Genomic DNA, 230686 nt, shown 5'->3' with positions numbered 1-230686 from the left:
GCTCCCACCAAGTCGAATTTGGCGTATGTAAAAGATCAGTTGGGTTTGGCTCGTGATGGTTATCGCTTGCTTGAGCAAAAACGAGAAATCCTCTTTATGGAGCTCACTTCTCTCTTGGAAGAGGTGCATCTTCTAGAGACTGAGCTTGATAAGCGTCGGAAGCAGGCGTATGCGTCGCTGTGGCAGCTGCTTCTTGCACAGGGCCGCGATGATATTGCTGCCTGTGCGCTCGTAACACCGGTGCCCTGCCGTGTGCAGCAGGAGGTGCTTTTAATTGCTGGATTGCGATTTCTCCGTCTGGATGCAGTGATGCAGCCACCGAAGCTGCAGTATGCTGCGCTCGGCTCCAGCGCGTGCATGGATAGAGCGCGGGAGGACTTCGGGTTACTGTTGCAAACACTCACGAGAATGGCATCCGTACAGACTATCGTATGGAGACTCGCGTCAGAAATGAGAAAAACACAGCGACGTGTGAATGCGCTGAGCAAGCAGATAATCCCACAGATGTGCGAGACGCGCATGTACATCGAAAGCGTGCTCGAAGAGCGCGATCGGGAAAGTACTTTTGTGCTCAAATCGCTAAAGGCGCGCAAGGATTCTACAACCACCCTTTAGCACTCATCCGGCTGTACGTCCTGCGCTGCTGTTGTTCCGGGCCGACGCTACCTCAGGGAGGCGCGTCCGACACGCACTCTTCTTTTCCGCGGCCCTTTGCGTAGGGTGCTCTTCTTCAGGAAAGCTGCGCGCGTGGGGGACGTGCCGTGCTTCTCAGCGCGGCCCCTACGTTCTAGCAAAGCAGGAGCAATGAGCTCAGCAATTTTTTTCGAAAGGGGAGAAACGGACATTGCATACATACGAGACATGCGCACGATCTCCCCGGCTACAATAAACTTCGGCCGGTCTTTATACACACAGGACCCAGGATGAATGTGAATACACTCTGCAGTGAGCGAGCGATACGAATCGCGGTGTTCTTGCACGCACACGAACTGTATCATGCCCGTGCCCACGCAGATTAAGTATTCTTCCACGGTCCCGCCCGTTAGCAGAGGGAATCCCATGCCACTTACGATAAGCTCGAGCTGCTCCTTTATGTTAGAAATCTCAGCCATAATCCGCTCGTCCAAATAGAAATGTTGGCAAAAGGAATGTTTGTTATTTTCTTGCGCATACGCGCGGTAGATCCGCAAAAAAGACACGAAATCCCCCATGGGATCGGAGAACGTGCCGTGTGCCTTTTTTGTTTTTTCTTCCTGATCCTCTGAAAAGATTAGCGGGCTGCGAGCAGACAGAAACGCTGCAGCGATAAGTACGTCGTCAATAGAATGGGGATAGCGCCGCAGCGCCTCTACAATCATCCGGGACTGCCGAGGACCGAGCGGAAACAGGCACATCATTTTTCCAATTTCACTCAGACTCCGGTCATCTTCTAACGCGCCGAGCAAGCGCAACGTGTCTTCTGCGCCGATAATACCATGGGTACCAGGAGGAGAAATAAAATCAAAGTGTTCGAAATCGTGGATACCGAGTTCTGCCATGCGCATGACTACCTCAGACAGGTCAGTGCGGTAGATTTCTTCAAGGGTGTACGGTTCACGCTGCTCAAAATCATCGCGCGAATATAGGCGATAGCACGTGCCTGCGCGTACTCTGCCTGCGCGTCCACGCCGTTGGTTACACGAAGCCTGAGAAATAGGAGTTTCGTCCAAGCTTGCAGTATAGGAAAGCGGGTTATACGAATTTAACTTCACCAAACCAGAGTCAATGACGGTAGTTACATCGTCAATGGTGATGGATGTTTCTGCAATATTTGTTGCGATGACGACTTTTCTTTTTCCAAATGGCGCGCGGTTAAAAACTTGCTCTTGTTCTTCTTTACTCAATCTTCCATAGAGGGGCAAAAGAAAGAGCTTGCGGAACCAACGTTCATGGGAAAGACGGGTAATACAATTTTTAATAGAACGCTCCCCTGGCAGAAAAATGAGTATGGCACCTTTGTCCCTTGAAGCGATAACACGCTCAACGATACAAACGATCTTTTCTAGCAAGGCGGCCTCCGCTTCCTTTGTATGAGTAGATGCAGGCGTATCAGGAGGATCGAAAATAACAGTGACCGGGTATGCAACCGCATCTATTTTGATGACAGGGCACTCATTGAAATAGCGGGAAAACATGGCCGTGTTGATTGTGGCAGAGGAGATGACGATGCGGAAATCATGCCGCTGTTGCAAGACGCGCTTAAGCAATCCTAAAATAAAATCAATGTTGAGACTCCGCTCATGCGCTTCATCTACCATGATGATGGAGTATTTACTGAGGAGTGGGTCGAGCTTCATTTCTTGCAGAAGGATTCCATCAGTCATCACTTTTATTTTTGTTTCGACATCTGTGTGATCCTCAAAGCGCATTTTGTATCCGACAATGCCGGGCTGCACGTGGAGCACCTGCTTGGCAATGAACTCGCTTACAGAGAGGACAGCAATTCTACGCGGCTGGGTGACGCCGATAGCACCACCTTCATTGTATCCTGCTTCATGAAGAATGAGCGGCAGCTGGGTAGTTTTCCCAGATCCGGTGGGGCTTTCGACAACAATGACGTGATGGTGCGCGAGTGCGCTAAGAATTTTGTCTTTCTGAGAGTAGACGGGCAACTGCTTGTAACTGAACATGATTGCAAGCTCCTCTTACTGCGTGTGGATAGGACAGGATAGAAAAAAGAACCAGAAGTGGGAGTGGTGCGAACGGGCGGTAGGGAGCGTCCGCACGCGCACTGCGCGGACGGTGCTGAGAGTACAGAAAGACGGAGCGACCAAGCGCTAGTCATTGACACGTTCTTGATATTCATTCGTCTCTGTATTTATCAAGATCTTCTCTCCTTGCTTGATAAATAGGGGAACGCGCACGACAAGACCCGTTTCGGTAGTCACAGGCTTTGTGGCGCCAGAGACGGTATCCCCCTTAAGATACGGCTCGCTGTGTGCAACACGGAAAACCATTTTGGTGGGAATTTTTATGTCAATGGACTCCCCGTTCCAAATTAGGATGTCGTACTCGTCCCCTTCGCGCAAGTAGCGCTCTCTTCCTGGGACATTCTCTTTGGAAACGAAAATCTGTTCAAAACTGCGGGTATCCATAAAGACGAAGCATTCCCCGTCATCGTACTGATACTGAGCGCGGTGGCTGTCTACAACCGCATCTTCAACTGTATCTGAGGTCTTAACTGTCTGAGTGAGCACAGAGCCGTCACGAAGATGTTTCATTTTAACGCGCGCAAACGCAGCACCCTTACCCGGGTTTACGAACTCGCGCTCGACAACCAGGTACGGAGCACCTTTATGGAGCAGGACCGTCCCCTTTGCGATATCTCCCCCTCTAATCATGTAATTCCTCTCTTATCTCCTAGTAAACGTCTTGCACGACCTGCGGGGCCGCAGTATACCGCGCAGGTATATTTTTTAAAAGGCCTCGAATGGAGGCATTGACTTTTCGTCCATTGCCTGGATACTGGGCGCCCTATGGCGAAGGACACTGATATTGAGCACGACGCGCATGAGCCGGCCGGGCACGGGGATGTGCGTGAGTCTGCCGTGGAGAATCCGTCTGCTTCGGCAGTTTCTGACGGGGAGGAGCGCGCCACGTTTGCGCCGGAGGTTGCTCCGCAAACCGATACCGAGTCAGCGCAAGGTGCAGCACAGGAGTCAGAGCCAGAGGTACAGCGCGCAGGAGAAGCTGAAAAGGGTGTACCAGAGAAGGCTAAGGCAGTAGTGCCGCTTGATGAGTTGTTGCCGCAGAAGGTCCACTTAATTCCGCTCACCGGACGGCCTATCTACCCGGGTATTTTTACTCCGCTTCTGATAAGCGATGAGGACGATGTGCGTTCGGTGGAAAGTGCGTACAGCGATAGTGGTTTTATTGGGTTGTGTTTGGTGAAAACCGACACGCAAAACCCAACTATCAGTGATTTGTACGAGGTAGGATCGGTCGCTCGTATTGTGAAGAAGATTAATCTGCCAGACGGTGGGTTAAATGTTTTTATTTCTACACAAAAACGTTTTCGCATCCGCAAGCACGTGCACCACAGCAAGCCTATCGTAGCGGCAGTGCAGTACCTGTCCGATCTTATTGAGGGGGATCCACTCGAGATAAAGGCACTTGTGCGTGGCCTTATTGGGGAAATGAAGGAGCTTTCTGAGAACAATCCACTTTTCTCAGAAGAAATGCGGCTGAATATGATCAACATTGATCACCCCGGCAAAATCGCCGATTTCATCGCGAGCATCCTGAATATTTCAAAAGAAGAGCAGCAACGCACGCTAGAGATTCTGGATGTGCGCAAGCGCATGGAGGAAGTCTTTGTATATATCAAAAAAGAAAAAGACTTATTAGAAATCCAGAGAAAGATTCAAAATGATTTGAACAGTCGGGTGGAGAAAAACCAACGCGAGTATTTTCTGCGTGAAGAGCTGCGTTCCATCAAGGAAGAGCTGGGTCTTACCACCGATCCAAAGGAGCGTGATCAGCGGAAGTTCCGTGCGCTAATAGATTCGTTTCACTTTGAAGGGGAAGTGAAAGAGGCTGTGGAGAGCGAATTGGAAAAGCTCTCCCTTACAGACCCGAACTCCCCTGAATATTCAGTGGGTCGAACGTACCTCGAGACGGTGCTCTCTTTACCTTGGCACGCTCCTGAGAAGGAGGAATATGACTTAAAGAAAGCTCAGAAACTGCTTGATGAAGACCATTATGGACTCGAGAATGTCAAAGAACGGATCGTGGAGTATTTGGCGGTGCGAAAGTTACGCGCCGATACCAAAGGCTCTATCATCCTGCTGGTAGGTCCGCCGGGTGTGGGAAAAACCTCGGTGGGCAAGTCGATAGCGCGCGCCATCCACAAGCCCTTCTTCCGTTTCTCGGTTGGAGGGATAAGCGATGAGGCCGAAATCAAAGGGCACAGACGTACTTATATCGGCGCCCTGCCGGGTAAGGTGCTACAGGGGTTGAAAATAGTAAAAACTAAGGCTCCCGTGTTTATGATCGACGAGGTGGACAAGATTGGTTCTGGCGCGCGCGGCGATCCTGCGGGGGCTTTGCTGGAGGTGCTTGATCCGGAGCAGAACACTACGTTCCGCGATCATTACTTAGATTTGCCCTTTGATCTCTCTCATATCGTGTTCGTGCTCACTGCCAATAGCACCGATCCTATTCCCCGTCCACTGCTGGATCGCGCTGAGATTATCCGTCTTTCCGGTTATATCGATACGGAAAAGGTTGAGATCGCAAAGCGCCATCTGGTGCCAAAAACGCTGGAGAAGAATGGTTTAAAGCGTGCGTGCGTCTCTTATCGGAAGGAGGTGTTGCTACACCTGGTTCATTCTTATGCGCGGGAGTCTGGGGTACGGGGGCTAGAAAAAAGCCTTGACAAGCTGCATCGCAAGCTTGCCACCGAGATCGTGTTAGGGAAGCGATCGTTTGATGACAAGTGTTTGATGGATGAAGCTCTCATAGGGACCTTTTTAGGGAAGCCCGTGTTCCGCGATGATATGCTCAAAGACGCGAACAAAGTTGGTACTGCGGTGGGTTTAGCCTGGACTGGCATGGGGGGAGACACGCTCCTTGTTGAGGCAATTACTATACCAGGAAAAGCAAGTTTTAAGCTCACTGGGCAGATGGGAGCGGTTATGAAGGAATCCGCTTCTATTGCCTTGTCCTGGCTGCGCCGTTACAGCGCGCAGCAGCGTATCGCTTCGCCGAATTGGTTTGAAAAGCGCGCAATACATCTGCATATCCCCGAGGGCGCAACCCCAAAGGACGGTCCGTCCGCGGGGATTACCATGACCACCACGCTCTTCTCGTTGCTCACCCAGCAGAAAGTAAAGCCTCGCCTAGCGATGACTGGAGAACTCTCACTGACCGGACAGGTGCTCCCCATCGGGGGATTGAAGGAAAAGACTATCGCCGCACGGCGCGGTGGTATCAAGGAGATCATCATGCCAAAAGCGAATGTGCGGGATCTGGACGAAATCCCCGAGCACGTCAAGAAAGGCATGGTGTTCCACCTAGTTGAATCGATGGAAGAGGTCCTTTCTCTCGCCTTCCCCAAGGGGAAGCGTGTCCGTACTGGCACTGCCGCCCAATCTGTTTCTCCTGAAACCCTTACAGGCTGACGTATGCGCTTTCGTGCACGCGTATCTCAGTCAACTGCGAAGTGCGTCGTGTTCACAGGAGGCGGCACGGGGGGACACATTTTCCCGGGAATTGCAGTTTTTCAAGCGCTTGCGCAGCAGGCGGCAGTGCGTGTCGTGTGGATTGGTGCAGCGCGTGGTGCTGATCGCTCCATAGTAGAATCTGCCGGATTAGAGTTTTGTGGTATCACCGCTGGCAAGTGGCGTCGGTACGCGAGTGTGCGCAATTTTTTTGATGTATTTCGAGTGCTCGTCGGTACGGTGCAATCCTATTGCATCTTGCGCGCTTTGCGCCCGCAGGCACTATTTTCTAAGGGAGGTTTTGTGTCCGTGCCGCCGTGCATCGCAGCGTGGCTTTTGCGCATACCCGTTGTCACGCATGAATCGGATATCAGTCCAGGACTTGCCACACGCATCAATGCGCGTTTCGCCGATCGTATTTTAGTCTCTTATCCGCGCACGTCCTGTTATTTTCCCCGTGCGCGACGCGCAGCAGTTCACTGCACGGGGAATCCTGTGCGACAAGATTTTTTTTCTGCACAGGCAGAGCGTGCATACCAGTTTTTACGCATTGACCAAAAAAAGCCATTGCTCACAGTCCTCGGAGGAAGTAGCGGTGCGCGTGACCTGAACGCGCGTGTTCTTTCATGTAGCACCTTCCTTACCGAACGCTTCTATCTTGTCCATCAATTTGGCGCAGGCAACGAGGACCAAATGCATGCCATTACCAATTCGCTTAGCGTCAATGCTCGGCATGCCTACATGTCGTTTCCTTTCATTCAGGCACATCTGCCCGATATACTCGCCGCGAGCGCGCTGGTACTCTCTCGTGCTGGTGCGAACGCGGTGTGGGAGTGCGCAGTGCTCGGCAAACCAATGATTCTTTTTCCTCTCGAACGAGGGAGTTCCCGTGGGGATCAGATTGAAAATGCAGAATATTTTAGCGCACACGGTGCTGCGTGTATCCTTCGTGCTCAAGATGAAAAGGGACATCAACTGGTGTCTTTGCTCACAGAACTGTTCCATCCTTCCTGCACTAGGATAGAGGAGATGGCACGTGCGTCTTACACACTTGGAATTGGCAATGCCGCGTATGATATTGCGCAGCAGTTGCAGACTTTCATAAAGGAGGGGATGTGACAATCAGTACCCTGGATCTCATTCTTGGAATCATCATGGGGATAGTGACCGTCCGTGCCACCATGCGCGGGTTTGTCGATGAGTTCTTTTCTAAGGCAAGTATCCTGTGCGCAGCAGTTGTTGCAATACTGTGTCATAAAATGCTCGTGCCCTTGGCACGTGTGTTGTTAGGCCACAGTATTCTGCTTCCGTGTATAACGTTCTTGATTACCTTTATGGGCGTCTATTGCGTTATGCTCTTCCTCCGTTCACGTATGCGCACGTATGCTACGCGCGATCTTATCAGTGGTTTTAATCAGGTGTTTGGCTTTTTTTTCGGGATAATTGAAGGGAGTGTACTACTCACTGTTATCCTTTTGCTTTTACACGTGCAGCCTTTTGTATCTGTTTCGCATATGTTGCATGAAAGCGTAATTAACACTGTTCTCTCTCCCCTTGTCTTAGATGGCGTTCGCTATATGCGCCTGAAGATGTAGGCGCGTTTTCGTGTTCGAGAACATTGTCGGACAGCCAGCTACTGACCTCCTGCGCGATGATGTTATGCACGCGCGTCTTCCTGCTGCGCTCTTATTTGTTGGACCACCCGCTAGTGGCAAGCTAACTGCTGCACTTGAGCTTGCGCGCGTGCTTTCCTGTACGCAGGGGGGCGTGTGGCAGTGTCCTTGTGCATCCTGTGTGCAGCATACGGAGTTACTTTCTCCAGAACTACTCGTTATGGGGATAAAAGATCTGATCCTCGAAATACGCGCGTCGGCACGTGCCTATATGTCAGTGCACACGCAGGGTACGCGCTATCTTTTTGTGCGGGCAGTGCGTAAACTCATTACACGCTTTGACGAACGACTGTGGGATAGTGATGATACTCGTTTCTCTGCCGCGGTTTCGAACATTGCTGAGCTCGACCAGGAGCTCGCATCACTCCCCGCACAGGGAGACCGACGTACCACTCCAGAGCAAAAAGAAAGAGTGCAAAGGATATGCGTGATCGCCGAAAGGCTACAGCAGGAGTCGCTCTACACCCAATTACCCGTACAGCAAATACGAAACGCAATTCAGTGGGTGCGTCTTACACCCTCAGGAAGAAAGAAAGTGCTGATCATAGAACACGCGCACGCGATGCATGAATCTGCACGAACTGCTTTTCTAAAGATATTAGAAGAACCTCCGCGCGATACGCTTTTTATCCTCACTACCGCTACAAAGTATGCAATCATGCCTACTGTCCTTTCGCGTGTGCGCAGTTATTCTTTCAGAGAAAGAAGTGTTGAACTCCAATGTGCAGTAATTACACGCGTATTTCATGACAGACCGACCGATGCAAAAAACACACAGGGTGTACTCTTGCACTATTTATATCAGTTTTTGTCGTTTTCTTTAGAAGAGGTGCAAACGTCCGTGATGTACTTTTGGCTGTATGTGTGCCAGCACGCTAGGTGTATCGGACGCATCATTCCTGATACTTGGGTTTCGGTAGGTACTCAACCTCAAGTATCAGGAATGGATCTTACCTCACTTGATTCTACGCTGCATTTTTTCCAAGCTCACAAACAGCAACACGCCGTGTCCCTTTTTTTCTCCTTACTCGTCAGGCACATGCGCACCCTGCAGCGCACCACCGAGTACTCCGCACGGAATACAGAATGCTTCGCACACATTGCTCACTGTATCGAACAGGCACATCGCAATGTGCAGTTGTGGAACCTAACAATACAAGGGACCCTCGAACACTTAGCACACACCATCGCGAATCATCTATGAGAGATTTTATTGCACGCGCGCTAAAAAAGTCAGCAAAAATGAATGACTCTCAACTGAGAAATATGATTGAACTTATTGCCAACGAGTACACCTTGTTGGATGCACTTATGGATTCTCTGAATTACGGACTTATCGTGTTGGACTGCTTACACATTCCATTAAAGACAAACCGAGCAATTGCACGGCTCTTGGGTAAACCACTGCCTTCAAATCCTCGCAGGCCACTGTGGCATTATCTTGATGACGAACACATTGCGCAGTTCATTGTGGCAATTATTAAAAATGAGGTAGGAAAAGCACGCGCAGAATTCATTGTACAAAGACAAGGTGAAACATTATATCTGGAAGTATCCTTATTTCCGCTAATTTGTGACCAAAAGATCCGCGGAAGTATTATCGCAATACATGATATCACAGAGAAAAAACAAGAAGAAATCTATAACCGAAGGCTAGAAAGTCTTGCAAATTTAACGAATCTTGCAGCAACCGTTGCGCACGAAATCAAGAATCCCCTAGGAGCAATGAGCATTCATCTGCAATTACTACGTAAGAATTTTAGTACCTGTAGTTTCGAAACAAATAAAAGAATCCAAAAACACCTCCATGTGGTAGAGGAGGAAATCGAACGGCTCAATAGAATTGTCACCGGCTTCCTTTCTGCAGTTCGTCCCTTAAAACTAAATATCACACGGCTGAGCGTTTTTGATCTTGTTACATCCATACGAGACACATTTTATGAAGCCTTCACCAAAGCAGAACTCTCTTTCTCTGTACATATGCCACACAATCTTCCCCACATACGAGGCGATGAACACCTGCTAAGACAGGCATTGGTAAACATTATCACTAATGCTAAAGAAGCCATGCAAAGAGGAGGGGCCCTTGAGGTCTTTGTCCATAAACAAACTGACCACATCAGTATCAGTATTTCGGATACAGGAGAGGGAATTGATGCCCGAAATATTCACAATATTTTTGAGCCATACTTCACTACTAAAACTGAAGGTACGGGGTTAGGGTTAACCTTAACGTTTAAGGTGATTAAAGAACATGGCGGTGACATCAGTGTGTCCTCTACTGTTGGACGGGGTACGTGTTTTACTCTCCTTTTACCCATAGATAAATTGGGACGATCGCTTTTACAAGAAAAAATATCCACCCACCTAAGACATACGAGTAAAGAATAAGGAAATGCGATGAAATTCAGTATTCTCGTATTAGATGATGAAAAAAATATCCGTGAAGGTTTGCAAATGGCCCTCGAAGATGAGGGATATGAGGTGTTTACCGCAGAGGATGGAAATACAGGGGTAGAGATTGCCCTCAAAGGGGATATCGATCTTATTATCACTGATTTAAAAATGCCTCGTATGAGCGGGGAATTGGTGCTGCAACATGTGCACGCGGTGTTGCCCGATATTCCTATCATTATTCTCACCGGGCATGGCACAGTAGAAAATGCAGTTGAAGCAATGCACAAGGGAGCTTACGATTTTTTAACTAAACCATTGGATCTTAACCGATTGTCTTTGCTTGTGCGCCGGGCGCTACAAAACCGAGAGTTGATCGTTCAACATCGAGAGTTAATCAAACAAATAGGAAATCGCACCTCATTCGAGAACATTGTAGGAGAAAGTCCTGCAATGAACAAAGTGTTTGACATGGTAAAAAAGGCAGCCGCCTCAAAAGCGTCCGTGCTCATTACTGGAGAAAGCGGGGTCGGTAAAGAACTTATCGCGAATGCAATCCATAATCTTTCGCCGAGGAAGGCAAAACCTTTAATTAAAGTACACTGCGCTTCTTTTGCAGAAGGAGTGTTGGAAAGTGAGTTATTCGGTCATGAAAGGGGTGCCTTTACCGGTGCGGTCAATCGCATGAAAGGTCGTTTTGAACTTGCGCACGAAGGATCAATGTTTCTTGATGAAATCGGAGAAGTAAGTATGGCTGTGCAAATAAAACTACTCCGTGTGTTACAAGAACGTTCATTTGAACGTGTAGGTGGAAGAGAAACAATAAAAGTTGATGTACGCGTAATTTCTGCAACAAATCGTAATCTTTTAGAAGAAATTAAACGCAATTTGTTTCGAGAGGATCTTTATTACCGATTAAATGTTGTGCACATTCACGTTCCTGCGCTGCGCGAGCGCAAGGAGAATTTGCCATTACTGATTGCAACATTTCTTAAAGAGATTGCAGAAGAAAACGGTAAAAAAATTACCTCTATAGATCCTCAGGCCCAGTCTGCACTGCACGCGTATGATTGGCCTGGTAATATTCGTCAGCTGAGAAACTGCATTGAAAGCGCTGTCATTATGAGCTCAGGTCCTGTTATCCACATAGAGGATCTCTCAGAGCCAATTCGATCTCTCGGTGAAACCTCTTCCATACGCATTCCTATAGGAGTGAGCATGGAGGATGCAGAAAAGGAAATCATCCTCCAGACACTGGAAGCGCAAAAAGGTAATAAGAGCAAAACCGCAGACGTGCTTGGCATTGGGAGAAAGACGCTCTATCTAAAATTAGATCAATACACGAATACAAGCTTTGAACCTGATGCTGCAGCAAAATCATGAAACGTGCTTTGATAATCACCGGAGGTGAATATGCACCCTATGAGTTTGTGCAATATTACCTGCCTGCGTACGATCTGCTCATTGCCGCTGATTCAGGGCTTGATACCGCATTGCAATTTGGTCTTGTGCCCGATTTTGTTATTGGAGATATGGATAGCGTTAAGGACAACCTGTTCATACAGGCGTGTGATAAAACGCGCACACACCTTTTCCCCCGAGATAAAGATTTTACCGATACTGAGCTTGCAGTCACCCTTGCGCACCAATTGGGAAGCGACGATTTGAGCATCGTTGGAGGGGGTGGGGGAAGGGCAGATCACTTTTTATATTTCATGCGTCTTTTTGCCGCACCCCTGTCACCGCGTCTGTGGCTGTACAGACATGGACTGGGATATTGCTTTGGGGAAGGATGTGTTACACAACAGTTATGTATTGGAGGAGTGGATAATACCTCTTTTTCTTTCTTTCCCGTTGGAGATGCTACAGACTATTCGCTCTCCTCTGAAGGATTGCATTGGCCCCTCGATGGGGTGCCGTGGCACACTCATGTAAGTATGAGTAATCGCAGCAGCGCACCTGTCGTACGCGTCGAAGCACACCGGGGGAGATTTTTGCTTTTCCTTTCTCCCCTCGGACGTTACACCATTGATCATCACGAGCGGGGTATTGCGTGCACGCACAGAACGTAGATATTGCGCCGGGCAGCACTTCGACCGTTTCCATCATAGTGGGTGTTGACCCAGGACTTGAATCTACCGGATACGGCGTTATAGAAGCAGGGGGAGGCAGTCTGCGCTGTCTTACCTACGGGGTGATTGTTACCCAAAGCAATCAGCCATCTGCTGCACGACTCAGACACATCTTCGATACCCTGCAACAGGTAATCTCAATATATCAACCTCAGTATTGCGCAGTGGAGACAATCTATTTCGCAAAGAATGTAACCAGTGCGTTGTGTGTTGCGCAAGCGCGTGGGGTTGTATTACTTGCTATGGCACAACAGCACATTTCAGTAGCTGAATACGCACCGAATGCGATTAAAAAAGCAATAACTGGTATTGCCCAAGCAGAAAAAAGACAGGTACAGCATTTGGTAAAAATTTTACTCAATCTTAAGGATATACCTCATCCTGATCACGCTGCTGATGCCCTAGCGGTTGCTGTTACCCATGTACACTGTTGTATGTCTTCAAACTATGCGGTAGGTTCAACGCGCTCTAGGGGAGCATACGTTACGCTGTACAAAAAAGGTAAGAGATGAAAAGCAAGAGTTCTTTGTTGAAAAGTGGGTTGCTGCTTTCTCTTTTAACACTTGTCTCTCGTGTATTGGGTTTAGCGCGAGAAGTAGTGAAGTCTACGCTTATGGGGACCAGTGCGACAGCAGATGCATTTACCGTTGCATTTATGATCCCAAACCTTTTCCGCCGACTGTTTGCAGAAAACGCCATAAGTGTTGCCTTCATTCCCGTCTTCACACAGCACTACTCAATGCCGAGTTCAGCGCAAGTGCCATGTTCTTCTAAAACGAAGGAGTTTCTTTCAGCTATCTTCACACTGATGAGTAGTGTCACTGCAAGCATTTCTCTTATCGGTATACTCGGTGCTCCGTACATCGTGCGATTATTTGACACTGATCAGTCATTAACCGTTTCATTAACCCGCTTGATGTTTCCCTATTTATGGATGATCTCTCTCGCAGCTTTCTTTCAAGGTATGCTGCACAGTATTAAGGTATTTGTCCCCTCAGGATGTACCCCAATATTTTTTAATGTCAGTGTCATTTTTTCGATGTACTTTCTGAATGTGTCACATATGAACGTGGCTATTGCTGCAGCAATAGGTGTTCTTATAGGAGGATGTGCGCAAGCACTCTTCCAGTTAGTATTTGTATATATGCATGGGTTTCGTTTTACGCTCCAGTCTCCTTTAAAAGCAATGCACAATGAAGGTGTGCGACGAATCATTGCGTTACTTCTACCGACAACTGTTGGTATCGCAACCTATCTTCTAAATGACCTAGTGTGTACTGCGCTTGCAACCTCTGTTGAGATAGGAGTTGCTGCGAGTCTGCAATATTCACTTCGTATACAAGAACTTTTATTAGGAATATTTATCATTTCTCTAAGCTCTGTGGTACTTCCTGATCTTTCTTTCCATGTTATGAGAAAAGATTGGCAATCGTTTGAGAACCTCCTGATAACAGCGATAAAAATCGTCATGCTTATTACAATTCCTGCGACATTTTTTGTGTTATTCTCAAGTGACCGTATCATAACGCTCGTGTATAAAAATGCTATTTTTAACGAACTATCCGTGCGCATGACCGCTACCATATTTCGATGGCATAGCGTGGGAATGCTTGCTATTGCGCTGAATCGCGTTCTCATCTCCGCCTTTTACGCGCAGCACAACTCTTTTGCCCCCATGATTGCAGGAACTATTTCATTTGTGACAAATATCATTTTAGCAACACTGCTCTTTATTCCCTTAGGAGGTAAGGGCATTGCATTTTCTCTGAGCGCGGCGAGTATGGTACAGACCGTTTTTTTATGGATATTTTTAAAACGATCGTGGCAGATAACTACCCCTTCACTGTATGAAACTTCCCTTTACTATGGAGTGAAAATAACTTTATTTTCTGTAATCGCGCTGGTACCCACATGGGCAAGTTCTTTTTTTACGGCGTATTTTTTTCCTGGCTCCCATAAAATAATTTCTCACGGTGCCCCCTTATGCGTTGAAGCTCTTATTTTTTCGTGTACTGGCTGCATACTCCTTTTACTTTCACGGGACGAATTTGCTTACACAGCATTACGCTCCATACGTTTTTGCCGGTAAGATCACTTACACTCTAGATACCAACTTCAAACATACCCGGTGTTTTTCTCGCACGCGTTCTCACCACCGGTAATGGATTCCAATTTATTGAAAGACTAATTGAGGAAACAAGAGAAGGTATTTGCTGAGACCCTGAACTAAAGGGTTCCGAGTGTAAGCGATACCCAAAACGAAGCGTCCAATCTTTTAAGTAATGTGCAAGTTCAATATTCAAGGTACGTATTGGGAACAGCGCAGAACTCCGTTTCGTTTCATCCCAAAAGTATAACGATGAGACAAATGCATTCCATAGCCCAGTTTGTGGAGATTTCGATGACTGGGTGGAAAAGTAAGGCGTTAGTTTCTCATTTTTAATCACAGTGTTTATAGAAAGATCGAGAAATTTATAGATGGAAAAAGTTATTAGCGGAGAAAAACTGATATGACTTTTATCCAGATCTTTAAAATTAATCTCTAACGAGGAAGACAATGTCCCCTGTATTTTTATACGCCGCTTCCAAAAACGTACTGTCAACGGAAAATCATCATGAGACAACGTGAGCTTTAATTTACTTATAGAAAGACCATTATTTACAGCAGGTACAGTACTGACAGATCCAGATTCCCCCTTTAGAAGATAAGAAAGAGAAAAATACTTCCAGCCGAGCGACACTTCATAAGAATCGCTCATTCCTTTTTCGATATCGTATACATAGGCTTGTTTACAGGTTATTTCGTAAGGCATTCGAAAATCTAATTCAGCGCGTACCTGCGGTTTATCGAGAAAGCGTGCAGAGAGCGTCGCAGAGATATACGGAAAAGAAAGAAATGTCGCAATGCTATACGCATATGGTCCGGGCGCAAAATGCACACTGACACGTATCTGCTGTGTATATCCATACAGTGAAAAAGCAGCATTTGCGGTGATGCTATGATCACGTACATGTAATGAACTTTTCCCAGTAGGTGGAGACGAGTCGTATAGCACGGGGGTAATTGACCAACCGAGAAAACTTTCTCGAAAAAAGGAATCTGCAGAAAAAGGATACACTGCAAGATTATTCGAACTCTGCACTAAAGCGGAGTTCTGAAATCCATTTTGCGTTGCAGGTGGTTGACCATGAATCGGATGTCGGTGCTGCAGAGTGCACTGTATCCCGTTTGACATGCGAATTATATCATTTACACACTGAAACTGAGAGCGAATGGAAAAATCTCCTCGCATTGTCACACGCTGTGATTGCAGATCATTCCACTTTATTTTCGACGCGTTATCCCACGAACTGTGATTGAACTGTGCATCGTACACGATGTCACCTTTACCTTTGTAATCTAAAGCGTATCGCGTAAAAACATACGCACGATCAGTACCAGTACGACGTTCACTCTCTTCATGAAATTCTGGCATAAAAAAATCGAAGGTAGAATCAGTCTCGCTGTTCTCCTTTGACACTGCAGGGGACTGTTCAGGAGGAGAACTCTCCCTAGATAACCCGTCTGCAGGAGAGTATGCAAGTGGATTACGTATTTCTTTTGGCGCGTACGATTCTTCTTGTTGAGATTTTTGTCTTTCCCACACATGAGAGAACAGCGTACCAGAGAACGACAATCCTGCTCGAGATTCCATCGAATGAGGGTAGAAGAAGTTATGCTCTGGAGAAGAGTTTTTTTTTTGACTATCAAACTTCGAATTAAAATGTACGGTGAACGAAAGCGGATCGAGCGAAAAATCGCGCAACCAAGGATGAAGTACAAGCCAGACAGGGCGCAGCGAAGCAGAGATTTTCCAGTCATAGCTGCTTATGGTGCTTTGCGTAAGCTCTCTGAGCGATCGAGGACTTAAAGCAAGATGAAACCAGTTGAGATCTTCACTCCGTTGTAAAAAATCAGTAGAAAAAAAGGGATCAGAAATGATTGGCACATGCACATCTACATACAAAGGTGTCTTATGAAAACGAAGTGCACATTCTGCATAATAACGAAATGGCACCTGCATCCCAAATAGATAGCTTTTATCCCACATCACTTGGCCGGTGGTATCATAGATAGAGTAGGCGCCGTTACTTCCTTGATGCACAGTTCTCGAAGCGCCAATGTATGCTGAAAACCGCACAAATGGGAGATAGTCTTTTGCTTGAAAGAAAGTACTGATACCTGCCATACCTCCCAATGCAGAGTAATAGTCCGCACTTATTTTTAAATAGTTTGGTGCCTCCTCCTGCGCAGGAGACTGCGTTCCAAAGGAGGGTGGGTACGCACTCTTTGGCCGTTTTCCTAACAGATATGTGGTCGTCTGAATGAACGCTCCTGCTCTACTGCGCAGACCAAACACCGGATTACCAATAAACTCATCTTTTGGGTAATAGAAAAAGGGAATGTATAAAAGAGGAACAACCCCAAATGACAATACCCCGTGTGAAAATGCTAACTGATTATTGGGCAGCAACCATATATTCTTTGTATGAACACTCCATAGTGCTTGTTCAGGATCTTCCTCAGTGGAAAGCGTCGCTTGCTTCAAAATTACTGATGTATACGCATCGCTGTGTATGATTGGAGACTGGACGAATAAAACCTGTTGCCCTTTGATTGGTAAGGTAAGAGAACCGTCAAGAAATAATCCTTTTAAAGTTTTTAGTTCAAAAATAAAACGCGTTCCACTTATTTCAATAGTTTTCGTTTCTCCTTCAGTTCTAGAATAGCGAACGTTTCCTGTGGAATACAGAATTTGGGCAGAGGTGTTGTAGACAGTTTGATCTGAAAGAATCGTTGCGGTAACGCTCCCATCATCAATGGAAATGGAAACATTCCCGGTAAAGACTACCAACTGATCTTGCAAATCAAAGGGGGACAGCGGCACGCGGCCGGTACTTTCCAATATAGGTTGTCCAGTTTCAGAAAGGCGCGTAGTTTCCTGTGCCGAATTAATAATAATTCTCAATTTGCGTAGACCACTTTCACCAAAGAGGGGACAAAAAAGAAAGAATATGCCCCAAATTGGATACCATGCTCTCATGTCTTTTTACACAGCACCTCTTTGATGTACCAACCGGTGCGAGACTCAGCTATCTGGGATACTGCTTCAGGGCTTCCCTGTGCAACGATAGTTCCACCGTGCATTCCTCCTTCAGGACCTAAATCGATAACACAGTCTGCCTGAACAATAACATCCATGTTATGTTCGATCATCACAACCGTATTTCCCTGATCTACCAAGCGTTGAACAACCTCCATTAATTGGATGATATCGGCAAAATGCAATCCGGTAGTAGGTTCGTCAAAGATATAGAGAGTTTTTCCCGTCGCACGCTTTGAAAGCTCAAGTGCAAGTTTAACGCGCTGGGCTTCTCCCCCTGACAACGTCAGAGCAGACTGTCCTAAGCGCACATACCCAAGCCCCACCGAGCAGAGAGCTTCTAGCTTTCGTACTATAGGAGGAACAGCAGAAAAAAAAGAACGCGCTTCTTCGATCGTCATGTCCAGCACATGGGAAATGTTCTTGCCCTTATAGAACACAGCTAATGTCTCCCGGTTAAACCGGGTGCCGTGACACACATCACAGGTAATGTACACATCAGGTAAAAAATTCATTTCAATAGTGATAACGCCATCACCCTTACAATGCTCACACCGTCCTCCAGGAACATTGAAAGAAAAACGTCCTGGTTTATATCCCCGCATTTTTGCCTCAGGAACCTGGGAGAACAGCATTCTAATATCCGTAAACACACCCACATAAGTTGCAGGATTTGAACGAGGAGTTCTCCCGATAGGACTTTGGTCTACATAAATTACTTTATCTAAATGCTCCGTCCCCTCAATCGAGGAAAATTTTCCTTCAGGAAGTCTGCCGTTCATCACACGGTTGTATAACGCAGGATATAGCACATCAATTAAAAGCGTTGATTTACCCGAGCCGGATACTCCGGTAATGCAGGTAAAAGTACCGAGTCGAATACGTACAGAAATGTGTTGCAAGTTATGTTCATGGACGTCATGCACCGTAAGAACATTTCCATTTCCCGTTCTCCGTACTGCAGGAATGGGTAATGTAATTGCACCGGCAAGATACTGACCAGTAAGACTTGCTTGCACCTGCATAACTTCAGGTGGACTGCCTGCGGCGACAACATATCCTCCGTGAACACCCGCACCGGGGCCGAGATCTACAATATAATCTGCTACGCGGAGCGTTTGCTCATCGTGCTCTACTACGAGCACTGTGTTTCCCAAATCACGCAAATGAAGAAGTGTTTGGATCAGTCGTTCATTATCCCGCTGATGCAAACCAATAGACGGTTCGTCCAGTATGTACAAAACCCCTGTAAGGCGCGAACCTATCTGGGTTGCCAGTCTAATTCGTTGTGCTTCTCCGCCGGATAACGTGGCAGCAGCCCGTTCCAAGGTGAGATATCCAAGACCCACGTTCTGAAGAAACTCTAGGCGATCGGTAATTTCTTTCAGGATCTGTTGCGCAATTGTCGCTTCTACTTCCGTCAGATGGAGAGTTTTAAAAAACTCACACGAATCATCTACAGACAGCGCACTGAGTGCGTGGATGTTTTTTTTTTCTATAGTCACCGCAAGCGACTCTGGCTTTAAGCGCATCCCTCGACACGCTTCACATGTACGCACCGATAAATACCGTTCATATACCTCGCGCTGTGAGTGAGTACATGACTCTGCGTATCTCCTGTGCAGCTCGCTAAAAATTCCCGGCCACGGCTTAATGTAGCGTGCGGTACGAGAGCCATCTTTTCGTTCATGGGAAAACTCAAGAGCCTCGCTGCCACTTCCATGCAGGATAATATCCAGTGCGTGTTTTGACAGATTGCGTACCGGATCATCGAGAGAAAAATGGTACTTTTCTGCGAGTGCAGCAAACCGCACACGGTTCCACTCATGCTCAGGTTTAAATGGCAAAAAAGCACCCTCGTTAAAAGAACGGTTTTGATCAGGGACAATGCGATCTAAATCAAATGTCTGCATAATCCCCAATCCTGCACAGCTCGGACAGGCACCAAAAGGCGCGTTAAAAGAGAACAAGCGAGGCTGCAATTCGGGTACGGAGACATTACAGTGCGCGCACGCGTTTTTTTGCGAAAAAAATAACTCAGACGGCAGGAGAGAAGATGTTTCTATCTTTCCGGAAACGGTCCCAGAATTCTCTCCCTGCACTAAGACGGTCAACAGCCCATCTGCATAGCCTAGCGTCGTCTCTACTGATTCTGTTAATCGTTTACGTACTGTATCTGACAATTGAATTCTATCGACAACTATATCGATAGAATGCTTTTTTTGCTTATCCAACGAAATGCGCTCGTGTAAGTGGAGCAAAGCCCCGTCAATACGAGCTCGTACAAAACCATCTTTGCGTGCAGCTTCCAAGACCTTGTGGTGTGTACCTTTTTTTCCTCGCACCACCGGTGCAAGCAACTGAATTCTGCTTCCCGACGGCACGGTCATGAGGGTATCAACAATTTGGTCAACGGTTTGTTCCTTGATCTCCCGCGCACAGTGCGGACAATGCGCGCGTCCTATGCGGGCAAACAGCAGACGATAGTAGTCGTAAATTTCTGTGACAGTACCAACCGTTGAGCGAGGGTTACGCTGCGTAGTTTTTTGCTCGATGGCAATCGCAGGAGAAAGACCCTCGATAGAGTCAACATCCGGCTTATCTAACCGACCTAAAAACTGGCGAGCGTATGCAGAAAGGGACTCCACATACCGACGCTGTCCTTCTGCAAAAATAGTATCAAACGCAAGCGAACTCTTGCCTGAACCAGAAAGACCGGAGATCACCACAAGCGCATCTCGCGGCAACGTAACATCAATATTCTTCAGATTATGCTCACGCGCACCCTTTATACACAGATTACGAGCAGCAGAGCCCACGCGAACGTCCTGCGACACGTTCTCCCTTTCTACGCGATCCCCGTCCATAAGAGGGCAGACTATGCGCAATTTTTATGCTTTATGCAATTCCACTCCCTTCGCGGCAGACCGCATTACACCGTTCCTCCAAGCAACGCGACAATTTTTCCACTCTGCGCAGACTGTACGATGAACATCAGCACACTTCCCTCAAGCAGAACCGTATCTCCTGAAGGAATGAAAGAGCCACGCACCGTTGAGATGAGCAGCACCAAGAAGCTTCCGTGCACAGCGATATCCTTCAGGCGCTTGCCTACCAGGGGGGACTGCGCGGAAATAGCGAACTCAACGATTTCTAGCGATCCGTCGCCGATAGTATGTATGCCAGTGACGTGGGAACCGGCCAAATGGCTCATAATAGCGTCAACCACTACGTCTTGATAAGAAACAGCAACATCGATGCCAATTTTCCCCGCAATATCCTCCATAAGGGAGCTGTGTACCAATGCAACAGCCCGAGGCACTCCGAGCGTCTTCATGTATGCGGCTGTAATCATATTCAGCTCATAGTTATTAGTGGTGGTAATCACCAGATCAAACGTGTCCGGCGTAATCTCTGCGAAAAAAGCCTCATCTGTGACATCACCATGATAGGCAGTAACGTGCGGAAATTGAGCACACACTGCCTGGGTTGCCGTTTCACTCTTATCAACCAATACAAGACTCGCACGCTCCCTTGGAGAAAGACTGAAGGCACTACTGAAAAAGTGCGGCTTGCATTTTTCTGCTACATCCTGTGCCACGAGCGTACCTACCGCGCTCATGCCAATGAGTGCAATTTTTTTTACCGGATGTATTTTAAAACCCGCCAGCTCATAAAAACGCCCCACATGTTCAGGCGCACAGAGTACTGACAGGCGCATACCAGAAGCGAGCATGGTCTCCCCTGAGGGAATTACACTCCTCCCCCGAACTTCAAAAGCAACGGCAACAAAAGAAATTTTTACCAGACGACGCATATCAGAGAGCGTGATACCATCGAGGCCGCTGCCCTTTGCAATAGGAAAACGGGCAATTTCATACGGCGCATTTTTCAATGGGATGACATCGCTGATGGCACCCTGCTCGACGGTGCTCACTACCGCACGCATCGCTTCCTTATCCGCAGATATGAGAAAGTCAATACCAAAAATACAGCGCGACTCACGACACACCGCGTGAGCGTAGTGGTCATCGTGCGTTTGGGCTATTTTAATCACTCCGGCATTCAAGTCGGCGGCTATACCACACAGTACTATGTTAAGTTCGTCAACCTCGGTGACCGCAACAAACGCCTGTGCCTTTGCGATACCTGCCTCACCCAGGGTAGCGCGGTGATCTTTTTGATGACGCACGAGCGTTTGTGCCCCCGCGGGAATTTTACGGGGGACAGGCTCATGCGCGGCAGCAACAAGCGTAACCTGATGTCCCCTCGCGCTCAAACGACGCGTAAGTTCACGCCCATTCGTACCGCATCCAACAACAATAACCTTCATGTCCGAAGGCCATAGTAGCACGAAATTTTTTTGCATGGCCAGCGCGCAGAACACGGCGCACAACGCCTGCCACTCATATCTTTTTCAAAAGTACCACTACCTGTGCGGTAACCGCCGCACCAGATCCAACAGGTCCGAGGCGTTCGGCAGTCTTTGCCTTAACAAAAACACGTGTTACGTGCGTGTCCAGGGCCTGCGCAAGCGATGCGCGCATCGCTTCCCGAAATGGGTGTAATGCAGGCTGCTCAAGACAGACAACAGCATCGAGATTCACCAGCTGCCAGCACGCTGCGCGAACCAGTTGCCAGGTATGGCGGAGCAACGCGCAAGAATGTGCGTCTTTCCATCGCCCGTCACAAGAGGGGAAAAACGTGCCAATATCCCCCAGGCCTGCTGCACCCAAAAGGGCGTCAATGCTCGCATGCGCAAGAACGTCTGCATCCGAATGACCCTGCGCTCCCTTCTCACTGGGAATATGTATCCCTGCAAGTATCAGCGGTCTTCCTGCACACAGCGCGTGCATATCAGTCCCCAGTCCAACGCGCAGGGCACCTTCTTCCGTACACGGCAGGACTGATATCCCCCTCGTGAGAGCAGGCTCCGATGCCCGCTGCTCCAGATCCTCCGGATAGGTAATCTTTACATTACTGCGTTCACCGGCGCAGACATGTACGGTCCCTCCGTAGCGAGCGTACAGCTCGCTGTCATCAGTATACTGTTCCCCATCAGTAGCAGCGCGGTGATGGGCAGCGCACAGCGACGCGTAGCAAAAACCCTGAGGGGTTTGTGCTAAGCGCACTCGACTCCGTATAAGATGCGTTTCGATACTCCCATCGGCAGCAACACCCTTGGGAGTATCCGTCGCCTCTATAACCGGCACTGCCGCTCCATAGCGACAGGTAGCCTCAAGTACAGAATGAATAAGCGCAACACTCACAAAGGGACGTGCGCCGTCGTGCACCAGGACCACATCGGGCGCATGCGTAGCCATCGCGTCAAGCCCCGCGCGCACAGACGCACTGCGTGTATGTGCACCCGGCACGTAAAGAATGACTGGACGCGTACGAGACGGGAACGCCGAAAGACGCGAATCACACGCCACTTGACTTTCTGCGTACGCAACTTCACCTGCAGGAACGGTAACAACGACAAGGAAGAACGACCGCGCCTCAAGGGCACGCACGAGTATCTCAGAAAGGAGGCAGACACCAGGCTGCCTGGAAGTTAACGGCAAGTACTCCTTTTTCTGCACACACGCACCACCTCTGCGCATGCGTGCAGAGCTGCCTGCAGCGGGGACAAGCAACGCGGCGCGGGTCACCCGGGCACATCCACCATACCCGACACAACTGGGTTTTCCTTTGCCTTTTCCAAATAGCCATGGATGAGCGTTTCAACCTCAGGGGGTCGCAGCCCCAGCGCAAAACACATCTCATCCTGAAAAATACGGTATGCAGAATCATAGAGCTTCCGCTCCTGGATAGGCAGTTCCTTGACTTTACTCCGGTGGTAGAGCGAGCGCACAACGGCCGCATTGTCCAAGATACCACCACTTTTAAAAAGGTTTAAATTGACCTGATAACGCATTTTCCAATCAAGAGGACTAGGATCAAAATCCTCAGACAGAAACCTCAACGCGCGCTCTGCTTCCTTCCTTTTGACAATGGTTCTAATACCCAGTTCCTGTGCTTTATCCACCGGAATAAGCACCGTCATATCTGACTCTTCCAGGTAAATGACGTAGTATAGCAGCGTCTCGTTCTTAAATGTTTTTTCGCTTATTTCCTGCACCTGACCGACGCCCTGTCCTGGATACACCACGTGATCGTGGGGACGAAACGCACACGCCTTACCCATGGAGCCAGCGTAGCACAAACACGGAAAAAAGTCAGTGGGAAGAGAAGGGGAAAAACGAGGGAACTCCACCACGCCCGAGTAGCCATAACACAAAGAACGTGTAGACTAGCGCACCCTTTTGTACTACCATGCGCGCCATGGCTTGCGTGCGCCGAGTGCGAAATTTCTGTATTGTCGCGCACATTGACCACGGTAAATCCACCCTTGCTGACCGACTCATCGAAAGGACGCGCGCGGTAGAAGAGCGTCTGCAGCGCGCGCAGATGACCGACAACATGGAACTCGAGCGAGAACGAGGTATAACTATTAAAAGCCACGCCGTGTGTATTCCCTACACGGATGCACACGGCACCGAGTATGTGTTGAACTTTGTAGACACGCCGGGACACGCGGATTTTGCATACGAGGTGTCGCGCGCAATTGCTGCCTGTGAGGGAGCGCTCCTGGTGGTAGACGCAACGCAGGGAGTTGAGTCGCAGACGATCTCAAATCTCTACTTAGTTTTAGAGCACGATTTGGAAATTATCCCCGTTATCAATAAGATCGACCTGCCTACTGCAGACGTGCCGCGTGTGCTCCAACAGGTAGAGCACGACCTGGGCTTGGATCCCGCCTCTAGTGTGTTGATTTCTGCAAAAACGGGAGAGAATGTCGACGCGCTCTTTGATGCAATTATCACGCGTATTCCTCCCCCGCGGGGGAGGAATACGACCGCGCTCCAAGCGTTAGTATTTGACTGTCACTATGACCAGTACCGCGGGGTAGTTGTCCACATTCGTGTTTTCGAGGGACAAGTCACAAGTGGCATGGTTATTCGTTTCATGAGCAACGGGGCAGAGTACCGTGTAGAAGAGACGGGTGTCTTTGTATTCAACCTTATTGCACGTGAAGCGCTGTGTGCAGGAGATGTCGGTTACCTGAGTGCAAATGTAAAAACGGTTTCAGATGTACAGGTGGGGGATACCATCACAGACGCGTCCTGCCCATGTGACACGCCGCGTGCTGGATTTAGACGGGTAAAGCCGGTGGTCTTTTCCTCGGTGTATCCGGTGGACACTGATGAGTGTGAGCAACTGCGCGAAGCATTGGAGCGACTTGCCCTCAACGACGCAAGTATTTCCTGGGAACGAGACTCATCCTTAGCGCTGGGGCACGGATTTCGCTGTGGTTTTCTCGGACTGCTTCATCTTGAAGTAGTGCAGCAGCGTTTAGAGCGAGAGTTCAACCAGACAGTCATTTTTACTGCGCCTCAGGTGCAATACTATGTGTTTCTAAAAACGGGACAGCGCATAGTGTGTGACAACCCAGCCCATTATCCTTTGGAGCAGGAGATTGCACAGGTGCATGAACCCTACATCCGTGCAACTATCATTACGTCGACAGAGGTGCTCGGTGCTGTCATGACGCTCTGTATTGAAAAGCGCGCGTACCAAACAGCGGTGAACTATTTAGATCAGAAGCGGGTGGAACTGGTATACGAGATGCCCCTTGCGGAAATTCTCTTTGGGTTTTACGATAGGCTCAAGAGTACTAGCCACGGCTATGCGTCTTTTGACTATGAGCTTATAGAGTCGAAGCTCACAGATCTGGTGAAGGTTGACATCCTTATTAATGGGAAGCCGGTAGACGCGCTTGCGCAGTTGTGCTATCGACCGCATGCCCGCAGAAGGGCGCAGGCGGTGTGTGCTCGCCTGAAAGAGGAGATTTCCCGTCAGCAGTTCAAGATTGCAATCCAAGGCTCAATCGGCGGGCGGATTATCTCGCGCGAGACGGTTAGTCCGTTCCGCAAAGATGTACTTGCTAAATGCTACGGAGGTGACATCACACGTAAGCGAAAGTTGCTGGAGAAACAGAAGGAAGGGAAAAAGCGAATGAAGATGGTGGGGGATGTGGAGATCCCGCAGGCTGCCTTCCTGTCGGTGCTGAAAGAGGCTTCCGACGCCTAAGGGTTTCGGCGCTGTTTTTTCGAGTCCTCTCCATCTTGCAGGGGGATGTTACAAAAGCGATGGTCCGTCATGTTGCGGTATAGGCTTAGGTATCTGGATAAGTAGACAGAACACACATTATACGCAGCAAAAACAGAAAAAGAACGGGTGGGGAGGGCGACGCACGCCCTCCGGGTTGCACTAAATCTTACCGATTAAATCAATACCAGGCTTCAACGTCTTTGCTCCAGGCTTCCAACGAGCAGGACAAACCTGATCCCCATGCTTAGCCACAAACTGCGCTGACTGAACTTTGCGCAAAAGCTCATCCGCATCGCGCCCAATACCCATGTCGTGTACCTCGAAAGCTTTCACAAGGCCTTCAGGATCGACCACGAACGTACCCCGCAGCGCATGCCAAGTGTCTGGCAACAACACTCCAAAGAAACCCGCAAGCTTTCCCGCCTTGTCAGAAATCATCTCGTAGGGCAGATTCTTTATCGTGTCTGTCGCATCCGCCCATGCCTTGTGCACGTACTCACTGTCCGTAGAAACCGAATATACCTTACAACCAATCTCCACAAAAGACGGATATACGCGCGCGAGATCCGCAAGCTCAGTAGGGCACACAAAGGTGAAGTCGGCCGGGTAAAACATAAACACCGCCCAGCTACCCTTAATGGATGCGTTAGAGACCTCCGTAAACTTCCCCCCGACATACGCAGGAAGCTTAAAGTCTATAACCCTCTTGCCTATGAGACTCTCCATAGCAACCTCCCAAACGTTCGCACTCTAGCGCAAACTATAGGAAACAAACGGGGAAAAGTAAAGTCTTTCACACGTATCCCCCGGGTCACCACACCATCACGCAGTACGTTCAGAAACAAGGCGAACGCTGGCTTTTTCCTCTTGTGTAACTACCTTCTTCGTAATGCATAGCTCCTTTTTCCCTTTCAGAGACGGTGCCTCAAACATAGCATCAAGCATTAACCTTTCCACAATAGAGCGCAAACCCCGCGCCCCCGTTTTTTGATCAATTGCCTGCTGAGCTATTGCGTCCAAAGCGTCCTCATCAAAGACAAGACGCACGTCATCCAACGCGAATAACGCTTCAAACTGACGGACAATAGCATTTCGCGGTCGTACCAAGATATTGCGCAGATCCTCTTTAGAAAGAGCATCCAAGGCGACCGTCACCGGCAGACGGCCAATAATCTCTGGGATTAATCCAAATTTCACCAAATCATCCGGAATGACGTCCTCGTGCATCAGTTGCAGACCTCGCTCCTTTACCGTTTTTACATCTGCTCCAAAGCCAACCGGATTCTTACATACTCTCGTACCGACAATACCATCTAACCCAACGAACGCACCACCACAGATGAACAAAATGTTCGATGTATCCACCCTGAGCATGTCTTGGTTTGGATGCTTGCGACCCCCCTGCGGAGGCACCGATGCTATCGTTCCCTCAATTATTTTCAAAAGCGCCTGCTGAACCCCTTCACCCGACACATCACGCGTAATAGACACGTTCTCGCTCTTACGCGAAATCTTATCGATTTCATCAATGAAGATAATCCCCCGTTCTGCGAGGGCAACATCTCCGTTCGCATTCTGAACGAGCTTTAATAAGATATTCTCTACGTCCTCACCCACATAACCGGCCTCGGTGAGCGTAGTAGCATCTGCTATCGCAAAGGGGACCTTCATTTTCTGAGAAAGTGTCTTAGCCAACAGCGTTTTGCCTGAACCTGTCGGCCCAATAAGCAGCACGTTAGATTTTTCAATCAATACCGAATCGATATCCAAAGACCTACCTGCCACCCGTTTGTAGTGGTTGTACACCGCAACCGATAGCACCCGCTTGGCCAAATCCTGCCCAATAACGTACTGATCAAGGTAAGCTTTCAACTCTAAAGGAGTTGGAATCTCCTCTTTGGTCATGAGCGCAAGTGCCGACGGCTTGCGATCACGCAAGTATTCTGCACACCGCTCCACACAATAATTGCAAATAGAAACCCCATGACCGGTCACAATCCGGCGTCGCTCATCTTCTTTTTTTCCACAGAAAGAGCAGTCCAATACCAGATCTCCCTTAGACCTGAGCATGCTTTCTCCTCTTCATTACCGTATCTACGATACCATACGAACACGCCTGCTCCGCGGAAAGGAAGAAATCTCGCTCCATATCCTCCCGCACTTGCTCCTCTGACTGCCCAGTGTGCAACGCGAAATACGCAATCGTCAGCGTCTTCAGGCGCAGGATCTCCTGCGCCTGGATGCACACATCACTTGCCTGCCCCTGTACGCCACCCCACGGTTGATGGATCATCACTCGAGAAGACGGAAGCGCAAAACGCTTGCCAGGCGCACCTCCTGCCAGTAACACTGCTGCCATACTCGAAGCCTGTCCTAAGCAAATGGTCTGCACCTCAGGGCAAATGTGCTGCATCGTATCGTACACTGCAAGCCCTGCAGTAACCGCCCCGCCAGGACTATTAATGTACAGGCTGATATCCTTATCTGGATTCTGAGACTCTAGAAAAAGTAACTGCGCCACAACTAAATCCGCCACCGCGTCAGTGATCTCCCCGTCTACGAAAATAATACGGTCCTTCAACAAGCGGGAAAAAATGTCATAGCTCCGCTCTCCACCACCCGACTGTTCAATCACGTAGGGAACCAGATTATACATACGTTCACGCACGGGACTGCTCCTGAAGAAAGTCAGTCAAAGACTGCTCCGGCCCACACTCAGTCACACATCGTCCGAGCAATTTCTGGCACAGCTTCCGTTCTCGTATTCCTTCACACAGCGCACGCTGTTTTTCCTCCCCTGCATAATACTCGCGTACCCGCTCCTCTTTGGAACCTGTTTTGGACGCAATGCGTACGTATTCCGTCTCAATTTCCTCAGCAGAAACAGACACCTGCTCCTGCTTAAGAAGGAGCTCAACAATCACACGCTGCTTCAGGTGCTCTTCCACCTCCGGACGCCACTGCTGAAAAAACTGCAGCTTATTCTGCGGGGTGCCCGACAGGCTCACCCCAAACTGACGCATCACCAACGCCCAACGAGACTCCATCTCCCCCACAACCAAAGATTCCGGCAGAGAAAAAGGATTCTCCCGCACCAATATACGCAACAGCTGCCGCCTCTTATACTCGTGCAGCGCTGCCTCCAACGCTTCCGCGAGGTTTTGCCGCACACTCCGCGTCAGATCGTCAAGTGTGCGAAAAGCATCGCTCACATCTTGCGCAAGCTCATCATCAAGACTCGGCAACTGACGCTGCTTGAGCGCCTTAAGCGTTACCCTCACCTGAGCGGCTTCGTCCTTCAGCATACCGGCCCTTTTAGCAAAGAGACACCGCTGTCCTAATTTCATACCCAATATATCTTGCCCAAGCGCAAAGGGACCTTCCTCCACCCCAAGCGTAAAGACAACGCCGGCGCGCTCAGTACCCGGACGAACGGCACCTGAATCGTCAACCTCGTGATAATCGACGGTGGCAATGTCCCCTACCTCTGCACACGAATCTGCACCCTTATCAGTAACCAGCGCATTGCGCTCCTGAATACGCGTTAACTCTCGAGAGACGTCCTCTTCTGTGACCGACACAGTGGGCACGGACAGCGAAAAGCCCGATGTGTTGCGTAGTTCAACGGAAGGAAATACGTCGTATATGACAGCAAAAGAGAAATCCTCGTCAGGATCGAACACTGGCTTTTTCTTAAGCGAAGGACGGGAGATAGGAAGAGGCTGACTGTCCTGCGACGCCTGGGCAAACCCCTCCTCCAGAGCTTTTTCCATGAGGGACGCCGCTGCATCTTGCCGAATAGCACTTCCATACTTCCGCTCAAGCACTGCAAGAGGAACTTTCCCCTTGCGGAAACCAGGAAGCCGCGCACGCTCAAGATATTCCTCAACAAAACGCTGATAATGCCGCTGCGCATCCTCGCGTGCGACGACCACCTCTAGCTCAACCTGAGATTGTGCAAGCGCGGTGAATTTTTTTTGAAGTTCCACAAGCCCAGATCCTTAGGAAGAAATACCTACGTCCGCAACGCCTCGCACGGTCCAAGCAGGATGCAGCAAAGCGCTGAAAAAGCGGGAAACGGGGATCGAACCCGCGACTTCCACCTTGGCAAGGTGGCGCTCTACCACTGAGCTATTCCCGCACAGGCGCCCTGCGAGAGGAGGGACTTGAACCCTCATGCCAGAGGCACTAGATCCTAAGTCTAGCGTGTCTGCCGATTCCACCACTCTCGCACGGAAGAGATGCGGCAAGCAAAAACTCGCCCAACAGGATGCAGACACCCAACCGCCCCTGAGCCATGCAGGCTTCGAACCTGCGACCCACAGATTAAGAGTCTGTTGCTCTACCAACTGAGCTAATGGCCCGTCCTCCGACACCCTCCCCCCAGGATCACATATCATGCAAAAAGGATCAAGATGAATCGTATCGTCGCGTCCCACGCACCTCCTCTTTTCGCTCAACATTTCCTTCAATCAGTCCAAACCTCTAGGAAGATATCCAAGTCGCCGAACACAACAGGGGCGTAGCAGGGGATTGACTGTGCAGTCACTGGGTCCGCCGGGTTCACCCTACAAGGAACACTCCGTTTGCCGTACTCGTTCCGCATAGGCCCTGTCTTTAGATATAAACTCCCTGCCCCATACGCCGACACCCCTTTTTTGCAGGAACGGTTTCCTAAACGAGCTATCCGTGCTACCCTGGCAGCCGACCAGGGAGGGCGCGTATGGATCAGCATACACGTACACGCGATCTTGTTTCTGCATTTTTTGGGCGCTTTCACTTTGATGTCCAGGGACCTTCCGTCCGCACGGTTGTCGACGTGTTGCGCGCAGATATGGTGCGCGGCTTAGAGGAAGAGGCGCAGCTTCCTCCCCGTATGGGGAGTGCACTTGCGATGATTCCCACTTGGGTGGCGCCCCCCCGTGTATCCCCCTGCAACCGACGCGTGATAGTTATCGACGCTGGAGGAACCAACTTTCGCTCGTGCCTCGTACGCTTCGGCGACAGTGGCACACCTCACATCGAGAATTTAGAAAAACGTCCCATGCCCGGTACCACCCGTGAGTACTCAAGGACAGAGTTTTTTGGAGAAATTGCAGACAACCTGGCACGTCTGAAAGGTGCAGCGGACTGCATTGGCTTTTGTTTCTCTTACCCTATTCGTATCAGACCTGACGGTGACGGTGAGGTTATTCAGTTTGCGAAGGAAATCAAAGCTGCTGAGGTCATCGGCACGTGTGTCGGTGCTGCTTTGACAGAAGCGCTAAGTGCTCGGAACTGGCCTGAACTCCGTTCTCTCAAAATGCTCAATGACGCAACGAGTGCGCTGCTTGCAGGTTTTTTTGCGGCACCAGAGGGGTGTTCGTTCAGTTCATACGTAGGTTTTATTCTTGGCACTGGAATGAATTCTGCGTATCTGGAGCCAGACCCTATTCCTAAAATTCCTGCGCATCACACACCTCAGGTGGTAGTGTGCGAATCGGGAAAAAGCAACAAAGTACCGCGCAGTGTCTTTGACGAATTATTCACTCAAACTACTGCCGAGCCGGATATTGCACACCTAGAGAAGATGTCCTCGGGCACCTACCTCGGTCCCCTTGCTTCCGTTGTCGTGCGGCTTGCGGCACAAGAAGGTCTTTTCTCACACGCAGTACACGCTGCACTCAGTACGGTTTCCTTTACACTCGTGGATATGGATCGTTTTTTATTTGCTCCCTCTGTGTCCACCACCACGTTGGGCGCGTTGCTCGCACCGGGCACCGACACAGACCGAGAGATTCTCTTTCTTTTGCTCGATGCGGTAGTTGCACGTGCAGCACGCATCGCTGCGGGAGTAATCGCCGCCTCAGTATTAAAAAGCGGTGCTGGGTATGATCCGCTTCGTCCCGTGTGCGTGCTCGCAGAAGGCACCACGTTCCAACGCACCTACCGCCTACGCACCCGGGTTACTTCCCACCTGCAAGCCTTTTTGACTGAGGAGCGCGGTGTGTATTTCGATATCATTTCACTTGAAAACGCCGTAACGCTCGGCTCTGCACTCGGAGGACTCAGTTCGTAGGCATATGCCTAAACGGACTGATGATCCTGTGAGAGATAGCGCCGTGCAGTGCTTCCTGTCATCTTCTCGTCGGCCGCGTGTGGCTGAGCGGCCGTGCTCGCCTTCTGGTGCGAACGCGCTCTCCCTGTCTCTAGGGGAGTAACTTCCACGCCGAGTGTATCTTCTCAATCTTGTACACGAGTAGTGCCTTCCCTCCATGGTTCATGATTACATCCACTCGGGTCGGGCTCTCGAAGACAATGGAGTCCACCCGCACGTTTTGCCGCGACGGCACGAACACGTGTATAAAATAATCGCGTAGGTGCCGCAAACGAACACCCTTCTTTGGCAGGGCGTCCGAGCTCTGCTGCAATATGTCAGGCATTGAGTACGTGCGCCGATATGCGTCGGAAAGATGCACAAGCCACTTGTGATAGTCACGTTCGGCAGTGATACGATTCAAATGCGCCACCACATCTTGCAATTCTGCCTTTGTACGCTCATAGTCTGAGCGCGTGATGCGCACGGTGCCGAAGGTGGCGACAACGCCCGCACGCTCCTGCGGACTGTGAACATTCACCTTTCCATCGTTCTGCACCCACTTCTGGACGCGGGGCTGTGTGCATGAAACACTGCCCCACAATACACTTCCGATTAAGTAGCATACTTTTCCTCTTGCAAATGCGCTCCTCACTACACGCCCACCAGCGTACACAGAGTAGGATCGTTGAAGAGCTTTGCGTACCCCTGTGCCGACAAGCCCAACTTATCCTCCAGGTACGGATTTGCACCATGATCCATCAATAGCCGAATTAATACATGATCTTTCCTACCCACTGCCAACACCAGCGCCGTTTGACCATTTGAACCTCGCACGTTTGGATCCGCTCCTGCATGCAAGAGCAGACGCGCAACAGTTCGGTTCCCAATTTGAGCTGCTTCCATCAGCGCAGAATACGCGCGATCGTCAGATAACTGATCTACTGGCGCACCGCGCGCAATAAGTTGCGCTGCCATCTCATCCTGACCCTCCCGCACTGCCAAAGACAACACAGGCGTACCGCGTGCGTCTTTTAACGCAGCGCTAAATCCTGCATCCAAAAAGAGATTGACAATATCAATATTCCCATCCACGACTGTCGCGATGAAATTTTCTTCAAAACATGGATAACCGCGCTCTAACAGCGCAGTGCGTGCGACACGCTTCTTCTTCTGCCTTACAAATCTCTCGTGCTCGACACGAAAGAAATCCTCAAACGTCTCCTCCTCAAGTAAAAAGACCAAGTCGCGAAATACATGGATATCCCTGACCTCCGTTGTTGTAGCCAAGAGCAGCACGTGCATACCACGCCCACAAGCAACTCCAGAAAAGAAAATAAAAGCCGGATCGCGCATGGGCTCATGCGCGTACAAAAAAAACACATGCGTTGCATCCTGTACCAACGCCAAAGGCGTACTGCACGGTGATGTGTCGTTCCACACCTGCTCAATCGCATGCGGTGTTACCGCGCATCCTTGTGCACAAAGCACCTCGCATATCGCAGCAACTGAATGCGCTCTTCCTTGATCATAAAAGAGAACCACCTTCATACCAAATGTCCTTTCCTTACTCTATTTACAACTGCCTTGCATTGATACTCATCAAGAGTCCCGTTGCAATCATCGCGGTCCACAGAGACGATCCACCATACGAAAGGAGCAACAGAGGAATACCCGTAATGGGCATGATTCCCATGGTCATGCCCACGTTAACTACAAAGTGAAAAAGGAACATACCCAACACACCGCTTGCGATGAGCTTACCGTACAAATCATCAACGTGACCCATGATGGAAAGCGTATGCAGAAAGAACAACAGATACAAACCAAACACTATCACCCCGCCAACAAAACCCCACTCTTCAGAAAGAATGCTGAAGATAAAATCAGTACTCTGCTGCGGTAAAAATCGATAATGGCTCTGCGGTCCTCTCAAGTACCCCATTCCAAACGCACCGCCACTGCCAATAGCGATCATTGACTGGATAATGTGCCATCCCGCTTTGAGTGGATCTACCTCGGGATTGAGAAAAATGATCAGGCGCATCATCTGATACGGTTTTAAAACCCGAACTCCCAGCAGCGATGCGCCATAAGAAATACTCACCATTCCCAAAGCGTAAGTAATCCAGTAGTAGTATTTTCTCCCAGAGAGCAGGTACCCTACCACCGCTACCGCAGACGTAGCGCTGAGAGAAAAAAACACAAACAGCGACAGCATACGCGAATCTGCAATGCGCGTAGCCACCCCCTGGTATTGCAAAAAGGTTTGCTCCCAAAGGGGCAACAGTGTAAAGAGCAAAGTCAGGAGGACCACACAAACCACCGCGAAAATCAAACGGAGAGGAAATCCTGCAATAAAACACATAACGAGAAAAATCGGCAGGTACACGGATGCAGTGCCGAGATCCGGCTGAGACAATATGAGCGCCATGGGCAGCAAGGTAATCACCCCCGCTTTCGCAAAGCGCTTAAGCATAGGCTCACTCTGAGAATAAACAAGATAGTGCGCTAAGTATAATATGTACGCGATCTTTGCAAACTCAGAAATCTGAATGCCGAATTCTCCCACACCGATCCAGCTTTTTGCACCATTTACATACCGCCCAAACAACCGCGTGTATATCAGCAGCAATATAAAACCTGCAAAAATAAGCGTTGTTCTATCCTTGAACCTGTGGTAGTCGTACATGCTCACAGAAAGCATGAGCACCACACCCATGACGGCCCACACTATTTGTTTTAGGTATTCTCTGGAAATAACGTGTCCCTCTGAATTTACCCCGGAAGAATAGATGAACAAGATACCAATGCTGGTCAACGCCAGCATGGTCAGAAGCAATAGGTAGTCAAAATCACTGACACCGCGAATCCTCATTCCTGCCGACTCCTTGCCGGCACCCCAAGGGAAATGCCGTACGACTTGAGCGACTCAACTGCTTGCTCATAATCCTCATTCGCAAAAATACCCTGAAAAATGATATTGGTCGCAAACGGCGCCCACCATTCCCATTCGTTTCTTGCCTCTACCAGTACCACAACGACCACCGCTTCATCCGGGGGGCGATCATAAGGCCCATACGCTGCCATCCACGAATGCCACCGATTGTGAAAACCTACTTCTGCAGTACCAGTTTTCCCTGCCAGGGACACGGTCTTATTTTTCATTGCATACTGGGAGGAGCCACGCGTGACAACCGAATGCATATCTGCGCGCACGTGCTCGAATATCTCTGCAGGAATTTTTGCTGTCTTTAATACCTCAGGTTTATGCCTAAATAGCACTTCGTTAGTACGAGAGTCCTGAATTTCCTTGAGTAAATGGGGTCGATAAATGACGCCATTGTTAACGGTCATCGCGACCATGTTTGCCACCTGCAGAGGCGAAACAAGCATGTAACCCTGCCCGATAGCGAGATTCATAGTGTCTCCATCCAACCATTTTTCATGAAACCGACGTTCTTTCCATTTCGGTGTTGGAACCATACCCTCTGTTTGACTGGGTAAATCGATGCGCGCCGATTTGCCAAATCCAAAATCGTTGATGTACGAAATCATGCGGTCGATGCCAAGATAGTCTCGACAGACTGTCCAGTAATAAATATCACACGACTGCTCAAGCGCACGACGGAGATCTACCTTGCCGTGCCCAGGCTTTCTGATATGACAGCGAAATAAGCGATTGCCATACTCGATCTCTCCTGGACAGTCCACCGTCTTTTCATGGGGGAATGCTTTCTCTGCCAAAATAGCGGTTGACATGACAATCTTGAACGTCGACGCAGGCGGGTAACTTGCATTCACAACACGGTTAAGCAGAGGGAACCGTGTATCATGTGAAAGCTGCGCATACAGTTCGTGGGCGTTATGCTGAGTGAAAATGTTTTGGTCAAAGTACGGATAAGATACCATAGCAAGTACTTCTCCCGTTGTCGGTTTCAGTACCACTGCCGCTCCGATACGAGGACCGAGCGCGTCTTCTGCAAGTTTTTGTATACGCCGATCGATGGTGAGCACGAGGTTATTACCCATGCGAGGAGGGTTAGTAACCGAAGTGTTTTCTATGTATCGCCCACGGGCATCGACGGTCCGGTACTCGTGTCCTTCTTTCCCTCTCAGGACCTCGTCGTATTCTTTTTCAATTCCAGCCTTTCCAATGAGACTGTTGGGCCTGTACCCTTTACTGTAAAATCGTTTGAGCTCTTCTTTTGTAATCTCCCCCACATATCCGATAACGTGAGCGAATGATCCTGTTTCAACGTAATTTCGCACTGGTTTTGAATACCAAGAAACGCCCGGCAGTTCATCAATTATTTGGGCGATAGCAGTGATGTCCTCGTAACTCACGTTACTGCGCAACTCCACCGTTTGAAATGAACGGCGGACCGCATCAGGAATTTTCTTTCGAATATCCGAAATAGGTACGCGCAGAATATGCGACAATTTGTTGAGCACCGTATCGAACTGCTCAGGCGGAACCTCTCCGGGGATCATATCAACTGCAAACGAATTGACATTCAGCACCATGGGCAGATCCGCGTGGCGATCAAAAATCTCCCCCCGTTGTGCAGGAATTACTTTACTACGCTGAGATATGTTCAGCGATTTTTTTTTGAACGAATCCCCCCGCACGATTTGAATGACAAACAGCTGCCGCATGTACAACAGCATAACCAGCACGACGAGCCAGGTGAAAACCTTTATCCTAAAAAGCATATGACGATCAGGAAGGAGAGAAAAGTAACGCATCTACGAAGAAAACCTCTTATAAAGAAAAGTGGTCGGAAACATATTCAAAAGCCCGAATACAAAGGGGACAAACACAATATTCAACGTCATTTCTATCCAAAGCTGCCGTGAAAACACGCTATACACTTGGATATTTGGACCAAACACTCCTCGCAATACCAACACCAATCCCACCTTGAAAATCATTGCAAAGCCTGCCAGTATCGCGGGGGCGAATACTCTATCGATATGATATCTTCCCTGCACCTTTCCTACCATGAAGCCTATAGTGGTGAAAACGAACGAATGCAAACCAAAGGGAGAGATAGAAAGGAAGTCAAAAATAATTCCTGCAATAAATCCAGTCCATATCCCTGCCACCACGCCATTGTGAATGCTCGTGAACAGTACTACGAGCAAGACGAGATCTGGCATAATGGATAAGTACGAAACGTGCACGAACACTGCCATCTCTACAATGCTAAAAAGAAAAGAGGTACCTACAGACCAGGCGATGAGCCGTATCATCCGTGCGGTCCTTCTTGGGACAAGGACAAGTCGAGGATAAAAACGTATTCCAAACGGGAAAGGTCTAAAACGGGGTCAAGAGAAAGTTCAAGAGAAGTTTCATGGTCGTGGAGTTTAATGTCCCGCACCTTCCCGACGGGTACATCTTTCGGGAAAGGATAATTTTCCCCCGAAGTTACCACGAGGTCGCCGACACGAATACTTCCCTGTCCGTGCTTCTTCACATAACGCATTAGAAGGGGAAAGTCGCTACCCCCCTGTCCGCTAATCAATCCCCGATACTGAGCACGCTCAAGTTTTCCGGCAACATAGAATTGGTAGTGATAAAGCGGCACTATCATACTCGTGGTACGCGAAACCTGCACCACTTTTCCAACCAACCCCAATGTATCACTTTGAAATGCAACAACAGGCATATTCTTGCGCACCCCGTGCCGCGCACCCCTGCTAACAACAATACCGGAGTACAAATTGTCGGGGTCAAAACCTATAATCTCTGCAGGAATGTTGCGCGTTGAAAGCTCGCGGGAAAACCCAAGCATGGCGCGTAGCCTTTGATTTTCCTTTCTCAAACTTTCGCGTGATCCTTGCAAGAATTCGTAGTCTTTCAGTTGTTCGCGCAAGACCTCGTACCGCCTTTGCACCTCTGAGAGGGTTTTCAACGTCTTGACCGTATGAGTAACAAAAAAAGAAACCGAAGCTGCAGCCTTCTCCACGCGGGAGGTAACGGAGAACCCCACATCCCTAAAGCTTACAATCAGCTCCCCTCCTGAGAAGACCAAGAGACCTGAGGAAACAAGCAAAAACACGATAAAGGTGAATAGATCAGAGTCTATTCTAAAAAAAAAAGCCTTTTCCACCTAATCATGAATTCAGTCCCGCATACAGACTACGATCCCCTGAAATATCCTTGTAGACTTCGTGGTACCTTCCTGCGCCGATAGCAACACAGTTCATGGGATTCTCTGCAAGGATAACCGGCACATGCGTTTCCTTAGAAATAAGTTTAGGGAGACCTTTGAGGAGAGAGCCTCCGCCTGTCATGACGATTCCCCGTTCGACGATATCCGCAGCCAACTCAGGAGGCGTTTGAGCAAGCGTCCGCTTAATTTCTTCCACTATCTGCGTGATAGGCTCTTTGAGCGCCTCACGTACTTCAACAGAATCTATCTCAAGCCTGCGAGGAAGACCGGTGATGGCGTCGGTTCCCTTGACCTCCACCTTTTCAATATTCTTTTCCGGAGAAGCATTCCCTATTTCAATTTTCAAACGCTCTGCAGTCTGCTCCCCAATAATCAAATTGTGAACGGATCGCACGTGCTTGATAATGGCCTGATCAAACTCATCGCCCCCAACACGAATTGCATTCGTGACCACCATACCCAAGAGCGAGATAACCGACACCTCCGTGGTACCCCCCCCGATATCACACACCATGTTCCCTGCCGGTTCTTCTATGGGAATATTAGCGCCAATGGCTGCAGCAAGTGACTCCTCAAGTACCTCCACCTCCCCAGCCCCGGCCTTACTAGCACTCTCGTGCACTGCTCTGCACTCCACATCCGTGATACAACTGGGAATCCCGATGACCATCCGCGGTTTAATGAGCCTGTGGCGCGGCAAAATTTTAGAAATAAAGTAACGAATCATCTTCTCGGTAGTATCCATGTCCGCGATCACGCCGTCTTTCAACGGCCGTATCGCAACGATATTTCCCGGAGTTTTCCACAACATGCGCTTCGCGTCCGAGCCTACCGCAACTACTGACTTCGTTCCCCGCTCAACTGCCACCACAGACGGCTCATTGACGACAATCCCTCTTCCTTCCACATAGATAATGGTGTTACACGTGCCTAGATCGATACCCACGTCAGCAGAAAATCGTCTGAAAAAAAACATGGCACCTCCAAGCTATTTCAGGTTCAGCTTCACGCGTGTTGGCTCGTGCAGTGGATTCAGCCTCAGGGCACGCCGCCACTCCGCCCGCGCCCTTACCAAATCCGAACCCATCTCATACAGAACCCCGCGATGATAGTGGGCCTCCGCAGAGCGCTCATCCTTTTGCAAAACCACATCCAGCTCTCGCTCAGCCTCTGCAAGGTTGCGCTCAGACAAATACAGCGCAGCAAGCCTATTCCTGCACTTTAGCTCAAGCAAAATATCCTTTGTTTTCCCGATGGTATCATACAGATACAGCTTCGCCTTCGAAAAATCAGAAAGTTTTTCATAACACTCTGCCAGCGCGTAGAGCACAAGATCAGAGGGCTGTGCAGCGAGAGCCTGCGTGAACGACTCAACCGCCTTTTGCATATCTCCGAGCAAAGAGGCAGACATGCCACGAAACTCCGCCAAATCCGCAGCCCTGAACCCTGTGTTATAGGCAAGATCCAGGTACTTCACCGCCAAGTCAGCGTAGTAATACCCACGCTGGTAGTAGGCTTTGCCAAGGACATAAGAAACGTTGGGAACTTCTGCAGGGCGCACCACATGCAACGCGCGGCGCAAAGACACAATAGCACTATTGAGGTAGTCGTAACTGACAGAAAGGTCAGTCTGCTCTGAAAAGATATAGTAGGCAGCAAACCCATGCAGCGCAAGCATCTCAGCGTCGAGCACCCGCCTCTGGAGAATTTCAGTCGCCTTATCGTACACCGCTTTGTAATTACCATTCTTCCAGTCCTCATACACGCTGCGCGCGCTCGGCAACCCACGGTAGTACCGACGGTAACGCCACGCACCAACCCCCACGCCCACTACCAGGGCGAAAAAGACCGAAAAGAGGAACACGGAATTAGGCAGTTTCCTCCGCCCCGGGAAGAAACTCCGGTGCCCGCTCCGCCTTAGTAGAAATTCCATCGATACTCTAAAAAAACAGAGAACTGGTAAGCCGGATTCTGTCAAGGATAATCATCTGTCTCACTTTATATATCGCTATATAAATTTATGCAATCAACCCGCAAAACAGGATCGGAATATCCTTTGCTGCTCGATCTTGCTCCTGATGAGGCTTGCCGTGCCGTTTTGTCGCCAAAACGCGGTGAGCTCTTACCTCGCCCTTTCACCCTTACCCAAAGGCGGTATATTTTCTGTGGCGCTTGCTGTCAGCGGCACTGCAGAGAGCCGCTGCCTAGTAATTAACTAGCATCATTTCCGAAGGAGTCCGGACTTTCCTCTGCGAGAAACCCGCAGCGACTATCTGCAGTTCTCTGTCACCCCGTTTACCAACCTCTCTATATCTCTTCCCGGTCACCTCCCCCAAATCCTCCAGATTCTTCTGGATAGACAAGGTCCGACAGACTGCCCAGGTCCTCTTCATCAAAGAAGGTCATCTCAGGCTCATCTGTCTCCTCATAGTAAAGAATCCGACTGCAATAGGGGCAGTACACGATACTGTTCCCTTCACGTACGCCGGTTGAAAACTGCGCGGGCAAAATCATGTGGCACCCTGCACACACGTTCCCCCGCACGGGTACGATACCCACGCCCTGCTTACTTTTGATAATACGCTCAAACTTAAAGAGTACATCCCGGTCAAGATCTGGAGAAAGACGCCGCTCTTCCTCCTGTAAACGCAACACCTGCTCCCTTTTACCACGCACCTCTGCGTCGACGCGAGCCTTGTTCTCCGTAAGCTCCCTCTCCTGCTGCACAATGTCTTCTTGATCAAGCTTAATTTCTTCTGCCAAACGCTTATAAGCTACATCCGAGCGCGCTACCTCGGAGCGCAATGCAACCTCCTGCCGCTTCGCCTCCTGAATCTCCCTATCGAGCGCATCGTACTCCCGCTGCGTGCTAATGTTGTCCATCGCAACTTCCGCATCCTCACGCCGCTTCTCTGCCTTGCACAACTCGGTGGTCAGACGGGCAACTTCTTCGCGCACAGATTCGTACTCGACATTCTTTTCAATAAAACTTTCTTTACAACGCGTTAGCAACTCTTCCTGAGCGACTAAGAACTTCGGCGCCTCTGCAATCTCGGTTTCCAAGCGATTCTTCTGCGCAAGCACCACCTGCAGTGCCCGTAAGTTCTCGAAAACATTTGCAGGAACCATAACATACCCCTAACTGTCAAGGAAATCCTTCAATCTTCTGCTGTGTCGTGGATGACGCAAACGCTTAAGGGCCTTCGCCTCTATCTGCCGAATACGCTCACGCGTCACATCAAAGTACAAACCGACCTCTTCCAACGTTTGAGAGTAGTCTCCATCGAGACCAAAACGCATTCTCAAAACTTCGTGCTCCCTCGCAGGAAGAGCGGAGAGGATAGATCGCACTTCCTCTTTAAGCAAGACTCTTTCTGTAACTCGAGAGGGATTTTCCACGTCAGCGTCAGGGACAAAGTCACCCAAGGAAGAGTCCTCCTCCTCTCCGATTGGAGTTTCAAGAGAGATAGGCTCGCGCGCAACACTTTTTACCTGCTTAACTTTTTCAACTGTCCAACAGAGCTGCTGTGCAATTTCTTCATCAGAAGGCTCACGCCCAAACTTTTGCAACAACTGCCGAGACTCACGCGTCACTTTATTTATCTGCTCTATCATGTGTACCGGAACCCGAATGGTGCGCGCCTGATCAGAAATAGAACGGGTAATTGCCTGGCGAATCCACCACGTCGCATACGTGGAAAATTTATATCCCTTGCGATATTCAAACTTTTCTACCGCCTTAATCAGCCCAATATTGCCCTCTTGCACGAGATCAAAAAAAAGCAATCCACGGTTTGTGTACTTCTTTGCAATCGACACAACTAAACGCAGATTAGCATTAATGAGCTTATCCTTTGCCTTCTTGAGCATGACATGACCCCGATGAATTGCCCGCGCCATGGATAAAATACCGTCGATGGTATTTTCAAAGTCATACTCGATGCGTCGCAGCCTGCGTGTCACTTTTTGAATCTGTGTATAGATCTCTTGAATACAATCTGCAGACATACCAAGCGTCTCTTCCAACTTTGCACGCTGACGGGGCACGGCCAGACCACGCCCAATCTTGCGCATGTCACACAGGTCAGCAATCATAAGTTGCTTTTCGTGGCGATCTTTACGCCGCTTGTATTCCCGTATTTTTCGCGCGGTGTCCAAAAATTTTCGAGAAAAGCGATCTATCTCCTCTAATTGCAAGTCCACCTTTTGTAAACAGGAAAGCAACTTGTCGCGCTGCTTACACACTTCTTCATCACTACTCAAAACCGTCACCGGCTCCCCACGCTCATCCAGCCGCTTTTTCATTGCCATATAATGACGCATTTCAGGATACAAGGAGCGAAGCACCTCTCCGTACGCCTGTTTCAGACGCCGGCGATCGGCCATCTCCTCGCTGATTTCCTTTCTCGTACGTCCGCTTTCTGCAGGATCCAAAACCGCAAGAGCTTTTTTAGAAAGACTGCGCCCAATGTGATAAAACTCAGGAAGAAGGAGCCCAGACTGGGTAATAATGTCCTTTATGATGCCTTCGCCCTCTTCCATCCGCTTTGAAAGCATGACCTCTTGCTCCGCAGTGAGCAACTTTTCTTGGCCGATATCACGCAGATAGAGTTTCACCGGATCGTCAAGTGCAATATTCCGCGCGTTTGACAGCAAGTTCTGCCGTGCCCCACGGCTACTGTCGCACAGCTTATCACGCACGCGCTCAGTTGAAAGGGGGAACGACCCATCGCCATCGTCCGCGGCAGGTCCTTTCAGCCCTGCAAAGACTTCGTCTTCTAGCTCCTCCTCTTCAGAGGAGAAGACCTTTATATTCTCCTGCTCAAGCATATCAAGCACATCATGTAGCAGCTCTTCTGTCTCAACGCCATCGTGCGCGAGTATGTTCTCGACCTCATCATGCGTTATAGCCTTCTTCTCCCTCGCATATTCTAACAGGCGCATCACCGCAGGAGTACGTGACAGCTCCATCATTTCCTCACCCCTTTCAACCTTTCTAACTCCTCATCAACCCGCTGCTTTTCCATCATAAGCTCCTGCATAGACCCGCACTCCTCACCCGAAGATGCATCCCCAAATCGACGCAGCCGCCCTACGAGCGATTCTCGCTCCTTCAGCAGTCTATTACGACGCACGAGCGCAACACCGTCACGCACAATCTGCGGCGCATTGCAAGAGAACTCACCACAGACAATTGCCTCGCTCACGAGTTTCCTTAACTCGTCGGTTGTACAACACGAAAGAACATGCGGACTTGCACGCGTGTCTGCACGATAACACTCCTCTAGGATTATGAATAACTCTTTTGCCATGGGATCTTCAAAGTCATCTGCACACACACTCTCCCGCAAGAGCTCAAATAACTCAGGATTTGCTACCACCGCTAGTACCAAACGCAGCTGCGCAGTGCGTACTCCTGTAGCAGGCTCCTTCACCTGTATCGCTGTTCCCTGTACAGACAGAACACTATTCCCTGTTGTCCCTTTCTGCGTGGTACGGGACACATAACGCAGGTAATCTGCGTGCACCGCCTGTATGCGAATGCCAAACGCCATCGCAATATCCTGCATGACTTGCTCACGCTGAATGGCAGAGTCCAAGACACTCAGATAAGGGAATAAAAAGGACACCGCACGTGATGTGTCATCTGCACCAAGGTGACTGTGCTCATGGCGCGCACACCGTATCAAATACTGCGCGTCAGTAGTGCTCCGTTCTACGCTTTTTCTCAAAGCGTCCTCTCCTTCTATACACGCACATTCTGCAGGATCAGTACCTCCATTCAATTCTACTATCCGTACCTCAAAACCCAAGGAACGACACAACAAAATCGCCTTGTACGTTGCCGCTCTGCCTGCTCCGTCGGCATCAAAACACATATATATTCGATCGACAAACGAACGCACCAAACGTGCCTGGCTTTTCGTCAGCAATGCGCCTAAAGGCGCAACAGCATACGTCAACTGCGCCTGATGAAACGCGATAACATCCATGTATCCTTCACATATAAGCGCCGCGCGCGTCTTTCTCATCTGAGAAAGAGCACAGTGAAACGCAAACAAGTGCTCACCCTTTTTATACTGTGGCATATCTGCCGTGTTCAAATACTTTGCAGGTGCAGCCCCCAAGGCGCGCGCTCCGAATGCGATAACCTGACCGTAGCGGTCGGCAATCGGATACATGATCCGATCTGAAAAAACGGCGATACGCTCGCTTTTTTTTGCAAACAACCCAGAACGGGCCAGAAACTCGGGGGAGTATCCCTTGTGCCTTAAAAATTGAAACAACCATACCGGATCCGGCGGAGCGTACCCGAGCTTAAAGGTGCGTATTGAATCATCCGTTACCTTGCGCGAGGCTAGGTACGCGCGCGCACGCGCTCCTTGCGCGGTGTGCATAAGTACGTGATGGAACGTCTCTGCAATGCGCTGATACACTTCACACAGCTGCATTGTAAAGGAAGCATGAGCAGAAGGAGCGTGCACCCCGTCCTCAAAGGACATCTCGATTCCTGCACGCTTTGCAAGACGCACTGCCGCTTCGTGGAAATCTATTTTCTCGATTTCCATAAAAAACTTAATAGTGGATCCACCAACCCCACACCCAAAGCAATAGTACATCTTTTTATCCGGCACCACATGGAACGAAGGCGTACGCTCATGATGAAATGGACAGCGACCCCACCAGTCATCCCCACGCCGCTCCAGATGCGTGTAATTTCCCACCAGCGAAACCAAATCCACACGATCAGCAATCGCATCAATAACGTGCGCAGAAATCCGAGCCACTGCCTACATTCCCGTATTTTTCTTTAGCAGCATGAGCCCAGCTTGATCATGCTCGTCCAACGTCTTGGTGAACGTGTGCGTGCCCGCCTGCGGATCGGTGAGCCTAAAATAGAAAAAGTCATGCACTTCAGGATGCAGCGCAGCATTCAACGCGGTGAGCCCAGGATTTGAGATAGGAGCTGGGGGCAGCCCAGCACATTTGTACGTATTAAATGGACTGTCTATTTCAAGGTCTTTAAAGAACAAGCGCTCGGGGTGCGCTTTCCCCTCAATTTCAGTAATGACATATTCGACTGTCGCGCAAGATTGCAGTCCCATGTTCACCTTCATCCGGTTATAAAAAACACCTGCGATGCGTGCTGCCTCAGAAGCCACGCGGTACTCGCGTTCCACGATTGAAGCGAGTATGACGGTTTTAAACCGCGCAACCGGATCACCAGGAAACGACGGCAACTGGCTAGTCTTGGCCAGAAAGTTTTCGATCATGGTTCCCACCACATTGGCCGCGCGTTCCTGGTAACTAAAAAAATACGTATCAGGATAGAGAAAACCCTCCACTGAAGGAGCAGGGATCTTATAGCGCGTTCGCAATGCAGCGCTCGTGCAAGCTTCCACAAACGCCGCTGCACTTACCACTGTAGCGTCTTGCAACAGTACAGCAATTTTCTTTACCGTCAGTCCCTCGGGGACGGTGACCTTAATAAAGCGTTGTTGTTCGACATCGTCGAGCATAGTTAAAATGCGCACCGCACTCATTGCAGGAGAAACTGCGTAGCTACCCGCCTTAAAATTAAGCGCGCGCGCGAACACGTACAACCGCGCAGCCCACTCGGATCGAATAAGCCGTGCGTTCCTCAGTTCGTGAATGACCTTCCGCGCGCCCACACCGGACTGCACAGTGAACATATGCTCCTTTTTCACAAAAGGACGCACCGGGGCAAGGCCAACTAAAAGACACAGACACAGCAGACAAAGAACACCCGCACAGAACAAACTGCCCCAGAGAACAATGCGCCTCAGCCGAACGCTGGGAGTAAAAGAAAAGGTCCGGATACTCACGACTGCCTAGCGCTCTGCACTACCGAAAAAATCCTCAGCCTCCTCAACCGTCATATGGCGACAAACAGTGCGATCGACAAACAGCGCAAGACGGCGCAGCGCCGGCGCCAATGTCTGCCCACACCGACGAAACAGAAGCGCGAGTTCCTTGATTTCTTCACCGCTAAAGCTATACATGCGCTCCTCCTCACTCATACAAAGATATCCTTTCCTTCCTGTGCGAGAAGTATTTCAAGATCGTGCGCACCAACGTACTTGCGATACCAGCAGGCATTCTGCAAAATGCTAAACAACTTTTTATCATCATACGTAGGTTCATGGTGGAACAGTGCCAGTCTTCTCACCCCCCAACTTACTGCAAAATCAACCACTATAGAGAACGTGGAGTGGCCCCACCCTTCTTTTTTGATGGATTCAGTCATGGTGTACTGCGAATCAATTATGAGCAGACTTGCGGCATCGTAAAAGCAGACATTACGCTCACTTCTATCAAAATCCTTCTGCCGTAACTCGGTGTCGGTAGAAAAAATCACCTTCTTCCCACCAGCCTCGCTCACCGCATACGATACACATCCGCCTGGATGACGCACCCGGTTCCAAGTTATCTTCGTCTTCCCAATAGTAAAGCACTCCTCATGGTTACCTATCAGGCGAAATTCAAACTTTGCGTTAAAACCGTCGCGTCCAAACATAGATATTGGAAAGTAAGGATACCTCATCTGATCTTCAAGGAATTCCTTCATTTTCTTGCGAGTGCTATAGACGATAATGGTATTACGAGGATCAAAGGCAGGATTGAAAAAGGGTAGTCCCTGGATGTGATCCCAATGAAAATGCGTAAACAGGAGGTGATATACATGCCCCTGCGCCCTGTAGCCTGGACGGCTCATAAGATCAATACCCAGATCACGAATGCCCGTCCCCGCGTCAAAGATGAGGGTTTCCCCGCAATCAGTCTCCATCTCCACGCACGTAGTATTCCCACCCGTAGTCCCAAAGAGCCAGGCAGGCAGGTCAGAAATAAAACGCTCCTTGGATCTCTGATTCCTGACATCCTTTGCACTTATGCGCTGAACGACAGCCGCTATCTTTGACTGGACCTGTCGAGGTGTCACAGGAGTAGGCACAGACCCCCGCACCCCCCAGAAGTGCACACGCACACCCCCCCCTCCGCCACTGAAATCCTTCCGCACCGCGCGCACGCGCGCGAAAAGAACATCCTGCACTCAAGAAAGTGACAAGAGGCACAGCAGCTAGCAAAAACGCCTGGAACGAAACGCCAGGAAAAGACAAGTCAGACACTACCCAAAAGATCACCCAAAAGCAAACGGAAGACGAAAGTGGGGAGTCAAGGATTCGAACCTTGGAAGACAACGCCAACAGATTTACAGTCTGCTCCCTTTGACCACTCGGGAAACTCCCCAGACGAACAAGCCAACTTAGGGATTCGAACCCTAGACCTCGAGATTACAAATCACGCGCTCTAGACCGACTGAGCTAAGTTGGCGATGACTACGCGCCCCGGACTGTACGCGCGAACCCACGGCTTTGTCAAGCCGTTCTCACTGCACTAAGAAAAACTACACGCGCAGAACAGCAGAGCACGTACAATGCGGACTCTATACCTTGAATTTCTCCACCTCATCTGCAAGACTGCTGATGCTCTGCTTGCTACGCTGTGTTATCTCATTAACCTCGTGTACTGCGTTATTGATCTCGATGGCACCAGCTGCCATCTCATTCATACTTCCGGCAATTTCACTAGTTAAGTCGTCCAAGCGTTGCATCTCGCGTGCAATAACCTCGCCCCCTTTGAGCATATCCGCAGACCCCTCCTTCACGTCTACGGTGGCGGCATTGATGCTCTTAATCGCAGCTAGGACCTCACGGCTTCCATCCGACTGCTCTTTCATCGCCTCTGTCAGCGACCGGCTCATTGTACGCACCTGATCGGACAAACGGAAGATGGTATCAAACTGCTCCTCAACCGCTCTTGAAGACGTGGAAAGCGTATCTATTTCCACACTGAGCGTCTTGAGCGTCTCAGTGATGGTCTTTCCTTGGGTGCTAGACTCTTCCGCAAGCTTACGGATCTCATCCGCAACCACCGCAAAACCCTTTCCTGCCTCGCCCGCATGCGCCGCCTCGATAGCGGCGTTCATTGCAAGCAGGTTCGTCTGACTTGCAATGTGCTGAATAACACTGCTCGCCTCAAGCAAGCTTCCCGATTCCTCACTGATCTTTTGCGTAATACCGATAGAGCTAACCAGCGTGTCACGCCCGTCAGCGGTGGCAATAGCAAGACTGTGCACCGCCTCATCACTCCGTTCAAGTGTCTGCGTAATAGACACAATGTTGGCAACCATTTGCTCAACTGAGGAGGAAGACTGTGCGACGTTCACCGCCTGCGTCTCAATGCTACTGTTCAGCCCCTTAATTGTCTTGATGATACGTTCCACCGTGTCCGTGGCCTCAGACACCCCACTCACCTGCAAGTCAACTTGGTGCTTGACACCATCGATATTGGCGGTAATCTCGTTTACCGCACTGGCTGTTTCAGTCATGTTGCTGGCAAGCTCGTCCCCGATGCGCCGCATGTCGTCAGAGCTCGACCCCACCGTGGCGATAGCGAAGCGAATTTTCTCCATCGTCTGGTTAAAGTACTGGCAAAGCAGCGATACCTCGTCCCCTCCAACCACTGGCAAACGCACGGTCAGGTCACCTTCACCGTACGCGGTGTCTTCTAACACCCTGACGGTAGAGCGTAGCGGGCGCACAATCTTGCGCGCAACGGCATACACCACAATGAGGGAGAAGAGTACCACAATGATACCCACCGCAAGCAGGTAGTTCTGCAGGGTGTACACAGGCCCCATAAACTCGGAGACAGTCGCAAACACCACGACGGTCCATCCTGTGCTCTTCATCTTGGCATACGAACCGATTTTCTCTGAGCCTTCATGCGAGAACGCGTGAGAGCCAACAGAGTCTGACTTGATAATCTTCTCAACGAACTCTGAGACGGACGCGTACGTGGCCGGGTCTTCCTTTGCCAGGCGGATATAATTTGTCTGCTGCTCCACTACCTCGTGACGTGGGTGCGCGACAATGGTACCAACCTCGTCAAAAATGGCGCTTTTCCCCGTCCCCCCTACAGAAAAATCCCCCGTGATATCACACAGCCACGTCCAAATCACATCCGCTGCGAGCACGGCAATAATCTGCCGATCCTCGCCATATACCGGGACGGAAAAGGTAATGACCATGTCATTCGACGAACGCGAGCGATAGGGCGCAGAGACGTAACGACGGCCTTTAACCGCCTGCTGAAAGTACTTTCGATCTTGTACGTAATGCGTGCTCCCGTCCTCCGCGTACAACACGCCCGCGCGATCTACCACCGCAAGACGCGTGATATCCCGGTTAAAAAACGCTTCCCTCCCTAGCCTGTCCACCTGAGCACGGCGCCTGTCGGACGAGCCTTGCAAAACTTCAAGACGTGCCAAACCTTCCAAAAACTGGAACAGCGCGCCGATCCGCCCTTCCGCGACGGCGGAGGTATCCCGAGCACGGTCAGCAAGGTGGCTAGAAATCTCCCTAATTATAGAGCTACGCGCAAGAACGACCAATATACCGCCCTGGACCAGACCAGACACGAACGCGAGCAGCCCAAACACCAGCGCGAGCTTGGTGCGCAGGGACAGAAAACCAACCTTCCTTTGGCCTGACGCATGCGGTGTAGAAGACGTTTCCTCAGCTGATGAACCGTATCCCATAAGCCACTCCCTCAGTACAATGATGTGAGAATGAAACGTCACAAGACCCTTCACCCAGCGCGGGCCGATTCTACCACAGGCGTTCTTTCGTTTGCAAGGTTTTACGGGAAAAAGCTCCGCCCCACAGGGCGCGTGGGCTCCGCGCAGGCACATACGCAGCGCATCCGGCGCCGCACGCTTGAGGCATCTCCCATTCGACCCTACACAAAGCTCGCTACGGAGGCAACCACAGTGGGTAAAGGGATACACACCCTCCCTCAAAGAAACCAGAACCAGTACCGTGCAGAAAGGGTGCGCATACCCGTACGGTACCGCGCCCTCACAGTGTTCCTGGCGTTCTGCCTTGCAGATCCTTGCGCCGCACGCAGTGGCGCCGCACACGCCGGAAACAAGGATCCCTCCTGGAGTGTGGTCCTTGCAGGGCAGAACGTAACACAGCCGGTGCGCTACGATTCGCTCATCTACACATTTAGCGCAGACCGCGCCCTCAACTGCGTAAACTCCAAAGGATCCTTCGTGTGGCGCAGAAACTGCCCCGTAGTCGGCACTCCCTTTCTCAGCGTTTCTGACGATGGACTCGTGTACGTAAGCGAGGTTAGCGGACGCGTATGGGTTTTCTCCAGCCAGGGCATACCCGTCCGAGAATTTGCTGTCCTGCCTGCTGCCACGCGCGGTGCAAAGCGTGCGGTGAACGCGGCGAACGGGGGGCTGTGCACCGCGCCTGTAATTTTAAGAGACGGACGGCTGCTGTACACCACCGCACACGCCCTGCTGTGCTTCAGCAGTACCGGCCAGCGCCTGTGGAGTCAGAAGCTTGGCGCAAAGCCCCTCCTTCCTCCGACAGATGCAAAAACGCGCGAATTTTTCATCACGGGCCCGCAGGGAACCGTGGAGTACTGGTCCATATTTGGAGAAAAAAAAGGCGCCCTGCGCGCATCAGGGTCCGTACGTGCGCTGACGAGCACCCCACGCGGGTACGTCGTTGCCACAGATCAGGGCCTGTGGCGCGTGCGCACTGACACGCTAAGCAGTACGACTGATAAGACTCAGGCGGGAAAGACCGCGAAGCAGCACCAGGCGCCGGTGCCGGTGCGTATCAGCACACAGCGCTCTTGTGTCGCTCTTTTTGCTACTGAAAACATGCTCATCGCCCTTTTTGCAGACGGTGCGGTGCGTGCCTACGACGCAGATGGGGAAAATGAGCTTTTCTCGCTCACACTTCCGTGTACCTTTTCCTCGGCTGCCCAGTGCCGCGTACAGGGGGACGAAATAGTGCTCAGCGATACAGCGCGGGCGATTACCCTCAGCGCAGGAGGCGCGCTGAAGTGGAACATTTCGCTGTACGAAACACCGTTTACTCCGCTTATCACCACGGACGGGCTCGTAGTATCTGCAGGCGGTTGGGTACTCAACGCATACCGTGCAGAAACAAGACTCATTGACCACACGCCCATATACAACCGCGATAGCTATTTTCACGTGCTCGGTTCTTCACGCCGTGCACACGTGCAAGAGGCTCCCCCTTCTCGCCCTGCTGCCCCTGCTAAGCGGTCGCCTTATGACTCAATCTTCTCCTCCGACCCGTTCTTCTCCTCTGCAAAGGAGTCTTTCCGCTCCTTCTCCCCCGAGTCAGCCTTCTCCTCCGACCCGTTCTTCTCTTCCCCCACTCCTGCAAAAAACAGCGGAAAGACAGACAACGCGCAAAAGACGCACACAACGTCGCCGCCCGGACCGTACGCCACCCCTGAGCTTCTCTTTCAGGCAGTGCAAACATCCCTGAAGGAAGGAAATGTAGGACCTCGAGAACCGGCCTATGCCCGCTCGTTGCACGCGCTTCTTACTTCACCGCATCACGCCCGCGCACGGGCGCCTGCAGTGACCTCTGCCAGGAGAGCGCAGGCAGCAACGCTGTTAGGAGCCTTAGGCGCACACGAATACCGAGACGCGCTCCTTGAGCTTCTCAAAGAGCAGGACTACACCGTGCTCGAAGGTATCCTCAAAGGGCTCACCCGCTGCACGTTCGGCCCCGATGATCGGGCACTACTTGCGCTGTACCGAGTCACGCGTGCTAAGGACGCACGCGCCGAGTCGCTGATGCGTGCAGCGTGCGATGCACTCGCTGCATGCGCGCGCAGTGCACCGCGCACCCTTTCTGAAAAGGCAGTCTCAGAACTCTCCCGCATCTCCACGGGGGCCTTCCCGTACGCCATACGGGCCTATGCAAGAACTCTCGTTCAGAGTATGCTACGCTGATGGGGCTTTGATGACGCAGGAAGGTTGGGATCTCAGGTGTCTAGGCGTGCGGTATTCAAAAACAAAGGTGTAGAAGGGGGAGAGGGTCATGAAGAACGTGCTGCCCATGTGTGCCGTGTTGGGCGCAGGCTGTCTTTTTGCACTCGAGGTGGATCGCCGTGAGCTTGAGCGTGCAAACGCCACGGTAGAGTTTGAAAATTTTGCAGGAACCCACACGGACGTAGATAGCGCCGCCGCTATCAGGCGCATCGGGGAGGGCTTGGCCTCTGCACTGCGCGGCGGTGTTGCGGGGGATCGTGCGCGTTACGCGCTTATTCACGCAGTAGATCCCCACACGACCAATGGCTTTGATGCAGACATCCTCATCATTGGCGCACAGGCACGGGTGGACCATATCGACAATATACGCGCGATCGTCGCCGCCTATCTTTCTGCCGCCTATGGCTATCGCCTGCAGGACGCACGCACGATAGCAACCTTTGCAACGGTGTACAACGCGGTGTATCGTGCAGACCTTCCCACATTCAAGGCGCGCTACAAGGGGGTGGTAACGGCGCATCTCTCCCCCGAGCACGTCGGTATTGCGCGCCGTTTCGATCAGTGGCCGGGAAAAACGCAGCTCGTCATTCCCCTTTCCGGGCACTCTGACGCACTCAGCGCAGTGGACACCGGCGCCATTTCTGACAAGCGGGTGGTAGAGCGGCTGCGTGAAGATCCGGACAAGAACATTGATTTGCGCAAGGACATGATTGACCTCAAAGAGCGGGAGGCGCAGGAAGGAACGCGCCGGGCCCAACAACTAGCACAGCAGTCACAGCAGGCGCAGGAGCGCGCGGCGGAGCTGTCCACTCAGGCTCAGCGCGCCCAGGCACACGCGGACAAGACACGCCGAGAAGCTCAGCAAGCTCAGCAGGCGGCGCAGAACTCACCGGACCCGGCGCGTACGCAGGAAGCAGAAGAGAAGGAGCGCGTCGCCGAGCGTGCGCAGCAGGAAGCTCAGCAGGCGGCTCACACTGCGCAGAAGGCGGCCGAACAGGCCGAGAGCCTCGCGCGTGAAGCGCGCAGTCAGGAGCAGCGAGCACAGCAGAAAAGTGCAGAAGCACAACGGGAGCGGTTGGAGGTTGCCGGTGACATGCAGCGCATGATGAATGCAGGGCGCGCGAAAGCGACGCACGGCGCACAGGAAGCGCGTGAGAGTGTCGCGCCCTGCTACGGCCTCAAGGTGGTGGATGCCCAGCACTTGTTATCGGAAATCGTGCTCGTTGATCCAAAGACTGAGGCGCCTTTGCGTTCTTCTTCCCTACGGACCGTCCGCAACCGGCTCCTGTACAGCGAGCCTCACGCGCTCGTCGCCATTGCTGACACGACAGGGAACGGCACCGTCCGCCTCGTGCACATAGACCCAAAGACGCTGGAGGTAACCAAAGAGAGTACCCAGCGTATAGCTGCGCAAAGTTTTCTCTTGAGGGAAGAGGAGCACTACTATGCGGTGATCGACGAAAATGGCAGCCACTTCCTGGGACGCTTTACCAAAAATCTTGAGCTGACTGCTCGTTCTGCAGCGCAGGTGACGCCTTATACCGCCGTCACCGTCACTCCGCGCGGAATTATGGTGCAAACAAAAGAGAAAGGTATGGCCCTATTGCACACACGGACGCTCGCCGACGCGGTACCCAGAACATGAGCAGAAAGAACGCGAATCAGAAAATTGTGTGGCCGCTTACGACGAAACTCATCGGTATTATCAGCACGGTGGTGGTGCTTGCCACCATTGCGGTTACGGCCATGGCTTCCTGGTTCTTCGCTTCGAGTCTGCACAGTAATGCTGAGCTTAATAATCTTGCCGCTGCGGAGAACTTTGCTGCGCAAATCAAAGGGGAATTCGAAGCCATTGCCACAAGCGCCAAGTCCTTCGTTTCCCTTGGCCTCAGAAGTGGCACGCGCATGCACTCGCGGTCCGCACTTTCTAAAGATTTTTTTTCCTTTTACCCGCGCATCGGCTACATCGGAGTCGGCGGTGTAGCCGAGCTGTGGAACGGCGACTTCTTCAAGCAAAATCAGCTGCGGGTGGCAGACGCTCGTCGCTTCCTAGCTGACAACGCACAGGTTATTTCCACACTTCAAACTGCCCCAGCCACGCTCAACGCCGCCCCCTGGTTTAAAGCGCAGATCATTGCTATCGTCGCGCCCTTTGAAGTTGACGGCGCTACGCGTAACGTTGTGGTTATCTTCTCAGCGGATGTCATTCAGCACCTGCTAGAATCTGGAGCCTCCTCCGGAACCATGTATGCCGTCACCTGGGCGGGGAACTCCCTGTACCACCCGGAATACTCTCTCAATTACAGCAACGTTAACTTGCAGGACTCGCCCGTTGTGCGCGATTTGCGCGAATCTACACAGCTGACCAAACAAATCAGCTTCATCGGCACGGACAACAAGCGCTACTTCGGCGCGTTTGCCAAGCAAACCTTTGGAAAGTTCGCCATAGTCCTAGAAACGCCTATGAGTGTGGTGTACCAGGCAGTATATTACGCGATTATCCTCGACGGTATCCTCACCGGCATGGTGCTCCTCGCCTCTATCTTGCTTGTCTGGTTCATTGCGCAGTCTATCACCCGTCCTATCCTTACCCTCGTCGGCGCAACGCACGCTATCAGCTCAGGACAGTTCCTCCTGGATATCAAGCCTTCAAGCAAAGACGAAATTGGCCTCCTCACCGAAACATTCGTGAGTATGGGGCGTGGTCTGGCAGAACGGGAACGCATGAAAGAAGCGTTTGGCAAATTTGTAAATAGAGACATCGCAGAGAAGGCCATGAAGGGAGAGCTCGCACTGGGAGGGGAACGGAAAACCGCTACCATTTTTTTCTCAGACGTGCGCTCCTTTACTGAGATGTCAGAGAAGCTTCCCCCTGAGGACGTAGTAGAGTTTCTCAACGAGTACATGAGCTGTATGGTAGACTGCATCGAGCAGACAGGCGGCGTGGTGGACAAGTTTATTGGAGATGCGATTATGGCGATATGGGGAGCGCCAGTTTCCCTCGGCTCTGCACGCTTAGACGCATTGCAGAGCATGAAAGCGGTCTTCCTCATGCGCGAAAGCCTTATTCAACTGAACGAAAAGCGCGTCGCATGCTCAAAGCCTCGCATTGGCATCGGATGCGGCGTAAACACAGGCTCCTGCGTTGCAGGTCAAATCGGCTCCTCCAAACGTATGGAATACACCGTCATCGGAGACGCGGTGAACACCGCAAGCAGGATCGAAGCACTGAATAAGCCGTTCGGCACTGACTTTCTTATCTCCGAAAACACATATGAGCTCGTTAAAGATATGCTTATAGTGGAGAAAATGCCCCCCATAAAGGTGAAAGGAAAACGAGAACCGCTGAATGTGTACGCTGCTATCAATCTAAAGGGGCATGACGGACCGCAGACGCTCGATGAGCTGCGTGCACTTCTTTCCATTGAAAAGCCGGGGCTTTCTGCCGACCCTGACTTTGAAGAAAAGAAGTATGAAGTTATCTAAGCAGGATACCACGGTTACGGTCGTTATTCTCCTCCTTATCCTGCCTCTCGGCTGGGGCTACTCCCGCGCGCTCCGTCTGTCCCAGGGGAAGGGAAATCCAATCGGACGGGTTTTTTTTTATAAAAAAACCGCAACCCGCAAAAAAAACAACCAAGCCCTATGGCTCAAACTCAAAGATGGGGCGCCCGTCTACCATCGGGACGTGCTGCGCACCACCACCGGTTCTGAAGCTGTCATTGTGTTCACTGATAACAGCAGGCTCGACATTGCAGAAAATACCATGGTGCGCATCAGTCACACGGGAATGAAAAAGAAGGATGTACGTTTGGTCACAGGAGCGATGCGCTACGCACGCGCCGCTGGGAATCCAACAGCGCATACCGTACATGTAGGAAAGACAACCATCTCGCTTTCTGGGGACGGTCAGGTGAATGTGCGCGGAGGCGAACGCGATTCAACTGTCGAGATAGCACGCGGTGAGGCACTCCTTCACGATGCGCAGGGACAGACACTCCCCCTTCAGACGTTCACCCAACTTGCTGCTTCCCGAGAGGATGGCACTGTGCGCATTCTGCACCCCACCTTTGTCCCTCTCCTACCCGACCAGGATGCACTTCTCCTAACCGCCGAGCACACCAGATCTGTGGGCTTTGTCTGGCTCGGCGATGCCACGACGGTACAGCCGAGCGTCCGTCTCCAAATTAGCCGATACGCGGACTTCTCGGTTATTGAAACGGAAAGAAAACTTACCCTTCCGCATGAGGCAAACGCCTCGAGGACAACATTCAAAACCAGCGAACGACTCGGGGAAGGACGCTGGTTTTGGCGCCTGGTCCCGCAGAACGGCATGGCGTCAGCGCCCCGTTCCTTTTCTGTGCGTCGCGCGCGTAAGGTGATGCTGCACACGCCGCGTGCTCAGGCAGTACTCTCCTATCGGGATGCGATCCCTCCTACCCTTTTTTCCTGGACGTCTGTAGAAGACGTGGAACAGTACCGGCTGCTGCTTTCTTCTCGGGCCGACTTTAGCACGGATGTGAAGACATTCTCTTTGCGTACGCCGGAGATCTCGGTACCCGGGCTCGGTGAGGGAACGTATTTCTGGAAGGTGGTACCTCGCTTTGATGAGGGAATAGAAGACCCAGCCTTTGCTTCTGAGGTAGGAACCTTCTCCATCAAACAGGGAAAGGAGCTGCATGCGCCCGTTGCGCTCTTTCCCGCCGAGGACGAGGTGCTCGAACACGCGGATCGGGAGAATCGCATGGTAATCTTTACCTGCGAGCCAATACCAGAAGCACGGCGCTATGTCTGGACGGTTAAAAACATGGATGCAAACGCGTCCCCGCTTGTGACTACCACGTCGGTACCCTTTCTTACCGTTCCCATGCGGAGCCTGCGTGCACGATTGCAGGAAGGAACATATCAGTGGCAGGTAGCGTGGGAAACGCGTCGGAGCGATCGCTCCCCCTACTCTGCACTGCGCGCGTTCACGGTCATTGAAGGAATGCACGCGTGGGAAGAGGAGCCAGAGACGCGTGACTTGATTGCGCTCCGCGCTCCTTCCTTTGTGCTGCGCGACATGCCAGCACTCATTACTGAAAAATACCTTTTGCAGCATCGCGCGTTGCGTTGTAAGTGGACGGCGGTGCATAACGCACAGCGGTATACGGTGACGTTAAAAAACAAGAAGACAGATGCGGTACTGCAAACGGCAACTACCACAGGGGTGGAGTTCTCATTTACCAACTTAGCGCACCTTGAGGAAGGGTCATTTCATTGGGTCATACAGGCACACACAGAGCAGGAAGGCTATGAGCCTGCAAGTGCACAGACGGTGCGCGCGTTCACCATACGGGTGTCTGAACTTGAAAGGCCGCGCGCAAAAGAAATTGTCCGTTATGAGTATCATTAGCCGCGTGTGTATACCGTGTGCGGTGCTGCTATTTGCGCAACTGCACGCGAAGGAACTCGTCCACGTATCTCAGTTAAAAGAACAGGAAGCGCGTATCAGCTGGCAGGAAGTGCCGGGGGCGGTGAGCTACCGAGTGCTTATTCGCAATGCCCACGGCAGAATAGTGACGAACGCGGTTGCCACAACGCGCAGTTATAGTTTTTCCCAACTCAGACCGGGGTCGTACCAATACCAGATTATTGCTTACGACGTGTTGCATCGCGCGTCTGCAAGCGCGTGGACCAGCTTATCCATTGAGAAAGTACACAAACCAAAAACAGGGGGGATTACGCCAAGCACCATAGAGCACGTAGTTGGCGGAGAGGCATACACCGTGGTGCTCGACCGCTCGTGGACGTATGAAAAGGGCTGGACCATTGCGCTGTTCCCCGATGATAAGGCGGATGAGGCTGGAGCGTATGTAAAACCCCTTTCGGTTTCAAAAAACAAAGAGGGAAATTGGATGGTTGCCATTCCCAACGCGGCGCTCAAAACCGGGTCATACACGCTGCGCGCAATAACGCCGCGGAATATTTACGCAGAGGTGCGGGGGATACTGCGTGTAATGCTCTGGCGCAGGCCCATCTTCTTCTATTATGACCTGAGTGTGGGGTACGCGCCGGTGTATCGGCCACAAGACCACGCCGCGACAATCAACGGTGTTTCTGACTTTTTCAAAATCTGTTCTCCCATCGGGTTTGTCGGCACGTTTGAGATGTGCTTTTTCAAGCGCAACAGCAGCACCATCAGCGCTGGTTTTAACGCGCAAATGCACTCCGATTCAAAACAAGTGGACGTGAAGCTCGATGGAAACTTTGCGTATCTATACGAACTTTACCCGCGCATCGAGGTAGGCGGCATGCTTGGGTTGGGGTACTCGCTGCCATTCGGACAGCGCAGTAGCGACGACAGCATGTACACCTACGTGACAGGAACGATGAAGTATTTTTTTACTAACAGCATTTACCTGCGCGTTCAACAGCAGCACATGTTGACCGTAAAGCCGAGTTTCCAAGGAGTGAGCCTGCAGCAAACGCCCAGCCTCTCGTTCGGCTATCGCTTTCATAACTGACCAAAGCGCCCGCGCCGGCTCCGCCGAACCCTGAAGCCGCACCGAAAAGGGGCGGCCGCCACTCCCCTAGAAAAAGGAGCGGAATGCATCTCGCGCCTTGTTCTGCAGCTCGTCTGCGGCACGCTTAGTCACCTCCCCCAGTGCCTTGCGCGCTGCAGCTTCCAGAAGGCGCTCCGCCTCAGCCCGTTTCTGCTGTATCACGCGAGAAGACACCCCCAGCTGGGCAATTGCGTCCTCCGCACGGGAAACGAGCTGCGTTACCTGCGCAATTTCCTGTGCGTACACGCGGCGTTGCTGAGCAAGAAATCGCTCCCCTTCTGCAATGACCGCGCGGCGCAATGCGTCCACCTGCTGCGCAAATGCACGGGAAAGAGCGCGCACAAACGCGCCATCTGCGTCACTCTCTACCGAAATACTCAACGCACCCTCTGCAGAGACGCGCACCGTAGCTTCAAACGCAATCTGCTGTATCTGGCGCAACACATCCGCGTACACGTCAAACAGCACGCGCGGCTCAAAAGGCGCAGCGCGCAATACGCTGTCTGAAATACGTGCCCCCATCTTGAGTTCCACCGAGTGATCTTTGCGCACAAACACCTGCGTATGCAGTCCAAGCACGCCAGAAAGCTCAGGGAATCCTTCTGCAGGTGCCGGGACAGCGAGCGGAATACCCCGCGCAGTGCACGAGACGTCTACTAAGTCCGGATGCGCCCGGCGCAGATCCACCACGCCGCGCAGCGAGGCGTCCTGTGCGCCTGCAGCCACGTCCAGGAGGAACGAAATCGGTTCGCCAAACCCGTGCGCGTCGTTTGACGCATTGCGCACACGGGCTGCAACAGAAAATCTTGTCTGCGGATCTGCGGCAGACACCCCAATGTTTCTCAGCAGCACGGAAGGGACGTTGCGCTCAAACAAAAAATTACTCCCTGCAAGGCGCTTGCGCGTCGTAAGGCTCTGAGCCGTCTTTTCTGCCTCCGCAGACGGCGATCCATCAGACGGTGTTCGCTGCGACCCCCGGACATAATCAAGCATCTGCGCCACATAGGGGTAATAATGGCTAAAGCTCCGCGCCAAAAAGACGGTGCAAAGACCAGAGATAAATTTCTTTCCTCCATCTGCCTGGATATCACGGATAGCCGCCGCGGCACGGGCGATGCGCGCACCGTCTGCCTTTACCGCCGCGGTGAACTCGCGCGCAAGACCCAATGTCGAATGCACATCCTGCTGCAATTCGTGGGAGATAGTGCGCGCAGTAGCGAGGGCTTCCTCAGTGGATCGGCGCGCTCTATCGAGCGTCTCGATACCTTGTTTTATTGCCGACACGTCTTTTAAAGCGTGAAAGTCAAGCTCAGTCACCGCACGGATCGCCGCCACCGTTTTTTCCGCACGGGCGTGTGCGTCAAACACACGCTGCGTCCAGCGCTCTGCAAGTTTGGGCGCCTGCGCACCCACGTGCTGTACGAGGGTGGGAGTTTTTAACGCCTTCACCTCGCGTTCAAGGAGAATGCGCGGGTCCACTTGCGCTTTGAGCGCAGAAAACCCTGCGCCAAAAGACACGGGGGCGGCCAGCTCCGCCGCTTTTTCCTGTATTTTTGCAATAAGCGGGTTACTACTGCGCACACGTTGACGTTTTGCGCGGCGCGGGGGCAAAGCACCAGACGTTTTGCGCGGCGTGTTCCACGTCACGCCCTCTACAACCATCGTGTGTGAGACGAACTTACCCCGCGAAAGCTCCAGGAGGTCAAAGTGGATATCGATATTTTCAATTTCAAACAGATTCCACATGGGATGATGCTTGTTTGCCACCGCATAGTTCTTCAGGCGGAAGCGCGCGTTGAATAGATCAAGATCTACCACTGCCGCTTCGCACCGCGCACCAAAGACGGCCTCAGAACCACCGATAACGACACGCCGAGCAATGACATTCCGGATCAAGTACACGAGTCCGAGAAGCGCGAGGACGCTCGCACAAGCCATGGAAAGGGACCAAAAATTAACCCGCCCCCTTTGCTTTGCTATTGACGCTGCAATGGCATTGAGCCGCTTCAGGTCCGCTGAGTGCGCGATAGCCTGCTGATCGAAGCGAACATACGTGCGAGAAAGGAGCGTGCGGCCAAACACACGGACAGGGGTGGATACGGGGTCTGCAAGGTAACGCATGCAGTACGCGCGGTCAGCAGGGATATGGATTCGGCGCAGGAACCGCTTGAGAGAACGGGGAGTGTACCGTTTGCAGAAGAACCGATGCAGCGTGCGCCTCCTTCCTGTATGCCGAATCCGGCGCGAAGGCGTCTTGGGTGTAGAATCATCGCTCATGAAAACCTCTCCCTGACGCTGAGTATCTTCTTTACCTTTTGCACAACGGGGCGTTCCGGACAAGAAAGAAAATCGTCGCATGGTGAATTTTAGGGTACAGGTATGTACGGTACGCCGTCACCGCGCAGCGTGCAAGAGCATAGCACGGCAAATAGCACAGCGCACCTGCCACCAGACCGCCGGCAATCATAGTGTTGTAAAAGCGCGCAAGCCCTACGAAGGGAATCTCAATCAGGGCGCGGTAGACGGGTTGCAGCCGTGGTAAACACAGCGCCCAATTGCCGAGGCTGTCGAGCCAGGGATCGAACGAAGGAACGACAAAACCAAACAGCACGAGCGATAGCAAGAGCAGACCACGGTTCAGCCGTATAAAAAAGCAGACGGCAAACAGTAGGTACCACAGGAGAGAACTCCGAGGAAGCAACGCGAGGGCCAGTGCCAACGCTGCCGCATGCGCGAGGTCTGCCGGGTGCGTGTTTGCATGGAGGGACCGAAAGAGGGAAAAGAGGGCGCGAATCACGAGCTACTCCTTTTTCTAAAGGCTGCGAGGCGATTATTAGGCGTTTAGCGCGCGCCGTCAAGTTTTTCTCACCGTTTGGCATACTCCTCTTCGCAAGGAAGGGGGGAGGGCTTGACACTCTCACACCCCACGCGGGAAGATCGGCCCAGTAGGGCGTGTCCTACAGCTGGGGTTAGATCGTATGGGTATACAGTGGCACACGGCGAGGGGGGGGGTACGGGCGCGGTGCGTGGTGCGCGTAGGTTCTTTGCTCGCTGTGCTCGGGATGGGGGCAGGCGTTTTTGCGGCGGAGGTATTTGTTTCTCCGAAGGTAGGACAGGTAGGGGCGCATCCCTGGGGAAAGGAACCGGCCAGCAGGACCGAGGTTCTTCCATACACCCCGACGCTCGGTTTGGCAGTGGGGGTAATAGCGCACAACGGCTTCGCGTTCACGACAGAATTAGACGCGGGGCTCTCCTCTCTTATGTTCCGTGCGCAGTTCTTGGTGGGCTGGGCAATACGCAGCGGCAAGAATTTTGCATTTATTCCGTCTCTGGGCGTGGATGTCCTTTCTACGCGGGACGACAAACTGGTGGGGATACCGATAAATTTGGATTTCCTCATTTTCTTTACCAAGCACGTTGGGTTGGATTTCACCTTCGGCAGCGGAGTGAACGTGCCGCTCACCAAGAATTTGAAAAAGGGCGCAAATGGGAATGGACAGGACCTGACGTGGTCGAGCATATGGACCGGGTATTGCTGCACCTCGCTGGTCATGGTAAAAATAGGGCCGGTGTTCCGCATTTAGTGCCTTAGGGAGCGGAGGGTCTGCCTGCGGCACATCCGGTGTGGTGCGCACCGTTGAAAGAAGGGGCGGTTATGGGGAAAATCAGTGGCAGCGGCACGGTCGCGCCGCACATCCTGGTTATCTTTGGCGCTTCAGGCGACCTTGCCGCGCGGAAGCTTATCCCCTCGCTTTGGGATCTCTTTGAGCAGGAGCTCCTGCCCCGTACATTCGGTATACTCGGCGCAGGGCGTACGGCTCTGTCTACAGAGTCTTTTCGCGCACGGCTTGCAGAGGCGGTCACAAAGCATGCGGTGCGTACACCGCACGACCCGGCGCGCCTCACCGAATTCCTGCAGAAAATCCACTACTTCTCGTTCGATCCCACTGACTCTGTCGCCTTTGCCAACTTTGCCACGTACGTGCGCACCCTCGACCAGTCGCTGCACACCGAGGGCAACTTTATCTTCTATCTTGCCACTCCCCCTAGCCTGTACGAAACTATCCCCACGCAGCTTGCTATGCACCACCTGAACCGGGAACAGGGTAATTTTCGCAGGGTAGTTATTGAAAAACCCTTTGGCTACAACCTAGAAACCGCGCAGCACCTTAATGCGAGCTTGCGTGCCCACTTTCAGGAAAACCAAACCTATCGCATCGATCACTATCTGGGTAAGGAAACGGTCCAAAACATCCTGGTCACTCGCTTTGCCAATCCCCTTTTTGAGCCCACATGGAACCGGACCCATATCGATTACGTTGAAATTACTGCAAGCGAATCACTGGGTGTCGAAAACCGCGGCGGTTACTACGACCAGTCCGGTGCATTGCGCGATATGATCCAAAACCACTTGTTACTCCTCTTGGGTATTATCGCGATGGAGGCGCCCGCCGTCGTGAGTTCAAGTCGTCTACGGGATGAAATCGTAAAGGTCTTTGACTGCCTGCGCCCTATGGGAGAACGCGACGTCATGCAGCATACGGTGCGTGCCCAATACGTCGCCGGCAAGATACGCGGTGTAGCCGTCCCCGGCTACCTTGAGGAGTCAGGCGTTGACCCTCGCTCGTGCACTGAAACCTTTGCCGCACTCAAGTGCTACATCGACAATTGGCGGTGGATGGACGTTCCCTTCTACCTGCGGACGGGTAAGCGTTTGCCCACGCGCGTTACTGAGGTGATCGTCCATTACCGAACGCTCCCCATCGCGCTTTTCGAGCGCATCGAACGCCCGTGCGCACGCGAGGGCAACGCGCTTGTCATTCGCATTCAACCCGACGAAGGAATTCAGCTTAAAATCGACCTCAAAGAGCCCGGCGCGGGGTTCAAGACTATTCCCGTCAGTGTTGATTTTCAGTATTCGGCTCTTACCTATTCGCACTTACCCAGCGCGTATGAGCGGCTATTGCTTGACTGCATGAATGGAGACAACACGCTCTATCATCGAGATGACGCGGTGGAGTCTGCATGGCGCTTCATAGATCCTATTCTTGCCGCATGGAAATCAAACAAGAGTCCTCTACTTACGTACCCTGCAGGAAGCTGGGGTCCGAAGGCTGCAGACGACCTGATCAAAGGGAGTGCTCTACGGTGGCATCACCCCTCTTCTACGCTGCTCAGCGATGATTTTGCCTGCCGACTCTAGCGGTAATGCCGAGCCTTGAACGACACTAGAACGTAGCGGGAGAGAGGAGGATGTTCGCCCATGAAGAAGCATATTTTTGAGGATGCGCGTGCCATCGCGGCGTTCCTCGTTTCGGTGTTTGATTCTCGACTCAAAACACAAGAGATTCTCTGGTTGGCCCTGTCGGGGGGTTCCACTCCAAGGGAGATTTTCAGAACCTGGGCGCACGAGTTTCGACACCACCTTGATTGGAAGCGCCTCCGCTTCTTCTGGAGCGATGAGCGTTGCGTACCACCCACGGATGCGCAGAGTAACTTCAACATGACCCATAGTGCGCTCCTTGAGCCTCTGGAAATAAATCCTGACGCGGTGTTTCGCGTCAGGGGAGAAGACGCCCCGGAGAGCGCCTGCGCCGCATACTCACAGGAAATTGAAGCACGGCTCCCAAGGCAGCGTGGCGTGCCGTGCTTTGATATTATACTCCTGGGTATGGGGGCGGATGGACACACCGCGTCTATTTTCCCTCATGAAATAGAGCTGTGGGACCACAGCGGCTGTTGCGTCGTGGCAACTCACCCAGACACCGGTCAGAAACGTGTGAGTTTCACTGGGCAGCTTATCAATAATGCACACGAAATTTACGTCGTAGTTACCGGGCGTGAAAAGCAGGACATGCTCGCGTCAGTCGCGTCAGATCCCCACGCGTCCGTGCCCGTTGCACGCGTGGACACTGCCAAAGCGCAGTGGTTGCTGGATACCGCTGCTGCGGGGGCTATATCCGCGTAAGCAGTGTAAGCCAACGGTGTAGGAAAGTGGCGCATTTTGCGTGTATGCTACGGTGTCCGAGAAATTACCAAAACGGTGGAGGTGTATTATGATTATCCTCACGCTAAACTGCGGCAGTTCATCTGTAAAATACCAGGTGTATAACTGGACAGAGCGTGCGGTGATTGCCGTCGGCGTGGTAGAGCGTGTTACTCAGGCAGGATCTGTTATCACGCATGAGGTGCACGGCCGAGAGAACCACGTTCGGGAAAGTCCCTGCCCTACCCATACCGAAGCGGTGCAGCTTATCATCAGCACCCTCACCGATGCGCACGTCGGTGTTATCAGCGACATGAGTCTTATCAAGGCAGTTGGACACCGCGTCCTACACGCAGCAGATCGCTTTGTAAAGTCTGTCGTTGTGACTCCTGACGTGCTAGAAACGTTTCGCTCTGTTCAAGACCTTGGCCCTCTCCACAACCCCGCAAACATCCGTGGTATTGAGGCTGCCCAGGCGGTCATCCCCTCAGTTCCTCACTGTGCCATTATGGATACTGCGTGGCATCAAACCATGCCAGAAGCTAGCTTCATGTACGCAGTGCCCCGGCAGTGGTACGAAGAATATGCGGTACGTCGCTACGGCTTTCACGGCACGAGTTTTCTTTATACTGCAAAGCGCGCCTCTGTCATTCTCAAAAAAAGGGCTGAGGACACAAACATAATCATTGCGCATATTGGAAACGGCGCTTCCATGTGTTGTGTCAAAAATGGTGTCAGCTTTGACACTTCCATGGGCATCACCCCGCTAGAAGGCCTGATTATGGGAACACGCTGCGGGGACTGCGACCCTGCGCTTGCCTTTTACATTATGAGAAAAACAGGCATGTCTGTCTCAGACATCGACACCACTCTCAATAAACAGTCCGGTTTGCTAGGTATCACCGGAAAATACGTGGATCGACGCGATGTGTGTGCTGCCATGAAAAATGGAGACGCGCTTGCACGCCTTGCCTTTGACATGGAGGTACACCGCATCCGGAAATACTTCGGCGCATACGTTGCAGCTTTGGGTAAACAGCCGGACGCGCTTGTCTTTACCGCAGGCGTTGGAGAGATGTGCTGCGACGTACGCGCAGCAGCGTGCGCAGGACTCGAACACCTAGGCATCCGACTTGATGCGCGAAAAAATGAACTCGCCCGCACGCGCAATGCAGAAACTGAAATTAGTACAGACGATTCACCCGTCCGCATTCTGGTAATCCCAACAGATGAAGAATTGGTCATGACCGAGGACACGTATGCACTCATGCAGGGAACATACGACGTGCACACGCGTTTTACCTACTCGTTCCAGGATCCAACCTATGTCAATAAGGCGCGGGCAGCAGGATTAAAAAGAGATTTAGAAAAGAACCCGGCACTCGCGACGATTGTCGTGCCGCGTCTTGATACATAGAACAGCCGGCGATATGTCTGTAGGTAAACCCTACGGGGGTAGAACGATAAAAGGAGACGCGCAGTGAATTGGAGAAATCTTGACGAGTGCGCCGCATACGCCCGCCTGCAGGCGATTCGTGCGCCGTCGCTGAAGACAGTACTCTGTGGACCAGAGGGGATAGAACGTGTGCGGCGCTATTGTACCGACGCGGGAGCTGGGCTGCGCTATCACTACGCAGCGAAAACAGTGAATGAAGAAATTCTCACGGCGCTTGCTGCTCTTGCAGACGAGCAGGAATTGGTCGCAAAGTACGACGCCCTGCGCGCAGGAACACAGATAAACACGGGGGAAAAACGTAAGGTGCTGCATCACCTAACGCGCCTCGGCGTGCAGGGGTCATCGCTTGCCTCGTTGCCGTGCGAAGTGCGCGATATGCACGCCTTTTATACAAAAGAATACGAAAGAGTATGTGCGTTCGCACGGCAAGTACACGAAGGGGGGCTGCGCACGTCTCGCGGCGCACCGTTTACCGACGTTGTACAAATTGGAATTGGTGGATCAGATCTCGGTCCACGGGCGTTGTATCTCGCGCTGGAAGGTTGGGCACAGAGGCACCAGGCGGTTAAGATGCGCGCACACTTTATCTCCAACGTGGACCCAGACGACGCAGCGCTTGTACTCTCAAAACTACCGCTTGAGACCACGCTTTTTATTTTGGTATCAAAGAGTGGCACGACGCTTGAAACACTCAGTAATGAGCTTTTCGTCGCACACGTCCTTCGTCAAGCAGGTCTGGAACCGCACACACAGTTCGTGGCAGTTACCAGCGAGACCAGTCCACTTGCAAATAATCCCCAGTACCTTGCTTCCTTCTACATGGATGATTTTATCGGTGGACGCTACTCTAGTTCCTCTGTCTGTGGCGCTGTGGTACTCACGCTTGCGTTTGGACCGCAGGTGTTTGGGCACTTCCTCTCCGGTGCGGCAGAGGCGGACCGAGCAGCACAGGAACAGGACATACGGCGTAATGCGGCACTTCTTGACGCGCTCATCGGTGTGTACGAGCGCACTATTCTGGGACACGAGCACACCGCGGTGTTGCCCTATAGCCAGGCGTTGGCTCGCTTTCCTGCACATTTGCAACAACTGGATATGGAATCTAACGGCAAGAGTGTTAACCGCTTCGGCATTCCGATAACGTATAAGACCGGCCCGGTGATCTTTGGAGAGCCTGGGACAAACGGTCAGCACTCGTTCTACCAACATCTGCATCAAGGAACATCGGTGGTGCCGCTTCAGTTCATTGCCTTTCAACATAGTCAGCTCGGGCAGGATCCGATAATCCGTGGATCTACCGGTCAGCAGAAGCTCCTTGCAAATGTCGTTGCACAAATTGTCGCGTTCGCCAGGGGAAAAGAGCACGCGGATGCAAATAAAACGTTTTCCGGGGAGCGTCCATCCAGTCTGCTATACGCTAAAGCGCTTACCCCACAAACGCTCGGCGCACTTCTTGCACACTTTGAAAACAAGATTATGTTTCAAGGATTTGCGTGGAACTTGAACAGCTTTGATCAAGAAGGAGTGCAGCTGGGCAAGACGCTTGCACAACACATATTAGCAGGAGAGGTGGAAGGCGTGTTGCGCGCCTACGCAGATCTGTTTGATTTAGCACACGCGCCGACGTGCTAGGTCTGTGCTTCTTAAGCCCGCGGTAATTACGCGGGCCGTGCAATATGCGTCAGCGGGACTTGGAGAAAAGCGCACACCGTGCTAGCATCAGGCGCCCGCGTTCCGGTACGTACATTTTCGGGCATTAGGGGAAAGATCTCATGTCTGGACATAGTAAATGGGCCACTATCAAGCATGCTAAGGGAGCTGCGGACGCAAAGCGTGGGCAGTTGTTCACTAAGTTTATCAAGGAAATATCTGTTGCTGCCCGCATGGCAGGCGGTGACCCACAGGCTAATCCACGTCTGAGGACTGCAATCCTTAAGGCACGTGCCGCTAATATGCCTAAAGATAACATTGAGCGGGCTATTAAGAAGGGTACGGGGGAATTGTCTGGCAGTAGCTATGAGGAGCTCGTTTATGAAGGTTATGCGCCGGGCGGTGTTGCCGTTTTGGTCGAGGTGCTCACCGATAACAAAAACCGCGCGGCCGCGAACGTGCGCAATTTGTTTTCCCGTAATGGAGGTAATTTAGGTTCGGCAGGATCTGTTTCCTATATGTTCAATCGCAAAGGAGTTATAGAGTACGATTCCGAACAGGTTGACGAAGAGGCTCTCATGGAGCTTGCCCTCGAAGCGGGTGCTGAGGACATACAGAACGCCGGTGGTGTCCTCACCGTCACCACGGTTCCCGGTACGTTTGAGACGGTCCTCGAATCCCTTCAGGCCAAGGGGTGGGAATCACTATCTGCCGGTATATCTATGGTTCCCGACACGTACCTGGCGCTTGATGAGGAGACTGCGCGTAAGGTATTGAAGATGATTGACCGGCTCGAAGAAGAAGAGGATGTTCAGGCCGTCTACAGTAACGCTGATATTCCAAGCGAGCTTGTGCTGTAAAGCGGCGCACTTTTGATGGGCGAACGCATACCCGCGGTGATCTTTCGCCGTATGCGGTGTCCCGTTGGTTACGGTATCGATAGTGGAAATATTTCTCATTATTTCGTTGCCTCTTTTGTTCTTTTCCTCTTTCGCGGACGCTGGGGACCCACTTCAGGAACTTATTTCGTTTGTGCACGGCGCCGTGCTCGCTGTGCCTCTCCTCCTACTTCGTTCATTTTTTCTCGGGTACTATCCGCCGGATTCCGCCCTTGTGGAAGAGCAGTGGATGCGCTTTTTTCTTTTTGATTATGTTTTTCCTCTCTTTTGCCTGCCGTTTTTCCTCTTTACTTCTCGCTCACTTGAGCGTGTATCCCTCGTATCGGGCGTGTCTGCGCTCTTCGGCGCGTATACGTCGTTTTTCTTTGTGCACGTGTATACACAACTTAATGATCCTGACCTTCTGGCGCGTGTCATGACACTCGTGCTGTACATGACTAACCTGCTGCAGTTACACGCGCATGTTTCTTTTTCTATGCGCACGCGCTTGCCACTCCTCGGGTTAATCGCTGCGTTGTGTATATTCCTCCTCATGGGTGCTTTTTCTGCAACAGTCATGACACTTTATTTTTTCAATGCGCGTACAGTGGTATACACTTCCATGCTGGCAGGAGCGGGAGGTGTGGCACTGCTCACCCACTTCTTTGCCGTGCGTATGAATGTTTGTTAGAACCAAAATAAGCCGGCATACTTCTGCGCGTGACGGGAAAAACAGTTTCACGATTCTTGGTGGGGGCATGACTCGTGCGTCCTTCTGAATCTCTCGTGGAGACGTTGCGCATTCAGGCACTCAGTGCCCCGTCTACAAGCGGTGTGTATCTATGGAAAGACGTACACGGCGTTGTCATCTATGTCGGTAAAGCAAAATCACTCAGGACAAGACTCACTTCTTACTTTCGCTGCAGGCACGACCCAAAGACACGCGTGCTGATGTCGCGCGCCGCTGCACTTGAATATCTACAAACACAACACGAATACGAGGCGCTGCTCCTTGAGAACACACTCATAAAAAAACATACTCCGCGCTACAATATCTGTCTCAAAGACGGGAAAACCTATCCTCTGCTCAAGCTAACCTGCGAGCCATTTCCGCGTATTTTTCGCACACGCCAATTCTGTCAAGACGGTGCACGGTACTTTGGTCCCTTCCCTGACGTGCAAATCCTCGATTCTTTTCTTAAACTCATTTTACGCACCTATAAAATCCGTACGTGCACCACCTTGCGGAAGAGAAAAAATCCTTGCCTCTACTATCACCTGAAGCGCTGCGATGCCCCGTGTTGTGGATGGGTCTCTCCACGCACATATCAAAAGGACATACATGAGATTACCCTGCTGCTCGAGGGGAATATTGACGCGACTGCAGCGCGTCTAGAAAAGCGCATGAAACGAGCAGTCCGCCAAGAAGCATTCGAAGCTGCCGCGCGCATACGCGATGATATCCAGGCAATCCGCTGTATTACACACAAAAGTCTTGTTCAAGACATGGACGAACGTGCACGCGATTACATCGCCTGGTCGAGCACGGGAGCAATCGTCACCTTCGCCGTTCTACGCATGCGGGGAGGAAAATTAAACGGTAGAGAACTTTTTCGCACACGTTCATTAAAAAATGAAGAGGAAATCCTTTCAGAATTTCTCATCACTTACTACTCCGACCATACCATACCCCCACATCTATTTGTACACTCGTCTGCAGGGTTAGCAGAACACTGGCTCAGCCATAAAGCAGGTACACAATGTACCGTCACGCTCATCCCTTTGCATACCTTTCCTACGCCGCAGACCCCTTCTTCCACTGTCACCACAAACGCTCCTACCCTTGCAGCTTCGCAAAATAGCAATGCAGTACAAGATTCAGGGTTACGTTCTTGCAACGAAACGTCTACCATGCATACGTTTCAAAAAGCACACGACGCCTGCACTGCAAGCGAAGGCACACGAGAAAACACACCGCACGAGAGTGCGCACACTCCCCATCACCGCGCCATTTTAGCCATGGCGCAGTTAAACGCTCATGAAGATATTACTCGGTATCTGAAAAATCGCGGCGCTGACGATGCACTCAAGGAATTGCAAAAGCAACTGCATCTTGCACGCATTCCAACGCTCATTGAAGGATTTGACATTTCCCATTTGGGTGGAAAGTACACTGTCGCAAGTCTCATTTGCTTCAAAAATGGGGCCCCCGACACAAAGAACTACCGATTGTTTAATTTACGTGCGCACGACACCCGTATTGACGATTTTGCATCGATGCGCGAAGCAATTGCCCGCCGTTATACCCACACACCAGAGGGCTACACTCTGCCCGATCTTATCCTTGTCGATGGGGGAATCGGTCACGTTTCTGCTGCACAGCATGTCCTCGACGCTCTTGGTCTTAGCATCCCGCTTGTAGGTCTTGCAAAACGCGCAGAAGAGCTATTTATCCCCAATTCTCCTACACCACTAGTTCTGGATCGTCGCAACCCTGCACTGCATATGCTGCAACGCATCCGAGACGAAGCACACCGCTTTGCAATCACACGGAATCGGCATCTACGCACAAAGAAAGAGCTAGTCTTAAGCTTTGAGCGTCTCCCCCATGTGGGCAAAGTGCGCGCACACAGACTGCTTGCTCACTTCGGTTCGTTCCGTAGCCTGCAGAGCGCAACTCCCCAGGACATAGCGACAGCCATTCATATACCGCTCACCCAAGCACACACCATCCTGCACGCGGCAACCCGCTCAACAACCACCCCTGTACGAGAAAAATATAAAGAACACGAGCACGACCCCCAGGGAGAATCACCTGGACCAGGTCGGAAAACAGACTAACGCGCACCCGGCCTACGACGACGCATCCAGGAGTCGCTCAAGCTCACTCTTTCCTAGAAGCTCGAGCGGACGATTTTCTGCAAACGAAAGCGCAGCGCGTGAAAACGAAGAAGACGTCACCACCACCCCACGCGCTATACCACGCTCCTTCATGCGCTCCAAAATAGCGCGCAGGAAACTGTCATCGAGCACCCGCGCTTCCCGGTAAAAAACAACGACTTTTGGCTGCGTACGCACGTTGCTCCAACCCTTCTCGTCCCTTTCTGTGGCCACTATTTCACAACACCCGCGCACGTCCTGCACCGAGTCTATGGACAAGCGAAGCGCCTTACTCACAATTCGCTGACACAGATCAAAAAAGGAATCGCCATCGAGGGTCAAATACTCCTTCATCCGGTCGTTCAAACGTATATCCTGATATTGCGCGAGCTTTATGGTCACATCCTTAAAACCCGCAGACCGTGCGTTGATAGCCTCCCACTGCTCAATTGCCTTTTCCACATCCCGCTTTTTTTCGTAACAGGAGGCTAAGAGATAACGTATCTGCAAATCCTCATTTGCACCCGACTGCGACTTGCAGCGCAGCGCACGGTCAAACTCAACAATGGCCCGATCCACATCCTTCGCATCCATGTAGCAACAGCCACGCTCGGTAAAACACTTCTGCCGCAGCACAGGACTCTTCGACGCCTGCTCAAAGGAGCGAAGTGCCGCCGCATACTCCCTTTCTTTCCGCAAGAGCTGCCCCTGGCAAAAGAGAGCCTCCGCATTTGCAGGTTCCAAGGCTAGCACGGTATCGAGCTCTGCCCTTGCTTCTGCAAGATGACCAGACCGAAGAAACAACGAACCGAGCGCAGCATGCGCTGCAGGATGCGCAGCGTCCATACCGATGCACTGGCGATAGTATGCCGCAGCCCGATCGGTCACATTCTTGCGTTCAAACAGCTGCCCAATACGGTAGTGATAATCTGCACACGTAGGGTCCAAGCGAATAAGAAGGGTATACTCCTTCAGAGCCTCCTCGATTTGGTCAAACTGGAGGTAAAGCTGCGCAATAGTCTTGCGAAACTCAACCTCATCTACCACCTTTCCGAACGCAGCTCTGCTGCTGGCAGCGCGCAGCTCCATAAGCGCGACGTCGCGCTTCCCTTCCGCAAGATGCGCACGACCGAGCAATACACGCACTGCCCAGTTATGGGGATCTTTAGCCAAAACCGCATGGGCATGCTTGATAGCAAGCGCGTACTTGCCGTCTCGAAAACTTTTTTCCACCAAAAGTTGTCTGCGCGAGATGGAAAAACCTCTCATCAAAAAAACGAGCAAAAAGACGATACTTGACGAGAGCGCCGCTGCCAGCAGTGCCATGTACGCGGACACGCCGCCCATGGTAGCGCACCCTAGAAGGAATGTCAAATGTGCCAAAAATCCTCACCGTGCACCTACGCACGCGTACGCTCCCTTCCATCCGTTCGCTTATTCTCCTTTCTTGCGCTCGCGTTTGCGTCCTTCCTGCGGGCAGAGGACGCCTTTGACCACTTTCGTGAAGGAGAGCGCCTCCTCTCCTTACAGCAGGCACAGCAGGCCATCGGTCCACTTCACAAAGCAGCACAGCAAAAACCCGCCCACCCGAAAGCAGCACTCTACTTGGGAATGGCGTACCTACAGACAGGACGCTACACGCAGGCAATCCAGTGGCTGCAAAACCCACCAGTACACAGTCAGGAATATGCGCACCTATACGCCTACAATCTCGGGAACGTATACTTCGTGCAACATCGCTACGAGGAAGCACAGCATGCGTATGAACAGGCCCTCGCCCTCAAGCACGATTACCCTCCTGCCTTGCTCAATCGCGCAAACACTGCCATGAAGCGACAAGCCTACGCACACGCACTGGCTGACTATAAAAAGTACGTGTCCCAAAACCCGACTGCTTCACAACACTACGAAGTGCAGCGTATGATAGCGGCGCTTGAGCAGTGGCTGCAGCGCAAGGAGGCGGAGGAAGCCCGGCGCAAGGAGGCGGAGGAAGCCCGGCGCAAGGAGGCGGAGGAAGCCCGGCGCAAGGAGGCGGAGGAAGCCCGGCGCAAGGAGGCGGAGGAAGCCCGGCGCAAGGAGGCGGAGGAAGCCCGGCGCAAGGAGGCGGAGTTTGAAGCTCTCAAGCGCGCGCTTAGACTGAAACAAGCGGAGGACGCGCGTACCCTCTCCACTGGATCGGAGGACACCGTCCCCTATCAGGAGGAACGCAACCTTGAATAATGTGCACAAGACGTTCATTGCACTCGCCGCGGGGCTGGTGCTGCTTCTTGCGGTAGTTGCCGGGTTCAGTCTCTTTTCCCGGGGGGTGGTGCGCGCACGCCTACCTCGTGCAGCGGGCGAGACTCTCCTTGAGGAGGAGGGCGTTTCTGAGCAAGAACTCGCCTGGCTGGAGACGAACCAGCTGCTGCAAGAGCAAGGGGAGGAACCCGGCGTGCTTGTGGACCATCACGTCCAGCTCTCAGGGAATAGTGATGAAGAACAGTTCCTACAGACCCTTTCAGAGGAGTTGGCTCCCCAGCGCCCAGTTCCCTACGCGCCTACGCCGAGAGAGCGTATGCAAGAACAAGACACGCGGCAAAAGGGCGCGCGTGTTCTCACCCCGCCCCGGGGGGTGTCTCGCACGGCGTCTTTTTCTCCTGAAAAATCGATAAAGCGGGCCGTGCAGATTGCAACGCGCCCAGAGGTGCGCGCACCTGCAGAAACTGCCACGCCACAGCACCACGTGCACGCGTTGCTTTCCGAAGGAAAAGAATTGACGGAACGACGTGATTATCCAGGAGCGGTGCGTGTGTTTAACAAAGCAATACGTGCACTCCCTGCCGGGGACGCGGTGTTCGCAGCAGACGCATACACCCGTATGGGAGAAGCTATGTACGCGCTTTCACAGCACGATAACCGTGACGGTTTTGAGCGGACACGGGCACTTGAAACGGCAACCGTGTATGTGAAGGAAGCCTTGAGGCTCAACCCACGCTCCGCAGCTGCACACTACCTTGCCGCGTGCATTGCAGATGCGCAGCCTGATGACGACCAAACAACGGCTCTCACGTTGCTTGAACGCGCCGCGGCGCTTGACCGGCGCGAATATCGCTACAGCTATGAGTTGGGTAAGCGTCTTTTCGCAGTGCGCAGGTTTGCTGAGGCACAGGAAGCGTTCAATGCGGCGACGGTTGCGAATCCAAAGTTCGAGCCTGCATTTTTTAATCTGGGGCTCACCTGTAGGGTGCGTGCAAAACATGATCTAGCCCTGCAGGCGTTTGGGGCGGTCATCCGATTGAACCCAACGCACACGCGTGCGTGGATAGAGCTTGGACGTGTGCACGATGCACAAGGAGAAGTGTCTGCTGCGCTTGCCGACTATCAAAAGGCGCAAGAATGCGCGGCTGCTGCGGAAGCGCATGATCTATACCTGACAGCCGCGCGTGAACGCGCACGTGTCCTGGCAAAAAGTGGTGCGAAGGAAGAGGCTGTGCGTCTGTTTCAAGAAATCCTAGAGCAGGATTCTGAGGACGCGCTTACTTTGTACAACCTCGCAACCGTGCTGCTTGATCTCGATAGGAACGAAGAAGCGTTAAAGCACGCGCAGCAGGCCGTCTACGCGAATGGATCGCAGGCACGCTTCCTCTACGCGTATGCACTTGCAGCGCAAAAAACAGGGCGTGTGGATCTTGCCTTAACACAGTATCAGCTGGCTGCAGCACGGGACCCTGCACACGTGAAGGCTCACAACAATTTGGGCAAACTGTATTTGGACAAGGGAGCATTGCAAGAGGCGGAAACACACCTGCAGGCGGCTCTTGCCCACGATGCGCAAAACTTTGAGGTAAACAGCAATCTAGGGAAGTTGTACGTCCTGCGCGCGCAGTGGGAGACGGCAATAGCGCACTCCCGCCGCGCCGCCACCGCACAGCCTCAAGACCGAGAGGCACAGTGCCAAGTGGCACGCGTGTATGTGGCGGCTGGACAGCCGCATGAAGCACTCCGCGCGTACCGTGCCGTGCTCGCTCAGGACGCACGCGCGTGGGACGTGTACCTAGAGGCTGGGAAACTAGCAATCAAAGTGAACGAAAAAGAGTATGCACAAGAGGTACTAACGCAGCTTTTGGATCGCAATCCCGATTATGCACAGGCGCCTCACGTGCGGCAGCTCCTATCCTCTTTGTAGCGGTCAGCACTCCGGATGCTTTTGCGCAGAACATCAGCCTTTCTCGGGGTTATTTCTGATTCCCCACCGCCCCTCCTGACTCCTTCCTGCATGCACAGGAAGGATCGGTGCGGTTCGTCTGCTACGTAGAATCTCTTTATCCCCCACCCCTCATTCCTTGATAGAATGAAAGGACGGCGGACACACTTCAACGGGAGCGCAGAAAAGTATGAGTTCAAGACATAAACGACGCATCCTGAACCTCCCACTCAAGCTCGTACTCACGCAAGAGGGCAGCGAGTTTTTTATAAAACAAAACAGGAAGCTCATGAAATTAAAACTCGCTGAGCATGTCGAGGATTATGGTATCGCACTCGATGCCTTTGCACCTAAAACGGTGCAAGGTCTTTTGCTCTCTGGATACGTTTCCCTCATTGAGGTTTCACCGCCTGAGTTTGCTTCCTCACGTCAAGAAATTATTGATCTTTCAAAGCTCATCGTGCATTCCATCCTCTACCGTCAATATGATTGCTACGTGTTCAGACAGATTCTGAACTCTGAAGTAATTAAAAAGTGGAATCGCAGTAACCCGGGGAGCAGCATTGACGAACACGCAAATCTCAATGCTCCTTTCATCTATAATCATTTAAAACAGCATGAAGCACACGTCACGCAGATTAAGCATCATATTCTTCGTTTGCTTCACGCTTCGCTCGCTGCGTGCGAAGAACGTACTCCAAAGGAGAAAAATACGCTTCTTTTCCTCGGCGAAAAGTTTTTGGATACCCTGCGCCCCTTTACGTGGTTTATCATCAGTAAGTTTCAGCACGCACCGGACATGGGGTCTGTGCTCAGTAGCATTCACACCAGCCTTGCGCAATATTTGAATAAGGCGCGCATTGCTGAGTATATTGCATTAGTCCTTGTAGAGCTCCTCATCAATGAGGAGAATACGAATTTAAAAAAAGAGGTGCAAAAGCTCTTTCCAGACCTTGAAGACACGCAAGAGGCGCTCTGCGACGAAGGTATCCGCAGGCGTATTGTTGCAGAACTCAAACACAACGCTGAGTCTCTCTTTATTTCGTGGAAACTTGAGGGGAGGAGCGTGTCTACTGCCGGTACCCGCAGTAAGCTAAAAATTACCGTGTATGGGAGGAATGATTACCCACAAGAAATGCGCAATTGCTTACAGGATGCAAAAGTGGTAAATGCGGACACTGACACGCTTGTTGACTACTGCCAGCAAACTATAGATACTGCCAAGCACGCCAACTTGGGCGTGTACTACATTTCGTATTTGAGCGAAGCGTGCAAAGAAGCAAACGTGCGCTTTGAGTCAAGTCTTAACCGTTTTACACGCTCTGAGTTCACCACCGTGGATTTGTCTTTTGCGTTTTAATCGCATGGTTCTCGCTCGCCAGTGCGCGTTTGTACTGGTTTCTTGTGTGGTGCCGTGTATAGCGGGCGCAGTGCTTTCTTCCTGTATGCCCTTTTATGCACGCACAGAGGGGCTAACCCTAAAACGAGTGTATTTCGAAAAAGCAGGAAAGACAGACGCAACGCTGGCACTGCACGTGACGCTTGAGTACCCTGCTCCTCCTGAGGAGTACTTTTACCTTGAAGTAGAGGAGCTGCGCACCGGAATGCGGTGGGTCTTTGGGGAAAAAGACACGCGCGTGTACATTGCCACTGACGAACTCCATCCTGGACGCCGTATGCTGCGTGTGGGGGGGATGCAGTATCCGTGGGGAGATTTTCCTGCCGGAACGTACGTGGTGTACGTGCGCGACAGCACAGGCACATATGCACAGCAGCGCGTTACCCTAGGCGCAGGCTACCCAGCACACGAACCCTTTCCGTTTTCCTTTTCTGTAGACGCGCAACGCTGGACGCTATCGACGCCTGCGCAGCCGGCACTGGTCGGTCCCTTTACTGCGCACACGCACACTTCCCTGGTGCTGCTGACGCGCGACTACCGCACTGTGGCACAGCATCCCCTTTCGTTAACTTCTTTGCCCAATGCGCGCCTTTCCTCTCCCCGAGTACACACCTTCGAGGCGTCCATGGACGCACTGAAAACGACACACCAGGACGCATACTACCTGCAGTGCGTGGTTGAGGACTTTCAGCGCTCCTGGCGCTTTATCTCACAACCTCACCGTTTATATCCTGAAGACGCCCTGTCTGAGCAAGCGCCATGACAAACGACAGTGCACGCATGCGGAAAGTTCTCACCTTTACGCGCAGATCAAACCGCATGACCGCATGCCAAAAACGCGACTACCAGCACCTTGCGCCCCGCTGGATCATCCCGTATCAGAACACGGTGCTCGACTACGCTGCCGTATTCTGTTCACCGGCGGCACCTTCTGCGCCTGCCGGTGCTTTTCCCGCTCCGCAGGGGGAAACGAACGCAGTCGCTCCGGCCTGCGCGCCTGCACCGCTGGTAGTAGAAATTGGCTTTGGTATGGGGAGCGCAACTGCGGCAATCGCGGCACGCAACCCGCACCTTTCCTACCTCGGCATCGAGGTGTACCGCGCAGGAATCGGACGACTGCTGAGAAAAATTGAAGCCGAACGTTTACACAACCTGCGCATCATCGAGCACGATGCACTCGACGTGCTGCGCACCATGATCGCACCGCAGACACTTGCAGGCCTGCACATTTTCTTTCCAGACCCGTGGCCAAAAACGCGGCACCACAAGCGGCGCCTGCTGTACCGTCCGCGCACAGACCTACTCGCGCGCGCCCTTGCGCCGGGTGGCTACCTATACGCGGTCACCGACTGGGCCGAGTACGCACGGCGCGCGCAGGAAGAGCTTGCGCGCACGCCCTCGCTCACGTGGGCACCGCAGGGTGCGCGCCCCTGGCGCCCCGCCACGGAATTTGAACGCAAGGCGCAGACGCAGGGGCGCGCCATTCACGAACTGTTTTTTATCAAAGCGTAAAGATGACCGGCGTGCGGCCTCCCGCCCCGCGCCTCCCTGCAGCACGCATCCGCCCGGGCTACTCCCGATTCCACTCCTTTTTCTGGGCGTCAAATCTCCACAGGCCCGTATACCCGTCTTGTGAATCCCCCACCACCACATACACATCTGGCTTACCACTACTGCCGCTGCTGGCGCCACAAGCTCCACTCGTGGAATCAACGGTGTAAATGTCGCTGATTGCAAAACGGCCGATGGTGCCTTCATATTGGCTTACGCTTCCCTTGGGGGTGACACTGCATTCCTCCCACTGTTCCGGACCGCGCACGTTCCCTGGCCTCAGGCAGCCGGTACTGCCGCCGCTCCCCGTTTCCAGTTTTATTTCCTTGTACCCCCGGCTGCCCCCAATGAGCAAAAACTCAGTGTTGCCGTTTTTGACGTGCGCGATGCACAGGGGATTGGTGACGGTGTGCGCTACTTTGCAAGAATCTACCGACCTAGACGCCACGGCGCAGTGGGCGACACCGCCGCTTCTCCCACTCGCTTGGACCGTACGACAGTGGACGTCCGTGCCGTCCAACACGTAGAAGCACCCCTCTCTATCGCTCGTGCAGCCGAGGATGGGGGACGTAGCAGTGTCAAACGTGCCGTCCTTTGCGTAGGTGCAGCCACTCCCTGAACCACTGCTTTTGGTGTACACGGCCTTGGTGGTTACCACGTACCCGGTTCCGGAGCCCAGGATGTTCTCATCATTTTCGTTATTGATACCATCATCGGAGAGGACGACACATCCGCCTCCACCGCCGCCTGAGGACTCAGAGTCGGGTTTACTGGGCATTTGCAAAAAGGGATTTTTTGACCCGACAATGCGGGTTGCCCCATTTGTTTTTCCTAAAACGACCGGACTCCTTCCGGTACCTCCGTTGCCTTTGCTGCAGTACCCGTACAGACCTTCCCCCGAAACACAGGCGTACACGACACTGCCGTTCGAAACAATGCTGGTAATCTTTTTGCCCGGCAAAAAATCTACTGCCTTCCACTCCCCCTCAGACATGTTCGCGTTCTTTTCCCACAGCTGACCGGCGCAGGCGTACAGCTTGTCATTGCACTTTACCAAACCCGTCACTACCCCGCGGATGCTCGGTATTTTTAACGGTACTTCTGACTGGATGGAGGCAAAAATGCCAGAAAAATCGCAGCCGGTTAAGAAACTTGCGCTTAAAAATAACACCGGCGGACAGACTATGCGGCGCACTACGCGGCTTGCGCCGTCTGCTGTGCGCGCGGCACGCCCTCGCCGCGCGCACAGCCTGCACCTGCTTGGACTACAGCTCTTTCCAATCCTTTCCATTGTTCCCCCCTATTACTGCCCTCATGCAGACGTGGCATGTCCCCGCTCCTATCACAGGCACAGAGACCACCCTGCCAAAAACAAAGCACACTGCAGACCCCCGAGGCCGCTATCCGCGCCACCGGGGGGGGGTATCGGAGGTTCGCGCGCTCTCTCCTCCGGTTGTACCGTTTCCTGAGGAGAGACGGCAGATGCTGAAAAGGGTTCCCCTTCCCCGCTTTCTAACCAGAGACGGTTGACCGCAAACACCACACACAACAGCAACGTCAAATCACGACTGAGCGGCATCGTGCCGCGCTCAATCGCGTCGAGCTCTTCAACACCAATCCCAAGTTCCCGCGCAAAAGCCGTCTTACTTAAGTTTTGCTCACAGCGAACGCGCTCAACACGCACACCTATGCCTTCCATCTTCCCAGTATACTCTAAAACACCGCCGCGCATAGCCCCGCGCGCCGCAGCTTGCAACACCTACGGGTACAGGGCAAAAGGAGTAATGGGACCGGGCTTTTTCTCTCCCGCCGGCATCTGGGCAAGGATACGACGGCACACCGCCGCCTTGCGCGCATCACCGAGTGCATGATACGTCCTGCTTAAGTTGTACAAGGCACTCCCCGACCGCGGCAGCAAGCTCAGCGCCGTCTCAAAGGCACGCTGCGCCTGATCGTACTTTTGCTCGGTGTGCAATAGCAGTCCGTAATTGTTCCAGGTAGCACCGTTCTTCGTTTCCAAGCGGATGGCGTGCTCGTACGCATTGCGCGAAGCCTCAGTGTCCCCCATATCGTGGAGCACCACCCCAAGCATGTTCCACACCGCCGCGTGATGAGGGGTGCACCGCAACGCATGATACAGCGCACCTGCTGAATCAACCGTACGCTTGAGCGCATAATAGCCAAGCGCCAGGTTCAACCACAGAAGCCCGTTGAAAGGACTGAGCCCCAATCCCTTGCGTAAACAGGCAACGGTTTCCTCATACCACCCCTTGCGCGCGCAGGAAAGCGCAAGACAGTTCAAAGACTCGGCCGTCTCCTGAACCCCACGGGGCTGCCGCCCGTGCTCAGGGCATTCAAACTCTTCAAAAAACTGATTCACGAGTCGTCCTCCTCCCCTTCTCGAGCGGGTATGCGCGCGCAGTATACCAACAGCACCCGCAAAATACGAGCACCGCGCACACCCCACCTTCAGTCACCCTCCCCCCAGCCAGTCAAAACCACGTCCCTGCTATCGCGCACACCCTGCGCACTGCAAGAGCTGCGCAACTTCCTGCAGGCTCATGGTGCGAAATGCTCCGGGCCTCAGCGGTCCTAGACGCACCCTGCCAATGCGCACCCGCACTAAACGCACGATATCCTGTCCCCACGCCTCGAATACCACACGGATCTCGCGCTTTTTCCCCTCAACCAGTACAAGCTGTACACACTGCGCTGCAAGATACCGCGCGCGCACGCACCGATACCGGCACCCTTCCACCCACACCCCGCGCACAAAAGAGCTCAACAGCGCTGCAGGGACTGGCTCACGCGTTTCTACAATGTACTCTTTCTCTATTCCCGAACGCGGATGGCCAAGAGCCTGCGCGAACGAACCATCATTTGTGAACAGCAGCGCGCCTTCAGACCGCACGTCCAGCCGGCCGATGTGATATAGGCGCTCCTGATACGCAGGCTGTACTAAATCGATTGCACGCGCGTATTCCTGTCTGGACGGGCCTGCCCGCACCTGCGTGTGTGCATACCCGGCAGGAAACTGCGGCGCGAGGGAACAGATGTATCCAACCGGCTTATACAGGAGCACGTAGCGCTGAACTCGTTCAAGCTGCACGACGGTGCCGTCCACACACACCACATTCTGCGCACAAACGGTCCGTCCCTGCGTCGTAACCGTCTGACCATCAACGGTCACACGCCCTGAAGCAATCAAGGCCTCACAGGCACGCCGGGAGGCACAGCCACTCCTGGCTAAATAGACCTGCAACCTGAGGCGAAAAAACGGCTGCAGGCGGCACACCCTCCCCTGCACCCTCTGTTCACCCGGCTTAACGGGTAAGCTCAAAGCGCCGCTGCTCTTCTTCATCAAGTTTGGGCAAGTCCGCAATGCTGCGCAACCGGAACGCAGTCAAAAACTCCTCAGTCGTGCCATACTGTGCCGGCTTGCCGGGTATGTCCTTTTTCCCCACCTCGCAAATCAGACGGCGCTCACTCAAAAGGCGGATCATTGTATCTGCACCTACCCCTCGGATTGCCTCTATTTCAGCACGCGTCACCGGCTGCGCATAGGCCACAATAGACAGCGTTTCCATTGCCGCGCGCGAAAGGCGCCCTTCGCTCCGCTTCCCATAGAGGGTTGCAAGACGCTCCCGTACGGTCGCCGCAGGCAGCAACGCCACACCCTGCTCATTGCAGTGAAGCTCCAGTCCACCACCACCACGCGCGCCAGAAGCGAGAGCTTCACCCAAACGCGCAACATACTCACCCACTGCCTGTTCGCTCAAACCGAGCTTTCGTGCAAGACACGCATAACTGAGCCGCACGCCTTCGACAAACAAAATAGCCTCCAGAAGCGCAAGGTCCGGTGCGGGTGCTCCGTGTAGCGTGCAAGGCTCTGCTTGGTCCATCCTGCCGATGCTACGCTCTTTCCCTCCCTCCTACAAGCACCCAATGCAATCTAACGACAGGGAAGACGGCACCCGCCTGTCTGACTTCCGTTACGGATTAAAATGACCGATCTCCGGCGCACGCACCCGCACCAACGCAAGCATCTGCTGGGGATACTGCGCTACAAACTCTTCAAGAGTGCTCAAACGCGCCGCTTCAAAAACCTCTACCTGAAATCTCCCTGACCGATCGAAATACGGCAAAAACACTGCCGCACGCTGGTATTCACGCAAACGCGGTACGCCACGCTCCTCATTGAGCACGCCAAGATAGAAGTGGCCTGGTTCCATAACTGCAAGATAGTAAAAGAGCGCACGCACATACCCGGTCTGGTATCCTGCATGCGGCAAGTACCCTAGGTACCGCGACGGCCCAGCCGCAGTTTCACCCTGCGTCACACGGGGAGGAACAGCACCCGCAGGCGTCGACGGGGGCGCAATACCCGGATGCCGCGCCTCCTGCTTTATCCTCCCTTTGGGGACACCCTCCACTGCAAAGGGTTCTACCGTTACGTCCACGCCTCCCTGTGCAGGGTACACCGTGCGCCGCACATTAAGACTCAACGCTGCCGCTGCCAGGTTGCGTATCCAGTCAATGCCAAAAAAGGGTGCGCGTGTGCGCTCATGCGCCGCGTTAAAATGAGTACGCGGCATAGTCGTCTGCTTTTTTAGCGCAGACAGGTACACTCCCTGACCGGCAACCGGCGCAATGATCCCGTCTACCACCCACTTCGCAAACCCAAGAGATCCCACTCCCCCGATAATCTCCCGCGGCACTTGGTCCACACGCAGGGCACGGATAATCTCTTGGTCACTTTGACTGCTCCCGTCAGAAATGTGGACCGGGCGTCCCCATTCGTTAAAACATCCATCCTCAAGTGGAGCGAGCCGGTAACTCCTGCGCTTAATGATACTCGCCATTGACTCTACTGCGCTGTACGTGCGCGGCGGATCAAAAATACGCCACGGCACCGCATGCTCCGTAAGCGCCCGCAGCTGCAAAAGCGAGTAGGTATACAACTGTTCAAAGGACAACCCAAGCGCCACGTGCTTGCGCACGTGCACGTTAAAAAGACACACATCAAGATGCGTCTTTCCCTGCATTTCTACTGCAGTGGGCGCAGAAAGTTGTACATACAGCGACGCACTTTCGCGCGGGTATACCCGTATGCACACCGGCGCGCCGGTGTGCATGTGCCGATACAGCACCCATGTGCCTTGCGCCACAGCTTGACTAGGCGCAGCGTCTGTCACAGGTGATTGCGGGGTATCTGCGCCTGTCCTTCCCGCCCGACTTGTTCCTGTGGGCGCCTCGAGCGCGAGGTGCAGCCGAGGCGCCGCTGCCACTGGCGCAGAATGCACACCATCCCTTGGGGCACGATCAGCTAAAAGAGGCGTAACGCGCACTGCAAGGTGTTCGGTTGCGGCAATCACGTACGCCTCAACGCGAAAGCTATTGCCCGTTTCGTCCGTGTAACTACGAGGTGCACGCAGCGCAACACGAGACGGCTCATCCAAAAACCAATCCTGCGCGATAACACGCCGCACATGGTGCGAGTCGGGGATGCGCTCAAAGGGCAACAGCGGCAAACGCTCCCCTCTCTCTGAAACGCCGGAGTCAACCATGATTTCTATGGAGTATTTCTTGCTCAGCTCCTCATCCACCTCACTCGCGCGCAGCAGCCCCTGCAGCATTATCACCAAACTTATGCGTAACACACCGCGCGCACGCGCACCCAGACAGCTCATACGGCCCCATATCGGCGCACGCGTGGGCGGGAAAAAGCAAGATCTAACCGTTCCCATTGCCCACAAACCCCTTGGCAGGTGCATCCTGCTGTGCTAGGGTGCGCCCGCCTTGCACCCTGCAGCTGTCCTGTGTTAAGGAGGTCAAGATACCATGAACACGCGCCTCGCTCTTGTCCTGTGTGCGGTGGGATCTGGCGTGCTGTCTTTCTCCTGTGCACGCACTGCCGAACCGGCCCCCGCAGCTTCCACACACGTCCCTGTCACCACCGCCGGCGCACTCAGTGTCACACCGCCTTCGAGTACTGACCGCTGGTACCAGTTCTCACGCACGGACGGACGAGTGCACCTGCGCGCGTGCCCCGCGCCGTCTCAGCCTTCTGCACCCGAACACTTTGTACCCTGGACTGAGGCTGTACGCCTGTCGGCAGTGGATGCACAGCAAGAACTCTTGCTCATCAATCGCGCCGGAGTACTCCCAGCCACGCAGTTAGCCCGCATGCAGGCCGCACCGGTTCCACGCAAAGCACCCTCCACACCCGCTGCGGAGACGACGTCGCTCACTCTGACGCCCCCCGCACTCTTGGCCACACAGAGCGCTGAGGGCTTTTACTCAGAGCCAATCCCCAGCAGTTCCCCCCACCCTTGCCAGGGTACCGGCGCAGTGTTTGTTCGTCTCTACACCGATCCCCTTTTTACCACTTCACCACAAGACTCTGCAGCTCCTTTTCTGGTGCGTTACGATGTGCGCACCGCTCGCTGGACTTCTGTCGCATACACGCGCGCTCTGGGATTGCCCCGGAACGCCCAATGCACCGCCCTCACCCATACTCGCGGCACCTGGTACGCTTCCTTTAAGTCCTCAGAAGCAGAACGCGTTTCCTTTGCACACTTCTCCTTTCCCTCCCTTTCTTCCCTTGAGAATTTAGAACCTACCCAGCGCAGGGAGCATCCAATAGGGAGAAAAGTGCAGGTGCCCCGTCCTATCTCCGCGGCCGCCTTTCGTGCCGCGTGCACTCCCCAGCGCCTGCACCTTCCGACGGCGTCCACTTCCTCTGATCATCACAGCGACCTGCACGAATTGCTTGTGCATCGCTTGCTTGCGCGCGTACCTCTCTCTCCCCTGTACCTTTCTGCGCGAAGCCCGTGTTGGGCAAGCGATCGCTCCTTTTTAAAGACTGCCCACCGCACTGCTGATGAGCGTGCACACCACGCGAACGCGCTCATTTTTCATCCACCGCGCGCACGGCTTTCTGCCGCACTCTTAACAGATTCAGGCCACCTCTACTTTGTAAGAGAAGACGGCTCTGAAGGCCACGCACGACTGTCCGCCTTACCCCCGCAATTCGTGTACACTTCCTTCACTCTCTCCGGCCCCTCCCTCATTGCAGGGTGGGAAGAACAAGATTTCTTTCAGGTAGGTAGTACAGGTCTTTTATGCACCGAGGTAGAATCCCTTACAGGAACATAAACGCTCCCGGGAGCCTGCTCTATGTCCTATAAATTCTGTAAGGACCCCCACGTCAGGTGCCGACACTACGTTGGCAGGGGTGGCGGATGAAGCTAAAGCGCTCATTAATAGTCGGGGGAGGCCTGTTGCTTTGCTGTGCGCACGGATATGCGCAGGCGAAGGAGACACGGGCGTCTGTGCATATTGCGTACCATAATCGCACGATTTACTTCCCCGGCACCCACGAATCTGAACCCATTTGGGTGAAAGTTTCACTTACAAATACGGGAAAGGACACGTTGCGCTTCAAGCTGGCGGACGACCGTACCTTTAGTGTTGATTTTTCTATACGGACGATGAAGAACCGCGCGCTTGCGCACACGGACGAATGGATACGCAAGCGGAGCACTCATCGTCCTGTGTATTTTAGAGAGATCAGCCTTGAGCCGGGGGAAAGCTACTCTTTTGTGGAAAATGTGAAGCATTACCTTGATGTGCAGTCGGCAGGGTTGTACTTTCTAACCCTTCTCTTCTACCCCGAACTGAAAAGGGAGCGCACCGGTGACGAGGACCATCTGGCATCTAATACGCTAACTCTCGAGGTACAGCCTGCCCCTGCTGCGGCGGCGCTCGGCGCGTTGCCGGTTTCTCCCCCCGTGGGTGAAGTTCTGCAACCGCAACGTCTTTCCCCGGATAGGGTTATCGAGTACGTGCTGAATGCACGGCAAAAATCTCACTGGGAACGCTTTTTTCTGTATCTTGACTTGGCAAAAATGCTTTCTCGGGATGCGGGGCGCAGTCGCCGCTTTAACGCAGAGTCTGAGGCAGGACGCTACAACATGATTGATACCTATAAGCACGAGCTACGCCAGGAGCGTGTGGATAAGGATATTGCTGCCATACCCGTTGAATTCCGTATTGAAAAAACCGTGTATACTGCTACGGACGCGGAGGTTCGCGTGCTTGAGTGGTTTGCGTACCGGGATTTCCGGGAAAAGAAGCGCTTTACCTATCACCTGTCCTCCCGCGACGGCATCTGGTATGTACACGATTACGTAGTTGAGAATTTGGGAACAGAATGATGAAGGCACTTTTAGTCGCAGATGATCCCGTTTCGGTGAATCTAGTATTTGAAAACCACACGCAGTGCGGTTATGAGGTGATCCACTACCGTTCTGCGCTGAAAGCCTTGGATAATATGGAAGAGATTCAGCCACAGCTGCTCTTCATCAACGCCAGCGACTTTCCGCGACACTGGAAGGTCCTCACTCAGTTTTTTAAACATCAGTCGGTGTGCGGAGCGCGCGTAATCCTGCTAGTGAACACTCCATCCTCCTCTCTCAGCGCGCGGCAGGTGGCGCAGGCAGGGGTACACGCGCTTATCGATTACACTCTATCTCCAGAGGAGGGACGAAAGGCTTTATGCGGCGTGCTCACGCCCTCCGCGTGCGCAGGCTCTGTCGACGTGGATCATGCGCATGCCTGCCAGGCAGATTTCGTGTTCACAAACCCCTGTAGCGGCTCTATTGTCACCGGGACCGTGCGGGAAGTGAGCGAAGAGGGCGTAGACTTCATCCCCGACTTTCCCGCGAGCGTCAACAATCTGCAAGAGCAGGATGTACTCGAGCACTGTGCGCTAAAGGTAGCACACGACATTCTCGGTGTTCGCTGCTCGTTCCATTCATCGGACGGGCGCATCCTGCTACGTTTTATAGACCCCGATGCGTCACTGGTACATGCAGTACGCAGCGTCACAGGTACCACATAGCAACGGTACCCACACACACCCCAAGCAAGCAAATGGCTGCGTAGACCCAGGCGGGCAGGGCCTCTTCGGCACGGCGGGGGGCTCCCTTCGGTGCCGGGGGGCTGCCCTTTCTCCGGGTCTCGTTCCCGAACGCATACCCACAGGAAGGACAGCCCTTTTCGAAGTCTCTAGCGTTTCCTGCGTGTTTGCACGAGGGGCACCGGATTGAAGAAAAGAAACTCCCGCAATGCACGCACAGGCGTGCGTCCCGCTTTACCTCAGAGCCACAACTTTCACAAAAGAATCTCACTCCCACTCTCGTAGTTCGGCCATGGTCCACATCAGTTGCGGGCATGACTCCGCTCCGTGCTTACGAGCTTCCCTTTTCGGAGTACAACGACGAGATCACCGACGCAAGACGCTCAGCAGAAATTGTGCCATCTTCAATAATTAACCTGTCCCCCTCCACGTGAATGTGCGCGTTAAGCACACGAGAGATTAAAAACTGTATGGGAAAATTTATCTTTGCATTCCCCAGCTGCAAGCTCAACGTGTAAAGATACTCATTCCTCCGCGCGGTCAAGTACAGTTCCATTGCCCCAAGTGGTAAATTAAGCTGCGGAAAATTCAACAGTTTGGTAATAAAGTGTCCCCCGTTTTTTATATAGAGTGCAACAGTCTGGCTCGTACCTTCCGACGTACATTCTTTTTCAAAGCGAGGCGGTAACTGTGGTCGATCGGAGTTAACGAGCCGAGACAGCATTTTGCTCATCCGCTCCCTTTTGGAGGAACCAAAAATCACACAGGAAAAATGCGGCGCAGGAATCGAAACGTCCGTATGTTCACTTTCATAGTACGTGATTCCGTGTTCCGTTTTCGTAGATGCCCAGCCATCGGATCGAGAAAAAATCAAATTAGTAAAGGCGTATGGATACGAACCGCTTCCGAACAAACGAAACTCTTTTGATCGGGCAAAAAAAGCACCGTATACCGCGGTAGTCCTGTCCACTATTTTTTTAATATTTGCCTTTGACTCATGGTTCTCGATAATACGAGAAATCAAATTCTCGTTCCCCGCTACAGGGAAATACAGGTACACATCTGCACCAGATCCCACAACCCCCAACGGATCTACTGATGCCCTCCACGCCCCTGAAGTGCACGATGCAAATAGCATACCGACACTTACTATCCACGCTCCCTGCGTACAACCACAATATCTACGCCTTATCAATGCTCACCTCCCATAGTACTGCGTCCGATTTAACGTACACTGCAGAAGCACCGTCGCGCACGCGTGCCCATTGCACATGCGCTGCCAGCGTCTCGCCAACGATATATGACTTATGCAGATCATACGCCTTGCGGGCACACACTATATCCTGATCTGAAGAAAAAACGCGCAGACAAATACGATCCACTAAGGAAAACCCACGCTCCTTGCGCAAATTTTGAACTCCGCGCACCAAGTCCCTAATTGCTCCTTCCAGGAGCAACTCTTCCGTTAAGGTGGTGTCAAGCGCGACCGTAAGTGTCCCTTCATTTATCGCTTTCAAAGACTCGCGCTCAATTCTTTGCACCAGGATCTTTTCCTCAGTCAACTCCAAACGATCTCCATCTACATCCAGATACAGCGTCGTCCCCTCGAGTATCTCCTGAATTTCTGCAGAAGACAACCGCTCAATGCTGAGCGCTGCACGCTTTGTCTTCGATCCAAGCTCTTTTCCGAGCACTCTAAAATTCGCTTTTGCACGGTACTCTACTATCTCGTCTTCTTTCTCATGAAACACGAGCTCTTTTACATTAAGCTCATCAAGCACATCTTCTTCCATTTCAAGAAGTGCTGAGCGCTCCATCGGGTTACGCGTAATAACCTGCATAGCTTTAAGTGGCTGGCGTACTTTGAGGTTACACTGCGCTCGGATCGCACGCGCCATAGAAACAACTCGCTGCACTGTTTCCATTTTAAACTCGAGTGCATCGTCTCGCACCATTGGTGTACAAACAGGATAGTCTGCAAGATGCACAGACTGCACATCATCCGCGGCGCGGATATTCTGCCATATACTCTCGGTGATGAATGGCACCACGGGAGCAATAGCGAGCACACATCTTTTCAGCACGCAATACAACGTGTTGTACGCGCATCGTTTATCTTCATCGTTGATGCTTTTCCAAAATCTCCTTCGAGATCGGCGAATGTACCAGTTGTTCAGCTGATCTACATACGAAACGATAGGATCTGCAACTTTCGATACATCGTAAGCATCAAGTGCACAGGCAATGTCTTGCACCAATTTTTCTGTCAGCGACAAGATCCAACGATCTAACGGGTTATTCAAATGCGTCGCTAAACGCGTGACCGCCTGACCCATTCCGTCAACTTCTGCACATACAGGAGGATCGATACCATCGATGTTCGCATACGTAACGTAAAAACTGTAACTATTCCACAATGGGATAATCACAGTCTTCAAAATATCTTTCACCCCTTCGTCAGAATATTTTAAATCATCCGCACGGACAACTGCAGAACGAACAAGAAAGAGGCGGAGCGCGTCAGCACCGTAGCGATCCATGACTTCATTTGGATCCGCATAATTGCGCAGGGCCTTGGACATCTTCTTTCCATCAGACGCAAGTACCAACCCCGTAACGATACAGTTTTCAAACGCAGGACGCTCAAAGAGTGCCACAGCCAAGATGGTAAGGGTGTAAAACCACCCTCGCGTTTGATCTAACCCTTCAGAGATAAAATGAGCAGGGAAATACCGCTCAAAGTCAGTTGCATGTTCAAACGGATAGTGCTGCTGCGCATAAGGCATTGCACCAGACTCAAACCAACAATCTAGCACCTCAGGAACGCGTCGCATCACACTCCCACAGGCGCAAGGAATTGTTACCATATCTACAACGTGCTTATGCAAATCTTCAAGCAACATGCCGGAACGTTCATATAATTGCGTACGACTGCCAATGCAATCTGTTGCACCGCAGTGCACACACCGCCAAATAGGAAGCGGATTCCCCCAATAACGATCCCGACTAATTGCCCAATCTCTTGCACACACAAGCCACTTACCAAAACGGCCATCACGTATGTGCGATGGCTGCCAGCAGATGGATGCATTCGCCGCAAGCATTTTATCCTTTATCTTCTCAACTGCAACAAACCAACTGTGCACCGCACGGTAAATAAGTGGACTCGCACAACGCCAGCAGTGTGGATATGCGTGCGAAATCTGTTCGCGTCTAAATAACGCTCCCTGTTTCTGCACACGTGCAATAATAGCCTTATCAGCAGCTTTTACAAAAAGCCCCTGATAATCTGCAACCTCTGCGGTAAAGCGACACTCTGCATCAAGAGGACACTGAATCGAAATACCCGCATCCTTAAATACTTCATAATCATCCTCTCCGAACGCAGGTGCGACGTGTACAACACCAGTGCCGTCTTCAGTAGAAACAAAATCCGCAACTCGCGTACAGAACAATCCCTCCTCTGAATCTCCTTGTACAGAAGGATCCGGTCCCTGCCCAAACACAGGATAAGAAAAAAGCGGCCGATAGCGAATCCCCGCAAGATGTGCACCTCTTTTTTCCCACACTACGCGGTACGCAGACGAATCTGGATAATAGAATTCAAGACGAGAACGAGCCAAAATATAGTGCTCATCATTCGCCTCTATTAGCACGTACAAAATTTGTGGTCCCAGCGCAAGCGCTGCGTTGCACGGAAGCGTCCAAGGCGTGGTGGTCCATGCAAGAAAGCACGTATGCGCAGGAAGTGATGCACTTCCCCAAGACGCTGCCGCACAAAACTCCCGTGCAGCAGGACTACCAGGAACAACAGATGTGCACTCAAAACGCACAGTAATGGCAGGATCAGACACATCCTGATATCCACCTAAATTCAATTCGTGATTAGAAAGTGCTGTCGCACACCGTGGACAGTACGGGAGTATTTTATAACCTTCATACAGCAGTTTTCGCTGCCATAGCTGCGCCACAACCCACCACACGGACTCCATGTAGCAGACATCCATGGTTTTATAGTCATTATCGAAGTCAACCCAGCGCCCAAGACGCGTGAGTGTGCGCTGCCACTCCTTCACATATCGCAGCACACTGGAGCGACATGCCGCGTTAAACGCACTGACACCATACGACTCAACATCACTTTTTGAATTCAAATTGAGCTCTTGCTCAATCAGGTGTTCAATGGGCAGACCATGACAATCCCATCCAAAGCGACGCGGCACGTACGCACCACGCATTGTCTGATAGCGCGGAATAATATCCTTAATCGTGCTGGGCACAAAGTGACCAAAATGTGGCAGTCCAGTTGCAAAAGGAGGACCGTCAAAGAAAACATAAGACTTCCCCTGCGCACGCTGCGCCACAGACTGCTCAAACACCCGGCGTTCCCGCCAAAAGGCGAGAATACGCCGCTCCTGCGCGACAAAATCAACCTTTGGGTCCACAGGCGTATACATACAACCTCCGTTGCTCAGAATCGCATAAGGAGCGTAAGGCATTATATCATTTTCGTCCTTCCTTTTCCCCATACGTCTTATGACCGGCGACACACCTTTCCCCACCTGCACCAGATACCCCACGTGTGCGTAATCGCACGTGCTCTGCCGATTACTGCATTGAGTATTACGTATGCAATAATGCCCCACATTACACCTTCTGCAATCGAATACGAAAAAGGCATCATCAGAACTGCGACGAAGGCAGGAAACCCTTCCCCACGTCTTGAAAATCCACATTGCTTTCCATGCAGCTCGTTACCGTAACAGTGCAGGGAGCGATGGTAGCCGACATTGCAGCTGCAGTGAAAACCGCACCCCATCCATTCCTGTATGCGAGCGTATTGCAGGATTCGCCGCAAGCACGTAAGCCAGTGCGAGAAACGAGGTATCAAAAAATGAGCGCATTCTTATGCACATGATTCAAAATGACTAAACCTCATAGTAAATGAGGCGCCACCACGGGATGCAGAACGTACATCGGTAGAAAAACCAAACATTTTCTTCATCGGAGCCTGTGCATGCACAAGCTCCCGTCCGTGTTTTGAATCCATGCCCAGAATTATTCCCCCCCGCTGTATGATCACATTCATCACATCTCCTACATTTTCTTGCGCACACGAAAGCTCCACGCTCATGATAGGCTCAAGCACGTATGGCTCAGCGGCTACACACGCCTCACCAAATGCTTGCACCGCTGCAGCTTCAAATATAAAAGGCGAAGACGTCAGTTCCTGATACTCCACCGACAGGAGATGCACCCCCACGTCTACACACGGATACCCACTCTGAATACCTCCATCCCACGCGCCGCGGATAGCATGCTCTACCGCTCCGATAATTCCTGCCGGAGTAGCATGCGCCGTGCACACTGTGCCCCGCAACTCTTTCACCTGACAAAAAAACTCATTTCCCGCACCACGCTTCCGCGCCTCCACACGCAAGGTTAACCCTGCCATATATTCTTTGCCACCGATTACTCGCTGTACTCGCAGCGTATGCTCAACTGTTTTACGAATAGATTCACGGTACGTCACGTGCGGCTTACCAACACGCACCTGCACATTAAAATCCTCGCGCATCCGGGTGGTGAGCACATCAAGATGCAACTCCCCCATACCGGAAATTAAAAGCTGCCCTGTCTCTGCATCTTCCCGAACCGAGAAAGTTGGATCCTCTCGCGAAAGAATACCAAGTGTCTCCTGTAACTTATCGCGCGATGATGCGTCCATTGGCTCAAGCGACACAGAAATAACCGGTTCAGGAAAATGCATAGACTCCAGCACTACCGGACACGAACCATCCCCCACGCTGTCCCCTGTTTGTGCAGATTTTAGTCCCACAATTACCGCAATATCCCCCGCCTGTATGCATTCAACGGTTTCAGACTTATTCGAATGCATACGCAAAATGCGATACACCCGTTCACGTTTCTTTTTCCCAATGTTAACGATACTGTCCCCCGTACGCAGTTTTCCCGAATACATGCGCACGTAGCAGAGTAAACCCGCTTCACGTTCGTACTGAATTTTAAATACAAGTGCCAGCAACGGTCCTTCAGCAGTAGGAGCGATAAAAACAGGCTCCTTTTTCTGTACGTGAAAACCTTCTACTGCTTTACGCTCCTGCGGCGCAGGCAAATACTCTACCACTGCATCGAGCAGTGGTTGCACACCCAAGTTATGACGAGAAGAACCGCACAAAAAAGGAACATATCGCCGCTCGCGCACAGCCTTTCTAATTTCTGCGTGCAGTAACTGCACTGGAACGTGCTCCCCTGCAAGCACACACTCGGTTACCTCATCCGAATATATGGAAATGACATCAAGCATTTTTTCTCGCGCTTCGCGCGCCTGGGCAATACGTGCGCTTTGAATAGGCCGGTACTCCATCTGTTCGCCACTACTTGCCGCATCCCAGAAAATCTCTTTCATGGTGATCAAATCAATTACCCCCTCAAAAGAGGTACCAGAACCAATGGGTATCTGCAACGCGACTGCATCTATACCGAATTTATTGTGGACTTGGTCCAATACTGAGAAAAAGTCAGCACCGATCCGATCCATTTTGTTAACAAAACAAACACGCGGGATATCATAACGATCTGCCTGATACCATACGGTTTCTGTCTGTGGCTGTACTCTTCCTACCGCACACAATACCACCACTACCCCATCTAACACGCGCAACGCACGTTCGACTTCTGCAGTAAAATCTACATGTCCCGGCGTATCAATAATGGTAATGTCTACTTCACGCCACCGCACCGTCGTTGCAGCACTCTGAATGGTGATACCGCGTTCCTGTTCCTGTACCATCCAATCCATCGTTGTCGCACCATCATCAATTTCCCCCATGCGGTGGATCTTGCCCGTGTAAAAAAGCATACGTTCAGTGGTAGTAGTCTTACCAGCGTCAACATGTGCCATAATGCCAATATTCCTCATCTGCTGTTGTCTCATATCTTCCTCTTTATCACGTACCTGTACGGATAAAAAACAGCGCACAGGACTACTCCCCACCATCATAGCAGCGGGAAAGAGAATACCTAAAACGTAAAACAGTGCACGCTACACCGCACGCGCATTCAGTGACAAATCACAAATCGTCTGTGGAAACAAAATCTGCAATTAAATGGGGTGGTACCGAATCTTTCAGTTTCTTTACAATAGACTGCAGCACACGCACATCTTCGGCTTCACTTAACAGAGACTTTTTTTGACGCAAAAATTCAACCGCCTGAATATATTTTTTCGCGTGCACCAATACGTTTGCATACTCAAGAATACGTTGAGTATTTTTCTGATCACGCTCATACAACTGTTGATAAAGAAGTAGCGCGCGAGCTGTTTCACCAAAAGAAAGCAACGCATACGCGTACGCAGCAGCAATGGTTGCATTGGCAGAATCCGCATCGTATAACGGTTGCAGTGCATGAACAGCAGTTTTCCAATCATTCTGCAATCCACACACACGCGCAAAATTATACTGCGCTGCATGATAGTACGCAGGGTCACGCGCTGCACGCATATAATAATCACGTGCCTCGTCATAACGATGCAGCTGCACATACGCATGGGCAAGATCAAAATACTCTGGCGCAAGAGACGACTCAGGCTTTCCGCATGCGAATAGTCCTGTATAAAACAGGTGAAACAAAAAAAAGCAAAAACACTGCTTACCGTTCATCAGTCAGCGAGAACCTAATACCGTTTCCTCTATCTTGCGGAGCTGGGACCGGTACAGGCCAGAAATATTTGAACCATAGTCTGCCAAAAGCTGGATAATATTCCGCGGATGGTCTTCAACATCAACCCCGTTAACTCGATCACCAGCATCGCCAAGACCAGGCATAATATACGCACGCGCGTTGAGTACAGGATCCATCCACAGCGTATACACCGTGCAATTCTCTAGGGAACGCACTACACGAATCGCACCTTTCAGTGCAGAAATCATATGAAAACAGCTGATAGATTTTGGTTTCACACCGAGATCTTGCAAATAACGCACTATGGTAACCAAACTACCACCGGTGGCGTTCATAGGATCGGCGAAAACCAGATCCTTACCATCCAACTCTCGTGCAGAAAAGTATGATTTATCCAGATCAAACACATACTGCATATCGCGCTCATCACGGAGATCATCCCGCTTGATTTTAAAAAGCGCAAACGGCGTTACGTACCCATGCGAAGAATATTCTTCTATCTCCTTAGAAACAATCATCGAAGGTAACAGCGCTCCTCGTAACATGACACACATCACCGTGTTCTCAATTTTATAATCCACGTTTGCAATTTTATGTACTGCATAGTTTTGTACAGGAAAAGCAACCGGTGTTTTTGTAATAAGATATGTTTTATGCTCTTCATGAGAGCCGCCGTAGGCAAGCCTAAATAGCATTTCAAACGCACGCTGTGTGTAGTAGATGAATTCACTATATCCGGTATGAATATTACGCAGCTTTGAAACAACTCGAGAAACTTCTGCATGGTTCTCTCGTTGCGTTTCAAACGAATATACCTTCAGCGCGGGTAATTCTTTACAGATCTCCTGCATCAGATTCCCGATACTGTCATATGTAGCGATGATATTTTCTTCAGCGCGTGCGCTACGCGCTCCATTCTGCTGATCTTCAAACTGCGCAAAAGAACTCATCGCAGATGAGTACAACTCGTCCAATTTACTCAGATAATAGTTGTCACGTTCTGTCAAACAGTCATCAAGAAACTTTGCCTCTGTGATCACTCTGCGCGCCGTCTGCCCTTCCATACAAACTCCTCATCCCCCAATTCACGTTCCTTGCGCGTGTGCTACACCCTACACCACTTACAGCGTGAGAGAAAGCTTATACGCAGCACGCCGCGCGTACTCAAACGCAGGACACTTTTCTGCAAGGTTGTAATACATATCACGCGCCTGGGCGTGCAAACCCTTTTTGTATAAGAGATCTGCAAAATGGAGCAGTGTCTGCCACACTCCATGCTCATTCGCCCACTTCGAAATAGTCGGATGAGATCCAGTTCGCAAAAATAAATCAGCAAGATCCTTATACTGATACGTGAGTTCTATTTTCCGCAAAAAAGAATCGAGCGCACTGATTGCAATATCGGCTGCAAGCACCGAAACAGGCAAAGCGCGTTCTATGTTATCTGTCCGCACGTACATTTCTGTAAGCTCTTGATATGCGCGCAGTGCAAGAACATTTCGATGACGATATAATTTAAAAAATTTCTCTACCGTATTGGAGGAGCGGATAGTGCGAAGCATTGCGTGCAGCGTCTTGCCCCGCACCTCACGTGCACTGTACAGAGGATCTTCGCTCAGCACAAGGAGCAAGTACTTCTCCCGTTCATCCTGCTGACTGAGCAGACGAGACACATTCGCCATTGCGTAGATAATATCAAAGCGAGCGTCGGGAACTACAAGCTGCGCTCGCGTATCCCACGCATTTCGATAATGCTGCAAAGCCTGGGCGTACTCTCCTTCACCCTCGAATACCTTTCCCAAGAGCAACTCCGCTTCTGGAAAAGCGGCTGAATCCTTCAGCCACTGGAGCAGTTTGGAAACGGAGTTTTGAAAAACGTGCGGCGCATGAGTGAGAAAAATAGCATCAAGCACTTCGCAGGCATCTGTCTCTCCTCGACTTTTTAAAAGTGCATATAAATCAGACAGTGTTTCGGGTATCCCCGCTGACTCAGCCCGTGTGCGTGCACGCAGTAGCACTCGGCACTGGTGCTCCACCTGCTCCCGCCGAAGCGCCCGTGCCCGCTGCGCATAGCGCAACGTATCGCCAAATTCCTCTCGCTCATAGACAACCTGTGCCCACTGTAACAGATGCCACGGATCCTCCCCACGCACCCGATCGGATTCACTGCGCACCTGCCCCTCTGACCCAAAAAGAAACGCAGCACTCATGACACCCGCCGCATATGCTTTGATCAGGTTATTCATAAACTTGACAATTCCTCTTTAAACGCTGCGTCTATTACGCGCGTGCGCTCGTCTGCGCAAAGATCACGTACCTGAATGCGACGCACTATCTTTCCCCGCTTAAAAAAAATCACCGAATCCTCCGCACCGCTGATACCGAGATCCGCATGCTTTCCTTCTCCAGGACCATTCACTACACAGCCCATAACCGCAACCGTGATATCCTTTTTCAAACTGAACAGTTCCTTTTGCCACCTCCGCACAAATGCGTGTACGTCAAAACCAATCCTGCCACAGCGCGGACATGACACCAAACGAACCCCACCAGCCCGTTTACCGCATTCAGCAAGAATTTCTCGCGCAGCCAGCACCTCATGCTCCATGCTATCTGAAAGACTCACCCGCACCGTGGCACCAATATTGCGTGACAGTAATTGGGAAAATGCAAGTGTACTTTTGACAATACCGGAAACAAGCGGGCCTGCTTCTGTTACCCCAAGGTGCAAGGGAATATCAGACTGCTGCGCAAAAAGTTCGTTGGCACGTACCGTCTCTGCAACCGTAGAAGCCTTCAGAGAAAGGACAACCCGATCAAAGTGTAACTGATCTAGATACGCAGTTTCTGCAAAGGCAGTTTGCACCAACGCTTCTGCACGCGCATTCACTGACTGCATCCCATCCGCGTAACGCGCCGCAACTGCGCGCTTCACCACACCCGGCAGAGAGCCGGTATTCACCCCAATACGCAAAGCAGTGCCGGTTGCTCGAGCCTTTTCTACCACCGCACGCACGCGCTCACGCACACCGATATTCCCCGGGTTAATACGCACCTTCGCTACCGGTCCGTCCATACACCGCAGCGCAAGCCGGTAATCAAAGTGAATGTCTGCAACAAGCGGCATACGCGTGCGCGCGCAAAGCGCCACAAAAAGCTCAGCTGATTCCTTGTCAGGAACGGCAAAACGCACAACGTCACATCCTAATTGTTCAAGTTCCAAAAGACGGTCCACAATGGACTGGAGATCTGCACCAATGAGCGGTTCTTTCCACATTGTTTGGATAGGAATCGGTGCGTCACCCCCAAGAGGCAACGCACGCACGCGTTCCTTTCCTCCAATTACCAATGATCGTGCACGGTAGTGGGACGCACGCGGTCTTAATTTTAATGGAACATCCAAAAGTCCACTCCCATACGGACTATTGCAGGGAGATACACCGGCAGATGAATCCACCTTTTCCTCTGGCTGCCGCGCAGCACGCTCGTCCCTCTGATTCACCGGGCCACCACTTGCGCACGCACACTTTGCGCAACTTCCACTCCACAGAGTGCTTCGATAACTGCGAAAGAAAACTCTTCTGCCGCACCTGCCGCACACGCGGTCAAAAGATTTCCATCACGTACCACCCGCGCGCGCTCAGGTTTACGAAGCGCACGCGATTCCTCCTCTTCCGTCCTTTTCCCAACCCCATCGTCATGTGCGGAGAACACCGCCGGATCCATACCCGGATAGCAGGTATAGCGACGTGACCCCAGGAGATTCCACGCAGAGAGCACTCGCGCCGGGGCAGCACACAGCGCAGCGACGAGTCCTCCGCGCAGGTGCACGCGCATGACAAAATCACGCACCGCCGCACAGGCGGCAAGCGTATGACAGTTTTCCAACCCCCCGGGAAGAAGAACCGCATCTGCGGCGCACGCGGCATCCGCGATGCCCGGAGAAGCACAAAGCGCCTCAAGACTGCAGTCGCAGCTCACACGCAAGCCACGCGGAGAAACAACCTGCTCTGCCCCAACACCCACGAGCGTTAACGCTATCCCCGCACGTCTGAGATAATCCAACGGGGTGATAGTCTCCACTTCCTCAAATCCGTGTGCAACAAAAAGGTATACCCGTACGCTCACCGCAACACCCCCGTACCTGTTCTTACAGCAACAGTGCAACCCCGCGCACACAGACTACGGATAATCGTCCTCCGTTCAAAAGCGACGTACTGGCCGTGCGCCCCGCGCGCGCAGCACTACCTTAGGATAGAAGAACTAAAAACCACGCGGAGCCTGTGCCGGATCTATTGGTTTATTTTTTTTATATACCATAAAGTACAATCGTGATCGCGCCGCTGCTGCGTCAAACCCCAAATTACCGAGCACGTCGCCGGCAGAAACATAATCTCCTGACTTTGGCAAAATACGCTCAAGTCCTCCATACACGTACACGTGCTTTCCCGCCGACTCTACAAAGAGCACCTGACCATAACCCCGATGGGTCCCCCTGGAGATTACCTTACCAGACATGAGTGCACGCACGGCAGCATTTCTTTCCGAATCAATAACAACCCCGTAGGTCTTGCCCCGCACGTACGCAAGCGAAGTCGGGCTCACCGGCCAGCGCGCATTCTTATCAACTTTCTTACTGATATACTGACGCGGATCACGCAGAGAAATTTCTCTCCTCTCGGGGGCCGGCACAGCAGCGGGGGGAGAAACAGGAGTCTGTACGGGATCGGCACGGGCACGCGCCCACTGATCCCCATCGGGCAAAGAAGACACAGATAAGATGCGGTCCGCGCCCGCCACGGTAGGAGGCGACTTTTCACGCGGAGGAATCACGAGCACATCACCTGGGTGAATAGTGTGCGCAGCAGAGATTCCGTTGGCTGCAAGAAGCGCAGCAAGTGAACAGTTTAGCATACGGGCAATCGAAAAGAGGGTGTCACCCCGGCGCACCGTGTATCCTCGTGGAACTACTACGCGCTGCCCAGGCACAAGCTGGTGTACGTTTGCCAGATTATTTGCCTGCGCAAGCGCAGAAAGGGGCACGCCATAGCGACGCGAAAGTGAAAAGAGGGTCTCGCCCTTAGCAATCACGTGCACCGTCTGCGCCGCGCCGTAGGCTGCTGCCAACAAAAAACACCCCGCAAGCGACAGAAAAAAACCGCCCATACCCGCCCCCTTCTCGGCAGATAAAAAAAAAGCATGAGCGTCACCTATGCGCGCCCGTTCCCCCTGTCGTAAATAACAAACGTTCACCCGCAGCCGAGACACTCCACAGCCGGCAGGAGCACGCACTAACCCTACTTGTCGCTTCGATCTCTCTTACGCTGATCCTTTTCCATACGCTCGCTCCACACCTTTGCTTTCTTTTTTACCTCCTCTGCGTCCTGTCGCTCGTTGAGCAACAGGTGGACCCTGCGCAGCGCGTGCAGGTAGCAGACAGCCAGTTTAAAATCTTCAAAACTGGAAGACGTCATCTCATACTTTTCCCGGTAACGCTCAGCTGCCTGCAGGAGTAATTTCTTTACCAAACGCAGGTGATAGACCACTATCTCGTACTCGTCAGCCTGTGGATTCAATCCAATCTCAGAAGAATTCGCTAAATCCAGAATATTCTTCGCCACCGTTGCGTAGCGCGCCTGGAGCTCTACAAAAGACCAATACCATTTAGTATTCGTCCCATAGGCGCTAATAATGGAATCAATGGCGAGTCCCATCTTACGGATAAGATAATAACGCTGCTGCTGACTTACGTTCGCTATCTGCGCCACCTGTTCCTGGTAATCGGAAAACGGCGCGTCAATTAAATTGGTAACAATTTCTTCAAGATAGATGAGCGCCTTATAAAGCGTTTTCCGCGCCTCATTCAGCAGATCCTCCTGCTTGCCGCCTACTACTACAACCTGTGTCTGATATTTAGCAGCGTACAGCGTACTGAGGTAAATCATGTCATCTACCAACGCGAGCTTCTTGTACGCCGCGCCCGTCCCATCCCGCCTGATCAGTTCTAAAATGTTTTTTTCACGCGTAAAGATTTGATCAATAGTCCCTTGGTATACGTTCAACTTTTTCTGGTACAGAGCATTCTGCTCTTCCTCAGTCACCGCACTCCCCCCTTCTCTGCCGCGCGCCTGCGCGCAACAACTCCTGCGCATGCGCCAGGGAGGTTGCACTGTGCGTGTCCCCTGCTAGCATGCGCGCAACTTCTTGAACCCGTCGTTCCCCCACTACATGCGCCGCGCTCGTATTCGTGTGTTCTCCACTCGACTCTTTTTTCACACACACGTGCGCATCCGCGTGCGCCGCTATCATAGCCAAATGCGTAATGCACACAACCTGCTTGTGCTCAGACAACGCTTGCAAATGCTCTGCAACCGCACGCGCCGTTTCACCTCCAATTCCCACATCAATCTCATCAAAAATCAACGTGCCCGCTTCATCGACCGATGAAAGCACAGTCTTTAAAGCAAGCATCACGCGGGAGAGTTCCCCCCCTGAAGCAATCTTTGCTAGCGGACGCGCAGGCTCTCCTGCGTTGGCGCTAATTAAAAACTCAACGTCATCAAAGCCATACGGACCCGTGCGTTGTTTCGCGCATTGCTCATCGCGCGTGCATATCTGTACGTGAAACCGCGTACTCGCCATCCCCAAACGGTGTAGCACTCCCTCCACCCGCGTACGAAACGCTTCTGCCACTGCATGACGCTTAAGCGATAAGGCACGTCCCGCGTGTAATACCTGAGCCATCAGACGCTGAACATCTTGCTCAAGCGCCTCTTTATCACCCACCGCCTGTGAAAGATCCTGCATCTCTTGCTGCGCACGCGCACGGTATTCTAAAACCTGCGCAACTGTTCCTCCATATTTTTTCTTCAGCCGGTATATGAGCGCAAGACGCTCCTGAACGTGCTGCAAACGGTCAGGGCAAAACTGAATACCGTCTGCATACGTACGCAGAACATGCGCTACGTCTTCGATTTCATAGTACGCACTTTCTAAACGGGCACGCGCCGGCTCAAGACTCCCATCAATCCCACAGGCGCTTTCAAGTGCACCAAGCGCTTTCTTTAAGGAAGAAAGCAGCGCGCCCTCTTGCAGGTCCACCCCCCTAATTGCAGCGTCAACCCTTTGCATCACATCACAGAGTTTTTCGTGCTGGCAGAGCTTTTGCTCTTCTCCTTCCAACGCACGCTCCTCATGCACGTCCAACGCTGCGTGCTCCAGTTCCTCAAGGGCAAAGGAGAGGAATTCTAGCCGCTCCTGCCGGTTGTGTTCACAGGAAGCGAGCCGCTGCAGCTGCGCGCGTCGCTCTGCAAGAGCCGCATAGCACGCAGTAAACGCATCAACTTCTTGCTGGAGTCCTCCGTAGGTATCCAGAAAGCGGCGATGCTCTGCAACACGAAACAGCGATTGGTGTTCATGCTGTCCGTGGAGGTCTATGAAAAATGACGTGAAAAACTCCAAATCTGCGCGAGAGACCGGGACGTTTTGAATCCACGCCGTGCCACGACCGGTACGCCGCATCACCCGACGGAGGAGCACGCGGTGGTGCTCAGGCTCAATACTCCGTTCTGCCAACCATGTGTGCACCGCACGCGGTGCGTGATCACAGCGAAACACCGCAGAAACCCATGCCTCGTTCTCATCCTTGCGAATAAGATCAGGCCCTACCTTTTGCCCACAGAGAAAGGACAGCGCGCCGAGTATCATTGACTTACCCGCACCCGTCTCCCCTGAGAGAGCAGTAAACTGCGCACCAAACTCCAACGCCAAAGATTGAATGAGCGCAACGTTGCGCACCGAAAGTTGCTCAATCATCGTGACGTTTTCCCCTGCGAGAAAAAATACTCCCTGACCACGCCAGTTTCGAGCACAGTGCACGGTAGAACACGTGTGGTGTACAGAAAACCAATCGTGCGCTGCACGATGACCTGCTTGCAAGCAGCTGATCTTCTTCCTGCAACGTGCACAATTCATGTCCGTCCACAGACAGCACCGTTTCTTTGTGTCGCATAGACAACACCTTGATACGCACCACCCCTGAGGAGGGAACTACCACGGGACGATTAGAAAGGCACAGTGCGCTTATGGGAGTGAGGACAAACGCATCAAGGTCCGGATCGAGGATGGGACCGCCACAGGCCGCCGAGTACGCAGTAGATCCTGTAGGCGTCGCAAGAATAATGCCATCAGCTTCATACACGCCAAAAGAAATGTCGTTGAAGCACACCTCTGCCCGGGTAAGACGCGCGACGCGTCCACTTGAAAGGACAACATCGTTTAACGCCAGACACGAAGCAATCTCTTTACCCGCACGTGTGACGGTGCACGATATGAGCGCACGCTCAGCAGGGCGCACCCCCCCTGCCAAATAATCGCTCAACGCCTGTTGCCAATACCGTGGCTCAATAGGAGCGATAAAGCCGAAACGCCCTAAATTTATGGCAAGTATGGGAATACCAGAAGGAGAAGCACAGCGCGCGGCAAACAGTGTAGTACCATCCCCCCCAATACTGACTGCAAACATATAGCCTGCGCGAGCACAGCTTTCTTTATTCAATCCATCATACTCAATGGTGTGGCACTGGAATCCACGTACGCTCAGAAAGTTCACAACGTCCGCAGCGAGCACCGCAGCGCGCGGTTTGTACGTGCTGACAATAAGCAACACCTTCGCGTCCCCCGATGATTTTGCAACAGGCCGCTGAGGACACACGCAGCTGCTCACGGCAGTGTCCCAAGGATGCGCGCAATTTCCTGTGCGTGTGCAGGCGCAAGACGCGGGTACAACGGAAAGCGCACGCAGCGCAACAAAAGCGCAGATGCATGTGGCCAACATATCTCAGGCGTAATCTCAGACGCACGCACTTCCTTTTCCCAGCTAGAGTCCTGACAGGTTTTTTCCGCGCCCTGCGTGGTCTCTAGTACCTCCCTGTCCTCACCCTGAAAAGGTGCCGTGTGCGATGCAGAAGTAGGAAGAAACTGCGGAAAAGGCCACCGTCTGCGCATAGCAGGTAATTGAAACGCTGCCACAATGGAATGTTCAAAGGCAGGAGAAATCTCAATGGACGCCTGCCGCACGTAACGCGTCACTTCCTTCAGACCAGAAGCAAGGACAACAGGAAAAGCGTAGGCACTGTGTTCCAATTGCTCACACCGGTGAAGCGTACCGTGACGCGTACGCAAAAGCGCAGAGGAGTATCGGTCGTAGATTGCGCGCCTGAGGGCAATATTTTTTTCTTGCTGCTTTACTTGGACACACGCGAGCGCCGCGTTCATATCCGGCAGCATATCAACGGCAAGCGCTTCTGGCACAAGCGCCTGAAGCCGACGCGCGCAGGCGGCCTCAAAGGCCATGAGTACCGCGCCGCCGCCTGCGGTAAGCATATCGTGTGCCTCCAATCCCACGATGACACACGAGCCAAAGGTTCCCACCTTCTTTTCTCCCAATACTGCACCGACACTCTGAGAGCTGTCTTCGATGACGGGTATCCCCAGTTCCAAAAACACCGCTGCAGGAGGCACATTTCCAAGTGTTTCAGGCACAAGAAGCGCACGAGCGCCACGCGCGATGCCAGTTTCCACCACATCACGGGACAACAAACCGCTGTGAATGTCTACGTCAAGGACAAGCGGCTGCAGCCCCTGGTGAAGCACCTCACGGTAGTGCCAGAAGGGCGCAAGCGCAGAAAGAAGTACAGGGGAAGCAGGAGGCAATTTCAGTGCACGGAGTGCAAAGGAAAGTGCGATAGCGGGGCTGCGCAGCACGTATGCATCGATTGGAGAAAACACCTCGCGCACCAACTGGATGAGGGTGCTGCCAAGCGAACCAGGGCCAATTTTTTCATCCACCAAGCAGGTGAGCACCGCGTCCATTTCGGACCTTCGGATGGCGGGGCTGTGGACGGGGATGGACCCCACACGGCGCTTGGAGCTGCAGGCAGGAGACAGACAGCGGTGGGGCACTAGAGGTTCGCGAGCTTTTGCAACTCTTTGGAGCTAAACAGCTTGTGGATATCCAGAACAATAAGATAACTCGTCCCCTGGCGCACGACCCCATGAATGTACTCCGCCCCGATGCCGGTGATAACCTGGGGGGGGGGCTGCACGTCCTCCTGCGAGACAGCGATAACACGCGCGATGCGGTCGATGATAATGCCGAGTTTACTGTCCTCCACATTGAGAATGACAAAGCCGCCGAGATACTCGTCACCCGACTCGAGCGTAGCCTCGCGTAGGTGAAAGCGCTTGTGCAGGTTAATAATAGGGATAATCTCGCTGCGCAGATTAAAAATGCCCTCGACGTAAGCAGGCGCACAGGGAATAGGACGAACGTCCTGAACCTTCACAATCTCCTTGACACCCATAATGTCGATGCCATAAAGCTCCTCCCCGAGCTGGAAGGTAACGAGTTGAAACTGTTCGTCGTTTACCGCCATGGGGACCCTCCGATGGTGCAGCGTGGGGCCATGGTACAAAAAACATCGTCTTCGTACAATCCCTCCTCTCAGCTGCAGTCAAGCGCGTGTCCTGCGCTCCGTTCGCTCATGCACCTTGCAGAGCACTAGGCACGATGTATGCGACGGGCACACCTCCGAGCGCGTGCATAAAATTTGTGTCTTCGGGCAGTCTGCGCGGTCTGTCCCTTACGTTGCGCACAGGGGGCGCCAGGCCGCAGCACGCCTCCGCGCGTCATACGACGAGCACCACGCAAAAGCTTTAACTCGTAGCGCAGCGCACGGGGTAGCTGCATCATGGCCAACACCTGTGCGAGGCGCAGCGCCGCAAGTGCCCGGTGAGAGACGCGGTTCTTCTCCTCAATGCTGAGCTGAGCGAACGTCCTGCCCAGGTGTGGCAACAGGAAAATCGGGTCATAGCCAAAACCTTCTACCCCAGACATTTCTGTAGTCAACACTCCCCGGCACACCCCCCGCCCAACGCACAACGGCACCGATCCCAACTTCAGTACCGCCACACACACAAAGGAACAGGCACGGTCCTGCCGTCCGTGCATACGTTCCAGAAGGAGCTGCATACGCGCAGTGTCTGTGTGTACCCCATGCTGTGCACCAAAACGCGCCGAATGCACCCCTGGGTCCCCGTCTAAAGCATCCACACAGAGACCTGAGTCATCGGCGAGCACAGGCGCATGTACCACGTCATAGAGGGCGTCAGCCTTCTGCCTTGCATTAGCAAAGAAAGTAGACCCGTCCTCAGGCGCGAAAAAATCGATACCCTCGTCTTTCGGCAGGAGAATCGTGTGCATGGGGAAAAGTGAGGAGAACTCCGCGTGCTTGTGCGCGTTGTTTGACGCAAGATAAATGCGCATGTACCAGCATACTGTAGCTCTACGCAAGAAATCAACCGCGCGCATTTTTCACGGCGCGGTTACCTGCAAGGAGCGTGATACAGACGCTTGTATTAAGGGACACACCTAGGCTAGAATCCCGCCGCCGCGGAGGTTTTGCTATGAAATTTTCAACTCGTTGTCTACGCCTTGTGCTGTGCGCTTCTGCTATCGCTCTGAGTGCGCAGGATGCATCTGATACTGCTGAGCGTGTGTTAGAGCCCCCTCCCCCAGGGCTCATTGAGAGCAACTCTTCTCGTATGTACTACGTCAATCTTCCTGTGGTGAAAGTCTTCTCTCACCGCTTGGGTTATCGGGTTATTTACCGGCGTGCTAACTTCGAAATGGCCGAGATCTATCTGCCGTCCGCCTGGTTCTCGCCCAGGGTGGGTAAGGTGCTCTTGCGGCACGCTCCAGTGCGCGTCGATCCCTACCTTTCGTTTTTTATGGAAGGGAACACACTTACCTACGTAAAGCTCACACTCCCTCGCAGCCTGAGCAGCCCGGTGTGGGGAACGCTGAAAAGTCCTTCTGAGTACGACGATAAGTTTGATGTTCAGTTCCAGTCCCCCGAGTTCTCTTCCTAAGTCCGTTTCCTCCCCCTCTTCGTGCGCGGCGCGTACAGGGGATCGGGGGAGGGGTCTTTCCGGGCTCATCGAGTTCATTGACGCGCATCGCGCGTTTGCGGTCGTGGGGCATGAGAAGCCGGATGGGGACTGTGTAGGTTCCAGTCTTGCGCTTGCCTCATTCCTAAGACGCATAGGGAAAGAGGTTGAGCTTTTGTCTGCGGGTCCTTTCAAGCGTAGAGAGATCGCTGCGTACGCGACACTCTTCCGTCCAAGTCTCTCTGCGCAGATACGGCCGTCTGATCAGACGGCCGTCATCGTGGTCGACTGCTCTGAGCTCAGCCGCGTTGGCGCTGAGCTCGCCTCGCAGCTTGCCCCCTTTGCGCGCGCGTTCATAGACCATCACGAAACGTGCGGCGACCACTGCGCGCACTCGTTCGTCGTAAAAACAGCTCCGTCCACCACTACATTGGTGCAAACGTTAATCGAGACGATGGCCGGATCTCTTGAAGCAGCCGAGGCGCGCGCACTTTTTTTGGGATTGGCTACGGACACAGGTTTTTTTCGCCACCTCGACGAGCACAGTGCGGACACGTTCGCTTCTGCTGCGCGTCTTGTACGTGCAGGCGCCAATCCGAAGGACACGTTTCTTGCCATGAACGGTGGGAGATCCCTTGCTTCGCGCATGTTGATTGCGCGCGTGCTTTCTCGACTGACGCCGTATTATGGTGGCGCGCTCATGACCTCGTACGAAACTTGCGAAGACGCGGTCCAGTTGGGGCTTGATGTGCGGGACTCCGATGCTCTGTATCAGCTCATCCAGAGCATCCAGGGCGTCGAGGCAATTGTGGTGGTACGTCAGGAATCTCCCACACATTGTTCGGTGGGGTTTCGATCGCGAGGATCGATTGACGTAAGCGTTATCGCCGCTCGCTTCGGGGGTGGAGGTCATCGCTGCGCTGCTGGCCTTCGTATCGAGGGCACCGTTGATGAACTGTTACCCCGCTTTGTTGCTGCCTTTGAGGCTCAGATGCGTGCACCCGCGGCCGGGGCGCAGGTGCGCTCCTAAACCCCACGTTTGCCCCGCGTGCGCGGTGGCCTGCGCTCTTCTCTCACTTTTGGCAAGAGGGAGCGTAACTTTTGCATTGTTGGGCTTTTCTCCCCCGAGTCTTACAGACGTGACAAGGGGGGTTTTCTGTGATGAAAGGATCTGTCCGCGCGCTGTGCGCGTTCCTTGGTGTTGGAGCGCTCGGTAGCGCTTTGTGTGTCTCGTGCACAACCGTGTGTCCGCACGCCGGGAAGGCTAAAGCGGAAAAGGTAGAGTGCGCGTTGAAGGGAGGTATCTTTCGGGGTACGCTACCTGCGGCCGATTGCCCGGGAATCGATACGACTGTGACGTTCAACGCGGATGGCACTGCGCAAAAGGTAGAGCTTGCCCTTGAGAAGAAGTCGGCACCTTCTCCTCTTACGTATCGCGGTACGTGGATGGTACGTGAAGACGGAATTGTCGAACTCTCGCTTGTGTCCTCGGAGCAATCGAAGGCGCCGCACGAGAAAGAGCTGTACGAGCTGATAGACGGTAACTCCGTTCGCTACATGGGCGCTCCCGGCGCAGGAAAGCCTTCAAAGGAGATGGCACCGTTCTACGTGCTCAAAAAAACAAAGAAATAGTTAAGTCTGCCCCTTCCCTTCCGTTCCTTTGGGCTCTGTGCGCCCCCTTCGGGGCGACTTACCACGGTCACGAGGGGAGGAGGAGGGCCGACCCTGATCATCGCGCCTTTTTCAGAAAGGCGTCCTTGAATCCAAACCTTTGGAAGTTCTCTAGTACCGCGCCGCGTTCGTCTTTTTGGACAGGACCGACGCATACGGTGAAACGCGCTTTACCTTCATGGATGTCCTGCTCCACTGCGATGGGGTATTCTACCCCGTAACGGTGGACAATGCTCTGCACCTGGATAGTGTCATGAAAGACTGCAATCTGTACGTAGTATTCACCAGGTTGCAGTCCACGTGGCGCACCCTCGGGTATCACCTGGGGATGCGCACGTCCTTTCTGTTCCTCCGGAACCACAATTTCTGACTCGGATAGGTCAGGGAGCGTAAAGGGGAGTTCCCCCTCAGGGTTCCGAAACTGATTGGGAGCTGAGTTGGAAACCGAGTGGGATGGCTGCTTCGTATGCTGAGAAGCGACCCCACGCTCAGAGGCCGGCTCCACTACCCCCGGCGCGTCCTCCACCTCACGCTCCCTTCCCCCACGCTCAGAGGCCGGCTCCACTACCCCCGGCACGTCCTCCACCTCACGCTCCCTTCCCCCACGCTCAGAGGCCGGCTCCACTACCTTCGGCACGTCCTCCACCTCACGCTCCCTTCCCCCACGCTCAGAGGCCGGCTCCACTACCCCCGGCGCGTCCTCCACCTCACGCTCCCTTCCCCCACGCTCAGAGGCCGGCTCCACTACCCCCGGCGCGTCCTCCACCTCACGCTCCCTTCCCCCACGCTCAGAGGCCGGCTCCACTACCCCCGGCGCGTCCTCCACCTCACGCTCCCTTCCCCCACGCTCAGAGGCCGGCTCCACTACCCCCGGCGCGTCCTCCACCTCACGCTCCCTTCCCCCACGCTCAGAGGCCGGCTCCACTACCCCCGGCGCGTCCTCCACCTCACGCTCCCTTCCCCCACGCTCAGAGGCCGGCTCCACTACCCCCGGCGCGTCCTCCACCTCACGCTCCCTTCCCCCACGCTCAGAGGCCGGCTCCACTACCTTCGGCGCGTCCTCCACCTCACGCTCCCTTCCCCCACGCTCAGAGGCCGGCTCCACTACCCCCGGCGCGTCCTCCACCTCACGCTCCCTTCCCCCACGCTCAGAGGCCGGCTCCACTACCCCCGGCGCGTCCTCCACCTCACGCTCCCTTCCCCCACGCTCAGAGGCCGGCTCCACTACCCCCGGCGCGTCCTCCACCTCACGCTCCCTTCCCCCACGCTCAGAGGCCGGCTCCACTACCCCCGGCACGTCCTCCACCTCACGCTCCCTTCCCCCACGCTCAGAGGCCGGCTCCACTACCCCCGGCGCGTCCTCCACCTCACGCTCCCTTCCCCCACGCTCAGAGGCCGGCTCCACTACCCCCGGCGCGTCCTCCACCTCACGCTCCCTTCCCCCACGCTCAGAGGCCGGCTCCACTACCCCCGGCGCGTCCTCCACCTCACGCTCCCTTCCCCCACGCTCGGAGGCCGGCTCCACTACCCCCGGCGCGTCCTCCACCTCACGCTCCCTTCCCCCACGCTCAGAGGCCGGCTCCACTACCCCCGGCACGTCCTCCACCTCACGCTCCCTTCCCCCACGCTCAGAGGCCGGCTCCACTACCCCCGGCGCGTCCTCCACCTCACGCTCCCTTCCCCCACGCTCAGAGGCCGGCTCCACTACCCCCGGCGCGTCCTCCACCTCACGCTCCCTTCCCCCACGCTCAGAGGCCGGCTCCACTACCTTCGGCACGTCCTCCACCTCACGAGACAAAGGGGAAACCAAACGCGGGTCATCGAAAATAACCGTATCGCGATATTCCGGCACAGTGTGACCTGCCGGCGGGGATGACAGAGGATCACGCTGCGCGGGGCGCGCAGGCACACGGGACGGCAAAGATGCAAGGGGCAGTCCGTCCTGACTTGTTTGAGACCCACCGCGCACGGTACCCAAGGTACGTACGCGTACACGCACAGCTTGGTATACGCCAATCCCAAGCTGTGCTGCAGCAGCGGGTGCAAGGCTAACTAGAAGACCGGGGATCCCTGCGTGCCCAATAACCACTGCCTGGGCCTTGGCATTCTTTTCTAAGTTGCTAATTTCAACAGCAGTGTTTTTGGGGAACATGTCACTGCGCACAAACATGCCGTCCTGCAGAAAACTTCCCTGGGGGCCAATTTCTGCATTCCCTTCCCACACAGCCCAAAGCGGCGTGACAGAAGCAATACAAAGCACTAAGAACGCAGTGTTCACCCTAACCAGGTAAGATCTTCCTTTGATACCCCTTTTTGCGAACATGTGGCGTTTAATCATAAGACTCCTCCCAGCTGAAGCGATGCTGCAGACACCTTACGTATTCCCTATTTTCTATAACTGAACTCCGGCTGTATCGGTGCTCGTGCCCACCCGTATGTACGAAATTGCCTGCTCCGCAATACAACGGGTAACGACGTCAACACACTCAGAAACGGGAATACTCTCCCTGTATGGGGCGACACACGCATAGACACACGCGCGCTGCGTATGCAAATCCACTAATGTCCACACAGCACGGAACCTATCTGAAGACCAAGCGCCGCGGGCACGGGAGGTAGGGCCTTCCCCACCAGGGAGACGAGCGGAATGAAACTGCACCAACAACGCGTAATCGGGCATTACTTCAAAACACGCAGCAATTTCTGCTATAGTCTGGCCGTCGTGTACACCCGGCGGTACTGCCGTAACCACCATTCCCTCGTCGAAGAAGGCGTTAAGGAGCGTATCGCCCACTGCTGTGCTCATGCTCGAATCTTGAGAACCCTCACTGCGATGAACGGGCACGTAAGCGATACTGACTCCCTTCGCACTGAGGTACCAGAACGCGCGCATCACCAGCGCGATACAGCACAGACGCTTCCCCACTCCTACTCCTCCCGACACCGATCCAGTATCGGAAGATGGGGAGCGCGGATAACAGTTTCCTCAATTCCCCGATAAACCTGACACTGTAGCAGGTGGCAGGAGAGATGTCGGTACCAACCGCGCAATATGTGCAAGACCTGAGAGCGTCAGCTGTGCATCGATAGGAGGAAAGTCCACCTCTGACGAGAAAAGACGCGAAAGCCCCCCCGTTATCACCGCTGCACAGCGGCACCCTAACTCTTTCTGACACTGTGCAATCATAGCGCGAATAACAAAGAGCGTGCCCCGCACCACACCCGCCTGCACCGCATGCGTAGTATCCTTGCCCAGAACGGAATCAGGCAGGGCAAGAGGAACAAGTGGTAATTGTGCCGTTCCTGTATGGAGAGACTGCACCGCAGTGCGCAGACCAGGCGCAATTGCCACCCCTTGAATCAACCCCGTGCCATCCACCGCCGTAAAGGTGAGCGCTGTTCCACAATCCACTACCACGCAAGCAGAACGGAAATGCACATAGGCCGCCACCGCGTTGGCTACCAAGTCAGTGCCAATTTCCGCGCGCACTGGCTCTGGTATGCGCACCGGCAAGTGCTCGTACGCCCACGGGCCAAAGACAACCGGCTGGACGCCGCTAACCTGAGCGACCGCATCTGCAATGGTCTTTGTCAACACAGGCACGACGGAGGAAATAAACGCATCACGGAGAGAAGCACGGCCGACCCCCGCACGCTCGCAAAGCGCATGGATGAGAAGCGAATACTCATCTTGGGTTTTACGCGCGTCAGGCGCAAGGCGAAACAACTCACGCACGCACACACGGCCACCATTCTCGCCTTGGATTCCGAACACTACGTGCGAGTTCCCTACGTCTATCAAAAGCATGGTCGAAGCGCTATACCACAACGTTCACCACATCTAGCAGTTGATAATACCAAAAACCATCACCAGAAGCGCCACCGTCTCACACAAACCAACGATAGTCAAATACTGGCTAAATCCTTTACCCGTTTCTGCAAGCGCATCGGCGCCGGCTGCGGCAGCCCGCCCTTGAGAAAGCGCCGAAGCGGCAATTCCCAAACCGCACGCAACCCCCGCGCCGAGTAGGTACCACGGGTCCTTTTCAGAAGAAAGCATCGCCTTCATTAGCAAAAAACCATAAATAGTCTGCGTAAGGGGAGCCCCCGCAAAGGCAAGCAAGATAAAGGGAGCGGGCTTATTATTCAGATAACAGCGCTTCCACGAACCAATCGTTCCCTGCCCTGCCAAAGCCAAGCCGAGCGCAGAACCCACCGCAGAGATCCCCAGCACCGCCGCGGCGCCAAACATACCAAAATTCATAACGAGCCCTCCACTCTCTTTCTACCTCTTTCTATGCTAACGCTCCCTAAAGGGAGTATATCGTATGCCTGTCCACATCAGACCCACATGATTAGAAAACTCCAAGGTATTCAAGCGCACACCGTGCACAATCACCGACAGTATGCTCATTACGTAATTCAGCCCGTGTCCAAACAGCAGTAGCACTATCCCAAGGAACGCCAGGAAATTGGCAAACAGAGGGTGTGTCATTTCATTAACTGTCGCACTGATTGCCCCTCCGGCCAATCCCACCGCCCAAAGCCGAATATAACTCATGACATCTGCAAATACATTTACAATGCCCAGCAACGCATTAATTACGTTTTTCATACTGTCTGCAACACTCTGCCGCACACTCACCCGATAATTCACAAAGATAAAATTCAGCACAAAACCCGCTATTATAGACCCGACAACCATGCCGGTAAGCGGATAGCGCTCTTTGTCAACAATCAAGTTGAGCACTACCACGTACATACCACCCAACATGAGAAGAGAACCAAACTCTGCAAGCACCCTCAGGGAACGGAAGGTGCGCCGCACGACGATCAAATGACCGAGACACAGGTGCAATAAACCGAGAAAGAAACACACGTGCATCTGATTCTTATTCCGCTGGGCGGCATCCGCAAAGCCTGAAATCTCCCAAACTGCAATACGCGCGAGCGACGCCGGCACATACTGGACAGGCACACCAAACCAGTTACACACGAGCGCACCCCACACCATCGTGAGCGTTCCTAAGTATAGTCCCAAGCACCATGCTGGACTCACCACTGCATGTTTTCTCTTGCTGAGAACAATCCCTCCCAAGGACACAAGCGTGAGGACTGCGCCGTAGCCTGCGTCCGCAAAGATGATTGAGAAGAACACGCCAAAAAAGAGCAAAAAGAAGCCAGAAATGTCTACCTCCCAATAGCCGGGCACAGTGCCGAGGAAATTCATCAACGGGGAAATCAAATTTACCCAACGGTTATTTCTCAGCTGTGTAGGTACTGGATCCTCAGGCATAGGGTCTACACAGCAATACGCCCACGCTTCCTTCCGCGCACACTCAGAAAAGGCACGCACCCGGGAAACAGGCAGGTACCCACTGACGTGCGCAATGCGCAACGTCTCTCCTGTTTCACGCCACTGACTGACGTCTACCGAAACCATACTGAGATGCACGCGCTCAAACTCGATATCTGCGGCAATCTTCTGCCGCAAGGCGCGAATCGCCCCTTGGTATTCCGAATAAGCAAGAAGCCGTTGTGTTAGCGTAGCGCACTCCTCACGCAACTGCCTGAGCCGTACAAACATGTCAGCGGGAGAAACGTCTGGCAATTCCAGCGCGCGCGCATCGGCAGGAAGAGATGGCGGCAGCCCCGGTCTATCTGCCACAAGCACACAGCGCACCAAGCCCCCGCGACGAGCAAGACAAAGCGTCTGCAACTCATCGGGCAAGCAGCGGTATGAACGCTCAGAAAGCTCCACGGGGATAAGATGTATCCCCCACTGTGCGAGTGCCCTCACATCCGCCGGATCGAAATCCCCCCACGGCTCACAGCGTTCCAGATGCGCAATGCACTGCGCAATGCGCTGAGCAAGTTCCACGCGGTCTGAATGAGTACGTACGATCTGTTCCACGGCCTCTGCTGCTTCTACCACCTGACCTGCAACGCGACACTCCTCTCCTCGGGTAACATTCTTTGTCTGAGCGTCAGTGACGAGCGCAATGGCCTGCACGCACCGAGCGTCCAACGCGTGCAAGTCTGTAAGTCGCTCACTTGCACACTCCCGCAACTGCACATGCACAGCACCAAAGGAACGCAACGCCTGCAGCGAACGCTCTTGCTCAGAACCGAGCACCAGAAGCGTTACCTTTTTCATAGGAACTATCACCGTGTATCCTCTTGTTCCATCCGACTCACGTCTACCAGATTCTTCTTAGACATCTTCCCCCGCACTACTGCAGCAACCTGCTGATCACCGAGGTACACCGTTATTTTCCGTATGCATGCCCGCGTCTCAGGAATCTTAACTTTTTCAAAGAGGTTAACACGCTGCGTTGTAGTCCGCAACTCTGCACCCAGGAGAAGCGCCTGTTCGTCGAGAACATGCGCCTCCAAGTCTAAGCTTAGCACTTCCTGCATTTTGCGCACTGCAGTATCCACCCACAGAGGAACACGATATAAGTCATAGGGAGGACAAGCAAAGTGCACTTCTAAAAAGCAGGGAATACGCACACCTGCAATGCTAGCATACGTTTTCTTTACCTCTTGCACGCGGAGCAAACGCGCGTCGAACACACCGCTTTCAGAAAAAACTGCAACCCACTGCTGAACATCCTGACGCAGGGCATCTGCACGGGAACGTACCTCAGAAGCGCGCGCCTCAACGGCACGGATCTCAGCATACAACTGCTGCTTTTTAAGCTGAAGCGTAGGGAGAAAACGGCGAAACGTCTTGAGCGTCTCTTTTTGACGTTTCAGTTCATTTTTGGTTAAGCGCACCGCCATCGGTCACCACCCTACGCGGGCCAATACGTGTTAATCAAATCAGAGCGAATCCCCGTCTCCTCTGGGGTGAAACACCGGCCCAGAATTTTCCACCCCGTATCGAGCGCCTCTTCAAGCGGAATATTCACCGAAAGATCCATGAGCTGCGCTTCAAACAGCCCACCGTATGTGAGCAGTTTTTCATCCCACTCGCTCATGGCAAAACCCATAGATCTTTTCTCAAGCGCATCACGATAGGCGGCATACAACTTAATCATATTATCCATAAGCGCGCGATGATCCGCACGCGTACGCCCGTTTACGTTCTGCTTAAGACGGGATAGACTCCCGAAGGGCTCAATGCGCCCGTTCTTCAGATAAAACTGACCCTCAGTAATGTACCCCGTGTTATCAGGAACCGGATGCGTAACATCATCCCCTGGCATGGTGGTAACGGCAAGGATAGTCACTGACCCTGCATCATCAAAATCGACCGCCTTTTCATAGCGCGACGCAAGCTGGCTGTACAAGTCACCCGGATACCCACGATTCGAGGGAACTTGTTCCTGAGTAATCGCAATTTCCTTCATAGCATCAGCAAAATTAGTCATGTCGGTTAAGAGCACCAACACATCCCTACCCTTCAAGGCAAACTGCTCGGCAACTGCAAGACACATATCAGGGACCATCAAACATTCTACGGTAGGATCTGAGGCAGTGTGCACGAACAGGACTGCCCTACTCAACGCTCCTGCCTCTTCCAATGCACTTTTAAAATACAGGTAATCGTCATGCTTCAGCCCCATACCCCCGAGGACGATGACATCAACCTCCGCTTGCATTGCAATACGGGCCAGCAGTTCGTTGTACGGTTCCCCTGAGCTAGAAAAAATAGGCAACTTCTGAGAAACAACCAGCGTATTAAACACATCAATCATGGGAATACCCGTGCGAATCATACGCCGCGCGATAATCCTCTTTGCCGGATTAACCGAAGGACCGCCGATTTCCACCCTCCCTTCCTTTAAGGCCGGACCACCGTCTCGGGGAACGCCAGAGCCATTAAAAATTCTCCCCAACAAATAATCTGAGAAACTCACGAGCATACCCCTCCCCAGAAAGCGCACCTCGCTCCCGGTGGAAATACCCCGGCCTCCCGCAAACACCTGCAGGGAAACTACATCCCCTTCAAGCTTATTCACCTCAGCAAGCGAATCGCCAAACGCCGTTTTTACCCGGGCCAACTCCCCGTAATGCACCCCCTTTGCCCGCACCGTGATGACAGAACCGTTGATCGACTCAATCTTCTCGTACACCTTGTACATCGTCTACTCCATCCCCCGTATAATTCCCTCTGCTTTGCTGTCGATTTTCGTCGATTCTCCCTGGAGAAAGGCACGTATCTCCTTTTCTTTCTCCACAAACGCCTCAGAATTCCAGGCGCAACAGTTGTAATCGATAAACATATGCCCAAGCTTGCTGAAGTATGCCCGCGCGTCATCTTTTGATTCAAACGCTAAAACACTGCCAAGAACCCGCATGACGATGGCATAGCAGTGCTTTTGACGTGCAACAGGTACTGCACTATCGACTGTGTCAAAAGAATTCTGCTGCAGATACACCGAATCGAGAAACGAGCCTTTCAGATATACGAGAAAGTCCTCCATACTTGTGCCTTCTTCGCCGACGACCCTCATCATCTGCTCCACCTCTGCCCCACGGCGCAGAAAAGAGCGACCGTACGCAACAGCCCGCGCGTCAAGCACACTTGGATACTTAGACCATGAATCAAGCGGATGCACCGCAGGATACCTGCGCGCGTCAGAGCGCTCTCGAGAAAGTCCGTGAAACGCCCCAACCACTTTCAATGTAGCCTGCGTTACCGGTTCTTCGAAATTACCACCTGCCGGAGAAACCGTCCCTCCAATAGTTACCGATCCTTTCTCTCCACTCCTCAGCCGGACCACACCAGCCCGCTCATAAAAGGCTGCGATACAAGACTCCAGGTACGCAGGAAAGGCCTCCTCCCCCGGAATCTCTTCCAAACGCCCAGACATCTCACGCAGGGCCTGTGCCCAACGGCTCGTAGAGTCCGCCAGCAAAAGAACATCCAACCCCATCTGACGGTAATATTCTGCAAGCGTCACTCCCGTGTACACTGAAGCCTCACGAGAGGCAACGGGCATAGAAGAAGTGTTGCACACTATAACCGTCCGCTCCATAAGCGACCGACCAGTGCGAGGATCCGTAAGATCAGGAAACTCCCGCAGGGTCTCAACCACCTCCCCTGCACGCTCCCCACACGCGGCAATCACCACTACGTCCACATCCGCATTGCGACTGGTAGAATGCTGCAGCACCGTCTTTCCCGCACCAAAGGGACCGGGAATACAGTACGCCCCCCCCTTGGCCACCGGGAAAAAGGTATCTATCGTCCTAATGCTCGTTACCAATGGCTCAGTCGGTTTCAAACGCTCTGCGTAACAATGGACGGGTCGCTTCACTGGCCAACGAAATGCCATGGTCAGTTCGTGCTCATGTCCCTGCGCGTCACGGACCCGCGCAATCACATCGTGCACGCGGTACGTCCCTGCAGTCTGGATGAAGACAACCTCATAGGAATCCCCCATATGAAAGGGAACCATAATGCGGTGTTTGAGCGCACCCTCTGGGGTATACCCGAGCACGTCCCCACGCACCACGCGCTCACCCACTGAAACATGCGGGGTAAACACCCATTCACTTGTCCGAGAGAGGGCGGGCAAATACACCCCGCGCTCCAAGAAATACCCAACCTTTTCTGCAAGCAGCGGCAACGGATTCTGTAAACCGTCGTACACCTGACCGAGCAAACCAGGACCTAGCTCAACAGACAGCAAATCGCCTGTAAACTCAACACGGTCCCCAACGGAAACCCCTCTTGTGATCTCAAACACTTGCAACTGTGCCTCACGACCACGAACACGAATAATCTCCGCCTTCAAACGCGCATTTCCAACATGCACGTATCCGACCTCGTTGAGCGAAACGACACCCTCGAACGTAACGCTCACCATATTGCCGTTGACCGCAGACACGATACCCTTCGTTTGCGTCATGTATATGCTCCAAGAATTGTATAATAAAGAGCTGCGTATGCTTTAGACCCCGCCTGCATTGTGAAACGCGACCGATGCGTAAGCAACATCAGCTGCAGCCCGTACAAAAACACCGCCTCTGAGGAAAACGGGTCAAGCGGCCTACACCCCTCGACAAAGGAAAAGCGCGCGTCGTTCAAAAAATACTCCGCTTCGAGCGGATCGTCCAAAGAGACCGCAACACGAGCCGCACGAGCTACCGACTCCTGCGCCATAGGACACTGCCTCACTTCAACAGGAATATCCCACCGCAGACGGTCCGCGCGCTCACGCGCAAGCGCACAGCGTAACGCGTACTCAAACTCGCCCCATCTATCTAAAACACGCGATCCCGTGGAGTCACGCGCCGGCACGGGACACAACGAGATATTTCCAAGCACCGCAGCATCCTGCCGACCCAAGAAACGTAGCGCACAGTCCAAAAAATCCTGATAACGCAAAGGAGGAACCGCGCCGCATAGAAGAGACGGTAGCTGCGTTATAAGGTAGCAATGGGAAGACATCACAGCTCCTGCGCAGCAGACCTGAGCACCTCGGCAACACGCGCAGAAACATACGAAGAGAACAACTGAGCAACCGCGGCGGCGGAAAAATCATAGTACGACCCGCCCTCGGCAGGGACTATCCTAAACCCCGCCGTAAGGCAATCGTCAGACCTCAACTCTACCCCTGCCGAAAGCTGCTCCTGCAACGCAGCACAAAACACCCCCTCAAGCGTCCGAAGATCAGCAGGAGAGAGGATGAGCTCTAGCTTATCACCCTCCGCTTGAACCCAGGCAGAAACGACACGAGGAATAAGCTCACGCAAAACACCCGCATCGTAGGCTTGCGCCGTCTCCATCGAAATAATAGCCCGAAGAGAGCGAGTCACCGAATCTTGAAAGGATAATAAAACGTTGCGACTCGCCTGCGACAGCGCCGCAAGAGACGACGACTCGATCCGCTCTGCCTCCTCACGCGCAGCGCGGACAATCCGCTCTGCCTCCTCACGCGCAGCGCGGACAATCCGCTCTGCCTCCTCACGCGACTCACCAAGCAAACGAGACGCCTGCTCCTCGGAAGAGGCAACCGCTTCGCGCTTAATTCGGTCAACCAGATCTTGCAGTTGAATCTCCACTATACGCTCTCCTCGCAGCCCTCCGAGTATACTAAAAAGTCCCCACCGGGACAAGCATAACACACTTCGACCATCCGGCTCCACACGCTACGGGACAAACTACTGCCTCTCCTGTCATCGCTCTCCTACTGCTGGAGAGCGAGCTCCTCGTGAGGCGGCACCACAACAGGCGACGCATCCTGTGTACCCCCTGTCACCGCCACCACGCGCAGATTGCATGAGAAAGGTGGACGCACTATTGATTTTTCAAATACATGCGCGTGCGCGCCGCTGCACGCACGCTTGAGCCCCTCATGCCATATGGCGTGCGCCCACCGTCCTATTCGTTCCGCACCTGCCTCTCTACGCAGCAAGAGTTTTATCCTTTCATAAAAAATCTTAGGATAGCTCTTGCGTACCTCCCCAGAGGGAACTGGAATGACGTGCGTGCCCTCCACGTGCCGTGTGCGCAGCGCGCAGGCAATTTCTTCGCTCGAGGCAATATCCTCGATGCGGATGATATGCCCAGGTTCAGGAAGTCCCACACGAAGGGCTATTCTGCGCACCATCTTCTCTGAAGTCCCCAGAATGAGCACCTTTTTGTTCTGTGACCCACACAGAAAATACGTCAACACACGGGCAACCACGCGACGGTGCATCGTGTTTTCAAAGAGCGCAACCCGTATGGCCGCAAGCAGCGTCCTTTCCTGCTTTGCCGAGCGACCTGCAATAATCTTATCCTCACGAATAAGCAATCCATCGTCTATAACGAACGCTATATCAAAACGCCGCATCACTATCTGCGCGCGAAAACTCTTTCCGCTGCCACTTCTTCCTACCAGCGCAAAAACCTGGCGGTGCTCAGGCGTACTTATGCACGCTCCCTGCAGCGCACCTGCGCGTTCGCGCTCCCCCTTATCCTTTTGCTTATGCCAAGACACGAATACGCGCATATAAATTCGCTTTCCTCATGACAGCTAAAAGTCCGGAACCAATAGCGGGGCACGCGGCGCCCTTTTGCGCGCATTGTGCGCATCAATGAACGCTGTCACATCGTGCACCACACTCTTGCGTAAAAAGGGCTCGCCAATCGCCAGAAACTGTCCATCAACACGCAATGCCAGCGCAGACTCATCCAAAAAACCCTGTCGGGGATACACCGCACCCACCGCGTACGAGCCTGGTCCTGCACCGCGCCGCCTGAGCATGAGCCTTTTGCTGCCGTCAGAGGACGTGCGAACTTCATAGGTGCCCGTTTGGAAATTACGTACCACACGTGAACGACCGGTGGTGCAGCTGTAAACTGCAGCACCACGCTGTACGTACTGAGGGATTTCGTACGTCACACCGTCATCAGCGGTAAAATACGCACGCTGCGCTGCAAATGCCAGCGCGTCATCACGCCAGTACCGAAAGCGGTAAAAATTCGCCTCGGTGAAGAAAAAGGCATTCAGTTCTCCAGGCGCCTGGCTAGAATACGCACGCAACGCCTCAGCAGACCCCTCCTCAATCCAAAAACCAAAAAGAGGATCGTCTGTTCTCACGGGAATCTGCTCGGACGAGACGGACCCGGAACGGGTACCATACGATACCCGCTGAAAAAAAGAGCAGAACAGCGCGTCCCCCCAGCGACACAGAACGAGCGGCTGCACACGCACACGCCCCTCAAACGACAAGACAAGATCCACCCGTTCTGCCTTTTGCGCCGCAGGGGGCGGCAGCACATCAGCACGAGCATCAGACAAAGATGAAAGGGAAAAGACAGCCACGCGTTCATACACGTACGCATAATACGGCTTGTGCACAAGCATGAGTGAAAAACGCATCGCATCAGCAGTAGGAGCGATAGCAACGATACGCGTGGCGTTCTCCCACACCCCTGCCAAACGCGCCAGAGCAGGCTCAGCTGCCAACCCCACCTGAGTACTGAGCACGCACAGACGCACCCACGCGCTCCACCCTTTTCCTGTCATACCGCGTAACCGGTCACTCAAGCGGCGCAAAATACCCTGTCTCGTCCCGCCCCGAACGGCTCAAGACGCGCACTTCTGCCTCCACCGGCATATATGCACGACCAAAATCCGTCGGCAACCGCGATCGATACGACAATGCATAGGTGCCCGCTGCGCCTGAGCGCACGTGCGCCACAAGAGCCCCTAACCCTTCTTGCGCATACACTGAATACACCGCACCCCTTGTCTTTTGAACCAGATATCCAAGCTCCACGGGCAATACCGTACGCTGAAGCTGTATTACGTAAAAGCTCGTTTCATTATTCGTCAAATATGCAGCCAAGTCCGTCACCCCATATTGTGCAAAATCCTGTGTCTGCAATTCACCAAGAGACAAGAATACCACTGCGCGCTTGTAATCTGCGTTCACCAGCGTGCCTGCCGCAAGACGCAGACCCAGATCAAAACGCCACTGCGAAGAACTCTTTGCTCTTAGGCGAAGCGGTTGCGCCTGCAGCTGCGCCGCAGTGAAGGTGCCTTCCAGCACTGGTGACTGTGCCGCAGAAACTACCGACAGCGTCCCCTGTTCCCCCACCGCTTGTGCAAGCTCACCAATCACCCGTGTAACCAAGCGCATCTCCTGCTCCGTCGCAGGAGAGCGGTCCACCAGTATACTGAGCGAACACGTATCGTTCAAATACGCTGCCCCCTGCAGACGCATCTCACTTACCGGCCGGTGCTCTTCGGTAAGAAAAAAGTTGGAAACGTCCAATCCCACTACCGGCGTCCCCTCACGCGTGTGTACCGACACATTCACAGTAACGGAGGGAAACCGGTCGGCGTGCACCCGCTCAAAATGCACAAACAGACCGCCGGCAAGCTCAGAGATACGCGAAACAATCTCAATCCTTTCGTTTTTATAATCGGCAAGGAGCACATTGCCATTTGCATCCGGAACTGCCGCCGTTAAGCGAATAGGCGCATTTCCCAAACGAGCAATCGTGTGCAAGGACGCGAGTCCTACATCCACCACCATGACCTCATTCGGGAGAGACACCAACAAGCGTCCATTCCACGCCCGCACAGATTCAACGTGCTTGAGCGTCCCCTCCGCAACGAGGGTACGCACATAATTTCCCGCCGTATCAAACACGTAAATGGCGCCCTTCAGAGCATCTGCCACGTACACTAGCTCATCGAGAATGGCAATGCCGCCCGGAGCAGAAAACCCAAAGAAGCGTGCAGACTTCTGCCCAAAATGGAAGAGAGGAGCACCATCAGGTGCAAACACCGCCACGCGCGCATTCCCAAAATCTGTCACGTAAATGTTATCGTAGCGATCAGTGGCCAAAAACTGGGGGCCGATGAGTTGTCCGACGCCTCTCCCCTTTCCCCCAAATGACTTGAGGAACCTGCCTTCCTTCGTAAGACGACAAATGCGATCAGAGGCAAATTCAGAAACGAGCAGATCGCCTGAGCGCGTCTGAATAACATCAAAAGGACGGTCAAAACCCTCAACGGGCCCACGCGTACGCGCAATAACACGTCCGTTCACGTCAAAGCGCAGCAGCTCGTTAGAACCGTATGCGCTCATCCAAAACGTACCGTCGGCTAACGCACACAAAGATAGTGGTCTGCGGAAAAGAACCGTTCCCCGGCGTACAGCATGAAACGATTCACTTTCGCTAAAGTGCAACGCGTCTGCTGAATCAGGCGCAAAGTCACGCCGCTGCTGAACCACTTCTATCTTGTTCCGAAGCAACGCGCCGCCGTAACCTAGATCCCGCGCCGCGCCCCACTGGTGCAGCGCTGCGCCTTCAATCCCACTGCGGTAGTACGCATTCCCCAACCACTCAAGAATGAGCGGATTACGGGGAGCAGCAGAAAGCGCACGCTCAAACAGCTGGATAGCATCATTGAACGCACCCCGGTAATAGGCCAAAACTCCGCGGCGAAACTCCCCTGCTGCAAGTGCAGTATCACGCACAACCGGCGGCGCATGCTCCTGCGCCCCCACTGCAAAAAGCAACAGCAGCGCGCCTGCGCACCCCACAGATCGTCTACTCAAACACCAACCCCCTCTCACTGCCTTTCAGCGCAGTCTCTTCTTTCTCCAGAAAGCTCACAAAAGGTGCACAAACAAAAAGCAGAGAGAAAAAAGGAGCACGCAGGCCAAGACAAAGAGACTACCTCGAACAGACGCACACCACGCCCCATCCTCAGTACAAGCAGCAAGCCTAGAACGCAAAATCCGGCAACGGCAACACAGGAGGCATTGAAACCGGCTGCGCATACACAAGCGTAATCGCAATGTCACCACGCATTACAACCGCCCAATCGCTGTCCTGCACCGCGCCTGTATGCGCCGCTCCACCCTGGTACTCAAACACGTGAGCAAGGCCCGCCTGGCGCACCGCCCCACGTTCCTCATATATCCGACGCGCAACGCGCGCGTAACAAGCACGCGCATACGCCTGTGCCGATCGCGCGTTTATGTTCACCAACACGTCCTCGGAGGAAAGTGCAGCCAACGCTCGTACGTGACGCGCCACAAAGCGGGCAAGCGCCTGGAAACGGCAGCCTGTTCCAAAATCAGAAACGGGCAACAGGCTCGCTGCAATCCCCGCAATCCCATACATCACCGCCTGTCGTGCTGCAGCAACCGTTCCCGAGAACACAATATCAGTCCCCAGATTCTCCCCTTCGTTAATTCCTGACACCACCACATCCGGCGGTGTACCCACGCACACCTGGCGTAACGCGCGATTCACACAATCCACCGGCGTCCCTGAGCACGACCAAATACCTGGCTCCACTTCCTTTACGGTCACCGGCTCGAGCGTAGTAATCCCATGCGAAACTGCAGAACGATCTCTGTCCGGCGCAACTACCGTCACCCCATACCCCTCAGGCGCTGCTTTCAGCGCCGCATGCAGCGCGCGAATGCCTGCTGCTTGATACCCATCATCGTTTGTCAGTAGTATCCTCATAACACCCGGGCCCCTTCAGAGCACTGTACCTCATACGCCGCTGCTTTGAAACCGAAGATGCGCTCGTACTCGTCGAGCCTTTCTAGGTACGGCTCAAAGTCTTGATCGCGCAAAATCGCATAGGTGCACCCACCAAAGCCCCGACCCGTGAGGCGCGAGCAGACCACATCCGGCGCATCAGGATCTACAAATTCAAGCGCACGCTTCACCAACCAATCGAGTTCTGGACAAGAAATTTCAAAGCGGTCCCGCAGGCGCTCATGAGAGCGGTTCACCACTCTTGAGAACGCAGCAAAATCCCGCTTACGCAGGGCTTCAATCGCCTCATCAACGCCCAGCGACTCGCGCACCAAACTGATCACTCGCCTCCGTATTCCCTCAGGCACATCTATTTCCTCCAACGCTGCTGCCATGAGCTTAGACATAGCGCGAGGCATATCGGGATTGCGCTTCACCAATTCATAGGCATCCACGCAACGCTTCAAACGCGCGGTGAACTCTTCACGCGCGATGAAACGGGGAACACGCGAGTCAGTAAGCACAATACGCTTCCCCTCCGAGGGAAATTGACACAGTTCCGCCTGCTTCTTGCGGTGATCAGTGCGCACGCAGCTACCCTGCTTTGCAAACAACACGCACAGAATATCCGCGCGATGTGCGTGGGTCTTGAGATAGCGCTCATTTGCGTGTTCCACGATCGAAACAACACTTTCCTTTGGCAGCGTAGCGGCAAACAACCTTCCAAGCACAAGGGCCATGGCAACCTTCAGCGCATTGGGAGTACCCAGCCCCGCATCAGGAGGAATCTGAGAAAGGATAGTGCAGTTCAACCCCGTCAGGTGATACCCACCATCCATGAAGGAGAGAATGACCGCCTTTACCGAATTAGCCCAGCGATCCTCCTTACGATAGCGTAAATTGGCGGTGGAAATCTTCCTCCGCTCCCCAAGCGTCAAGGAGAAAAGGCGAAAGGTGCTATCCTTTCGGCGCGAGACACACAGCGTAAGGGTTTGATCGATAGCCATCGACAGGGTGTTGCCCTGAGCAAACCACAGATACTCTCCCAACAGGTGAAAACGACCCGGAACGACTGCAATCGCCTCAGGCTCGTCGCCGTACTCCTCTGTATGGCAGGACTCTATCCGCCGCATGCGCAGCATCATAGCCAGTGTATTGAAATAATACAACAAAAATGCTTTTCTGGCAGGGGAAAGTTATGCTTTGCACAGCGCCTCTTGTTTCAAGCGCCGCCTCAGCGGTGCTCTTGGCATTTGCGATTCCCAACGAGTTTTGGCTCGCCGGTTCCTCCGTGCTAGGGTTGGGGGCGCTCGTTCCCTTGTACGTTGGATTCCTCCTCTCCCCTGCAAAAAAACACGTCGCCTGTTCTTATGGGCTGTTCGTCGCACTCGTGCACGTGTGTTCTAGCTTTTGGCTCAAAAACTTTCAGGGCTTCGCGCTCTTCACCCTCGGCGCATCAACTGTCGGTTACTTCTTCTATGCGCTTCCTTTCGGCGTAGCGTTCGCATGCATCCTGCGCAAGCAGGCGCCCGCGCGTGCCTGCGCTTTTGCGCTTGTGTGGACCCTCTGGGAATGGGTAAAGTCAACCGGTATACTCGCTTACCCGTGGGGTACGGTCCCTATGACCGCGCACAACCTCTCATACCTCATACAGATAGCTGATATCACCGGCGTCTGGGGGCTTTCCTTCCTCATCCCGCTCGCAAACGCGTGCGTTGCAGAAAGTCTCCACTTCTTCATAAAAAAGAGAGACGGCGTCCCTGTGTTCCGTCTCTGGCTCCTCACCGGCTGCTTGTACTGCCTGTGCAGTCTCTACGGTGCCTACCGCATCGCCACCCTTGGGGCTCCACGTACCACGCTCGCGTTGGCAATCGTACAGCAAAATGCAGATCCGTGGGATACAACTTCCTTCGAAAAAAACCTCACCACCGCCATACATCTGACTGAGACAGCCCTTCGTACGCAAACAGCTCCCCCCCTGCCGACTACTCCCTACAGAAAAGAAAAAACACTCACACACGCTTCTGCGCGCGCACCTGTCGACATGGTGGTTTGGAGCGAGTCCAGCCTGCGCTATCCGTACGAACAGTACCGTCACGTGTATAACGCATTGCCAGCGGCACGACCTTTCTCGGCGTTCTTGCGCACGCTCGGCGCGCCCCTTCTGGTGGGAACCCCCTTGAGACTGTCTGGTAACTCCACTAAAGGTGGATACGCCAATGCAGTGGCCTTGCTCCGCCCAGATGGGCACGTGGCGCAGGTATATGGCAAAATGCAGATGGTGCCATTTGCAGAATTCATTCCCTGGGGACACATGACATCTGTACAAAGACTGGCGCAGATGCTCGCCGGCTTTTCCGAAAGCTGGACGCCAGGGCCAGGGCCGCGCTTGTTTCGTGTGCCGTGCGCCGCAGGAGGCAGCGTGCGTTTCGCAACTCCCATCTGTTACGAAGATGCCTTTCCTTCCCTCTGCGCCGCTTTGCACACACAGGGGAGTGAGCTCCTCATTAATCTTACGAACGACTCTTGGTCAAAAACTGCCAGCGCAGAGTGGCAGCACTATGTTGTCTCTCTTTTTCGGGCCATAGAGCTGCGTACCACCCTCGTGCGCTCTACAAATTCTGGCTTTACCGTTGTCATCGGCCCAGAGGGAAAAACGCGCGCCGCGTTTCCGTTGTTTCAGGCCACCAGCGCGGTGCTCCACGTTCCAGTGTACCCGGTAGTGCGCACGTACTATGCGCGCATGAGAGATTGGGTGATCGTGCTGTGCGCGCTCATCCTTTTTGCAGAAGGAGTGCGCATGGCCGTGCACACCCGCCGGCACAGCACCACGCAGGCGGAAAACTCACTGCAGCAGATAAGGGGGGAACATGTTTGAGCAACTGAGCGCGAGCTTTAAACGTATCGTAGGAGCGCTGGGAGGACGCGCAACTATCAGCGAACGGAATATTCAAGAAGCAGTAGAATCAATTAAGCGCGCACTGTTAGACGCCGACGTGCACGTTCGCGTAGTGCGTCGCTTTGTGAATCAGACCATGCAACACGCGCAGGGACAGACGGTGCTTGCGTCGGTTAGCCCTGCGCAGCAATTCATAAAAATTGTACACGAAAGACTAACTGCCTTCCTCGGTGAACATACGCGGTCGCTGCATCTTAAGGGGCCCGATACGCAGTCGATTATTCTCTTGCTTGGGCTCCAAGGATCGGGGAAAACTACCAGCGCAGCAAAGCTTGCTGCGTACCTGAAGAATGCAGGTCGCTCCCCTCTCCTGGCCGCTTGCGATCACGTTCGTGCCGCAGCGAGTGCTCAGCTGGCCGTTCTCGGCACGCACATTGGCGTTCCCGTGTACCAGCATGCGCTGCCGCACGAACAGCAGCCGTGTGCTCTTGATACGGCGCGCGGTGCGCTTCAGTACGCGCGCTCACACGGCAATGACGTACTTATCATTGACACTGCTGGCCGTCTCCACGTGGATGCCGCGCTCATGCAGGAGTTAATCCTTCTCAAAGAAACACTGGTTCCTGTGGAAACACTCCTTGTTGCAGACGCTCTAACCGGTCAGACTGTGGTGCGCATTGCAGAAGAGTTCCATGCCGCGGTGGGTATTTCAGGCGTTGTGCTCAGTAAGTTTGATTCAGACACCCGCGGCGGAGCTGCACTGTCTTTGAAAAGTATTACCGGTCAGCCACTGCTGTTTGTTGGAACCGGTGAACGACCGCAGGACTTTGAACCGTTCCATCCCGAGCGAGCCGCCGGAAGAATTCTGGGTATGGGGGACGTCGTTTCTCTCGTGGAAAAGGCGCAAAAAGCCTTTGATGCACAGGAACGTGCGCGTGCACAGAAGAAAACGCAATCGCACGAGCGTTTCACGCTCAGCGATATGCTCGACCACCTGCAAACTATAGAAAAAATGGGACCGCTGCACTCGTTGGTGGAGATGATTCCCGGTTTAGCGGGAGCCGTTTCTGCCGATGCTCTTGACGCGCGCGCGTTCAAGCGTCAAAAGGCGATTATTCAATCGATGACCGTGCAAGAGTGTGACAATTCTCTCATTATTGGCCCCTCAAGGAGGCGGCGCATCGCGGCAGGGTCAGGCACTTCGGTGGCTGATGTTAACCGTTTAATTAAGAATTTCGAGAGGATGCGCACGCTCATGCGCAAGACTGCATGGCAGTCACGCCGGGCGGCGCACCCCAAAGGAGATACACCCTATGGATGGCCACATCGCTAGATACACCGCCTGCGCCCTTTTCGCATTCAGTGCGCTGTGCGCTCCCGCTTCGCGCGCAGAAGACGCGGACCACTCCTGGTCCCCCGTACACACCCCACCCTACGATCCTACACTTTTCCAGTCGGACGCGCAGCGTGCCGCCTTCCACACCTTGGCGGCGGAACACCTTTCCTTCCTTACCGATCACATGTGCTTCTTCCGTCCTATCCCTACCCGCGATCCTTTCCTCACCCGTGCCTACGAAATCTCCCCACATCCCCGCACACAGAAACCCACCGTGCTGCTCGCCTTTGACTCGGATATCATCTACCTTCTCTTCTACGATCACCGACCAACAGATTTCCCCGCCCTCCGCTTCTTTCAAAACGCACCTACTTTCCAAGAACTTCCGAGCACCTTCTACCCCTACATTACCATGCACAGCGACGCCGTTCTCGTGCGACATCCAACGCCGCGCCCCCCTACCCTTCCTGCTGCGCAAAAAACTCCTCGCGTAGACGCATCCCCTGACGAGCCAAAAATAACAGCCCCACCAGGTTCGGCAACGCCATCAGCCCATTGAACGCATCCGAGATATTCCACACGCTACTCAAACTCCCCACGGCACCCACGTACACAAACGGTAACCACACGGCCCGGTACAGCGGACATACGCGCGGTCCACACAAAAATTCCGCACACCGCTCCCCATAGTACAACCAACCTAGCATCGTCGTGAACGCAAACAACGGCACGCTCACACCCACCACGTACTGTCCAATCCCAAACGGAAGCCCACGCTCAAACGACTGCACCGTCAACGCCGCTCCAGACGCACCCCCTTGCCAGACACCAGTTAGCAGTATCGCAAATGCCGTCACCGAAGACACCACCATTGTCCCCACAAATACTTCAAAGATACCCCACAAGCCCTGCCGCACTGGATGGTCTGTAATAGCCGCCGCATGCGCAATAGGAGCAGTCCCAAGCCCCGCCTCGTTCACCGCTACCCCCCGGCTAATACCTACCGCTATCGCTTGACGCACCACACTCCCTGCAAACCCCCCAACTGCTGCAGTCCCGGCAAACGCCCCAGACACGATATCCCAGCACACTGGCACCAGCTGTCGCATATTGCAACACACCAGCACTACGCCCACACATACATACAAAATCGCCATCCCAGGCACCATTACCCCAGTTACCCAACTGATACTCTTTAACCCACCCACGCTCACTAAGCCTACCAAGACCATCAGCACTGCCCCAGTCACCCGCACGTCCACACAAAACACATCTTCAAACACTAGAGCCACCGAGTTCGACTGCGTCATATTTCCTATCCCAAAGGACGCGATAACACTGAATATGCAGAACAAACTCGCAAGTACCCCAGCCCCTGGAACTCCCACTCCGTCTTTCAGATAATACATCGGCCCCCCCACAAAACGCCCATCACCAGTCTGACGCCGATAGTACACCGCCAACACCACTTCCACGAACTTCGTTCCCATCCCGAATACCCCCGTCACCCATATCCAAAATATCGCCCCAGGCCCCCCAATCGCAATCGCCGTCGCAACCCCTACAATATTTCCAGACCCCAACGTCGCTGCAAGCGCAGTGGACACTGCACGGAACGCACTCACCTCACCACTGCCGCCCTTCTTACCTCCGCGACCCCCAATAGTTTGTCTCAATACATACCACAGCCGCACCACAGGAAAAAACTTCATACACACCGTCACGTAGCACCCCGTTCCCAGCAACAGCACCACCATCGGGAAGCTCCACACCACCGCGTGCATCCACTCACCTACCCATTCCACTACTCCCATTCCTACCTCTCCCCCGCCCCTACACCCGACCACACCTGATTTCATCCTGTCAAGACCACCACCTCCCTTGCACTTCCTTCACCCGCGCCCTATCCTCCGCGCATGTCCCTGCTCAACTCACTCATCACCTCCCTCACCTTGCCGCAGCCTGCGCAGCCGCTTCATCTATCGCTCACCCGGTCGCCCTCAGGATGGCGCAAGGTTTTCCCCTACGCTTTTACCCCTGAGCGCACCGTCACCCTCACGCAAAAGGCTGACGCTGTACTCAGCGCACAGGTAGCACTCAGCTACGCCCGATTCTTGAAAAAAAAGGTCCCAAAACCACGTGTTGTCATCGCGCGCGACTCGCGCCCTACTGGAGAGATTATCAGTGCTATCTGCACCGCTATCCTCCATCTGGAAGGCTGCTCGCTGCGTTGTGTCGGAGTCGGACCAATACCCGAAATTGCAAGCTACGCGAGGAACTACGACGCTTTCCTCTACATCTCCGCAAGTCACAATCCTATCGAATACAATGGCTTTAAATTTGGCCTAAATGACGGCGGCGTGCTCAGTCCTACTCAGGCACAACAGCTGAGCGAAGACTTCGTCGCACAGTGTTTACGGCCCGCCTCTTTCCAGAAAATACGAGAGCATTGTGCCACGCTCAACGCCTCTATACTCGAACCGCTGCTGTACAACAAAACACACAAACAAGAAAGCCTGCACAGCTATGATCTCTTCATAAGGGAAGTGATCGCAAATTCCCCTAAAGAAACTGAGCACCGTGCCTTTTTCCATCGCTTTACCCAGCAGCGTGCCGCCTACAGCGAACAGGGAACACCCCTGTCTATCCTCATTGATTTCAATGGAAGTGCGCGTGCAGCTTCCATAGATAGGCGCCTCCTAGAATCACTCGGTGTCGCCCTTTTTAGTATCGCCGAAACGCCAGGGGATATTCGCCATCGCATAGTTCCCGAAGGGTCCTCTCTTACCGCGTGCGCGCAGGCACTGACCGAGGCAGCCACGCGAGGTTCATCCCCAGAAGAACGCTCCATTGCCTTCGGCTTTGTGCCAGATTGTGACGGAGATCGGGGAAATATTGTCTATTACGACCAAACCCTTAATCGCGCTGTCATTCCGCACGAACAGGCAGTCTTTGCTCTTTCGGTTGTGTCGGAGATCTGTGAACTCAGTCGCAACCTCCATATGCAGCCACACCGCGCGCCGCCTATCGCGCTGGTTACCAATGGTCCCACCTCGCTGCGTGTAGAAGCTATCGCGCAGCTCTTAGACGTACACGTTTTTCGCACGGAGGTAGGAGAGGCGCACCTCATTGAGAAAGCACACCTCCTACGGAAAGAAGGCTACTGCGTGCGCATTCTAGGGGAAGGATCAAACGGGGGCAGCATTCTCCATCCGGCGGCAGTACGTGATCCTTTGCATACTGTTTTTGCACTCTTAAAGCTCTTGCTCCTGCGGGGGGATGGGAAACAGCCAGGACTCTTTGCCTGGTGGTGCGCGCACTCACACCAAACAGAACGCGCGCAGCATGCCTTCACGATATCGGATCTATTTGCCAGCCTACCTGCGTACACGACTACACCAACGCACGATACGCGCGCGCTCCTGCAAATACGAACGACTGACCATGCACTCCTCAAGAGCGCATATCAGCGGGTATTTGAACGCAGGTGGGCGCAGGAGAAAGACACGTTAAAAAAACGCTTCGGCATTTGTTCGTACCGCCCGATATTGTACCGCGGGAGGGAGCAGCAGGACGCGGCGGGGGATTTTAGCCGGTCGGCTAACGGAGGATTGAAAATCCAATTTTACAACGAGCACCAAGAAGCGGTGGCGTTCGTGTGGATGCGCGGTTCAAAGACAGAACCAATATTTAGAATTTCTGCGGATCTGAAAGGTAATGACGAGGCGGGGGAGGCTGCGCTTTTGCAGCTGCACGCGGACATGGTGCGCGAGGCAGATCGCTGTGCGCTTTCGTGTGCGGATACGACTTCATAAGCAGAAGGAAGGTACAGCATGGGGATACGCGGTGAGCTGTTTACTACAGAGGTGCAAGCGGAAAATCGGACCTACTTTTTCAATGTGAAGGAAAATAGGGTCGGAGATGTATTTCTGCAGGTAGTAGAGAGCAAAAACGTCGACGGTGCCGGGTTTGACCGGCACGCGGTTGTGGTGTTTGAAGAAGAGATGCAGAAATTTCTGCAAGGTTTTAATAGGTCACTTGACTTTCTGGAAAAGAACAGAAAAGAACGGCTCCACCTTAGGCAAGCGCGCAGCCTGCACGCCCGCGGGGAAAGAAAAACGATTGTAAGGAAGAAATAGCAAAGTCGGCAGCGCCGAGTCCCCTCTCCTCCCTCTCTCCCTTCCTTTCCTACACCCAGCCGCGCGTGCAGGGTTTCAGAGTCCGAGCAGCTGACCTCCGCTCTTCCCCCGGCTGATCAGGGCGATACAGCCACCGGCGATGTAAATGGTCGAGTACACGCCGCTGACCATCCCCACCATTAGCGCGAGTGAGAAATCCCGACTACCTCCCTCGGTAAACACATACAACATCAGCGCTGCAAGCAGCGTCGTCACCGTTGTCACTACAGTGCGCGTGAGCATGTCTGTTTGCGATCGGTCAAGTACTGTCGTCACTGACGCGATCGGGTCCAGGAGAATGGTCTGTCTCACCCGATCAAAAACTACCACCGTGTCGTTGATCGAGTACCCGATAATCGTCAGAATCGCCGCGATACTCGCAGAGTTAAACTCCAAGCCAAACCACACCATGAATGACACCATAATGCACGCATCATGCACGAGCGCGACTATCGCTCCAAGCGCAAAGAACCACCGAAAACGAAGCGCCACATACAAAAAAATCAACACCAAGGCACCCAAAACCAACAACAACGCCTGACGCACCAACAGATGAGAAAAACGAGATCCGACAAAATCCATTGCTAAACGGACCACATGATCTGCTCCATACGCGCGCACGAGCGCCGCGTACACCACGCTTTCCACCGCACCTTGAGGGGTAACAAGATCGGGAGTATCGGACTGTGCCGGAGCAGTTCCTCCCTGCTCTGGCAAAAGGGAGGACGGGAAGGCAGTTTCAGCTGCAACGCGAACTTGAAAGGTATGCTCAGCGCGCACCCCTACCTGCTGTACCACCGCAGACGGTACATCCTTCAGCACACGGCGCAACTCCTCCACCCCTGGCGCACGAAAGTCCTCCGAGAAGTAATGCACAAAACACGAAGCACTCGACAACGTGGAGCCCTCCGCCCCGGAGAATGTATCACGCATGTACACGGTCTCAGGGGCATGGAGCGTAACACTGAGGTGCTCCACCTTCTTTGCTCCCTCGGAGAAGGCACGAAGGGTTGGATACTCCGTATACAAAAATTCATAACGCTCACCGAGCACCCCAGGCGAAGAGACAGTAAACACAACCTTCTGTTCATCCTGAAAAAACTGCATCGACTGCGTTCCGGTGTACACGAGAGAGAAAGCAGGAGGTGCTATCCTCAGCCGTTCAATCAAACCAGACTGAAAGTCGACACCAAAGCTCATCCCCCGCAATGCCCAACGGAGCACTCCCGCGCCAATGAGAACCACACTGAGTATCGCGCATGGCAGGAACAGCAAACTGAAACGCACCACCTGTCTCATACGCGAGCAATCCTCCATCCAATGCGCACGGTCTTTTTGTGCAAAACCTCCGTCCCGTAGTCAAACATCAGACGGGAAACGAACAATGCCGTAAATACGGAGGACACCACCCCGATAGCCAAACTGTATGCGAAACCCTTAATAGGACCGGTACCGAGCACCGAAAGGAAAAGCGCTGCTATAAACGTCGTCACGTTTGAATCCATAATTGCCCAAAACGCACGCTCAAAGCCGCTACACACAGCAGCCCCGCGGCTTTTGCCCAGCGCAAGTTCTTCCCGTATACGCTCAAAGACAACGACATTCGCATCCACTGCCATACCAATAGTGAGAATCATCCCCGCGATACTCGAAAGCGTAAGCGTCAAATTAAACGCTGAAAGCACACCGAACATGATATACAGATTCAAAAGCTGCGCGACACAAGCGTTTACGCCCGCTTCTTGATACCACACCAGCATAAATAAGAGCACCGCGCATAGCCCCCACACCAGCGCGCGCGTGCCTTGCCGAATACTCTCTTCCCCCATACTTGCCCCGACAACCTGCTGATTTTCTATTTCAAGCGCAACGTTTAACCAGGCGCTGCGCAGCGCGGTTTTCAGATTTTGCGCCTCTTCTGCACTGAATCCACTGATACTCCCTGAGCCCGCTGTTATCGGCTCCCGGATAGCAGGGGCAGACCTAATTTTACCGTCAGAGACAATTGCAAGGCGACGCCCTATCTCCTTAGTGGTAAGTTCCGAAAAAATACGCGCTCCTTCATGGTCCAGGTCAAACAGCACCAACGGCTCGTTCGCGCGACCTGAGCTCACCGTTGCATCACGAATATGTCTTCCTTCAAGCGCAGGCTCCTTCTTAACAACCAGAAACCCGTCGCGCACATCAAGTCCGTAGGAATCCTTGCGATATACTCCGAGCACACTGGTGTGCTCAGGAACCAGAGACAGATCGTGCAACTGATGCGCAGCGTCGAAGGTACCCTGCGGGTTATTGCGATAGTGATCGAGAAGCTTTTGAGTCGCATCATCATCCACGAGATGAAACGCCAGGACACCACGACCCATGACGATAGAATGAACACGGTCACGGTCAGTAAGACCAGGAATCTCCACATACACGCGATCTTCCCCTTGCCTCCGAATAACGGGCTCAGAAAGACCAAAGCGATTAATACGATTCTCAAGGGTACTCAGCACCAGCGCCATCGCTTCGCTGCGTATTGCGGCGCGCTCTGCATCCGGAACTCCCTTGGTAACTTCGCTCAAATCAGCTTTAATCACCACGCTAGTGCCGCCGGAAAGATCAAGCCCGAGCTTGACAGCTTGGGCCTGTCTCCTTTTCATCTTCAGGACGGCTTCCCGGTACGTCTGCTCCATCAACGGTCGCGCGTAAAGAACAAAACCCTGCTCGCTTTTTACGGGGAATGCAGAAACGAGTGCCGCAGCGGTCCAGCGAGAAGGGGCCGGTCTGCCCGAATAAGAAAGATTCTGGCGCGCAGCGGCAACAAGCGGTGCATAACGCGCTGAGATATCCTCATCCGACCCCGCACGCGCAAGACGGGTTAAATCCGCAAGATCACGCTCAGCACTCTGCACAGCGTACTCTTTTATCTGCTCGCGCGAGCTGAGCGCACGCTGCCGCGTTTGTGCGTCGGTCAGAAAATACCACTGGAGTGTAGGGAACAAAAACCCAGAGCACGCAGCAAGAACAACAAGCACGACCCCAAACCGAGCCTTCTTACTCACCTGGCGATCTCCTTGTCCACACCTGTCAGGGGCACGCCGGGCTTCGAATCGCAATCTGTCTTAGGATTCGAAACACCTCTCCTGTCGTTTATGCGCGCAATCGCACTGCGGCTGACTTCGAGCGTGCCATGCTCATTCACCTTTATGACAAGGCTGTGCTCCCGCACCACGCTTACCACCCCGTGGATACCGCCGATAGTAACGACAGGATCACCCTTTTTTATGTTCTTAATAAGAGCCTGCGTCCTTTTCTGTTCCCGCAGATTAGGCGCAAAAACAAAAAGGTAAAAGATCAGACATACGACGCCGATAGCGAGCGGTGGGATCCAGCCACCGTTCGCCGTAGTGATTTGCAAAAGAGTTCGATGGGGCATTGTTTTCATCCTTGAGCGCGCAGGACACACGAGCGCGCCCCCAGGCTAGCGCAAAAAAGACAATCCAGTCAATCACATCTCTTCTTTACCAACGCGCGCGTGCGCGCTGCATTAATCTCAAAACGAATCCATATCGGGCAATTCTAAAATCAGCTGGACTTCACCCTTAGAAATCTTCAGTGCGTGCGCAATAGCGTCGTCAGACCAGCCACTTTTGTGCAGCTTCACCACATTCTGACGTGTAGCCAGGGGCGGCGCTCCCGCACCGGGTATTTTGTTTGCTGGATCCTGACGCATCAAATCACCCAGCAAGCGCAACTGCCCCTCAGACACCTTAGAAATTTCTTGCAGACGAGTTTCAGTACCCGCAAGCCACTCACGCGCGTGCTGCATCTTTTCAATACGACTCTCCATTTCTCCCAGCAACGCATCTGCGCACTCTATGCGCGAGCGCACACGCTCTGCCTTTTCCTGGTTATCCAACAATACGGCAATTTCTGCACGCACACGCTGCAATTGAGGATCTACTGTCTCCAATTCTCCCCTAAAATTTTTAAGCGTCTTTTCAAGTTCCTTCAAGTTTTCAAACGCTCTATCCACGTCCTGCACCGTCTGATCCAACACCGCACCTTTCTTATCCAAACGCTCATAACGCGTACTGATATCGCCAAGCCCTTCTTTGACCTTTCGAATTTGCACCTGATAGCGCTGCAGATCGTCATTCGCTAACGTGAGCTCAACAATCTTCTTGTCCATAGCATCAGAAAGAGCAGCAAGTTTTGAAAACTCTCCCTCCAAGAGATCAATATTCTTTCGCTCCTGCATAAACTTCTCAACACGCTGCTCCGCCTCCTCTCCAAAGTGTTTCACTTTTTCATACTGGAGACTAAGCTTATCCATTGCCTCTCGATACACTTCGAAACGGGTCACCGTCTCAGTCAGCCGCTCGATATCCTTTTCAAGATTCTCCCGCAACTCGTCCGCCCGATCAAAAATACGAGTCTGGCCGATAAACTCATGCTGTTTACGTTCAATCTCCTGCAGCACTTGCGAAAAGCGGTCACTTTCTCCCTGTAATTTAGTGAGAAGACCTACCTGCGCCTCCCCAAACTCCGCGCGCAAATCCTGCACAAGGTCTCGTGTCTCCTGCAAGGTGCGGTCCACCTGAGCACGTGCTTCTTTTACTGTCCTGTGCAGTGCCTCACTTTCGCGCCGACCATCTGCATGGAGCTGTCCTGTCACAGTATTTACATAGCCACCCAGTTCCTCTTTGACCGTCCGCATCGTGTCACACATCTTGCCTATTTCATCACGCAGACTTTGCAAAGACTCACCATTCTTCTGAGAAAAATCTTCATACTGCATATCATAGCGCGCACTCAGGTTTTCAATCGCCCGCTCAGAAAGATTCACCAAATGCGCAATTTTTCCTTCAAACAACTGCTTTGCATCCGCAAACTGCTTGTCGGTGTGTGCCTTCCATGCCTCGATATCCCGTTTGACCGACCCACAGCCCCCCTGCGCCTCCTGCTTTATCTCCTGCACGAGCACATTCATATCCCGAACTTCGGTTTCAATCATACTTGAGTGAACATGCAAAGAGTCACGCAGGCGTTGCCGCACTGCTTCCAATTCTCTCTCAATGAGATTATGCGCCTTATCGTGCAAGGCCGCGACATCTATGGTAAATTTCTCCGCGTGCCGTTGAAACAGGTCATCGTTTGCGCGCATGTGCTGCTTCACGTTTGATTCAATCGCGAGGATTTGCTCTCCCAGTTTTGTACACTGCCCCTTGTATTCTTCCACAAAATCCTTGAGCCGCGTGTGCAACTCTCTGCGGTACGTATCCTCAAGATCCTTTCGCGCAGACTCACTCTCTAGAGCAAGTTGCGTCAAACGACCCTCAATCCCTTCACTCCACTCGGAAAAGCGCGCGTGCAACGAGTCGCTGCGCTTGGTAAGTACCTCAAAAAAGTTATCCTCCACCGACTGCAGTTTCTCGGATGCATTTGCATACGCACTTGCCTTCAGCTCACGCAGCTCGTCATTCAGCTGCTTCATACGGTGCTCAACCGTATCCATACTGTGCTGCAACTGTGCCTCAAACGCTAACTGCTTCCGCTCACGATCCTGCGCATACGCTTCAAATTCTTCGCGCACCTTCTGTTCTGTACGCTCACGCGCAAGCTGCAACTGAGACTCAAGGACATCAATACCCTCAAGCTCTCTGTCAAACTTGCTACAGCGTCCATCCATCTCCTTCCTGTACTGCTGTAACTGCGCATCAGAAGCCTCTGCAATCTTATTTAAGTTTTCGTGAAAACTTGTCACACTCTTGTGCACGCGCTCGCGTAAACCGGATTCTGCTCCTGAAAGCGACTGTTCGATCCCTTCCAGGTGCGCACGCACCTCACGCTCCTGTGTAGTAATCTGTTCCTTCAGTTGCGCCACGCTTTCATCCACACACGCCGTAACGTCCGCAAGACGTATACTCAAATCAGACTCACATGTCTGCGCCCGAACAGACCACTGGGATGCACAATCCTGGATGTGCTGGTCCGTTTGTTCGACACGCTGCATAACGTGCTGCTGCAAAGAAAGGAGTCTCCCTTCAAACTCCTCCTGCAACTGGAGAAGGCGATTTTCCGCCTGTACTTTCAACTGACCGAATCCATTTTCTTCCAGCACCTGTGCACGCACAGTTGCTTCAGAAAATGCCCCTTCATACAACTCACGCAATTTAACTGCAGAAACTTCAAAAAGAGACTGGCTTTCCCCCTGCGCTTTTTCCAGCCTTGTTTGCAACACCGCTAATTCCTTATGTACGTCTGCAAGTACTCCATCTCGCACCCGGTGGAGAAGCGCGGTATTCTCGCGCGTAAATGCATTTTGCATATCAGGAATCGCAGCGGACACTTGCTGCAGCTGCGTCTTTGCAGCCGCAACGCGTTTACTCAGCGAGTCGACGAAAGAAGACTCCTTATTAACCTCAGCAATCAGACCCTGCGCCACGGCAACCTGTTCCCTGAGTGTACAGACGTCCTTCTCTGATGCCTGAACCTCCCTGTGGATTTTCTCCACCGCCATGTTTGCAGCCGCAAGCGCAGTAGACTTCTTCATAAACTGGTCGTAGAGGTGATCCATTTTTTTCACTGAGGCAATCGCCTGCTCTTGCTTTACATTTAACTCGATGGCCGCATCCTTGAGCATCGCAATCTTCTCTGCGCTGAATGACTCAAGATCTTCCTTTATGTAGTCCGCGTAGCGCTTGACCTTTTCAAGAGAACGGTTACCCTTGTCCAGCTGGCGGGAGAACGCAACCATCACGAGGGAAATCGCGCAGGCAATGACAACCGTCAGAAAGTACTCCATGCTCCATTCACCTTCGTCTTCACGCGACGCACAGCGGGTACCCGCGGGCGCCACGCTGGACGTGTGGGGTTCGGCAGACTACCCTGCGCCGGCGCTCATGCTATCACATATGCGCACAATGTGCGATAGTCGGAAAAGAGCCAGTCCGCGCTGCGCCGAACGCGAAGACTCGTAAAGGGCCTGCGCACACAGGCAATCCTCATACCTGCTGCGTGCGCGCCTTCCACGTCATGAACACTGTTCCCCACGTAAAGAATTTCTTCACAGCGCAGATTCAGTCTCTGCGCCAGCGCGTAAAAGGCCCGGGGAGAAGGCTTGAGGGACCCAATCTCCTCTGTGCCCAACGTTACATCGCACAACGCGCGCACCCCCCATAGACAGCCTTTCTGACTCGGAGGGAAATCCGACAAAAGCGCTATCTTCAGCCCATGCCGCCTCAGCTCCAACACCGAGGAAAGCACGTGAGGAAATGGCTTTATATGTAAAAAGTGACGCCTCCACCCCCGATACAGCGCTGTGTCGAGAAAGGCTCGCACTTCTTCTGCAGATAAACCCACGCGCGGCGCGATGCGCGTAGCTTGCGCAAAAAAAAAGTCTTCAAAAGGAATAAGTGCCGTACGTTGCTCACGACGTAGCTCCTGACGCACCGCACGGAACGCACGCATCAAGCGCGCATTGCGAATCATAAAGGGCATAACACGCAGTGCAAGGCGCCATCCAGGGTACAGTGTCCCATCAATGTCAAAGGCCACTGCACGAAACCTCGGCTTCCCCATGGCCCATTGTACGCACGCAGCACCGCGCTGTCTATCAGCCTCTCTTATCTACCGCCTCCACACAAACACACACAGTGCACGCACCCGATATCCAGTGCCGTGTTCATACGTCCAAAAAACCCGCCCAGCGCAATCCAAAGTGCTGCGCATACCGTGCGTATCGTGCCGCGCACCCTGCATCGCGCGCACCAGTTACGTAACAGGCGGCGTTCCCACGCAATTGAGATTGCGGTGGACACAGACGTAATGTCCTGCGTACTACACCTTCTAGCGAATCTACCACCGTACACGAGGTACCAACACAGTCCTGAAAAAGATGACGCACGTGCACAAAATGGGTGCACGCGAGCACGAGCGCATCCACCCCCGCTTTCTGGAAGGGCATAACTGAGCGCGCCACTGCCTCCCGCTGCATGTCTTCGACTTCAAAAATTAACCCGCGCTCAAGACACTCAATAAGGCGTGCATCCGCACGCATCTGAAACACACACCCTGCACCAAACTGTGCTCTCAAACACGCTGTGTACGGATGCGTAATCGTGCATTGTGTAGCTAAGACACCAATGTGCTTTTTATGACTGCACGCCACCGCCTGCTTAATTGCAGGCACCACCCCCACCACTGGAATCGAAACCTGCGCACGCAAAAACTCAAGTGCATTGACAGACATGCTGTTACACGCGAGTACCACTATGTGTGGTGAAAAATTCGTCTGCACTTTCTGCAAAACTGCAGACGCACGCGCAATAATCTGTGCAGAACTTTTATTCCCATAAGGAAAGTATACACGGTCCGCCACGTACACCAGTGAGGCCTCAGGCACACGCACGCGTAAGGCGTGTGCGTAGGGCAATCCTCCTATACCTGAATCCAAAAATGCGTATTGAAATTGCTCACGTCGGTCCGACATAGACATCATCCTAGCCTGTTCTTTGAAAAATTTCACAGGAACCGTGTTATCTCCAGGTCCTGCACACCGCATACATTGACACCACACCCGTCCAGCCCGTATAAGCTTTGCGCGCATGTTCGAACCCACACCGTATTGCTCTACGTCGGACTTTGCTAAGCTCATGCATACGTCAACACACATACACGGCGTGTACGCTCCACGCATGCGCCTGAACCGCGTAGACTTTTCGGGTTTTCATTTCGTCGGCTGCAATTTTTTTAATACCGTATTTAATGCATGTGTGTTCGCGAATGTAGTGATGCGTATGTGTTTTTTTGAGCGTTGCTATCTGGTCAATAGCTCTTTCACTGAAGCTGACATTCAGTTCTCCTCTTTTGAGGGGAGCATCCTGCACACGGTGAGCTTCGCACATGCAGTACTCTTATCTGACAACTTCAACCGTATCCACGCGCAGGATGTTTCTTTTCAGGAGAGCGATCTTTCTCACACCCGTTTCTTACACGCTACGCTTGCAACAGTGCGTTTTGAAAATTGCACCGTGCAACACACGCACTTTATGCCCTCGCACACTACGCACTGCACATTCAAAGGATCTAGTACCGAACACGCCCACATATACCTGAGCGACCTGCCATGAAAGTTTACATACACCCTGCAGAGCAGCATACCCAGCGCACGAGTTATCTGCTGTGCAACCTGTCCTTAAACGAAGCGCTCCTAATCGATGCCGGGCACGTGAGCACTCACTTGATCCACACCATTGAAAAGAATTCCTGCACCCTGACGGCTGTTTTTCTTACCCGCACAGATGACGCAACCCAAGCGGGCGTGCGCACGCTTTTGCGCGTATACTCCCCGCACATCTTTTGCGGGGAAAAGTGCTGGAATGCCCACGAGAGCACCCTGTTACAGGGAGACTGTTCCCTCAATTGCGCAGGTTTTACCGTTACCTGTTTTGCATCCCCTGCGTATGGCTGTTACCTATACCGTATTGCACACCTTGCGTTCACGGGGGATCTGTGTTCTGCAGGGTACGAAGAAGCGGGAAATGAGGCAGACACCATCTTGGAACGAGCGTGCACGGCACACGAAACGCTCATACTCTTCCACGGACATGGACCGCCTTCCTCATACACCCGAGCGCGCACGCAGCGCGCCAGCCGTTAATGCTTGCTGGGTGCACCAGGTACGCGTGCGCTGACCAGGTCGTCACACGCTCGGTCCTCAGCGCGCAGTCGCTGCTCTCGCCAGCGTGTTTTCTCCTTTTCTTCAAGCATGAGCAAAGCCTCGTGTGCACGGCGCGCGTGCGCGTATCGTTCTCGCAATTGCTCAAGAGTAAAAGAAAGGTGCGCCTGCTTATGGAGCAGCTGTTCTCGGCGCAATTGCAACACGTCAATTTGATCCTGCACAGCGCTCACCGACGCAGCAGAAAAAACTGCTCCACGCTTTGGCGCTACGTCCTGCATCCGCGCACGATACTCGCCAGCAATCGATCGAATCTGTGTATCTATGCTTCCGTATTCTGCAAGAACTTTGCTTAACTCAACTTCCAGCTCGCGTACACGAAACGCTCTCAAGCGTCGCACACGCTCAAGAGAAAAACAAAACCTTTTCACACGTGCTATCTCCTCTGCTCTTGCAGATTCACACACCTGAAGGCGGCTGTGCTATACTGGGCCCTGTCAGCATGGACAGCGACGTTACAGTATCCTGAAAACGCACGCGCTCCTGGGATCCTTGCGTTAGGAACCGTTCAATCTCTGCGCGCATCGCAATAGCTCGATCAAGTTCTGCATCACTCCCCTGCTGGTACGCACCAACTCGTACCAAATCCTCTACTTCTGCGTACACTGCAAGCGCACGACGCACTATGCGCACTGCCTCTTTCATGTCTGCACCCAGCACGCGGTGCGCCAAGCGAGAAACGCTTTGCAACACGTCTATTGCAGGATAGTGATTGCGCTGCGCAAGCGCGCGACTGAGTACAATGTGCCCGTCTACAATTCCACGCACGGCGTCTGATATCGGCTCATCGAGATCGTCCCCATCTACCAAAACAGTATAAAAAGCGGTGACGCTCCCCATGGAAAAAGAACCTGCACGCTCAAGCAGTTTCGGTAACGTTTCGAATACCCCCGGGGTATATCCACGCGTTGCAGGGAGCTCCCCCGACGCTAACCCAATCTCACGCTGAGCTTTTGCAAAGCGCGTCAGAGAATCAAACAGCAGCAGCACCTGTTTGCCTTGATCCCGAAAGTACTCTGCAATCGCTGTCGCCGTGTACGCACCTCGTACCCGCGCAAGCGGACTTTCATCAGACGTCGCACTAACTATTACCGAGCGCTTCAAACCCTCAGGACCCAAATCATGCGCAACAAAATCCATCACTTCACGGCCACGCTCCCCGATAAGGGCAATGACCGACACATCTGCGTCTGTATTGCGCGCGATCATCCCCATCAGCGTCGACTTCCCAACCCCCGAACCGGAAAAAATACCCAGACGTTGTCCGCAACCAACTGCCAGCAACGAATCAAGCACCCGCACTCCTGTTACCATTTGACGCGTAATCGGAAGACGCTCCATAGGATTAGAAGACGCGCGCAACACCTCGGAGCGGAGCGGCGCATATATCTCCCCCTTCCCGTCAATTGCCTTCCCAAACGCGTTCAAAACGCGTCCGAGTAAAGCATCTCCTACGGGGACTGAAAGTGCCGCCCCTTCTGCTACCACCGCACAGCCAACTTCAACCCCGTGCGTATCTGTGTAGCTCATCAGTTTTACCGTCGATCCTGCAAGTCCTACTACCTCTGCTATCAACGGTCGCCCCTGGCGGCGCAACACAACCCGACACAATTCACCAACTACCGCGTGAGGGCCACGACTTTCAATCAATAAACCCCTCACTGCTGTCACATGCCCAACGTACTTTACCGGCTCACTCTCGCGGAGCGCCACCTCATACTTGCACAACAGGTCTGCTTCCATACACGCACACCCACGCCTCTTTCTCTATCAAGAACCCTTAGATGCTGGCATTGATGACACTACAATGGGGGCAACTTCCAAAACACGCTGCTCAAGCTCATGGAGCTGACTTGCAACCCGCGCGTCAATCTCTCCAAAATCCGTTTCCACCACGCAACCGCCCCTACCCACTGACGTGTCCTCCACTACCGTTAGATCATCCACACGCTCCACTGCAGCGATAAACTCCTGCTTGTGCTGGGTAACGAGCTCCACATCCGCAAGGTTTACCCGCAGCGTCACCGCTCCGCGCGTTCGCACCTTACGCAACGCATGCACCACATTTGCGCTGATAACAGCGCGTTGGTTTTCAGAAATGACCTTTACCACCTTCCTTGTCATCAACAACACCAGATCAACAATCTGTCTTTCGGTTTCCCGCAAAATACCCTGACGCCGCCCCATCACTTCTTCGATCATCTTATGCAAACGCTCAGTTAAATACCGCACCTCTTCCTGTCCCGCACGAAACCCTTCTTCCTTGCCAAGACGAATACCTTCTGCCTTACTGTGATCACATATTTTCTGACGAGACGTCTCTGCCTCAGCAATCATGCGTTCAGCTTGCTGTTGCGCCTCGCTAATTTGTAGCTCAGACTGTTCCTTTGCCTGAGCAAGGATACGATCCGCCTCCTGCGTACACTGTTCGCGATATGCTGTGATTTCCTCCTCTACACGCTCCTTTAGATCTTGTGCCTCACGCTCTGCACGCGCGCGCAGCTGCACCTGCTCTTCTTCCCAACTTTTTCGAAACAGCTCAACTTCCTCTTGCACTTCACGCATATCAGGAACTGGACACACAGGTTCGCTTTGCACCTCCTCAATCTGAGGCTCGACACCAAAAGACCTGCTCAGATCAAGCAGCAAGAACTGATCAAGATTCTTCACTTCATGGTTCCGAAATATCATCTTTGGCATACTGTCTGCTTCCTTTCGAACCCCATATCGCTTATCAGGAACAACATTTACACAATCATCTCGTCTTCTTCTGAACGCGCGATGACAATGTCACCACTATCTTCAAGGTGTCTGATGATAGAAACAACCTTCTGCTGGGCTTCCTCCACATCTTTCAAACGGGTCGGCCCCATGTATTCCATTTCTTCCTTCAGCATACTCCCTGCCCGCTTCGACATATTCCTAAAAATTTTATCTTGTACTTCAGTGTCGACAACCTTGAGTGCCTTTGCGAGTTCTTCCATATTCACCTCCCGCAGCACCTTTTGAATGGCCCGATCGTCGAGCATTACAATATCCTCAAACACGAACATACGTTTTTTAATTTCCTCTGCAAGATCTGGATCTTCATCTTCCAATGCTTCAACAATAGATTTTTCAGAAGAACGATCGACCAAATTCAAGATGTCCACGATGTTCTCGACACCTCCTGCGGCCGTATAATCCTCGCTAGAAAGCGTTGACAATTTTTTCTCAAGTACTCGTTCAACCTCGCGCAACACATCAGGGGACGTCCGATCCATCGTGGCTATGCGCCGAGCCACATCACTCTGAATCTCATCAGGGAGGTTCTGCAAAATAACAGAAGCTTTATTTGGCTCAAGGTACGCCAAAATAAGCGCAATTGTCTGCGGATGCTCTTGCTGAATAAAATTTAACAGGTGTGTGGGATCAGTTCTGCGAATAAAGTCAAAGGGACGCACCTGCAAGGAGCTTGTCAGCCGATTTATAATCTCGATTGCTTTTTGACTTCCCAACGACTTCTCCAACAATCCCCGCGCGTAATCGATACCTCCTGAGGTGATAAAGTTTTGTGCGGTCATCAGTTCCTGGAATTCTTCTAAAACTGCATCCTTGAGTTCTGCATCAACTGACTCTGTACGCGCTATTTCAAACACCAACTTTTCAATCTCGTCTTCCTTAAGTTCTCCCATGACCTTAGCGGATATTTCCTCCCCAATAGAAACTAGAAATATCGCTGCCTTTTGCCGACCATTGAGAGACTTGATATCCCGTTGCTTTTTTTCTCCCGTGGCGAGCTTATCCTTCACGGATGTAACGGCCATAGTACTACTCCTCCATCAACCACGTTCTCACAAGCAACGCAACATCTTCCGGATGCTCCCGCGCCATATTCAACACATTCTCTTGCAATTCAAGCCGCTTACGCTCTTCCACCGACATGGAAACATTCATCCCCGCCTGTTCAGCCTCCCACAGGGCACGCTCCCTCATCAGTTGCTGCTGCCTTAAAAGCTCCTCTTCCCGCAGACGACGGCGACGCTCCACCTCTTTGCTGATAACCTTGTATACCATGAAGATAAATAAAACGATTGCCACACTGGCAAGGGAGTATAAGATGATCATGTTCCTCTGCTGGACGCGCAGGTAATGCTCATCTTCTCTATCAAATTCTGACGTCCGGTCAAATTTGATATTTAAAACACTTACCGAATCCTTACGCCCCGCATCAAAGCCGATTGCATCCTGCACTGCCTTCGTTGCCTCCCGCAGCTCCTCAGCAGAGATGGGGATATACTCACGTTCAATGTGTCCTTCCTTCACAATGAATCTTCCGTGCTCGTCTCTCTTTTTGCGCCATTCTCCATCGATATTGACCGACACCGTCCTGCGGCCGAGCACCGGGCTCACTACTTCGTTGATCTCACTCTTGCTAATCGCCTCTTGCTTCTTAACGACCGACTGGTTAGAAAGTCCCACCTGGTTGCTCATGTCTTTGTATGCAGGAGGTGTTTGACCCTCAACTCCCGGCGGTCCTTCAGGGTTAAGCCCCGTACCCTGCCACGTAGTGGTTGCCGTTTCAGATATCGAAGTGACAGAGGGCACAACCTGAGAATCATCCCACGGGGTATCCGGATTGTCCTGACGGATTTCTGTAGGCAGATACTTGGTAGTCTGCGACGTCTTTTCAGAAAGATCCATTTCAATTTTGATATTTAAGTCGCGCACCCGGTCTTTACCGTACGTCTTTTGCAAGAGAGCCAGCACTTTTGCCTCATACTGGGATTCCAGCTTCGCAATCATTTTCTGTTGCTTTTCAATGAGACTCAGCCGATCAGCGTCCTTGAACCCTTCAAAATCATTTAGGACGGTAGCATCACTATCTACAATCGTGATGTTTTCATCCTTCAGTCCAGGAACTGCAAGCTTTAATAGTTTCTGAATGCCTTCTATTTTTTTTCTTTCTGAGGCGATCGTGCTCGACGGTTTAGGGAAAATGACAACGCTCGCAGTAATAGGTTTCTGGTCTGCCTGAAAAAGCGCATCCTCAGGCACGTTTATTACTACATGGGCATCATCGATGTCGTCGAGCGCTTTGATATGATTGGTAACGGTATTATTAATTGCACGCCGCACGTCCACCCTGCGCTCAAAGTCAGTACGCGTCCATCGCTCGACATCGAATATGGCCCACGGGTCCACATTTTTTGGGATCAAATCTTCGCGAATTAAGATGCTGCGCATACGACGCGCTGTCTTCTCATCCGAGACAGAAATCAACCCAACGCTTGAGACGGTTGCACGCACATTCTCTTCGTTAAGGCGCAGGATAATCTTTTCCCGCACCGTCTCATCAGTGATAGGAGTGTCGATAAGTGGCACGAGCGTCGGCTTCGCCGACCACGTGAGCAAGACAACAACCCCCATGACAGACACGAGCGCCGCGCCGGCAAGCACAGACTTCTGCACGAGCGTCCACTTCTTCCACTGTGTTTTGAGTTTGACTCCGAGCTGCCCCAACCATTCGCCCACGCGTGTCCCCTCCCCTCACTATAGAACGAGCCAATGCGCACTAAGCGCGTCCCACCCTCTTTTCACCTGATATACCGTCGGTACTCTTTTTGCAGAACAGCCCGGCCTTGTAAACCTTACCGAGCAGTGGTGACATCGTTCCAGCTCTTAAGGACTTTATCAATGACAGTCTGCGCGATTTTCAAGGACATACTAGCCTCCGCCATCGCCACTGTTACATCATGCACGTCAACAGACTCAGGATCTACTATCATTTGCTCGGTCAACTCAGCAGTCTTCTGCTGCTTTTGATTTACCTGATCAAAAGCGCGCAGCAACGTTTGCTCAAAACTCATCGCCTTTTTGTTCACTGCCTGATCCACCGCGTCAGTATTCCCTTGCATGCGCTGCCTTACGCTTTCTACCGACACTGGACCGATTTCAGGCACCTTCCTCAGAGATGGAACTTTATATACATTCGCACTATTCGTAATGGTACCAACTGGCGTCATTGTATCCTCCCCTCACACAGCACAGACATCTTCACAGACTGTACGCGCAACACACCTAGCGCGCAATCTCCAACGCACGCTGAAACATTTCTTTTGATCCTGAAATAACTGATATGTTTGCCTCATACGCGCGAGAGGCAGAAATAAGATCCACCATCTCTGTCACAATATCCACGTTAGGATACTCCACGTACCCAGCCTTCGGCCCTGATAGAATCGCATCAGGGTGCGTTGGGTCGTACACAAGACGAGAAGGAGCGTTGTCCTTTTCTATGCTTACCACACGAACCCCTGTGCCTACCCCCCGATCCAACTGCTCGGGCACAAAAGGTATACGCCAGTCAATGCCAGGATTCTTCTGCGCCAAAACTACCCTGCTCCTCCGAAACACTCCACCTTCTTGAGTCCTCGTGGAGGAAGCATTAGCAATGTTGTCAGAGATCACATCGGCCCGCAAGCGCTGCGCGCTCATACCCGTCGCGGCAATATTGATACCACTAAACAAACCCATCACGCTTCTCCATACGCTTAACGTAACACGGACTCAACCTGACGATACTGGAACCCTACCATCTGACTCAACATCTGATAGTGCATCTGGATCTTGAGAACATGCATGGCTTCTTGCTCAGCATCCACATTGTTTCCGTTCGCCTTCACATCCGTCAAATAGTCTAACACGCGGCGCGGACGCACCGAGCGGTAGTCGATAACATCACTGGACAACATATTCGTCCCCGCAGTTGCCTGCTTGAAAAAACTTGTCTCATTTCTTTGAGAATCCAGAGCACGCTTGAGCTCTGCTTCAAAGTTTACGTCCGTCCGCTTGAACCCTGGAACCTCTGCGTTCGCAAGATTATTCGCCGTCACTTCATAGCGCAACGCGTTGACATCCAAAGCACGATGCAAAAGATCCACCGTTCTGGTAAAACTATTCACCCGACTACCCCCGACCCATTGTCGACCAAAAAAAAGCGAGCTTAAGAAAGTCTTCTTCAAAAAAGTCTCAGAAAAAAGCACTTCGCACTGGTGTACATTCTCTGCAGCTCGCTTCCCCGCATCGTTTGGACGCTCCGTTCCTACCCCCTATCCACGCGGATGCGCACGGTGATACAAGTCCTGCAGTTGCTCTGAAGTCACATGCACATATCGCTGGGTGGTAGACACACTCGCATGTCCTAACAACTCTTGCGCAACGCGCACATCAGCCCCCCGACGGATCAACGTCGAAGCAAAACTGTGCCGAAACGCGTGGGGAGACAGCGCGTGCACGTCCTGGGCCAAAAGCACGTACCGACTAACAAGGTACTGTATTCCGCGCACAGAAAGCGACCGACCCCGCTGATTCACAAACAGCGCGGGTGTGCAAGAGGCGTAGCGCGCACATCGCTGCGCACGCGCCTGCATATACACGTGCAAAAAATTCTGCGCAAACGGAGCAATAAACACGGTCCGCTCCCGATCACCCTTTCCCCGCACAATCGCAGAACTAAGATGCGGATGCACATCTTTCAATGAGAGCGCCGCTATCTCTGAAACGCGGCATCCTGTTGAATACAACATCGCAAAAAGTGCTGCATCCCGTTCCTGCCACAAAATATCCGTACGACTTGGTAAGGTGTAAAACGCCTTTGCTTGCGGTGGAAACATAAAACGAGGCAACTTTGAAGGACCTTTTATATTCTTCACTAAGCGTGCAGGATTGTCCGCGCACCAATGTTTTTTTTTAGCAAACACATAAAAACCTCGCACCACGGACAAAACTCGGTTAATACTCGCTGCGGAAAGTCCCCGTCTTCCTAACTCACACACAAACAGACGCATATCAGAAACTGTTACGCGCGCGCGCTCTCTCTGCGCGTGTTGCAACCAGCGTTCAAAAAGATTCAAGTCGCGCGCATAGGCAGAAACCGTATGCGCAGACAGCCTGCGTACCCGAAAAAGATATTCAAGATACTGGGTAAACTGCTCATTACTCATAATGTTGCACCGCTCCTTTATCCTGTGCCCCCCTGTGGCTACCATCCAAGACAGCTTCCTTTCCCAGAGAAAGATTTTTTCGAGTAGGAGATACATACCGACACTCAGGGTTCACACACGCAGTATATGTGCCGACTCTGCGATTTGATTTTTCAACCAAAAAGCATCGACACTGAGGACACACTGCAGAGGTCGGTTTAAAGTGAGTGACAAAATCGCAGACAGGGAAACGCGTGCAGCCATAGAATTCCTTTCTTCCCCTTGTTTTTTTCCCCACGATATTCCCATCGCACGCAGGACGCGGACACTTTGCAAGAGGGACAGGCTGAGTATTTCTACACTCAGGAAACTTTCCGCATGCAAGGAAAAATCCAAACCTGCCCAGTTTTTTCACCATCGTATCACCACACTGACTACACACCACATCTGTTTTCTCATCGAACACACCGCGCATGCTGTTAAGATCTTTCATCACCGTTGAAACCTTTTCGCTGAAAGCAGGATAGAAATCCGCAATGACACAATTCCACTTGATTTTATCTTCCTCCACCTCATCGAGTTTACTTTCCATGCGCGCGGTAAAACTTACATCAACAACATCATGAAAATAGGTGGTGAGAAGATCACTAATGACCTTTCCCAATGGGGTCGGCATTAGCTGTTTTTGAATACGAGTTACATAATAGCGATCCAGCAGTACTGAAATAGTCGGTGCATACGTTGAAGGGCGCCCAATTCCCTTTTCCTCCAACATTTTTACGATACTTGCATCCGTGTACCGAACAGGACCCTGCGTAAAGTGCTGTACGGACTGCACGTTATGTAGTGCAACTACCTCACCTTCCTTCGTAGGGGGAAGTACAGCTTTAGAGAGATCTTTGGGGGATAACATTTTCAGTACACGGTAGAATCCCTGTTCAATAACCTGCGTTTCAGTTGCACTGAAAACCGCCGGGCCAGCGGTAATTTCAAACGTCAAACTGCGCACTCTTGCATCTGTCATCTGACTTGCAACAAAACGCTCCCAAATCAACGTGTACAGACGTATTTGATCACGCGTAAGGTGCGCTTTAATCCGCTCAGGAGTGTGAGCAACATATGTTGGTCGAATCGCCTCATGCGCGTCCTGAGACTTTCCCTTTGCAGCGTACCGATTGGGAGTACCCGGCAGTGCGTCAGAAAAATGCGTTGCTATCCACGCGCGCACTTCCTTTACAGCAGCTTCAGAAACGCGCACCGAATCTGTACGCATATATGTAATGAGCCCCACGCGGTGGGTACCAAGAGATACGCCTTCATAGAGCTGCTGCGCAACCTGCATCGTTTTACGCGAGGTAAACCCGAGCCTATTGGCAGCGCATTGCTGCAACGTAGAGGTAGTAAAGGGCTGCTTCGGTCGAACATTTTTTTCGAAACTGCGTATTTGAGAAACTCGTGCCTCACTCTGAGAAAAAAGACCGATAGCGCTTGTAGCCTCCTGTTTGCTTTTGAATACAGCCTTTTTCCCTTGAATCAGTATTAGTAGTGCAGAAAATGACTTTTTATCCTTTTCAAACGTTCCTTCAACCGTCCAGTATTCTTCTGGAACAAAGCGCTCTACTTCAACTTCTCGTTCGCAGATAAGACGAAGTGCAACCGACTGCACACGTCCTGCAGACAACCCGTTTTTCACCTTATGCCACAGGAGCGGACACAGGTGGTATCCTACCAAACGGTCCAGTACGCGCCGTGCCTTTTGTGCATTGACCTTTGCGGTATCTATTGGAACCGGATGGCCAATTGCCGCCCTAATCGCGTGCGGTGTAATTTCATTAAACACGATCCTTTTGATCGGCGTATCACAATACGCCTGGATAGACTGTGCAAGGTGGTACGCAATCGCCTCCCCCTCTCGGTCACGATCGCTGGCAAGAAACACTTGCAGCGACTGCTTAGATAGGGTGCGCAACTCTTTTAAACACTGCGCACGACCACGAACTGTAATGTACTCAGGCTGGAAATCGTGCTCAATATCAATAGCTAAACGAGACTTTGGCAAGTCAATAACGTGGCCCATGGACGCTCGCACCACGTACTGCGTTCCCAGATATTTTTCGATGGTCTGCGCCTTCGCAGGAGATTCCACAATAACCAAATGCTTCCGCGCAAATGTCTTCTGCCTTTTCGGTTGTAGCCCACGCACTTCCATGTTTTCCGCCCCCTATGCTTACCGAAACTGTCCTACGTCCGACCCGTACATGCGTATTCCCAATCGTCAAACATATCCTGCACGCACGTCAGCGCGCGTGCACCTTCTGCATGCAGAAGTCTTCCTCCCTCATTTTGAAGACTTTCAAGCAAGGGTTCATACACGTACACATCACGTCCCTGTTCCAAGGCACACAATGCGGTAATCAACGCGCCTGACTTCTTTGGTGCTTCCATAACAACGAGCGATCGTGCCAAACCTGAAATGAGCCTATTGCGTTCAGGAAAACGATAGCGCATCACATGCTCAGATGGCGCATATTCACTCAGAATGCATCCTCCGGTTTCTATAATCCGTGCAGCAAGCGCGCTATTTGAGCGTGGATATAACTGGTCTACACCACAGGCAAGTACTGCGAGGGTGTACCCACCACCTGCTAATGCTCCTTTGTGACAAAATCCGTCTATTCCACGTGCAAGTCCTGAAACAACGGCAATGCCCGATTCAGCACACGCCTTGGAAAAGGCCAAACTGTTCCGAACTCCTTCACCGGTTGGAGTACGTGTGCCAACCATCCCCACAATAGGTTGGGTTGCACACGGCAAAGTGCCCCGATAGAACAGCACAAACGGTACATCACTTATTTCTCTTAACCAGGAGGGAAACGCATCATCGTCTTTGAACACCATTTTTATCTGATAACACCGCATGGTTTGTATACCGTGCCGAACGAGGTGAGGCAACGCAGAAAGTTGCGCACCCGCAGTGCGTATGTGCCTTTCTACAACACGCTCAAAATCACGCACCTTCCATGCAGTAAGCTCCTGAAAAGAACCTACAGCTTTTGAAACGCGCAACCGCTCCCTACCTTTTAAAAAGTGACAGTAAGAGAGCGCAAGAGCAATCTTGTGCGTTTCAGTGAGTACAGTATCCGTGTTCATCCACGGTCCCCACGCGTAGCACGCTGCGATACATTCGTGACTAATTCTTTATTCTGTCGCGCACGATCTCTCTGATGGGAGTCACTGCTTTGGACAAGGATGCGATCGTAACACTCTATTGCCTGAGCATATCGTCCAAGTGTGTAGTATGCGCGCGCAAGAACGAACAAAGCTGCTTCTGTATTTTCTTTCAATTCAAGGAGCTTTTGCAAATGAGGAACCGCGTTCTGTGGCTGATTCAGTTCAAATACATACAATACAGAAAGACCGTACAACGCGTGGGAATACTGCGCGTCCAACGAGAGCGCACGCACATACGCAGAGACTGCTAACGCGCGATAAGCAGCTTGCTGCTGCATTTTCTTCTCAGGATCAATAGGAGCGACGTACTTAGCCGCATATGCGGCACACAACGCCTGGTAAAAAAAAAGATGCTTATTTTCGGGAGCAAAGGTAATGGCCTGGGTAAACGCATCAAGCGCGTGCGTATACATCTTACGATCGAAGTAGCGCAACGCGAGCATCTTGTACCAAACACCCACCTGATCCTGCACTGCGTGCAAACGCTCGAGGCGCTGTTCGTGCAGCTTTACTGCCCTCCGCAGTTCTTCAATAGAGGTTGGATGGGGCACTCCTTTCTCTAAATCCTGAACACGTTGCACGGTGCGACGCTCCTTACAGGAATGAAAAAAAAAGAACGCCGCGCACAGTGCACCGCCCACATATGACGCACACCGCCTAGTTTTCATCACGAAGACCTTCTGAAGAAAAACACGCGCGGTGACACGCTTCGAGCTGTCCATTTTCCACGTGTGTGTACACCTGGGTAGTTGCAATATCTGCATGGCCGAGCAGACACTGAACCGAATGTAAATCGACACCGCCTGCAAGCAAATGCGTCGCATATGAATGGCGAAACGTATGAACGTGCGTCTCCACCCCTGAGCGGATTTCAATATCCTGCAGGCGCTTCCATATACCTTTACGACTCAGACGACCCCCCTGCCTGTTTAAAAAGACAGCTCCTTTTTTTTCACTATTCTCCGGATGCTTCGCGCTCGTAAAACGAACACGCGCCTCACGTATATACTGCATGAGAAAGTAACACGCCTGTTCTCCAAAGGGAGCCATACGCTCTCTGTTCCCCTTACCTGTCACTTTTAGCAGACGTTCTGCAAAAAAAATGTCAGAAAGGGAAAGAGAAACTGCCTCACTGACCCGCAAACCTGCAGCATAAATAAGTTCAAAGAGCGCGCGATCACGCACGCCACCTGGTGTGCACAGTGGAATGGATTGCAGAAAAGTGTTGACCTGTTCGGGAGACAGCACGCGCGGCAGTGAATACGCACGACGCGGTGCATCAACGTCTTGCATTGGGTTATCAGGACGCACCTGCTCCAAAATGAGAAACTGATAGAACGCGTGCAGCGCCGCCATGTCCTTCGCAATCGTTTTGCCTGAGACACCCGCAGCACTCCGCTTTTCGATAAAACGTACACAATCGTGCGCATTGGCGCTTTCAATGTTACACGGCGGATCAAGGCTTTTCTGAAAAAGCATCAACGTAGTCACGTACGTCTGCGCGGTCAAAAGCGCGTGCGCCTCTGCCGAAATTAAGTACGCGTAAAAGGATTGCACACGGATATCGACGTCTTTCACAGACCCTTGTTCCTATTTCTCAAAAAGGTCGGTTCATCCAAATCTTCATTTACCGAGGGGAGCGGAACGCCAAACGTGTGGCCCTTCACTCCGTTCTTTTCCATACGCGTTTCTTGAACAGCGCTATTACGTGTAGCCAGACCAGGTAAGTTTGGCTGTTTAGAGCTTTTGGCTCTGTTCCATTCGTCAGAACTAATATACACACCGGTACTCACCGCACCGTACGATGATGTTTTTATCTTTTGAGAACTGTGCGTATCTCCCGCTATCGAAATACTCGCTTGCGGTACACCCGTTGCGATAACCGTAACCCTCACCCTATCCTGCATACTCGCGTCGATGGACGTGCCATGGATGATAATCGCATCCGGATCAATGGTCTTTGCAACCACAGACATCACGCCATCGACTTCTCCCATGCTCAAGTTTTCTGAGCCACGTACCGCAACCAGCAGTCTGGTAGCACCTTCTATCCGCGTCTCTTCCAAAAGCGGATTATTAATTGCAGCGGTTGCCGCATCTACTGCGCGGTTTTCCCCTTCTCCCTCTCCCACACCGATAAGCGCGTACCCCTGCCCTTCCATGGTGTTTTTTACATCCATGAAATCTAAATTCACTTCTCCAGGAAGGGTAATTAAATCAGAAATACTTTGCACCGACTTGCGCAGCAGATCATCTGCAACCAGATACGTCTCTTTAATCGGGCAGCGCTTATCTACCACACTGAGTAAATTCTGATTAGGGATCACAATCACGGTGTCCGAGTGCGTGCGCAATTTTTCGATCCCTCGCTCAGCGAGCATCATCTTTGCTCTGCCTTCAAAGCGAAACGGCTTCGTGACTACGGCAACTGTCAAAGCACCAAGTTCCCGTGCAATCTTTGCAATAACTGGGGCAGCACCTGTTCCCGTACCTCCTCCCATCCCTGCGGTGATGAACACCATGTTCGCGCCCTGCAACGCACTTGCAATGGCTTCAGCATCTTCCATTGCAGCCTTCTCGCCAATCTCAGGATCACCGCCTGCACCCAACCCCCTTGTCACCTTGGTGCCAATGGCAAGCTTTTTAGGCGCGGTAGAATAGCTCAACGCCTGCACATCTGTATTTGCTGCAATAAACTCGACGCACTGCAAACCGCAGCTCATCATCCTATTTACCGCGTTTGACCCACCACCACCGGCACCGATGACCTTTATGACCGTTGGACTTAGGGTAAACTCTTCGCCTGAAGGTGCAAGCTCTATATTCATCATTCCCCTCCCATTCCCCTACACCGCGTGCCGCATGCTGTGCGCGGTTTAAAACAAGTTCCTCCAGATATCCTTCACTTTAGTAAACACTCCCGCACGCTCCATCTCAGCACGGCCCTGATAAGCGCGCTGTCCCTGCTTATAGGTATATTCTAAAATCAGTCCTAACACCACTGCAAACTCAGGACTGCGATATTCCCCTGCCAATCCTCCCAAAGTACCTGGTATTCCAAGATGCACGCGCGGTGTATCAAAAATTGCTGACGCAAGCTCTACCGCACCGGTAAGCTGCGCGCCACCGCCGCAGAGAATAATATTTTCAATGATACCACGACCGCTTTGCGTCTCCACCGTCGAAAGACGATCGCGCACTATCGTAAAAACCTCACACATGCGCGCTTCAATTATTTCGGCGATTTCTCGTTTAGAAATTTCTACAGGAATCCGATTTCCCTGGCTGGAGATGAGAACACTCCCTTCTCCCTCAAGCAGGGGGATCCAGCAACATCCATCTTTAATTTTAATGCGCTCTGCAGTTTCAAGCGGGAGGTTTTTTACCTTTGCAAGATCAGAAGTTACCTGACTGCCCCCAACAGGAATCGAAGTGATAAGCACCGGGGAACCCTTGTACATTGCAATAACATCCGTAGTTCCCCCACCAATATTAATGAGCACACACCCTACATTTCGCTCGTCATCGTTTAACACAGAACGAACAGCAGCGAGCCCGTTATGCATTAAAAAATCGATGTGCAAGTTCGCCCGTTTCACGCAATCGATTACACTGCGCATACACGTTGCAGAACCGGTTATCATATGCACCTCGCCTTCCAGGCGAACCCCAATGATATTGCGCGGATCGGTGATGCCGTGCTGATCATCCACCGAATAAACTTTGGGAATAACATGAAGAATTTTACGATCGGGAGGAAGAGAAACTGCACAGGCAACTTCAAGCACCCGATCAATATCGCTTTGATCAACTTCGCGGTGCCCCTTCCCCTTATCTGCAACCGCCACAACACCTTTTAAATTTCTACCCTCGATGTGGGTACCTCCAAGCCCCACAACGCAGTGCGCAATTTCGATACCGGACATCATCTCCGCAGCTTCAACCGCGTGGTGGATACCCACAACCGTATTCTCAATATTGACTACTACACCCCGCCTCAAACCCTTTGAATGACCGACGCCTACACCTACAACCTGTAACGCACCACCTTCCAACCGCTCGGCCACTACCGCCCTGATCGATTCGGTACCGATATCTAAGCCGACAATAACCTCACCCATAACTTTCCTCTTCTAGCGATACACCGCCGTCCCACCTCTCACGTCAAGCTCCTTAATGCGCCTCTGCGTTTGCCACTCCCGCAGCGCATCAACGAGCAATATGACATACCGCAACTTTTCTTCGCTAAGGTTTTTGTCCATGCGCACTCTGATAGGTGCACGCACCAGGTAAAGCGCCAAATCATATCCCCCGTGTCTTTTTTGTTCAATGCTTATCTCAGAAATTTCACCGAGCAAAAGAGGGTTCCGCTTGCTCAAATTATCTAACTGCACAAAAAGAGGAACAAGCTGATCGTGCACGCGCAGCCCCACGCGCGGATTACGAAATTCAAGACCACTTACTACCGGCAATACTGTATCAAGAGGTGCCGTCCCAACACTAAAAACTGTTCCTGTCTTGTCAATCTGCACCGGCATCGCACGGCCTTGAACGTGCACAAAACCAAGTGCAATAGCAACACGCTCTACCACATGAACATGTACCGTATCTGGAAATTTCTTTAACACCTCTACCTGAGCAAGTAACGGAACAGATGCCAGTCGTTCCGAAATTGTAAAACCGTTCAAACTCATCCATTTCTCTTTACCAGTGAGCCCTGCAGCCTTCATCAAATATTCCGGAGACATCGTCATATTTCCTGAAAATTCTACCTTTGCAAAAGAAGTTGCCGGAACAACAAAAAGATAAAATACAAACTCCACACACAACACGAGCAGCAATATAACAATTACCACCTTCAGTACTGCAACTCTCACCCGCATAGACATATACCCTACCAGAGGGTACTTGCACGCTTCAGTATTTCTACACAAAAACTGTTTCTTCACGCTCCCTCCTTATCTTCTCATCCCCTGAAACATTGATGATCAATCCACATAAAGAAAGCGTTACCACAATAGATGAACCTCCTGAAGAAAAAAAGGGAAGAGGAATACCAGTGGCTGGAACTAGACGTACCACCACTGCAACATTCAAAATTGACTGTAAAACAATTGCCGCCGACGCGCCGAAAGCCAAAAAAGTATTAAAGCGATTAGCACATCTGAGTGCGATAGAAATGCCAGTGAGGGTAAACGCAAACAACAACATTAAATATAAACACACACCAATGAATCCCATCTCTTCTCCAATAACGACAAAAATAAAATCCGAATATACTTCGGGCACGCTCGCAATTTTCCTCACCCCATTTCCAATACCACGCCCCCACAACCCTCCATCCATCAGTGCCTCGAGCGCCGCGTTTACTTGGTATCCTGCGCCAAGCGGGTCTCTATCTGGATACAAAAATGAAAGCACTCGACGCAAACGATTGGTGGACGTGACGATCATAAGCACTGCTATCGGCGCAAGAACCACTATGCCTCTTAAAAACCACCACAGAGGCGCACCTGCAATGAAGAACATAACCACTGTGATAAAAAGCAAAAACATAGCGGTAGAAAAATCGTTTTGAAAAAAAACTACTGACACAAAAATCGCGCTCACAACAAAGGGAGGAAAAATTGATCGTATAGGTGTATCGAAATGCTCCCGGTGCTTATCAAAAAAGTTTGCAAGAAAAACAATGAGTACCAGCTTCACAAATTCAGATGGCTGAAAATTAATATCAAACACCTTAATCCAACGCGTCGCTCCATTGCGCGTTGAACCAATACCAGGAAAAAACGTGCACACACAGAGCGCAAATGCAACGAGAATCAAAGGAGACAATGCTTTTCTTAAAGAAGCTAAACGAACAAAGGTAAAAAACAATAAACACACAAGACCGATGCCTATACTCACTCCCTGTCTTACTAAAAAATAACCAGGATAACGAAAAAAGCGCTGCGCATAATGCACCGACCCTGAATAAAGCGTTACAAAACCTACTCCTACCATAAGGGCGACAAGCAGTATGAATACAAAACTGTAACGCTCTTGATGTACATTTTTCTCGATGGAAATCATCGGTCTCATCGCTCTTTCCTCAAAAGAGGTTCGAGCCGCTCGAGCGCAACACTGCGTGAACCTTTCACCAGAACAAAATCACCCCGCCGTAATTGCGCGTCTAACGTTTCTTGCAGCGCAGACAGTTCCTCTAGTGCAAAGGCGTACACGCGCTTCCTCCCCCAGGAAACTTTTCTTACCGCACGACAAAATTCGGGACCAAACACATACACTGCACGCGCGTCAGAAGCGGCTGCCAAAACACACACCCGATAGTGAGCTTCGGCAGCGGTAACTCCTAGCTCTCCCATGTCACCGAGCACATATACTTTTGATACTGCAGAAATACGCGCACACAAATGAAGCGCCGCAGCCATTGAATCAGGATTCGCATTGTAACAATCGAGCAAAAAGGTCAGCGACGCACACACCACATGAGAGCGGCCAAAGGGCGGTTTTACCCGCTCCATCCCCCGCTGTATTTCCTCAGCAGGAAGTCCTACCTGTGCGGCAAGCGCAATCACTGCAAGCGCATTCTTTGCGTTATGCACCCCAGGTAGTGGCACGCGAATCCATCGTCCTTGATATAACACGCGAGAACCACGTAAACCCTCATCTATCACCTCAGTTGCTAGACCACGCCCCCCCTGATCGTAAACTACAACCCTACCGTACGGGATATTAGACAGGAATACACGGTATGCATCGTCGGGGACAAAACCCACGCTGTGTTCAGTAAATTGAGAAAAAATCTCTTTTTTCTCTTCCGCGATTGCCTGCTGCGTGCCCAGAATACCTACGTGCGCACAACCTACGTTGGTAATGATCGCGTAATGAGGAACAAGTATCTGAGCGAGCGTACGCATCTCCCCCCGACGATTCATCCCCAGCTCAAAGATTCCTACCTCATGTTCTGCACGCACAAAAAACAGCGACTGCGGTAAACCTATCTCTGAATTTAAATTTCCTGGCGTCGCAACCACCCGATACCGTTCACTGAACACCGCGCGAGCCATTTCTTTTACGGTTGTCTTTCCGCTTGATCCGGTAATGCCAATCCTAATAAGCGCAGGAAACTTTTTGCAGTAAAAGGAGGCAAGATCTTGCAGCGCTCTGAGCGTGTCGTGCACCGCAATACAGGCAGCTCCAAAGCGAGTGCACCAAGCAACATATTCCCCAGCATGGGGGTACCTTTGATCTATAAGCGTTGCAACTGCGCCTTTCTGCAGCGCTTCTTCAATAAACGTATGTCCATCTACGTGCACACCACGGAGCGGAATAAACAAATCACGCGGCACAACCGCACGACTGTCAAAGGAAACCCCGTCAAAACCGCGCGCCCCTCGTGCATCGCACACGCGAGCCCCTTGCACTGCCGCACATACCTCATCAAAACTCAGAAGCATGAGGGGAGGAGTCCTTGTGCGCAGGACGCAGCTTAATGCGCACAATTTCGGCGTGCGACGCCCGGTGTAAGTGCAGTTTCTCTACCGCGAGCTTTTCAATACGATCCGGCTTAGACAGGATCGCGATCCCAGAAATCTTACGCTTATTTTCTGCGATAACACGGTGTTGCTCTGCGTCGTACTCACGCACCACACGCTCAACCGCCTGATAGCGCGAAGCCTGCCACACCCCCGCACACAGCAACACGGGGATACTCACCGTAAAGAACAACGCGCTCACCTTTTGCACCGTCATCCCTCTTTGCCGGCGAGGTATTCCCCTTCGCTGCTTTTCTCTCATCGCCCCTTTCTCACGCATCAGTCCAGTCTCCTACCGTTTCTCAATGACGCGTAACGTAGCACTCCGCGAAGCGGCATTCGCAGCACGCTCCACACACGAAGGTACAAGCGGCTTCTTGGTAATCAGCGATGCACGCGCCACACCGCCGCAGCTGCATATCGGCACACGAGCCGGACAGCTGCAGCGTTTCGCCCAGTGCCGGAAATGTACCTTAACAATCCTATCCTCACGCGAGTGAAAACTAATAACCGCAAGTCGACCACCAGGCGCAAGCGCCGTAAACGCTGCCGTAAGAAGGCGTGGCAAACGCTCAAGCTCCCTGTTCACCGCAATGCGCAACGCTTGAAACGCCTTGGTTGCCGGATGGAGCTTCGGCAAAACCCCAAGAACACCGCGCCGCTTCCCAAACCGCGCCGTCCGCATCGGCGGCACCACGCGCGCAACGACTTCTGCAAATGCGCGCGCAGAGCAAAAGGGCGCCTGCCGACGCTGCGCGCACACCGCCTGCGCAATCCGACGCGCGTAACGTTCCTCTCCCCCTTCAAAAAACAATTGTGCCAAACGTGCCTGCGGCAGCCGATTCAGGAGGTCTGCGGCGGTCTGGGAGTCTTGAGGATCCAGACGCATGTCCAACATATGTTCTTCTGCGAAGGAAAAGCCCCGCATCGCCCCCCTGTAATGGAAAAAAGAAATACCAAGGTCTAACAATACTGCCTGCGGCGCCGGATACGCACCCGGCACACCTGCGGCGCCAGCTGCAGTCCTTCCCGTTGCAAGAGAAGCAGGAGCTGATGCATATGCAGAGGCAAAAAAGACATCAGACCACCCCAGGACATAGCGAAGCCGCTTGCCAAACGGCGTCAAGCGTGCTCGCGCCCGTGCGAGCATTGACGGATCTATTTCAACACCGAGCGCACGGAGCGCAGGGTACGCGTGCAAAAACGCCTGTGTGTGTCCCCCATCCCCCAGTGTCCCGTCAATAAAAAACGCCCCCGCCCCATCTCTCGTGCTGTCTGCACCTTGCGAGATACCCACAATTGCAGGTTCCAACAACGTCAGGCATTCCTGCACGAGTACCGGCTGATGGCAAAGCGCTGGGCACTGAACCTCTCCTGCCTCCACCTCAGCCTGCACCTCCTCTTTTGTGTGCGTATGCCCGGAAAGACTCACAGACAAAGGTCCTGCAGTGTTTCGGTTCCTGCACGGAAGTCCGCCTCACTTTCTGCAAGATAGGCGCGGTAGCGCGCGCGGTCCCAAATCTCAAGGCAGTGACTGAGCCCCAGAATAAGACAATCCTTTTCCAAGGCGGCATACTCGCGCAAGGAAGGGGGAATAAAGAGGCGCCATGCGCGATCAAGCTCAACTTCCTGGGCAGGAGCAATAAGGCGACGCAGCACTGCACGAGACGGCGCGTGGAACAGCGAAGCACGCGCACTAATCTGGGAAGAAAAGCGGTCCCACTGCGCACGGGGAAACACCCACAGGCAGGACTCAATCGCGCAAGTGAGCACCAAGCGGGTATCACTCAGCGCAACACGCAAGCGCGCAGGAAGCATGAGACGCCCCTTTTCATCGAGATTGTACGAGTACGCTCCAGTAAAGGCGCTATCCTCCACGATTTCCTACCTTCCCCTATATTTTTCCTAAATCCTCCCACAAACTCCCCCGGATTCTAGCACATCCGCCTGCATTGTCAACCTGTGCCGGACCAGCTCACATACATCCCCTCCCTGACACTGTGCTCCTTCTTTCCCCGCAGTCCCCACCCTATCGCAAAAATTTACTGGACAACCGGCAACGGTATGGGTGACAATGTTCTTTCCCTCGTCGGGGGGGGTGGACGTATGCTGGGTGCAGAGCTGGCGGATGCGGGTCTTTTTGTGCGGTTTGGTGCGTTGCACTTTGCAATTGCGTCGGTCGCCGTTCTTCTCAGTGCCTTGTTCGTGCTGCTTCCGTTTGCGCTGCCGCGGCTGCTTGCGCACAAGAACCTAGCGCGCGCGGGGGTTGCAATCCTTTTTTTGCGTCTGGGTCTCATGCTGTGTAGTACGCTCTTAGACGGGCGTTCGTGGCGTAACGAGCTTCCCTTTCACCTGTGCACCGCAGCGCTCATTTCAGGATCGCTGTATTTCATCACCCGCCGACCTATCTTTTTCAATCTGCTGTACTTTTGGCATCTTGGCTCTTTCGTTGCGGTAATCTATCCGGATTTCACTCGGGTGCACACCATCTTGTACGCATACTTATTCATGCTCACCCATTGCCTTGAGCCTGCGATGGTCGTGTTCAGCCTGCTCCACTTGCGCGAGCGCATTAGCAAGCGTGGCCTGCAATGCGCAGTGCTTGGCTTTCTTCTGCTTGCAACAAACGCACTCTTTTGGAATCGGAGACTCGGCGCCAATTACCTTTTCATTAGCAGATACCAGCTTGAGATCCTTCGGGTAATCCGTCCTTTTTTTGTGTATCAGCTGCTGTTTGTCAGTGCACTGTGCCTGTTAATGCTGGTACTCTACCTACCCTTCCGGCCAAGACAACACGGAAGAAACCAGCTCTTCGTCATTTAGCTGCTCGCTGTGCGTTCCATCGGACCCTTCTGACAAGGTAGAGGGCACGCGTGCCCGTTGGGACATCGTGGTGGAGTTGCAGCGCGCTTGCGTCACACGGCCTTACTCCGCGGTCAACGCGAACGTATAATGGTGCGCTGTGACTTCTGTACCAAAACCGCTTATCATCCAAGCAGACCGCTCCATTTTACTTGATGTGCACGCTCCTGAGGCGGTAGCAGCACGCAAGGCGCTCGTTTCCTTTGCAGAACTGGAAAAATCTCCAGAGCATCTACACAGCTACCGACTCACTCCTCTTTCTCTGTGGAACGCCGCGAGCGCAGGATTCAGCCCCCAGATGATTGCACAAACACTGACGCGTTTCTCACGCTTCACTCCCCCGCAAACAGTACTCGACTGGGTAGTGGATATCATGAGCCGCTATGGCAAAATTCGCCTTCGCGAAGATGCGACGCACAGCACCCTACTGCGCCTTCAGGTACGCGACGCACACATCGCAAGAGAAATTGCCGCCTCAAAAAGTCTTGCATCGCACCTTTCCCCCACAACCGCTTGCCTGCAGGACGGTCCGCTGCCCACACCGGACACTGTGCGCACTGCCCAGCCGGATACGACACCTCAGGTGCAGGGTGCACAGACTGGATGCAGTTGTGACTTTCTATTGCCACGTCTCCACCGAGGCACCGTTAAACAATTACTCTTGCGCCACGGATGGCCGGTGCATGATGAAGTGCCTCTCCGCGAAGGAACTCCCCTATCCTTGCGCCTACGCATCTCTCCGGCTTCGTGTCTTCCTCCTTCTACTGCGTATCCGTGTTGTCACACGCCAGGGACACCCTCGTTTGTGCCACGTGACTACCAGTGGGAAGCAGCCGATGCCTTCGTCGGGAATCGCACACAAGGGAGCGGATTTGGTGTGGTAGTTTTGCCGTGTGGCGCGGGAAAAACGGTTGTCGGTTTACTCGTTATGGGTCTGTTGCAAACGGATACCCTGATTCTGACTCCTAATAGCGCAGCTGCACAGCAATGGAAACGTGAATTGTGTGAAAAAACCGACCTGGACGGGACATCCATCGGTATCTATTCAGGAGAATGCAAGGAAATCAGACCAGTGACTATCGCAACTTACCAGATACTCACCTGGCGTGCGCATGCAGACGCTCCCTTTTCCCATTTCCGTCTCTTTATGGAACGCAGTTGGGGTTTGATTATTTACGATGAGGTGCACTTGCTCCCTGCACCGCTTTTCCGTATCACCGCAGAACTTCAGGTGGTACGACGCTTGGGATTAACTGCAACGCTCGTGCGAGAAGATGGCTGTGCGCAGGATGTGTTCAGCCTCGTAGGACCGAAGCGGTATGACGTGCCGTGGAAGGATTTAGAAGCACGCGGCTGGATCGCACGGGTGCGGTGCGTAGAAGTTCGGGTAACGATGGACCAGTCACTCCAGTACCAGTACATGACAGCTCCTGTGCGCCTGCGACATCGCCTTGCCAGCGAGAACGAAGCAAAAGTAGCGGTGGTACAGCGTCTATTGCGCGCACATGCAGGTGCGCCTACACTGATTATTGGGCAATACGTGCAGCAGTTATTACATCTCGCACACGTACTGCAGGTGCCACTGGTGAGCGGAAGACAAACTTATGCGGCGCGTGAAGCCATCTATCAGCGTTTTCGCGAGGGCACACTCCAGGTGCTCGTTGTATCAAAGGTGGCAAATTGTGCGCTTGATCTTCCTGACGCGTCGGTTGCAATTCAAGTTTCCGGGACATTTGGCAGCCGTCAGGAGGAGGCGCAACGCCTCGGACGCCTCTTACGGCCAAAGATCTGCGACGCCCATTTTTACTCGTTAATTACAGAACAAACGGTGGAAGAAGACTGTGCACTGCGTCGCCAGCGGTTTTTGGTAGAGCAGGGTTACACGTACGAAACCCTTCGCGTAAGCGAAGTACACGAATAAAGGATACTCCGTGCAGAGTCCTCCCTGTGTGTGTAGGGGGAGGAGGAGGGGGTGACCGTGCGGTCTCCCTTGTTTTTTTGGTTCAAGACCGCTACAGTACTCCATGCTCGTACGCACTGCACTCAGGCTCATCTTTGGCTCCCAGCACGAGCGCGATCTGAAAAATCTCCTGCCTCTTTTGAATGCCGTCAACGCCCAGGAGTCCTGGGTACTTCCTCTCCAGGAGTCTGAGTTCAAACAAAAAACAGCTGAGTTTAAAGCGCGTGCCGCTGCAGGAGAAGCGCTTGACGCTTTTTTACCTCAGGCATTTGCGCTTGCGCGCGAGGCAGCTCGTCGTGTTTTAGGCGAGCGTCCCTATGACGTGCAGATCCTCGGTTCCCTCGTCCTCCACCACGGCAAAATCGTGGAAATGAAAACGGGCGAAGGCAAAACGCTCATGAGCGTGGCAGCGGCGTATCTGAACAGTCTTTCGGGGAGGGGTGTGCATATTGTCACGGTCAACGACTATCTTGCTGAGCGCGACGCGCGATGGATGCGTCCAGTATATGATTATTTAGGCGTTTCCGTCGGCGTCATCCTCTCTTCCATGGGCAGTCAGGAGCGGCGGTGTGCGTACGCGTGCGATATTACCTACGGTACCAACAATGAACTGGGCTTTGATTATCTGCGCGACAACATGCAATTTTTAACGGAAGAAAAAACGCAGCGTGATTTTTACTTTGCCATTATTGACGAGATTGACTCCATTCTCATCGACGAGGCGCGCACACCGCTTATTATCTCAGGGCCTGCAGAAAATGATACCCAGCATTACGCCGAGGTTGACAGACTCGTCGGGCAGTTACAGGAAGTGGAGCGAAATCCTGCCACAGGTGACTACCCCAACGAAGTGGACGGAGAGGAGGTTCGCGGCGATTATATCGTTGATGAAAAGAATCGCAAGGTTTCCTTCAGTGGTCCGGGGATGCTGCACATTCAGGATGTGCTCACGCACGCTGGGCTTATCCAAGGGAGTCTATTTGATGAAGAGAACTTCAAGTATATCCACTACTTTACGCAGGCACTCCGTGCGCACTTACTTTACCGCGCAGACGTTGATTACGTAGTAAAAGACGGACAAGTACAGATCGTAGACGAGTTTACCGGTCGCATCTTGGAAGGTCGGCGGTATTCTGACGGATTACATCAGGCAATTGAGGCAAAAGAACACATCCGCATTGCGCAACGTAATCGCACTATGGCGACTATCACGTTTCAGAACTTTTTTAGAATGTATAAAAAGCTTTCTGGAATGACGGGAACTGCGGATACCGAGGCGTTGGAGCTCAATAAAATTTATAAACTTGAGGTAGTAGTTTTGCCGACGAATCTTCCTGTAGCGCGGGTGGATGAGCATGACGTGGTATACCTGAGTGAAGAAGAAAAGTGGAGTGCCATTTGTGATGAAATAAAGGAGGCACACACACGGGGACAGCCGGTACTCGTGGGCACTATTTCTATAGAAAAGTCCGAAAAACTCTCTGCTCTGCTGAGAACACGCGGTGTAAAACACGAAGTTCTCAACGCTAAAAGTCACGCGCGCGAGGCACTGATTATCGCCGAAGCGGGGGCGAAGGGTTCGGTGACCATCGCAACCAACATGGCCGGGCGCGGCACGGATATCAAGCTAGGGGGTAATCCTGAATTTCGTGCACGACAGAGCGCAGCTGCCATAGCATCGAAGCACGGTTCCTCCTCTGTCACTGTGCGGGAATATATGCAAGCGTGCTATGAGGCGGAATACACACGGTGGCGCGCAGATTACGAAGAGGTTAAGCAGCTCGGCGGTTTGTACGTCATTGGCACAGAGCGGCATGAAAGTAGGCGCATTGATAACCAACTTCGGGGGCGTTCGGGGCGTCAAGGGGATCCAGGCCGCTCAAAATTTTTTCTCTCTCTGGATGATGATCTTATGCGCATTTTTGGGGGGGAGCGGCTGAAGCGTTTTATGAGCCGTGTGGGTATGGAACCAGGAGAACCTATCACGCATTCCTGGTTGAATAAGAGTATTGAGCGCGCGCAGACGAAGGTCGAAGCACGCAACTTTGATGTCCGTAAGCACTTGCTTGAATACGATGATGTGCTCAACGAACAGCGCTCCTTCATATACGCGCAGCGAGCACAAATTTTGATAGACGAGCATGTGGTAGAGCGCGTGTATACCACAATCGAGGAGTATCTTAACCGAGAAATAACCGCACTTCGGCAAGAATTGAAGCGGCGTGGGCGGCTTTCCCTCGGGGCGTTTCAACAAAACCTGAGCACCCTGTTCGATTACGCACTGGGAGGTGAGGACGCATCTGGCTGGAACGAAACGCGTCTTGGAACGCTGAAGCAAGAAATCCTAGCGCATTTAAAAAAGAATATTGAATCAAAGTATCTGCTTGCAGGGGCGCAGAACATGGATACGTTCATCCGCTACCAGTATGTGCAGGCGATCGATAAAAAATGGCTGGACCATTTGGAACTTCTTGAATCCCTCCGGGAATCGGTGTACTTGCGTTCATATGGGCAAAAGAACCCGCTTACCGAATACAAGCTTGAAGGGTTCGACCTATTTTACACCATGTTAGACGACATTCGCCTTTCGATCGCCTCGCAGGTTGTGCGCGTAACGGTTCACATGGAAGAGCAGCGCGTCCCGAGGCCACCACACGTTGCACAGGCGGCACACGAATTTCAAGCACTGGGGCAGCCTGGCAGAGGGCACGGAGCGCTATCTGCTCTCCCGATTCAAGCCGGCGCAAAGGTGGGGCGCAACACCCCCTGCCCCTGTGGAAGTAGCAAAAAGTACAAACACTGCTGTGGCCGCTGAAGGGCAATCTCATTATTTTGCTTGATGGGCAGGACCGTCCAGATGTCCATCCTGTTCCAGGTAAAGACCGCCGCTCAGAACAGAATGATAAATTCTTCAAGAAAGACACGGGTAACTCTCCCGAGACTCAGCTGTGTGTTGAGCGCATCGCGCAAGGCAATTTTTAGCTGCTCGGGGCCAAGCATATGCAATTCTTGCGCGGTGTGCTGTGCACACCACGCAAGAGACGCACGTCTCAGTTGTTCTTTTTTCTGAACGAGCTCCTCATACAGGGCGTGATCTGCGGCAGGATATTGCAAAAGTGGGGTAATGATGACACTCACAGGCTGCTTATCCGCACTCAGCGCGCGCAAGCGTCCAAGTTCTGCATAGACTGCATGGGCAGATTCCCGCTGGGCAATCCCCCGGGTTGTACGCCTAGTCTGCGTCTCCCTTGGAGCACTGTGTGTCCTCACACGGAACGCCCCGCAGGTGCCGAGAAGTAACACACAGACGATGAGCGCTGCGATAGTTCTCAATGCACGGATAACACGTTGTGCAGTCTCCTCAGTCATGGGGCATTGTAGCACGCACAACACTCACTGCACAGCGATAAAGACTTGCTTGACAGCACCCTTGTACCCTCGTACACTGGGGGCGGGCATGGGTGTTCTTTCGTGAAGACAAGTCTGTTGCTTTCCGTTTGCGCGGCGGCTGCGCTGTCCGGTTGTGCCACGGGTCAGAGTGATGCAGTCACAGACCCGCTCTCGGTTCTGGAGGTTTCTCAGACAGAGACGAGAGAGGCGCTGATGCTATTTGTCCCTTACAACGAGACGGGTGCATCTGTCACCATCTTTACCCCTGAATTGGTTGCGCGTCTTTCCAAATCGTATCGCTTTCTTCGCGTCGAGGCTCCTCACAGCGCATACACCCTTTCCCCTGAGGCGCGCGAACGTAATCGCTTGTTGTTTTCGGAGTATGAGGTTGATGGCCTTCCGTTCCTTGTTCTCCAAAGCGCACAAGGGGACGCTTACTTTGCGCAGCGCATACATTCGACGCTGTCGAGCGAGCAGGAGCTGTGGGCGCTAATACGGTCTGCGGACGCTTCGAGAAAAAAAGTGCTAGCGGCGCGTGACCGTATCGCTCAGACCGAAGCTGCTGAAAAAGCAATTGCCATCGATGCATTTCTTAAGACGGTGCGTTACCCACGCTCTGCGCGGTACGACGCCCTCCGAAAAGAAGCACTCCAGGCTGATCACGAAAATGTCTCAGGTCTCCACGGGGATTACATGTTTCACCTGGCACGGCGGCGCGCGGAGAAATTTATCAAGCAAGAAAACCTTGTAGCAGCGGGGAATGCTTACAAGGATTTAGCGCAGTCACCGTTTCTGAGTGCATCTCAAAAACAGGAAGCGTGGTACCTGACCGCATACACCTATGCTCTTTCAGAAAAAGTATCTACAGAGGACGTAGTCGCGTGCTTGCGAAAAGCTGTTGCAGCCCATCCGCATGCTGCGCGGGTTGCACAGATCAAGCAAACCATAAAGAAACTACTTACCGAGAGAGGCATATGAACGAAGTCGATGCGGTAAAAAAGGGATAGACAGTGCAAATCCTGCAGCAAGTTGCTCAGGGGATCGCGTCTCATTTCGGGCATGACTGTGAGGTGGTTGTGTACGGCGTCAGTAGCGATGGTAAAAGCTGCGCGGTTGATTTTATCACAAATGGACGCGCTACCAGTAGCAGGGTTGGAGACAGACCCCGCCTGTCGCTTTTCAAGAATTACGGAATAGAGACAGGCGAGGGCGGCTCAACTACCTCATTCGCATGGAGAACTGCCGCTCCCTTAAGTCGAGCATGTTGTATATTCGTGACGAACATAGCACGGCTCAGGCGATTCTAGCGATAAACTTTGATATTGCTGCTTTGCAGGTTACGCAGTTTGCGCTTGGCCGGCTCACCGGCACTACTGCGGAGACCGCCTCGCATATCCACCTTAAGAGCGTCAGTGCGTTCCTTGACGACCTGACGGAAGAGTCTGTAGAAAGAGTAGGAAAACCTGTAGCGCTCATGAGTAAAAGGGAAGAAACAGATGCCATCCACCTTCTCAGCCAGATGGGGACGTTTCTCATTACACGCGCGGAAGACAGGGTCTCCCACTACTTCGGCATTTCAAAGTACACACTCTACAGCTGTATCGAAACTGGCAAATCGTGATTGCCCCGGACTGAGTCCCCAGCAGAGGGCTCGCCGGGCCCTACTCCTTCCCTGGTTCAAGCTCCTCGGCGAAGACAACTCCTCCGGAGCGGACCGCGCGCACCACGCTCCCACCCGTCCTGAAATACTCGGACACCACCGGTGAGGTCGCCGCGCGGAAAGATTCAACTATTCTTTGTCCCACTTCGTCCCCGTTCCGCGGGATCCGCCGCACCCAATATAACGCAGCGTTACGCGGGTCTTTGGTAAGCGTGTGCACCTCCCCATCCACTAGCAGCCTTTTAGGCACCCCCTGCACAAAATCTACTGTCACGTGTCTACCTGTCACCGGGTGCAACCACTCAGTACGCGCATGACCGGTAGGTAGTTCTGTGTGCGAAATCGTCACACGTCCACGACCATACCATTTTTGCACCTTCTGTCCCTTCGCTCCATACTCTTCTTGATAGGCAAAACTTCGATCCTTGTGCACGTCAACTGACAACGCACGTACCGCCCCTTGAGCATTGTAGTATTCCCGCGTTTCAAAAAATCCATCATCGTCCCGATCGCTATCCCGTCGCGTTGCGCGTCCATCCACATAGTGCGTACGCGCACGAAAACGCGATCCAACATGAGTTTCAGAAAATAAAGGCAGCCCTTCATCAAGGTACGTCCTTACGCGGGCACGCTCAAACAGGGAATCAGGCTTTTCGTAATAAAGGGAAGAAACTGTGATCTGCTGCTCAGTAGGGAGCGGCTCATTTGTCAATATCATTGTGAAAAAATCGTGCGACCGCACACCTTCTAAATCTCGCGCAAGATCTAAGGACTGCATGCGTACCGGCTGCCACCGAAGTGCACGAGGACGCAATACGTACGTTTTATCCTCCCACCCCACCTGGTGTACTTCAGGGTAGCGATCGTAACACACTCTGTAGCCTTGCTGCGTCAAAGGAACATGCGCCTGAGTTTCTCCCTCCACCCCATTATCTGCAGGAAGCGACACGCGCGGGGCAATCCAGCGCTCAGCAGCACGCTCATGGTCGTGCGCGGCAATATTCTGGGGTATGGGGAACACAGAAGCGCGCGACAATTCCGTCTTTTGCGTACTGTGCATCGTGTGCACGCACGTTGGCGCACCGTCATTCGCATAGACTTCATACTCGAGGATGCCATCCTGGTTTGTATCGAACTGTGCCCGGCGCGGCCTTCCTGCTTTAAAAAACACACGCGCAGAAACAATGCCGTCCCGATTTTCATCGGTATACAGCACACCTTCGAACTCCGCAAGAAACCGCACAAAACGTGCGCGAATCGGCCGACTTGCAAGCAAACGACTGAACTCATGCAGCAGATCCGCATACAAAACCACCACGCGCTGCAAGGGAGTGGATGAAGACACAGACGACGCATGCACACCGAAGCTTGAAACATCATCGGTCGGGTCAACCGCAGGAACTGCCAGAGGGGAATTCAGCGTACAGAACATCTCCATCGCGCGTTGTTCATCCAGCACTCCATACTGCAATCCCAACACAATTGACTGGGCACGCGCGTACAGCTCCTGCTCAGGAGCAGAATCCCCTGCGCGCGTGCTTTGCTCATATGAGGATTGAGCAGAACTCTCTCCAGGAGCATCTAACGGACGCAAGGTAAAATACGTTTGCAGATATCGAAATGCCATGTTCGTTCGAGGTTCAAATAGAGCCGCCTCTACAAGCAGCGATGGGTCCTGCTCCTGCCATACAGAAAGACGTGACAGGATGGAATCTGCTATCTTTTTTGACCGCGACGAGGGACGTCGTGAACGCTCTTGCGCAAAAAACAACTTTGCAAAGCGCGCGTCAAGCGCCCAACGTTCCAACGCTTTTTCGATCAGCTCCTGCGCGTGCTCAACTTGTCCGAGCCCGTAACGTGCCCGGGCACGCAACCAATCTGCATCTGCAGACACCTGCTCAGCCGTTGCAAGAAGTTCCAGTGCACGGGCGTGCTGTAACGTATCCACACACAGACGAGCATAAAAAAGCCGCACCTCTTCTATATCGTACACACACCATTGCATATCCTTTGCCACGGCACGGGCCATCCACTGTAACGCACGTGCGCGCGGCTGCCGCAGCGCGTAAGAGGCCCGTGCAGCAATAAATAAAAAGTCTGCTATTTGCGGAGCAGAAGCGACTCCTTGCTCTGCCTGGGACAAAGCTTCCTGCCATCGCCCTTCCTGCAGATACCGAGCCGCAACACCTGGATGATTACGTTCTAGATCCTGTGGAGGTGCAGGTTCAGACACGCACGAGGCATCTTGGATGCCAGAAAATGCACAAAAGATACTCACTGCACAGAGTCTTCCCATACGTGGGCACATTCCCTTACTCATGAGGAGTCCTCTCCGCGTAACGATTTTGGTAACCAAGTGCTGCGCCATAGAGCGCACGCAACACACCATCCTGCTCTATCATCGGTAACACCGTGCGGTCCGATAAAGGTACGTGCCACTCTGAGAACATCTTTCGGATCCCCTTATGACCACCGCGGATGGAGATGGTGTCTCCCGTGCGATGGGTTCTGATATAAAAGGGAAAAGAAAACGGACCTACACCCACGCGGTCCTGTGCGCAACAGACAAACACGCCGGCAGGACGTACTTCCACAAGAAGCGTTCCGCACGCACAGAGGTAGGCACCAGGACGCGCCACGTAGATTGCACTCACTCCTTGCTTTTCAGAGGAGGGAGGTGATCCTGTATCCTGTTTCTTTGTCTCACGTGCTATGTCCGACGCATGTATGCAGGAAAAAAGCACATATGCACCGGCACGCTCTAACTGCAGCCCTGAAACGTGTATCCGACGCACACCATCAAAACGCGCACACCGTTCAAGCGCCCCGCGTGGCACCCGGTGCGAAACTCCCAAACGAACGCAAGCCTCCTGCAAAAGAAAGAAGCGCAATATAAATTCAGCGGCGAGAAAGTCCGACCGAGGCATCCGCAGACGCGTGCCCAACGCACGTGGTACTGGTTCCCACGCATGCGAACAACCTTCACGCCACCGCGTCAAGGCAGCAACACAAAAGCTGTGTTCTGCACTAATCCCCGCAAACGTTTTATCTAAGCCGGAGCGCCACCCTGCAAGCACTGCATCAAGTGCAGGGATAAGTTCATGACGGATACGGTTACGCACATATTTCCTGCACGTATTTGATGTGTCTTCGCGCCAACGCACACCACGCGTCTGCAAGAAATCTTCAACACACGTGCGGCTCACCTTTAGCAGCGGACGCACGTACCGTCCACGCGCAGCTCGTATACCTTGCAACGCGGACGCGGCCGCTCCCTGGAATAAGCGCATGAGCAGTGTTTCGTACTGATCATCACGGGTGTGCGCGGTTAGAACCACCTGTGCTCCGCAGCGAGCAGCCACGTGGTCAAAGACCTTATAGCGCAGTGCACGCGCCGCATCCTGCACACCGCGGCCACGAATTTTAGCACACGCGTGCACCGCACCGGCAGAAATCTGCTGCACGAAACACGGAAGGGGAGGAGAAAAACGAGCACACAGCGCACGCACAAAACGCGCATCGAGCGCACCTTCCTGAGCGCGCAGACTGTGATCAACCGTGACCGCGCACGCACACACCCCAAAGTCAGGAGCGAGCTCGTGCGCCGCATAAAGAAGCGCAAGCGAATCGGCACCTCCTGAAACCGCCACGAGCAAGCAAGAAGGCTTTCTCGGCACAAGGAAATGCCCAAAGCTACGCGCCACGTGGACGAGCAGCGGGTGAAGCTTCTGCCTAGACTCACTCACCTATAAAGACGGGCACGCTGCACAGTGTGCCGCACCGCGCGCGTTACACCGCGCACCATCTAGCCGGTCCTCGCGCCAGCGGGTGAACCCGCTTCGGAAGCAGAAGAACTGAGTGCCACAATCACCGCATCAGGATCGCTGAGAACCGCCACCGACGCGGGCAGAGGAACATCACGCACACGGCGCACGTCGCCGGCCCCGAGCCCACTGATATCAAGCACAACACGGTCGGGCAAGTTGCGCGGCAAAGACTCTACCTCGATATATGAGAGCCCCTTTTCCAAGCGAGCCCCATAGCGCACTCCTTCAGGAGAACCACACAACTGCAGCCGGATTCGCATTCGCAACGGAACACTCTCTTCAACTGCGTAGAAATCCACATGCTCCACACGGTCACTGACCATGTTATGCTGATAGTCCTTAACAAAAACGCAAAAGACCTCGCCACCATCCAGTTCCAAAGACAGAACGGTACTCCTGGTTAAGGCACGAAACAATCTATCGAAGTCTTGCTGCGCAAGTTCAAGGGGAACGGACACGCCCCGATGGTCATACATAACCGCAGGCAAACGCCCTTCCTTTCTGCCACGCACAGCGGCATACTTCCCCAACTGGACGCGCCTTTTCCCCTTCAAACGCCTTTCATCCACAATCCAATCCTCCATGCACAGAAAGCGAACACGCCGCAAACTGGGACGGTAGGATTCGAACCTACGGAATGACGGTACCAAAAACCGTTGGCTTACCACTTGCCGACGTCCCAAAGTTATCCTACCTACATAACCGGACACGCACACACCAACACCACCGCTTTGCAAGCAGCTTATGCGCGCGCCGAAGCTCCTCCTCATCCCGATACAGACCAAAAACCGCGCTCCCGCTTCCACTCATCGCTGTAAAGCACGCACCCGCACGGGCCAGATCCCAACGCGCAAGGGCGATTACAGGGTACCGACGCTGTACAGGGGTATCTAAGCTATTAAAAAACCGCCACCGCGCACAATCCTGTGCATAGTGCGCAGAAAGCGCGGTAGCCCCACGCAGAGAGTACTGCTCGCCGTCGGCAGCATGTACGCCGCACGCACGCAACCTGTCCAAATCCTCATAGGCCTGTGCAGAACCGCTGTGCAATCCCGGCCAGACCAAAAGCCCCAGATAGCCAGTCTTTGGAACGAGGGGAACGAGCTGCTCACCACCACCTAGCACGCACGCAGCCTGGGAAGCCAGGAAAAAAGGGACATCACTGCCGACACTATACGCCACTTCTCGTAGAACCCGAGCAGAAAGGGTCGTCCCAAACAACGTATCAAGGCCACACAAAAGCGCGGCAGCATCAGCAGACCCCCCACCAAGGCCAGACCCTGCAGGGATACGCTTCACTACGCGCACGCGCACACCATCGTGAACGCCAGTTACCTGACAAAACCGCGCATACGCACGGGTCAGCGTGTTTTCTCGAGGCAGAGCCATATAAGGCGAACACACCTCACACCGGCCAGGGATATCCAGGCGCGAAAGAGACAAAGAATCCGCAAGCGTAATGCGCTGCATTACACTCTCAATCGAGTGAAGACCATCGGCCCGACGTGCACCAACCCACAGATGCATGTTCACCTTTGCGTGAGCGCGCAAACTCAGCGACTGCACCCGCCATTCTATGACAAGCGGACACAGCGTGTCAATTCCCCCTTCTCTCTACCTGCACCCAAAACACAAGAGAAAAAATACCTGTGCCTATTAGGCACAGTTGACAGCGTGTGCGCTCCCCTCTACGATCCACCCCTAGCTTTCACCATACCACAAGCAGAGGTCAGCCATATGAACGAGAGAAACAAGTTACTCGCACGCGCCCTGTATTCCTGCGTTCCACACGTCCAAGGCTCGGACGACTACGAGGACGACTTTGAAGACAGCGACTTCCAGGACGGGGATTTCGATGATTTTGAAGACGAGGATGGCTTTGACGATGACGATGACTTTGAAGACAGTGACGACGATAAGGTTGATTTCGAAGATGATGACTTTGAGGACGACGATTTTGAATATGAAGATGAGGACAATGACCTAGACTTTGACGAATAGGACGCACGCGCGGGTGTGGTTGTCGAGGCGACATGATCGCATTCTTGTTGCCTGTGATGCGAGACTGCTAAGAAATCTTAATAAAAAAGTTTTTGATAAAGCGTGCGCGTTCGTCTGCCTTTTTCCAGTATGGGCTGTGGGGGAAGCGTTCCAGTATTGTCTTGTATGCTTCGAGCGCGAGGCGTACGTTTCTCTGTGCGCCGTTGATCTCATAGGCTTGTCCACGCAGGAACCACGCTTCGTCCATTCGTTCGTGAGAAGGGAACTGCGCAAAGAAATCGCCGAGCGAAGCGAGGGCATCTCGCGCGTTTCCCTGTGCACAAAACTGGCGCGCTTCTGCTAGGTGATCGCGTTTTTCTTGACCCTCTTTGTGAGCAGATGCCGGGACATGCGCCTCAATAGGCGCAGCTGAGGGAGCAGAAGGTTGAGACGCTGGTGAAATCTTCCGCGGAGAGTACCGCTCCGACACACCCTGTGCTACTGCATCCGACGGCACAGGGTCACGTCCTCCTACGGTGGGTTCCCGATCTTTTTTTTCATCAGGACGGGGCGTACCGTGCTGAGCTTTCTCTGCAACAGCAGTATCCGTCTGATCCTGCCGGACAGGCGCTCCAGTATGGGCAGCGGCGCGCTGAGAACCAGAAGTTCCACTCTCTTCTGCTCTGCGCTCGGTACCCGTTCCCGCAGGAGATAACTCAGAAACGACAGTATCAGGAGGAGACGACACCGTACGCCGGTACTCAGGCGCACGCACCACACGCGCGAGCCCTTCCCGCTTCGGTACCACCTTGACCGCAAGTGCGTCGGAGACAAAATCATCCCGAAACACATCAAAATAGGAGAACGCTAAGACAAAATCACCCTCTCGCTCAGCACTAAAGGTAAAAAGCGAATGCGACTCCTCCAACTTGCGCTGGTGATAGCGCAAACCAGGCTGCGCAGTATGCTCGCCCACGTACACCCAGCCTTCGCCCGGATACAAAACCTCAAGTTTTTGCCCCACTGCAAGCTGTACCGCGCGCGAAACGCGCGGCACCTCATCCTCAGGCGGTTCTTCAGGCACCATCGCGCGTGGAGAATCCTCTGCCGGCTCAGGCTCAGCCTGCACCTCCGCCTCACGGGGAGGCTCTGATGCAGGGGGCGGAGAAGCAGGTACAGCGCGCTGCTTTGGTTTGGATGCAGAAGGCGATACAGGCGGAGGGGAGGGACGATGCGGCCGGGGAGCTGTCGGCGCAGGGGGTGCCGGCGGCGCAACGTGCGGCGACGACACTTCAGGTACTGGAAGAACATCAGGTACACTCCCAGTCTCGCGAGGCTTCACCGGAGAGGCAAGCGACACCGGCTCTACCACCTGAGGCTTCGAAGACTCAGGTTTCTGTTCCCGCTCCTGTGAGGACTCAGGAACGCGCTCAGGTGCAGGAGGGAGGCGACCGGCGATTTCTTCCTCCACAGGGGACGGAAGAGGAACTGCTTCTGCAATCGTAGGGCGCGGCGCAGAATCCAACGCTGGAGGCGGCTCCTTTGAAACGATGAGGGCACGAGGCGGAGGCACGTGCGTACACGAAACACACATTCCCAGCAAGGCGAGCGCCACCCACACACTCACGGTACTGCCTCTAGCATCTGCTGTATGCGTTTCTCGTTTGCGTGCTCTAATGCCTGCACCGCCTTTTCCGTCGGATACTCAAGCTGTCGGAGGCACTCCTGCTCACTCCACGCCGACATCCGCTCACGGGAACGCTCGATAGGGGGAAGCGTCAACGGTTCATCAGCTGCCTCCATCTGTGCAGGATCTATGTGCAACAACACTGGCTCGCGAGCCACAGCCGTCCCACGGTCCCCTTTTTTTGGATAGAACACCCACCAGACGCCCATCAGCCCCAATGCCACAAGCACCACCGCACCCAACAGGGCACCTGCCACCCCACGCAGACGCATCAAATGGCTCCTCTTGCCTCGCCGTTAGCCGGTCGCTCAGAAGCAGATTCAAGTGCAATCGAAACCACTTTCGATACCCCCGGCTCTTCCATTGTTACCCCAAGCATGGTGCGTGCACCCAAAACCGTCCGCCGATTGTGCGTGATTACGATATACTGACTGACGTCAGAAAACTCATCAAGCATCCCAACAAAACGAGCTACATTATGCTCATCCAACGCTGCGTCGATTTCATCCAAAAGACAAAACGGCGCAGGCTTCACCATATACGTTGCAAAGAGCAACGCTACTGCAGTCATTGCCTTTTCTCCACCAGAAAGGAGGCCAATATGCTCGAGCTTCTTCCCCGGTGGCTGCGCGAGGATTTCAATTCCACACGAGAGTACCGCTGCAGGATCTGAGAGACGTATCTCTGCGCGACCTCCCCCAAACAGACGACGGAATACCTCGTGAAAATTCTTACGAATCCGTCGGTATGTTGCCAAGAAAAGTTCTGCAGATTCAGCCTTAATTTTATCGGTTACCCGCTGCAGATCTGCGCGCGCCTTTTCAAGGTCCGCAACCTGCGCAACGAGAAACTCGTAGCGCTCCTTTACCTCCTGAAACTCCTCCACCGCCATAAAGTTCACCGCCCCGATTTCCTTCACTCGAGCCTGAAGCTCCCCACGCTCTTGGCGCAGATCACTTGCCGTTTTTTCAATCCCCGGTATTAAATCCTCAAACTCACTCAGATCGCGGGTGTGCTGTTCTCGAAAATGTTCACGTAAATTGCGAATCTCAGTTTCGCACTGCATCAACTCCCGATGTGCCTGCTCAAGCTGCCGCCCCACCTGTGCAAGTTCCACGCGCGCTTCCTGGAGCGCACGTTCTTCAGATGTTACTGCGGCATTCCGCACACGGATCTCTCCTTCGCAGTTCTCAAGACTTTTGGTGAGCAAAACACCGCGCTGTTCTAGCTGTCCTATTTCCCCTTCAATCTCTAGTAAGCGCTCTTCGAGCGCCGCCACCCGCTCCCCCTCGGTAAACAACTCCCCTTCGAGCTCTTCCTGCAGTGTGCGCTGACGTGCCACCTCCCCTCTGGTTCCTGCAGCCTGTTTTTGTCCTGCCTCAGCTTCAGCACGCAGACGCGCCTGATCCACACGCAGGGATTCAAGCGTTTTGCGACAGGCTTCTATCTTCCCAACAAGGAGCTTGTTCTCTTCCTGCAGTGTGCGCTGACGCGCAGCATGCCGCTCAAGCTGTGCATGGTGCTGTTCAAGCTGTCGCTCAAATTCACGTTTCTTGGTCATAATCCCCTGAGGAGCAACAAACTCATCGATAAACCGGGCAGAAACACGCGCATATTCTGCTATGTCTGCCTCAACGCAGTGCACTATCTTTACCGCCTCATTGAACGCGTCCACAACTGTAGTCAGCATCCGGCACAGCTCCCCTTCAGTGTGGGTATCTACCACCAGAAAGTCCGAAACAATACGTGCTCTCCCCTCCACGAAGGTTCGCAGGCGCTGTACCCCCGCTACCAACGTACGCTCAGCCTCTGCTCGATTGCGCGCAGAGTACCCGGCTGCACTCAGGCGCGTGTCAAGCTCTGCAGCAATATCTTCTGCCACGCCACGTAGGGACGCCTCAAGTTCAACACACGCGGCACTTATCTCTTGCATCTGTCCCTGTATGTCGCGAAGCGTTTGATCATTCTCTGAGACGTGCTCACTTGCAACGTGCAAGCTCCGCGCAAACGATTCAATATGCTCTTCAACAGAGGATAGAGCACTGCCTAACTGATACACGTGTGCGTCTTGCTCTGCTACTTCTTCTTCCAAATCCTGCACGCGACTTTCTACACCAATCTTGCGCATTTCTATCTGACCAATCGACTCTTTCAGTTCAGAAAGATGCTTACGATGTAGCGATGCCTCGTTTTGCTTTGCTTTCTGTTCAATTGCAAGGCCATAGATTTCCTTTTGGAGCGCGTCAACGCGCTTTTCCATATCATTGATCTCGCCTATGCGAGCAGAAAGCGTCTGCTGTGCTTCCTCCACCTGTGTTTGCAACGCGTCGCGCCGCGCGCGATTGCGCTGGAGTGCTCCATCCGCTCGGGCTTGGTTTTCTAAAAACCCACGCAGACGCAACAGACCAAGATCGCGATCTCGCGCAAAAATCTCCTCTTTGAGCATGCGGTAACGTTGCGTCTGGGCAGCTTGGAGCTTTGAACTCTCGTAGCTCTTCTCTACTTCTTGCAGAATAACCTCAAGATGACGCAAATTCTCCGCCGTTTTCTCCAATTTCCGTGCTGCTTCCGCGCCACGAACTTTAAAGCGCGTCACCCCTGCTGCTTCTTCAAAAAGGTAGCGACGTTCCTCCGGTTTATTTGAGAGAATCTGGTCTATTTTCCCCTGCTCCATAACGGAGTACGCAACCTTCCCTATTCCCGTATCCCAAAAGAGCTCGCGGATCTCCTTTAGACGGACGGCATTCCCGTTAAGAAAGTACTCACTTTCCCCGGAACGATAGAGTCTGCGTTTAATTAAAATCTCTGGCACATCGAGCGAAAGGATACCAGCTTCATCGCAAACGGTAAGAGAGGCTTCTGCAACGTTCAACGAACGACGCGACTCGGTCCCGTTGAATATAACGTCTTCCATTCTGTCGGCACGCAAGGCCCTAGAGGACTGCTCTCCGAGGACCCACTTTATGGCGTCAACGACATTGCTTTTGCCACAGCCGTTTGGGCCCAACAGCGCAGTGACGCCATCTGCAAACTCAACGCGAACGCGATCTGCAAACGACTTAAAGCCAAATACCTCAAGCGTTTTCAGGAAGAGCACACACCGCTCCCTCTTTCATGCGCACAATACAACGTGTGCACCTCTTCAAAATCGAACCGAACCCTGTCCAACCAAACCAACTAGGAACTACGAAGGAGTATAGAAACTACACCGCAGGAAGGGCACCACAGGGCCCCGAGCAAAGGGCTGAGGGAGAAACCACTTCTCCTTTTGCGGCATACACACAGAAACCACGCACGCAGAGAGACGGGCACTCCGCGCGCGAAGGCAAAAACCTCAAGAAACCATCCACACACGCAAGCAGGCAAACCGTACGAGACAGCCCGCAGGACACACCCGCCCTCACTTTAGTACGCTTGCAATTCGCTCCAACACCTTTTTCCTATCGAGCGGCTTGACAATATAGTTCTTCGCGCCCAGTAACAGTGCCTTCTTCACCAATTCCTCTTTCCCCAACGCCGAAATGATAACTACCTTTGCATTCTTATCAAACTCAAGAATCTTCTCAAGCGCAGTAATCCCGCCCATCTTGGGCATCGTGATATCCATCGTCACCAAATCAACGCCCGGACTCATCGCCTTATACTTTTCAACCCCATCAACGCCGTCCACCGCAGTATCTGCAACCTCGTAGCCTTCACTTGTCAAGATTTGACCAATCTGCTTTGAAACGAACATGGAGTCGTCCACCACCAACACACGATAGGGCGCCCCATTCGGTTTTTGTCCTGCGGGAACCCGATCGTTGATCGTGGGAAAATCCTGCTTGGAAATCATACTTCCTCCCCCTTATACTTTGTCGCGGATGGCAACATTAATTTCCACCTTACCCTGAGGCGTCTCCATGGGCACGATAAGCGCTTCAATATCACTACTAGATATTTCCATGTTGTCCCCAGTAAACAGCGCCGGAGGGGTAAGATCGAACTTAAATCCGAGCTCGTGCAACGTAGTAACCGCCTTTGCGGTGATCAGATTGGCGAGCTCGGTGATCGTCGCACGCGCAAGTTCATCAAACGCCGCTAACTTCTCCTCGTTCATCGAAGAGGCAATCTTCAGCGCCGTATCGAGCGTCATGTCAAACACCACACGCCCCTCTACATCCCCTGCAAGGCCAACGATAGCCGCAACACCCATCACCGGCATGCACGTAGACTTCAAATACAAGTCCCCCCGCTTGGTTTCCCCTGCTAAAACCTCAGACAGAACCACGTACGCCGCCTCACTGAACGGGTTGATATACTCTACACGCATACACTACTCCTCATGCGCTAATTATTCCTTGCTGAACACCGCAACGGTGCCTTCAATCTGCCGCAACCATCCTGTGTCCTTAGGCATCACCTCGTTCTGACCGAGCAGAACAACACCCGTTGCCTTCAACTTCTCAGAAAACTCCTTCAACAGGGTGTGCTGCACCGGAACCGCAAGAGATGACAGTACGTCCCGCGCCACGATAAGATCGACGTCTGGAAGCGCACTCGGATGCGTACAATCGTGGTACTCAAACAGGACCATCTCCTTAATTTCCTGGGAGAAGGTATACGAACCACTCACCCCCTTCACCACATAGGGCTTATACCAATCACCGATCACATGCTCAGGAACAGTGAGCATGGGAGCATTGGAAATGGAGAAGAGATCCGAATCGCTTGCGTGCACCCGAACCACCGCGTCGGGGAAGGTTTTTCTGAGAAGCACCGCAAGACTGTAACTTTCGTGACCCGCACCGCAACCGATATTCCACACCGTCACCACCTTTCCCACCTGCATCCGAGAAAGAACAGATCCCACACTCGCCGCATACTCCCCCGACCAAAACACACCCGTGTCCGGGGAAGGAAACGTACTCAAGAACTCGGCGACATCCTCCTCATGCTGAAGCTGTACCTCAGCTCCAGAGCGCACGTCACGCCACACAAGATACCGGCTGCGCAACCAACCCTCATTCACTGCACTGGTAAAGAAACGGCCAAACGCGGCCAACGTATCGCTAATGAAACCAACATTTAAATTTTCCTCATCCCCCGGCGGCACAGATATGGCAGGAGGTGAAGGAGACGGCACAACACCACGATCGACAACCGCCGTCCGCTCCTCCTCCCCAAGACGGAAGGAAAAAATCCGGTGCACATCAAGTAGGATGTACAGCTTCCCCGCCTCCTCAACCACCCCCCGGATATACTTTATGTTAATGTCCCCAAAGATAGGGTGTGGCGGCTGAATAGTTGTTTTTGACACCCCAATTACCTTATCGATGCCATCTACTACAACCCCGAATGTCTGATCTTCTACTGTGACGATCACCATATTCTCGATCGCTTGCCGGGACTTGCGCGGAGCGGGAATATTAAAAAATCTCCTTAAATCAATTATGGGAATAATATCCCCCCGTAAGTTATACACCCCCAGAACAAACGGAGACGTATTGGGCACATAGGTAAAGCTCCCAGCCTTTGCAATTTCCTTCACCTGCATGATATCTACCGCGTAGTCCTTCCCCGCGAGGGAAAAGGTAACCATCTTGAAGTCTATGACCGCAAGCGGCTCACGTACGCCCCCGTCGAAACTTCCCCGAATGCCGATCTCTGCTTCCATATGCTCTATCATAGTCCCCAATCCGTGCCCCAGATTGCCTACCACACCGTGGCTTCTCGACGCTCACGCGCCAATATTTCCCGCTTCAACCCAAGCTCAAGCAGCTGCCCCACATCGATAATCAACGACACCGAACCGTCACCCAGGATAGATGCCCCTGCAATACCAGGGGAACTAGTGAATTGATCCCGCAGTGGTTTGATGACTACGTCCTCCTCACCAATCAGCGCATCCACCATGAGCCCCACCTTTTTCTCTGCCGCACCAACTATAACCACGTAGTGATACTGACCGGTCACCTCATCATCGCAGCTGATACCGAACAGCCTATCGAGACGCAACAAGCTAATGACCTCGTTCCGCACATTGAACACCTCGTAGTTATCAATCCGGTTAATCTCTTCACTCTTGATACGATGGCTTTCGATGACCGAAGCTATCGGTATCGAGTACACCTCCTGCCCCACCCGTATCAAGAGCCCCTGAATAATTGCCAGTGTAAGCGGCAGCTTTATGACAAAGCGCGTTCCCTTCTGCACTTCCGAAAAGACGGAGACAGTGCCATTGAGCCTCTCAATGTGAGTCTTCACCACATCAAGCCCCACACCCCGACCAGAAACACTAGAAACCGACCGAGAGGTTGAAAAACCGGGAGCAAAAATAAGTTGGAACGCCTCAACCTCAGTGAGGTTCTTGCCTGGGTGCAACACACCTCGCTCAACTGCTTTCGTCTTCACTGCCTCCACGTCGATGCCACGCCCGTCATCGGCAACCTCAATAACGATCATATTTCCTTCGTTGCTTGCGCGCAGGAGAAGCGTACCTTGCGCCGGTTTTCCAGAGCGCGCGCGAACTTCAGGCGCTTCTATGCCGTGGTCGAGAGAATTACGCACGCAGTGCATAATGGGATCGAGCAAATCTTCAACCACAGACTTATCAAGCTCCGTCTCCTCTCCTTGAATGACCAACCGCACCTCTTTACGCAAGTCCCGCGAGAGATCGCGCACCACACGCGGATAACGACTGAAAATCTGGCTAATAGGCACCATGCGGATTTTCATCACACCTTCTTGAAGCTCACCAGAAATACGCCCCAAATTCTGAGCAGAAGACCGAAACTTAGTGACGGACTGTTTCAGTCCATTCTCAAACGAAGAAAAAATGTCAAAGACACCGACAACCTCTGCTATCATCCCCTTGCGCACCGCATCTGCGTCCTGACCGTTCCTTACCTTTTCTAGGTAAGCGGGGACCCTATCAAAAAACTTACGCAAACGCTCCTTGTACGCGCCATTAGCGTTTTGGAATAGGGTGTACACCTCCCCAAATTCAAGCGCACTCTGATTGAGCGAGGCCTTGATAATCACCGTCTCACTTACCAAATTCAGAAGATAATCGATGCGTTTCGCATCTACGCGCAACACGGACCCCGAGCCGTAGCCGCTTGAGGTAGCCTTTGATGAGTCCTTTGCAGAAGGCACCGCGCACCCGGCAACCTGTTTCGGCAGGGAGTTAGGAACGCGTTCCCCTCCGCTGCGCACGGCAGCGCCGCTCCCTTCGGACACACCACCTGTCCCCGCGTCTGCGCAAACACCCAGCTCCCCATGTTCAGAGAGGGGAGTACACAGATCTGCAAGCGCAACTTCCGCTACACTCACCGAAAGCGTAACGTCCGGAATCGAAGCAACCTGCGACACACATACTGAATCCTGCACAGTGGAAACGAAGTACACAACATACTCATGGAACATGTCCTGATACAGTGCGTCGAAATCAGGAACCGTCTTGAGCACGCTTGCGCAGGACTTCAACGCTGTAAACACCTGGATACCGCCGACCGTGTTCATCAAATTACTCTCATCAAAACGCACCGTAAGCGCGTAGACAGAGTGCTCAGGCGGAACGATCTCGCGCAATTCCAACCGATCGTATTCAGAAAGAAGAGACAGCGGCGGCACTCGCCCTACCTGAGGGGCTTCCGTCCCATCTTCACCTACCGCGGTCCCCTTTGCAGCTTCGGCTGCATTTGGCGAAGACACCGACAATCCACGCGCCGCCCCCGGCACAGTCCCAGACGCAGGCAGATACGAGCGCAGACGCGCAACGAGATCCGAGATATCCTCCACGTAGGGACCACCGCCCGCACGGGACTCGAGCATCGCCTTAATTACATCCAACGACGTCAGGAGCAAGTCCACAACCGCCCCGTCAACAGTTACCTTCTCTGAGCGAATCCCATCCAGCAGATCCTCCACCGCATGCGTGAAGCCGGACAACTCGTGCATCTCAACAGTCGCAGCACCCCCCTTAAGGGTGTGTGCCGCACGGAAAATCTCGTCTACAGCGTCCCGATTGGTGGGATCCTGCTCAATGACGAGTATATTGCTTTCGAGCTGCTCAACCTGTTGCTCCGCCTCGCTGAAAAAATCCTTCAGCAACTCTTCGTTGCCCGCGTCGAGGTAATCGCTCATGGGCACAATCTTCCCGCATTCTCAGCCTTTGGTCAAGGCAACGTCCAAAAGACCCCGCCACCCGCTGCATCCCTTGACACTTCCATCAGCCGAGAATAGACTCCGCCATGGCCCGCGCGCAAGTACGTTTGTCAGGTCGGTTTCTCGCCCTCGGTGGTTACTCCTTGTATGCCGTGGGGCTGGTCCTACTCCTCTACCGAGCGGTGGGGGTCTACGTTTGGATCCACTTTTATCAAAACCAGACCCTCTCGCAGCTTTCTACCCACGCGCGGTCGTCTTGGGTATCGATTGGCGGACACGCCAGCCTCTTCCTCGGCGCGATGCTCTTGACCGTTCGGGACGTGCGCACCTTCAGGGACGACAGCACGATGTGGATAGCCCCCGTCGTTCTCTGGTCCGCGGCGAGCTACTCCAGCATGGGAGCCTGCGGCTTCTCTCTCAGGGCCGTAGCCAGCGGCGCATGCGGCGTGCTTCTCTTCGCCGTTTGGTCGCTCGCGTCAGAGCTTGGGCGCCGCCGCCCTTAGCGGCGCGTTCGCCCGCGGCTGAGCCTTTTTCATAAGAGGGTTGCTGCGTAGGCAGCGCGCGCAAATCCGCATGTTCAGCGCAGAGCCATCTACAACTACTCTCACTGCGAGCAGGTTCGGTTTCCACACCCGCTTGCAGTGGTGCATCGACTTACTCACGGCGCACCCGCTGATCGTCCCCTTTCCACACAGTCCACATCTTCTTGCCATCGTTCATGTCTCCGCCGCCGATGATAAAGAAAAGGTCCGCCAGAGTAAAGGCGCGCACGCGCGCTTTATGGCATAATGCTCCCCTGTGCGGTGGTCAACCAACGCAGAAGGAGCGCCCTCATGTGCGGAATTCTCTCCATCGTCGTAAGTATCGCTGTTCTTGCACCGCTGGCAGTTGCAAACACCCTCTGCTACGCACTGTACCGCCCGGGATGCAGATGGGTTAATCACGCGGTATCCACCTGGGGTGCACGGACTATCTTTGCCGTTCTACATACCTACGGAAGACTTAAGTTTTACAGCGACTACACCCACGCTGAGCACCTGCCCACGCAGTACCTTGTAGTCTCAAATCATCAAAGTGTGCTAGACACCCCTGCACTCATGCGTTACTTTGGCTATATTGATGCGCCGAGGTTGCGCTTCGTAGCAAAGCGAGAACTCGCGCGCTTCGTCCCCCTTGTGTCCACCATGCTCAAAAGCGGTCGGCACTGCCTGATAGACCGGCATCAGTCAGGAGCACAGGCGATGCAAGCGCTCGAAACGTTTACACACCACGTCATGCGAGAGCGATGGCTCCCTGTGATCTTCCCTGAAGGGACACGATCAAGAAACGGCGCCCTGCGCATCTTCCACGCCGCAGGCTTCCGTGCGCTCACGGCACGGCTCCCACTCCCCGTAGTTGTATGCGCGTTGGACGGAGGGTGGAACCTACGCCCGTTGCTGAAAATAGGACAGAAGCTTAAAGGAAGCGCTTACCGCGTCAAAGTGCTCGGCGTTTACCCCGCACCCCACAACAAAGACGAACAGCTCTCCCTCCTACGCGAGGCAAAAGCGCTCATTCAAGCGCAGCTAGACGCCTGGCGCTCGGAGACCACCTGTCCTCAAGACGAGTGCCTCACGCGCGCCTCCAAAGACTCCTAGTTAAAGTCACGCGGCCGACGCTCAACACGCCTGCACTTAGGACACTCAGCGATGTTCTTCACCTTTCCGTTATCAACAATAGACTTCAGCACCACCTCTCCCCCGCACGGACAGTTAAAGCGCTGCGTCGCCGCCGCAGTACGCGAATTTTTGCTGGCACCAGCCATTTTCATACCTCCTAGCAGCTCGCTCGCCAGGCTGCATCACATTGTCCTTTTGGTCAAGCGTATAGCGAATTCTAGGGGGAAGACACGACACTCGCCCCGCCTACCGGCGGTACGTACTCTCTGCATCGCGATATAGAACCGTGGAATGAGAAAAAATGGCCTCATATTGACAGAGATTTTTCCTGTTCCCATAATGGCACCCCGGGTGGGGTAGGCGTGGCGCTCACTAAGTCGTTTTTGGAGTCAAGATCAACCGGGGAGCTGTTTGCGCTTGCAGATGAGCTCGGTCTTTGCTTGCCTGAGGACCTTAATCGAAGACTTGTCATTGGCGAGATCCTTGATTGTTACCACAGCGCTCTTGATTTGAACCCTCCATGCGCTCCCCAGTCCCTTGAATCAAAGGGGACTTCGTGTGCCTACAATACCACCGAAATCCATATCCTTGCCCGTGACCCGCTTTGGTTCTTTGTCTTTTGGGATATCCACGAGCAACTCTTTTGCACACTCACCCAGAGTCCTCAATTTAGGTCGTTCTTTCTGCGCGTGCACTCCCTCGGTGGTCATGGCTGGCACACCTCGCTCGATCACTTCGATATTGATGTACCCCTCAAAGACAGGAAGCGTTACGTGCACCTGTCCTTGGCCGACGATACTAATCGCATAGATCTTTGCTGCAAAATGCTCCAACGCGAACGCATCCTTGCTCAATCCAGAGTTGTCACACTCCAGCGCAGCGTCATAGAACGGAGTCTTAACCCCGAGGATCCAACCGGCGCAGAAGTTCTCAGCCTCTGTGGGCTTCCCCTGCTTGAGGAAACCTACCCAAGCACGTCTCTTCCTGTGTGCTCATAAGTGGGACCTTCATGAAGAAAATGCCGGTGCACTCTCTTGCATTTGTTCTCGATTGTAATCTTCCCTTCGTCCGAGGGGCCGGTGCATCTTCTCTCCTCGCTGAATCCCGTTTTTTTCTCGAGATTTCCTATACCTACCTCCCCCTACTCCGCTTATGCGAAACACTCGAACGTGAGCGTGTTCCTTTTAACATCTCCCTCGCTATCGGGCCCGTTCTGTGCGAAATGCTCGCTAACCGCGTGCTTATGGACCGATACCGGCGTGCACTCGACGCACTCATCGAATTCGGAGAACGGGAAGCCATTCGCCTGAGGAACAGTCTCCAAGAGCGCGTGCAAGCTGAAGCGGTGCTTCGGTCTCTTCGCTCTCACCGGGATTATTTTGATCACTGCGATGGGGCGCTCCTTGAGCGCATCAATCACTTTTTCCGCACAGGTTCCATTGAATTACTCGCAACAACGGCAGTTAATTGTTTCTTACCCTTCTACCAAGACATGCCCGAATCTATATCCGCCCAAATCGAAATGGGGCTTATTAATTACCGCAAACATTTTTCCTCAATTCCCCGCGGTTTTTATTTACCTGAACTTGGCTATGCACCAGCGCTTGAGCGCACTATAAAATCATACGGATTCTCGTACACCATATTGGAAACACATAGCTTCCTGTTTGGCACTCGCGTACCCCGACGTGGCATCTTTGAGCCTGCACAGACGTCCAATGGCTTATGGTGCTTAGGAAAGGACCGTGTCGCCACTGCAGAAGTGCATGGCGCCACACATTCCTTCTGTACACAGGCGGTGTACGCAAATACAGAACAAGATGCTGGGTTTATACTGCCTGAAGAGGCTCTGTACCCTTTATTTGAACCACACAAGGAACGCATGGCTACTGGGTATCTGTACCATGCCCGTTCAGGTACGCCGTATGAGCAAGAAAAAGCGCAACGCACGTGTGTCGCTGATGCGCGGGCGTTCGTGCGTAATCGGACAGAAATATTTGAAAAAGTAGTCCACGCAACCGCTCCCTTCGAGGCTATGTCGGTGTGCGTATTCCCTGCATCACTATTTGGAGTTGCATGGGCAGAGGGGATGGATTGGCTTGAAGCCGTATTTCGCACCGTTGCAGAAAGCGCGCAAATGCGCGTGTCCTGTACGGCGGCGCTCACCTGCCCCGCAGTGGGGGTGTCAATCATTGAACCCTTTTTTGGATCTTCACTGGGGGGAGGTTATGCGGATGAGCTTATTAATAGCGCAAACGACTGGATGCATCCTGCAATACAAAAAACCACAGAACGCATGATCGACCTCACAGAGCGCTTTGCACACGACACCGGCTTTCGCGAACGCCTACTGAACATGGCAGCACGTGATGTGCTTTTGTGTCAGTCGCTGTTCTGGCCCCTTTTAGGGAACCATTGTCGCTACCCCGAGTACGCCGCTAGCGAGTGCGCCGACCACCTCAAGGCCTTTACGAGGGTATACGAGGCGCTCGGCTCCGGAGAGGTAAGTGCACAGTGGCTAATGCGGCGCGAACGCGAGCTACCACTGTTCTCTGAAATTAACTTTCGCTTTTTCAGTAAAAAGAAATGACACGTCACCAAAAGGCGATCTCCCCAGAGTAATACGATCGCATCGACCCAGCGCTATCTATGCACAGCGCGCCGTCCGCGGCCAATCCGACAACACGACCCAGAATCGGAGGACGTGTTCCCGCACATTCGCGGAAACAGACGTACTCACCCTGCTTCCACAGACACGACTCAAGCACGCCGATACTCGGCGGCGCCATGACACAGGCATACAGCCGATCCAACAGCACAGGAAGGAAAGCAAACGGATCAGGGCACCGCTCGCCTCCGACAATCTGCGCGAGAGAGCAGGCATGCGACAACTCGGGCGGAAACTTCACCTGCAGGAGGTTACACCCAATACCCACGAGAAGCGCTCCCGCGCGCACCTGGCAGAGCACCCCGGCGATCTTACGATCGCACACCAGGACGTCGTTGGGCCACTTAATGCGCGGTGCGCACACACCTCCGAGGAAGGCCATGTATGCAAGAGCGACCGCATATCCAACACAGAGCGAAAACGCAGGGAAAGCAACACGCCGCAAAACGACAGTACACAAAAGATTCTTTCCCGGCTCCGATTGCCACTTTCTCTGGTCACCACGACCACGTCCAGCAACCTGCTCACCAGCGCAAAAGACGGCACCCTCCTCGCAACCCTGGGCGCGAGACGCAGCCTCATCCATAGTACTAGCAGTCTTGGGAGCAAAATAGACAGAAGCCCCGAAGGGGTTCCTAACAGGAACCAAACACACCGCGACGCACACAAACGGGGAGAACCAAAAGACGACGAGAAATGAGATAACGCACGCGAAAGCACCTTACGCCAAAAACATGCGCCACGATGGAAAGTCCTCCCCATCCTCCACTAATTCTTAAAGGGAAAACGCGGCTTCTCCTCCGCATAGTTAACGCGAAGCCTACGCCCTTCAAACTCCTTCTCATTCAACTCGTTAATAACCAACTCGGCTGATTCTGCGCTTTCCATCTCAACAAAACCAAAGCCCTTCGACCGCTGCGTAAGCTTATCCTTGATTACAGCCACGGACAGCACTTCCCCAAACTGAGAAAAAAGGGAGGCCAATCCAGCCTCAGTGGTGGCATAATTTAAATTACCGACGTAAATCTTTGCGGACATAACACAGAACCTTCGCCGTTCCACGGCAATTGGATTACCCCTCTCCATACGGAGGAGGTTTCGCGAGACTCTTAACGGTGCTATGGGAGTGTCTTATGCATCACACGCGGCCAGAAAAGAATAGTCATGCTTGGTGGATCCTAACATGGCAACCAGACCCCGTCAAGCATCTATCTATATGGCCCGTTCACGCGCCGTACACGCAACAGTGAAGACACACAGACAAAAGGAAGCGTCAATAGCCTGTACCCCGTGCAGGGGTCAGTGCAGATACAAAAGGGGAATATATCTTCCTCTTACACACCAGAGAAACACCCGTCACACCCAACGTCTGCCAACGGCAGCATGTCCCCGAAAAGAATATGTGAGTTGAGAAAGGAAGACCCGTCCAGTCTACATAAACAGTTATTGAAAAACAGCCTAGAAAAAGGCACTGAGCACTGTGACCGGACGACAAAAACCTATGGACAAATTTTCCAATTATTTTGCTTATGCTGCGTCGGTGCAGCACCGTTTTACCGAGCACGCGCCCTCCGCTTGCAAAGCACGTTCCTGATATATACCTCCACTGCTCCTCAGATAGTGTATCTACGTCCACACACTATTTTAGACGCCTGTATTCGCGCAGATGGTGAAGAATACGCTCATGCACAACTTCAATTTCCTCGCGCGCGTCTATCTCAATCACTTTCATTGCAGGGTACAAATGACGGCACTTGCGAAATATAGTTTCATACCCCTTGCGCGCCTTTTCTTGAAAAGACGTGTACTCATACAGTTCCGTTTGCAGCCCACGTGCGGTGATACGCTCAACACATACTTCGATAGGCGCGTCAAAATAAAACACAACTTCAGGAAGCGGAAACTCTTTATTTAATTCATACGCGAAACTACCCGACACCGCCATGCCTTGGTACACCAAACTGGAAAAAACATACCGATCGCAGAGCACTATCTTTCCTTCTGCAAGACAATCGTTAATGCCTCCTGCACCTTCCAAGTGCTCGTGTCTATCTGCGGCAAAGAGCAATCCCAATGCCTTAGAGCTCATGATCACACGCTTTTGCAGTACATCCCGAATGAGGGTGCCAATCTCCCCTCCGGTAGGCTCTTGAGTAAAGACCATGTCCTTACGGGCCTGAAAATGGCGTTCGAGCGCACGCAACTGTGTACTCGTGCCTGTGCCATCAATACCTTCGAATACAACAAAGTTATGCAGAATATTCATCTGTGCCCTCTCCGTGTTAGCTTTCCTCTAAAAAAAGTGCAGCATGTACACCCGAGGAGAAAGTGCAACGCGCACGTGTACACCGCCTTGCAGAATAAGACAGCGTACCGCAAAAACCAAACCGTCGTCCTGCGTACCAAAGTTTCCTGCACAATCCGTGCGCGCCTCATTCTCCCTCCTTGCGAAAATATCTTCACTCCATCACCAACTGTCGGACCAATACATTGTCCCCACGGCGCAAAACTGTTACCGTAGGCGCGACTATGAACGCGCACGCTGCACTTACCCTGTACACTGACGGCGCCTGTCTGGGAAACCCGGGTCCGGGCGGGTGGGCGTTTGCTCTGGTGCCCTCAGACGTACCCTTCCTAGAAACCGGACAAACCGCACCGGAAGCTGCCGCATTCACTAGAAGCGGCAGCGCCTACCCGAGCACAAACAATCGCATGGAACTGTGCGCGGTCATCAACGCACTGCAAGAGGCACACGGACGCGCTGCAGAGGCGGTGGTGGTGGTCACCGACTCCCAATACGTACGCAAAGGCATCACCCAGTGGATCCATACCTGGAGACACAACGGCTGGAAAACGGCTGCCAAACAACCGGTCAAGAACAAGGATTTATGGGAAGCGCTCAGCGCACTCGCTGACACCCTATCCGTCGAGTGGCGCTGGGTAAAAGGACATGCAGGAGACCCGTACAACGAACTGTGCGACCGGCTAGCCACCGACGCTGCGCGCCGCGCTGCACAAAGCACTGCGGACCGTCCCTAGTACGGGTCCAGGGACATACTGTTTAGTAAATCGCGCAGGGCTACAATCTCTGCACGCGTAAGCGTTACCCCCTTTCCCATCTTGCTCTTGTCTGGGGACCACGCGCGGATATCATACTTCTCTGGCCGGCCATTCCAAGAAATAGACTTCAGTTCGAGGGACCAACCATTCCCCGATGTGGAAAGCGTGCCCCAGTTGCGCGTCACTTCATAGTGAAAATCGTCGTTCACCACACCTCCTTCCTTTTCTCGCATCGAAACACACCACCGAATTAACAGACAGACGGAGACGTCGCCCCACCGAGAAAAATTACACGTCAGAAATTGACCGCACGCCGTGCATTATAGGGCACAATGCGTGCACTCGCGCATACCCACGTCGCTCTCTAAGAAACAGGCACGAAAAGTGTCCCCCGCGCATCCCCGCGCATAAGGCTCAGGATCGGATCCGGATGGCGCCCGTTTGCCAGCACCAGAGGAATTCCCGCCCTCGTGACAAGACGCGCAGCATCCAGCTTTGTAGCAATCCCACCCGTACCAAAGACATTGGAAGAGCCCATGCTCGTTTTACCCACAAGCGCTGACACGTCCGTCACCAGAGGAACGTGCTGTGCATCTGTGTGTGCCTTTGGGTCTTTGTCATACACGCCGTCAATGTCACTCAACAAAAGCAAAAGATCTGCCTGCCACAACAGCGCTACAAACGCGGACAGACTGTCATTATCTCCAATCCTCTTTTGAGGTGATAGGGACACCCGCCGGTCGGCGGGTACAGAGGGGACGTCGCTGCAACAGAGCGCGTCATTTTCATTAAGGATAGGTACTACCCTGCGCTCGAGCAAAAAGGACAACGTGTAGCGTACCTGCGCCGCGCGGTCCGAGTCAGTAAAATCCTCCTTCGTACACAGAAACTGGCCCACGCACTGCTGGTGCGCTGCAAACGCAGAACGCCAACGACTTATCAACTCCGCCTGACCCACCGCACACAACGCCTGTTTGCAGGACGCACCATCACCCGGAATAACGCCGCGCGATTCGTGACGCTCTAAACCCGCCCCCTGAGGAGGAGATGAAAGGCAATGGAGCGTAGAAATCCCTGCAACCTGAGCGCCAGACGACACCACAACTATCTGCTTGCCGTCACGCATCAGCGCCGCACAGGCGCGAGCACACTCCGCCAAAAACTCCTCATCAGGAGTACCATCTGCCTGCGCAAGCGTATTTGACCCAATCTTTATCACAATTTTTTTTGCCGCAGCAAAAAGCGCACGGATCACGGACGCACCTGCCCCTCTCCATCAATCAGATATTTTGAAGTAGTCAGTGCACACAAACCCATCGGACCGCGCGCGTGCAATTTTTGCGTACTGACCCCAATCTCTGCTCCCATGCCAAACTGCCCTCCGTCGGTAAACCTACTTGAAGCATTGACATATACACAGGCAGCATCTACTTCCTGATGAAAACGACGCGCACGGGCACGATCGCGCGTGACAATAATCTCTGAATGTTTCGTAGAATGACGAGCAATGTGCCTGAGTGCTTCTTCAAAGTTTGGCACCACCCGCACGGATACCTGATAGTCCAGGTATTCCCGATCCCAGGTCTCTGTCTGCGCATGAAAAACATTTTTTCTCGCGCCCCTTTCTGTGAGAAGGGAGAAAGACTCAGCATCACAAAAAAAATCCACACCACCGGTCTTGCGCGTAGTCTCCTCGTAGGTGGCAAAAATCTCCTGTACACGGTGCAAAAAAGGACGCGCAACCGCACAATGCACCAACAGCGTTTCGACTGAATTGCATGCGGCCGGTTTTTGCAACTTCGCGTTTTCTGCAATCTGCAGCGCCACATCGATATTCGCACTCTCATCTACGTATAGGTGGCACACGCCGCATCCGGTTTCAATAACTGGCACGCGGGCGCCTTCCACGACGCGCCGGATAAGCGCTGCCCCCCCACGAGGAAATACCGCATCGATAAAGCCGCGCGCGCGGAGGATATGATCCACATCACCATATTTTTCCTCCAAAACGGGAGGAACAGCCACCGCGTCCACGACACCATGCGCTTTCTTCAAACCCACGTGAATTGCGCGCAAAAGCGCGGCATTTGAATAACTCGCTGCAGAACCTGCGCGCAGGAGCACCGCATTGCCGCTTTTGTACGCAAGTGCAAACGCATCTACGGTCACGTTGGGCCGAGACTCGTAGATGACAGCCACCACCCCTAGAGGAACACGTACCTTCCGGATTTCCAGTCCATTCGCAAGAGTGTACCCTTCTATAATTTCCCCGATAGGATCCCGCTGAAGCGAAAGAACAGTCAAAGACTGCAACATATCCTCAAGAAGGTGTTCACTCAGCGCGAGCCGGGCGACAAGCGGTGCGGCAAGACCCGCCTCACGCGCCCGCGCAAGATCCTGCGCATTTGCACGCAGGATATCCTCCCGCTGCGCATGTAGCGCATCGCGCACAGCGCGCAGGGCACCGTCCTTCTCCGCAGCGCTACAGACCGCCAACCGAGCAGCAGCAGCGCGCAACCGCGCGTAGACCTCTACCATAATGGGGTATCTCACTTAAGGCTTAAGAGAAAATTTTACTCGAACGCGACGCCCCCTCTTTTACCGCACAGCACCGCGCAAGAGGCAAGAAGTGGACCACACGCTCCCAACACCTCGCCCGGCTTATCCCCTATAACGGCGATTCTGTCAAGGGCACACGGCACAGAAACTGCCCTTGCCGTGAGCATCTTGCCTGTGCTAGCATGTCGCGCATGAAAATCGCAAATGAGTGTGTGGTGAACATCGAGTACACCCTGCGAGATGACACGGGGGAGATCATCGATTCTTCCGACGTGATGGGTGCGCTCGAGTATGTTCAGGGGCACGGCATGATCATTCCTGGCCTCGAGACCGCCTTAATTAACCGAGAAGAGGGGGAGGAGTTTTCAATAACCATTCCTCCGGTAGGGGCGTATGGAGAGGTGCAGGAGGACTTGCGCATGACAGTGGGGCGAGATCAATTTCCTCCAAACGTGCCAATAGAGGTGGGCATGCGGTTTGATGCAGGAAGCGGGGGTGACAGTCGACCGGTGACCGTCACTGACGTGCAAGGTGAAACGATTATTGTAGATGCAAATCATCCCCTCGCGGGGAAGACGCTCCACTTTGAGGTGGCTGTGCGCTCTGTGCGAGAGGCGACGGACGATGACTTAGCTGCACTTCTGTTTCGGGAAAGCACCAGCGGCGGTGGCTGTGGGAGCGGCGCGGGAGGGTGCGGCTCGTGCGGAGCAGGCTGCCACTAGACGTACGCGATGAGTTAGTGTCGCTTTTAGGCGGCATGTGTTTTTTTCTCTCTACGGTTGAACACGTCATTCCAAAGCCGCTGCCTTTCTTTCGCGTGGGGCTTGCGAATTTGCCGCTGTTGATCTCGCTGGATCTGCTCCCTTTTTGTGCATACGCGCGTTTAGTGTTCCTGAAGGTAATAGGGCAGGCTCTGGTGAGTGGGACGCTCTTTTCTTATGTATTTGTCCTCTCGCTTGCAGGGAGCACCGCTTCAGGTGCGCTCATGTATGCGCTGCGGTTCGTCCCGTGCCGGTACCTTTCGTGCGTGGGGATAAGCGTGATGGGTGCGTTCTGTTCAAACGTGATACGGCTTACGCTTGCTCGGGTGCTCGTTTTTGGCGCGGGGGTGTGGTACGTACTCCCGCTATTTTGCGCGCTGGGGGCAGTGAGCAGTACCTTACTCGGAGCGCTAACCGGCCACTTTCTTTCCCACTCCCAGTGGTACGCGCACCTGCAGAACGCGGCATACGGACAACAAGACACCGCACCGCCTGCGTCTCTTTTTTTCCCGGTACAGGCGGGGTGTGAATGCACGGCGCCGTGTTCAGAACACGGGCTTAGGCCGCGTGTGCTGCGTTATGTACGGATGGGGACAGGACTCCTGCTCCTGTTGATACTGCTGTGTGTGCCGCGGCTAAGCGTGCAGGCGTCCGTGTGCGGGATCGCACTGCTGCTCTATGCGGCAACAGGGGGGCGCATCCGCTGGATGACCTTGGCAGGGCTGTGGGTGGGAACGCTCGCCTGCTACCTTAGACCGCCGGTTGGACGCGTGTGGGCAACGGTGCTTGGGGTCCCCCTGACGAGCGGTGCGCTTTCGGCAGGAGCGCGCCAGGCCTGCATGGCCTCGGGGATGGTATACCTTTCAAAGTGGATACTGCGCGTGCCGCCGCACCTGCCGGGAAAGTTCGGGCAGACGGTCGTCCACGCGCTTTCGCTCATGCACCGGCTGAGCTCGTTCAAGCTGCGCGGCGCACGACGGAACGCTACACAAGAAATCGACCGCATTCTTCTCGCGCTCTGGGCAACCCGACAGCGAACGCCAACGCGCCGCTAAATCCGCCCCCCCCCCGCACGCTATATTCGAAAGGTAGGACCGGCCCGCAGCGTGACCGGGAGAATGAGACAACGCGTGGTGTCGCTCAAAAAGTAATTCACCGCCTTCTGCGCAATCCAAGCGCTCTGCGACACAATCCAACTGAACCCCTCGGCAACAACGGTCAGAGCGAGGGTAATAAACCAGCCCAAATCCAATGCCTTGATAATCCCTTCGCTAATAAGCTTTTGCCGCAGCGCAACGAGCGCCACGCGCTGCACCGTTTCTGCAGGTAGCTTACCTGCTAAAAAGCGGGTGTTAGGGTTGAGCGGAAAGTCCACCCCGCCGCTCACACTCAAGGCAAAGCCCCACCACTCAGAAATCAAGTGCTGGAACGACACCTGCGCGGCAACACCAAACGCGTGGTCGCTCGACACAATCACATCCATCCCAAGCAAGGGGATGAGGCTGAACGCTCCCCACCGAAAGGCATAGCCAAAGAGCGCCTGAGTTTTCAGCATTATACGGGTCAGGGCCGCGTCCACCGTGCAGGCGAAGGCAAACCCGCCGTCTGCCACCACACATACGCCGCCGCCAATGCTTGGAACGTGTATGTGCTGCCCCTCAATGTCTTTCCCCACGGCGTAGAAACGCCCATACCCCAGATGCGAGGAGAAGAACACGTCCGCGCAAAAACAGCGCGCGGCACAGACCACCACGACAATGCCCAGAAACACACGCCTTCCGTTCATCTGTTCGCACCCCCCTTCTCACCGTACCCCCCCCCCCGTCCGGAGAAAGAGGCAGAGCCCACTCCATTTCATTTCCGCACACGCCCCCCGAATGCCAACTCCCTCACACCTTGTATACCCCCCCCAGGCGAACAACCACCGGGACCAACATGCTGTACTGTGAGCCTTTCAGCAGAAAATTTGCTATCAAACGCGTTACAAATCCAGCCACTTTTCCCACGGTATCCCCGAGCCACGAAGAAAAAGAATTCCACCAGGGGAGACCTGATATCCAGGCATTAGCCAGTCCATGCGTCACTGCATGCGTGATGAGAATCTTCGCTAACTCCGGCGTTCCCACCCGCATCAGGTAACGCAGGTTACTGTTCACCGGAACATCCACCCCCGCGCCTATGTTCAGATCCAACCCGACCCAATCATTGAAGAAATACTGAAAGTCAAGCGACAGAGCCACCCCTGCGGCGTGGTCGTGCGACGCAAGGAAACTGCCGCCAATGGCAGGCGTAAAGCGGAACCTGCCCACCTCAAACGCGTACCCCAGCAGCGCCTGCGCGCGAAACATGAGCTGCGTCAACGCAGTCTCCACATTGAACACCATCGCAACGCCTGAAGACGTTACCACGTCAACCCCTAGTCCCGTCATCGGAACATGTTTGTAGTAGGAGTCCTTTATCTCGTTCCCATATATCCCAAAGTGCCCATACCCGATCCGAGAAGAGATAAACGCTTGAACGCAAAAACACGGCCCGGCACACGCCGCCACCGCACACACTGCCATGAACCTTCTCACCGGCACAATACACACCCCACGCCTTCCGCCCTGTCTCCTCTACCATCATTCCGGAAACGGAAAGCAATTAGGGGCAGGCTAGCAAAAGAAATAAACGCACGTCAAGGCGCCGGATGCTCCGCACCGTCTCCCTCGCTCGGCCCGGCGTGCCCCGCAAGGGGTACCCTCCCTCTACCGCAGTTTGAACAAAACCCCCAAAAGACCAATCGTGAGCAGTCCCTGTAAAATCATAAACCTCAGCAATACCTGCGCCGTAGACCAGTGCCAATTCTCACGCATGTGATCATGGAGCGGAAAGCGCACCCGGCTCAGGATCCGCACATGAAAAAAACGCAACAACACCACTTTTAGAAGCCCCGTACCCCCATTCACCAAAATAACACCGCTTGTCATCAACAGCAAAAATGGATTGCCCGAGATCAACACCAACACCCCAATGAAAAACCCCAGCGCACGGGAGCCTGCGTCTCCCATCAACACCGTACTAGGGTGTGCATTACGCCACACATACCCCATCAGCGCCCCGGCAAGTGCAAAACTCATCAGTGCCCATTGCGCACCATCCACTACAAACGGCACCAGTAGGTACTGCGCCGCACGCACATTTCCCAACAAAAAGTAAAAAATCGTACCCATCGAAAGAAGCGCCATCAACACCAACGCTCCCGAAAGCCCGTCAACCCCGTCTGTGCAATTGGTTGCGTTAATTGACATCCACAAAATCACCACCGAACCGGCAAAAAATAAAAAAGGAGAGACGAGCACCGGATCTGAAAAAAAAGGAAACCACCAGAACACCTGATCGTGAAAATAAAAATGACCCAACAGCGCTGCTGTCAGCACCGCAAACAAAAAGTCCAACGCGCCCTTGCGATACTCCCCCCAGCACACCTGCGCGCAATCGTCTAAGTATCCGGTGAGCATCACCCCCCACGTCAGCAGCAATACAAGCGCATGCACAAAACCCGGACGCATAAGCAGGTACACTAACAACACAAAGACGGACACAAAAATCACTCCCGCCCCTGTGGGTTTACCCGCTGCTTCCTGTGCACACGGCGCAAACGCACGCCCCCTGTCTTGGGGCAAAAAGCGATACGCACTGGGCAACACCCCATACGTAAAAAAGAATCCCGCATACAGGGCAATCCCCATCAACACCGCATAAGATTGCAACAGACGAAACGGCCCAAAGTACACGTGAAGATACGACAACACCGACAACATATAGCAGCGATCATAACGGAAAAAAATTAACCCCATCAACTACTACCGGTGCTCCTTCCTGTTCTCCTCCCTTGCCCTCTCCTGCTGCATCCTTCTCGCTCAGGGACTAGCACAAGGCACAGTGCTCCGTTACACTCGGCCGCGTGTCAACACGCGCTCAAGAAATGCACGCTCGTACCCAGGAGCCTGTGCGTGGCATACTCCATTCTTGGAATGAGCTCCAGCATGCGCTGCGCTCGCTGCGTGCCGCACGCTTCCCCTACCGCGTTGAAGGGTGCACCGGTGGACTGCGGTCCTACTTTTTTGGCGAATACGTGCGCACGTGTTGCGCACACATAGTGCTCGTAGTTCCTACCGAACAGGACGTCGCCGCCGTCTGCACCGACCTTGCACATGCAGCAGTTCCTACGCGCGTGCTGCCCTGGTGGGGGTCGCTGCCCTACCGCCCTGTCTCACCTAACGCACACGTGTTCTCTCACCGGGTAGAGGCGCTGTGCGCACTCGCACAGCGCGATGCAACCGCGCCATGCGCGTTCGTTCTCACCCAGCGTGCACTGCTCACCCCTGTTCCTCCCCTCGATTATGTGCGTACCCTCAAACGCTCCTTCCGTGTGGGAGAGCACATCGAGATCCACACGCTCGCTGCCCAGCTTATGCAATGGGGATATGCACGTGTCGACCACGTCAGCGCTTGCGCAGAGTTTTCTCTCCGGGGAGAAATTCTCGATATCGCTGCCGCAGCGCAGGCTGCTGACAACACACAAGCGTACCGAATCGTGTGTGATTTTAACACCATAGAACGTATCCATATACTGGCGGTGTCCACGTGTGCCGTCCTGCAAGAGGTATCTGCGTGCACACTGTACGCTGCAAAAGAAATTCTTTGGAGTGAGGAGCGTATAGCGTTCCTCCACCAAAATCTCCAAAAACTGTCCGAATGTTCTGCCCACTGCGTCCCGTGTATCGAAGAACTCACCCACAGAAAAACGTATGAAGGGGAGGAAATGTTCTATCCGCTGTGCTTTGAACGTCCCACCTGCGTTCTCGAATATTTTCGCCACAGCCCTTCACCCCCAAGCGTCTTTTATCTTGACTACGAACGCCAGCACAACGGTGCACGCGCGCTCCAAGACGAGTGTCGGAACCTCTACCATAAAATGCAACTCGCGCACGAATACGTACCTGCGCGCTGGTATCCTCAACCAGAACACATAGTGCTCGATTTTTCCGCTGTTTGCGCGCTCCACCTGCACACGGTGTATTTCACTCACTTTTTTCCACAGCTGCCAGCGTGCGAAAGTATATGCTTGGCAAGCGATCCTGCACGCAGTTTCTTCGGTAACATTCCTTACTTCAAAGAAGAGTTACTCCGTCTTTCAAAAGACGGATGGCACGTTTTCATCTTTGCAGAAAGTGAGCAGCAGGCACTGCGCATCAGAGCACTAGTCAAAGGTTGCGACGTCACTGTGCTACCTTGCGCGCTTTCTGCAGGATTTAGCGTTCCTGCTCTCAAAATACTGATCGTTCAAGAAGGCGAAATCTTCGGTCGCCGCAGAAAAACTCCTCAATCAGTGCAACGCGCACGGAGCACGCCTATCGACACATTTGTGGAATTAAATCCCGGGGATTACGTGGTGCATGCGCAGTACGGCATCGGTTTGTTTAAGGGAATAGAGCGCATAAAAACAGCACAGTCAGAACGTGATTACGTAAACCTCCTCTATGCACAGGAAGAAACGATCCTTATCCCTATTGAGCAGGCACATCTGGTGCAACGTTACATTGGAAATGAAGGGAACAAACCTCACCTAGATAGCCTTGGGTCAAAGTCATGGGAAACGAGAAAGGCACGTGTCAAAAAATCTGTTGAAAACATCGCGCAAAAACTAGTGGAACTCTACTCTCTGCGAAAAACTACGCGCGGCCACGCCTTCCCAAAAGATGACGAATGGCAGTATGCGTTTGAAGCAGCATTCCCCTACGAAGAAACAGACGATCAGCGCATATGCATTGAAGAAGTCAAACAGGATATGCAAGAAGCCGTCCCCATGGATCGGCTGGTGTGCGGAGATGTCGGATACGGAAAAACAGAGATAGCAATGCGCGCGGCATTTAAGGCGGTAATGGGAGGAAAACAAGTGGTGTTCCTCACCCCTACCACCTTACTGGTAGAACAACACTTTCGCACAATCTGCAATCGGTTTAAACACTTTCCAGTCAGAATCGAGAAGCTCTCACGCTTTGTTCCTAAATCTGAACAAAAGGACATACTCGCCAAACTCGCGCATGGAGATATCGATCTTATTGTGGGTACCCACCGGCTCATCCAAAAGGACGTGTCCTTCAAAGATCTTGGGTTGATGATCCTCGATGAGGAACAACGTTTCGGTGTGCAGGATAAAGAAAAATTAAAGCAGATGAAAACTAATGTAGATTGTCTCTCCCTCAGTGCAACGCCCATTCCCCGAACGCTTCACATGGGTATGCTCAAAATCAGAGACATGAGCTTGCTCACCACCCCTCCTGAAGGCCGCCTACCTATAGAAACGGTTATCCAGCAGTTTGATCCAAACCTTGTTGCCACTGCAATCAGAAAAGAGCTAGATCGTGAGGGGCAGATTTTTTACCTACACAACAGAATCGAAAACTTAGAATCCGTAAAGTGTATGCTCCAAAAACTCGTGCCTGAGCTATCCATATGCGTTGCCCACAGTCTCATGGGGTCAGAAGAACTGGAAGACATTTTTGAAAGGTTTTATCAAAAAACGTTCCAGCTCCTGCTTTCTACCACCATTATTGAAAATGGTATCGACGTTCCCAATGCAAATACTATCATCATAGATAGAGCTGATATGTACGGGGTTTCCCAGCTCTACCAACTCAGGGGACGCGTTGGTCGGTCTGACAAAAAAGCATATGCGTATCTGCTGTACTATCACGACGTGGCACTTTCAGACCTTGCAATAAAACGTTTACAGGTGATCTCTGACTTTACTGACCTTGGGGCGGGTTTCAAAGTCGCCTTAAAAGATATGGAGATTCGCGGGGTAGGAAATCTATTAGGCAAAGAACAATCAGGAGATATCTATTCAGTCGGATTCGACCTGTATGTACAGCTGTTAGAAGAGGCAATAGAACGCCTCCAACATGCTCCAAACGAGCAAAGGATAGAAACCGTCATCGATCTTAATTACCGAGGGTTCATCCCCCATACGTACATTGCCGCAGATGAAATTAAAATGGAACTGTATAAAAAAATCGCTGCAGCTCATACGCATGAGGAGCTTGAGCGCATACGCACGGAAACTATCACCCGGTTCGGCCCTATCCCTGAGGAAGCAGCTGGGTTGTTTACCGTGGCAGAAATCAAAGTGCGGTGCGAAAAGCTCGCCATTCTCTCACTCAAAGAAACACACGAAAGCTTATTGATTGAGTTTGACAAGGTCTGCGACACTGCCTTCAAAAAGATACTGCGCCTGGTACAGACCTCCAACGATCGCGTTCGCCTTGACGCAAAGCAGCCCAACATGCTGATCCTCACATCAGATGCCATTGAAATAAAAGAGAAAGGCATCTTTATTTGTGAAATACTCAAGCGTCTTGAGTCATAAAGGATCAATCAGCGATGGAATACCCAGCCTCTGTTTTTACTACCAGTCCCTCGCTTACCAGCGAGTCTAGAGCGCGGCTCAATCTTTCGTGCTCAAAGGACAGCTTTGCGAAAAGCGTTTTCTCGCGCACCGCGTGTTGCATGCCGCTTATCTCTCTTAAAACCGCTCCACGCACCTGCCTCAGAGAACCTTCAAACGGTGACTGCTTCACGTAATGCTTGCTGCGACGATTAGGATTTATAATCTTCCTTTTTAGAACTGCCCCATAATCCATCAGTGCGTAGTACCAACGCCGAGGATTTTCCTCATACAGGGTGCACCGGACCAGCGAGAGCAACTCCCGATCACTGACTTGGTGCGTATCGGGAAAGAAAAAGCGTATAAACACTGCACGGATGTTTGTTTCTAAAAACACGGTGGCCTTATTGTACGCAAAGCAAGCAACTGCAGCGGCAGTATAGTCACCGACACCGGGGAGCTTCTTTAGTTCACTCGGGTCATCAGGAACTACTGCACAATACCTTTCAACAATGAGTTTTGCCGACTGATGCAAAAAACGAGCGCGCCTGTTGTATCCTAATCCAATCCACGCTTGGAGCACGTGCGCAAATGGAGCGCACGCAAGAGACTCCAAAGAAGGAAAACGATGAAGCCATTCTGCATACTTCGGACACACCCGCTCCGTCTGTGTCTGTTGTAACATAAACTCAGACACCAGTATCGCATACGCGTCGCAAGTACTTCTCCACGGAAAATCCCTGCCCTGCTGTGCATAAAAATCCAATATGGCGTTTTGAAACTTTTCTATATCACCCGCAGATTGGCTCAGCCCTACCAAGCTATCCCTCTAGCGCATAACATTTCAATAATAATACTCACCACTGTTTCTTGATCGCACCCTTCTGTGTTTAGAACAAGATCTGCAAAACTGTAATTCGTGTTATCAATACGATACAACTTTTTGTAGCGACTCATATCTTCAGCGTCACGCATAGACGTGAATCGCTCAACATCCTGTACGTCCCCTCCCTCCCTTTGGAGAACACGTTTCACCCGCTCTTTTAATGAAGCCAAAAGATATACCTTCAACGCGGCATCTTTCACCAACCAAATGGCCAGGCGCGACCCTACCACGCAGGAAGAACGCATCGCAAGACAGAGCTGCCGCGCATCAACTGCTTTATCAAAACGATTATCCGTCCGCGCACGCTCGAGCACCTCACTAAGAGAGATACCCAACTCCCGGGCAATATTCCTAAACGTATAATTCACTAGGGGAAGTCCCAGTCTTTCCGCAAGCAATGCAGACACGGTGGTATTACCACACCCTGACGCGCCTGAAACTGCTATGCGCACCGCCTTATTTCCAGACACATCGCACCGATTACTCACGCACCCCTCCGCACTCCGCTCTTTGCGTCACCATCCATTCGCAGCCTGTCTCACTTCACCCTATATCCACCAGACCCACAGCCGGCACCACCACCATGTTGGCGAAACCACAACCGAACTTTACACCTCCCCTTTAAAATAATTGAACAACACCTCACCCAATTTGCAATTGTCTCCAGCGCCGAGCGTAACGAACAGGTCGCCCTCTTTCAATTCAGCCTGCAAAAAAGGCACCGCCTGCATGACAGCCTCGTAATAATACACCCGCCGGTGCTTCCGTTTAGTTAATTCAAAAAGATGTTCACCGTTCACCTCGCCCTGATACACTTCCCGAGCAGAGGCGTAAATCTCATGCAAAATAACTACATCCGCATCCTGAAAAGACTCAGCAAATTCGGTGAGGAGGGCTGCGGTACGCGAATATGTATGGGACATAAAATCGACGACAATTCTTCTTTCCGGAAAGAACGTTTTTAACCCGCGGAGCGTCTTTTTAATTGCAGTTGGATGATGTCCATAATCGTCCATGAACAAAATACCGCGCACTTCCCCAAGAATTTCACTCCTCCGCCGGCATCCCTGAAAAAGAGCGAGTACCTTCCGCAGAGTGGTGAGGTGCTCAACGGTAACCTCTCCATACTGCTTCTTTACTAAACTCAGTGCTAATGCGAGCGCACCGGTTGCATTCAAAACACTATGCTCACCGGGGAGCGCAACATAAAACTCACCTGCAAAACCCCGCAACGAGAAGCTTATCTTCCGGTCTTGAACACCGTGAATACTGACCCCATAATCGCCCCACGCACGTTCCCCATAAGGAACATACACCAGGTCCGGTCTACTGAAAAACGCAAGCTGCACTACCTCCCGCACGCCCTGGTCATCCACGCAATAAAATAACTCACCAAATTGAGGAAGCCTATCTATGTAATGAAAGTATGCCGCGAGTATATCCTCGTACGAGGAGTAATAGTCCTGGTGATCGTGCTCAACACTGGTGAGGACAATCTTTTGAGGATGAAAATGCAGGAAATGCCGACGGTACTCGCACGTTTCTGCGATAAAAAAGGTATCTCCGTTGAGAACCACACAAGAATCATTGTTTCCCGAAACAGCGCTCCCCACAAGGACGGACGCATCAAGGCGCAGCTCCTTTACCATTTGAGCAATCATCGCGGTCGTGGTCGTCTTTCCATGAACACCTGCAATACCACACGAAAACCGCGCACAGGAAATGTCCCCCAGCGCTTCTGGGTAGGTAAGGGTAGGAATACCCCGCCGGTACGCCTCTGCCAACTCGTCGTTTTCTTCAGGCACATAGGCTGCAGAGTGGATAACCACATCGGGAGCGTCAGCAAGGTTCTGGCAAGAAAAGGGAGTACGCACGGGAACACCCAAACGGGCGAGAATCCTATCCGTGTAAAACACATCTGCAACATCACTACCTGACACACGGGCACCCCGTGCACACAGTAGCTCTGCAAGCGCAGACATGCCAGTGCCCTTGATACCAATCATGTGAATCTTGATACCTGACACATCTTTTGGTAGAGTCCCCCGCCCCATGGGCGGATTTTAGCTCAAATGTCAGACCTTAGCAATGTACATCAGTTCTCTTTCCCGGCGAGGATTGCTGCCTCTTCCGTACCGCATATTATAGTGCGACCGAGCGCACACGGAGTTTCACATATACCGGTGCATTCTTTTCAAGATTTTTACGCCTGGGTTGAGCGCATTCGCACGCTTGAGAAAATGCCCCCAAGCGGCACACCCCCTCTGCACAGGATGACTGCACTTGCACGCGCGCTTTGTAATCCACACGACGCATATCAGAGCATCCATGTTGCGGGCACGAAGGGAAAAGGTTCCAGCGCGCGTATGCTTGCAGCGATACTCAATGAAATTGGATTCAACACCGGGCTATACGCTTCTCCTCACGTTATGGATCCGAGAGAGAGAATAACACGCGCGGGTGTGTTTTTTTCACCTGCCGAGTATGCAAGCGCGTGCACACACGTATACCACACGGTGAAAAAAACAGAGAACCTGCGCGACTACGGCCAGGCGACGTGGTTTGAGCTTATAACACTACTGGCGTTCGTGCTATTTGCACAACAACGCATGGAATGGTCCGTTTTTGAAGTAGGACTTGGAGGAAGACTAGATGCAACAAACATCATTTGTCCTAGTATCTGTCTCCTTCTCCCCATAGAACAAGAACACACGCGCATATTAGGAACACGTATAAAAAGTATTGCAAAAGAAAAGGGCGGCATTATCAAACCCTATACGCCTATTTTTTGTTTTGATCAGCCAGAAGATGCATTGCACGTTTTTAAACATATCGCGCGAGAAAAACATGCTCCCTTCTTTTACTTACCAGATATGGTCACACATATTGAAAGTTCAATAAAACACTTCACACACACTGCAACTCTCAGTTTTAACGCCGCGCATCCTGTTGGCAGATTATTCGCTCGAAATATACACTGCACACTCGCGTTATGCGATATTGTTCAGGCAAAAAATGCAGCACTGGCTGCGTGCGCGGCAAAATATTTATTTCCTACCGTGAGCGAAACGTTAATCGAGCGGGGACTGTCCCGTGCATACGTGCCAGCACGCTTTGAAATTATGCAGGAAGATCCACTCATAGTGATTGACGGTGCGCACACTACGCAGAGTATACGGTGCGCATGTCGTACGTTCTCTTCTTTACTACCTTCTGCACAATACATTTTACTCTTTGCGTGCGCGGCGGACAAAGCAGTGTCCCAGTTCCCCCCTCTTTTTTCACATGCCGCCAGCGAAATTTTTTTAACCATACCGGGCACATTTAAACATGCAGATATACAAAAAACATACCACGCGTTTCGTACGACATTTCACCAAACAGTCCCAATTTTTTGGAGCGAAGACTTTGCGTCAATTATTTCCCGTGCACTGTATGCCAGTTTTGCGCAACGTAAAGCGCTCCTTGCCATCGGTTCTTTCTATTTAGCTGCTGAAGTAAAACGCATATACGCACGCACCTGCCACACCCTACCTACCCGATAATCGGTGCATCAGTCGAACAAAACGAAGCGGTATGGGCGCTACCAGCGTTATGCGTTTTTTCGTTCTCGGAAGAACAAACCGTACTGCGTACGCATGAAGCATGAGTGTTGTGGGTATGCCACAGATATTCCGGGAACCATACAACGGATCTCCTACAACGGGACATCCTAGGTATCGCGCGTGCACACGTATCTGATGGGTACGACCAGTATCCAATAGAAACTGGACAAAAGCGCACGCCCCACATATTTTCATCACCTTGTATCGCGTACGTGCGTACTTTCCTTTTGAAAAATCTTCAGACGCAACAAACCGCGTGCGTCGTCTTCTATCTCGCACGATTGTTGTTTCAATCACCCCAACCCCGCGTGCAGGAACACCCTGCAATAACGCAAGATATACTTTTCTTACTTGTCTTTTTTTAAACGAACGTACAAGTGCCTCATGAGCATGCATGTTGCGCGAAGTGAGGAGTACGCCCGATGTATCTTTATCCAAACGGTGCACAATACCCTGACGCAGGGTACTGAAAAAATCGGGAAATCCTTTCTGAAATTGACGAGAAAACTCATCCTCAAAACGTGCACGATACACCCGGTAGAAACTGAGCGCCTGAACAAGTGTTCCCGTCCAGTGGCCTGCCCCAGGATGTACTATCATGCCCTGCGCTTTGTTCACCGCAATAATGTCTTCGTTTTCAAACAGAATAGAAAGCGATATATTCTCAGGAATGAGCGCCGGGGGCACTGAGCGTACCCACTCAAAAGACACCCGATCGCGCACGTGAAGAGGTCTTGAAAACTTTGCCGTATGCCCATTCACACACAATGCACGCACGATCCTCTTGAGCTGAGATCGTGCACAAAAAAAAACATGTTCTGCGCAGAACACATCACACCGACACGTCGCGCCCGGTATTCTAAAAACGGAAAAATGAACACTGCACACCGACGCGCTTTCTGCACTGCAAGAATACGACACCCTGTGCACCTTCACATGCTATCGTCAGTCCCCTCAACAAAAGAATCAAGTGGCACCAGTTCTATCGGGTCTGGTACTAACTGAGAACGCTCAAGACTGCGCCGGTGTATTGCACGCTTCACTGCACGATACGTCACGTCAATTAATCCAATCGTCACAGAAATCCCCACTGCCACACCAAAAACTATCGCGCGCTCCTTCGTACTCAGTGGCGGTAGCTCCGCGCCAGGAATAATCAGCGCCCACCATGTCGGAGGCTTTGTCGACCATTGCTGAATAAGACGTATGATGTCATACGTAATAAAAGAGAGCAGCGTTACTATCGGGAATGCACCGATGGACAGCGCTTCAAAACGATACAATTCTTTCTGCCATAAGGAAAATTCTGTGTCCTCATAGGGCACAGGCGCATCGCTAAGTTCCACATCGCGCGCGGCGTCTTCAGAAAAGAGCGGAAAAACAAAAAACACACTGAAAAAAAGAATATAGACACGCGCCATTCAACACCCACACCGGACTACAGTAGCGCGCGCAGCGTATCAGAAAGCGTAATAAAATCATAGATGCTCAGTTGCTCTGCACGCGCACGCGCGTCAATACCTGCACGTGCGCAGAGTTCTTCTACACACACAGCTGCACCGCCTGGCATCCTTTTTTGCCACGTGAGTAAATTATTTCTTACCGTTTTACGCCGCGCAGAAAACAAAGTTTTCGTCACGTGCAGAAAAAGCGCAGGATCCACACAAGAAGGCACCGCATTACGCTTGGTGAGTACCAATGCTTGAGAAACTACATGAGGACGCGGCCAAAAACAGACAGGCGCAACGTTACGAATCACACGCACTTCATACTGCCACTGACAGAGTACTGAAAAGTATGAATACCATTTTTGTGCAGGGAGCGCAGTCATTCTCAACCCGATTTCTTTTTGAACGGTCACCACCATACGCTTAAAAATATAGCCTGATTCGATCGTGTTTCCAATAAAACGGGCAGCAATATTGTAGGGTAAATTTCCTAGAACACACGCAGGTTGTTCCTGTGCTGCTGCAGCATGCCACTGTTGCAACACATCCCCTTCTATCACACGGATGTGTGCATCAAAAAGTTTGCGCAATGTCTGCACAAAGCCGCGATCAATTTCAAACACTGTTAAAAAATCACTGTTTTGCACCAAAAGTGCAGTCATCGCACCAATGCCTGCACCAATTTCCCATACACGTTCCCCACGCTCCGGCGCCAATATCTTGACAAGCTGCGTACGTAACACCGGATCGAGCAGAAAATTCTGCCCCCACTTTTTATGCATCCGCAAACCGCGCTCCGTCAAAAACTGTGCAAGTGCACGTGCCGAATTATAATTCGGGCAACACATATGTATCCTTGTGAACACGCACGCGACGCGCCGCCTCCAGTAGTCCTCCACCGAGTAAAAAAGAAAATAATGCAGCACACACATGTCCGCAGGCACTCTGTACATACACAAGCGGCGCACACGCAAAAAAACGCACAACCGCACAGAGTCCTTCACCAAAAAAGTACACACCCCAACTTAAAAAAGGCGCAACAGCAGGCACTGCCAAAGAGCAGCACAGCGCCACGCTCCCCCCTATCAAAAATAAGGCGATAAGCGGACTAACCACACACGAGGCAAGTACCCCAATGGGGGCAAAATATCCAATGACCGAAAGCACTATCGGTGCTGTAAAAAACTGCGCACCACAGGACGTTCCAAGCAGCGATGCAAGTGGCCGAGGAATCAAACCCGACATCATTTCAGTAATCTCAGAGCCAAGCAACACAATACCTGCAAGCGCTCCGTATGACAACATGAAACTTAACGTCTGTACATCATGCGGCGCAATGAGCATATGTATGCTAAGTACAGCACACAGTACAGAAAAAAGTCCTACGCGCACGTATGCCATCTGTCCTCCCATCAGCACTAAAGTCATACCAAGTGCACGCGCAAGGGAAGGCGATATACCTGCAAACCACACAAAGACAAGCATCGCAAAAAACGCCCCCTGCATACCTCTGTGCCTTGTGCCGATGAAACGGCCCAAAAACGTTGCACTCGCCCCTACCAAAGACAAGTGCATGCCAGAGAGTGCCAACACGTGAGCAAGTCCTGCATGGCGAAACGCGACACGCATTTCATCTGAAAGAAAAACACTATCTGCAGAAAGGAGCGCGAGTAACAATCCCCCTGCACGCCCCCATGGAGATAAAAACCTCATGAGTGCAACCCGCATCTGTGCGCGCATCTGTGCAAAATAGGAACTCCAGCCAATAAAGCGTGGTGGTGTAGAACTACTGATAAAAAGCTTCGGTGCAGAAGACGCAAAGCGCCCATGAATCTGACAGCGCAACCCACGCGCGTAATACTGACAGACGCGGGCATCCGCGTCGTCCGTCACATCGGTAGCGTACTGCTGCAAAATTACCTCTGCAGGAAATAATACAGTGCACACCCCACGTGCAGAAAAGGAAGCACCGTCTATGTAACCTGCACCCAATACGCGCGCCCGAACACGAAAGCGCGTGCCTGCAGGCTTTGGCTCTTGCAAAAGGTGTATAGTCAAAACGCGCAGTTTTTGGGGTTGTGCAAGTGTTTGCAACGGAGCTTGTTGTGCTATGAGGGAGGTTCGCGCAACGCAGGCAACACACAGACCACAGAACACGAAAAAAAGCGTGTTACAACACCGACATACGCTGGTGTATGCGATTCCCCACCTCCTCCAGATACGGACAGCACCCCAACGAGAAAAGAACCGCACACCACTGCGGACCAACAAACACCCAATACACAGCACACACGCCTGTACTGCACCAAAGAATGCATACGGAAACGGTACCTCATACACGTGAGTCCCATAAAAACCTCCCACCGCAGCAATGGCCATCACCACTGCAGGGGATATATGCGCTCTGTACCCCCTCTGCCCGATTCTGTTACACTGTTCCACGCTGATGCACTCCTCCCCTTTGCGCAACACGCCACACGTACTGCACGCCGCGGCTGTTACCGAATACGCGTTCGTACTCGGCACGCTAGTATTTCCTTCCCTCTGTTTTTCTCTCCCCTCACCGTTTCCCTTCCCAGAAGGGGAAGGGGGGTCTTTTTATGTACGGCTTTTTTTAAATGCTCTGAGCGAAGAAGTACTCTTTCGCGCCTATATACCTGAGCGTCTGTGCCACCATGCCACTTCCTGCACTGCACGCGTCTGTGGCGAGGTACTGTCAGTCCTTCTCTTTGCTCTTGCACACCGGCCCGCAGGCAGCGCCACGCTGTTTGCAGGAGCTGCGGGCGCAGCGCTACGGGTACTTTTTGTAAGAGAGAAAAAAAGAAGCGGCTCCCGCGCGCGCGCAAGCGCACTGTGCGCTGCAGTGCACGCGCTCTGGAACGCGTACGCGATTGCTGCCGCCGCGCGCTAGTCTACTTCCATGACCACGAACTTGAACCGCCCGGCATCCTCATCTTTGATCCACTTGATGTCCTTGACCAGCACTTCCCCCGGACGGCTGAGGCCTACATCCACCGTCTTACCGCCTGCGACAATTTGCAGCTGCACCACATTCCCGTTAGATGCCCACACCCGAATCCCGTTGTTTGCTTGCACCGTCAGCTGCTCGCCCTTTTGGTAATACCGCTCCTCCCGCCGCGTGCGATCTGCTTCGTACCGGAACAAACAGTACGAGCGAAACGTTGCGTTCATTGTCACCGGGTACGCAAAACCGCCTTCAAACAAAACTTGATATCGCGCGCCGGCAGCGACTCCCGTCTGACCAGAGACATTTACCCCACTTGTAGGCACAAAGCTCTGAGCACTGCGATCACGGAGCGTCTGCACCAGACTACCTGTAAACACGCGAACACGCGCGCCCCCGTCCGCCTGATGTGCTTCAATGTCTTCCACACTTATTTCTACGTCCGGCTGCACATCTGTATTCAAATCCATCACTAGGCGCTGACCAAGAGAGATCACCTGTGTACCAATGGGCGTGTCCAGATACAGGTGCGGCGTAGTGCGGCTGACGGTTAGCTCGTACGCATTCCCCCCGGAACTGATAACCAACACATCTCCTGGAAAGACCGTGTGTTCAAACTTTTCCTCAGCAAGCGTATAGCGAGATGCGCTCGAACGCGTGCGTCGCGCACGCTCCTCATGTTGTGCAGAAGACTGCGACACTGTTTCGCGCACCGCCCCCGTTGCATCGGGGGGAGACAGCTCCCTTGGGGTACGCTGTGCTCTGCCAAAGAACACAATACGGGATAGAAAACCCAGCGCGCGGTGCCGCGCGTAATACACACCCAGCACCCCACCCAGGAAGAGCACACAGGCAACTCCCTTTAACAGGGGAAATGAACCCCACCGTTTACTCGGTAGGAGGGTCTCCGTTGGCAGCGACATTTCTTGAATTTTTAAATGTTTATAGCGCGCGATGCACTGCTCCGTATCCAGCTGGAGGTACTCGCAGTAATTGCGCAAAAAGCCAAGGATGTAGGGTTCGCCGGGAAAAACATCATACTCATCGTTCTCGAGCGCCTCCAGGTAACGGCGTGCGATACTCGTCTCGTGCGCAGCCTGTTCGAGACTGAGGTGTTTGCGTTCGCGCGTCGTCTTTAGCAGCTCTCCAATATCTGGCATCGTCACGTCCTTTGGGGGCAGCGGTCAATCAGCAAAGAGAAAATTGTGCACCACATTTGCGGTTGGGGGCACATCGTAGAGGAACCGTGTGTCTGGAATACCGACGTTCAAACGATAGTGGCTGAAATCAAATGTTATTTTTTCCCCCGAAAGAGGCCACGCTTCAATGCGACGGATAAGCTTGGTATGTGCCGAGACAAGCACGCGCAAAGATTTAAATGTTTCTGCTGCAGACTTACGATTGAACACCAGTGCAACGACCATCTCCCCACTGTCCGGACCCAGGGGAACAGGAGAAGAACTCGTCTCGTAGGCTATCGTGTAGAACCGCTTCATAAGCGCAAGGCCATGAGGCGAAGCTAGAGAAGCAGCACTTACTGTGTCATCTTTTGCTACCGATTGCACGAGCGCGACGCGGGAGGTGGGCAAGTAGATGGTCAGGCTATCTCCCGTGAAGACAATAGTTTGTTCAGCAGGGCTTGAGAAATCCAAACGCAGACGGTCTGGATATTTAAAAATAACCTTTGCGCGCATAAGGTGCGCGCGGGTTCCTGACCCGGTGCTCATGGCCAAATCAGCAGCGTAATCCTTTAACCGGGCATAATGCTCAGAAACTGAGGCGAAAAAGACAGAAGCGGTTGTAATCGTCTGAGGGAAAAGAGGAAGAAGGTGCACAGCACACGCGCAAAGAGTGAGAAAGCGCCTCCGTCTTCTCATAGGGGGCAAGCAGAGCACAACGCGCAATAAAAGTCAATTAAAGACTGCAGGAACCCCTCTGTACAGGTTCTAGAAAGACACAAAGAACGCGGATGTACACTGACAGCACCAGGTCCCCATCTCCTTTCAAAAAGTATCTAAACGCGCTACACTCGGCCCGCACGCAGAGGAGGCACGCATGGGCGCAGACATTGGGTTCATTGGACTTGCTGTCATGGGAGAGAATCTGGTTCTCAACATTGAGCGCAACGGTTTTTCCGTCGCAGTTTTCAATCGCACCACCACGGTGGTCGACCGATTTCTTGCAGGGCGCGCTCATGGCAAGCGAATCACCGGCGCTCACTCCATTGCAGAACTTGTTTCACTTTTGGCACGTCCACGCAAAATCATGCTCATGGTCAAAGCAGGCAGCGCAGTCGATGCGGTCATTGACCAGATACTGCCCCTTCTAGAAAAGGGGGACCTCATTATCGACGGTGGCAACTCTTACTACCAGGATACCATCCGGCGCATGCGTGCGCTGGAGGCCGCAGGTATTCATTTCATTGGCACAGGAGTTTCGGGGGGAGAAGAGGGGGCCCTCCGTGGACCGTCCCTCATGCCTGGAGGCTCTGCTCAGGCTTGGCCGTTGGTTTCTTCCATTTTCTGTGCCATTGCCGCCAAAGCCGACGATGGCACCCCGTGCTGCGACTGGGTCGGCAGTGATGGCGCCGGGCACTACGTGAAAATGATTCACAACGGCATTGAGTACGGCGACATGCAGATAATCGCCGAGGGCTACTGGTTTATGAAGCATGCGCTGGGCATGAGCTATGAGCACATGCACCATACGTTTACCCGCTGGAACACGGGCCGCTTACACTCGTACCTGATTGAGATTACCGCGGCTATTCTGGCACATCAGGACACAGACGGCACACCACTTTTAGAGAAAATTCTAGATGCCGCTGGACAGAAGGGGACGGGCAGGTGGACGTGTGTTGCAGCGCTCGAAGAAGGCAGCCCGCTTACACTGATCACAGAGTCAGTGATGGCGCGTAGTCTTTCTGCGCAAAAGCAAGCGCGCTGCAAGGCACATCGCGTTTTTGGTTCTCCCGTGAAAGTCTCCAAAGCAGAAACGCTAAGCGCACAGCAGCGCGAAGAACTGGTGTCTGCACTGGAAGACGCGCTGTATTGCGCGAAAATAGTCTCGTATGCGCAGGGTTTTGAGCTGTTATCGCATACGGCAAAGCGCCGAGGATGGACACTGGATTTTTCCCGGATTGCATCGCTGTGGCGTGGCGGGTGTATTATTCGTTCAGGATTCCTGTCCAAGATCAGTGCGGCGTTTGCTCAGCAGCACGATCTAGAGAATTTGGTACTTGCTCCCTTTTTCGCAGAGGAATTAAAGCGTGCGTGTCCAGGCTGGCGCACCATAGTGGAAGAATCGGTACGGCAGGCGTTGCCAGTTCCGGCCCTCTCTGCTGCGTTAGCCTGGTTTGATGGGTTCACCGGTGCTGCTTTGCCGGCCAACCTCCTTCAGGCACAGCGAGATTATTTTGGTGCGCACACCTACGAGCGCACAGATGCGCCGAGAGGAGAGTTTTTTCACACAAACTGGACAGGCACCGGCGGTGATACCATTGCAGGAACCTACTCGATATAGGGGATCCTCCCGTCGCTTACCTTTCGTTCTATATTTATATTCCCAGGTGATCTTGACACCACCTCGGGTGCTGCGCTAGCATGCGCCCGTCCGGCGGATGTTGTATAACGGCTATTACCCCAGCCTTCCAAGCTGGAGACGTGGGTTCGACTCCCATCATCCGCTTTCCTCCCTACCTCGTTGATTTTTCTGTTCTATACGCGCTACACTCACCCCTCGGAGGGGTGGGGTGCATTCGGGGCAGCAATTACTTGAAAAGAACAGTATTATTATCAGCGGTCTTCCCCCTTGGGCGCAGGAGTTGTCCAAGAAGTATTGCTCTAAAACGGTCAATCTGTACTTCGTACATGGCAATATCCGTGACTTCCTCCCCCATCGCGATATTCAGGGCAGCTTCTCCTTCGTTCGCATTAATGACTACATATCTGAGGTTATCTTCGGTAACCGGGATATCATCGTCTTCTATGACAAATCTGCAGGGATCACATTTTGTCTACAAGAAATGCTGAGCGCTTACTTAGAGCGTATGCATGCCCAGTATCCTACTGAGGCACTTGCTGACTTTCTTTCGCGTGATCCGGTGAAAGCTTTTGCGTACCTTGAGCGCTACTTTATTATGAACATGAAACAGAATAAGCGTATGGTCCTCATCATCGACTATTCTGAATCTCTCGTTCCCTCAGAAGATATTGCAAACTTAAGCGAAACAGATCGCTATTGCTTCGTCACCCTCAATCGCTGGGCAAATGATCCGGTGTTCACAAACGAAGACATATCCGTTGTGATGCTCACGGAGAATATCACTGACATCAACAGTCGGTTCACCGCTTCTCCTTCCACCGTTAAGATTCACATACCCCTGCCAAATGAAGAAACACGGATACGCTTTCTTGAATATCTCAAAACCCAGGAGGAGATTTTAGTACTTGAACGTGGGCTGAATACGGAGAAAATTGGCAAGCTCACTTCCGGTTTGAATTTAGTGAACCTCCACCAGCTTGCGGCAGAGACGTACCAAACGATCGATGCAAATGGGAAGCCAGAGGACAATATCAGTAGACTTTCCCATACGGACTCTGCAACCTTACAATTTCTAAAAAGGAAGAAACAGGAAATTATTGAGCACGAAGCAGGCGGTTTGTTGGAATTTGTCGACACATCCTGCGACCTTTCATACGTTGCAGGAAATGCCTTTGTAAAAAAGAGATTGTATAACGCAGTGCGCGCCATTAAGCAAGGAAGAGCAGATGTGTTGCCAATGGGATACCTTATCTCAGGGCCGATTGGGACAGGCAAATCATTTATGGTTTCCGCATTTGCGGGGGAAATTGGGATTCCCATGGTGCGTTTGTGTAATTTCCAGGCAACGCAGCCTGGCATTACACAGTCGAACCTAGAAAAAACGTTCAACATCCTCAAAGCGCTTACCCCGGTAGCGGTGATGGTGGACGAAGCTGATGCGGTGTTTGGTAGGCGTAACGCGCCGGCAGGTGAATCGCGTATTTTTGCACAAATTGCAGGGTTTATGGGTAACACCCAACACCGGGGCAATATTATTTGGTTCCTGATTACTTCGCGTCCAGACTTGCTACCAATAGATCTGAAACGACAGGGACGCGCAGAAGAGCATCTTGCGCTCTTCTACCCTGAAACCACAAAAGAAAAAACGGAAATTTTTGAAGCACTCAAAAAAAAATTACGTATCAAGCTCAAAGATGTACACGTACCGGCAATCATTCGCAGAATAAAATTCGCTGTTTCCGGTTCGGACTTAGAAGCCATTTTAGTACGCGCCCAGCTAACTGCTGCGATGGAAAGTCGCACGATGGTAACCACACAGGACATCACCCGCACCATTGAAGACTTTATCCCTCCTGCTTATCCGCACGAAATTGAACTGCAAAATTTAGTGGCAGTACTCGAATGCACAGGAAAGGAAATGCTCCCTGCGCGTTATCAGCATTTAGATCGCTCTAAACTGGTGGCAGATATTCGAGAACTAAAACTCCTCATGGGAGAAAAATAACGGCTCCCTCAATGGGAGATACGGGGCCTCACGCAAGAAGACTACATGAACAGCTGTACCTTTTGTTCCTCGTGTGATAGGCTGCGCGCGGGCCGACGTGGTGAAACTGGCAGACACGACAGACTCAAAATCTGTTGGGGTAACCCCGTAAGGGTTCAAGTCCCTTCGTCGGCAGGTGTTTTGTCCGCAGGGCGGCGCGTGAAGTGTGCGCGCAAGAAGGGTTCGTCGAGTTCGGGGTACAACGTGAAGCGTGCGAGCAGCTCCCGCACTTCCGAGCAGACTGAGCTTCTAACCTCGCCGGGCACCTCGGCCGCCGATTTGCTTAGCGCACCTGTCTTTGTCCGCACAGGCGTTGCAGCGCCGAGCACGCGCGCGATCAGGCGCGCTATTCTTTTCATTTCCTCAGGCCCCATTCCAAGGCTCGTTACCGCGGGGGTTCCGATGCGCAGTCCGCTGGTGAGCCATGCGCCGTTTGGGTCAAAGGGGAGCGAGTTACGGTTGAGCGTCACTCCGCAGTCTATCAGCGCGCGCTCTGCCTGACGACCTGTCAGTCCAAACGGACGCACGTCAAGCAATAACAGATGGTTATCCGTCCCTCCTGTCTGCAGCTGCATCCCCTGTTGTATGCAGGCATCTGCCAGCGCACGCGCATTATCACGAACTGCGTGCGCATAGGTTTTAAAAGCAGCATGCCGAGCTTCACGAAACGCAACCGCCTTTGCTGCCATCACATGTGGCAGCGGGCCGCCGAGCACAAGCGGACAGCCCTTATCCACCGCCTCTGCAAATTCTTTTTTACACAAAATAAAGGCACCGCGTGGCCCGCGCAACGTTTTGTGTGTGGTACTGGTCACGATATGAGACCAGCGCACTGGATCCTCGTCTCCCGTAAAAACACCGCCTGCAACCAGTCCAGCAAAGTGAGCCATATCAGCCATGAGTACTGCGCCCACTTTGTCTGCAATTTCCCGAAAGATGCGGAAATTAATGGAACGAGGATACGCGCTGTATCCGGCAAGTAAAATAAGTGGTCTTTCCCGCTTTGCCTGTGCCTCGATTGCAGCGTAATCGAGCAGTCCTGTGTCTCGGTCCACCGCGTAGGACACCACACGAAACATTCGTCCTGAAACATTTTGGCGGTACCCGTGGGTCAGGTGACCGCCTGAAAAATAATCTAACCCCATGAGTTTTTGATTACCCATTTTCTGGCGCAGTACTTCCCACTGTTCCTCACTCAGATGCGTAGCGGCAGTGACACCAAGAGAAGAAAGGGTTGGTATTTCAATTTGCCGCGAAAGGATAGCCCAGAATGCAACAAGATTCGCATCTGCACCGGAGTGCGGCTGGACATATGCGTGCTCAGCACCAAAGAGCGCGCACGCTTCTGCAGCGGCGGCAGACTCAATAGAATCAACATTCTGACACCCGCCATAGTAGCGATGATGGGGGAACCCTTCTGCGTATTTATCAGTCAACAAGTTAGCCATCGCCGCTTGCACCGCAAGAGAGCTGTAATTCTCACTTGCGATTAACTTTACATACGACCGCTGATCTATCAGCTCCTGCACAATATCAGAAGCAATCTGCGGAAACTGGTGCGCAACTAAATCAAGATTGGCCAAATACGCAACAAAAGCACTATGTATCTGGTCAGGAGCACGCGTACTCAGGTATGCACGGAGTGCGGAATTATTCACGTTTTTCTCTCCTCAGGTAGGCAGAATATTGTTCGCTCTGTTTCTAGCGCAAAGAATGGACAAAACGCCTCGCACCGCATGCCCGATACCCGTCGTGCGTAACAGGGGAACGTACCATTACCCCTTCCGTTTTGTCATGGCGCTGCTCTGCTGCGTTGCAGAACCGCGGAGACTGCGTTTCCACCGCGCGATGAGTGTCAGCGCTTCAAGCGGTGTAATGGCGTCTGGATTCAACGATGCAATCTCTGCGCCTATTAACTCTTCTTGAGTAAATAGATCTGCCGACACACGCTGCGCGCACGGTTCAGACGCTGCCTTGTGCGCGTGTACTGCTTCTGTTTGAGCCACTGCATCTGCTGCGTGCGCAGCAGATGCACGCGGAGCAGATCCTGCCCGCTGCTGCAGTTGTTTCAAAAGCTCACACGCGCGTGCCAGTACCGATTCAGGGAGCCCCGCCAGACGCGCAACGTAAATGCCGTACGAACTGCCGCAAGAACCGGGCGTCACTTTTTTCAGAAATACAATGGTATTGTCAGTTTCTAGAACATCAAGCTTGAGGTGTTCTAACCGCGGGTGGGCAAGACGGGACAGTTCATGGTAGTGCGTTGCAAACAGCGTTTTTGCACGCACATGATGCAACAAATATTCACTGACTGCCTGCGCTATGGATAAACCATCTTCGGTTGCCGTTCCCCGTCCTACTTCGTCCATGATAACAAGGCTGTCGCGGGTTGCTGCACGCAGGATGTGTGCCGTTTCACTCATTTCTACCAAGAAGGTAGATTCCCCGCGCGCAAGGTTATCGGCCGCTCCTACCCGACAAAAAATACGATCGACAGGGGTGAGCTCTGCCTTTTCTGCAGGGACAAAGGAGCCAACCTGCGCAATCAGGCAAATGAGCGCAGTCTGACGCAAAAAAGTACTTTTTCCTGCCATATTCGGTCCGGTGATGAGCGCAAAGCGCGGCAACACCGCATGTTCACTTGAAGAAAGTGTCAGATCATTGGGTACAAACTCCCCGGAGGGGAGATGAAGTTCCACCACCGGATGTCTGCCCCCCGTAATACGAAGTGCACCGTCTTTAATAAAGACCGGTTGACTCCAGCCATGCTGGAGTGCAGCGTGCGCAAAAGATTGGAGCACATCCAGCTGTGCCACCCGTGCAGCGTTCGTGCGCAGCAGCTGGGTATGAGAACATACGGTACGGCGGATATCTGCAAAGAGTTCTTGTTCAAAGGAAACGAGGCCCTCACGGGCGCGGGCAAGTTTTGCTTCCAATTCTGACAACTGTTCGGTGGTAAAGCGATCGGCATTGCTCAGCGAACGGCGACGAATAAAGTGCGCAGGGACAGCAGAAAGATGCCCTTTGGATACCTCCAGAAAGTGACCGAGCATGCGATTGTACTTCATTTTTAATGTACCGATACCCGTGCGCTCACGCTCCTCTGCCAAATATTGTTTTAGAATTTCATTTGCATTGTCACGCACGTGGTGCAGTTCATCTAAGGACGCAGAAAAACCACGCTTGATAAGGTTCCCATCGCTTAGCGTTACGGGGCAGTCTTCTTTGATAGACTGTTCTAAAAGACCATACAGTTCCTGCAGCACCGGGGTATCCCCTTCTGAGGGAAGAAGGTCTGGGGGAAAGGGACTTTCGCGCTCGAGGCTGCGGAAGGTAAGGATTGCTCTGAGACTTTCTTTTAAGGCGAGCAAGTCACGTCCGTGCGCCTTTTCTAACGCCACGCGGGCGACTAGGCGCTCCACATCCCGAACACACGAGAGTGTTGCACGCAGTGCCTTGAGGATGTGGGGACGGTGATGAAAAAAGACCACTGCACTGAGGCGTTTTTGAATCTCCTCCTGGGAGCGCAAGGGGTGGTGCAGCCAATAGCGCAGGAGCCTGGTACCCATGGCGGTGTGTGTATAGTTGAGTGTTTCAAAAAGAGAATGCGCATGGGTGCTGTCGTGGAGATTTTGAAGTATCTCTAGATTTTTGCGCGTAGCGTCATCGATTTCTACAAAGTCATGGATATGGTAGCGGGTGATGGCACTGACGTGGGAGAGCGGGTGTCGCGTGGTTTCTTCCAAATACGCAATCAGCGCCCCGGCGGCGGCGAGGTCTGGCGAATGGGGCAGGAGGGTGAGGCAATCCAAGTTGCGTGTGCGAAAGCAATGGTGCAGGCGGTTTTTAGTGTGCTCGGGATTAAAAAGCGCATCTGCGCCGGTGGTACGAACGAGCCGGGGGTAGAGACTGAGGATAGCGGCAAGTTCAGGCAGTGAACGGAGCACTGAAGCAGACAGGAGAACCTCAGACGGCTGGACACGTCCGAACTCTTTTTGCAATGCGTCCGCTGCTTCGGCGCGGGGAAAGCTGGTGATGAAGAAGGCGCCGGTGCTGACTTCTAGGTAAGAAAAGGCGACGGTGGCGTCTGAGGCACAGACGGTGGCTAAGTATTGGGAAAATCCCTGACTGAGAAAGTCATCTTCCACTGCGGTCCCGGGGGAGATAATCTCAATTACCTTGCGCTGTGTGAGTTCTCCGGGGACAGGATGAGAAACCTGCTCGCACAAGGCAACTTTTTTACCGTGCTTAAGCAGGCGTGCTATGTGCGTGCGCGCGGTATGGACGGGCACCCCGCACATGGGTGTTCCATTTCGTTTTGTCAGGGTGAGCCCCAAGAGGGTACTCACGTGGAGCGCGTCGGAATCGAACATTTCGTAGAAATCGCCCAAGCGAAAGAACAGGACCGCATCCGGATGCTGTGCCCGAATGGCGTGGTACTGACGCATGAGAGGGGTATCTGACGCGAGGGACCTCACGTGGACGCTCCTGGGCCAACACGCAGGAGGCAGGAGACGCGGTGCTCACGGTGCATCACGAGCTGCTCAGCTCCCGCAGGACGTCTTCGGTAATATCGACCGAGTGGCTGTACCAGAGTATTCCGGCGTTTTTTTGCAGATCTAAGACGATACTGTAGCCCTCACTTTCTGCAATTCGCCTAATAGCGGCGTAGAGTTTTGCATAGAATGCGTCATCTGCGATGAGCGTTTTGCGCAGCGCGGTGAGCTCGTCGTTGGACGTTTTAGAATACTCCAACAGGAGCGCGGTTTTTGACGCAATGAGCACCTCGTACTTTTGGACTGACGCGATGTTTTGCTGCATCTGCGCGTCAACTTTTTTTTGCCGGAGCTCTACGAGCTCATCAGACATTTTCTGAATTTCACCCTGGTGCCGTGCTTTTTTAGATTCATAATCGCGCAGGACGCGCGAATCGCGCCAAAAGGTTGAGTAAATGCGGGCCGCATCTATGACGGCAAAGCGCGTGATATGTTGCGACTGACCCTGCAGCAGCGACGTAAGGAGCATAAAGACAAAGGTAAGCGCCGCTTTCATATCACTCCTTGCCTGGTGGACGCAGCCCCGGACCGTTTCAAAACGGGCACGGAACGCTACAAATTATTTACCGTGAACGACAACACAAAATTCCAATTTTTCTTTGTTTTTGGGATGCCGCCTTCTGACGTGAAGGTGTTTGCGAACGCCAATTTTAACGGAAATTGCGGCAATGTAAAGCGCAGCCCCGGACCGTAACTCATTTTGTACGGTCCTTCACGTCCGCTACTACTACCACTGGTCGAATTCCCGTTTGGGGACTCACTTTCGATGTTGTACACCATTGCCGCATCAAAGAAAAAGTCAAAGGACACAATGCCGTGCGCCAGCGGCCAGCGGAACTCAATCCAGTGGTGGAGCAGCAGGTCTCCGGTGTTTTTCTTTGCGTCTTCGCTCCACCCGCGCCCTACCAGCACGCCGTCTATTACCAGCGCGCCGGACCGCACCCCGTTGTTCCTTCCGTCTTTGCCTTTCCTCAGTCCATAATACGTTTGAACGGACACACCGGTGTAGAAAGCCAAGACAAACTTTAAGTTCCACACGGCAGAGACCGGATAATTGAGCAGGGTAACGTAGAATTCGGCCTTGGTGTCGGAGCGAAACGAATGCTCTTTTTCGAGAAAGGGAACGAGCCCGTTGAACGTACAGCGCTGTCCTAAAAACCAGCCGCTGGACGGGTCGTACGCAAAGTCACGCCCGTCAAACGAAACGCTCGTCCAAAACGAATTGATACTGGTCCAGTTCAGCTGCTCTTTTACGGTTAGGTCGAAGGGAGCATTGTTTTCGTAATCGTAAAAATTCTTTACAACCCGAAAGTCCACCCCCCCGTTCACCCTAATGACCGCATAGCGCGGATACCACTGGTACCCGGTGTGCGCGCCGATGGCGGACTCAAAGCGCGAATACTTGAGGCGAAACGCCTCTGCCAGCCCAGGGGAACTAGTCCACTGTTGGATACATACGTAGGGATGTGGGAGCCCGTTGCCGTATGAGCCCGCGCGGTACACAAAGAGATTTTTGTGCGTAAGTTCAAAGTCAAAGCCCACCGTCAGCGGAGAGCCCAGAAACCAGCGCTCCACATACCCGAGCTTCAGGCTCTGCGCCTCAGACCCCAAGGTTGCATTTACTGAAATTTCATTCCCTTTTCCCAAAAAATTCTTTTCTTCCCACTGACAAAAGAGCGAAAGCGGGAACGTGCCTGCCTCCCCCACCCCAGAAAACGTCACCCCAAACTGCACGTTTGCCGTCGACTGCTCCTCCACATTCAGGATAATGTCCACCAGGTCCTGCTCAGAGCCGGGCCGCACATCCGGCACCAGCGACGAGAAATAGCGCAGGTTGAACAGATTGCGCAAGCTATCCGTAAACTTTGACTTAGAGAACACATCCCCCGGTTTCAGCAGCATTTCACGCAGGATAACCTCGTCTTTTGTATTCTTCGTTCCCTTAATGATAATGTGCTCGACGTGGCTGCGCTCGCGCTCCACCACCGTGATCTTAAACGAAAGCGTTTTCGCCGCCGTGTCCCGGTGTTCTTCTTTGTTCAGGTAATTTGACGTGTATCCGTTTTCAAAATACGCATCCGCCAGCGCCTGAAAGCCCTGCTCAAAGGCCACCATATTCATGATGGCCCCGCGCTTGAGCCTAATTTTTGCCTGCAGCTCCTCGGTGCTAAAAATCTGGTTACCCACGATGGTAACCCCGTCGTAGCGGTACTGCTCACCTTCCACCACAGTGTACGTAAGCGTAACCAGATTGCGACTGGCGTCAGTTTTTTTATCAACCGTCTTTGCCACCCCTTCTACCCGCGCGTCAATGTATCCCCTCTCTGCATAGTATGAGTGGATTGCCGCCTTATCCGCTTCCAGCGCATTCTCCTTGAACACCCCACTGGTCAAAAAACGCGCCTCCTGCGTGGAAAGCACCTTCTTGAGCACCGACTCGGTAAACGCCTTATTTCCCTTAAACTGTATCCGCGAGACAACAGTCTGCTTACCTTCCTGGATGGTAAACTGTACCACCACGCCCCCCGCCTCAGTTTTTGCCTCGCAGGATATCTTAACCGCCGCATAGCCCTGGTCCAGGTAATGACGCCTGAGCGACTCTTGGTCCACCTTCATCTTTACTTCATTGTAAATGTCTCCCTTTTTCAGGAGGATTTTAGACAAAAGGTCCCCACTGCGGATTTGGCTGTTCCCTACCATCTTGATGCCCTTCACCGAAGGACGCTCCTTTACCGTGAACTGTAGCATCACATACTGATACTCCGGATCGGTGGGCACCGCCTTAGGCGAAACTTCAGAAAAGTACTCAAGGTCGTAGACCTTTTGCAGTATCTCCAGGTACAGCTCATAGGTCCACTTTTGTCCCTTGTATTGAGAAAAAATCGTGTCCAACTGGCCGCGAGCAATATATTCGAGCCCCTCAAAACTAATCGCAGAGATAGGTTTTCCCTCGTACCAATTGTCGTTTGCCTGTGCCCGCGCCAGCGACATCACACAACAACTTGCAATTAGGAAGGCACTGGCTTTTTTGAGCATTCCTTTCTCCTTACGAGCTGCCTTGAGCCTCAATACGCAAAACTCCACGACACCCGCATTGAAGTATCAGAGACAAACAACGAATCAAGACGTGTCGGCGTCGACGCCCACCGCAACGAAAAAAAGGGCGTTGCAAACTCTAGCCCCAGCTCCGGCCGGAACAGCAAACTCCCTGCCGCAGGCTTTTTAATCCCCAAATTATTTGGCGCAAGCGGATCATACTGAGACAAGTGAAGCAGCGCATCCGCGTACACCGCCCGGCCAAGACGACGCCCTACGTAGAGGGAGGTATTGTCAAAATAGTTACCCACTGTCAGCGGCTTGCTGCGGTCCTTATTGAACAAATTCCCAAAAATCGCGTTCTGCAGAACATAGGTGCGGAACGAAAACGCGTCCAAATCCAAAAATGAGCGGATTTTATCCTCCACCCGCTTCATAATCCCCCACTGCATAAGAATATCTGAAGCGATACTCGCCACGTTCTGCTCAATATTCTCCTCTGTCAAATCCCCCAGCACCACCTGTCCTAAAATTTTCGCCAGTTCTTGCTCAGAAACCGGCGGATCACACCTGAGCTTTGGCGCAAGCTTAGAAAACACCTGGTCCTCAGCGGACAAAATCAAGCTCACCGGCCTCCCCTGCGTGTCCCTGTCCTTCAGCTCCGCACGAAACGAAATACGCGGATCAGCTGTTTGGGTATCGCGTGCAAAGTGAATCGTCCCCTCCCGGAGGTAAAATTTTCGTTTTATCCAAAAAAACTCTCCTCCCTTAAGATGAGCAAACCCGCGAACATAAAATGACCCGGAAACCGGATCGGCTATGAACTCAAACGGTTCCTGCGCGTGCAGCAGCGTCCGCAAAATAGGAAAATCAGAGCGCGGCCAACGAAACTCCACTTTATTTCCCGCAGACAGCAAAAGATTCATCTGAAAATTCTGCGCACTGTCCGCGTATTTTGTGTAAAACTCTTCAATCCCTGAGAAATTCAGTAAAAAATACCCGCGGTCAAAGCGCGCCTTTCCGTTTATCGATAACAACTGCGGCGTTATACGAAGCTCCAGATCGCAGCCGGCTGACCCGTCCATCGCAAAAAGCAGGTTATCCGTCTGAATCGCACCCAGCGCGTCTCCTACCGTCCCGCATTTGATAACCACCTCATCCGGGTAAAATCCATTCAGCTGTGCAACACACTCACCCCAAAGACGAGCCGTCGGACCGGGAAACTCTGTATACGGCACTATGAGCGTGCTGCCGTGTACCCCTATATCGATAGAACCTGGCCCAAAGCGCTCAGGTGCATACCCAGGCGCGCTGGCAACTACCTCCTTTCCCCGTAACTTTCCTTCAAACACCGGGCGCGCACGCGTTCCAGATACCGTCACGTTTCCTACCGCAACTCCTTCGTGCACGCGCACATGCCGTATGCCCGTAAACGCCCATACGCGCGCCAAATCAACAAAGATATCCTGAATCTGCACGTCTACCTGCTGTGCACTCAACGACCCGTTCAAGAAAAAATGAACAGGCAAACTCTGCGCCACCTGCAACGACACTGAACCATCATCCAACATAAATCCGGTAATTTCGTCGTGCTCACCGGCGTACAGCGCCCATACGCCCGGATCGCGCACTACCAGTATGCGGTTCTTTTCACCCTCGTATGTGGCGATGCGCCAGTGCTCAAACTCCGCAGAAATCGTGTATTGACTGTGCGTCTGCAAAAATGGCGTGAGAAACGACGTGCGCGGTGCAGATGTCGCCTTACCCGAATCCACAGGGGATCCGGCAAGGGTGAGCGTACAGGTGGCATGTGTCGGCTGCCCTTCAAACGCGCCTGAGTACGTGGTGCGCACCCATGCACGCGCCTGACCCGGCACCCATTCTCCTGCAAGGTCAGCAAACTGATGTGACCCCCACGTCACCTGGGTGGGCAAAAGCGCAAGCGTACCGTCATCAAGTGCACATCCTCCCCGCAGGTGAAAGGGCACTCCCTTGGCGATCAGCTCGAGTGAATCTACCTGCACCTGTCCAGACATATCCTGCATCGTACCCAGCACAGTCCACGACCCGGTGACGCGACTGCGCTCCCCCTGCCCTGCAACAAAACGCCCCACGTCTACGTTATCTATTCGCCCTGAGCTATCCACATAGACGTGTTCCCCCACGGTTACCTGCGCGTTAAGCTGCACCTGCTCCTGCGCATCTTCAGATGCAAGGCGCACGGCCGTTTCATACCGCGCCTGCTCGTGCTGCCCTGTTCTCGGCACAACGGCAAAGCTTGCCGTTCCAGCCAAGTACCGATCGCGAGAACCAAAAAACACCTGATCAAACAGAGCACCGGCCTGGTTCGCCACGCCAGCAAGGCGCAAGACCGTTTCTATTTGCTCCGATCCACCTGCGGCGACCGCCCCAGAACGGAGGTGCAGGTGATGAAAGCGCACCTCCCACGAGTGGGCACTACGCATTGCAAAAGAACTGTCACAATCAAAAAGACACTGAGAGAGAGGAACCGGCAGATTCTGTACCTGGAACGTGCCGGTAACCCCTGCGCGCTCGTCAAACGATGCCACCACCGAAAAATCATAGTCGCCATACACCGTCAGCGTACGGTCGGCATATACTCCCCTGGTACGATACGGAACCGAATTGATGGATAGGACACTTTCAAAGAGGGCGTCTCCCCCGTGTTCAAAATTCGCCATCACGTTTCCCTGTACCTCAAGTCCCTTACACAGCAGCGAAATATCCGTGACCGAAAAGGAAGCTGCCGTCCCCTGCACTGACAGCAGGGCGTACAGGTCAGCGATTTCATCCGATGAGAGCACCAAACGAACACAATTGTACGAAATATCACGAAAATCACTTGAAACGTAAAAATCTGCTGTTGACTGTAACGGCACCAGTGCGCGCGTCACGAGCGTGGAAGCGCCCTGCGGTGACGTACAGGCAGCAACCATTTGGTACAGCGCACCGACATTCACCGATTCAAACGCCACGTGTGCCTCAAGAAAGCGAGACTGCCCCGCATTCGCGGCAAGGTATGATCCGTCACACTCGTAGCGCCCCGTGCTGTCTGCAGCCACCAGGCGGAAATCCGTTTTTGCCGAATCCACACGTACTGAGAGCGCCACGTCCTCCAGAAACGCTTCCCCCACCTGTATCCGCGGGACGGTGCACACAAAACCAACCCCCTGTGGGCGAAAACGCACCTGCGCTGAAAGGTATGCCCCCGAAAGAAGCGGCAGCCTGTGCACCGTAAGCACCCCTGAAGGGATCCAGCGGTCCAGCGTGAGCTCGAACGCACCGTCCACATCAAGATTACTACCTCGTGCGCATATCTTTTCTACCTGAATCCGTGCAGGATCACCGTGCGCCTGTAACGTTGCGACAACGTCTTCCAGCTGATACCCCGGCGCAAGCACTACATACGGGGTGTGCGCGTGCACATCCGCACTCCACCGCCACTGTTCTATGG

At 52.9% G+C, this 230686-nt stretch carries 193 protein-coding genes, 8 tRNA genes, 1 other RNA gene and 3 pseudogenes (2 of these 205 running past the window's edge); 65 read left to right on the top strand and 140 right to left on the bottom strand.

Annotation, left to right across the window (positions count from 1 at the left end):
- Window positions 1–615: the 3' portion of a V-type ATP synthase subunit D gene (locus tag TPCCA_RS02580; protein WP_013945166.1), read on the top strand. 15 nt of this gene lie to the left of the window's left edge; the window shows 615 of its 630 coding nt (coding positions 16–630); the start codon falls outside the window, past its left edge; the stop codon is at window positions 613–615.
- A 47-nt stretch (window positions 616–662) separates the two neighbouring features.
- Here the strand turns inward: TPCCA_RS02580 and TPCCA_RS02575 are convergent, their stop codons facing one another.
- Window positions 663–2669 (bottom strand): helicase-related protein, encoded by a 2007-nt coding sequence (locus TPCCA_RS02575; protein ID WP_013945165.1) that lies wholly within the window; start codon window positions 2667–2669, stop codon window positions 663–665.
- Between the two features lie 147 nt (window positions 2670–2816).
- A complete protein-coding gene (gene efp, locus TPCCA_RS02565; RefSeq protein WP_013945163.1) occupies window positions 2817–3380 on the bottom strand; it encodes an elongation factor P in 564 nt (187 codons plus the stop codon).
- Between the two features lie 135 nt (window positions 3381–3515).
- Between efp and lon the strand changes: the two genes are divergently transcribed.
- From lon to murJ, 9 genes are read left to right on the top strand one after another with little or no spacing between them, the layout of a single operon-like run.
- On the top strand, window positions 3516–6161 hold the full coding sequence (lon, locus tag TPCCA_RS02560; protein WP_013945162.1) for an endopeptidase La: 2646 nt from the start codon (window positions 3516–3518) through the stop codon (window positions 6159–6161).
- Between the two features lie 3 nt (window positions 6162–6164).
- A complete protein-coding gene (murG, locus tag TPCCA_RS02555) occupies window positions 6165–7319 on the top strand; it encodes an undecaprenyldiphospho-muramoylpentapeptide beta-N-acetylglucosaminyltransferase (protein WP_013945161.1) in 1155 nt (384 codons plus the stop codon).
- Window positions 7316–7795 (top strand): CvpA family protein, encoded by a 480-nt coding sequence (locus tag TPCCA_RS02550; protein ID WP_013945160.1) that lies wholly within the window; start codon window positions 7316–7318, stop codon window positions 7793–7795. The genes murG and TPCCA_RS02550 overlap by 4 nt, the downstream gene beginning before the upstream one ends.
- 10 nt (window positions 7796–7805) lie before the next feature.
- The gene (locus TPCCA_RS02545; protein ID WP_013945159.1) at window positions 7806–9077 is read left to right on the top strand and encodes a hypothetical protein; all 1272 of its coding nucleotides are present in this window, start codon (window positions 7806–7808) and stop codon (window positions 9075–9077) included.
- Window positions 9074–10264 (top strand): sensor histidine kinase, encoded by a 1191-nt coding sequence (locus TPCCA_RS02540; RefSeq protein WP_013945158.1) that lies wholly within the window; start codon window positions 9074–9076, stop codon window positions 10262–10264. Before TPCCA_RS02545 ends, TPCCA_RS02540 begins: the two co-directional genes overlap by 4 nt.
- 9 nt (window positions 10265–10273) lie before the next feature.
- The gene (locus tag TPCCA_RS02535) at window positions 10274–11650 is read left to right on the top strand and encodes a sigma-54-dependent transcriptional regulator (RefSeq protein WP_013945157.1); all 1377 of its coding nucleotides are present in this window, start codon (window positions 10274–10276) and stop codon (window positions 11648–11650) included.
- Window positions 11647–12339 carry a thiamine diphosphokinase gene (locus TPCCA_RS02530; protein WP_010881967.1) on the top strand — a complete coding sequence of 231 codons (693 nt, stop codon included), beginning with the start codon at window positions 11647–11649 and terminating at the stop codon, window positions 12337–12339. The genes TPCCA_RS02535 and TPCCA_RS02530 overlap by 4 nt, the downstream gene beginning before the upstream one ends.
- The gene (gene ruvC / locus TPCCA_RS02525) at window positions 12321–12911 is read left to right on the top strand and encodes a crossover junction endodeoxyribonuclease RuvC (protein ID WP_013945156.1); all 591 of its coding nucleotides are present in this window, start codon (window positions 12321–12323) and stop codon (window positions 12909–12911) included. The genes TPCCA_RS02530 and ruvC overlap by 19 nt, the downstream gene beginning before the upstream one ends.
- On the top strand, window positions 12908–14488 hold the full coding sequence (murJ, locus tag TPCCA_RS02520) for a murein biosynthesis integral membrane protein MurJ (RefSeq protein ID WP_013945155.1): 1581 nt from the start codon (window positions 12908–12910) through the stop codon (window positions 14486–14488). The genes ruvC and murJ overlap by 4 nt, the downstream gene beginning before the upstream one ends.
- Before the next feature lie 13 nt (window positions 14489–14501).
- On the opposite strand, the gene lptD is transcribed toward murJ, so the two are convergent.
- The 5 genes from lptD to TPCCA_RS02495 all read right to left on the bottom strand — a co-directional run bounded on the left by lptD (window position 14502) and on the right by TPCCA_RS02495 (window position 23733).
- Window positions 14502–17483 carry an LPS-assembly protein LptD gene (gene lptD / locus TPCCA_RS02515; protein ID WP_013945154.1) on the bottom strand — a complete coding sequence of 994 codons (2982 nt, stop codon included), beginning with the start codon at window positions 17481–17483 and terminating at the stop codon, window positions 14502–14504.
- Window positions 17480–20362, bottom strand: coding sequence for an excinuclease ABC subunit UvrA (uvrA, locus tag TPCCA_RS02510; RefSeq protein ID WP_013945153.1), 2883 nt, complete (start codon window positions 20360–20362; stop codon window positions 17480–17482). Before uvrA ends, lptD begins: the two co-directional genes overlap by 4 nt.
- A 113-nt stretch (window positions 20363–20475) precedes the next feature.
- Entirely contained in the window at window positions 20476–21876 is a 1401-nt protein-coding gene (gene trkA / locus TPCCA_RS02505) for a Trk system potassium transporter TrkA (protein WP_013945152.1), read from the bottom strand.
- Between the two features lie 73 nt (window positions 21877–21949).
- Window positions 21950–23197, bottom strand: a complete 1248-nt coding sequence (gene ispF / locus TPCCA_RS02500; RefSeq protein ID WP_013945151.1) for a 2-C-methyl-D-erythritol 2,4-cyclodiphosphate synthase — start codon at window positions 23195–23197, stop codon at window positions 21950–21952.
- Entirely contained in the window at window positions 23194–23733 is a 540-nt protein-coding gene (locus tag TPCCA_RS02495) for a CarD family transcriptional regulator (protein WP_013945150.1), read from the bottom strand. Before TPCCA_RS02495 ends, ispF begins: the two co-directional genes overlap by 4 nt.
- A 128-nt stretch (window positions 23734–23861) precedes the next feature.
- Here TPCCA_RS02495 and lepA point away from each other — a divergent pair, with 128 nt between their 5' ends.
- Window positions 23862–25679 carry a translation elongation factor 4 gene (gene lepA / locus TPCCA_RS02490; RefSeq protein ID WP_013945149.1) on the top strand — a complete coding sequence of 606 codons (1818 nt, stop codon included), beginning with the start codon at window positions 23862–23864 and terminating at the stop codon, window positions 25677–25679.
- A 180-nt stretch (window positions 25680–25859) separates the two neighbouring features.
- Here lepA and TPCCA_RS02485 read toward each other — a convergent pair whose 3' ends face one another.
- From TPCCA_RS02485 to TPCCA_RS02455, 7 genes are all read right to left on the bottom strand, one after another.
- Window positions 25860–26426, bottom strand: a complete 567-nt coding sequence (locus TPCCA_RS02485; protein ID WP_010881958.1) for a redoxin domain-containing protein — start codon at window positions 26424–26426, stop codon at window positions 25860–25862.
- A gap of 96 nt (window positions 26427–26522) precedes the next feature.
- Window positions 26523–27770, bottom strand: coding sequence for an ATP-dependent Clp protease ATP-binding subunit ClpX (gene clpX, locus TPCCA_RS02480; RefSeq protein ID WP_013945148.1), 1248 nt, complete (start codon window positions 27768–27770; stop codon window positions 26523–26525).
- Window positions 27757–28356: an ATP-dependent Clp protease proteolytic subunit gene (locus TPCCA_RS02475; RefSeq protein ID WP_144011665.1), complete on the bottom strand. Its 600-nt coding sequence runs from the start codon at window positions 28354–28356 to the stop codon at window positions 27757–27759. Before TPCCA_RS02475 ends, clpX begins: the two co-directional genes overlap by 14 nt.
- Window positions 28357–28360: 4 nt before the next feature.
- Entirely contained in the window at window positions 28361–29689 is a 1329-nt protein-coding gene (gene tig, locus TPCCA_RS02470; RefSeq protein ID WP_013945146.1) for a trigger factor, read from the bottom strand.
- An 80-nt stretch (window positions 29690–29769) separates the two neighbouring features.
- A tRNA-Gly gene (locus TPCCA_RS02465) sits at window positions 29770–29841 on the bottom strand.
- 10 nt (window positions 29842–29851) lie between these two features.
- Window positions 29852–29932, bottom strand: a tRNA-Leu gene (locus TPCCA_RS02460).
- Between the two features lie 59 nt (window positions 29933–29991).
- Window positions 29992–30064 (bottom strand) — tRNA-Lys (locus TPCCA_RS02455).
- A 359-nt stretch (window positions 30065–30423) separates the two neighbouring features.
- Between TPCCA_RS02455 and TPCCA_RS02450 the strand changes: the two genes are divergently transcribed.
- Window positions 30424–31758, top strand: a complete 1335-nt coding sequence (locus TPCCA_RS02450; protein ID WP_013945145.1) for a hexokinase family protein — start codon at window positions 30424–30426, stop codon at window positions 31756–31758.
- Window positions 31759–31888: 130 nt separating this feature from the next.
- Here TPCCA_RS02450 and TPCCA_RS02445 read toward each other — a convergent pair whose 3' ends face one another.
- The 18 genes from TPCCA_RS02445 to TPCCA_RS02365 form a co-directional block, all read right to left on the bottom strand.
- Entirely contained in the window at window positions 31889–32452 is a 564-nt protein-coding gene (locus TPCCA_RS02445) for a hypothetical protein (RefSeq protein ID WP_013945144.1), read from the bottom strand.
- Window positions 32431–33327 (bottom strand): ankyrin repeat domain-containing protein, encoded by an 897-nt coding sequence (locus TPCCA_RS02440; RefSeq protein ID WP_013945143.1) that lies wholly within the window; start codon window positions 33325–33327, stop codon window positions 32431–32433. Before TPCCA_RS02440 ends, TPCCA_RS02445 begins: the two co-directional genes overlap by 22 nt.
- 25 nt (window positions 33328–33352) lie before the next feature.
- Complete coding sequence (gene rodA, locus TPCCA_RS02435) at window positions 33353–34654, bottom strand: rod shape-determining protein RodA (RefSeq protein ID WP_013945142.1); 1302 nt, start codon at window positions 34652–34654, stop codon at window positions 33353–33355.
- A complete protein-coding gene (gene mrdA, locus TPCCA_RS02430; RefSeq protein ID WP_013945141.1) occupies window positions 34651–36525 on the bottom strand; it encodes a penicillin-binding protein 2 in 1875 nt (624 codons plus the stop codon). Before mrdA ends, rodA begins: the two co-directional genes overlap by 4 nt.
- Window positions 36526–37032, bottom strand: coding sequence for a rod shape-determining protein MreD (gene mreD, locus TPCCA_RS02425; protein ID WP_013945140.1), 507 nt, complete (start codon window positions 37030–37032; stop codon window positions 36526–36528).
- Window positions 37029–37892: a rod shape-determining protein MreC gene (gene mreC, locus TPCCA_RS02420; RefSeq protein ID WP_013945139.1), complete on the bottom strand. Its 864-nt coding sequence runs from the start codon at window positions 37890–37892 to the stop codon at window positions 37029–37031. Before mreC ends, mreD begins: the two co-directional genes overlap by 4 nt.
- Window positions 37893–37896: 4 nt before the next feature.
- Entirely contained in the window at window positions 37897–38931 is a 1035-nt protein-coding gene (locus TPCCA_RS02415) for a rod shape-determining protein (protein ID WP_013945138.1), read from the bottom strand.
- A 12-nt stretch (window positions 38932–38943) separates the two neighbouring features.
- On the bottom strand, window positions 38944–39819 hold the full coding sequence (locus tag TPCCA_RS02410) for a tetratricopeptide repeat protein (protein ID WP_083815502.1): 876 nt from the start codon (window positions 39817–39819) through the stop codon (window positions 38944–38946).
- A gap of 80 nt (window positions 39820–39899) precedes the next feature.
- Window positions 39900–40242, bottom strand: an RNA gene (gene rnpB, locus TPCCA_RS05150) — RNase P RNA component class A.
- A 20-nt stretch (window positions 40243–40262) separates the two neighbouring features.
- Window positions 40263–41084: a zinc ribbon domain-containing protein gene (locus tag TPCCA_RS02405; RefSeq protein ID WP_010881943.1), complete on the bottom strand. Its 822-nt coding sequence runs from the start codon at window positions 41082–41084 to the stop codon at window positions 40263–40265.
- 9 nt (window positions 41085–41093) lie between these two features.
- Window positions 41094–42929, bottom strand: a complete 1836-nt coding sequence (gene rpoD, locus TPCCA_RS02400; protein WP_013945136.1) for an RNA polymerase sigma factor RpoD — start codon at window positions 42927–42929, stop codon at window positions 41094–41096.
- Window positions 42926–44743 carry a DNA primase gene (dnaG, locus tag TPCCA_RS02395; protein WP_013945135.1) on the bottom strand — a complete coding sequence of 606 codons (1818 nt, stop codon included), beginning with the start codon at window positions 44741–44743 and terminating at the stop codon, window positions 42926–42928. Before dnaG ends, rpoD begins: the two co-directional genes overlap by 4 nt.
- 3 nt (window positions 44744–44746) lie before the next feature.
- Window positions 44747–45802, bottom strand: coding sequence for an endolytic transglycosylase MltG (gene mltG, locus TPCCA_RS02390; RefSeq protein WP_013945134.1), 1056 nt, complete (start codon window positions 45800–45802; stop codon window positions 44747–44749).
- Between the two features lie 6 nt (window positions 45803–45808).
- Complete coding sequence (locus tag TPCCA_RS02385) at window positions 45809–45997, bottom strand: hypothetical protein (RefSeq protein WP_010881939.1); 189 nt, start codon at window positions 45995–45997, stop codon at window positions 45809–45811.
- The gene (locus TPCCA_RS02380) at window positions 45994–46962 is read right to left on the bottom strand and encodes an MBL fold metallo-hydrolase (RefSeq protein ID WP_013945133.1); all 969 of its coding nucleotides are present in this window, start codon (window positions 46960–46962) and stop codon (window positions 45994–45996) included. Before TPCCA_RS02380 ends, TPCCA_RS02385 begins: the two co-directional genes overlap by 4 nt.
- A 181-nt stretch (window positions 46963–47143) precedes the next feature.
- A tRNA-Tyr gene (locus TPCCA_RS02375) sits at window positions 47144–47225 on the bottom strand.
- A gap of 9 nt (window positions 47226–47234) precedes the next feature.
- Window positions 47235–47309: transfer RNA gene (locus TPCCA_RS02370), tRNA-Thr, on the bottom strand.
- Window positions 47310–47421: 112 nt separating this feature from the next.
- The gene (locus TPCCA_RS02365; RefSeq protein WP_013945132.1) at window positions 47422–49959 is read right to left on the bottom strand and encodes a methyl-accepting chemotaxis protein; all 2538 of its coding nucleotides are present in this window, start codon (window positions 49957–49959) and stop codon (window positions 47422–47424) included.
- 27 nt (window positions 49960–49986) lie between these two features.
- Between TPCCA_RS02365 and TPCCA_RS02360 the strand changes: the two genes are divergently transcribed.
- From TPCCA_RS02360 to TPCCA_RS02340, 5 genes are all read left to right on the top strand, one after another.
- The gene (locus tag TPCCA_RS02360) at window positions 49987–51831 is read left to right on the top strand and encodes a PQQ-binding-like beta-propeller repeat protein (RefSeq protein ID WP_245522205.1); all 1845 of its coding nucleotides are present in this window, start codon (window positions 49987–49989) and stop codon (window positions 51829–51831) included.
- An 88-nt stretch (window positions 51832–51919) separates the two neighbouring features.
- Window positions 51920–53515, top strand: a complete 1596-nt coding sequence (locus TPCCA_RS02355; protein ID WP_013945130.1) for a P83/100 family protein — start codon at window positions 51920–51922, stop codon at window positions 53513–53515.
- The gene (locus TPCCA_RS02350) at window positions 53512–55356 is read left to right on the top strand and encodes an adenylate/guanylate cyclase domain-containing protein (protein WP_013945129.1); all 1845 of its coding nucleotides are present in this window, start codon (window positions 53512–53514) and stop codon (window positions 55354–55356) included. The genes TPCCA_RS02355 and TPCCA_RS02350 overlap by 4 nt, the downstream gene beginning before the upstream one ends.
- Window positions 55250–57265 (top strand): FecR family protein, encoded by a 2016-nt coding sequence (locus TPCCA_RS02345; RefSeq protein ID WP_013945128.1) that lies wholly within the window; start codon window positions 55250–55252, stop codon window positions 57263–57265. The genes TPCCA_RS02350 and TPCCA_RS02345 overlap by 107 nt, the downstream gene beginning before the upstream one ends.
- A complete protein-coding gene (locus TPCCA_RS02340) occupies window positions 57252–58376 on the top strand; it encodes a fibronectin type III domain-containing protein (protein WP_193386058.1) in 1125 nt (374 codons plus the stop codon). The genes TPCCA_RS02345 and TPCCA_RS02340 overlap by 14 nt, the downstream gene beginning before the upstream one ends.
- A gap of 66 nt (window positions 58377–58442) precedes the next feature.
- Here the strand turns inward: TPCCA_RS02340 and TPCCA_RS02335 are convergent, their stop codons facing one another.
- Window positions 58443–60353 (bottom strand): TIGR03545 family protein, encoded by a 1911-nt coding sequence (locus TPCCA_RS02335; RefSeq protein ID WP_338064256.1) that lies wholly within the window; start codon window positions 60351–60353, stop codon window positions 58443–58445.
- A 370-nt stretch (window positions 60354–60723) separates the two neighbouring features.
- Window positions 60724–61212, bottom strand: a complete 489-nt coding sequence (locus tag TPCCA_RS02330; protein WP_010881929.1) for a DUF2062 domain-containing protein — start codon at window positions 61210–61212, stop codon at window positions 60724–60726.
- Window positions 61213–61393: 181 nt separating this feature from the next.
- Here TPCCA_RS02330 and TPCCA_RS02325 point away from each other — a divergent pair, with 181 nt between their 5' ends.
- From TPCCA_RS02325 to uvrC, 8 genes are all read left to right on the top strand, one after another.
- On the top strand, window positions 61394–61999 hold the full coding sequence (locus TPCCA_RS02325) for a DUF2715 domain-containing protein (protein ID WP_013945125.1): 606 nt from the start codon (window positions 61394–61396) through the stop codon (window positions 61997–61999).
- 71 nt (window positions 62000–62070) lie between these two features.
- Window positions 62071–63618, top strand: a complete 1548-nt coding sequence (zwf, locus tag TPCCA_RS02320) for a glucose-6-phosphate dehydrogenase (protein ID WP_013945124.1) — start codon at window positions 62071–62073, stop codon at window positions 63616–63618.
- Window positions 63619–63678: 60 nt separating this feature from the next.
- A complete protein-coding gene (gene pgl, locus TPCCA_RS02315) occupies window positions 63679–64383 on the top strand; it encodes a 6-phosphogluconolactonase (RefSeq protein ID WP_013945123.1) in 705 nt (234 codons plus the stop codon).
- Between the two features lie 88 nt (window positions 64384–64471).
- Window positions 64472–65818 (top strand): acetate kinase, encoded by a 1347-nt coding sequence (locus tag TPCCA_RS02310; RefSeq protein WP_010881925.1) that lies wholly within the window; start codon window positions 64472–64474, stop codon window positions 65816–65818.
- 63 nt (window positions 65819–65881) lie between these two features.
- The gene (locus TPCCA_RS02305; RefSeq protein ID WP_013945122.1) at window positions 65882–67489 is read left to right on the top strand and encodes a glucose-6-phosphate isomerase; all 1608 of its coding nucleotides are present in this window, start codon (window positions 65882–65884) and stop codon (window positions 67487–67489) included.
- 140 nt (window positions 67490–67629) lie between these two features.
- Entirely contained in the window at window positions 67630–68367 is a 738-nt protein-coding gene (locus TPCCA_RS02300; protein ID WP_010881923.1) for a YebC/PmpR family DNA-binding transcriptional regulator, read from the top strand.
- A 64-nt stretch (window positions 68368–68431) separates the two neighbouring features.
- A complete protein-coding gene (locus TPCCA_RS02295) occupies window positions 68432–69076 on the top strand; it encodes a hypothetical protein (protein ID WP_013945121.1) in 645 nt (214 codons plus the stop codon).
- A 74-nt stretch (window positions 69077–69150) separates the two neighbouring features.
- Window positions 69151–71226 carry an excinuclease ABC subunit UvrC gene (gene uvrC / locus TPCCA_RS02290; protein ID WP_013945120.1) on the top strand — a complete coding sequence of 692 codons (2076 nt, stop codon included), beginning with the start codon at window positions 69151–69153 and terminating at the stop codon, window positions 71224–71226.
- A gap of 12 nt (window positions 71227–71238) precedes the next feature.
- Here uvrC and TPCCA_RS02285 read toward each other — a convergent pair whose 3' ends face one another.
- A complete protein-coding gene (locus TPCCA_RS02285) occupies window positions 71239–72648 on the bottom strand; it encodes a tetratricopeptide repeat protein (protein WP_013945119.1) in 1410 nt (469 codons plus the stop codon).
- On the opposite strand from TPCCA_RS02285, the gene TPCCA_RS02280 reads away from it, so the two are divergent.
- Together TPCCA_RS02280 and TPCCA_RS02275 are read left to right on the top strand one after the other, a co-directional pair.
- Window positions 72640–73485, top strand: a complete 846-nt coding sequence (locus tag TPCCA_RS02280; RefSeq protein ID WP_013945118.1) for a tetratricopeptide repeat protein — start codon at window positions 72640–72642, stop codon at window positions 73483–73485. The genes TPCCA_RS02285 and TPCCA_RS02280 overlap by 9 nt on opposite strands.
- Before the next feature lies 1 nt (window position 73486).
- Complete coding sequence (locus TPCCA_RS02275; protein WP_245522213.1) at window positions 73487–75430, top strand: tetratricopeptide repeat protein; 1944 nt, start codon at window positions 73487–73489, stop codon at window positions 75428–75430.
- On the opposite strand, the gene TPCCA_RS05310 is transcribed toward TPCCA_RS02275, so the two are convergent.
- Window positions 75400–75648 (bottom strand): hypothetical protein, encoded by a 249-nt coding sequence (locus TPCCA_RS05310; protein ID WP_083815501.1) that lies wholly within the window; start codon window positions 75646–75648, stop codon window positions 75400–75402. The two genes, TPCCA_RS02275 and TPCCA_RS05310, sit on opposite strands and share 31 nt — an antisense overlap.
- On the opposite strand from TPCCA_RS05310, the gene TPCCA_RS02270 reads away from it, so the two are divergent.
- From TPCCA_RS02270 to trmB, 3 genes are read left to right on the top strand one after another with little or no spacing between them, the layout of a single operon-like run.
- Complete coding sequence (locus TPCCA_RS02270) at window positions 75639–76808, top strand: DUF8084 family protein (RefSeq protein ID WP_013945116.1); 1170 nt, start codon at window positions 75639–75641, stop codon at window positions 76806–76808. The two genes, TPCCA_RS05310 and TPCCA_RS02270, sit on opposite strands and share 10 nt — an antisense overlap.
- Window positions 76741–77610 (top strand): hypothetical protein, encoded by an 870-nt coding sequence (locus tag TPCCA_RS02265; RefSeq protein ID WP_013945115.1) that lies wholly within the window; start codon window positions 76741–76743, stop codon window positions 77608–77610. Before TPCCA_RS02270 ends, TPCCA_RS02265 begins: the two co-directional genes overlap by 68 nt.
- Window positions 77607–78359 (top strand): tRNA (guanosine(46)-N7)-methyltransferase TrmB, encoded by a 753-nt coding sequence (gene trmB, locus TPCCA_RS02260; protein WP_013945114.1) that lies wholly within the window; start codon window positions 77607–77609, stop codon window positions 78357–78359. Before TPCCA_RS02265 ends, trmB begins: the two co-directional genes overlap by 4 nt.
- A gap of 58 nt (window positions 78360–78417) precedes the next feature.
- Here trmB and TPCCA_RS02255 read toward each other — a convergent pair whose 3' ends face one another.
- The 6 genes from TPCCA_RS02255 to TPCCA_RS02230 all read right to left on the bottom strand — a co-directional run bounded on the left by TPCCA_RS02255 (window position 78418) and on the right by TPCCA_RS02230 (window position 84172).
- A complete protein-coding gene (locus TPCCA_RS02255; RefSeq protein ID WP_013945113.1) occupies window positions 78418–79689 on the bottom strand; it encodes a hypothetical protein in 1272 nt (423 codons plus the stop codon).
- Between the two features lie 51 nt (window positions 79690–79740).
- Window positions 79741–80097 carry a helix-turn-helix domain-containing protein gene (locus TPCCA_RS02250; protein WP_245522202.1) on the bottom strand — a complete coding sequence of 119 codons (357 nt, stop codon included), beginning with the start codon at window positions 80095–80097 and terminating at the stop codon, window positions 79741–79743.
- A gap of 60 nt (window positions 80098–80157) precedes the next feature.
- Window positions 80158–80865 (bottom strand): tetratricopeptide repeat protein, encoded by a 708-nt coding sequence (locus TPCCA_RS02245; protein WP_013945111.1) that lies wholly within the window; start codon window positions 80863–80865, stop codon window positions 80158–80160.
- A gap of 42 nt (window positions 80866–80907) precedes the next feature.
- Window positions 80908–81705 (bottom strand): pseudouridine synthase, encoded by a 798-nt coding sequence (locus TPCCA_RS02240; RefSeq protein WP_013945110.1) that lies wholly within the window; start codon window positions 81703–81705, stop codon window positions 80908–80910.
- 16 nt (window positions 81706–81721) lie between these two features.
- Window positions 81722–82300: an SMC-Scp complex subunit ScpB gene (gene scpB, locus TPCCA_RS02235; protein WP_013945109.1), complete on the bottom strand. Its 579-nt coding sequence runs from the start codon at window positions 82298–82300 to the stop codon at window positions 81722–81724.
- 90 nt (window positions 82301–82390) lie between these two features.
- Window positions 82391–84172, bottom strand: coding sequence for a hypothetical protein (locus tag TPCCA_RS02230; RefSeq protein WP_013945108.1), 1782 nt, complete (start codon window positions 84170–84172; stop codon window positions 82391–82393).
- 67 nt (window positions 84173–84239) lie between these two features.
- Between TPCCA_RS02230 and TPCCA_RS02225 the strand changes: the two genes are divergently transcribed.
- From TPCCA_RS02225 to TPCCA_RS02215, 3 genes are all read left to right on the top strand, one after another.
- The gene (locus TPCCA_RS02225) at window positions 84240–85556 is read left to right on the top strand and encodes a DUF8086 family protein (protein ID WP_013945107.1); all 1317 of its coding nucleotides are present in this window, start codon (window positions 84240–84242) and stop codon (window positions 85554–85556) included.
- A gap of 86 nt (window positions 85557–85642) precedes the next feature.
- Window positions 85643–86617 carry a hypothetical protein gene (locus TPCCA_RS02220; RefSeq protein ID WP_013945106.1) on the top strand — a complete coding sequence of 325 codons (975 nt, stop codon included), beginning with the start codon at window positions 85643–85645 and terminating at the stop codon, window positions 86615–86617.
- Window positions 86614–87303, top strand: coding sequence for an ANTAR domain-containing protein (locus TPCCA_RS02215; RefSeq protein WP_013945105.1), 690 nt, complete (start codon window positions 86614–86616; stop codon window positions 87301–87303). The genes TPCCA_RS02220 and TPCCA_RS02215 overlap by 4 nt, the downstream gene beginning before the upstream one ends.
- Here the strand turns inward: TPCCA_RS02215 and TPCCA_RS05305 are convergent.
- The 3 genes from TPCCA_RS05305 to ileS are packed head-to-tail and all read right to left on the bottom strand — an operon-like array spanning window position 87287 to window position 91778.
- Window positions 87287–87637, bottom strand: a complete 351-nt coding sequence (locus TPCCA_RS05305; RefSeq protein ID WP_083815500.1) for a double zinc ribbon domain-containing protein — start codon at window positions 87635–87637, stop codon at window positions 87287–87289. The two genes, TPCCA_RS02215 and TPCCA_RS05305, sit on opposite strands and share 17 nt — an antisense overlap.
- A 15-nt stretch (window positions 87638–87652) precedes the next feature.
- Window positions 87653–88516: a TP0453 family outer membrane protein gene (locus tag TPCCA_RS02210; protein ID WP_013945104.1), complete on the bottom strand. Its 864-nt coding sequence runs from the start codon at window positions 88514–88516 to the stop codon at window positions 87653–87655.
- Entirely contained in the window at window positions 88503–91778 is a 3276-nt protein-coding gene (ileS, locus tag TPCCA_RS02205) for an isoleucine--tRNA ligase (RefSeq protein ID WP_013945103.1), read from the bottom strand. The genes TPCCA_RS02210 and ileS overlap by 14 nt, the downstream gene beginning before the upstream one ends.
- A 278-nt stretch (window positions 91779–92056) precedes the next feature.
- Here ileS and TPCCA_RS05295 point away from each other — a divergent pair, with 278 nt between their 5' ends.
- The gene (locus tag TPCCA_RS05295; protein ID WP_083815515.1) at window positions 92057–92239 is read left to right on the top strand and encodes a hypothetical protein; all 183 of its coding nucleotides are present in this window, start codon (window positions 92057–92059) and stop codon (window positions 92237–92239) included.
- On the opposite strand, the gene fusA is transcribed toward TPCCA_RS05295, so the two are convergent.
- From fusA to TPCCA_RS02140, 13 genes are all read right to left on the bottom strand, one after another.
- Complete coding sequence (fusA, locus tag TPCCA_RS02200) at window positions 92228–94279, bottom strand: elongation factor G (RefSeq protein ID WP_013945101.1); 2052 nt, start codon at window positions 94277–94279, stop codon at window positions 92228–92230. The genes TPCCA_RS05295 and fusA overlap by 12 nt on opposite strands.
- A gap of 136 nt (window positions 94280–94415) precedes the next feature.
- The gene (locus TPCCA_RS02195) at window positions 94416–95006 is read right to left on the bottom strand and encodes a tetratricopeptide repeat protein (protein ID WP_013945100.1); all 591 of its coding nucleotides are present in this window, start codon (window positions 95004–95006) and stop codon (window positions 94416–94418) included.
- A gap of 3 nt (window positions 95007–95009) precedes the next feature.
- Window positions 95010–96092, bottom strand: a complete 1083-nt coding sequence (locus TPCCA_RS02190; RefSeq protein WP_013945099.1) for a uracil phosphoribosyltransferase — start codon at window positions 96090–96092, stop codon at window positions 95010–95012.
- 57 nt (window positions 96093–96149) lie between these two features.
- Window positions 96150–97274 carry a hypothetical protein gene (locus TPCCA_RS02185; protein WP_013945098.1) on the bottom strand — a complete coding sequence of 375 codons (1125 nt, stop codon included), beginning with the start codon at window positions 97272–97274 and terminating at the stop codon, window positions 96150–96152.
- Window positions 97271–98485 (bottom strand): (E)-4-hydroxy-3-methylbut-2-enyl-diphosphate synthase, encoded by a 1215-nt coding sequence (ispG, locus tag TPCCA_RS02180; RefSeq protein WP_193386061.1) that lies wholly within the window; start codon window positions 98483–98485, stop codon window positions 97271–97273. Before ispG ends, TPCCA_RS02185 begins: the two co-directional genes overlap by 4 nt.
- A 41-nt stretch (window positions 98486–98526) precedes the next feature.
- A complete protein-coding gene (locus TPCCA_RS02175) occupies window positions 98527–99156 on the bottom strand; it encodes a DJ-1/PfpI family protein (RefSeq protein ID WP_013945096.1) in 630 nt (209 codons plus the stop codon).
- A gap of 135 nt (window positions 99157–99291) precedes the next feature.
- Window positions 99292–100194 carry a M23 family metallopeptidase gene (locus TPCCA_RS02170; protein WP_245522198.1) on the bottom strand — a complete coding sequence of 301 codons (903 nt, stop codon included), beginning with the start codon at window positions 100192–100194 and terminating at the stop codon, window positions 99292–99294.
- A 131-nt stretch (window positions 100195–100325) separates the two neighbouring features.
- Entirely contained in the window at window positions 100326–101180 is an 855-nt protein-coding gene (locus TPCCA_RS02165) for a hypothetical protein (RefSeq protein ID WP_013945094.1), read from the bottom strand.
- Window positions 101122–102843 (bottom strand): DNA repair protein RecN, encoded by a 1722-nt coding sequence (gene recN, locus TPCCA_RS02160; RefSeq protein ID WP_013945093.1) that lies wholly within the window; start codon window positions 102841–102843, stop codon window positions 101122–101124. Before recN ends, TPCCA_RS02165 begins: the two co-directional genes overlap by 59 nt.
- Window positions 102836–103753, bottom strand: coding sequence for an NAD(+)/NADH kinase (locus TPCCA_RS02155; protein WP_013945092.1), 918 nt, complete (start codon window positions 103751–103753; stop codon window positions 102836–102838). Before TPCCA_RS02155 ends, recN begins: the two co-directional genes overlap by 8 nt.
- Window positions 103750–104901 (bottom strand): DegT/DnrJ/EryC1/StrS family aminotransferase, encoded by a 1152-nt coding sequence (locus tag TPCCA_RS02150; protein WP_013945091.1) that lies wholly within the window; start codon window positions 104899–104901, stop codon window positions 103750–103752. Before TPCCA_RS02150 ends, TPCCA_RS02155 begins: the two co-directional genes overlap by 4 nt.
- Before the next feature lie 89 nt (window positions 104902–104990).
- Window positions 104991–105464 carry a chemotaxis protein CheW gene (locus TPCCA_RS02145; protein WP_041609993.1) on the bottom strand — a complete coding sequence of 158 codons (474 nt, stop codon included), beginning with the start codon at window positions 105462–105464 and terminating at the stop codon, window positions 104991–104993.
- Between the two features lie 125 nt (window positions 105465–105589).
- Complete coding sequence (locus tag TPCCA_RS02140; RefSeq protein ID WP_013945089.1) at window positions 105590–106399, bottom strand: non-canonical purine NTP pyrophosphatase; 810 nt, start codon at window positions 106397–106399, stop codon at window positions 105590–105592.
- 95 nt (window positions 106400–106494) lie between these two features.
- On the opposite strand from TPCCA_RS02140, the gene TPCCA_RS02135 reads away from it, so the two are divergent.
- The 3 genes from TPCCA_RS02135 to TPCCA_RS02125 all read left to right on the top strand — a co-directional run bounded on the left by TPCCA_RS02135 (window position 106495) and on the right by TPCCA_RS02125 (window position 108609).
- Window positions 106495–106959 (top strand): hypothetical protein, encoded by a 465-nt coding sequence (locus TPCCA_RS02135; protein ID WP_245522195.1) that lies wholly within the window; start codon window positions 106495–106497, stop codon window positions 106957–106959.
- Window positions 106925–108007 carry a DHH family phosphoesterase gene (locus tag TPCCA_RS02130; RefSeq protein ID WP_013945087.1) on the top strand — a complete coding sequence of 361 codons (1083 nt, stop codon included), beginning with the start codon at window positions 106925–106927 and terminating at the stop codon, window positions 108005–108007. The genes TPCCA_RS02135 and TPCCA_RS02130 overlap by 35 nt, the downstream gene beginning before the upstream one ends.
- 131 nt (window positions 108008–108138) lie before the next feature.
- Window positions 108139–108609, top strand: a complete 471-nt coding sequence (locus tag TPCCA_RS02125; protein ID WP_013945086.1) for a copper resistance protein NlpE — start codon at window positions 108139–108141, stop codon at window positions 108607–108609.
- 97 nt (window positions 108610–108706) lie between these two features.
- On the opposite strand, the gene TPCCA_RS05665 is transcribed toward TPCCA_RS02125, so the two are convergent.
- From TPCCA_RS05665 to TPCCA_RS02050, 15 genes are all read right to left on the bottom strand, one after another.
- A complete protein-coding gene (locus TPCCA_RS05665; protein ID WP_013945085.1) occupies window positions 108707–110986 on the bottom strand; it encodes a hypothetical protein in 2280 nt (759 codons plus the stop codon).
- A gap of 54 nt (window positions 110987–111040) precedes the next feature.
- The gene (locus tag TPCCA_RS02115) at window positions 111041–111592 is read right to left on the bottom strand and encodes a hypothetical protein (RefSeq protein ID WP_013945084.1); all 552 of its coding nucleotides are present in this window, start codon (window positions 111590–111592) and stop codon (window positions 111041–111043) included.
- A gap of 42 nt (window positions 111593–111634) precedes the next feature.
- Window positions 111635–112456, bottom strand: coding sequence for a type III pantothenate kinase (locus tag TPCCA_RS02110; protein ID WP_013945083.1), 822 nt, complete (start codon window positions 112454–112456; stop codon window positions 111635–111637).
- A gap of 33 nt (window positions 112457–112489) precedes the next feature.
- Window positions 112490–112912 carry an ATP synthase subunit K gene (locus TPCCA_RS02105; RefSeq protein WP_012460548.1) on the bottom strand — a complete coding sequence of 141 codons (423 nt, stop codon included), beginning with the start codon at window positions 112910–112912 and terminating at the stop codon, window positions 112490–112492.
- A 36-nt stretch (window positions 112913–112948) separates the two neighbouring features.
- Window positions 112949–114817: a V-type ATP synthase subunit I gene (locus tag TPCCA_RS02100; RefSeq protein ID WP_013945082.1), complete on the bottom strand. Its 1869-nt coding sequence runs from the start codon at window positions 114815–114817 to the stop codon at window positions 112949–112951.
- Window positions 114814–115434 carry a V-type ATP synthase subunit D gene (locus TPCCA_RS02095; protein ID WP_010881876.1) on the bottom strand — a complete coding sequence of 207 codons (621 nt, stop codon included), beginning with the start codon at window positions 115432–115434 and terminating at the stop codon, window positions 114814–114816. The genes TPCCA_RS02100 and TPCCA_RS02095 overlap by 4 nt, the downstream gene beginning before the upstream one ends.
- A gap of 11 nt (window positions 115435–115445) precedes the next feature.
- A complete protein-coding gene (locus TPCCA_RS02090; RefSeq protein WP_013945081.1) occupies window positions 115446–116738 on the bottom strand; it encodes a V-type ATP synthase subunit B in 1293 nt (430 codons plus the stop codon).
- Window positions 116739–116741: 3 nt separating this feature from the next.
- Window positions 116742–118511, bottom strand: a complete 1770-nt coding sequence (locus TPCCA_RS02085) for a V-type ATP synthase subunit A (RefSeq protein ID WP_013945080.1) — start codon at window positions 118509–118511, stop codon at window positions 116742–116744.
- Complete coding sequence (locus tag TPCCA_RS05660) at window positions 118508–119053, bottom strand: hypothetical protein (protein ID WP_013945079.1); 546 nt, start codon at window positions 119051–119053, stop codon at window positions 118508–118510. The genes TPCCA_RS02085 and TPCCA_RS05660 overlap by 4 nt, the downstream gene beginning before the upstream one ends.
- Window positions 119053–119667 carry a V-type ATP synthase subunit E gene (locus TPCCA_RS02075; protein WP_013945078.1) on the bottom strand — a complete coding sequence of 205 codons (615 nt, stop codon included), beginning with the start codon at window positions 119665–119667 and terminating at the stop codon, window positions 119053–119055. The genes TPCCA_RS05660 and TPCCA_RS02075 overlap by 1 nt, the downstream gene beginning before the upstream one ends.
- A gap of 125 nt (window positions 119668–119792) precedes the next feature.
- Complete coding sequence (locus tag TPCCA_RS02070) at window positions 119793–120599, bottom strand: hypothetical protein (protein WP_013945077.1); 807 nt, start codon at window positions 120597–120599, stop codon at window positions 119793–119795.
- 24 nt (window positions 120600–120623) lie between these two features.
- Window positions 120624–121649 carry a hypothetical protein gene (locus TPCCA_RS02065; protein ID WP_013945076.1) on the bottom strand — a complete coding sequence of 342 codons (1026 nt, stop codon included), beginning with the start codon at window positions 121647–121649 and terminating at the stop codon, window positions 120624–120626.
- Window positions 121633–123684: a tetratricopeptide repeat protein gene (locus TPCCA_RS02060; protein ID WP_010881869.1), complete on the bottom strand. Its 2052-nt coding sequence runs from the start codon at window positions 123682–123684 to the stop codon at window positions 121633–121635. The genes TPCCA_RS02065 and TPCCA_RS02060 overlap by 17 nt, the downstream gene beginning before the upstream one ends.
- A gap of 151 nt (window positions 123685–123835) precedes the next feature.
- Window positions 123836–124588, bottom strand: a complete 753-nt coding sequence (gene surE / locus TPCCA_RS02055) for a 5'/3'-nucleotidase SurE (RefSeq protein ID WP_013945074.1) — start codon at window positions 124586–124588, stop codon at window positions 123836–123838.
- On the bottom strand, window positions 124585–125778 hold the full coding sequence (locus TPCCA_RS02050; protein WP_013945073.1) for a galactokinase: 1194 nt from the start codon (window positions 125776–125778) through the stop codon (window positions 124585–124587). Before TPCCA_RS02050 ends, surE begins: the two co-directional genes overlap by 4 nt.
- 26 nt (window positions 125779–125804) lie before the next feature.
- On the opposite strand from TPCCA_RS02050, the gene lnt reads away from it, so the two are divergent.
- The gene (lnt, locus tag TPCCA_RS02045) at window positions 125805–127484 is read left to right on the top strand and encodes an apolipoprotein N-acyltransferase (protein WP_013945072.1); all 1680 of its coding nucleotides are present in this window, start codon (window positions 125805–125807) and stop codon (window positions 127482–127484) included.
- Window positions 127477–128838: a signal recognition particle protein gene (ffh, locus tag TPCCA_RS02040; RefSeq protein ID WP_013945071.1), complete on the top strand. Its 1362-nt coding sequence runs from the start codon at window positions 127477–127479 to the stop codon at window positions 128836–128838. Before lnt ends, ffh begins: the two co-directional genes overlap by 8 nt.
- Before the next feature lie 461 nt (window positions 128839–129299).
- On the opposite strand, the gene TPCCA_RS02030 is transcribed toward ffh, so the two are convergent.
- Complete coding sequence (locus tag TPCCA_RS02030) at window positions 129300–130688, bottom strand: alanine/glycine:cation symporter family protein (protein WP_245522190.1); 1389 nt, start codon at window positions 130686–130688, stop codon at window positions 129300–129302.
- Window positions 130689–130757: 69 nt separating this feature from the next.
- On the opposite strand from TPCCA_RS02030, the gene TPCCA_RS02025 reads away from it, so the two are divergent.
- Window positions 130758–132656, top strand: a complete 1899-nt coding sequence (locus TPCCA_RS02025; RefSeq protein WP_013945068.1) for a phosphoglucomutase — start codon at window positions 130758–130760, stop codon at window positions 132654–132656.
- Between the two features lie 18 nt (window positions 132657–132674).
- A complete protein-coding gene (locus TPCCA_RS02020) occupies window positions 132675–132980 on the top strand; it encodes a PUR family DNA/RNA-binding protein (RefSeq protein WP_013945067.1) in 306 nt (101 codons plus the stop codon).
- 75 nt (window positions 132981–133055) lie between these two features.
- Here TPCCA_RS02020 and secF read toward each other — a convergent pair whose 3' ends face one another.
- From secF to murI, 6 genes are all read right to left on the bottom strand, one after another.
- Window positions 133056–134318 (bottom strand): protein translocase subunit SecF, encoded by a 1263-nt coding sequence (gene secF / locus TPCCA_RS02015; RefSeq protein ID WP_013945066.1) that lies wholly within the window; start codon window positions 134316–134318, stop codon window positions 133056–133058.
- Window positions 134315–136066 (bottom strand): protein translocase subunit SecD, encoded by a 1752-nt coding sequence (secD, locus tag TPCCA_RS02010; protein WP_010881858.1) that lies wholly within the window; start codon window positions 136064–136066, stop codon window positions 134315–134317. The genes secF and secD overlap by 4 nt, the downstream gene beginning before the upstream one ends.
- Window positions 136063–136440: a preprotein translocase subunit YajC gene (yajC, locus tag TPCCA_RS02005; protein WP_014342412.1), complete on the bottom strand. Its 378-nt coding sequence runs from the start codon at window positions 136438–136440 to the stop codon at window positions 136063–136065. Before yajC ends, secD begins: the two co-directional genes overlap by 4 nt.
- A gap of 117 nt (window positions 136441–136557) precedes the next feature.
- Complete coding sequence (locus TPCCA_RS02000; protein ID WP_013945064.1) at window positions 136558–139812, bottom strand: SpiroCoCo family coiled-coil protein; 3255 nt, start codon at window positions 139810–139812, stop codon at window positions 136558–136560.
- Between the two features lie 95 nt (window positions 139813–139907).
- Window positions 139908–140588, bottom strand: coding sequence for an HAD family hydrolase (locus TPCCA_RS01995; RefSeq protein ID WP_013945063.1), 681 nt, complete (start codon window positions 140586–140588; stop codon window positions 139908–139910).
- 103 nt (window positions 140589–140691) lie between these two features.
- Entirely contained in the window at window positions 140692–141681 is a 990-nt protein-coding gene (gene murI / locus TPCCA_RS01990) for a glutamate racemase (protein WP_245522189.1), read from the bottom strand.
- A 22-nt stretch (window positions 141682–141703) separates the two neighbouring features.
- Here murI and TPCCA_RS01985 point away from each other — a divergent pair, with 22 nt between their 5' ends.
- Both TPCCA_RS01985 and TPCCA_RS01980 read left to right on the top strand, forming a co-directional pair.
- The gene (locus TPCCA_RS01985) at window positions 141704–142138 is read left to right on the top strand and encodes a pentapeptide repeat-containing protein (RefSeq protein ID WP_245522188.1); all 435 of its coding nucleotides are present in this window, start codon (window positions 141704–141706) and stop codon (window positions 142136–142138) included.
- Window positions 142135–142668: an MBL fold metallo-hydrolase gene (locus TPCCA_RS01980; protein ID WP_013945060.1), complete on the top strand. Its 534-nt coding sequence runs from the start codon at window positions 142135–142137 to the stop codon at window positions 142666–142668. The genes TPCCA_RS01985 and TPCCA_RS01980 overlap by 4 nt, the downstream gene beginning before the upstream one ends.
- Here TPCCA_RS01980 and fliJ read toward each other — a convergent pair.
- The 21 genes from fliJ to mraZ all read right to left on the bottom strand — a co-directional run bounded on the left by fliJ (window position 142665) and on the right by mraZ (window position 163354).
- Window positions 142665–143117, bottom strand: a complete 453-nt coding sequence (gene fliJ, locus TPCCA_RS01975; RefSeq protein ID WP_010881851.1) for a flagellar export protein FliJ — start codon at window positions 143115–143117, stop codon at window positions 142665–142667. The two genes, TPCCA_RS01980 and fliJ, sit on opposite strands and share 4 nt — an antisense overlap.
- Window positions 143118–143145: 28 nt before the next feature.
- The gene (gene fliI / locus TPCCA_RS01970; RefSeq protein ID WP_013945059.1) at window positions 143146–144489 is read right to left on the bottom strand and encodes a flagellar protein export ATPase FliI; all 1344 of its coding nucleotides are present in this window, start codon (window positions 144487–144489) and stop codon (window positions 143146–143148) included.
- Between the two features lie 27 nt (window positions 144490–144516).
- On the bottom strand, window positions 144517–145446 hold the full coding sequence (fliH, locus tag TPCCA_RS01965; RefSeq protein WP_013945058.1) for a flagellar assembly protein FliH: 930 nt from the start codon (window positions 145444–145446) through the stop codon (window positions 144517–144519).
- Window positions 145447–145493: 47 nt separating this feature from the next.
- A complete protein-coding gene (fliG, locus tag TPCCA_RS01960; RefSeq protein ID WP_013945057.1) occupies window positions 145494–146552 on the bottom strand; it encodes a flagellar motor switch protein FliG in 1059 nt (352 codons plus the stop codon).
- Window positions 146553–146556: 4 nt separating this feature from the next.
- Entirely contained in the window at window positions 146557–148260 is a 1704-nt protein-coding gene (gene fliF, locus TPCCA_RS01955) for a flagellar basal-body MS-ring/collar protein FliF (RefSeq protein WP_013945056.1), read from the bottom strand.
- A gap of 116 nt (window positions 148261–148376) precedes the next feature.
- Window positions 148377–148751 carry a flagellar hook-basal body complex protein FliE gene (gene fliE / locus TPCCA_RS01950; RefSeq protein ID WP_013945055.1) on the bottom strand — a complete coding sequence of 125 codons (375 nt, stop codon included), beginning with the start codon at window positions 148749–148751 and terminating at the stop codon, window positions 148377–148379.
- A 55-nt stretch (window positions 148752–148806) separates the two neighbouring features.
- Complete coding sequence (flgC, locus tag TPCCA_RS01945; protein WP_013945054.1) at window positions 148807–149262, bottom strand: flagellar basal body rod protein FlgC; 456 nt, start codon at window positions 149260–149262, stop codon at window positions 148807–148809.
- Window positions 149263–149279: 17 nt separating this feature from the next.
- Window positions 149280–149690: a flagellar basal body rod protein FlgB gene (flgB, locus tag TPCCA_RS01940; RefSeq protein WP_010881844.1), complete on the bottom strand. Its 411-nt coding sequence runs from the start codon at window positions 149688–149690 to the stop codon at window positions 149280–149282.
- A 147-nt stretch (window positions 149691–149837) separates the two neighbouring features.
- Window positions 149838–150731: a tyrosine recombinase XerC gene (locus tag TPCCA_RS01935; protein WP_013945053.1), complete on the bottom strand. Its 894-nt coding sequence runs from the start codon at window positions 150729–150731 to the stop codon at window positions 149838–149840.
- The gene (gene topA, locus TPCCA_RS01930) at window positions 150724–152919 is read right to left on the bottom strand and encodes a type I DNA topoisomerase (RefSeq protein WP_013945052.1); all 2196 of its coding nucleotides are present in this window, start codon (window positions 152917–152919) and stop codon (window positions 150724–150726) included. Before topA ends, TPCCA_RS01935 begins: the two co-directional genes overlap by 8 nt.
- Before the next feature lie 32 nt (window positions 152920–152951).
- Window positions 152952–153860 carry a DNA-processing protein DprA gene (gene dprA, locus TPCCA_RS01925; protein ID WP_013945051.1) on the bottom strand — a complete coding sequence of 303 codons (909 nt, stop codon included), beginning with the start codon at window positions 153858–153860 and terminating at the stop codon, window positions 152952–152954.
- On the bottom strand, window positions 153857–154609 hold the full coding sequence (locus TPCCA_RS01920; protein ID WP_042491875.1) for a tetratricopeptide repeat protein: 753 nt from the start codon (window positions 154607–154609) through the stop codon (window positions 153857–153859). The genes dprA and TPCCA_RS01920 overlap by 4 nt, the downstream gene beginning before the upstream one ends.
- Window positions 154599–155519, bottom strand: coding sequence for a site-specific tyrosine recombinase (locus TPCCA_RS01915; RefSeq protein ID WP_013945049.1), 921 nt, complete (start codon window positions 155517–155519; stop codon window positions 154599–154601). The genes TPCCA_RS01920 and TPCCA_RS01915 overlap by 11 nt, the downstream gene beginning before the upstream one ends.
- Window positions 155516–156772, bottom strand: coding sequence for a cell division protein FtsZ (gene ftsZ, locus TPCCA_RS01910; RefSeq protein WP_010881838.1), 1257 nt, complete (start codon window positions 156770–156772; stop codon window positions 155516–155518). The genes TPCCA_RS01915 and ftsZ overlap by 4 nt, the downstream gene beginning before the upstream one ends.
- 45 nt (window positions 156773–156817) lie before the next feature.
- Window positions 156818–158062, bottom strand: coding sequence for a cell division protein FtsA (gene ftsA / locus TPCCA_RS01905; protein WP_013945048.1), 1245 nt, complete (start codon window positions 158060–158062; stop codon window positions 156818–156820).
- A 12-nt stretch (window positions 158063–158074) separates the two neighbouring features.
- A complete protein-coding gene (locus TPCCA_RS01900; RefSeq protein WP_013945047.1) occupies window positions 158075–158890 on the bottom strand; it encodes a cell division protein FtsQ/DivIB in 816 nt (271 codons plus the stop codon).
- Window positions 158868–160022: a putative lipid II flippase FtsW gene (gene ftsW, locus TPCCA_RS01895; RefSeq protein ID WP_013945046.1), complete on the bottom strand. Its 1155-nt coding sequence runs from the start codon at window positions 160020–160022 to the stop codon at window positions 158868–158870. The genes TPCCA_RS01900 and ftsW overlap by 23 nt, the downstream gene beginning before the upstream one ends.
- Window positions 160019–161398 (bottom strand): UDP-N-acetylmuramoyl-tripeptide--D-alanyl-D-alanine ligase, encoded by a 1380-nt coding sequence (locus TPCCA_RS01890; RefSeq protein ID WP_013945045.1) that lies wholly within the window; start codon window positions 161396–161398, stop codon window positions 160019–160021. The genes ftsW and TPCCA_RS01890 overlap by 4 nt, the downstream gene beginning before the upstream one ends.
- The gene (locus TPCCA_RS01885) at window positions 161382–161678 is read right to left on the bottom strand and encodes a cell division protein FtsL (protein WP_245522186.1); all 297 of its coding nucleotides are present in this window, start codon (window positions 161676–161678) and stop codon (window positions 161382–161384) included. The genes TPCCA_RS01890 and TPCCA_RS01885 overlap by 17 nt, the downstream gene beginning before the upstream one ends.
- Before the next feature lie 90 nt (window positions 161679–161768).
- The gene (rsmH, locus tag TPCCA_RS01880; protein WP_013945043.1) at window positions 161769–162908 is read right to left on the bottom strand and encodes a 16S rRNA (cytosine(1402)-N(4))-methyltransferase RsmH; all 1140 of its coding nucleotides are present in this window, start codon (window positions 162906–162908) and stop codon (window positions 161769–161771) included.
- Complete coding sequence (mraZ, locus tag TPCCA_RS01875) at window positions 162905–163354, bottom strand: division/cell wall cluster transcriptional repressor MraZ (protein WP_013945042.1); 450 nt, start codon at window positions 163352–163354, stop codon at window positions 162905–162907. The genes rsmH and mraZ overlap by 4 nt, the downstream gene beginning before the upstream one ends.
- 228 nt (window positions 163355–163582) lie before the next feature.
- Between mraZ and TPCCA_RS01870 the strand changes: the two genes are divergently transcribed.
- The 3 genes from TPCCA_RS01870 (at window position 163583) to secA (ending at window position 169113) form a co-directional block, all read left to right on the top strand.
- A complete protein-coding gene (locus tag TPCCA_RS01870) occupies window positions 163583–164299 on the top strand; it encodes a YwaF family protein (RefSeq protein ID WP_013945041.1) in 717 nt (238 codons plus the stop codon).
- Between the two features lie 139 nt (window positions 164300–164438).
- On the top strand, window positions 164439–166259 hold the full coding sequence (locus TPCCA_RS01865) for a DNA repair helicase XPB (protein WP_013945040.1): 1821 nt from the start codon (window positions 164439–164441) through the stop codon (window positions 166257–166259).
- A gap of 103 nt (window positions 166260–166362) precedes the next feature.
- Window positions 166363–169113 (top strand): preprotein translocase subunit SecA, encoded by a 2751-nt coding sequence (gene secA / locus TPCCA_RS01860; RefSeq protein ID WP_013945039.1) that lies wholly within the window; start codon window positions 166363–166365, stop codon window positions 169111–169113.
- Window positions 169114–169187: 74 nt separating this feature from the next.
- On the opposite strand, the gene TPCCA_RS01855 is transcribed toward secA, so the two are convergent.
- Window positions 169188–169667, bottom strand: a complete 480-nt coding sequence (locus TPCCA_RS01855) for a flagellar basal body-associated FliL family protein (RefSeq protein ID WP_245522185.1) — start codon at window positions 169665–169667, stop codon at window positions 169188–169190.
- A 102-nt stretch (window positions 169668–169769) separates the two neighbouring features.
- On the opposite strand from TPCCA_RS01855, the gene TPCCA_RS01850 reads away from it, so the two are divergent.
- The 3 genes and pseudogenes from TPCCA_RS01850 to TPCCA_RS05645 all read left to right on the top strand — a co-directional run.
- Window positions 169770–170666, top strand: coding sequence for a hypothetical protein (locus TPCCA_RS01850; RefSeq protein WP_245522184.1), 897 nt, complete (start codon window positions 169770–169772; stop codon window positions 170664–170666).
- Between the two features lie 32 nt (window positions 170667–170698).
- Window positions 170699–170845 (top strand): annotated as a pseudogene (locus TPCCA_RS05720) (PAS domain-containing protein); the annotation flags it as partial.
- Between the two features lie 74 nt (window positions 170846–170919).
- Window positions 170920–170967, top strand: a pseudogene (locus TPCCA_RS05645) (hypothetical protein); the annotation flags it as partial.
- A gap of 14 nt (window positions 170968–170981) precedes the next feature.
- Here the strand turns inward: TPCCA_RS05645 and TPCCA_RS05640 are convergent.
- Window positions 170982–171191: a hypothetical protein gene (locus TPCCA_RS05640; RefSeq protein ID WP_245522212.1), complete on the bottom strand. Its 210-nt coding sequence runs from the start codon at window positions 171189–171191 to the stop codon at window positions 170982–170984.
- Between TPCCA_RS05640 and TPCCA_RS05635 the strand changes: the two genes are divergently transcribed.
- Window positions 171163–171309, top strand: a complete 147-nt coding sequence (locus tag TPCCA_RS05635) for a helix-turn-helix domain-containing protein (RefSeq protein WP_245522211.1) — start codon at window positions 171163–171165, stop codon at window positions 171307–171309. The genes TPCCA_RS05640 and TPCCA_RS05635 overlap by 29 nt on opposite strands.
- Before the next feature lie 40 nt (window positions 171310–171349).
- Here TPCCA_RS05635 and TPCCA_RS01840 read toward each other — a convergent pair whose 3' ends face one another.
- From TPCCA_RS01840 to ispE, 5 genes are all read right to left on the bottom strand, one after another.
- Window positions 171350–173725, bottom strand: coding sequence for a tetratricopeptide repeat protein (locus TPCCA_RS01840; protein WP_013945035.1), 2376 nt, complete (start codon window positions 173723–173725; stop codon window positions 171350–171352).
- A complete protein-coding gene (gene tilS / locus TPCCA_RS01835; RefSeq protein ID WP_013945034.1) occupies window positions 173661–175094 on the bottom strand; it encodes a tRNA lysidine(34) synthetase TilS in 1434 nt (477 codons plus the stop codon). Before tilS ends, TPCCA_RS01840 begins: the two co-directional genes overlap by 65 nt.
- A gap of 59 nt (window positions 175095–175153) precedes the next feature.
- On the bottom strand, window positions 175154–175744 hold the full coding sequence (locus TPCCA_RS01830; protein ID WP_013945033.1) for a 50S ribosomal protein L25/general stress protein Ctc: 591 nt from the start codon (window positions 175742–175744) through the stop codon (window positions 175154–175156).
- Between the two features lie 40 nt (window positions 175745–175784).
- Window positions 175785–175857, bottom strand: a tRNA-Gln gene (locus tag TPCCA_RS01825).
- 8 nt (window positions 175858–175865) lie between these two features.
- The gene (ispE, locus tag TPCCA_RS01820) at window positions 175866–176741 is read right to left on the bottom strand and encodes a 4-(cytidine 5'-diphospho)-2-C-methyl-D-erythritol kinase (RefSeq protein ID WP_013945032.1); all 876 of its coding nucleotides are present in this window, start codon (window positions 176739–176741) and stop codon (window positions 175866–175868) included.
- Between ispE and TPCCA_RS01815 the strand changes: the two genes are divergently transcribed.
- Window positions 176715–177176, top strand: a complete 462-nt coding sequence (locus TPCCA_RS01815; RefSeq protein ID WP_041609991.1) for a hypothetical protein — start codon at window positions 176715–176717, stop codon at window positions 177174–177176. The two genes, ispE and TPCCA_RS01815, sit on opposite strands and share 27 nt — an antisense overlap.
- A 67-nt stretch (window positions 177177–177243) precedes the next feature.
- Here TPCCA_RS01815 and bamD read toward each other — a convergent pair whose 3' ends face one another.
- From bamD to rpmB, 8 genes are all read right to left on the bottom strand, one after another.
- On the bottom strand, window positions 177244–178782 hold the full coding sequence (gene bamD / locus TPCCA_RS01810; RefSeq protein ID WP_013945030.1) for an outer membrane protein assembly factor BamD: 1539 nt from the start codon (window positions 178780–178782) through the stop codon (window positions 177244–177246).
- Entirely contained in the window at window positions 178779–179114 is a 336-nt protein-coding gene (locus tag TPCCA_RS01805) for a hypothetical protein (RefSeq protein WP_013945029.1), read from the bottom strand. Before TPCCA_RS01805 ends, bamD begins: the two co-directional genes overlap by 4 nt.
- Window positions 179114–181939 carry a chromosome segregation SMC family protein gene (locus TPCCA_RS01800; RefSeq protein WP_013945028.1) on the bottom strand — a complete coding sequence of 942 codons (2826 nt, stop codon included), beginning with the start codon at window positions 181937–181939 and terminating at the stop codon, window positions 179114–179116. Before TPCCA_RS01800 ends, TPCCA_RS01805 begins: the two co-directional genes overlap by 1 nt.
- Before the next feature lie 303 nt (window positions 181940–182242).
- Complete coding sequence (locus TPCCA_RS01790; protein WP_013945026.1) at window positions 182243–182677, bottom strand: response regulator; 435 nt, start codon at window positions 182675–182677, stop codon at window positions 182243–182245.
- Window positions 182678–182689: 12 nt separating this feature from the next.
- On the bottom strand, window positions 182690–183154 hold the full coding sequence (locus TPCCA_RS01785; protein ID WP_010881813.1) for a chemotaxis protein CheX: 465 nt from the start codon (window positions 183152–183154) through the stop codon (window positions 182690–182692).
- Window positions 183155–183175: 21 nt separating this feature from the next.
- A complete protein-coding gene (locus TPCCA_RS01780) occupies window positions 183176–184543 on the bottom strand; it encodes a CheR family methyltransferase (protein ID WP_013945025.1) in 1368 nt (455 codons plus the stop codon).
- Complete coding sequence (locus TPCCA_RS01775) at window positions 184537–186969, bottom strand: chemotaxis protein CheA (RefSeq protein ID WP_041609990.1); 2433 nt, start codon at window positions 186967–186969, stop codon at window positions 184537–184539. The genes TPCCA_RS01780 and TPCCA_RS01775 overlap by 7 nt, the downstream gene beginning before the upstream one ends.
- Window positions 186970–187466: 497 nt before the next feature.
- Window positions 187467–187652 (bottom strand): 50S ribosomal protein L28, encoded by a 186-nt coding sequence (gene rpmB, locus TPCCA_RS05275; RefSeq protein ID WP_235214120.1) that lies wholly within the window; start codon window positions 187650–187652, stop codon window positions 187467–187469.
- Between the two features lie 171 nt (window positions 187653–187823).
- On the opposite strand from rpmB, the gene TPCCA_RS01765 reads away from it, so the two are divergent.
- A complete protein-coding gene (locus tag TPCCA_RS01765; protein ID WP_013945022.1) occupies window positions 187824–188627 on the top strand; it encodes a lysophospholipid acyltransferase family protein in 804 nt (267 codons plus the stop codon).
- On the opposite strand, the gene TPCCA_RS05485 is transcribed toward TPCCA_RS01765, so the two are convergent.
- Window positions 188624–188800, bottom strand: coding sequence for a hypothetical protein (locus TPCCA_RS05485; protein ID WP_013945021.1), 177 nt, complete (start codon window positions 188798–188800; stop codon window positions 188624–188626). The two genes, TPCCA_RS01765 and TPCCA_RS05485, sit on opposite strands and share 4 nt — an antisense overlap.
- Before the next feature lie 210 nt (window positions 188801–189010).
- Between TPCCA_RS05485 and TPCCA_RS05270 the strand changes: the two genes are divergently transcribed.
- Together TPCCA_RS05270 and TPCCA_RS01755 are read left to right on the top strand one after the other, a co-directional pair.
- Complete coding sequence (locus TPCCA_RS05270; RefSeq protein ID WP_013945020.1) at window positions 189011–189646, top strand: DUF4912 domain-containing protein; 636 nt, start codon at window positions 189011–189013, stop codon at window positions 189644–189646.
- 11 nt (window positions 189647–189657) lie between these two features.
- On the top strand, window positions 189658–191238 hold the full coding sequence (locus tag TPCCA_RS01755) for a 1,4-alpha-glucan branching protein domain-containing protein (protein ID WP_013945019.1): 1581 nt from the start codon (window positions 189658–189660) through the stop codon (window positions 191236–191238).
- A 4-nt stretch (window positions 191239–191242) separates the two neighbouring features.
- Here TPCCA_RS01755 and TPCCA_RS01750 read toward each other — a convergent pair whose 3' ends face one another.
- Both TPCCA_RS01750 and TPCCA_RS01745 read right to left on the bottom strand, forming a co-directional pair.
- The gene (locus tag TPCCA_RS01750; RefSeq protein WP_013945018.1) at window positions 191243–191902 is read right to left on the bottom strand and encodes a biotin--[acetyl-CoA-carboxylase] ligase; all 660 of its coding nucleotides are present in this window, start codon (window positions 191900–191902) and stop codon (window positions 191243–191245) included.
- Between the two features lie 182 nt (window positions 191903–192084).
- A complete protein-coding gene (locus tag TPCCA_RS01745; RefSeq protein ID WP_013945017.1) occupies window positions 192085–192354 on the bottom strand; it encodes an RNA recognition motif domain-containing protein in 270 nt (89 codons plus the stop codon).
- 252 nt (window positions 192355–192606) lie between these two features.
- Here TPCCA_RS01745 and TPCCA_RS05265 point away from each other — a divergent pair.
- Window positions 192607–192989 (top strand): annotated as a pseudogene (locus TPCCA_RS05265) (hypothetical protein).
- Here the strand turns inward: TPCCA_RS05265 and tmk are convergent.
- Window positions 192956–193582 (bottom strand): dTMP kinase, encoded by a 627-nt coding sequence (tmk, locus tag TPCCA_RS01735; RefSeq protein ID WP_010881802.1) that lies wholly within the window; start codon window positions 193580–193582, stop codon window positions 192956–192958. The pseudogene TPCCA_RS05265 and the gene tmk sit on opposite strands and share 34 nt — an antisense overlap.
- 263 nt (window positions 193583–193845) lie before the next feature.
- Between tmk and rnhA the strand changes: the two genes are divergently transcribed.
- Complete coding sequence (gene rnhA / locus TPCCA_RS01730) at window positions 193846–194355, top strand: ribonuclease HI (RefSeq protein ID WP_013945014.1); 510 nt, start codon at window positions 193846–193848, stop codon at window positions 194353–194355.
- Here the strand turns inward: rnhA and TPCCA_RS01725 are convergent.
- The 3 genes from TPCCA_RS01725 to TPCCA_RS01715 all read right to left on the bottom strand — a co-directional run bounded on the left by TPCCA_RS01725 (window position 194352) and on the right by TPCCA_RS01715 (window position 196914).
- Entirely contained in the window at window positions 194352–194609 is a 258-nt protein-coding gene (locus tag TPCCA_RS01725; protein ID WP_010881800.1) for a YdbC family protein, read from the bottom strand. The two genes, rnhA and TPCCA_RS01725, sit on opposite strands and share 4 nt — an antisense overlap.
- Before the next feature lie 131 nt (window positions 194610–194740).
- On the bottom strand, window positions 194741–195631 hold the full coding sequence (gene proB / locus TPCCA_RS01720; RefSeq protein WP_013945013.1) for a glutamate 5-kinase: 891 nt from the start codon (window positions 195629–195631) through the stop codon (window positions 194741–194743).
- The gene (locus tag TPCCA_RS01715) at window positions 195628–196914 is read right to left on the bottom strand and encodes a glutamate-5-semialdehyde dehydrogenase (RefSeq protein ID WP_013945012.1); all 1287 of its coding nucleotides are present in this window, start codon (window positions 196912–196914) and stop codon (window positions 195628–195630) included. The genes proB and TPCCA_RS01715 overlap by 4 nt, the downstream gene beginning before the upstream one ends.
- Before the next feature lie 212 nt (window positions 196915–197126).
- Here TPCCA_RS01715 and TPCCA_RS01710 point away from each other — a divergent pair, with 212 nt between their 5' ends.
- Both TPCCA_RS01710 and TPCCA_RS01705 read left to right on the top strand, forming a co-directional pair.
- Window positions 197127–197657: an FKBP-type peptidyl-prolyl cis-trans isomerase gene (locus tag TPCCA_RS01710; RefSeq protein WP_013945011.1), complete on the top strand. Its 531-nt coding sequence runs from the start codon at window positions 197127–197129 to the stop codon at window positions 197655–197657.
- Complete coding sequence (locus tag TPCCA_RS01705; RefSeq protein WP_245522181.1) at window positions 197636–198751, top strand: Gx transporter family protein; 1116 nt, start codon at window positions 197636–197638, stop codon at window positions 198749–198751. Before TPCCA_RS01710 ends, TPCCA_RS01705 begins: the two co-directional genes overlap by 22 nt.
- A gap of 20 nt (window positions 198752–198771) precedes the next feature.
- Here TPCCA_RS01705 and TPCCA_RS01700 read toward each other — a convergent pair whose 3' ends face one another.
- The 3 genes from TPCCA_RS01700 to TPCCA_RS01690 all read right to left on the bottom strand — a co-directional run bounded on the left by TPCCA_RS01700 (window position 198772) and on the right by TPCCA_RS01690 (window position 201535).
- Window positions 198772–199482, bottom strand: coding sequence for a DUF2715 domain-containing protein (locus tag TPCCA_RS01700; protein WP_013945009.1), 711 nt, complete (start codon window positions 199480–199482; stop codon window positions 198772–198774).
- Between the two features lie 103 nt (window positions 199483–199585).
- Window positions 199586–200287, bottom strand: coding sequence for a DUF2715 domain-containing protein (locus tag TPCCA_RS01695; protein ID WP_013945008.1), 702 nt, complete (start codon window positions 200285–200287; stop codon window positions 199586–199588).
- A 156-nt stretch (window positions 200288–200443) separates the two neighbouring features.
- Window positions 200444–201535: a phospho-N-acetylmuramoyl-pentapeptide-transferase gene (locus tag TPCCA_RS01690; RefSeq protein WP_013945007.1), complete on the bottom strand. Its 1092-nt coding sequence runs from the start codon at window positions 201533–201535 to the stop codon at window positions 200444–200446.
- A gap of 152 nt (window positions 201536–201687) precedes the next feature.
- Between TPCCA_RS01690 and mfd the strand changes: the two genes are divergently transcribed.
- Entirely contained in the window at window positions 201688–205110 is a 3423-nt protein-coding gene (gene mfd / locus TPCCA_RS01685) for a transcription-repair coupling factor (protein ID WP_013945005.1), read from the top strand.
- 4 nt (window positions 205111–205114) lie between these two features.
- Here mfd and TPCCA_RS01680 read toward each other — a convergent pair whose 3' ends face one another.
- From TPCCA_RS01680 to murC, 3 genes are all read right to left on the bottom strand, one after another.
- The gene (locus TPCCA_RS01680; protein WP_013945004.1) at window positions 205115–205948 is read right to left on the bottom strand and encodes an HhH-GPD family protein; all 834 of its coding nucleotides are present in this window, start codon (window positions 205946–205948) and stop codon (window positions 205115–205117) included.
- Complete coding sequence (cmk, locus tag TPCCA_RS01675) at window positions 205942–206502, bottom strand: (d)CMP kinase (protein ID WP_013945003.1); 561 nt, start codon at window positions 206500–206502, stop codon at window positions 205942–205944. Before cmk ends, TPCCA_RS01680 begins: the two co-directional genes overlap by 7 nt.
- Window positions 206503–206622: 120 nt before the next feature.
- Window positions 206623–208068 carry a UDP-N-acetylmuramate--L-alanine ligase gene (gene murC, locus TPCCA_RS01670; protein ID WP_013945002.1) on the bottom strand — a complete coding sequence of 482 codons (1446 nt, stop codon included), beginning with the start codon at window positions 208066–208068 and terminating at the stop codon, window positions 206623–206625.
- Window positions 208069–208086: 18 nt separating this feature from the next.
- Between murC and TPCCA_RS01665 the strand changes: the two genes are divergently transcribed.
- Window positions 208087–209559, top strand: coding sequence for a folylpolyglutamate synthase/dihydrofolate synthase family protein (locus tag TPCCA_RS01665; protein ID WP_013945001.1), 1473 nt, complete (start codon window positions 208087–208089; stop codon window positions 209557–209559).
- Here the strand turns inward: TPCCA_RS01665 and TPCCA_RS01660 are convergent.
- The 4 genes from TPCCA_RS01660 to TPCCA_RS01645 are packed head-to-tail and all read right to left on the bottom strand — an operon-like array spanning window position 209545 to window position 213539.
- A complete protein-coding gene (locus TPCCA_RS01660) occupies window positions 209545–210540 on the bottom strand; it encodes an RluA family pseudouridine synthase (RefSeq protein WP_013945000.1) in 996 nt (331 codons plus the stop codon). The genes TPCCA_RS01665 and TPCCA_RS01660 overlap by 15 nt on opposite strands.
- Window positions 210541–210551: 11 nt before the next feature.
- Window positions 210552–211040: a hypothetical protein gene (locus TPCCA_RS01655; RefSeq protein ID WP_013944999.1), complete on the bottom strand. Its 489-nt coding sequence runs from the start codon at window positions 211038–211040 to the stop codon at window positions 210552–210554.
- 17 nt (window positions 211041–211057) lie between these two features.
- The gene (gene rsmA, locus TPCCA_RS01650; RefSeq protein ID WP_013944998.1) at window positions 211058–211915 is read right to left on the bottom strand and encodes a 16S rRNA (adenine(1518)-N(6)/adenine(1519)-N(6))-dimethyltransferase RsmA; all 858 of its coding nucleotides are present in this window, start codon (window positions 211913–211915) and stop codon (window positions 211058–211060) included.
- The gene (locus TPCCA_RS01645; RefSeq protein WP_407058153.1) at window positions 211896–213539 is read right to left on the bottom strand and encodes a ComEC/Rec2 family competence protein; all 1644 of its coding nucleotides are present in this window, start codon (window positions 213537–213539) and stop codon (window positions 211896–211898) included. Before TPCCA_RS01645 ends, rsmA begins: the two co-directional genes overlap by 20 nt.
- Here TPCCA_RS01645 and TPCCA_RS01640 point away from each other — a divergent pair.
- Complete coding sequence (locus tag TPCCA_RS01640; protein ID WP_013944996.1) at window positions 213439–213978, top strand: CPBP family glutamic-type intramembrane protease; 540 nt, start codon at window positions 213439–213441, stop codon at window positions 213976–213978. The genes TPCCA_RS01645 and TPCCA_RS01640 overlap by 101 nt on opposite strands.
- Here the strand turns inward: TPCCA_RS01640 and TPCCA_RS01635 are convergent.
- Together TPCCA_RS01635 and TPCCA_RS01630 are read right to left on the bottom strand one after the other, a co-directional pair.
- Entirely contained in the window at window positions 213975–215192 is a 1218-nt protein-coding gene (locus TPCCA_RS01635) for a helix-turn-helix domain-containing protein (RefSeq protein ID WP_013944995.1), read from the bottom strand. The two genes, TPCCA_RS01640 and TPCCA_RS01635, sit on opposite strands and share 4 nt — an antisense overlap.
- A gap of 24 nt (window positions 215193–215216) precedes the next feature.
- The gene (locus tag TPCCA_RS01630) at window positions 215217–215909 is read right to left on the bottom strand and encodes a LolA family protein (RefSeq protein WP_013944994.1); all 693 of its coding nucleotides are present in this window, start codon (window positions 215907–215909) and stop codon (window positions 215217–215219) included.
- Window positions 215910–216087: 178 nt separating this feature from the next.
- On the opposite strand from TPCCA_RS01630, the gene gnd reads away from it, so the two are divergent.
- The 4 genes from gnd to TPCCA_RS01610 all read left to right on the top strand — a co-directional run bounded on the left by gnd (window position 216088) and on the right by TPCCA_RS01610 (window position 219754).
- On the top strand, window positions 216088–217554 hold the full coding sequence (gene gnd, locus TPCCA_RS01625; protein ID WP_013944993.1) for a decarboxylating NADP(+)-dependent phosphogluconate dehydrogenase: 1467 nt from the start codon (window positions 216088–216090) through the stop codon (window positions 217552–217554).
- Between the two features lie 93 nt (window positions 217555–217647).
- Window positions 217648–217719: transfer RNA gene (locus TPCCA_RS01620), tRNA-Gly, on the top strand.
- Window positions 217720–217783: 64 nt separating this feature from the next.
- Window positions 217784–219580 carry an ATP-binding protein gene (locus tag TPCCA_RS01615; RefSeq protein ID WP_013944992.1) on the top strand — a complete coding sequence of 599 codons (1797 nt, stop codon included), beginning with the start codon at window positions 217784–217786 and terminating at the stop codon, window positions 219578–219580.
- 91 nt (window positions 219581–219671) lie between these two features.
- Window positions 219672–219754: transfer RNA gene (locus TPCCA_RS01610), tRNA-Leu, on the top strand.
- Here TPCCA_RS01610 and TPCCA_RS05250 read toward each other — a convergent pair.
- The 5 genes from TPCCA_RS05250 to TPCCA_RS01580 form a co-directional block, all read right to left on the bottom strand.
- Window positions 219736–221277: a glycine hydroxymethyltransferase gene (locus TPCCA_RS05250; RefSeq protein ID WP_013944991.1), complete on the bottom strand. Its 1542-nt coding sequence runs from the start codon at window positions 221275–221277 to the stop codon at window positions 219736–219738. The genes TPCCA_RS01610 and TPCCA_RS05250 overlap by 19 nt on opposite strands.
- A gap of 117 nt (window positions 221278–221394) precedes the next feature.
- Window positions 221395–224097, bottom strand: a complete 2703-nt coding sequence (gene mutS / locus TPCCA_RS01595) for a DNA mismatch repair protein MutS (RefSeq protein WP_013944990.1) — start codon at window positions 224095–224097, stop codon at window positions 221395–221397.
- Between the two features lie 55 nt (window positions 224098–224152).
- Complete coding sequence (locus tag TPCCA_RS01590) at window positions 224153–224671, bottom strand: OmpH family outer membrane protein (RefSeq protein ID WP_013944989.1); 519 nt, start codon at window positions 224669–224671, stop codon at window positions 224153–224155.
- Between the two features lie 56 nt (window positions 224672–224727).
- The gene (bamA, locus tag TPCCA_RS01585) at window positions 224728–227211 is read right to left on the bottom strand and encodes an outer membrane protein assembly factor BamA (protein WP_013944988.1); all 2484 of its coding nucleotides are present in this window, start codon (window positions 227209–227211) and stop codon (window positions 224728–224730) included.
- A gap of 29 nt (window positions 227212–227240) precedes the next feature.
- Window positions 227241–230686: the 3' portion of a translocation/assembly module TamB domain-containing protein gene (locus TPCCA_RS01580; protein ID WP_013944987.1), read on the bottom strand. It continues 961 nt past the right edge of the window; 3446 of the gene's 4407 nt are visible here — the last part of the coding sequence; its start codon lies beyond the right edge, outside the window; its stop codon occupies window positions 227241–227243.

Source organism: Treponema paraluiscuniculi Cuniculi A (assembly GCF_000217655.1).
GTDB lineage: Bacteria > Spirochaetota > Spirochaetia > Treponematales > Treponemataceae > Treponema > Treponema pallidum.
The sequence above is the reverse complement of the archived record's forward strand: the minus strand, read 5'-3'. Positions and strand labels throughout refer to the sequence as shown.

Excerpts from the sequence above, each read along its gene's own strand:
- TPCCA_RS02575 (WP_013945165.1), bottom strand. The coding sequence starts at position 2,669 with ATGTTCAGTTACAAGCAGTTGCCCGTCTACTCTCAGAAAGACAAAATT.
- efp (WP_013945163.1), bottom strand. The coding sequence starts at position 3,380 with ATGATTAGAGGGGGAGATATCGCAAAGGGGACGGTCCTGCTCCATAAA.
- lon (WP_013945162.1), top strand. The coding sequence starts at position 3,516 with ATGGCGAAGGACACTGATATTGAGCACGACGCGCATGAGCCGGCCGGG.
- murG (WP_013945161.1), top strand. The coding sequence starts at position 6,165 with ATGCGCTTTCGTGCACGCGTATCTCAGTCAACTGCGAAGTGCGTCGTG.
- TPCCA_RS02540 (WP_013945158.1), top strand. The coding sequence starts at position 9,074 with ATGAGAGATTTTATTGCACGCGCGCTAAAAAAGTCAGCAAAAATGAAT.
- TPCCA_RS02535 (WP_013945157.1), top strand. The coding sequence starts at position 10,274 with ATGAAATTCAGTATTCTCGTATTAGATGATGAAAAAAATATCCGTGAA.
- TPCCA_RS02530 (WP_010881967.1), top strand. The coding sequence starts at position 11,647 with ATGAAACGTGCTTTGATAATCACCGGAGGTGAATATGCACCCTATGAG.
- murJ (WP_013945155.1), top strand. The coding sequence starts at position 12,908 with ATGAAAAGCAAGAGTTCTTTGTTGAAAAGTGGGTTGCTGCTTTCTCTT.
- lptD (WP_013945154.1), bottom strand. The coding sequence starts at position 17,483 with ATGAGAGCATGGTATCCAATTTGGGGCATATTCTTTCTTTTTTGTCCC.
- trkA (WP_013945152.1), bottom strand. The coding sequence starts at position 21,876 with ATGAAGGTTATTGTTGTTGGATGCGGTACGAATGGGCGTGAACTTACG.
- TPCCA_RS02495 (WP_013945150.1), bottom strand. The coding sequence starts at position 23,733 with ATGGGTAAGGCGTGTGCGTTTCGTCCCCACGATCACGTGGTGTATCCA.
- lepA (WP_013945149.1), top strand. The coding sequence starts at position 23,862 with ATGCGCGCCATGGCTTGCGTGCGCCGAGTGCGAAATTTCTGTATTGTC.
- TPCCA_RS02485 (WP_010881958.1), bottom strand. The coding sequence starts at position 26,426 with ATGGAGAGTCTCATAGGCAAGAGGGTTATAGACTTTAAGCTTCCTGCG.
- clpX (WP_013945148.1), bottom strand. The coding sequence starts at position 27,770 with ATGCTCAGGTCTAAGGGAGATCTGGTATTGGACTGCTCTTTCTGTGGA.
- TPCCA_RS02475 (WP_144011665.1), bottom strand. The coding sequence starts at position 28,356 with ATGTATAATCTGGTTCCCTACGTGATTGAACAGTCGGGTGGTGGAGAG.
- TPCCA_RS02450 (WP_013945145.1), top strand. The coding sequence starts at position 30,424 with ATGGATCAGCATACACGTACACGCGATCTTGTTTCTGCATTTTTTGGG.
- TPCCA_RS02440 (WP_013945143.1), bottom strand. The coding sequence starts at position 33,327 with ATGAAGGTGGTTCTCTTTTATGATCAAGGAAGAGCGCATTCAGTTGCT.
- rodA (WP_013945142.1), bottom strand. The coding sequence starts at position 34,654 with ATGAGGATTCGCGGTGTCAGTGATTTTGACTACCTATTGCTTCTGACC.
- mrdA (WP_013945141.1), bottom strand. The coding sequence starts at position 36,525 with ATGCGTTACTTTTCTCTCCTTCCTGATCGTCATATGCTTTTTAGGATA.
- mreD (WP_013945140.1), bottom strand. The coding sequence starts at position 37,032 with ATGATACGGCTCATCGCCTGGTCTGTAGGTACCTCTTTTCTTTTTAGC.
- TPCCA_RS02415 (WP_013945138.1), bottom strand. The coding sequence starts at position 38,931 with ATGTTTTTTTTCAGACGATTTTCTGCTGACGTGGGTATCGATCTAGGC.
- TPCCA_RS02405 (WP_010881943.1), bottom strand. The coding sequence starts at position 41,084 with ATGGTTCCTGCAAATGTTTTCGAGAACTTACGGGCACTGCAGGTGGTG.
- rpoD (WP_013945136.1), bottom strand. The coding sequence starts at position 42,929 with ATGATGGAGCTGTCACGTACTCCTGCGGTGATGCGCCTGTTAGAATAT.
- TPCCA_RS02385 (WP_010881939.1), bottom strand. The coding sequence starts at position 45,997 with ATGAGTGAGGAGGAGCGCATGTATAGCTTTAGCGGTGAAGAAATCAAG.
- TPCCA_RS02355 (WP_013945130.1), top strand. The coding sequence starts at position 51,920 with ATGAAGAACGTGCTGCCCATGTGTGCCGTGTTGGGCGCAGGCTGTCTT.
- TPCCA_RS02350 (WP_013945129.1), top strand. The coding sequence starts at position 53,512 with ATGAGCAGAAAGAACGCGAATCAGAAAATTGTGTGGCCGCTTACGACG.
- TPCCA_RS02345 (WP_013945128.1), top strand. The coding sequence starts at position 55,250 with ATGACGGACCGCAGACGCTCGATGAGCTGCGTGCACTTCTTTCCATTG.
- TPCCA_RS02340 (WP_193386058.1), top strand. The coding sequence starts at position 57,252 with ATGAGTATCATTAGCCGCGTGTGTATACCGTGTGCGGTGCTGCTATTT.
- TPCCA_RS02335 (WP_338064256.1), bottom strand. The coding sequence starts at position 60,353 with ATGGCTTGTGCGAGCGTCCTCGCGCTTCTCGGACTCGTGTACTTGATC.
- TPCCA_RS02325 (WP_013945125.1), top strand. The coding sequence starts at position 61,394 with ATGGGTATACAGTGGCACACGGCGAGGGGGGGGGTACGGGCGCGGTGC.
- zwf (WP_013945124.1), top strand. The coding sequence starts at position 62,071 with ATGGGGAAAATCAGTGGCAGCGGCACGGTCGCGCCGCACATCCTGGTT.
- pgl (WP_013945123.1), top strand. The coding sequence starts at position 63,679 with ATGAAGAAGCATATTTTTGAGGATGCGCGTGCCATCGCGGCGTTCCTC.
- TPCCA_RS02310 (WP_010881925.1), top strand. The coding sequence starts at position 64,472 with ATGATTATCCTCACGCTAAACTGCGGCAGTTCATCTGTAAAATACCAG.
- TPCCA_RS02300 (WP_010881923.1), top strand. The coding sequence starts at position 67,630 with ATGTCTGGACATAGTAAATGGGCCACTATCAAGCATGCTAAGGGAGCT.
- TPCCA_RS02280 (WP_013945118.1), top strand. The coding sequence starts at position 72,640 with ATGTGCCAAAAATCCTCACCGTGCACCTACGCACGCGTACGCTCCCTT.
- TPCCA_RS02270 (WP_013945116.1), top strand. The coding sequence starts at position 75,639 with ATGAGTTCAAGACATAAACGACGCATCCTGAACCTCCCACTCAAGCTC.
- trmB (WP_013945114.1), top strand. The coding sequence starts at position 77,607 with ATGACAAACGACAGTGCACGCATGCGGAAAGTTCTCACCTTTACGCGC.
- TPCCA_RS02255 (WP_013945113.1), bottom strand. The coding sequence starts at position 79,689 with ATGGAAAGGATTGGAAAGAGCTGTAGTCCAAGCAGGTGCAGGCTGTGC.
- TPCCA_RS02250 (WP_245522202.1), bottom strand. The coding sequence starts at position 80,097 with ATGGAAGGCATAGGTGTGCGTGTTGAGCGCGTTCGCTGTGAGCAAAAC.
- scpB (WP_013945109.1), bottom strand. The coding sequence starts at position 82,300 with ATGGACCAAGCAGAGCCTTGCACGCTACACGGAGCACCCGCACCGGAC.
- TPCCA_RS02230 (WP_013945108.1), bottom strand. The coding sequence starts at position 84,172 with ATGCACCTGCCAAGGGGTTTGTGGGCAATGGGAACGGTTAGATCTTGC.
- TPCCA_RS02225 (WP_013945107.1), top strand. The coding sequence starts at position 84,240 with ATGAACACGCGCCTCGCTCTTGTCCTGTGTGCGGTGGGATCTGGCGTG.
- TPCCA_RS02220 (WP_013945106.1), top strand. The coding sequence starts at position 85,643 with ATGAAGCTAAAGCGCTCATTAATAGTCGGGGGAGGCCTGTTGCTTTGC.
- TPCCA_RS02215 (WP_013945105.1), top strand. The coding sequence starts at position 86,614 with ATGATGAAGGCACTTTTAGTCGCAGATGATCCCGTTTCGGTGAATCTA.
- TPCCA_RS05305 (WP_083815500.1), bottom strand. The coding sequence starts at position 87,637 with ATGCCCGCAACTGATGTGGACCATGGCCGAACTACGAGAGTGGGAGTG.
- ileS (WP_013945103.1), bottom strand. The coding sequence starts at position 91,778 with ATGTATACGCCTGTGGACCCAAAGGTTGATTTTGTCGCGCAGGAGCGG.
- fusA (WP_013945101.1), bottom strand. The coding sequence starts at position 94,279 with ATGAGACAACAGCAGATGAGGAATATTGGCATTATGGCACATGTTGAC.
- TPCCA_RS02195 (WP_013945100.1), bottom strand. The coding sequence starts at position 95,006 with ATGAACGGTAAGCAGTGTTTTTGCTTTTTTTTGTTTCACCTGTTTTAT.
- TPCCA_RS02190 (WP_013945099.1), bottom strand. The coding sequence starts at position 96,092 with ATGGAAGGGCAGACGGCGCGCAGAGTGATCACAGAGGCAAAGTTTCTT.
- TPCCA_RS02185 (WP_013945098.1), bottom strand. The coding sequence starts at position 97,274 with ATGAATAACCTGATCAAAGCATATGCGGCGGGTGTCATGAGTGCTGCG.
- TPCCA_RS02170 (WP_245522198.1), bottom strand. The coding sequence starts at position 100,194 with ATGGGCGGTTTTTTTCTGTCGCTTGCGGGGTGTTTTTTGTTGGCAGCA.
- TPCCA_RS02165 (WP_013945094.1), bottom strand. The coding sequence starts at position 101,180 with ATGCGCAGGAGTTGTTGCGCGCAGGCGCGCGGCAGAGAAGGGGGGAGT.
- recN (WP_013945093.1), bottom strand. The coding sequence starts at position 102,843 with ATGATTGAGCAACTTTCGGTGCGCAACGTTGCGCTCATTCAATCTTTG.
- TPCCA_RS02150 (WP_013945091.1), bottom strand. The coding sequence starts at position 104,901 with ATGGACGCGGTGCTCACCTGCTTGGTGGATGAAAAAATTGGCCCTGGT.
- TPCCA_RS02145 (WP_041609993.1), bottom strand. The coding sequence starts at position 105,464 with ATGGCGGTAAACGACGAACAGTTTCAACTCGTTACCTTCCAGCTCGGG.
- TPCCA_RS02140 (WP_013945089.1), bottom strand. The coding sequence starts at position 106,399 with ATGCGCGCGGTTGATTTCTTGCGTAGAGCTACAGTATGCTGGTACATG.
- TPCCA_RS02135 (WP_245522195.1), top strand. The coding sequence starts at position 106,495 with ATGAAATTTTCAACTCGTTGTCTACGCCTTGTGCTGTGCGCTTCTGCT.
- TPCCA_RS02130 (WP_013945087.1), top strand. The coding sequence starts at position 106,925 with ATGTTCAGTTCCAGTCCCCCGAGTTCTCTTCCTAAGTCCGTTTCCTCC.
- TPCCA_RS02125 (WP_013945086.1), top strand. The coding sequence starts at position 108,139 with ATGAAAGGATCTGTCCGCGCGCTGTGCGCGTTCCTTGGTGTTGGAGCG.
- TPCCA_RS05665 (WP_013945085.1), bottom strand. The coding sequence starts at position 110,986 with ATGATTAAACGCCACATGTTCGCAAAAAGGGGTATCAAAGGAAGATCT.
- TPCCA_RS02110 (WP_013945083.1), bottom strand. The coding sequence starts at position 112,456 with ATGCTTTTGATAGACGTAGGGAACTCGCACGTAGTGTTCGGAATCCAA.
- TPCCA_RS02105 (WP_012460548.1), bottom strand. The coding sequence starts at position 112,912 with ATGAATTTTGGTATGTTTGGCGCCGCGGCGGTGCTGGGGATCTCTGCG.
- TPCCA_RS02095 (WP_010881876.1), bottom strand. The coding sequence starts at position 115,434 with ATGGCGGTGCGCTTAACCAAAAATGAACTGAAACGTCAAAAAGAGACG.
- TPCCA_RS02090 (WP_013945081.1), bottom strand. The coding sequence starts at position 116,738 with ATGTACAAGGTGTACGAGAAGATTGAGTCGATCAACGGTTCTGTCATC.
- TPCCA_RS02085 (WP_013945080.1), bottom strand. The coding sequence starts at position 118,511 with ATGACGCAAACGAAGGGTATCGTGTCTGCGGTCAACGGCAATATGGTG.
- TPCCA_RS05660 (WP_013945079.1), bottom strand. The coding sequence starts at position 119,053 with ATGTCTTCCCATTGCTACCTTATAACGCAGCTACCGTCTCTTCTATGC.
- TPCCA_RS02070 (WP_013945077.1), bottom strand. The coding sequence starts at position 120,599 with ATGCGCGTATTCGTGTCTTGGCATAAGCAAAAGGATAAGGGGGAGCGC.
- surE (WP_013945074.1), bottom strand. The coding sequence starts at position 124,588 with ATGAGGATACTACTGACAAACGATGATGGGTATCAAGCAGCAGGCATT.
- lnt (WP_013945072.1), top strand. The coding sequence starts at position 125,805 with ATGCTTTGCACAGCGCCTCTTGTTTCAAGCGCCGCCTCAGCGGTGCTC.
- ffh (WP_013945071.1), top strand. The coding sequence starts at position 127,477 with ATGTTTGAGCAACTGAGCGCGAGCTTTAAACGTATCGTAGGAGCGCTG.
- TPCCA_RS02025 (WP_013945068.1), top strand. The coding sequence starts at position 130,758 with ATGTCCCTGCTCAACTCACTCATCACCTCCCTCACCTTGCCGCAGCCT.
- TPCCA_RS02020 (WP_013945067.1), top strand. The coding sequence starts at position 132,675 with ATGGGGATACGCGGTGAGCTGTTTACTACAGAGGTGCAAGCGGAAAAT.
- secF (WP_013945066.1), bottom strand. The coding sequence starts at position 134,318 with ATGAGACAGGTGGTGCGTTTCAGTTTGCTGTTCCTGCCATGCGCGATA.
- yajC (WP_014342412.1), bottom strand. The coding sequence starts at position 136,440 with ATGCCCCATCGAACTCTTTTGCAAATCACTACGGCGAACGGTGGCTGG.
- TPCCA_RS02000 (WP_013945064.1), bottom strand. The coding sequence starts at position 139,812 with ATGGAGTACTTTCTGACGGTTGTCATTGCCTGCGCGATTTCCCTCGTG.
- TPCCA_RS01995 (WP_013945063.1), bottom strand. The coding sequence starts at position 140,588 with ATGGGGAAGCCGAGGTTTCGTGCAGTGGCCTTTGACATTGATGGGACA.
- murI (WP_245522189.1), bottom strand. The coding sequence starts at position 141,681 with ATGTGTGTTGACGTATGCATGAGCTTAGCAAAGTCCGACGTAGAGCAA.
- TPCCA_RS01985 (WP_245522188.1), top strand. The coding sequence starts at position 141,704 with ATGCGCCTGAACCGCGTAGACTTTTCGGGTTTTCATTTCGTCGGCTGC.
- TPCCA_RS01980 (WP_013945060.1), top strand. The coding sequence starts at position 142,135 with ATGAAAGTTTACATACACCCTGCAGAGCAGCATACCCAGCGCACGAGT.
- fliI (WP_013945059.1), bottom strand. The coding sequence starts at position 144,489 with ATGGAAGCAGACCTGTTGTGCAAGTATGAGGTGGCGCTCCGCGAGAGT.
- fliH (WP_013945058.1), bottom strand. The coding sequence starts at position 145,446 with ATGCCAAAGATGATATTTCGGAACCATGAAGTGAAGAATCTTGATCAG.
- fliG (WP_013945057.1), bottom strand. The coding sequence starts at position 146,552 with ATGGCCGTTACATCCGTGAAGGATAAGCTCGCCACGGGAGAAAAAAAG.
- fliE (WP_013945055.1), bottom strand. The coding sequence starts at position 148,751 with ATGACGCCAGTTGGTACCATTACGAATAGTGCGAATGTATATAAAGTT.
- flgC (WP_013945054.1), bottom strand. The coding sequence starts at position 149,262 with ATGGGTTTGTTTAGTGGTATCAATATTGCCGCGACGGGTATGAGCGCG.
- TPCCA_RS01935 (WP_013945053.1), bottom strand. The coding sequence starts at position 150,731 with ATGAGTAATGAGCAGTTTACCCAGTATCTTGAATATCTTTTTCGGGTA.
- topA (WP_013945052.1), bottom strand. The coding sequence starts at position 152,919 with ATGGAAGTGCGTGGGCTACAACCGAAAAGGCAGAAGACATTTGCGCGG.
- dprA (WP_013945051.1), bottom strand. The coding sequence starts at position 153,860 with ATGAACACGGATACTGTACTCACTGAAACGCACAAGATTGCTCTTGCG.
- TPCCA_RS01920 (WP_042491875.1), bottom strand. The coding sequence starts at position 154,609 with ATGAAAACTAGGCGGTGTGCGTCATATGTGGGCGGTGCACTGTGCGCG.
- ftsZ (WP_010881838.1), bottom strand. The coding sequence starts at position 156,772 with ATGATGAATATAGAGCTTGCACCTTCAGGCGAAGAGTTTACCCTAAGT.
- ftsA (WP_013945048.1), bottom strand. The coding sequence starts at position 158,062 with ATGGGTGAGGTTATTGTCGGCTTAGATATCGGTACCGAATCGATCAGG.
- ftsW (WP_013945046.1), bottom strand. The coding sequence starts at position 160,022 with ATGAGACCGATGATTTCCATCGAGAAAAATGTACATCAAGAGCGTTAC.
- TPCCA_RS01890 (WP_013945045.1), bottom strand. The coding sequence starts at position 161,398 with ATGCTTCTGAGTTTTGATGAGGTATGTGCGGCAGTGCAAGGGGCTCGC.
- TPCCA_RS01870 (WP_013945041.1), top strand. The coding sequence starts at position 163,583 with ATGCTGGGTGCAGAGCTGGCGGATGCGGGTCTTTTTGTGCGGTTTGGT.
- secA (WP_013945039.1), top strand. The coding sequence starts at position 166,363 with ATGCTCGTACGCACTGCACTCAGGCTCATCTTTGGCTCCCAGCACGAG.
- TPCCA_RS01855 (WP_245522185.1), bottom strand. The coding sequence starts at position 169,667 with ATGACTGAGGAGACTGCACAACGTGTTATCCGTGCATTGAGAACTATC.
- TPCCA_RS05635 (WP_245522211.1), top strand. The coding sequence starts at position 171,163 with ATGAGTAAAAGGGAAGAAACAGATGCCATCCACCTTCTCAGCCAGATG.
- TPCCA_RS05640 (WP_245522212.1), bottom strand. The coding sequence starts at position 171,191 with ATGGCATCTGTTTCTTCCCTTTTACTCATGAGCGCTACAGGTTTTCCT.
- TPCCA_RS01805 (WP_013945029.1), bottom strand. The coding sequence starts at position 179,114 with ATGCGTCTGCGTGGGGTGGCAGGTGCCCTGTTGGGTGCGGTGGTGCTT.
- TPCCA_RS01790 (WP_013945026.1), bottom strand. The coding sequence starts at position 182,677 with ATGATTTCCAAGCAGGATTTTCCCACGATCAACGATCGGGTTCCCGCA.
- TPCCA_RS01785 (WP_010881813.1), bottom strand. The coding sequence starts at position 183,154 with ATGCGTGTAGAGTATATCAACCCGTTCAGTGAGGCGGCGTACGTGGTT.
- TPCCA_RS01775 (WP_041609990.1), bottom strand. The coding sequence starts at position 186,969 with ATGAGCGATTACCTCGACGCGGGCAACGAAGAGTTGCTGAAGGATTTT.
- TPCCA_RS01765 (WP_013945022.1), top strand. The coding sequence starts at position 187,824 with ATGTGCGGAATTCTCTCCATCGTCGTAAGTATCGCTGTTCTTGCACCG.
- TPCCA_RS05485 (WP_013945021.1), bottom strand. The coding sequence starts at position 188,800 with ATGAAAATGGCTGGTGCCAGCAAAAATTCGCGTACTGCGGCGGCGACG.
- TPCCA_RS01755 (WP_013945019.1), top strand. The coding sequence starts at position 189,658 with ATGAAGAAAATGCCGGTGCACTCTCTTGCATTTGTTCTCGATTGTAAT.
- TPCCA_RS01750 (WP_013945018.1), bottom strand. The coding sequence starts at position 191,902 with ATGGATGAGGCTGCGTCTCGCGCCCAGGGTTGCGAGGAGGGTGCCGTC.
- TPCCA_RS01745 (WP_013945017.1), bottom strand. The coding sequence starts at position 192,354 with ATGTCCGCAAAGATTTACGTCGGTAATTTAAATTATGCCACCACTGAG.
- tmk (WP_010881802.1), bottom strand. The coding sequence starts at position 193,582 with ATGAATATTCTGCATAACTTTGTTGTATTCGAAGGTATTGATGGCACA.
- rnhA (WP_013945014.1), top strand. The coding sequence starts at position 193,846 with ATGAACGCGCACGCTGCACTTACCCTGTACACTGACGGCGCCTGTCTG.
- TPCCA_RS01725 (WP_010881800.1), bottom strand. The coding sequence starts at position 194,609 with ATGCGAGAAAAGGAAGGAGGTGTGGTGAACGACGATTTTCACTATGAA.
- TPCCA_RS01715 (WP_013945012.1), bottom strand. The coding sequence starts at position 196,914 with ATGGTAGAGGTCTACGCGCGGTTGCGCGCTGCTGCTGCTCGGTTGGCG.
- TPCCA_RS01710 (WP_013945011.1), top strand. The coding sequence starts at position 197,127 with ATGAAAATCGCAAATGAGTGTGTGGTGAACATCGAGTACACCCTGCGA.
- TPCCA_RS01700 (WP_013945009.1), bottom strand. The coding sequence starts at position 199,482 with ATGAACGGAAGGCGTGTGTTTCTGGGCATTGTCGTGGTGGTCTGTGCC.
- TPCCA_RS01690 (WP_013945007.1), bottom strand. The coding sequence starts at position 201,535 with ATGGGGTTAATTTTTTTCCGTTATGATCGCTGCTATATGTTGTCGGTG.
- murC (WP_013945002.1), bottom strand. The coding sequence starts at position 208,068 with ATGGGGCGGGGGACTCTACCAAAAGATGTGTCAGGTATCAAGATTCAC.
- TPCCA_RS01665 (WP_013945001.1), top strand. The coding sequence starts at position 208,087 with ATGTCAGACCTTAGCAATGTACATCAGTTCTCTTTCCCGGCGAGGATT.
- TPCCA_RS01655 (WP_013944999.1), bottom strand. The coding sequence starts at position 211,040 with ATGGCGCGTGTCTATATTCTTTTTTTCAGTGTGTTTTTTGTTTTTCCG.
- rsmA (WP_013944998.1), bottom strand. The coding sequence starts at position 211,915 with ATGTGTTGCCCGAATTATAATTCGGCACGTGCACTTGCACAGTTTTTG.
- TPCCA_RS01640 (WP_013944996.1), top strand. The coding sequence starts at position 213,439 with ATGGCCATCACCACTGCAGGGGATATATGCGCTCTGTACCCCCTCTGC.
- TPCCA_RS01635 (WP_013944995.1), bottom strand. The coding sequence starts at position 215,192 with ATGCCAGATATTGGAGAGCTGCTAAAGACGACGCGCGAACGCAAACAC.
- TPCCA_RS01630 (WP_013944994.1), bottom strand. The coding sequence starts at position 215,909 with ATGAGAAGACGGAGGCGCTTTCTCACTCTTTGCGCGTGTGCTGTGCAC.
- gnd (WP_013944993.1), top strand. The coding sequence starts at position 216,088 with ATGGGCGCAGACATTGGGTTCATTGGACTTGCTGTCATGGGAGAGAAT.
- TPCCA_RS01590 (WP_013944989.1), bottom strand. The coding sequence starts at position 224,671 with ATGAAAGCGGCGCTTACCTTTGTCTTTATGCTCCTTACGTCGCTGCTG.
- bamA (WP_013944988.1), bottom strand. The coding sequence starts at position 227,211 with ATGCTCAAAAAAGCCAGTGCCTTCCTAATTGCAAGTTGTTGTGTGATG.